The sequence below is a fragment of the Mucilaginibacter gracilis genome (assembly GCF_003633615.1).
GTDB lineage: Bacteria > Bacteroidota > Bacteroidia > Sphingobacteriales > Sphingobacteriaceae > Mucilaginibacter > Mucilaginibacter gracilis.
Genome location: NZ_RBKU01000001.1, coordinates 1 through 230,686, shown reverse-complemented (window position 1 = coordinate 230,686; position 230,686 = coordinate 1). Strand labels below are relative to the sequence as shown.

Annotated in this window: 193 protein-coding genes, 2 tRNA genes and 4 pseudogenes (1 of these 199 cut by a window edge); 101 read left to right on the top strand and 98 right to left on the bottom strand. The window is 43.5% G+C overall.

Features of this window, described 5'->3' with window-relative positions; genetic code table 11:
• Positions 1-232, top strand: partial view of a DEAD/DEAH box helicase gene (locus tag BDD43_RS00950; RefSeq protein ID WP_246001385.1) — the end only. 2,750 nt of this gene lie to the left of the window's left edge; the window shows 232 of its 2,982 coding nt (coding positions 2,751-2,982); its start codon lies off the left edge, out of view; the stop codon is at positions 230-232.
• 26 nt (positions 233-258) lie between these two features.
• Here BDD43_RS00950 and BDD43_RS30470 read toward each other — a convergent pair whose 3' ends face one another.
• Together BDD43_RS30470 and BDD43_RS30465 are read right to left on the bottom strand one after the other, a co-directional pair.
• Positions 259-861: a helix-turn-helix transcriptional regulator gene (locus BDD43_RS30470; RefSeq protein ID WP_246001382.1), complete on the bottom strand. Its 603-nt coding sequence runs from the start codon at positions 859-861 to the stop codon at positions 259-261.
• 5 nt (positions 862-866) lie between these two features.
• Positions 867-1,316 (bottom strand): hypothetical protein, encoded by a 450-nt coding sequence (locus tag BDD43_RS30465; protein ID WP_246001381.1) that lies wholly within the window; start codon positions 1,314-1,316, stop codon positions 867-869.
• A gap of 162 nt (positions 1,317-1,478) precedes the next feature.
• On the opposite strand from BDD43_RS30465, the gene BDD43_RS00935 reads away from it, so the two are divergent.
• The 6 genes from BDD43_RS00935 (at position 1,479) to BDD43_RS00910 (ending at position 10,050) form a co-directional block, all read left to right on the top strand.
• On the top strand, positions 1,479-2,906 hold the full coding sequence (locus tag BDD43_RS00935) for a 3' terminal RNA ribose 2'-O-methyltransferase Hen1 (RefSeq protein ID WP_121195763.1): 1,428 nt from the start codon (positions 1,479-1,481) through the stop codon (positions 2,904-2,906).
• Between the two features lie 21 nt (positions 2,907-2,927).
• Entirely contained in the window at positions 2,928-5,489 is a 2,562-nt protein-coding gene (locus BDD43_RS00930; RefSeq protein ID WP_121195761.1) for a polynucleotide kinase-phosphatase, read from the top strand.
• Between the two features lie 19 nt (positions 5,490-5,508).
• The gene (locus tag BDD43_RS00925; protein ID WP_121195760.1) at positions 5,509-6,264 is read left to right on the top strand and encodes a nucleotidyltransferase domain-containing protein; all 756 of its coding nucleotides are present in this window, start codon (positions 5,509-5,511) and stop codon (positions 6,262-6,264) included.
• Positions 6,261-7,328 carry a DNA polymerase beta superfamily protein gene (locus tag BDD43_RS00920; protein WP_121195758.1) on the top strand — a complete coding sequence of 356 codons (1,068 nt, stop codon included), beginning with the start codon at positions 6,261-6,263 and terminating at the stop codon, positions 7,326-7,328. Before BDD43_RS00925 ends, BDD43_RS00920 begins: the two co-directional genes overlap by 4 nt.
• Positions 7,329-8,193: 865 nt before the next feature.
• Positions 8,194-8,862: a hypothetical protein gene (locus BDD43_RS00915; protein WP_121195757.1), complete on the top strand. Its 669-nt coding sequence runs from the start codon at positions 8,194-8,196 to the stop codon at positions 8,860-8,862.
• A 6-nt stretch (positions 8,863-8,868) separates the two neighbouring features.
• On the top strand, positions 8,869-10,050 hold the full coding sequence (locus BDD43_RS00910) for an endonuclease domain-containing protein (protein WP_121195755.1): 1,182 nt from the start codon (positions 8,869-8,871) through the stop codon (positions 10,048-10,050).
• A 16-nt stretch (positions 10,051-10,066) separates the two neighbouring features.
• On the opposite strand, the gene BDD43_RS00905 is transcribed toward BDD43_RS00910, so the two are convergent.
• The 8 genes from BDD43_RS00905 to BDD43_RS00875 all read right to left on the bottom strand — a co-directional run bounded on the left by BDD43_RS00905 (position 10,067) and on the right by BDD43_RS00875 (position 21,357).
• Entirely contained in the window at positions 10,067-10,828 is a 762-nt protein-coding gene (locus tag BDD43_RS00905) for a hypothetical protein (protein WP_121195753.1), read from the bottom strand.
• A 12-nt stretch (positions 10,829-10,840) separates the two neighbouring features.
• Positions 10,841-12,595, bottom strand: a complete 1,755-nt coding sequence (locus tag BDD43_RS00900; RefSeq protein WP_121195752.1) for an ATP-binding protein — start codon at positions 12,593-12,595, stop codon at positions 10,841-10,843.
• Positions 12,582-12,728 carry a hypothetical protein gene (locus BDD43_RS29845; protein ID WP_162846949.1) on the bottom strand — a complete coding sequence of 49 codons (147 nt, stop codon included), beginning with the start codon at positions 12,726-12,728 and terminating at the stop codon, positions 12,582-12,584. The genes BDD43_RS00900 and BDD43_RS29845 overlap by 14 nt, the downstream gene beginning before the upstream one ends.
• A 114-nt stretch (positions 12,729-12,842) precedes the next feature.
• Positions 12,843-13,820 carry an SIR2 family protein gene (locus tag BDD43_RS00895; RefSeq protein ID WP_121195750.1) on the bottom strand — a complete coding sequence of 326 codons (978 nt, stop codon included), beginning with the start codon at positions 13,818-13,820 and terminating at the stop codon, positions 12,843-12,845.
• A gap of 334 nt (positions 13,821-14,154) precedes the next feature.
• Positions 14,155-14,607 (bottom strand): hypothetical protein, encoded by a 453-nt coding sequence (locus tag BDD43_RS00890; protein WP_121195748.1) that lies wholly within the window; start codon positions 14,605-14,607, stop codon positions 14,155-14,157.
• A 64-nt stretch (positions 14,608-14,671) separates the two neighbouring features.
• On the bottom strand, positions 14,672-18,268 hold the full coding sequence (locus BDD43_RS00885; RefSeq protein WP_121195747.1) for an NACHT domain-containing protein: 3,597 nt from the start codon (positions 18,266-18,268) through the stop codon (positions 14,672-14,674).
• 30 nt (positions 18,269-18,298) lie between these two features.
• Positions 18,299-19,431, bottom strand: a protein-coding gene (locus tag BDD43_RS00880) for an IS630 family transposase (protein ID WP_233276784.1) whose coding sequence is annotated in 2 segments (ribosomal slippage) — positions 18,299-19,002 and positions 19,002-19,431 — 1,134 coding nt in all. Because the reading frame shifts where the segments join, the coding sequence is not laid out codon by codon here.
• Positions 19,432-19,500: 69 nt separating this feature from the next.
• Positions 19,501-21,357: a P-loop NTPase fold protein gene (locus tag BDD43_RS00875; RefSeq protein ID WP_121195745.1), complete on the bottom strand. Its 1,857-nt coding sequence runs from the start codon at positions 21,355-21,357 to the stop codon at positions 19,501-19,503.
• Between the two features lie 146 nt (positions 21,358-21,503).
• Between BDD43_RS00875 and BDD43_RS00870 the strand changes: the two genes are divergently transcribed.
• The gene (locus tag BDD43_RS00870; RefSeq protein WP_121195744.1) at positions 21,504-22,478 is read left to right on the top strand and encodes a hypothetical protein; all 975 of its coding nucleotides are present in this window, start codon (positions 21,504-21,506) and stop codon (positions 22,476-22,478) included.
• Positions 22,479-22,935: 457 nt separating this feature from the next.
• On the opposite strand, the gene BDD43_RS00865 is transcribed toward BDD43_RS00870, so the two are convergent.
• The 5 genes from BDD43_RS00865 to BDD43_RS00855 form a co-directional block, all read right to left on the bottom strand.
• Positions 22,936-23,373, bottom strand: coding sequence for a DUF6908 domain-containing protein (locus tag BDD43_RS00865; protein WP_147425538.1), 438 nt, complete (start codon positions 23,371-23,373; stop codon positions 22,936-22,938).
• 39 nt (positions 23,374-23,412) lie between these two features.
• Entirely contained in the window at positions 23,413-23,904 is a 492-nt protein-coding gene (locus BDD43_RS00860) for a J domain-containing protein (protein WP_121195741.1), read from the bottom strand.
• A complete protein-coding gene (locus BDD43_RS29840) occupies positions 23,901-24,077 on the bottom strand; it encodes a hypothetical protein (RefSeq protein WP_162846948.1) in 177 nt (58 codons plus the stop codon). Before BDD43_RS29840 ends, BDD43_RS00860 begins: the two co-directional genes overlap by 4 nt.
• Before the next feature lie 2 nt (positions 24,078-24,079).
• Positions 24,080-24,205 (bottom strand): hypothetical protein, encoded by a 126-nt coding sequence (locus BDD43_RS30735; protein WP_262707398.1) that lies wholly within the window; start codon positions 24,203-24,205, stop codon positions 24,080-24,082.
• A 78-nt stretch (positions 24,206-24,283) separates the two neighbouring features.
• Positions 24,284-24,850 carry a hypothetical protein gene (locus BDD43_RS00855; RefSeq protein WP_121195739.1) on the bottom strand — a complete coding sequence of 189 codons (567 nt, stop codon included), beginning with the start codon at positions 24,848-24,850 and terminating at the stop codon, positions 24,284-24,286.
• A 548-nt stretch (positions 24,851-25,398) separates the two neighbouring features.
• Here BDD43_RS00855 and BDD43_RS00850 point away from each other — a divergent pair.
• Positions 25,399-25,827, top strand: a complete 429-nt coding sequence (locus BDD43_RS00850; protein ID WP_121195737.1) for a hypothetical protein — start codon at positions 25,399-25,401, stop codon at positions 25,825-25,827.
• A 64-nt stretch (positions 25,828-25,891) separates the two neighbouring features.
• On the opposite strand, the gene BDD43_RS00845 is transcribed toward BDD43_RS00850, so the two are convergent.
• From BDD43_RS00845 to BDD43_RS00835, 3 genes are all read right to left on the bottom strand, one after another.
• Positions 25,892-26,665 (bottom strand): hypothetical protein, encoded by a 774-nt coding sequence (locus BDD43_RS00845; protein WP_147425537.1) that lies wholly within the window; start codon positions 26,663-26,665, stop codon positions 25,892-25,894.
• A gap of 74 nt (positions 26,666-26,739) precedes the next feature.
• A complete protein-coding gene (locus BDD43_RS00840; protein ID WP_121195734.1) occupies positions 26,740-27,429 on the bottom strand; it encodes an AbiV family abortive infection protein in 690 nt (229 codons plus the stop codon).
• 57 nt (positions 27,430-27,486) lie between these two features.
• On the bottom strand, positions 27,487-28,347 hold the full coding sequence (locus BDD43_RS00835; RefSeq protein ID WP_121195733.1) for a hypothetical protein: 861 nt from the start codon (positions 28,345-28,347) through the stop codon (positions 27,487-27,489).
• A 104-nt stretch (positions 28,348-28,451) separates the two neighbouring features.
• Between BDD43_RS00835 and BDD43_RS00830 the strand changes: the two genes are divergently transcribed.
• Positions 28,452-30,518: an AAA family ATPase gene (locus tag BDD43_RS00830; RefSeq protein ID WP_121195731.1), complete on the top strand. Its 2,067-nt coding sequence runs from the start codon at positions 28,452-28,454 to the stop codon at positions 30,516-30,518.
• A gap of 11 nt (positions 30,519-30,529) precedes the next feature.
• Positions 30,530-31,705 carry a hypothetical protein gene (locus BDD43_RS00825; RefSeq protein WP_121195730.1) on the top strand — a complete coding sequence of 392 codons (1,176 nt, stop codon included), beginning with the start codon at positions 30,530-30,532 and terminating at the stop codon, positions 31,703-31,705.
• A gap of 72 nt (positions 31,706-31,777) precedes the next feature.
• Here the strand turns inward: BDD43_RS00825 and BDD43_RS00820 are convergent, their stop codons facing one another.
• From BDD43_RS00820 to BDD43_RS00750, 17 genes and pseudogenes are all read right to left on the bottom strand, one after another.
• Complete coding sequence (locus BDD43_RS00820) at positions 31,778-31,954, bottom strand: histone H1 (protein WP_121195728.1); 177 nt, start codon at positions 31,952-31,954, stop codon at positions 31,778-31,780.
• Between the two features lie 64 nt (positions 31,955-32,018).
• Positions 32,019-33,011: a hypothetical protein gene (locus tag BDD43_RS00815; protein WP_121195727.1), complete on the bottom strand. Its 993-nt coding sequence runs from the start codon at positions 33,009-33,011 to the stop codon at positions 32,019-32,021.
• A gap of 46 nt (positions 33,012-33,057) precedes the next feature.
• On the bottom strand, positions 33,058-34,140 hold the full coding sequence (traM, locus tag BDD43_RS00810) for a conjugative transposon protein TraM (protein ID WP_121201832.1): 1,083 nt from the start codon (positions 34,138-34,140) through the stop codon (positions 33,058-33,060).
• Positions 34,141-34,181: 41 nt separating this feature from the next.
• On the bottom strand, positions 34,182-34,403 hold the full coding sequence (locus tag BDD43_RS00805; RefSeq protein ID WP_121195725.1) for a hypothetical protein: 222 nt from the start codon (positions 34,401-34,403) through the stop codon (positions 34,182-34,184).
• The gene (gene traK / locus BDD43_RS00800) at positions 34,400-35,023 is read right to left on the bottom strand and encodes a conjugative transposon protein TraK (protein WP_121195723.1); all 624 of its coding nucleotides are present in this window, start codon (positions 35,021-35,023) and stop codon (positions 34,400-34,402) included. Before traK (BDD43_RS00800) ends, BDD43_RS00805 begins: the two co-directional genes overlap by 4 nt.
• 10 nt (positions 35,024-35,033) lie before the next feature.
• A complete protein-coding gene (locus BDD43_RS30955) occupies positions 35,034-35,699 on the bottom strand; it encodes a hypothetical protein (RefSeq protein ID WP_317128737.1) in 666 nt (221 codons plus the stop codon).
• Positions 35,700-35,870: 171 nt separating this feature from the next.
• Complete coding sequence (locus BDD43_RS30950) at positions 35,871-36,260, bottom strand: hypothetical protein (protein WP_317128736.1); 390 nt, start codon at positions 36,258-36,260, stop codon at positions 35,871-35,873.
• Positions 36,257-36,898 (bottom strand): TerB family tellurite resistance protein, encoded by a 642-nt coding sequence (locus tag BDD43_RS00790; RefSeq protein WP_121195722.1) that lies wholly within the window; start codon positions 36,896-36,898, stop codon positions 36,257-36,259. Before BDD43_RS00790 ends, BDD43_RS30950 begins: the two co-directional genes overlap by 4 nt.
• Positions 36,885-37,547, bottom strand: coding sequence for a hypothetical protein (locus tag BDD43_RS00785; protein WP_121195720.1), 663 nt, complete (start codon positions 37,545-37,547; stop codon positions 36,885-36,887). Before BDD43_RS00785 ends, BDD43_RS00790 begins: the two co-directional genes overlap by 14 nt.
• Positions 37,534-38,178: a conjugal transfer protein TraI gene (locus tag BDD43_RS00780; RefSeq protein ID WP_246001377.1), complete on the bottom strand. Its 645-nt coding sequence runs from the start codon at positions 38,176-38,178 to the stop codon at positions 37,534-37,536. Before BDD43_RS00780 ends, BDD43_RS00785 begins: the two co-directional genes overlap by 14 nt.
• Before the next feature lie 100 nt (positions 38,179-38,278).
• A complete protein-coding gene (locus BDD43_RS00775; RefSeq protein WP_121195717.1) occupies positions 38,279-38,659 on the bottom strand; it encodes a lipoprotein in 381 nt (126 codons plus the stop codon).
• A 23-nt stretch (positions 38,660-38,682) separates the two neighbouring features.
• Positions 38,683-41,148 (bottom strand): TraG family conjugative transposon ATPase, encoded by a 2,466-nt coding sequence (locus BDD43_RS00770; protein WP_121195715.1) that lies wholly within the window; start codon positions 41,146-41,148, stop codon positions 38,683-38,685.
• Complete coding sequence (locus BDD43_RS00765; protein WP_121195714.1) at positions 41,148-41,471, bottom strand: DUF4133 domain-containing protein; 324 nt, start codon at positions 41,469-41,471, stop codon at positions 41,148-41,150. Before BDD43_RS00765 ends, BDD43_RS00770 begins: the two co-directional genes overlap by 1 nt.
• 96 nt (positions 41,472-41,567) lie before the next feature.
• Positions 41,568-41,672, bottom strand: a pseudogene (locus BDD43_RS00760) (DUF4134 family protein); the annotation flags it as partial.
• Positions 41,656-41,856 (bottom strand): hypothetical protein, encoded by a 201-nt coding sequence (locus BDD43_RS29835; RefSeq protein WP_162846933.1) that lies wholly within the window; start codon positions 41,854-41,856, stop codon positions 41,656-41,658. The gene BDD43_RS29835 and the pseudogene BDD43_RS00760, both read right to left, overlap by 17 nt.
• A 54-nt stretch (positions 41,857-41,910) precedes the next feature.
• On the bottom strand, positions 41,911-42,762 hold the full coding sequence (locus BDD43_RS00755) for an RES domain-containing protein (RefSeq protein WP_121195712.1): 852 nt from the start codon (positions 42,760-42,762) through the stop codon (positions 41,911-41,913).
• Positions 42,759-43,322 carry an RNA polymerase sigma factor gene (locus BDD43_RS00750; RefSeq protein WP_121195711.1) on the bottom strand — a complete coding sequence of 188 codons (564 nt, stop codon included), beginning with the start codon at positions 43,320-43,322 and terminating at the stop codon, positions 42,759-42,761. Before BDD43_RS00750 ends, BDD43_RS00755 begins: the two co-directional genes overlap by 4 nt.
• A 201-nt stretch (positions 43,323-43,523) precedes the next feature.
• On the opposite strand from BDD43_RS00750, the gene BDD43_RS00745 reads away from it, so the two are divergent.
• Positions 43,524-44,897, top strand: a complete 1,374-nt coding sequence (locus BDD43_RS00745; protein WP_121195709.1) for a phospholipase D-like domain-containing protein — start codon at positions 43,524-43,526, stop codon at positions 44,895-44,897.
• A complete protein-coding gene (locus BDD43_RS00740; RefSeq protein ID WP_162846947.1) occupies positions 44,897-45,247 on the top strand; it encodes a phospholipase D-like domain-containing protein in 351 nt (116 codons plus the stop codon). The genes BDD43_RS00745 and BDD43_RS00740 overlap by 1 nt, the downstream gene beginning before the upstream one ends.
• Before the next feature lie 124 nt (positions 45,248-45,371).
• On the opposite strand, the gene mobC (BDD43_RS00735) is transcribed toward BDD43_RS00740, so the two are convergent.
• The 4 genes from mobC (BDD43_RS00735) to BDD43_RS29830 all read right to left on the bottom strand — a co-directional run bounded on the left by mobC (BDD43_RS00735) (position 45,372) and on the right by BDD43_RS29830 (position 49,443).
• Positions 45,372-47,426: a conjugal transfer protein MobC gene (gene mobC, locus BDD43_RS00735; protein ID WP_121195707.1), complete on the bottom strand. Its 2,055-nt coding sequence runs from the start codon at positions 47,424-47,426 to the stop codon at positions 45,372-45,374.
• 26 nt (positions 47,427-47,452) lie between these two features.
• On the bottom strand, positions 47,453-48,709 hold the full coding sequence (locus tag BDD43_RS00730; protein ID WP_121195705.1) for a relaxase/mobilization nuclease domain-containing protein: 1,257 nt from the start codon (positions 48,707-48,709) through the stop codon (positions 47,453-47,455).
• On the bottom strand, positions 48,694-49,122 hold the full coding sequence (locus BDD43_RS00725; protein WP_246001374.1) for a mobilization protein: 429 nt from the start codon (positions 49,120-49,122) through the stop codon (positions 48,694-48,696). The genes BDD43_RS00730 and BDD43_RS00725 overlap by 16 nt, the downstream gene beginning before the upstream one ends.
• A 165-nt stretch (positions 49,123-49,287) precedes the next feature.
• On the bottom strand, positions 49,288-49,443 hold the full coding sequence (locus BDD43_RS29830; RefSeq protein ID WP_162846946.1) for a hypothetical protein: 156 nt from the start codon (positions 49,441-49,443) through the stop codon (positions 49,288-49,290).
• A gap of 179 nt (positions 49,444-49,622) precedes the next feature.
• Here BDD43_RS29830 and BDD43_RS00720 point away from each other — a divergent pair, with 179 nt between their 5' ends.
• Complete coding sequence (locus BDD43_RS00720) at positions 49,623-50,843, top strand: hypothetical protein (RefSeq protein ID WP_121195703.1); 1,221 nt, start codon at positions 49,623-49,625, stop codon at positions 50,841-50,843.
• A 100-nt stretch (positions 50,844-50,943) separates the two neighbouring features.
• Positions 50,944-51,246: a hypothetical protein gene (locus tag BDD43_RS00715; protein WP_121195702.1), complete on the top strand. Its 303-nt coding sequence runs from the start codon at positions 50,944-50,946 to the stop codon at positions 51,244-51,246.
• A gap of 3 nt (positions 51,247-51,249) precedes the next feature.
• Here BDD43_RS00715 and BDD43_RS00710 read toward each other — a convergent pair whose 3' ends face one another.
• Positions 51,250-52,446: a tyrosine-type recombinase/integrase gene (locus BDD43_RS00710; RefSeq protein WP_121195700.1), complete on the bottom strand. Its 1,197-nt coding sequence runs from the start codon at positions 52,444-52,446 to the stop codon at positions 51,250-51,252.
• A gap of 95 nt (positions 52,447-52,541) precedes the next feature.
• Positions 52,542-52,615: transfer RNA gene (locus BDD43_RS00705), tRNA-Ala, on the bottom strand.
• A 557-nt stretch (positions 52,616-53,172) separates the two neighbouring features.
• On the opposite strand from BDD43_RS00705, the gene BDD43_RS00700 reads away from it, so the two are divergent.
• The 4 genes from BDD43_RS00700 to BDD43_RS00685 all read left to right on the top strand — a co-directional run bounded on the left by BDD43_RS00700 (position 53,173) and on the right by BDD43_RS00685 (position 58,395).
• Positions 53,173-55,641: a DUF5686 and carboxypeptidase regulatory-like domain-containing protein gene (locus BDD43_RS00700; RefSeq protein ID WP_121195699.1), complete on the top strand. Its 2,469-nt coding sequence runs from the start codon at positions 53,173-53,175 to the stop codon at positions 55,639-55,641.
• Between the two features lie 191 nt (positions 55,642-55,832).
• The gene (locus BDD43_RS00695; protein WP_147425536.1) at positions 55,833-56,195 is read left to right on the top strand and encodes a hypothetical protein; all 363 of its coding nucleotides are present in this window, start codon (positions 55,833-55,835) and stop codon (positions 56,193-56,195) included.
• A gap of 118 nt (positions 56,196-56,313) precedes the next feature.
• The gene (locus BDD43_RS00690; protein ID WP_121195696.1) at positions 56,314-56,766 is read left to right on the top strand and encodes a KTSC domain-containing protein; all 453 of its coding nucleotides are present in this window, start codon (positions 56,314-56,316) and stop codon (positions 56,764-56,766) included.
• Between the two features lie 318 nt (positions 56,767-57,084).
• Positions 57,085-58,395: a UDP-glucose dehydrogenase family protein gene (locus tag BDD43_RS00685; protein WP_121195694.1), complete on the top strand. Its 1,311-nt coding sequence runs from the start codon at positions 57,085-57,087 to the stop codon at positions 58,393-58,395.
• A gap of 79 nt (positions 58,396-58,474) precedes the next feature.
• On the opposite strand, the gene BDD43_RS00680 is transcribed toward BDD43_RS00685, so the two are convergent.
• The 5 genes from BDD43_RS00680 to BDD43_RS00660 all read right to left on the bottom strand — a co-directional run bounded on the left by BDD43_RS00680 (position 58,475) and on the right by BDD43_RS00660 (position 66,047).
• On the bottom strand, positions 58,475-58,927 hold the full coding sequence (locus BDD43_RS00680; protein ID WP_121195693.1) for a 3-oxoacyl-ACP synthase: 453 nt from the start codon (positions 58,925-58,927) through the stop codon (positions 58,475-58,477).
• Positions 58,928-58,983: 56 nt separating this feature from the next.
• The gene (locus tag BDD43_RS00675) at positions 58,984-60,582 is read right to left on the bottom strand and encodes a hypothetical protein (protein ID WP_121195691.1); all 1,599 of its coding nucleotides are present in this window, start codon (positions 60,580-60,582) and stop codon (positions 58,984-58,986) included.
• 43 nt (positions 60,583-60,625) lie between these two features.
• Entirely contained in the window at positions 60,626-62,482 is a 1,857-nt protein-coding gene (locus BDD43_RS00670; RefSeq protein WP_121195689.1) for a glycosyltransferase family 2 protein, read from the bottom strand.
• A 104-nt stretch (positions 62,483-62,586) separates the two neighbouring features.
• Complete coding sequence (locus BDD43_RS00665; RefSeq protein ID WP_121195688.1) at positions 62,587-64,671, bottom strand: cellulose biosynthesis cyclic di-GMP-binding regulatory protein BcsB; 2,085 nt, start codon at positions 64,669-64,671, stop codon at positions 62,587-62,589.
• A 29-nt stretch (positions 64,672-64,700) separates the two neighbouring features.
• Positions 64,701-66,047 (bottom strand): sensor histidine kinase, encoded by a 1,347-nt coding sequence (locus tag BDD43_RS00660; protein ID WP_121195686.1) that lies wholly within the window; start codon positions 66,045-66,047, stop codon positions 64,701-64,703.
• A 65-nt stretch (positions 66,048-66,112) separates the two neighbouring features.
• Between BDD43_RS00660 and BDD43_RS00655 the strand changes: the two genes are divergently transcribed.
• On the top strand, positions 66,113-67,264 hold the full coding sequence (locus BDD43_RS00655; protein ID WP_121195685.1) for a glycoside hydrolase family 5 protein: 1,152 nt from the start codon (positions 66,113-66,115) through the stop codon (positions 67,262-67,264).
• 60 nt (positions 67,265-67,324) lie between these two features.
• On the top strand, positions 67,325-68,305 hold the full coding sequence (locus BDD43_RS00650) for an acyl-ACP desaturase (RefSeq protein ID WP_121195683.1): 981 nt from the start codon (positions 67,325-67,327) through the stop codon (positions 68,303-68,305).
• Positions 68,306-68,388: 83 nt separating this feature from the next.
• Here the strand turns inward: BDD43_RS00650 and BDD43_RS00645 are convergent, their stop codons facing one another.
• The 4 genes from BDD43_RS00645 to BDD43_RS00630 are packed head-to-tail and all read right to left on the bottom strand — an operon-like array spanning position 68,389 to position 72,976.
• Positions 68,389-69,147, bottom strand: a complete 759-nt coding sequence (locus tag BDD43_RS00645; RefSeq protein ID WP_121195682.1) for a DUF4846 domain-containing protein — start codon at positions 69,145-69,147, stop codon at positions 68,389-68,391.
• A gap of 18 nt (positions 69,148-69,165) precedes the next feature.
• Complete coding sequence (locus BDD43_RS00640) at positions 69,166-69,978, bottom strand: M15 family metallopeptidase (RefSeq protein WP_211339639.1); 813 nt, start codon at positions 69,976-69,978, stop codon at positions 69,166-69,168.
• Between the two features lie 11 nt (positions 69,979-69,989).
• A complete protein-coding gene (locus BDD43_RS00635) occupies positions 69,990-71,768 on the bottom strand; it encodes a serine hydrolase domain-containing protein (protein ID WP_121195680.1) in 1,779 nt (592 codons plus the stop codon).
• A complete protein-coding gene (locus BDD43_RS00630; RefSeq protein ID WP_121195679.1) occupies positions 71,768-72,976 on the bottom strand; it encodes a DEAD/DEAH box helicase in 1,209 nt (402 codons plus the stop codon). Before BDD43_RS00630 ends, BDD43_RS00635 begins: the two co-directional genes overlap by 1 nt.
• 78 nt (positions 72,977-73,054) lie before the next feature.
• Here BDD43_RS00630 and rfaE2 point away from each other — a divergent pair, with 78 nt between their 5' ends.
• On the top strand, positions 73,055-73,564 hold the full coding sequence (gene rfaE2 / locus BDD43_RS00625) for a D-glycero-beta-D-manno-heptose 1-phosphate adenylyltransferase (protein ID WP_121195678.1): 510 nt from the start codon (positions 73,055-73,057) through the stop codon (positions 73,562-73,564).
• 502 nt (positions 73,565-74,066) lie between these two features.
• Here rfaE2 and BDD43_RS00620 read toward each other — a convergent pair.
• The 3 genes from BDD43_RS00620 to BDD43_RS00610 form a co-directional block, all read right to left on the bottom strand.
• On the bottom strand, positions 74,067-74,651 hold the full coding sequence (locus BDD43_RS00620; RefSeq protein WP_121195676.1) for a pentapeptide repeat-containing protein: 585 nt from the start codon (positions 74,649-74,651) through the stop codon (positions 74,067-74,069).
• 197 nt (positions 74,652-74,848) lie between these two features.
• Positions 74,849-75,241, bottom strand: a complete 393-nt coding sequence (locus BDD43_RS00615; RefSeq protein WP_121195674.1) for a LiaF transmembrane domain-containing protein — start codon at positions 75,239-75,241, stop codon at positions 74,849-74,851.
• Positions 75,242-75,784: 543 nt separating this feature from the next.
• Positions 75,785-77,014: an NADP-dependent isocitrate dehydrogenase gene (locus tag BDD43_RS00610; protein WP_121195673.1), complete on the bottom strand. Its 1,230-nt coding sequence runs from the start codon at positions 77,012-77,014 to the stop codon at positions 75,785-75,787.
• A 162-nt stretch (positions 77,015-77,176) separates the two neighbouring features.
• Between BDD43_RS00610 and BDD43_RS00605 the strand changes: the two genes are divergently transcribed.
• Both BDD43_RS00605 and BDD43_RS00600 read left to right on the top strand, forming a co-directional pair.
• Entirely contained in the window at positions 77,177-77,605 is a 429-nt protein-coding gene (locus tag BDD43_RS00605; protein ID WP_121195671.1) for a hypothetical protein, read from the top strand.
• A gap of 61 nt (positions 77,606-77,666) precedes the next feature.
• Positions 77,667-78,608 (top strand): hypothetical protein, encoded by a 942-nt coding sequence (locus tag BDD43_RS00600; protein ID WP_121195670.1) that lies wholly within the window; start codon positions 77,667-77,669, stop codon positions 78,606-78,608.
• An 8-nt stretch (positions 78,609-78,616) separates the two neighbouring features.
• Here BDD43_RS00600 and BDD43_RS00595 read toward each other — a convergent pair whose 3' ends face one another.
• Positions 78,617-80,455 carry a DNA polymerase III subunit gamma/tau gene (locus tag BDD43_RS00595; RefSeq protein WP_121201829.1) on the bottom strand — a complete coding sequence of 613 codons (1,839 nt, stop codon included), beginning with the start codon at positions 80,453-80,455 and terminating at the stop codon, positions 78,617-78,619.
• A gap of 87 nt (positions 80,456-80,542) precedes the next feature.
• Positions 80,543-81,580, bottom strand: a complete 1,038-nt coding sequence (locus tag BDD43_RS00590; RefSeq protein WP_121195668.1) for a ParM/StbA family protein — start codon at positions 81,578-81,580, stop codon at positions 80,543-80,545.
• Between the two features lie 392 nt (positions 81,581-81,972).
• Here BDD43_RS00590 and rpsF point away from each other — a divergent pair, with 392 nt between their 5' ends.
• From rpsF to mtgA, 4 genes are all read left to right on the top strand, one after another.
• The gene (gene rpsF / locus BDD43_RS00585; protein ID WP_121195667.1) at positions 81,973-82,338 is read left to right on the top strand and encodes a 30S ribosomal protein S6; all 366 of its coding nucleotides are present in this window, start codon (positions 81,973-81,975) and stop codon (positions 82,336-82,338) included.
• A complete protein-coding gene (gene rpsR / locus BDD43_RS00580; protein ID WP_008505994.1) occupies positions 82,338-82,601 on the top strand; it encodes a 30S ribosomal protein S18 in 264 nt (87 codons plus the stop codon). Before rpsF ends, rpsR begins: the two co-directional genes overlap by 1 nt.
• A gap of 16 nt (positions 82,602-82,617) precedes the next feature.
• The gene (gene rplI / locus BDD43_RS00575; RefSeq protein WP_121195665.1) at positions 82,618-83,061 is read left to right on the top strand and encodes a 50S ribosomal protein L9; all 444 of its coding nucleotides are present in this window, start codon (positions 82,618-82,620) and stop codon (positions 83,059-83,061) included.
• 89 nt (positions 83,062-83,150) lie between these two features.
• Positions 83,151-83,849, top strand: coding sequence for a monofunctional biosynthetic peptidoglycan transglycosylase (gene mtgA, locus BDD43_RS00570; RefSeq protein ID WP_121195664.1), 699 nt, complete (start codon positions 83,151-83,153; stop codon positions 83,847-83,849).
• A 244-nt stretch (positions 83,850-84,093) separates the two neighbouring features.
• Here mtgA and BDD43_RS00565 read toward each other — a convergent pair whose 3' ends face one another.
• The 3 genes from BDD43_RS00565 to BDD43_RS00555 all read right to left on the bottom strand — a co-directional run bounded on the left by BDD43_RS00565 (position 84,094) and on the right by BDD43_RS00555 (position 85,563).
• Positions 84,094-84,720, bottom strand: a complete 627-nt coding sequence (locus BDD43_RS00565; RefSeq protein ID WP_121195662.1) for a YdeI/OmpD-associated family protein — start codon at positions 84,718-84,720, stop codon at positions 84,094-84,096.
• Between the two features lie 64 nt (positions 84,721-84,784).
• Positions 84,785-85,075, bottom strand: a complete 291-nt coding sequence (locus BDD43_RS00560) for a YciI family protein (RefSeq protein WP_121195661.1) — start codon at positions 85,073-85,075, stop codon at positions 84,785-84,787.
• Positions 85,075-85,563, bottom strand: a complete 489-nt coding sequence (locus BDD43_RS00555; RefSeq protein WP_121195659.1) for a pepsin/retropepsin-like aspartic protease family protein — start codon at positions 85,561-85,563, stop codon at positions 85,075-85,077. Before BDD43_RS00555 ends, BDD43_RS00560 begins: the two co-directional genes overlap by 1 nt.
• A 146-nt stretch (positions 85,564-85,709) precedes the next feature.
• Here BDD43_RS00555 and BDD43_RS00550 point away from each other — a divergent pair, with 146 nt between their 5' ends.
• Positions 85,710-86,096 (top strand): hypothetical protein, encoded by a 387-nt coding sequence (locus tag BDD43_RS00550; protein WP_147425535.1) that lies wholly within the window; start codon positions 85,710-85,712, stop codon positions 86,094-86,096.
• Between the two features lie 9 nt (positions 86,097-86,105).
• Here BDD43_RS00550 and BDD43_RS00545 read toward each other — a convergent pair whose 3' ends face one another.
• The 9 genes from BDD43_RS00545 to BDD43_RS00505 all read right to left on the bottom strand — a co-directional run bounded on the left by BDD43_RS00545 (position 86,106) and on the right by BDD43_RS00505 (position 97,268).
• Positions 86,106-86,663 carry an arylesterase gene (locus BDD43_RS00545; protein WP_121195656.1) on the bottom strand — a complete coding sequence of 186 codons (558 nt, stop codon included), beginning with the start codon at positions 86,661-86,663 and terminating at the stop codon, positions 86,106-86,108.
• A gap of 142 nt (positions 86,664-86,805) precedes the next feature.
• Positions 86,806-89,940, bottom strand: coding sequence for an efflux RND transporter permease subunit (locus BDD43_RS00540; RefSeq protein WP_121195655.1), 3,135 nt, complete (start codon positions 89,938-89,940; stop codon positions 86,806-86,808).
• Positions 89,941-89,997: 57 nt separating this feature from the next.
• Positions 89,998-91,101, bottom strand: a complete 1,104-nt coding sequence (locus BDD43_RS00535) for an efflux RND transporter periplasmic adaptor subunit (RefSeq protein ID WP_246001372.1) — start codon at positions 91,099-91,101, stop codon at positions 89,998-90,000.
• 25 nt (positions 91,102-91,126) lie between these two features.
• The gene (locus BDD43_RS00530; protein ID WP_121195653.1) at positions 91,127-92,395 is read right to left on the bottom strand and encodes a TolC family protein; all 1,269 of its coding nucleotides are present in this window, start codon (positions 92,393-92,395) and stop codon (positions 91,127-91,129) included.
• 70 nt (positions 92,396-92,465) lie between these two features.
• Complete coding sequence (locus BDD43_RS00525; protein WP_121195652.1) at positions 92,466-93,830, bottom strand: sensor histidine kinase; 1,365 nt, start codon at positions 93,828-93,830, stop codon at positions 92,466-92,468.
• A gap of 5 nt (positions 93,831-93,835) precedes the next feature.
• Entirely contained in the window at positions 93,836-94,507 is a 672-nt protein-coding gene (locus tag BDD43_RS00520; protein ID WP_121195650.1) for a response regulator transcription factor, read from the bottom strand.
• Between the two features lie 192 nt (positions 94,508-94,699).
• On the bottom strand, positions 94,700-95,485 hold the full coding sequence (locus tag BDD43_RS00515) for a (Fe-S)-binding protein (protein WP_394339619.1): 786 nt from the start codon (positions 95,483-95,485) through the stop codon (positions 94,700-94,702).
• Positions 95,486-95,516: 31 nt separating this feature from the next.
• Positions 95,517-95,948, bottom strand: a complete 432-nt coding sequence (locus BDD43_RS00510) for a DUF2750 domain-containing protein (RefSeq protein ID WP_121195643.1) — start codon at positions 95,946-95,948, stop codon at positions 95,517-95,519.
• Between the two features lie 18 nt (positions 95,949-95,966).
• Positions 95,967-97,268 (bottom strand): (Fe-S)-binding protein, encoded by a 1,302-nt coding sequence (locus BDD43_RS00505; RefSeq protein ID WP_121195641.1) that lies wholly within the window; start codon positions 97,266-97,268, stop codon positions 95,967-95,969.
• A gap of 171 nt (positions 97,269-97,439) precedes the next feature.
• Between BDD43_RS00505 and BDD43_RS00500 the strand changes: the two genes are divergently transcribed.
• Positions 97,440-97,515 (top strand) — tRNA-Phe (locus tag BDD43_RS00500).
• A gap of 727 nt (positions 97,516-98,242) precedes the next feature.
• Here the strand turns inward: BDD43_RS00500 and BDD43_RS30460 are convergent.
• The 3 genes and pseudogenes from BDD43_RS30460 to BDD43_RS29825 form a co-directional block, all read right to left on the bottom strand.
• A pseudogene (locus BDD43_RS30460) lies at positions 98,243-99,025 on the bottom strand (recombinase family protein); the annotation flags it as partial.
• 70 nt (positions 99,026-99,095) lie between these two features.
• The gene (locus BDD43_RS00490; RefSeq protein ID WP_121195640.1) at positions 99,096-100,544 is read right to left on the bottom strand and encodes a recombinase family protein; all 1,449 of its coding nucleotides are present in this window, start codon (positions 100,542-100,544) and stop codon (positions 99,096-99,098) included.
• On the bottom strand, positions 100,541-100,693 hold the full coding sequence (locus tag BDD43_RS29825; protein WP_162846945.1) for a hypothetical protein: 153 nt from the start codon (positions 100,691-100,693) through the stop codon (positions 100,541-100,543). Before BDD43_RS29825 ends, BDD43_RS00490 begins: the two co-directional genes overlap by 4 nt.
• A 97-nt stretch (positions 100,694-100,790) precedes the next feature.
• Here BDD43_RS29825 and BDD43_RS00485 point away from each other — a divergent pair, with 97 nt between their 5' ends.
• Entirely contained in the window at positions 100,791-101,126 is a 336-nt protein-coding gene (locus BDD43_RS00485) for an RNA recognition motif domain-containing protein (RefSeq protein ID WP_121195638.1), read from the top strand.
• A 1-nt stretch (position 101,127) separates the two neighbouring features.
• On the opposite strand, the gene BDD43_RS29820 is transcribed toward BDD43_RS00485, so the two are convergent.
• Positions 101,128-101,397, bottom strand: coding sequence for a hypothetical protein (locus BDD43_RS29820; protein WP_162846944.1), 270 nt, complete (start codon positions 101,395-101,397; stop codon positions 101,128-101,130).
• Between the two features lie 162 nt (positions 101,398-101,559).
• Between BDD43_RS29820 and BDD43_RS00475 the strand changes: the two genes are divergently transcribed.
• Positions 101,560-101,943: a helix-turn-helix domain-containing protein gene (locus BDD43_RS00475; protein ID WP_121201827.1), complete on the top strand. Its 384-nt coding sequence runs from the start codon at positions 101,560-101,562 to the stop codon at positions 101,941-101,943.
• A 16-nt stretch (positions 101,944-101,959) separates the two neighbouring features.
• Here the strand turns inward: BDD43_RS00475 and BDD43_RS00470 are convergent, their stop codons facing one another.
• Both BDD43_RS00470 and BDD43_RS00465 read right to left on the bottom strand, forming a co-directional pair.
• Complete coding sequence (locus tag BDD43_RS00470; protein WP_121195634.1) at positions 101,960-102,385, bottom strand: hypothetical protein; 426 nt, start codon at positions 102,383-102,385, stop codon at positions 101,960-101,962.
• A gap of 216 nt (positions 102,386-102,601) precedes the next feature.
• Entirely contained in the window at positions 102,602-103,156 is a 555-nt protein-coding gene (locus BDD43_RS00465; protein ID WP_262707443.1) for an RNA polymerase sigma-70 factor, read from the bottom strand.
• A 161-nt stretch (positions 103,157-103,317) separates the two neighbouring features.
• Here BDD43_RS00465 and BDD43_RS00460 point away from each other — a divergent pair, with 161 nt between their 5' ends.
• The 32 genes from BDD43_RS00460 to BDD43_RS00305 all read left to right on the top strand — a co-directional run bounded on the left by BDD43_RS00460 (position 103,318) and on the right by BDD43_RS00305 (position 144,092).
• Positions 103,318-104,451: a FecR family protein gene (locus BDD43_RS00460; RefSeq protein ID WP_121195631.1), complete on the top strand. Its 1,134-nt coding sequence runs from the start codon at positions 103,318-103,320 to the stop codon at positions 104,449-104,451.
• Between the two features lie 276 nt (positions 104,452-104,727).
• Positions 104,728-107,991 carry a SusC/RagA family TonB-linked outer membrane protein gene (locus tag BDD43_RS00455; protein ID WP_162846943.1) on the top strand — a complete coding sequence of 1,088 codons (3,264 nt, stop codon included), beginning with the start codon at positions 104,728-104,730 and terminating at the stop codon, positions 107,989-107,991.
• Between the two features lie 12 nt (positions 107,992-108,003).
• A complete protein-coding gene (locus tag BDD43_RS00450; RefSeq protein ID WP_121195628.1) occupies positions 108,004-109,416 on the top strand; it encodes a RagB/SusD family nutrient uptake outer membrane protein in 1,413 nt (470 codons plus the stop codon).
• A gap of 26 nt (positions 109,417-109,442) precedes the next feature.
• Positions 109,443-112,100, top strand: a complete 2,658-nt coding sequence (locus BDD43_RS00445; RefSeq protein ID WP_121195626.1) for a S9 family peptidase — start codon at positions 109,443-109,445, stop codon at positions 112,098-112,100.
• An 11-nt stretch (positions 112,101-112,111) separates the two neighbouring features.
• Entirely contained in the window at positions 112,112-113,617 is a 1,506-nt protein-coding gene (locus BDD43_RS00440; protein ID WP_121195625.1) for a thioredoxin family protein, read from the top strand.
• A 30-nt stretch (positions 113,618-113,647) separates the two neighbouring features.
• Positions 113,648-116,242: a glycoside hydrolase family 2 protein gene (locus BDD43_RS00435; RefSeq protein WP_121195623.1), complete on the top strand. Its 2,595-nt coding sequence runs from the start codon at positions 113,648-113,650 to the stop codon at positions 116,240-116,242.
• A gap of 182 nt (positions 116,243-116,424) precedes the next feature.
• A complete protein-coding gene (locus BDD43_RS00430) occupies positions 116,425-116,787 on the top strand; it encodes a hypothetical protein (RefSeq protein WP_121195622.1) in 363 nt (120 codons plus the stop codon).
• A 174-nt stretch (positions 116,788-116,961) separates the two neighbouring features.
• Positions 116,962-117,459, top strand: coding sequence for a BfmA/BtgA family mobilization protein (locus BDD43_RS00425; protein WP_121195620.1), 498 nt, complete (start codon positions 116,962-116,964; stop codon positions 117,457-117,459).
• Positions 117,460-117,491: 32 nt separating this feature from the next.
• Entirely contained in the window at positions 117,492-118,439 is a 948-nt protein-coding gene (locus BDD43_RS00420; RefSeq protein ID WP_121195619.1) for a DUF5712 family protein, read from the top strand.
• 99 nt (positions 118,440-118,538) lie between these two features.
• Positions 118,539-120,611: a conjugal transfer protein MobC gene (gene mobC, locus BDD43_RS00415; RefSeq protein ID WP_121201826.1), complete on the top strand. Its 2,073-nt coding sequence runs from the start codon at positions 118,539-118,541 to the stop codon at positions 120,609-120,611.
• A 242-nt stretch (positions 120,612-120,853) separates the two neighbouring features.
• Positions 120,854-121,432 carry an RNA polymerase sigma-70 factor gene (locus BDD43_RS00410; RefSeq protein WP_121195617.1) on the top strand — a complete coding sequence of 193 codons (579 nt, stop codon included), beginning with the start codon at positions 120,854-120,856 and terminating at the stop codon, positions 121,430-121,432.
• Positions 121,433-121,517: 85 nt separating this feature from the next.
• Entirely contained in the window at positions 121,518-122,702 is a 1,185-nt protein-coding gene (locus tag BDD43_RS00405) for a FecR family protein (protein ID WP_121195615.1), read from the top strand.
• Positions 122,703-122,995: 293 nt separating this feature from the next.
• On the top strand, positions 122,996-126,292 hold the full coding sequence (locus BDD43_RS00400; RefSeq protein ID WP_162846942.1) for a SusC/RagA family TonB-linked outer membrane protein: 3,297 nt from the start codon (positions 122,996-122,998) through the stop codon (positions 126,290-126,292).
• Between the two features lie 10 nt (positions 126,293-126,302).
• Positions 126,303-127,721, top strand: coding sequence for a RagB/SusD family nutrient uptake outer membrane protein (locus tag BDD43_RS00395; RefSeq protein WP_121195612.1), 1,419 nt, complete (start codon positions 126,303-126,305; stop codon positions 127,719-127,721).
• Between the two features lie 19 nt (positions 127,722-127,740).
• Entirely contained in the window at positions 127,741-128,901 is a 1,161-nt protein-coding gene (locus BDD43_RS00390; RefSeq protein WP_121195610.1) for a redoxin domain-containing protein, read from the top strand.
• A gap of 93 nt (positions 128,902-128,994) precedes the next feature.
• Positions 128,995-130,320 carry a S8 family serine peptidase gene (locus BDD43_RS00385; RefSeq protein WP_121195608.1) on the top strand — a complete coding sequence of 442 codons (1,326 nt, stop codon included), beginning with the start codon at positions 128,995-128,997 and terminating at the stop codon, positions 130,318-130,320.
• An 18-nt stretch (positions 130,321-130,338) separates the two neighbouring features.
• The gene (locus BDD43_RS00380) at positions 130,339-130,854 is read left to right on the top strand and encodes a hypothetical protein (RefSeq protein ID WP_121195607.1); all 516 of its coding nucleotides are present in this window, start codon (positions 130,339-130,341) and stop codon (positions 130,852-130,854) included.
• A 15-nt stretch (positions 130,855-130,869) separates the two neighbouring features.
• Entirely contained in the window at positions 130,870-134,154 is a 3,285-nt protein-coding gene (locus BDD43_RS00375) for a family 78 glycoside hydrolase catalytic domain (protein WP_121195605.1), read from the top strand.
• Positions 134,155-134,216: 62 nt separating this feature from the next.
• Entirely contained in the window at positions 134,217-134,399 is a 183-nt protein-coding gene (locus BDD43_RS00370; RefSeq protein WP_121195604.1) for a hypothetical protein, read from the top strand.
• Positions 134,400-134,405: 6 nt separating this feature from the next.
• Positions 134,406-135,491, top strand: coding sequence for a TlpA family protein disulfide reductase (locus BDD43_RS00365; protein ID WP_121195602.1), 1,086 nt, complete (start codon positions 134,406-134,408; stop codon positions 135,489-135,491).
• Between the two features lie 13 nt (positions 135,492-135,504).
• A complete protein-coding gene (locus BDD43_RS00360; RefSeq protein WP_121195601.1) occupies positions 135,505-136,449 on the top strand; it encodes an NAD-dependent epimerase/dehydratase family protein in 945 nt (314 codons plus the stop codon).
• A 220-nt stretch (positions 136,450-136,669) separates the two neighbouring features.
• Positions 136,670-137,320, top strand: coding sequence for a cyclic nucleotide-binding domain-containing protein (locus BDD43_RS00355; RefSeq protein WP_121195599.1), 651 nt, complete (start codon positions 136,670-136,672; stop codon positions 137,318-137,320).
• 508 nt (positions 137,321-137,828) lie between these two features.
• Positions 137,829-138,344, top strand: coding sequence for a helix-turn-helix transcriptional regulator (locus tag BDD43_RS00350; RefSeq protein ID WP_121195598.1), 516 nt, complete (start codon positions 137,829-137,831; stop codon positions 138,342-138,344).
• Between the two features lie 215 nt (positions 138,345-138,559).
• On the top strand, positions 138,560-139,405 hold the full coding sequence (locus BDD43_RS00345) for an RteC domain-containing protein (RefSeq protein ID WP_121195596.1): 846 nt from the start codon (positions 138,560-138,562) through the stop codon (positions 139,403-139,405).
• Positions 139,406-139,513: 108 nt separating this feature from the next.
• Positions 139,514-139,990, top strand: a complete 477-nt coding sequence (locus BDD43_RS00340; protein WP_147425534.1) for a hypothetical protein — start codon at positions 139,514-139,516, stop codon at positions 139,988-139,990.
• Positions 139,981-140,406 carry a DUF4134 family protein gene (locus tag BDD43_RS00335; protein WP_121195594.1) on the top strand — a complete coding sequence of 142 codons (426 nt, stop codon included), beginning with the start codon at positions 139,981-139,983 and terminating at the stop codon, positions 140,404-140,406. Before BDD43_RS00340 ends, BDD43_RS00335 begins: the two co-directional genes overlap by 10 nt.
• Positions 140,300-140,917: a conjugative transposon protein TraK gene (gene traK / locus BDD43_RS00330; protein WP_121195592.1), complete on the top strand. Its 618-nt coding sequence runs from the start codon at positions 140,300-140,302 to the stop codon at positions 140,915-140,917. The genes BDD43_RS00335 and traK (BDD43_RS00330) overlap by 107 nt, the downstream gene beginning before the upstream one ends.
• 2 nt (positions 140,918-140,919) lie before the next feature.
• A complete protein-coding gene (locus tag BDD43_RS00325; protein ID WP_121195591.1) occupies positions 140,920-141,141 on the top strand; it encodes a hypothetical protein in 222 nt (73 codons plus the stop codon).
• A gap of 20 nt (positions 141,142-141,161) precedes the next feature.
• On the top strand, positions 141,162-142,220 hold the full coding sequence (gene traM / locus BDD43_RS00320; protein ID WP_121195590.1) for a conjugative transposon protein TraM: 1,059 nt from the start codon (positions 141,162-141,164) through the stop codon (positions 142,218-142,220).
• Entirely contained in the window at positions 142,204-143,505 is a 1,302-nt protein-coding gene (locus BDD43_RS00315) for a hypothetical protein (protein WP_147425533.1), read from the top strand. The genes traM (BDD43_RS00320) and BDD43_RS00315 overlap by 17 nt, the downstream gene beginning before the upstream one ends.
• Before the next feature lie 59 nt (positions 143,506-143,564).
• On the top strand, positions 143,565-143,750 hold the full coding sequence (locus BDD43_RS00310) for a histone H1 (RefSeq protein WP_121195588.1): 186 nt from the start codon (positions 143,565-143,567) through the stop codon (positions 143,748-143,750).
• A gap of 111 nt (positions 143,751-143,861) precedes the next feature.
• The gene (locus BDD43_RS00305; RefSeq protein ID WP_121195586.1) at positions 143,862-144,092 is read left to right on the top strand and encodes a hypothetical protein; all 231 of its coding nucleotides are present in this window, start codon (positions 143,862-143,864) and stop codon (positions 144,090-144,092) included.
• A gap of 21 nt (positions 144,093-144,113) precedes the next feature.
• Here the strand turns inward: BDD43_RS00305 and BDD43_RS00300 are convergent, their stop codons facing one another.
• The gene (locus tag BDD43_RS00300) at positions 144,114-144,590 is read right to left on the bottom strand and encodes an HNH endonuclease (RefSeq protein WP_121195585.1); all 477 of its coding nucleotides are present in this window, start codon (positions 144,588-144,590) and stop codon (positions 144,114-144,116) included.
• A gap of 538 nt (positions 144,591-145,128) precedes the next feature.
• On the opposite strand from BDD43_RS00300, the gene BDD43_RS00285 reads away from it, so the two are divergent.
• The 10 genes from BDD43_RS00285 (at position 145,129) to BDD43_RS00250 (ending at position 154,772) form a co-directional block, all read left to right on the top strand.
• Positions 145,129-145,665 (top strand): hypothetical protein, encoded by a 537-nt coding sequence (locus BDD43_RS00285; RefSeq protein WP_121195580.1) that lies wholly within the window; start codon positions 145,129-145,131, stop codon positions 145,663-145,665.
• A gap of 76 nt (positions 145,666-145,741) precedes the next feature.
• Positions 145,742-145,870 carry a hypothetical protein gene (locus BDD43_RS30730; RefSeq protein ID WP_262707396.1) on the top strand — a complete coding sequence of 43 codons (129 nt, stop codon included), beginning with the start codon at positions 145,742-145,744 and terminating at the stop codon, positions 145,868-145,870.
• A gap of 3 nt (positions 145,871-145,873) precedes the next feature.
• A complete protein-coding gene (locus BDD43_RS29815) occupies positions 145,874-146,044 on the top strand; it encodes a hypothetical protein (RefSeq protein WP_162846941.1) in 171 nt (56 codons plus the stop codon).
• A complete protein-coding gene (locus BDD43_RS00280; protein ID WP_121195579.1) occupies positions 146,041-146,931 on the top strand; it encodes a DUF932 domain-containing protein in 891 nt (296 codons plus the stop codon). Before BDD43_RS29815 ends, BDD43_RS00280 begins: the two co-directional genes overlap by 4 nt.
• Positions 146,932-147,046: 115 nt before the next feature.
• A complete protein-coding gene (locus BDD43_RS00275) occupies positions 147,047-148,276 on the top strand; it encodes a site-specific integrase (RefSeq protein WP_121195577.1) in 1,230 nt (409 codons plus the stop codon).
• On the top strand, positions 148,269-148,760 hold the full coding sequence (locus tag BDD43_RS00270; protein WP_162846940.1) for a hypothetical protein: 492 nt from the start codon (positions 148,269-148,271) through the stop codon (positions 148,758-148,760). Before BDD43_RS00275 ends, BDD43_RS00270 begins: the two co-directional genes overlap by 8 nt.
• 49 nt (positions 148,761-148,809) lie before the next feature.
• Complete coding sequence (locus BDD43_RS00265; RefSeq protein ID WP_121195574.1) at positions 148,810-149,676, top strand: glycoside hydrolase family 16 protein; 867 nt, start codon at positions 148,810-148,812, stop codon at positions 149,674-149,676.
• A 16-nt stretch (positions 149,677-149,692) separates the two neighbouring features.
• Complete coding sequence (locus tag BDD43_RS00260; RefSeq protein ID WP_121201825.1) at positions 149,693-150,871, top strand: glycoside hydrolase family 88 protein; 1,179 nt, start codon at positions 149,693-149,695, stop codon at positions 150,869-150,871.
• 15 nt (positions 150,872-150,886) lie between these two features.
• Positions 150,887-152,704, top strand: a complete 1,818-nt coding sequence (locus BDD43_RS00255) for a glycoside hydrolase family 35 protein (RefSeq protein ID WP_121195572.1) — start codon at positions 150,887-150,889, stop codon at positions 152,702-152,704.
• A 91-nt stretch (positions 152,705-152,795) separates the two neighbouring features.
• Positions 152,796-154,772: a polysaccharide lyase family 8 super-sandwich domain-containing protein gene (locus BDD43_RS00250; protein ID WP_162846939.1), complete on the top strand. Its 1,977-nt coding sequence runs from the start codon at positions 152,796-152,798 to the stop codon at positions 154,770-154,772.
• A 177-nt stretch (positions 154,773-154,949) separates the two neighbouring features.
• Here the strand turns inward: BDD43_RS00250 and BDD43_RS00245 are convergent, their stop codons facing one another.
• The 17 genes from BDD43_RS00245 to BDD43_RS00165 form a co-directional block, all read right to left on the bottom strand.
• Positions 154,950-156,866 carry a TlpA family protein disulfide reductase gene (locus BDD43_RS00245; protein WP_121195569.1) on the bottom strand — a complete coding sequence of 639 codons (1,917 nt, stop codon included), beginning with the start codon at positions 156,864-156,866 and terminating at the stop codon, positions 154,950-154,952.
• Between the two features lie 10 nt (positions 156,867-156,876).
• Positions 156,877-158,334, bottom strand: coding sequence for a RagB/SusD family nutrient uptake outer membrane protein (locus BDD43_RS00240; RefSeq protein WP_121195568.1), 1,458 nt, complete (start codon positions 158,332-158,334; stop codon positions 156,877-156,879).
• Between the two features lie 18 nt (positions 158,335-158,352).
• Positions 158,353-161,583 carry a SusC/RagA family TonB-linked outer membrane protein gene (locus BDD43_RS00235; protein WP_246001367.1) on the bottom strand — a complete coding sequence of 1,077 codons (3,231 nt, stop codon included), beginning with the start codon at positions 161,581-161,583 and terminating at the stop codon, positions 158,353-158,355.
• Between the two features lie 239 nt (positions 161,584-161,822).
• A complete protein-coding gene (locus BDD43_RS00230) occupies positions 161,823-162,821 on the bottom strand; it encodes a FecR family protein (RefSeq protein WP_121195565.1) in 999 nt (332 codons plus the stop codon).
• Between the two features lie 66 nt (positions 162,822-162,887).
• On the bottom strand, positions 162,888-163,469 hold the full coding sequence (locus BDD43_RS00225; protein ID WP_121195564.1) for an RNA polymerase sigma factor: 582 nt from the start codon (positions 163,467-163,469) through the stop codon (positions 162,888-162,890).
• A gap of 364 nt (positions 163,470-163,833) precedes the next feature.
• Positions 163,834-164,310, bottom strand: coding sequence for an SRPBCC family protein (locus BDD43_RS00220; protein WP_121195563.1), 477 nt, complete (start codon positions 164,308-164,310; stop codon positions 163,834-163,836).
• Positions 164,311-164,321: 11 nt separating this feature from the next.
• Complete coding sequence (locus tag BDD43_RS00215; RefSeq protein ID WP_121195562.1) at positions 164,322-164,645, bottom strand: ArsR/SmtB family transcription factor; 324 nt, start codon at positions 164,643-164,645, stop codon at positions 164,322-164,324.
• Positions 164,626-165,078 (bottom strand): SRPBCC family protein, encoded by a 453-nt coding sequence (locus BDD43_RS00210; protein WP_121195561.1) that lies wholly within the window; start codon positions 165,076-165,078, stop codon positions 164,626-164,628. The genes BDD43_RS00215 and BDD43_RS00210 overlap by 20 nt, the downstream gene beginning before the upstream one ends.
• A 394-nt stretch (positions 165,079-165,472) precedes the next feature.
• Positions 165,473-166,957, bottom strand: a complete 1,485-nt coding sequence (locus BDD43_RS00205; protein WP_211339638.1) for a RagB/SusD family nutrient uptake outer membrane protein — start codon at positions 166,955-166,957, stop codon at positions 165,473-165,475.
• Positions 166,958-167,005: 48 nt separating this feature from the next.
• Positions 167,006-170,377 carry a SusC/RagA family TonB-linked outer membrane protein gene (locus tag BDD43_RS00200; protein WP_162846938.1) on the bottom strand — a complete coding sequence of 1,124 codons (3,372 nt, stop codon included), beginning with the start codon at positions 170,375-170,377 and terminating at the stop codon, positions 167,006-167,008.
• 23 nt (positions 170,378-170,400) lie between these two features.
• Positions 170,401-171,522 (bottom strand): ISAs1 family transposase, encoded by a 1,122-nt coding sequence (locus BDD43_RS00195; protein ID WP_121195558.1) that lies wholly within the window; start codon positions 171,520-171,522, stop codon positions 170,401-170,403.
• 348 nt (positions 171,523-171,870) lie between these two features.
• A complete protein-coding gene (locus BDD43_RS00190) occupies positions 171,871-172,914 on the bottom strand; it encodes a FecR family protein (RefSeq protein ID WP_121195556.1) in 1,044 nt (347 codons plus the stop codon).
• A gap of 130 nt (positions 172,915-173,044) precedes the next feature.
• A complete protein-coding gene (locus BDD43_RS00185) occupies positions 173,045-173,650 on the bottom strand; it encodes an RNA polymerase sigma-70 factor (protein ID WP_121195555.1) in 606 nt (201 codons plus the stop codon).
• Positions 173,651-173,873: 223 nt separating this feature from the next.
• Positions 173,874-175,310: a c-type cytochrome domain-containing protein gene (locus tag BDD43_RS00180; RefSeq protein ID WP_121195553.1), complete on the bottom strand. Its 1,437-nt coding sequence runs from the start codon at positions 175,308-175,310 to the stop codon at positions 173,874-173,876.
• A gap of 12 nt (positions 175,311-175,322) precedes the next feature.
• Positions 175,323-176,381, bottom strand: coding sequence for a twin-arginine translocation signal domain-containing protein (locus BDD43_RS00175; protein ID WP_121195552.1), 1,059 nt, complete (start codon positions 176,379-176,381; stop codon positions 175,323-175,325).
• Entirely contained in the window at positions 176,381-177,847 is a 1,467-nt protein-coding gene (locus BDD43_RS00170; RefSeq protein ID WP_121195550.1) for a DUF1501 domain-containing protein, read from the bottom strand. The genes BDD43_RS00175 and BDD43_RS00170 overlap by 1 nt, the downstream gene beginning before the upstream one ends.
• An 8-nt stretch (positions 177,848-177,855) precedes the next feature.
• The gene (locus BDD43_RS00165) at positions 177,856-181,083 is read right to left on the bottom strand and encodes a DUF1553 domain-containing protein (RefSeq protein ID WP_121195549.1); all 3,228 of its coding nucleotides are present in this window, start codon (positions 181,081-181,083) and stop codon (positions 177,856-177,858) included.
• Between the two features lie 242 nt (positions 181,084-181,325).
• Here BDD43_RS00165 and BDD43_RS00160 point away from each other — a divergent pair, with 242 nt between their 5' ends.
• From BDD43_RS00160 to BDD43_RS00090, 15 genes are all read left to right on the top strand, one after another.
• The gene (locus BDD43_RS00160) at positions 181,326-183,266 is read left to right on the top strand and encodes a glycoside hydrolase family protein (protein WP_121195548.1); all 1,941 of its coding nucleotides are present in this window, start codon (positions 181,326-181,328) and stop codon (positions 183,264-183,266) included.
• Between the two features lie 179 nt (positions 183,267-183,445).
• A complete protein-coding gene (locus BDD43_RS00155; protein WP_121195546.1) occupies positions 183,446-183,796 on the top strand; it encodes a hypothetical protein in 351 nt (116 codons plus the stop codon).
• A 218-nt stretch (positions 183,797-184,014) separates the two neighbouring features.
• Entirely contained in the window at positions 184,015-185,289 is a 1,275-nt protein-coding gene (locus BDD43_RS00150; RefSeq protein ID WP_121195545.1) for an SGNH/GDSL hydrolase family protein, read from the top strand.
• Between the two features lie 31 nt (positions 185,290-185,320).
• Complete coding sequence (locus BDD43_RS00145) at positions 185,321-187,486, top strand: glycoside hydrolase family 3 C-terminal domain-containing protein (RefSeq protein WP_121195543.1); 2,166 nt, start codon at positions 185,321-185,323, stop codon at positions 187,484-187,486.
• Positions 187,487-187,550: 64 nt separating this feature from the next.
• Complete coding sequence (locus BDD43_RS00140; protein WP_121195542.1) at positions 187,551-189,959, top strand: glycoside hydrolase family 3 C-terminal domain-containing protein; 2,409 nt, start codon at positions 187,551-187,553, stop codon at positions 189,957-189,959.
• Positions 189,960-189,966: 7 nt separating this feature from the next.
• On the top strand, positions 189,967-191,946 hold the full coding sequence (locus tag BDD43_RS00135; RefSeq protein ID WP_121195540.1) for a beta-L-arabinofuranosidase domain-containing protein: 1,980 nt from the start codon (positions 189,967-189,969) through the stop codon (positions 191,944-191,946).
• 7 nt (positions 191,947-191,953) lie between these two features.
• Complete coding sequence (locus BDD43_RS00130; RefSeq protein WP_121195539.1) at positions 191,954-193,381, top strand: GDSL-type esterase/lipase family protein; 1,428 nt, start codon at positions 191,954-191,956, stop codon at positions 193,379-193,381.
• 1 nt (position 193,382) lies between these two features.
• The gene (locus tag BDD43_RS00125; protein WP_121195537.1) at positions 193,383-195,359 is read left to right on the top strand and encodes a sialate O-acetylesterase; all 1,977 of its coding nucleotides are present in this window, start codon (positions 193,383-193,385) and stop codon (positions 195,357-195,359) included.
• A gap of 278 nt (positions 195,360-195,637) precedes the next feature.
• Positions 195,638-198,790 carry a SusC/RagA family TonB-linked outer membrane protein gene (locus BDD43_RS00120; RefSeq protein WP_121195535.1) on the top strand — a complete coding sequence of 1,051 codons (3,153 nt, stop codon included), beginning with the start codon at positions 195,638-195,640 and terminating at the stop codon, positions 198,788-198,790.
• A 10-nt stretch (positions 198,791-198,800) separates the two neighbouring features.
• Positions 198,801-200,669 carry a RagB/SusD family nutrient uptake outer membrane protein gene (locus BDD43_RS00115; RefSeq protein ID WP_121195534.1) on the top strand — a complete coding sequence of 623 codons (1,869 nt, stop codon included), beginning with the start codon at positions 198,801-198,803 and terminating at the stop codon, positions 200,667-200,669.
• Between the two features lie 26 nt (positions 200,670-200,695).
• Complete coding sequence (locus BDD43_RS00110; protein ID WP_162846937.1) at positions 200,696-201,649, top strand: DUF5017 domain-containing protein; 954 nt, start codon at positions 200,696-200,698, stop codon at positions 201,647-201,649.
• A gap of 11 nt (positions 201,650-201,660) precedes the next feature.
• The gene (locus tag BDD43_RS00105) at positions 201,661-203,076 is read left to right on the top strand and encodes an SGNH/GDSL hydrolase family protein (protein ID WP_121195531.1); all 1,416 of its coding nucleotides are present in this window, start codon (positions 201,661-201,663) and stop codon (positions 203,074-203,076) included.
• A gap of 2 nt (positions 203,077-203,078) precedes the next feature.
• The gene (locus BDD43_RS00100; protein WP_121195530.1) at positions 203,079-204,443 is read left to right on the top strand and encodes an SGNH/GDSL hydrolase family protein; all 1,365 of its coding nucleotides are present in this window, start codon (positions 203,079-203,081) and stop codon (positions 204,441-204,443) included.
• Positions 204,444-204,449: 6 nt separating this feature from the next.
• Complete coding sequence (locus BDD43_RS00095; RefSeq protein WP_121195529.1) at positions 204,450-205,241, top strand: GDSL-type esterase/lipase family protein; 792 nt, start codon at positions 204,450-204,452, stop codon at positions 205,239-205,241.
• 22 nt (positions 205,242-205,263) lie between these two features.
• Positions 205,264-207,540, top strand: a complete 2,277-nt coding sequence (locus BDD43_RS00090) for an FAD-dependent oxidoreductase (RefSeq protein WP_121195528.1) — start codon at positions 205,264-205,266, stop codon at positions 207,538-207,540.
• Position 207,541: 1 nt separating this feature from the next.
• On the opposite strand, the gene BDD43_RS00085 is transcribed toward BDD43_RS00090, so the two are convergent.
• Positions 207,542-208,576: a LacI family DNA-binding transcriptional regulator gene (locus BDD43_RS00085; protein ID WP_121195527.1), complete on the bottom strand. Its 1,035-nt coding sequence runs from the start codon at positions 208,574-208,576 to the stop codon at positions 207,542-207,544.
• A 257-nt stretch (positions 208,577-208,833) separates the two neighbouring features.
• On the opposite strand from BDD43_RS00085, the gene BDD43_RS00080 reads away from it, so the two are divergent.
• From BDD43_RS00080 to galA, 6 genes are all read left to right on the top strand, one after another.
• Positions 208,834-210,504: a sodium:solute symporter family protein gene (locus BDD43_RS00080; RefSeq protein WP_121201823.1), complete on the top strand. Its 1,671-nt coding sequence runs from the start codon at positions 208,834-208,836 to the stop codon at positions 210,502-210,504.
• 205 nt (positions 210,505-210,709) lie between these two features.
• Positions 210,710-213,154 (top strand): glycerophosphoryl diester phosphodiesterase, encoded by a 2,445-nt coding sequence (locus BDD43_RS00075; RefSeq protein ID WP_121195526.1) that lies wholly within the window; start codon positions 210,710-210,712, stop codon positions 213,152-213,154.
• An 11-nt stretch (positions 213,155-213,165) separates the two neighbouring features.
• Positions 213,166-214,608: an alpha-L-fucosidase gene (locus tag BDD43_RS00070; protein WP_211339637.1), complete on the top strand. Its 1,443-nt coding sequence runs from the start codon at positions 213,166-213,168 to the stop codon at positions 214,606-214,608.
• Positions 214,605-215,990: a hypothetical protein gene (locus tag BDD43_RS00065; RefSeq protein WP_121195525.1), complete on the top strand. Its 1,386-nt coding sequence runs from the start codon at positions 214,605-214,607 to the stop codon at positions 215,988-215,990. Before BDD43_RS00070 ends, BDD43_RS00065 begins: the two co-directional genes overlap by 4 nt.
• Before the next feature lie 5 nt (positions 215,991-215,995).
• Positions 215,996-218,347: a glycosyl hydrolase family 28-related protein gene (locus BDD43_RS00060; RefSeq protein ID WP_211339636.1), complete on the top strand. Its 2,352-nt coding sequence runs from the start codon at positions 215,996-215,998 to the stop codon at positions 218,345-218,347.
• Between the two features lie 202 nt (positions 218,348-218,549).
• Positions 218,550-221,369: a beta-galactosidase GalA gene (gene galA, locus BDD43_RS00055; protein WP_121195524.1), complete on the top strand. Its 2,820-nt coding sequence runs from the start codon at positions 218,550-218,552 to the stop codon at positions 221,367-221,369.
• Positions 221,370-221,919: 550 nt separating this feature from the next.
• Here the strand turns inward: galA and BDD43_RS00050 are convergent.
• Together BDD43_RS00050 and BDD43_RS00045 are read right to left on the bottom strand one after the other, a co-directional pair.
• Positions 221,920-223,446, bottom strand: a complete 1,527-nt coding sequence (locus tag BDD43_RS00050; protein ID WP_121195523.1) for an IS1182 family transposase — start codon at positions 223,444-223,446, stop codon at positions 221,920-221,922.
• Positions 223,447-223,544: 98 nt separating this feature from the next.
• Positions 223,545-224,030, bottom strand: coding sequence for a hypothetical protein (locus tag BDD43_RS00045; RefSeq protein WP_147425532.1), 486 nt, complete (start codon positions 224,028-224,030; stop codon positions 223,545-223,547).
• A gap of 508 nt (positions 224,031-224,538) precedes the next feature.
• On the opposite strand from BDD43_RS00045, the gene BDD43_RS00040 reads away from it, so the two are divergent.
• Positions 224,539-225,150 carry an RNA polymerase sigma factor gene (locus BDD43_RS00040; RefSeq protein WP_147425531.1) on the top strand — a complete coding sequence of 204 codons (612 nt, stop codon included), beginning with the start codon at positions 224,539-224,541 and terminating at the stop codon, positions 225,148-225,150.
• Between the two features lie 97 nt (positions 225,151-225,247).
• Here the strand turns inward: BDD43_RS00040 and BDD43_RS00035 are convergent, their stop codons facing one another.
• From BDD43_RS00035 to BDD43_RS00020, 4 genes are read right to left on the bottom strand one after another with little or no spacing between them, the layout of a single operon-like run.
• Entirely contained in the window at positions 225,248-226,504 is a 1,257-nt protein-coding gene (locus tag BDD43_RS00035; protein WP_121195521.1) for a TniQ family protein, read from the bottom strand.
• Positions 226,501-227,394 carry a TniB family NTP-binding protein gene (locus BDD43_RS00030; RefSeq protein ID WP_121195520.1) on the bottom strand — a complete coding sequence of 298 codons (894 nt, stop codon included), beginning with the start codon at positions 227,392-227,394 and terminating at the stop codon, positions 226,501-226,503. Before BDD43_RS00030 ends, BDD43_RS00035 begins: the two co-directional genes overlap by 4 nt.
• Positions 227,360-227,713, bottom strand: coding sequence for a hypothetical protein (locus tag BDD43_RS00025; RefSeq protein ID WP_121195519.1), 354 nt, complete (start codon positions 227,711-227,713; stop codon positions 227,360-227,362). The genes BDD43_RS00030 and BDD43_RS00025 overlap by 35 nt, the downstream gene beginning before the upstream one ends.
• A complete protein-coding gene (locus tag BDD43_RS00020) occupies positions 227,710-227,895 on the bottom strand; it encodes a Mu transposase C-terminal domain-containing protein (protein ID WP_121195518.1) in 186 nt (61 codons plus the stop codon). The genes BDD43_RS00025 and BDD43_RS00020 overlap by 4 nt, the downstream gene beginning before the upstream one ends.
• Before the next feature lie 64 nt (positions 227,896-227,959).
• Here BDD43_RS00020 and BDD43_RS29645 point away from each other — a divergent pair, with 64 nt between their 5' ends.
• The 5 genes and pseudogenes from BDD43_RS29645 to BDD43_RS30345 form a co-directional block, all read left to right on the top strand.
• Entirely contained in the window at positions 227,960-228,190 is a 231-nt protein-coding gene (locus tag BDD43_RS29645) for a hypothetical protein (protein WP_147425530.1), read from the top strand.
• Positions 228,191-228,215: 25 nt separating this feature from the next.
• Positions 228,216-229,365, top strand: a pseudogene (locus tag BDD43_RS00010) (IS630 family transposase).
• A 212-nt stretch (positions 229,366-229,577) separates the two neighbouring features.
• Positions 229,578-229,823 carry a hypothetical protein gene (locus BDD43_RS30455; protein ID WP_246001365.1) on the top strand — a complete coding sequence of 82 codons (246 nt, stop codon included), beginning with the start codon at positions 229,578-229,580 and terminating at the stop codon, positions 229,821-229,823.
• On the top strand, positions 229,789-230,100 hold the full coding sequence (locus tag BDD43_RS30350) for a hypothetical protein (RefSeq protein ID WP_211339635.1): 312 nt from the start codon (positions 229,789-229,791) through the stop codon (positions 230,098-230,100). Before BDD43_RS30455 ends, BDD43_RS30350 begins: the two co-directional genes overlap by 35 nt.
• Positions 230,049-230,686: pseudogene (locus tag BDD43_RS30345) on the top strand (glycoside hydrolase family 2); the annotation flags it as partial. The gene BDD43_RS30350 and the pseudogene BDD43_RS30345, both read left to right, overlap by 52 nt.

Sequence of the window (230,686 nt, the reverse complement as noted above, 5' to 3'; positions counted from 1 at the left end):
GGAAACATTAGATACCGAAGAAGCAACCTATATATGGCATATCGAAAAGTCTGCCTACGAACTTGAAAGGAATTTAAAGCGGATAGATGCACTGCTTGGACAGATACGAACAAAAGGGCGGCAGCTATATCTTGAAACTAATCCTGAACATTTTAGCAGGGTCGTTCATGATTATTCCGACGACAAAGGCTTCATTATTTGGAAGGATCTATTGGAAGAAAAATTATATTAGCTTAAAGATCGATACTTGAAAAATCCTCAATCCTCGTTTGGCAATTCGTGCTCTAGTGAATGTTGCTTTTCTACTATTTCATAGCTACTAAGTGTTTTTTGTAGCTGCGCCTTAATTTGTTTCACCAATATCCTTGGACGCAAGACTCTTATTTTTGAACCGAATCCCAATAGTTCCCGCTCCAGCTCAAAATTAAGAATCACTTTGATACTAAAAACCTTACCCTCGTTTTCGTCACCTAACAGCTTTTGCGTATGATGAAGCGGCTTGGTGATTACATAAGGCGCGTTAGCATTATCGATCCAGAATACCACCTCGCAATCACGCTGACCGGGAGATTTGGTAACGCCGATCACATCATTGTAATAAGTAGTCAAGTCTATAATTCTATTCTCCCGATATTTCTCATCATGCTCTTCTATGGATTGTATCCTGTCAAGCGCAAGGTTTAACAGATGACCTCTATTTTTATGCGGTATTCCCAAAACAAACCAGCGATTTCTGTATTCTTTTAACAAATAAGCGCTAAAGCAAAAAGTACTGGCTTCCCGCGCTTTGAAAGACTGATACGTTAAGCAAAGTGTTTTCTTAGCCACAATCGCCTTACGGATGCCTTCAATATATTCCAATCCTTTCAGGTTATCATTCTTTTCAAAATCATCACCGGCGGGCTGTGCGTTTTTTGCGAATAGATCTTATCTTCAAGTTTGCTCACCATTTCGTTCAAATCGGTAAAATGGTTAAAGCCTTTAAACTGCTTCAGCAAACTGGATACCTCACTTAAAACCTGCATGTCCTGCTGGCTGATCGGGCTGTTGGTGATACTATAGTTTTTTTCAGCATAGGTGTAATATTTCCGGTCAACAACAATGATAGGTGCCTCGTAACCCAGCTTATTACTACGCATCATTTCAATATCTGCCTGTACCGATCTGCGGCTCACACCCTTATCAATGCCTTCAAACTGATATAAAGCATCAGAACATGCATCTATAAGATCGTCCAGCGTCCATTTCTTATAGCGGTTCTGTAGACAGTTATCAATAGTGCGATATCGGACAAGGGCGTTGCGGTTAACAGGCATCGAAAAATATTTTAATAAATATGCTAATTATTTTTTACTGCGCAAAAAGACTGCGCACTTAGTATTCACCTTTGTAGTGTTGAAAGCGTGCATTGCTAATAAAGAAGGTAATGCACGCCGCATTGAGGAGAATAATTATCTTAACCGTTCAATCTTAAACTGATGTTACTAACCATATCCACCACGCATTTCCCAGCAGATGATCTGAGCTACTTATTGCACAAGCATCCGGGTAAAATACAATCTGTTGATCTATCGGCAGGAAAGGCTCATATCTTTTATCCGGAAGTAAGTGATGAAAAATGCACAGCCGCTTTACTACTGGACATCGACCCGGTGGGATTGGTAAGGAGTGCCGGGCCTAAAGGCAATGACTTTGCCCTGGAACAATATGTGAATGACCGGCCTTATGTGTCAAGTTCATTTATGAGCGCTGCCATTGCCAAAGCTTATTCCTCTGCTCTTAACGGCAGATGCAAGGATAAGCCGGAGTTGGTAGATGTAGCCATGCCATTTACAGTTAAGCTATCAGTATTGCCGGTAAAGGGTGGCGAGCTTGTGTTGAGAGCCTTATTTGAGCCATTAGGCTACCAAGTTAATGCCGTGCAACATACCCTTGATCCCACTTTCCCGGAATGGGGTTACAGCCGATATTTTACTGTAGAGCTAAGCAACAAACTGACTCTACAGCAACTGCTTTCGCACTTATATGTATTGATACCCGTCTGTGACAACGACAAGCATTATTGGGTAAACCAGGAGGAAGTCGAAAAGCTACTGGAGAAAGGTAAGGATTGGTTGGAAACCCATCCGGCCAAAGAAATGGTCGTTCGCAGGTACCTGAAAAATCAGCGATTGCTGACTAATCAGGCATTAGGTGGATTGTTGAGCAAGGATGAGATCAAGGAAGCGGTAGAAAATGAAATAACGATAGAAGGAATGACCGATATTGAAGAGCCGCAATTACGCATACACGAATTACGCTTACATGCCGCTAAAGAGGAGTTATTGTTGGCTGGCGCTAAACGGGTAGCGGATTTGGGTTGCGGCGAAGGTAAACTCATCAAGCTTTTATTGGCCGAAAAGCAATTTGAATTTGTTTTGGGCATGGATGTGAGCTATCGCTCGTTGGAGATCGCAAAGGAAAGACTGAAACTGGAACGGATGCCGGAAAGGCAACTGCAAAGAGTACGGCTGATTCAAGGCTCATTAACTTACAGGGACAAAAGACTGGAAGGCTTTGATGGCGCTGCATTGGTAGAAGTGATAGAACACCTGGATGAACCGAGACTGGCTGCGCTCGAAAGATCGGTATTCGAATTTGCAAAACCGGGCGTTGTAGTTATTACGACACCAAACGCAGAATACAATGTGCGTTTTGCAGATCACCAAGAAGGTAAAATGCGCCATAGCGACCACCGCTTTGAGTGGACGAGGAAAGAATTTGAAAGCTGGGGTACTGATTTGGCTGTAAAATATAGTTACAACGTGATCTTTAAACCGGTTGGAGAGGTGGATGCTGAAGTTGGGGCATTAAGCCAGATGGCGGTATTTAGCCGCCGTGATGAAATAGCAGAACAATTGGTATAATCACCATTAAGAAGAAAAGAAATGTCAACAAATAAAACCATACAAATACCCGAATTAGCATTGGTGGTCCTGATAGGCGCTACCGGCTCAGGAAAATCTTCGTTTGCTAAAAAGCATTTTAAGCCAACGGAGATTGTATCTTCTGATGCCTGCCGTGGCCTGGTGAGTGACGACGAAAACAACCAGGCTGCCTCTGCCGACGCATTTGCTTTGGCCAGGTACATCACCGGCCTGCGCTTAAAGAACGGGTTGGTTACGGTAATAGATGCCACCAATGTTCAGGAAGAGGCGCGTAAAGACTGGATAAAGCTGGCCAGGGAATATCATTGTCTGCCGGTAGCTATCATCTTGAATATGCCGGAAAAAGTTTGCGCGCAGCGTAATGGCTTACGCCCCGACAGAAACTTCGGCGCGCATGTGATACCGCAGCATATCTCGCAATTGAAACGAAGCTTTAAAAAGTTAAAGTACGAAGGCTTTCGCCATATCTTCGAATTGCGATCACCTGAAGAAGTTGATGCGATAAGCGGTATTGTGCGCGATCCTTTATATAACAATAAAAAGGAAGAAACAGGGCCATTAGACATCATAGGTGATATACACGGCTGCTATGACGAGTTAATACAGCTTTTGACAGACTTGAATTACACTAACAATGGTGAAACATGGGTTCATCCTGAGGGCAGAAAGGCTGTTTTTGCAGGTGACTTAGTTGATCGCGGGCCTAAAACGCCTGATGTATTAAAGTTGGTCATGAGCATGACATCGACCGGTAACGCTTACTGTGTGCCTGATAACCATGACATTAAACTCATGCGCTGGTTAAGCGGTAAAAACGTCCAGGCCAAACACGGGTTACAGGAATCGATCGATCAGTTAAGTCTGGAAACTCAGGAATTCAGGGAACAGGCCAGGAAGTTTTTAGATGGGCTTATCAGCCATTATGTATTTGATGGCGGTAAATTGGTAGTTGCGCATGCAGGTTTAAAAGAAAGCATGCAGGGTCGTGGTTCAGGTGCGGTACGTGAATTTTGCCTGTACGGAGAAACTACTGGCGAGATTGATGAATTTGGCTTACCGGTCAGGTTGAACTGGGCGGCCGAGTATAAAGGCAGAGCAATGGTTGTTTACGGGCATACGCCCGTTCCGGAAGCACAATGGCTAAACAACACCATTGATATTGACACCGGCTGTGTATTTGGCGGGTCATTAACCGCTTTGCGCTATCCTGAACGGGAGTTGGTAGCCGTAAAGGCCGCCCAGGTTTACTGCGAGCCGGTAAAGCCTTTAAATCATGGTAAAGCCGACAAAACAAGCTTAACCATGCAACAGGAAAATGATACCGTGTTGGATATCGCTGAATTTACAGGGAAGCAAATTGTAGAAACGCGCTTGGGTAACAACATCACCATAAGGGAAGAAAACGCCATTGCGGCTTTAGAAGTCATGAGCCGCTTTGCGATCAATCCAAAATGGCTGATCTATTTGCCGCCTACAATGAGTCCGTCGAAGACCAGCATACTGGATGACTACCTTGAATTCCCAACCGAAGCTTTTGATTATTACAAAGCAGCCGGGATTAGTAAAGTGGTTTGCCAGGAGAAGCATATGGGTTCAAGGGCGGTGGTTATCGTGGGTAAGAATGAAGAAGCGATCAGCAAAGCATTTGGAATTACAGGAGAAGGGATAGGTACGGTTTATACCCGTACAGGTCGCGCCTTCTTCAATGACAAAGCAACCGAGCAGGCCTTGTTGGCACGATTGAATGAAGCTTTGGTCAATTCGGGATTCTATGAAGCATTCGATACCGACTGGGTTTGTTTGGATACTGAGTTAATGCCTTGGAGTGCTAAAGCGCAAGCTTTACTACAAACGCAATATGCAGCTGTAGGCAGCGCGGCAACGCATGCCTTGGACGATGTGATGGATGCGCTGAAACAATTAACTAAAAGGGATGCAAACGGAGGAGCATTGTTAGCGGAATATAGCGAAAGGCAAAATGAAGCTAAGCAATTCACTAAAGCTTATCAGCAGTATTGCTGGCCGGTAAACAGCCTTGACGATTATAAACTGGCGCCATTCCACATCTTAGCATCCGAAGGAAAACTTTGGACAAGTGAGAATCACGAATGGCATATGGAACAAATAAAAAAGATTTGTGAGGCCGATCCGGTTATATTGTTGGCTACACCTTATAAAGTCGTGGAACTGAATGATGAAACCAGCATTAACTATGCTACGGAGTGGTGGTTATCTTTAACGGGGAAAGGCGGTGAAGGTATGGTGGTTAAACCTTACAACTTTATTGAAAGAGACGGTAAAGGATTGATACAACCAGCTATCAAGATCAGGGGAAAAGAATATTTGCGGATCATCTATGGTCCGGAATATACCGCCGCTGAAAACATCATCCGCCTAAAGTCGCGCGGATTAAATGCCAAAAGAGGATTAGCCATGCGCGAGTTTGCTTTGGGCATAGAAGGGTTGCAGCGTTTTACAGATAAAGAACCGTTAAGACGCGTACACCAATGTGTATTTGGAGTGCTGGCTATGGAAAGTGAACCTGTAGACCCAAGATTGTAAATGAATAATTATTGCTAACATGAAAGACATCATCCTGCAAAAGTTAACTGAACTGGAGCAATCGGAAAATATAAAAATCCTGTATGCGTGCGAATCGGGTAGCCGGGCCTGGGGCTTTGCCTCGCCCGATAGTGACTTTGATGTTCGCTTTATTTACGCCCGGAATGTCAACCACTATCTGAGTATTGCAGAAATGCCGGATGTGGTTGGCCTCCCGGTTGACGAAGTATTGGATATCGGCGGTTGGGATCTAAAGAAGGCTTTGAAGCTATTCCTCAAATCAAATGGCCCTTTGTACGAATGGCTGCAATCACCTATCGTATATCGTCAGGATAATACTTTCGCTGATGAAATGCGCAGTTTAATGCCAGCTTATTTTTCCTTGCGCTCGGGTGGTAATCACTATTTATCAATGGCGAACAATACGCTTAGAGATGATCTGCAAAGTGAACTTGTCAAGCTGAAGCGCTACTTTTATGCACTGCGCCCTACTTTAGCTTGCCAATGGATAGTTGAGAAACAATCTGTACCGCCAATGGAATTTGATAAACTGAGGGTATTAATAAGCAATGATAAAATTCAAAAAAGCATCGATCATTTGCTTGAACAAAAGAAAGACGCGGATGAAAAGGCTTTTATCAAACCCGTTGCTTTGCTTAACGAGTGGTTAGCTGATACACTGAATTATTGCAGGGAACAATTGCCTCTGCTGCAATCGGAGAAGAAAGACGCAGATGAACTGAATGAAGTGTTTAGAAAATACATACAGCCATGACCTACGAACAGCTAAAGCAACAAAAAGAACTTATACTATTGGATTGTATCAGCGGCAGCACAGCTTACAACCTGAATGTGGCTGGCTCTGACGTGGACAAAAAAGGAATCTTCATCATGCCTCAAAAACAGCTATATGGATTTGAGCGGCAAGATCAGATTGCTAATGCATCTAACGATGAAGTTTACTTTGAGATAGGTCGTTTCCTGGAGTTATTGGCGAAGAATAATCCCAATATATTGGAGTTATTAAGCACGCCAAAAGAGCATGTATTATTTCGCCATCCATTAATGGATCTGATAAAGCCGGAGGATTTCTTGTCGAAACTTTGCCTGGATACCTTTGCCGGATATGCCCAAACACAAATCAAAAAAGCAAGGGGACTAAATAAGAAGATCAACAAGCCATTAGATACCGAACGTAAATCGGTATTAGATTTCTGCTTTGTAATCCATAATAATGGCAGTATCCCATTAAAGGAATGGCTAATAGAACATAGCTTCACACAAGAAGAATGCGGCTTAGTTAATCTCGACCATTTCAGGAATGTGTACTTACTATACCATCAAAAGCAATTAACCGAAGGACGATTCAAAGGAATCATATCGGGTGCCGATGCCGATGACGTACAGTTAAGCTCTGTGCCTAAAGGTGTAGAAAACGTCGCTGTCATAAACTTTAACAAGGATAGCTATTCCATTTACTGCCGGGAATACAAGGAATACCAGGAATGGGAAACAAAGCGCAATGAGCAACGCTATCAAAGCACATTATCACATGGCAAAAGCTACGATGCTAAAAATATGATGCATACTTTCCGGCTCTTAAACATGGCCGAAGAAATTGCGCTATACCAAAAAGTGATCGTTAAGCGTGATGATCGCGACTTTCTGCTCAAGATCCGCAATGGCGAGTTTGAGTTTGATGCACTGATGCGAATGGTGGAAGAAAAGATGGAAGAAGTCAGGGGCGCTTATGAAAAATCTGCTTTGCCTGATAAACCTAATATTCAAATAGCAGAAGGGTTGTTGGTGCAAATTAGAAGATCTATTTATAGCAGTTAAGAAATGTAGTAATTAAAATACCTTGCATATTCATCGACCATAAATAAAGTGGAGAATACAAATTCTCATTCTTGCAATTGTAACTTATTGATATTCAAATGCATATGGAAAGCGAAACATTTACTGGCAGACTTTACCAAAAATTACCGATTTTACTTTTTAAGTGTTTGATAATCAATTACTTAAAAAGTCACATGGAAGATATCGGAGAGGAGAGCGCCGTTATTGCATTACTCAAACTGCGTTTTTGATGCTCTGAGAGCGGTTTTTGATTTTTCATTTTGCAGTTTTTAGTGTTTTTTGTCACTCTTTTGACAGAGTTTTTACCTACCCAAATTTACGAAAAAGCTAACTTTTTGCGCAAAAAAACGACGATTTTTTCAATTTCGTTGAGAAAGAAACATTCTCCATTTTCCGTAGACAATTATTGCTCTACGCTTTGGAAACGCATTGTTTTTGACGTGAAGAAAAACATATTCTCCACCGTAAAAATTATATGAATTTCCTGTTTTCATTTTTTTCCGTGAAGAAAAATGTATTCTCCACGGTTGTTTTTTGAAAAAAAGTTTACGCAAAAGGCGAAAATTTCAGGTGGAAAATACGGCTTTGGCAGAGTTTTGACAGAGTTTTTTCATCCCAAAAAACAACGTAATTTTCCTGAAAAATATATTTTAGCTGTATCATTTTGTTCAGCCGCGAATGTGTATTCTCCACGTACTTTAATGCTTCGTTTAGCTACCTTTCTGCATGACCTTGCCCGATATCGATAAAAATCAACTAAAATCGCTATTTTCTTTTCACCTTGCTACATGGCATCGATTTTAGTAATTACTTATTATCTTCACACTTTGATAGATATAATTACATGAACAATATTGTCTGGATTTTAAAGCCTTTAAAAGACAACTCTAATTATATTGATTTGGTAGTTAATCTATCGAATAAAGAAGGTGTTGACCTCAGTAATTACGATGTGAGTCAGGTTTCAAGTGTTGTTTATTCTTTTAAAGATGAAATTGTAGAGCACTTGCTGAATAATGGATTTTCGAGTTTGATCTCAGCAGACTTGCTATTAGAGGATGTGGTTGCTAAGGATACACCGGCTAACAAGATCATTCCTCTGTTACAACGCTATTTAGATAAGATTGGCATTAAGGACGAGTTGATCATTGTTGATCCTTATTTCTTTGCCAAATCAAAAAACCCTGATTATGTAACCATTGTTATTCAAGTATTAGCTAAATATTTGCTACAAATAACCCAATTGATTTTCATTACCAATTACTCTATTGATGCAACGTTGAAAGCCGCGATAGAGTTTTCTTTAAAAAAGCTAAACCCATCTTTGAATATAATACACCAGTTGAGTTATGATTATCATGATAGGTTTTGGATTTCAGGTGATAGGGAAAAAGGTGTTGTTATGGGAACTTCGTTGAATGGCTTAGGAAATAAACTGGCTCTTGTAGATCGACTTAATATCGTCGACGTAAGGTTGATCGTTAAAGAGCTTATCAGTGATGGTCTGATCTAAATTGAGATGAATGTGCTAAACGAGACACTTGATTCATTTAAATTATTTTGTATCGCCATCGATGCGAAAGTTATCCAGCAAAAAGATGTCCAGGGCGGGGTTCAAACCAGTATTTCACGTGGACAACAAATTGTACACCTAATTGCGTATAAAAGTGGAAATTTTCTTGTGCAGGGTGCAAAAGGTCTTTTACGAGAGACGGTAGATAATTGGGCGAACAAATCCGGGCGACATAATGCGAAAGGATGGGGGGATTTTCCAATGAGTTGGAAAGAATGGGGTAGTAACGCTAACTGGATTGCCGATTACCATAACCGGCACGGCACACCGAAGGAAGAAGAGGCCTCACACCACTATCGAATAAACAGAGAAGTCCTGTTTCATGATTTTATGTTCCGGAATGCACCGGGTAATCACATTACGTTTATCAATCTGTCTTTTGTGGTTAGGAGCTGGTTCAAACGGTTTTGTTATATGAATTTACCCGTGAGTCGCCTGCTCGATAACATTGCTAAATACATAGATCAATATGATGTTGGCTTAGACGATATTCCTTTGGCCATAGCCGCAGATGCAATATCATATACGATGAGCCACCATTGCCCTGTTAAATTTATCACTATAGGGAGTAACGAAATCTGTCCACAGGTGAAAACAAATCAAGATGATTGTACGGCGGATTTAATCGATGCACTTTATCCTTATTGTAAGGGCCAACAGATGTTAGCCTATACCAAAGGTAATCTTGACAAACTGATTAAACGTAAGCATAATCTATCATGGCTGGATATTAGGCCATCAACACCAATTGAAGAGAAAATGGCGGATGGATTAAAATCAGCAGGCTTACTTCACATTCCGCAATATCAAGCATATAGTGCAGAACATCGTTATAAGATCGATTTTGTAATCAAAACGAACAATGGGTTATCTCTCGCCATCGAATGTGATGGTTTACAATTTCATGCAAGACCTGGGACCTATATACGTGACCGCGTTAGAGATCGCTACCTTCAGCAACGGGGCTTTCATATTCTTCGATTCTCGTCCATTGAAATCTTTAATGAAATTAATCATTGTGTAACAGAGATAGAGGAAGCCTTTCGCCTTATACAGCAAGGAAAACTTTCCTTAAAAACTGATCAGCGCATTGGATATTTCGGAATATTAAAAGAAGACAATATCTGATCTAAGATGGTTTACGCTACAAAAACTTCCTGTAAGCCTGTTCAATCAACTTAACCTGAAAGGAAACAGGATAATTATGCGCACCGCCATGCCCGTCTACCATCGTTTCGGGGTGGAAATTCTCGATTTCAATGACCCTACTGTCATGCAAATTTTCCAAGGCAAAAATATATGTATCCATGCTGACGTTTTTAAGTGGCATTAGTGTAATAATTTCATTTGCCGAATTAGCCGCCAGTTCTTCAATAATCCTATATTCAGTAGTATCCAAAAACCTCAAGCCGTCAAAAACGATGGTATTTTCTTTTGTTAAGATTAGAGGAATCGCGCCCGTCAAATATCGTATTCTGAATGTAAGATCCGAATAACGAGGATTGTAGCCTGCTAAAACATTGGTAATAATATATTTTCCTATAGCTTTTGCAGCATCGAGCAATGTAGCTTTTGTGCCACCGCCTCTTACGTCGATCATGATCTGATTCTGCACTTCGCTCACCCTTGCGAACTCTCCGAAGTGTTTTATCAAATCATTCATAATCTCCACTTTGTAGGTAATCCCGGTTTCGCTCTCCTGTTCATATAAGACGTCGAAAAAAAACTGATTGATTTCCGGGCGTAGGCCTTGGATCAATGCAAAAAACTCCTTTCGCTTATGTTCTCTGTCTTCATCTTCCTTTATCAAAAATTGAACAGTGTTGTTCACATATCCAACAATATATCTGTCGCCCAATAATTTTTCTAACTCAACTACTAACTGTCTGATGTTCGTTATGCTCATTATGTATCTGTACTAAAATTGTGGCGTTTTTGAATTTGGCTCGATTGTAGGCTTATTAACTTTTAGTATTACTGGCATAGGAAAATCAACACCCATAAGAATTGCTTCACCCTCGCCAAGAATAGGGAGAAAAGAAAGCGAATTTCTGTTAGCGGATGAGCAGGCATTTTCTATAGCCTCCTTATCGTAAGGATTAATTAGGCGGTGTACGATAAAAGTTCCCATTTGACTTAAAGTTCCAGGAGGAATATCCCGGGGCATCTGGGTAGCTAAACATAAAAACAAGCCGTACTTTCTGCACTCCTTTGCAATTTGATCAAAGGAATTTAGACGCGTTTGTTCAAAATATTCATCTTTAACATGTTTGTTCAAATATTGATGAGCTTCGTCGATAAATAGCACTAAGGGTTTCGGTTTGAATTTCCCTGTCCTGGAAACTAATAACAAATACTTGCCGATGGCGTTGGCTAAGATTTCCCTGATTTGAAAATCAAACCCAACTGATTCAAAGCTTACTCTTAGTAAACAGTCATTATTTGTCAAAAAACTATTAACCTGAGTAATCAGCTCGTTTGGGTCCGATTTTGGTTTATTTAACCCGAAAATCTTATCATAATTTTGATTGTGCAGTAGACTATTAGACCTTAGAATAAGACTTATACAATTGTTTAAGTGCGTATCCTGTCTATTCCCCCATTGTAATCCTTCATTATCCCATACACATTCAGCGGTTATTTGGTCGGATAGCGCCAGAATGTTAAAGTCTGCTTTTTCGCTCTCAATCTCGTTAATAAATTTACTATAGATTCTATTATATGGTCTTTTTTTTTCTCCCGACTTTTTTATTGTTCCATTGTTAACCTTTATATCTTCGTAATTGGTATCGTTAATTTTAATACTGAATGAACCATCTGCAAGCTTTTTGATGTTATCATTGTCAACGTTTTTATCTAAAATATTTAGAATTTTTAAAGATTTAATAGCATCCAATAGTTTGGGTGCTTGAACTTGACCAGCAGGCTTTAAAAGGACAAAAATATCCTCGACACTTAAATTAGAATAATGAAAAAAACAATTGTCTCCTAAAATAGTTGCGGCTGAGACTTTAGGTTTTCCATCGAAAGATGAATACTCCCCGGTTGCATCGATAATGATTGCTTTGCCATTATTCCTGATAGTTTCTTCGAGGCATTTACTAACTGTCCAACTTTTTCCACCTCCTGTAGTTCCAACAATTGCACAATGTCTGCCGAATAAGGCCTGTTGCGCCACTTCGATCGTTGTTTTATTATCAGATGTTAACTTTCCGAAGTCAAACAAAGGCGCTGTAGCTCGGCTCTCTTCTTTCAAACCAAAGCCCTTAAAATACTTTTGAATAAAATCAGAAGCGCATACAAATACTTTGGAACCGATATTAGGATAGCAACTTAATCCCTTGCTAACTTTTTCAATATTAAAATAATCAAAAGATAATAGTATCTCGATTTTCCCAACAGGATGAAAATCCTTTCGTTGAAAATCATTTTCATTTAATACCAACCGTTCTTTTTCCGGGAGTGATAATTCCAATATTTTACCTAAAAAACCATGATTTTCACCCTCTATTGTAATATAGTTACCAACCAACCCCGCATTAAATTCTTCTCCCGAAAAGATAAATTTATTCAATAGCACCGATGATGGGAAATGTACCCGTACAAAGTCCGGGAACACTTGGCTTATATAACCAATAAAATAGTTATGATCAAAAGGTTTATTGTACTCCATTCGTTGTAGGAACTATAAATTGGTTATCTGAATAAACTTTAGAAGCGGGGTAATGTTGAGCAAAGTCTAAAAATTCTTCAGCAACAATGGTAACATTATATTGCTTTGTTGCTTTGTCAATAAACCATTTCATAGCATCAGTATCCCTAATAGTTCTAATTATTACAAGTAACCTAAAACTTGGATTTTGACTAACAGCTTCTTTTATAGCAGTTACTATATGTTTATCGTTGAAGCTAAATCCTACTTAAATCAATAAAACATTATCCTTGCGTAAGTTTTGTTGGAATCGCGACATCATTTCAAAAAATGGCTGATCATACGAGTTTTCATACTTGCTGTCTTTTGGATAAATCATCAAAGCTTTCGTAGTATGCTCGTTAATCACAATCTGATCTTTCCCATTTAACTCCCAATTAACAGAGCCATGGGGTTTGTATAAATGAAAAACTTTTGGAACAAAGCTTTCTTCTTCTTTAATTCTGCTTTTTTCACGATAGACAATATCATAATCGAAATTCCTCCCGCTCAATGTTCTTGGAGAAGAGAACGAAAAACCATCAATAACAGTAAAATTACCGTTGATCGCGGCCTGCTCAAATAACGTATCGTAATTCAATGTGAAAATTTTTACTCTGGGGTCTTTTAATTTTCTATTTGTGATTTTATTTAGGAAAGTTTCGTGAGGTGAATCGTCTTTCAATCCGATTTTGCAATTAGTGAAAATTTCAGCTTCACATATTTCTATTGTACCAGCTATATCAAAAGTCGACACAACAAAATTTTTCGCAGTATTGGCTTTAGACAACAATTTTTCTAAGTCTTTTTCGGATTCTGAGAGAGTTGATAGGGCAACGTTACCAATAAACTTAACCTCTTGGCAAAATTTTTCCAATACAGCAGTGGTTAATTTGGTCTCTACCTTATCCCAAAGCTCTTTCATCGTTAAACCACCCCATCCCACAGAAGATCCCGCTCCGGTTAATACAACTAAATTTTCAAAATGCGCCTTTAGAAATGTAGAGTATGCGTTTCGTTTTAATCCGTTAGCGAAAGCAACCTTTTCTGGTGTTGTGGTAGGGGCATCCTCGACAAATTTAAACGGTGAGTCATTAACCATTATCGTTGTTGTTTCAACACCTCCAGTTGCTGTTTCTGAAACAAGGGATATTGTCTGATTAGCTGAAATAAGTAATCTCGTTTCTTTTTTAGGTGTTGGAGGCATAAATTAATTAGATAAGGTTGACTAATAATATCAAATCTAACCTTACTGTGGTGGATTTCCTAATATGTATTTATTAAGTAAAAAATAATACCTAAATTAGAACTCGTAGGTAAATTAGTTATTCATTTAATAGAGGTACGACTATCCTAAAAACTCTTCATTTCAATGTAGCACGCGCATATGTGACTATAATCAGCGTTGCTAATCCTATACTGCTGTTTTATTGAGAACTCTGCATTCGATACAGTAGAGTCTACATATTTGATATTTAGCACGTTATAATAAACAACGAGCAAACTCTGCCAAAGTCTATTAGTGGCGGAGTTTAGCAGGTTTATGCGAACGGGCGATAAACAAATAAATACTTGGGTTTTGATTTACCTGCAATGTGCAATTTGATAAAAAGATTAACTTTTCCTTTGTTTTTGGGATGCCAGTTAAATGAATATTCATCTGCGAAATTCAGTGATGTTCTTGTTCTTGGCTGTAGAGCCATATGCAAATCTTCGTCCGCATGTAGATTGATTGGCTGATCATTATTGAAAAACAGAAAATTCTTTCTTCTCCAAACTAATTCCCAATAATCCACTAAGATCGGAACGGCAGAAAGGTTCGTTAAATAAATGCTGTCATGGCCATTGGGATCACCCGTAATTGCGTAAGAAACAGCGACTCCCTTTTTATCCCGTCTATATTCTACTATACGAATCCAAACTAACGTTCCTGAGAACAGAAGACTAATTAGGGCGAAAACTAAGCTATAATAGGGAATGTCTGTTGCTGCCATAATGGATAATAAAAATTAAATATAGTTTAGTACGTTTTACCTATCGCAATATATGGTGATTTAGTTATGTATTTCGTACTTGCAATAAGTCACCATTGGCAAATAAGATCTTTTCGCGGCTACAGATTTGCTCGTAAGCATTCTGGCAAACATTTAAGATTATCTCGTTTTCGGAGTGTTGTTTGGCTATTTGTCGTAAGTATGAGAGAGCTTTTGTTGTACCCGCAAAAGCCAAACATTCGGCGGCTCGCCGAAGTTGCGGAAATTCAAAACCGTCATTATAATTCATATCGTCCAACCGTTCCAATATCCAGTCCTCGTCCGCCGAAGTTACCAACTTGACCAAGCTACGCATTGGCCGTTCTAGTTCATATCCTGCATGAGTTCGAGCCTGTTTTGCATCACTAAGTAGCGCCTCGGCGATTTGTTTTACCCGAGGGACAAGTGCGTACTGGCCTAAATCATCAATAGCGTCAAGGAACACACCCGTTTTAAAGCGAATGGGGTCGCCGTCTGGAAAATAAGTGCGGAAATAACAATCCGCTACAGCCACCGCCAACTCAGGTTCGATATATTTCAGGTGCCTCATTAGGTGAAAATGTAAGTTATCCGATTTTTGAAGAAAGCTGATGCCATCGAAAAACCAGCTAACGATTTCGGTATGCTTTTTAATTGTACCAAGAAAATAATAGGAGCCAGCAAGATCCATCGCTAAAGTCACTTCTGATTCGTAACGCTTATTTTCGGCTAAAGCCTCAAACACTCTTTCCATTAACGGTAACGCTTCGGTAAGGTGAAAACGCCGAACACCTTTGAGCAATGTATGCGCACCGGGGGTAAAAAATTTATGAGGAAATTTCTGGGACCTAACCAATCGGACAATTTCCCCGTTATCAACTAATACGCGCACAGCCCAGCTTTGCAATTGTGGCTGTTCCGCATATAAATGCTGCTCTACAACTTCCTTTACCTCTGCATATGAAAACCTTTTAAGCGCTCCAATAGCATGAGAGGCAATATTACTATCCGAGTGAGTAATTAATTTAAAGAAAGTCTCCTTCGGCACGTCATAGGCGCTATCGACAATAATTTCTGCCAGTTTTTCTACGATGTAATGTTCTTCACCCGAATCAAATAGTTTAGCTATCACTAATTCGATTACTGCCTGAGAGCGGTACTCCTTCAATAATTCATATATGCTGTCTACTTTGGAGAGTTCTTTATCAATAAAAGGCAAGTCAAGAATTTTCGCAGCAAAAACATCATCAGGTACCAGCGACAATATTTTAGCAAGTGCTCCGAGTTTTTCCATGCCGTGACCTTTGGCTTTATATTCGTCAATATACAGATCTTTCAACGCTGCGATCAACTGCGGGGTAAGCCTGTTCTGGCTGTATAACTCAATAAAAATGTTTTTACATTCCTGGTCCATTAGGTAGTTCATGGTTTTTTTCCAGTTCGAAACAATCTGCAAATGTTCAGTTTCGTCGTAATAATAAAGTCCTCGGGCGACGTGAGCCTGCGCTGACGGCCCCATTAAAAATGAGCTTTCTTCCCAATCAAGTTGTTGGTAGATAATTGCTCTCGCTTCCGAAGATCGGGTTTTGCCGATGGTGCTCAACGCAATCATTTTTATATCAGCAGGATAATCTCCGGCAAATACATCAAAAAAAAATTGCCGGGCAGGTGCCAAATCAATAACGCTCAGATAACGTGCTGCTTTTTGGCGTACATCGGGCACACTTGAATTTGTCTGTTGGATCAATTTGGCAATGATGCGTCCGGCTTCGTTGTCACCGCAATTATTGTTTTCGACAAGGCAATAGCCAGATAGCCAAAGATTGTTTTCAAGCTGACTAACTACTCCTGTCACCGATGGCAGTAAGGCGGCCAAGCCGACAATTACAACATTCCAACGCTCATCGGCAATTAAGGTGCTTATGGTATTGGAATCCTGAAGGTACTTTGCTTTTAAGCCAAGTGCTGCAAAGTGATTAAGAAACAGCCGGTGCCAGAAATAAAGGTGATCATGATTGACAATAAGTAACCCTGTCTTAGCGATTATATCGAGAACTTCTGCGGTAGTCATACCTGGCGGAAGTTTACGTTGCTTTTCCAATTCGGGCAATGCAATTAACAACAGTCGTTCTGTGCCAGCCAAAGTGAGCGCTATTTCACCAGAGTGGAAAAGTTCAAAAGCCAAACTCGCAAGAAGCGACTCAAGGACCTCCCATTTAACAGCTTGATGCTGTAGATTTTTGCCGTCCTGCCAGATTTTGACACGCGCCACTATAGCGGCAATAATCTTACTGACTGTTCCTGGAAGCGTTCCCGATTCTTTAAAAAGTGAGATCAAAAAGAGCAAAAGCAGAATGTTACCAGACTCTGCACGGAGATTATGATCATCAATCTGTCGTTGAAATTCATAATAACGGCTATCAATATGCTGGCGAACTATCTCTTTAATCTGTGTTTCCGAGATAGGAAGCAGGTCGAAAGTAGCTGAAGGCCGGAATGCTGGCAGAGCATTTGGTCTTGTACTTATATAACAGAATGACTTGTGACTCAAATTTTGTATCGCCGTAAATACTTCGGGCCGAAAATCCTCTCCTATTTCGTCGAAAGCGTCCAGATAGAATATAAAATCATTTTTATCCGGCAAGTCAAAAAAAGAAGTGCAGCTATAACCGTTACGATTCAATCCCGCGAGAATCAGGTCTTCTAGTTTATAACCGTGACCAATCTCCCGTAATGAAACAAAGATCGGGATTCTGGTTTCCTGATAGTCTATACAAAACTGAGCCGCTTTGTAAGCTAGGTACCGGAGTAAGGAGGTTTTACCACTACCGGTTTCACCGACAATAAGCTTAATTCGAACGGCATCATCACTTTCTATTTGTTGGAGTTTGAGCGGACTTTTATCGGGAAGGCGATCATCTTTAGAAGTATGCGAATGAAAAGAAAGCAGCAAGTTTGGATCGATCTTCCGCGCCTCCAGGTTGTTTATTGCCTGAAAATGTTGCGTTGGTAAGTGCCAATTCATAAAATCAGTACTCACCTTTCGCAAATAAGGCTGAAAATCCGCCAGTATGACCTTTTTCCTCTGTAATTCCTGGTCTGCCAAACTTACCCCCGCACCGCTGATGGCGTACTCGTAATTAAATTCTTTTAATATATGGATGTCAGACTTCATGGCCTGATTATCTCTGCCCAACAGTTCTACCAAATAACTAAGCTTAATCTGTAGATCCGATATATCTGCTGAATAGAAAAGAAGTGTGTTGACATCATAAACTTTCAACTCCTTTCCATTCGTCATCATTAGGAAATTTTTCCCAACGCTGATAGCGTAAGATCTTAGCTGCCCCAAGTGGTCATCGATACCTTCGTTTGGCCCCTTGCTGTCGATGATAAATTTGGGTTTCATGGCGTCACCATCCAGACAAATGACAAAGTCAGGCCGGTGATTCAAACTTTTAGAACCACCTTCACTAAATTTCACCCCGGAGTAAACATCCTTAGCAGCATAGTAATGCTCTGGTAGAATTTCCTGCAAGGCATAACCCAAATAGGTTTGTAATAGTGGTAAAATAAAGTTCTGGCTTACCTCGGCTTCGTTATGAAAAGACAAGTTGCCGAATTCATCAAATAGTTTTCCCATGTACGTTAGTCAAAGTTGGCTAGTGTTATGTTAATCGTGTAATGACGGATAAAGTCTTTTCAGTTTTATTCGCGCATCTTTATTTTCGAACTGCCAGTTAATTTTGCTGTTCTTATTATTTCTGTTGTGTTGCCATGCCGCTACCTCTTCATTGATCTTCAGCATTGTTGAAATATGCCTGTTTAGGCATTGCCCATTCAATACATGCAATTCTATCTCGGCCATATTGAGCCAGCTTCCATGCTTGGGCGTATAAACAAACTCAAACCTATCCCATAGCCTTTTGGCTTCGGCTGGTTCAAATGTCTCGTAAAATGCAGAGGCCGAATGGGTTTTAAAATTGTCCATTACTAAAGTTATTTTTTTCGCTGTCGGGTACCATTCATCTGCTATTCTTTTTACGAATAAAGCCCAGTCCTTTTTGGTTTTAAACGCCGTAATTTCTACAAAGCGCTTGCCCCTCAAAGGCTCGTTGGCCATAAATATATTGACTACCCCATGCCTTATGTACTCGTAATCTACTCTTGCCTCCTGGCCAGGCTTCATGGCTTGAGAGGGCTGCCCTTCTTCTATCAATTGTTTTGGCGACTCATCCATACATACAACCGGAAATTCCTCATCATAAGGTTTTTTGTATACATCCAATACGCGTTCCATATTGGCTACAAATTCGCTGCTTTTTTCCGGTGGTATTACCCAGCCCTTTACTTTCCAAGGCTTAAGTTCGTTTTTTTAAGCACACTTCTTACTGTTACATGCGAAATACTTTCTACATATTCCAACTCTACCATTTTATCGGCGAGTAGCCTTAATGACCATTTAGCAAACCCCTCAGGCGGCTCGCTGCAACACAAGGCAACCAGCTTCGCTTCTACATCGCCATCTGATTTTGTTTCATAAACACGGCTGGTGGGGCGACGATCTAAAACACCTTCAAAACCCTCTTCAATAAACTTTTTCTTCACCCGGTCTATCGTTCGCATCCCTACTTTCAGGACTTTGCTGATCTGTTCATTTGTTATTTTCTCCGCATATTCCCCTTCATCACAATTCAATAGTATATAGGCTGTCCGGAATGTTTGAGAACTATGGGAGCCCTTGTTGATTATCGAGTATAACTCTCCAACCTCCTCTTTTGTAAGTTTTATCGTATAACGTACCATCTGTAATTTGTTTTACAAATATACGCTTTTATACGTCATATTATATTTAACTTAACACTAGTATCATTTTTATTGAGTGTCAGGAATGGTAGAGATACTTTTGGAAATTGCGGGGATAATGATGTGTTCGAGATCATAACCGCTAATCTTTCCGTGATAAGCACCCTTTTTAGCTGTCAACAATTCCAATACCTCCTGTAGCCAAGCTTTTTCTGGTTGAAGCTGGCGTGAATAGGAATAACTATACCTTGTTTCAAGCGCATCGGAAATGGCAATCTTATCTGAATTGGATAATGTCAGAAAATGATCTACAAATTCAACTGCATCAACATGCTTTAACACCGGAAATCGAACATAATCCAAGTTGGCGGGCCGGTCAGCTTTTAGCTTATCCGTAAAACTTTTTACCGAAGTCTTTAGCGCAGACATGAGTTCACCCGCCTTGATCGGTTGTTTTTCAAGCTCATTTTGCTTTACCATATCAGCAGCATATTTTAAAAATGCTTTGAATTCAGTTTGCTCTATGCCCGCATAACCCAAACTATGGCTGTGATCCCCAGGAAATTCATCAGGGTTTTGTATCTCCAGTTCGCCGCGTGCTTTCATTGCGTTTAAATTACCCTTACCAAGCTGAATAATCGTGTCCTGATCGAACTCAATCAATTTATGGGATGTTAGAAAAAGCAGGATGCCGGTAATTTGTATAATATAATAGGGGTTGTTGATACTTAGCGCCGCAAATTCTGCATAAACCACGTCAAAAACGGGATTTAATTCTTCGTCTTTTAGCGATTTAAAAAAATACAATCGTTTCCACTCCGGTTGTTCCTCTTTTGAAAGGTAGCTGGTTGCCTTAAGCTCCTGATTGAGTTCGTTTCGATCTACTGTTCCAGCTTTGAATAACCTAGTCCAGGTACTGCCTTCAAGTGGGTGAAAGCCAAAGGTTTTGAATATCGGATATTTTGCCCTAATAACCTGTGTTTTTGATTTGCCATCCGTTTCTTTACGAACCAAATGAGAAAAACTAAACAATTGTTCCAAGTCATCTTCATGAATGGCTCCTTTTTTTATTTCAAATGAGATGAGAAGAAATAAATTAAATAAATGATCCATCAGATCTTCGCAATTTTTAACCTCGTTATCAAGTAATTCATAAAACCGATCGAAATCCAACAGAGCCTGTTTCAAATGGCGAAGATTTTTATAACCCGCCATGATAAATAATATTACGATCAGGAACTTATGTGTGTTAAGATAAGCGCGGGATTCTTCATCCGGCACCAATCCAATAAAATCATCCAGGGCCGCCTCCATGTCCGTTTCGATCTCGAAACTTTTGCCGACCAGCTTCTCCTTGATAGTCAGGTATCGTCTGGCGTTATCTTTACTATCCTGTTCCTCGTCAAGTTTTACAATTTCATCTTCATTTGCAACCAAGATGGTTTTCATTCCACTGGTTTCTACAAATTGATTGATATATCCCATAATTTGGTAAATCGGAATAGAACAACGTTCCAAATCGTCAAAGACAAGTATTTTACCGTCAAGTTTACTTAGATAGTCCGGCAACCGAATGTCGGGAAGACCGCCACCAATAGTCAATTCGTCTTTTTTTGCAGTATCCAGATCGATTTTAATGGTCGTCTTGATCACGCCTTTCAATAATTTACCGGCAAATTTCATTCCTTTTGAAGCCAAAAAAGGATGTAACTGGGCAAAAAAGGATTCTTCTATCTCTGCATATGAGGTAACACCATATAAACTAACGTACAAGAAATTTTCCGGCGAATGACTTTCAATGTATTTTTTTATGAACCAAGATTTACCGCTTCCCCAATTGCCTCGCAACATAACGGCAAACTCAGGGCTGTTGGATAAAGTACAGTAATAATCTAAATAGTTAGTAACGTGGCTGTTTTTTAGCATGATCAGATTGGCCGGTTCAGAATTGTAAATGTACAAAAAAGCCCTTATCAAGATTTCAATTGAATAGCATTTAAACTGTAATTGGAGGTACGCAAAATGGTGCAAAAAAATATCTTTACCTTAGTGAAAAAGCGAATCAACTATAAATGGAATTTGATAAAGACGGTAATCCTTATATTAGAAAAGAAATATTGGAATTACTAGGGAAAGATGACCTCACGCAAGGAGATATCCGGGCTTATATTGATAAACAGAAAACGCTATATCAACAGAACCTAAGCGAATACCAAAGTATTGTTAATCCTCCTGTCTACGGCTGCCCAAAATGTTCTATGGGTAAATTATCCTTCCTGACGGGTATAAGAAATAAGATTGCGCATTATAAGATTTTATTTCATTCTGGAATGTATCAACCTGAAACCGCAGAGATCATGAGTCATCATTATGACTATTTTCTTGAGGTTGCAGATTTCTTTTCCGATACCAGTCTCGGAATCTGTCATTATAACCACTGCGTTGGCGATTTATTGGAGATCAGGCTTTTAAGGGTCAATGATATAGTTATGCAAATGGAGATTGATTTCCAGAATGAAATTGTTCAAGCAGCTCTAAAAAATGATCCTGCTGGAACCCATATGGATCTGATAGAAATTAACCGTATCTTATTAAAGGATGAAAAGTATAGGGAACATAAAAATGTTCCGGTTACTGATTATGAAAAATACTACTTAGATAGCTTCAAAGACCTGGAATTATATGCTTCAAAAATGGCCCCTTTATTATCAATTCAAAATTCAAACCCACAAATGCCAAATCCGGAATTAGCATTGAATTTTGAAGATTTTTTAACAGATGAGGGAAAGAGATCAATCCCGGTGATAGTAAAACATTTTCAAAACATTAAAGGGGTAAAAATAGCCTATCTGCTATATGCTTTACACGAATTGTCATTTTTAGTTGATCATCCTAATTCTTTACCACAGCAAAAGCTAATTGACGCACTAAAAAAATTAACAGGCAACGCCGGGCGTAGACAAGCGCTCCAGTCGGGTCTTAAAGTAGTTGATGAAAATCGACGTAAATCGGAAATATCGCGCTATAAAAAAATATTGATGTCTTAGTTCCTTGCTATTTGCTTGCAGCAATAATTATCGCCTGGCTAACAGCGATTTTAGTGGCAAAGTTTATAATTATGGATCAAAACCAATACGATACTCAAGCTTCTGCAACAGAAATCACACTAGTAATCAACCAAAATAGGCGAATATGTCAGGTACTATCGCTTGCAGGCTCGCCGCTCACCCGGAGAGAAATCACGTCACTCACACAACTCGAAATCACCTCTGTTTGCAGGGCTTTACATTTCCTAATGTATAAAAGTGGCTTGGTCATTATCCATCATTACGCCCCATGCAGAACCTCTGGCCGTAAAGTAATGTATTTCTGTTTGAAGTGATTTCTAAGCAAAATAAAAGCACTTACTTTGAGTACAGCCTTGACGCGCTTTAGCAAATTTTAAACAAACAAAAAAAGCCCTGTCTTAATAAAAGACAAGGCTGAAAATTATGAGTTTCGTTTTTACTTTAAAAATCCCTGTAGTTTAATATTGCCTAACCACATATCGGCAAATTCTGCGTGGTCGGCCTGCATCTCTGTATGCACCTCGCCCATAATTTGGTTGGCAAACTCAATACTTTCTTGGTAGATACCCAAATTAGCTTGTTGAAACATAAAGGGTGCTATGGTAACTTTTGAAAGTTCCTTAACATCATCTGCACGGTTATCCAGTATTAAAAAGCACATTTCAGGGTCTTGCATCAGATCGCCGTTTTGTTCATAGTAGTGGCAGAGGCTGTATGCACAACCTACGCCTATTGGGGTAATAATATCCTCACCGATTTTTTCGATTGTTAAAGGCATGAAAGGGTCGTTTGTAATTTTCAAATGCTCGTTGCCATTCATCAGTTCAATAAGACGGCAAAATATAGCGGTACTGTTTTGATTTAATGTTTTCATAAAAAATGCGCCCTTTGAACGGTTGCGCCTCCGCTTTAATTAACTCCTTAAAAAATGATGTTTGTGTCGGCTGGCGTTATTACCGTTAATTACTTCACTGCCGTATTTTTCACGGATTTCGTCAAGGCTCTTTTTACCTCCCTTGCTTACTTTGTATTCAGCCGTTCTGAAATACCATGCTACTTTTTTAGAAGCATATAAAAACCCTGCGGCTTTTAGTATTTCCTTATTGGGGCGGGTGTTACCCGTTACCCAAATCCACGCGCCGACCAACTCAATTAAAATTCCATCCAAGTAAATAATGGCCTCTATAGCCTTGCGGTACGCTTCCGATGACAGGATTTCGTTTTCTGTTTCTTCCTCGGAAAGATTAGCCCTTTTGATGGCTTTTGCGGAGGCAAATGCGTAAGCCTTATTTATTTCCTGCATCGTTGCTGTATCGCCTCCTAAATCAGGGTGGTACAGTTTAGCCAGCCGTTTGTACTCAGCTTTTACATCTTCAATGCTCTTACACTCATTAAACCATTTCATAAGTTTAGATTTTGGGTGTGTAATTCTATGATCTCTGTTTCCAGCACTTTTACATTGGGCGTACTGCCGATATGATAGTCAGTTTCAGTTTGCAGTTCGTCAATGGCAGTATGTATGTTAAGGTGGGTAGTTTCTACCACTACCTTAATAAATAGAAATAGGGTGTCTTTCATGGCTAATAGTTGTTATTGCTGAACTCGGCTAATTGCCTGTTAAAAGCATCGAGGTTAGTTTCCTGAAACTCGACACCGTACCCGTTCCAATACAATTGGTCAAGCAGCTCTATAAATAGTTCGTACATTTGCGTTGAATTTGCTGTGTAGGTGAATTTTAAACGCCTCCTTGTCTTAGTGCAGACAGGAGGCGTTAAGCATTATATTTAAGCAGGGATGATAATTTCGGCTTCTATTTCCGCTATCTTCTCCACACACAGGCTATTGATAAACTGTGCGGATTGCTGAATAAGGTTTGCATTTTTGGTGCTGAATGTGCGCCCCTGGTCGTCCCTTATAATAAGTTCGCAGCCCTGCAAGCTGTTTGCGCCTGTTTCCTCGCCCGCTTCTTCCTGCTTTACCGTGAACTCGTCCAGATTGGCCACAATGGTTTGCATCCTGTTACGATGCTGTATTTTGCGGTTGAGGTCTAAAACTACCTTTACCGTGCTGTCCAAATTCATCACTGGTTTAAAAGGTTCGGGTTTTACCTCTGCCTTTGGTTGCTCGGATTTTGGCTCTTCAACTGTCGGCGCATCCTTTTTGGCCGGCTCTGCCTGAACATTCTTTTCATCGTCGGGTTTCTGCGCCTCGTCTTTAGGCTTTGACACGGTGTTAACGGGGTTACTGTTTACAAATGCCACTTTGTTTTTGTCGGCAGTTACAGGGTTAGCGGTGTTTGCTGTTCCGTTTGCTGATGCGCTATTGTTGTTTTTTGCTTCGTTGATTTTCATGATTACTGATTTTTAATGTTTCTGATTTGAATAATTTGGCTGTGAACGGTCTGCGGTTGGCTGTCTACCGTTCGGGTGGCGCTCTTCCTTTTAAGTGTTTCATACAGGTGCTTTTTGTGTTCAATTTTTAAGTGGCTCGCACACGCTCGCTCGCTTTTTATTGAGCAACTCACCTGAATAAGTCCGCTACTAAGGCAAGACTTTTGGAAAAAAAATACGCTCGGAAACAAACCCGCCGAAGGCAACCCAAGAAAAATGCGAGGAAGATTTTTTTTTCAAAACCGGAGGCCCGGTCTTGCCGTGTAGCTGACGAATCAGAAATTTGTGATATAAAAAGTCGAGGAGGGTAAAAAGGAATCAGTTTATAAAACTTAAAAAAGCGAAGCCGTAAAAATGAAAAAGATCCGGCGCAGGAACGAAGCTGGGTCTTTAAATGCAGCGAAGCGGCTGAATTGAGGAACGAAATGAAGCGGCTGGAGGTGTGAGTTATTTAATCTTATATTCACCTTTAATATTGTGTAAAACGAAAGTCACCAAACAAATTAAACGTGGAAGAATTATTAGTATTTATTATTAAGGTGAGGAAAGCATTCGAGCAAGATGATGTCAAAGGTTCTTATGTCGGCTTTCATGACTTTCCGCGTGGTAGTTGCATGGATGCGTCGATCTTATTGGGCGTTTTGTTAGAAGAAAGATTATTTGGTAATTATCAACTCATATCTGCATGGAACGACTTGGAATCGCATTCGCATGCTTGGCTTGAAAATGAAACTCACATCATTGATGTCACCGCAGATCAGTTTGTAACGTGGCCCGTACAATCTTTGATTCTTGAGAAAACTGCATTGCCGCAGCATTATGCCAAATTCGACATTCTATGGAGAGAACCGGTGTTCCAACACCGTGCTGTGCCTGACCTCGGCTATTATACCGCACTCAATTTGGTAAAGAATGCGGTGTTTTTTAATCAGTTTTAGATAATGTCCTCTTACCAATTGCAATTCGCATACTTCAGGTCATTGCTAAAACAATAGACTGATTTTAAAATAAATCATCTAGATTGCCTGCCAGTATTATTTTTTCCATCTGAAATTCTTTGAGATCAAAATAATCCCGTAAAATAATCCTGATCAGATCGGTTATTAATTCCTGTGATTCTGATAATGACAATGGATTTGCCGGCGGCTGCTGCGCAAGCGTTCCATGCCTTGATAATAAGCCAATTGTTGCAAAATTATTCGCCGTATGCGTAAACCTGTTTAATTTTGCATTGTCAATGCCGATATTTTCAATCTTCCTTTTTCCTTTGAGAAACGACTTACACTCATCAAGCGCCTGGTAAAGGTTTCTGAAATCCATGCCCTGACTTAAAATTAATAGGATGTTCAGCACAAATTCGTTCTGCCGTGCCAATTGAATAAGCTTTGCAACAGTCGATTGTGATTCCTTTTCGACCACCGGATTAATCGAAAAATCAACATCAAAACGGGTTGGTGTTATCTGGTCAGCAACTGTAAAGAAATAACCGTCTCCTTCCCGTATTCGTCCCAATTTAATAGGGCGGTAGGCCTGTTTATCTTCATAAACCAAAAACGATGCACCATCAACTAATAGTTTAAGCTGTAAAGCTTTATTATATGCTTCCGTAGAATCAGATATGTGATTTAGATGTATTGACCCAAAAATATACTGAAGGGCGCTATAATCATCATAATTATCCTCTGCAATCAATATATCTGTTGAAGGCATAGATGTTGCAAGATTGTGTATATAATTTGAAGTGGGGGATAATAATTCAAAAATCCAGACAGACATAAAGTAGTAATATTGGGTAAAAATACTTGGATAAAATCGTAATCAGAGTATAATCAAAACAAAAGGTGGTGCCGTCATACCCGTTTCCTCACAATTGATTCAGCCATCAGGTCGCCGATTTCGCCGTCGATGAATTGCTGACGAAACTCCGCAAGCTCTTTACCAGATGCACCGACGATGGTTTCTGTAAGCTCTTGTAGATCATGAGTAACCTTAGTAATAAATTTGAAAGTGGTTTCCCATTGCAGGACACCAATTCTTGCAGGATCAATCATGCCTTCATCCGTATAGTCTAAATAAAAGCAGTTTTGTTTGAGTTTGTCTGCACTATCCCACCATTGGTAATTTTCAAGGCCATCCTTAACAGCTAACAGACCATCCATGAACATTTTAGCGAAATTGTCCCCACCCTTTGTTCGTTGCCTTACTGCGCGGTATTTCATAACACTGTCGGCAAAGACAAAAATTGAGTGAAATTCCTTCAGCACATTATGCCTGGCCGCATGTAAGTAAAATAACTTATCATAGTTCTTGATATCCCTAACCGGGAAATCATAAGCTTGTAGCATGAGTACCGCAGCTTTAACTTGTTCCTCCGTGCCAAGGATGAGGTGAGCGATGCCATTACCAAAATCCAGGTTTGCGGCAAGCAGTTTAGCGGCATGAAAATGTTTAGCGGCATTCAATCTAATACTCGGATAAACATCTAAGCATTGTTGTTTACTCAGACTGCGGAATTTACTAACGGATTTACTTACAGGCATGTATCAAATGTATTAATCAGATTAGGTTTCACTATTATTTCAACACAGCTTTCGGCATTAAATTTTCACCAGCCATTGCACACCGGTTAAGTTTTTAAAGTTTTGCATAACAAGAAAGCTATATAACAATTCATAATTGTAAACCTTGGGTAGGTTTTCTTCCAAGATTTTTAGTGACTGCCCGTAATAAGCGTTTTCTGCAACAATACTAATCAGCCTTTTCCTAAAGTTAATAATGAAGTCGCGGTTGCGTTGTTCTTTATTGTCGTTATTTGAGAATTGCTCCAATCGACCTAAAAGGTCGAGTTTTTCTATATTTTCAGGGTCGCTGCAAGCTATTGAATGTAAGCCAGCTTCTACATACGTATTTCGGTGGTGCCCATCTAATTTGTGGCACTCGGTGAAATTTGATGAGCTGATAATTTCGTTATTCTTTTTTTTGCCAACGAGTACGTTAATATCATGCGCAGTAGGCGATGCGTATAGAATTAACAGCCTATCGGTAAATTGCTGATGGATCTGCATAAGCAAATCCTGCTGTTCCTGGTAAATATCGTATCTAAAGTATGGCTGGTTCCAGTGTCCCCATTCGCTGCCAGAAGACAAGGTTATATATTGCGGTCGCTTGTACTGAAATAAAAGGTTTGCTTTCATACGAGGCATATCATCGATAGCAATGCCCAAGTGATGTTCCATTTCGTCAGCGATCTCACGCAAGTCTACGCCGCCAAAATGGGGGTAAAACCAAAATGGATAACCAACGTTTCGCCAAAGTCTGCGACTCCTGGAGTATGCAGATGAATCAAAGCCTAAATAGCCCTCCTGTACCTGCCCTAACGGAAAGAATATATCGGTCTTAGTATCTAATTCGGCGTTAAAATAGTTTTCGTAGGTTTTCTCTTCAAATTTGGCTCTCATGATCAAAGCTGGTTATAGGTATTCAATATTAAACAAAAACCGCAATAATAAAACCGCAATGAATATTAATACTAAATTTATCCTTTTCAATTATCTAAAACGCAATGAGGTATTTAAGGTTGTATGAGCCAAGAACAGTAAATGAATATTATAAGGATAACCTTGAAGCCCATTTTTTAGGCAATATTAAAGAACTGAATATTATTGTTGGCGCAAATAACAGCAGGAAAAGCCGCTTTTTAAGACGGGTGATCGAACTCGAACTAAAAGCCGTCTTTGAAAGCAATTTTGATTTGAACCAAGCTTACATTAATAGCCAGCAGATTTTCGATGAGATAGCAGGCATACCCGGGCTGAGCATAAACACTCAATTGGCTTATTTGATCTTTCCGCAAGGTGCAGGCACTAACGGAGATTATAAAGCAGTAAAGGATTACGTTACGGATGAAGCAGGAAATAGCAACATAATAGACTTTGCTAAACTGCAAAATTCTTTAAAGAACATCAATGAGACTTTGCTGGCGCTCGGATCTAATGATCAATTTAAAACGATGTGGACAATAGTTCACCGCACGCTAAAAACCGCAAAAGTATTGGAAGCAATCTACATAGACGCTCAAAACATTGGCGGAAAATTCGTTCAAAAACCAATTTCACCTACGATCATAGATAATATTCATTATACAATTCAAGAACTGGAAGGGGATCTTGTACCACACTGTGATTTAAGACTAAAAGTGATTCAGCGAGTTGGAGATTATCTTACGCTTATCAGCAGTCTGAAGTTCGAAGAACAAAGTCCCAATTTGATTTATATACCTGTTTTACGGACATCAAGGCCAATTTCGGGCGTTGGGGCTGATATTTTCGAGAACACCATCCTCAACCAGTATTTTCCCAAACCGCCCAATAAACTGACGATAGAAACCGGCTATAAGTTATATGATCGAATCATTTATGCGAGAAATGGCAGTAAGCAACAAATCAAGGATTATGAAATCTTTGAAAAATTTATAGGCGAAACTTTTTTTCAATCATCGGACATTCATATTGTTGCTCATCAAACTTCAGGAACAAATGAAAGAAACATCAAAATCAGTTTACCAAACGAATTAGATGACGTTCCGATGCATCACCTAGGTGATGGTGTACAGGGGGTTATCAATTTATTATTCCCTTTATTTACAGCAGATGAGGGTAGTTGGATTTTTATTGACGAACCGGAAACTCATTTACACCCCGGCTATCAGAATATTCTAATCAAGACGATTTCTGAAAATGAAGCAATCCGAAAAAGAAAGTTAAAAATATTCATTAATACGCATTCAAATCATATTCTTTCAGGAGCTTTATTGGGGAGCAATAGCGCGGAAATGCTGGTTTTTAGTCGCAGGGATAAGAATTCGTCCAATATTCAAACATTCAACGGCAATGAGTATAATACTTTGGAAATGTTAGGTGTTTTTAATACTTCCGTTTTAGTTAGCAATTGTACGTTGTGGGTGGAGGGTGTAACAGATAGATTCTATCTGCAAGGTTTTCTATACGCTTTTTGTAATAGCGTAGTCCAAGCGTCATTTCAACCGATAGAGGGGCTACATTTTTCCTTTATTGAATATGGAGGAAAGAACCTAATTCATTATGGGTTTGATCATGAGTATGCCCTTAGCGAGAGTAAGGCTATACACAATCATATTAATACTAAAATCGAGGCTTACTTTATCAATGCCAATGTTTTTCTTTTAGCGGATAGCGATTTTAATAAAGTTAAGCATGATGCTTATGAAGCAATAGACCGATCTAATTTTAAATATCGGCAGACTGGTGTTCCTGAAGTTGAAAACTTGCTGCCTGAGCATATCATCAAACAATATTTGTTAGGGCTAAAATGTGATCCTGCCGAAGTGGAAGCTTGTTTTCCTATTTCAATTGACGTAAAACTGGGTGAACACTTGAAAGACAAGATTAGCTATAAAAACGGTTTTAGAAACTTTGAAGCAGATACAGGTGGTACATTAAACAGTTATTATAAAAAAGGGCTTGCGGATTTTGTTCACAGGAAAACAATGGACAAGACATTTAAATGGTCAGATTTTGAACAATCTCCACATTTAAAAGAAATCATCATCGCTTTGTATGAGTTTATCAAGTCTAAAAATGCATTTAAATAATTGATAGTTTTATGAGCAGGGACGAGTTCATCGAAAAGATTTTGGCTAATGGTAATGGTCATTTTTTAGAATCTATTACTATTTTACCATTTGCGGATTACGATGACGACTGTAGCACACCATTAGTTAAAATTTTGAACCTGGATCTTTCTAAGATTTCAGAAGAAGGCAAACTGGTGCTTGAAATTTTAGAGGACGATACTGAATTTCCATACCGCAGTAATTATCAGCAAATGAAATTCAATATTCTCGCTCTATGTGCTGTTCAAGACATATTTACCGGAACCATTTATAATGATTATTCCATAGATGCGTTTGCAGCACAAAACTATTTTTATTATGAGGGATTAAGTTTAATCCGTGAATATTTCTATGCCGGATTTAACAATCTACTGAAAGCGTCAGATCATCTTGTACGAACAATTTTAGAGTTCAATATCAGGCATTGTTATTTTTATTGGAAATGCGAAGAAACGCATTCGTACAAACCAATTACTGAATATCTGAAAAATGGGATATGTCCCAGTAATCAGGTTATGATCAACAAATTCCTTCCTAAAGACAGTTTTTGTAAACCGATAAAGGCTAAAATACAAGCTTTAATTCAGAGTCTTTCAAACAATTCATCCCATGCCTTCAATCCTGAGCATTCGATCAGGTCTAACGGAAAAATGCATTTTGAATATACGGTGGATTCATTGTTGTTTTGGCTCAATTTAAACCGGGTTCTTTCCGCCGTACTATGGTCGTATTATATTTCTTATCCTATGCTTCTTCATCCGAAAGATATTGTGAGCAAATGGGGCTATAATCCCTCGTTAGGCTTATTTATTTCGGAAAATCATTTCAAGATTTTTAAGCGAACCTTAGACCAGGGGGATTTGCAAGACTTTATAAATTATACTGCAAATCAGCAGATCGTTAAGGACCTAAATGATTACTATGTCAGTATGCCTGAATTGACAGAGGATGAGATTAGGGATACGTGGAAAAAAGAAGATTCTGCCTATCCGGAAACGCCCTTTAATGGCTATGTAATGGTAATGGCCAATATGCGGGCAACGCGAGAAGTGATGGCAAACCGCTGTACGATGGTAGAAGCAAGTAATACCGACCAGTATCCGAGCATTTTGAAAGATTACGGTAAGTACAGCTTCTGGAAAGATAACTATTCGAAATTTCGTTAGTCTGCCTGCTATTTAGAAATACAATAATGCCTGCGGCGTTACCCGACAGGCATTATTGTACAAGCATTTACGTTAATTCGCGTTTTTATTTGCTGTTACTGCTATACGCACATTTTGCGCAGTGCGTTTGACTTGTTGCATTGCGGCGCGCAACCTCCTGCCTGCGGCTTTGTTGCCCTTTTCATAAAATTTTACCGCATCACTTTCTGCATTGGCAATAATTGCTTTTAATTCCTGGAACTTTTTCATGGTGTTAAATTATTAATGGTTATATAATCTGTTATTTACTCAATAAGGATAGAATGCCTGCCGGTTAGCGGATACCCCGGCTTTGACTTTGTTGCTGTGCTTTGTTTTGTGACTGGCTGCGGTTTTGGCTGGTTTCTACGGCAACTGTTTTTGTAAATTGTTCCCGCTTCATCATGGCACCTTTTTCACTAAAGAAGTTAAGTTTGCCATAGCGGGGTACTACTTCAGCCATCACCTTAGCTTCTTTGCCATCCTTGCCGATAGCGGTCACAGCTACCCGGTCACCATTATTAAACGCCCTGATCAGTTCAGCTTTTTTCTCCGGCTCGGCCAGTTCTTTGATCTTAAAAGCGTTCAATGTTTTTTCCATATCAAAACCGTAGGTCGGGTGATGGAACTGTTTGAACTTATGGTTACCGTAATCATCCTTCTTAGTATCAAAGTCAAGCCTGACCCAAGCTTTATAAGGATCGCCTTCTTTTGTCATCATATCAGTCCTGTACACGGTTCTGTCCTGAACCAGGTTGGCCGCCTGCGTAGCGGAATAACCTTTTCCATCTTTGATATAAAAGGTTTGAGAAACAGCCGGGCTAAAATAGGCCTGCCTGAAATCAGGGTTGACGTAATTTAATTTACCGTCTTTCATAGAGGCCAGGTTTTGTTTAACCTCTGCGCTTTCGCCAACGGCCAGTTCACTCGTGCCCTTTTGCTTTTTAAAGAAGTCCAACGCTTCGTTGGGGCTTTCAAAATTTTTCACCAGGAATTTATCTGGCTTTTCCTTGTCGGCACTGATCACCATGTAATGCTGATTTTCTATGGTAGGCGGCACTTTACCCGCCGTAACTTCAAACTTGTTAAAGGCGTAGTTATCCGATTGGCCGGATTTGTGGAAATGCAGTGTCATATCCACAATGCCTTTATCCCCCGGCAATTGATCCTTCAACGTAAAATGACCGGGTAGGGCTTTCATATTCTTTTCCAACTCATCGGTAACTTTGGGGTTAAAACCAAAGTCTTTAAGCTCCCTTTGGAGGTCTTGCAAATTATTTAAGTTCATGATATTGGGTGTTTATTTTATTGGTGAAGAATGATGGTTAATTCTATTAGCGGTTCTTGTTATCGTTGTTACGAAGTAACACCTGCCTGCTATCCTCCAACTTTACTTTTATGCGCTTAACCTTTTTACCGAGTAAAGATTTGGCGGCACTGATACCCGCTCCTGCGGCCTGTGTTGCCAGGGATTGATCCATGGAAAGGAACTGCATACTTTGTAAAGCATCGTCGGTGCCACTGCCTGCGGCTTCGGCTAATTCCGCTTCGGGTGCATTCAGGCCGATGATCCCATCTAAGGAATACACCGTTAGATTGACGGGAACAATAGCGATACCTATCCTCATATTTTTGATATCCAGTAATAAACGCTGGTTAACGATGGTACAGTTACCAAAAAGCAATTGCCCTTTATTGAATACCAAACCTTTCAAGTGCATGGTATCGGTTAAACGCAGTTTAACAACACCGCCCTGCAATACTTTTTGGGAACCGTCAATGATTGCCGGAATGGCTTTAAACGCGGTGTCTTTAACAGGTGGTAAACTTGCTTTCAGGTTACTGAGCGTGAGGCCGGGGTTTTGGATAGCCTGTATCTTGTCCAGTAAAGCGCCTAATTGCTGCATTTCGGGATCTTCAGTTTTACCCTGTTGCACGGACTTTAACAATTTTTCCAGCTTTTCGGTATTGGGGTCTGTTCCCTGCTGAACTGCTGCGGGCTTAACCACCGGTTCCGGCCTGTTAACTTCCTGACTGATCTGAGCCAGTTTTTGTTTGATCGCCTGCTCGTGGTCGTCTGCCGTTAATTCTGACCGGCGAATCGTTGATGGTTGGCCGCTCTTTTCATCCGTAAACCCAAAAGTAGGGTTAACGGTATTATTGGATTCCGATACGGAATCTCTTGCTGCCTGGTCGTAAAGGCCCATTTTGGTTTGCTGTTTTTCATTTTTAAACTGCGCTTCGGGCAATTTTGCATTGATGCCCTGTTGCTGAACCTGTGCGTTTCCTTCGCCTTTACCGCCACTTAAAGCGTAAAAGCCTAACGTCAGGAATGGCAGGATCAATAAAGGCAGGATGAGCAGAAATTTCCTTTGCTTTTCCTGTTGCTGCGTGTTAGCTGCTGTGTTTTGTTTCATTGGTTTTGTTTTGTGCTGCATCGCAGCGGTTAAAAATTTAATTAGTAAAATGCCCGGATGATCAGGCTTAAGCTTAGCGCGCCCAAAAGCAGGCAGATGCCTAACAGGAATAAAAACTTAGAAGCAATATTCCAATGCTGGGTTTTACGGTCGAGGAAATCAGCCAGTACGCGTTGCCGCTTAACCACCGATTCATTAAGTCTCCCGATAACTTGCTGCCTGTACTTTGCTGCAACCTGCCTGTTTCGCTTCAATACTTTCATGGCTGTTTGCTTTGAGTGGACAGGTCTTTGTTTTCCAGCGTTTCCCATTTTTCAATCAGGAAACCATGCGGGTTATTGTCGCTCCGCGATACATTCCGCAAATAACCCTGGGTAACCAGGCTGCGGGTAACGGTCGATGTAGCACGGATCAGCCTTTCCGTAGCAAAGCATTTAAAATAGTAGGGGTACTGGTTCATGTCCAGCGCAATACTGTCCACTTCCACCTGCTGGCTGATATTGCCGGAGATCAGGTTGGCGTAATAACCGCTCTCCTTCAGATTGCTGTAAGCTGTCTTTGCAGAACCATCGGCCATATACAAAGCTTTGGTAATATTGGCCTCTATTACTTTATCGTCGGGATCGAGGGTAAAAAAGTCATGGTGGAACATCTTTACATGATCCCTGATCTCAACGGGTATATTATCCTTGCGGTCGGCGGCATAGGCTTCCAATGCCTTACCGTTCGCCAGGATATAAATATGGTTTTTGTAATTATCCGAACTCTGGTAGCTTTTCCAAACCGCAAAGCAGGAGATCAGTACACAAGCGCCGATCAGCAGATAGCTGAATAGTTTAATGTGCTTAAAAGCACTGTCGATATTTCTGAGTTGCTGAAACATAGTTATAAGTTTAATGACCCGATAATTTATCATAGGCGTAAGCGCCTGTTTTGCCCATTGCGCGACCTGCGGCACCGTGGGTGCCCTTGCCGCCAGCCTTACCTGAATAACCGTCAGCAATATTGCCGGGCAGGCCGGCAATGTTCCCGGCACCGTTCAAGGCTCTTGAACCGGTGGCACCGGCAATGCTTCCGGTTGTACTCACGGCAGTACTGCTTATCCCTGAAACTCGCTGTAACATGCCGTTATGACCGTGTGCATGTACCACGAAATTGGCGACTGTCGGCACCGAGAAGTAACCTACAATACCAATGAGGAGAAATACCAAATAAGCTACATCGGTCTGGTTAAAAAAAGTATCGCCTTGGCTTTGGATCTGCGCAATATCCATTTTGAGCATTTCCTGTTGGATCTGACCGATGATACTGCCGAAGATATTGGCGATAGGCAGCCACAAAAAGATGTTGATATACCGGGCGAACCATTGCGTTAAACTATGCTGGAACCCGTCGAAAACCGATAAGCCGAATACCAGCGGCCCCAATATGGCCAGCACGATCAAAAAGAAAACCCGCAGGGTATTGATACATAAAGACGATGCGGCATACACCACCTCCAGAACTTCAGCCATCCACTGCTTAATGCTGTTCCTGAAATTATAAGATTGCTTATCCAAAAAGAACTTGATATCATTACCTAAACCATCAATGATCCCCTCGTTGTTACCATTGGGGTCATCTGGATGGGTGTATTTGTACCATTTTTCCTGCGAACCGTTGCCGTCATCGCCTACATATATTTGGTATAGCGTACTGTTCTTTACCGCATCCTGTTTCTGCTTCAGTAGTTAGGTAATCGCTGAATTGCTATCTTTCATCATGCCATTGGTCACCGCAACGACCGGCTGCAAAACGCCGTTCATGACCGGGATAACCAATGTTTGAAAAAGACCGATAGCAATCCCCAAGGCAAATGGCCTGATCAGCGGGTAAAACTCGATGGGTTCCGCCTGCGCGATCTGCTTCCAAACCCTTGAACCGATGTACCATAGGGCGGCAAAGCCTGCAATGCCCTGGGCAACATCGATCAGTTTAGCACATAACGGCAGCATTTGTTGATACACATGATCCAGTACCGGTTGCATCCCGGTTAGGGTATCGGTTATACCCTCGGCATGTGATAAGCCCGGCACCAATAATAACAGGGCCAGGCCCAATAACATTTTCAGTTTTTTCATGGCCTGTATAAATTTTGAAGGGTTTGCGTTTCGTTAACTTGCTTTTGCCGCTGTGCCTGCAAAATGCTTGTCCGGCTGTTGAAGCTGCGGAGAAATTGCAGTTTGTCATTCGTGTCCAGGTAGATCCGGTCAATGGCGCTTAACCGCTCATCATCCGACATGCGCAGCTTCGAAGCGGTCAGCACATCGGCCAGGTCGGCGGCGTTGTGTAAGGCAGCGCTGGTCAACCGCTCATAGATATTGCTGATATAATCCAGTTCACTGATACTGAACCTCCCGCTGTTCCGAAAACGGCTATATTTCTTTTTGTACTCCGACAGGATGCTGCTTTCATCGGCTATAATATCAGCTACGCGCTGATACTTCTTTACTTCAGGGCTAACCTGTAAAAGCCCATCCAAAAACACTTCATGCAGGTTGAAATTACCCTGGGTCAGGTTCTTAACAGTACCGTACCCTTTGGTCAGGATGGTATAGCCATCATACATTTCGCTCAGGATACTTTTGAACTGCGCCAGTTTGGCCACATCCAGTATAAGTTGCTGGATCTCGAATGATTGCGCTTTGGCCGGTGTCACGTTGAATGCAGATAGCGCAAGGCAAAACAATCCAGCTATTGACATTTTAATTGATCTCATAAAACCTCCTTTCTGTTTGTATTTGTTGTAACTGCTGCTGTTTTTGAAGAAATAAGGTCCTGACCTGGTTGCAGTAGGATACGGTGAAAGCGAATTTGTCCTTCATGCTGTCATATAATTTATCCAGCCTGGACAAACGCTCATCGTCGGTCATTTCGGCTTTGCCGTTTACAGCAACCAATTCCAGTTCCTGCAAATCCTTACTGCATTCAGCCAATACCTTTTTTCGTACCGCATTGATGTACGCCCGGTTATCGGCAGTTAACCCCGGCAGGTTTTGCAGGTGGTCAAATTGGCCCGGAATGGCACCGGCATATTCAGCAATAGCGTTTAGCTTGGGATTATTTCTAATAACGGGATTAACCGTTTTCAAAGCATTGTAATAATCCTTGTGCAAATTCAACTCGCCATTTTTCCAATCACCGATTACGCCCAGGCCTTTTTGCGATATATTGTAACCCTGTTTCAGGTAGCCGTAATAAACCTGCGCGGCGATGATCTGCTGTTCCAGGTATTTTATTTGGGTGCTTTTCTGTGACCACCATTCAGCAAAAGTTTGAGCCTTAACAGCGGAAGAAAAACAGAGCAAAAGCAGAAGCCCACCTAACCCCCTAAAGAGGGCGTTTTTGATTAGCTTAATTGATACCATAATACTTTCTTAAAGTGATGACCTCGTTTTCAGTCCTGGCCCGCTGCACACTGAGCATGTAGTTTTGGTTATTGAATTGGTGCAGGTCGCTGTAATTGGTGTCCATGCGGTCGGCAGCGGCATTGATCAGCTCCAGCCTTTTGGCATCGCTCATTTCCGTTTGAAAGGACTTGATGACCAGCATGAGTTCGTCCAGATTCTTCACGCTTTCTTCGAGGATACCGCGGTAAACTTTCTGCATATAAGTCAGTTCATCCCCGCTGAAATGTTTGTCGTTCCGAAGCAGACCCCAGGCATGGTTATATTCGTTCAATAAGCTGGTTTGCTTGTTCGTCATATCTTTGATGCGCTCGTAATAAGCGATCACTGATTTTACCGTTTGCAACTCCTTATAGTACTTGCCATAAAGGTCTTTTTGCTTCTGTGACCATTCAGAAATCTCATCGAGTTTAAATTTGTGCAACTGGTTTTCTACCGTCTTTTGCGCATTTTGCAGCCAGATGGTTTGATTTTGCAGCCGCTGTACTTTCAGGTCAATCGCTTTGATCACTTTAGTAATGGCAGCTTTAATCACATCGGCAATAATAAATTGTGCGTCTGCACCTTTGGGCAATGCCACGAATAATGTCATTGCGGATAATGGTAGAATTACCATATACTTTTTCATAGGCCCCCCTTACCCCCCTGAAGGGGCGTTTAAATAGTTAAAGAATTTGTTGATTAGATAGTGACTAAAGCTTCCAGTATTCGCTTACCCCGTTAAGCAGGTTCCGTTTGTCTGGCTGAAAAATGAGGAAAGTATGGGTTTGCATCACCTCCAGGATCTGCTTTTGGTTATCCCATGTCCCTGACCAGCGTTTGACCTGGTGCTGCAAGGGTTGCAGTTTGCCGTCGGTTATCCGGCGATAACCTGTCTTGCGGGTAATGAGGTAAATGTTATCGGTGTTCTTCGCCTTGTCAATAATTAAAGTATCATTGGCCACACTGTACCCGCTCTGCGCCTGGTTCACATAAGTACCGGGGATAAACTCAGTTATTGCATTGCTGTTATTGCCATTGCTGCAGGCGGTTAAGCCAATAGCTATACTGACTAATAAAATAATCCTTTTCATGATTTTTGTTAATTGGTAAATGGTTAATGGTTAATTGATTTACTGTACTTTTCCCGGATCAGCAGGGCAATACCTTTTTCCATATCACCGTTGCAACGGGCGGTGTATTCCTCAACCAGCAGTTTTTCGGATTCTTCGGTCGTGTAGGCCAAATATTCTGCAACGGATAGCTCATTACGGTACACTTTCAGTTCCTGCCCGCCCTGGTCGATAAATACCTCGCGGTACATCCGGCCTTTTTCGTTGGCCTTATTGACCGACAATAAAAGCGTTTTCGCCTTTTCGGACAAGCCTAAAGCATCCTGCAAACGGTCAAACTTGTTCATGAACTTGCGCATATCCAGTAACAGCTTAGTATCAGACATATTGATCACCGTTTCTTTGATAATAGGTGAACTCAACAAATCGTCAACTTCCTGCGTGATCAGCGCGGCTATCCCGTTGAACTTACGGATGGTCTTAAAAAGATACTTGATAAAAGAGGCCATACCCGACTTCGCTATCGCGATCCACGCTTCATCTATGGCCAAAATCTTGCGTTTGCCTTTCAGCTTGCGCATTTTGGAGATAAACATCTCCATGATAATAATGGTCACCACCGGAAATAAAACTTCGTGGCCTTTTATCGCATCCAACTCAAACACAATAAAGCGCTCATTCAGCAGGTCGAGGTTTTCGGTAGCGTTTAACAGGTAGTCAAACTCACCGCCTTTGTAGTACGGATTCAACACATAAAGCAGGTTACCCATATCAAAATCCTTTTCCTTCACCTTGCCGTTCTCCATCACCTGCATGTATTCCAGCATCAGGAAATCATAAAAGGTATTGAAGCAGGGAAATAATAGCGGGTTATTTTTCAGGTGTTCATAGTATAAGGTGATCGCACCGGATATGGCTACATACTCCGAACGGTTATAGCGTTCATCCTCCCGTTTCCAAAGGGCAAGCAACAGCGTTTTCAGGCTTTCCTTTTTTTCAATATCCAAAACCTCACCCTTACCGATATAGAAAGGGTTGAATTTGATCGGGTTTTCTTCGGTATAAGTAAAGTAATAGCCTTTAACCAGTGTACATAAACCTTTATAGCTGCCACCTATATCAATGGTTACACAATGCGTACCCTCATCGTAAAGCGTTCGTAATATGTGGTTCATGGTCATGGATTTACCACCACCTGAACCGCCGCATATAAACATATTACGGTTGGTGATCAAACCTGTTTTTATCGGCTTGTCGAACAGGTCAACATAAACCGGCCTCCCGTGGCTGCGTTCCCCAAAACGGATACCTTTGCCATCGGAACTGCAATTGCCCTCCATATTCATAAAGCAGGTAGCCTGTTCCACGAACGTATCAAAGGTGTCATTCATCGGGAAGTCTGCCGCGTTTCCCGGTAAGCCTGCCCACCAGATCTGCGCGGCCCCGTCCGTTTCCTGCCGGGCAACCGCATCCATTTGCGCCATTGCAGAACCGACCTTATTCCTGATCGGCTGTAAAGCCTGCCTATCATCCGTCCAGGCCATCACATTAAAGTGCGCTTTTACCGGCAGCCTTTGTTCACTGATCGCCTCGTTCAGAAAATCCGATGTCGCATCCCTGGCGATGGCGTTCTCCCGGCTGTAAGCCGATAAGGATTGCAGGCGTAAGCGCTTTTTCTCCATACCCTTTAAGGTCGCCTGTGCATCACCTATAAAAATGTATTGGTTGTATAAATGATTACAATCTAACAGTAAACCGATAGGAGAGGCAAAGCCGATACTGAAATTGCTCTTGTCAGTACTGTATTTATCATAATTGACCCGGCTGCCGCAAAGTGATGGCAAATCCTCCACATCTGATAAGGTAAATAATTGGCAATGGTTATCACCGATCCTGATCTCGTCCTTCAGGTGTACATCTTTGAGCATCGGTTTTTCATCCGGTGAAAGCAGGAAACAATAAGATTCGATAATCCCGGCTTTGGTTCTCGTTCCGGCCAGTTCATCATCGGTCAGCCGCTTTAAATCAAGGTAGCCGCTATCGGAAAGGATCTGCTCAAACGCGCCGACCTTTTCCATAAAGTCCAGGAACAGTTTTTCGTCGGTAGTTTGTTTGGGAACAACCCTTTTACGCATCAGCCCCGAATAACCGCTGCTGGCCGCCTTGCGGTCGTCCGGCTTTTTGGTCAGCATGATATAACAGGTATGTTCCAGGTAAGGACGGCCCTCAAAATGAGCTTCGCCTGTCTGGGCGAGATAACCTGCATCCGCATCAGATTTGGCCTGGTGTTTTGCTTTGAGAAAAATATCCTGTTTATGAAAGACCGTATTTTTAGGCAATACTTTCAGCCCTTTTACAAGTACGTGATGCGCACCCTCGTAATCATCAGCGGAAGCGGTGAAAATATCCTTATGGGTTACTTTAAACACAACCGTAATATCACCCTGTACCGATACGATACAGCCGTTCTCCACTTTATACACCGGTAATATATTTTCAATATTGACCATTAATTTCCTTTTTTAAGATTAATAAATGATTTCCTCGTCCTGAACTTCAGGTAAGTGGGAATGCTCCGTTTGGCGCTTTTCTTCAGTAATCCATACTGTCCGTATTTATGGCTAAACCGAAATATGGACATCATCAAACCTGTTCCTAAACCACCGATAATCACCAGGCAGATATAGTTGTTCAGCCCGCTGATATACAATACTGCGTACAGGATAAGCAGGCAAAGCAAGCCGCCACCTAAATAGCCGATGTATTGCGCTTTCAGCCCCTTGAACATTAAAGGTTTGTTTATCCCTTTATTAATTTCATATACTGAACTCATGTTTCTCCTTCCTGGCCCTCGGCACCGTCCCCGGTTGGGGACGGTTACTGAAAGCCTTTTTATGGGTGATTATTTATGTTTACATTAACGACTGGCCTATAAGCCGAAGAACGATTTGATCACCGTTGCTACCACTACTAAGAAGATACAGGAACCGAACCAGGCCGCTGCCACACGGTTGGTATCAGGCTCGCCAGCGTTCGTGTAAAGATTCAATATTCGAACTGATCAACCGGAGATCTTCCGCGAGTTGATCATCAGAGAGAGAGAGTGGGATCTTCTGATTCCATTGGGCATACCAGCTTTCAAGAAAAGCGATTTCGTCCGGTGTACATTCACCGGCCTGATATTTTTTTAACAGTAGTTCAATATCTGTTTGTTGCATATTACCCCTAAAGACGAAGAAGTATATCGCTGGGGGTAAAACAATTTAAAAAAATCACCAAATAATTTTACCGGTCGCTAAATCAATGCTTTTCGCATCAATAGCCTCATTTTCACGAAAGCCTAATAAATTATCTGGTAAAGCATAAACCTTGAAACGGTTTCGCATTACATTGGTCAGTTGGAATCGTTCTGGCGCGAAAAAATCAGCGTTAAAAGCGAAATTAATGCCCTGCCCGCCAAATGGCACACTTGGATAACACACCGCTGCAATTCCAGGTTCATTCAAAGCAAGGACCGTATTACAATAGGCAGCTGTAATAATATAAACTAACGGGTCATTTTTTGCAGATTTTCGGAACTTGTCATAAAGATACCTGTAAAAAATATGGCTTGCCTCTTGCGTAGGCTTGTCAAATTCCTTTACTATCTCATCATAATGGCTTCCATGATAAAGATCAAAGTCTGATGTTCTCAGTTCTTTATCAGGAGAAGTAACAATCAAGGTTGGAACATCTCCGCTAATTTGCCATCGACCAACCGTGGCATATAAATGATCACCTGGTTTTTTATAGGACACCCAATAATTAACAAGCTCCATGAAAGAGGTAGGACGATCTTCAGAACAGTAAAATTTCGATTGGAATGGACGGTTACACCGGGCAAAATTCTTAATTAAATGAGGCTTAGGGTTGGTAATCTCACTGATATCCTCAAATAATACATCATTATCGTGCGGCCTGGTTCGATAAAGTATCAATTCATTATGAAAAGGATATACTACAGCAGGCAAGCTTCTTACGGAAAGAAAAGCAAGGAAAGCCCGTTCATAAGCAAATTCATGTGTTGGGTCAATCTGCTCCAACTTTTCAATTGCCTTTAGAACTCTTGCAGGCTCTATTGTCATAACAGGAAAAACATTGTACCAAGTTTTACCCGGAGTACTTTTAACGCATTATTCACCGTTGTTTTTACCGTTTGCTCTGAAATGTCTAATTGCTCGGCTATCTCTCTATGCGTAAAGTGGCCCTTACGGCTCAATTCAAAGATTTCACGTGTTCGCGTCGGCAAGGCTTGTATTTCCTGTTCAATAATGGCCGTTAACTGATTTTGACGGATACGGTGGTCGGCGGTAATATGGTTGGTTGCAGCAAATTCCTGAATGGAATTGAGATAGGAAGATTTTAACTTTTTCCGTGCCAGCAGGTCAAATATTCGGTTTCGAACTGAAGTATATAAGTATCCTGATAACTGGCCGCTAAGTTCTGTTTCTGCTCGCTTTAACCAAAGATTGGTAAACAACTCCTGAATTATATCCCGGCACTCTTCCCGCTCTTGTAAACGTTTAAAAGCGTGAATATATAGCGCAGCATAGTAGCGGTTATAGATCTCTTTATACGCAGCATGGTCACCTGACTTAAATAAGTCAAACAACTCCGTATCAGAAAAGGTGCTATAGGCCGCCATTGTTTATTAATAACGAATTTACCAAAAATCCGGCGTAAAGTAAACAATTGCTTGTGAATTAGGTGTTAAGCAGCTCTTTAAAAACACTGGCTATATATGGTAACATTAATTATTTAACATATTTTTATTTATTATATCACATTGATATTCTTATATTTACAACAATAAACGATCTTCTAACCTTCCTTAAACTTTTTCACGATGAGATTTAAATCCGTACCCGGAACATTCCAGCTGTTTGCAGTTACCGGAACACATACCATCGCATTTGCCGTAGATTGCAACGATGACGCGATGACCGACTTACTCGGTTTTACTGTTGACAAGGAGTACAACAAACCGACAGGCGAACATATCAAAGTAACCGTCATGGGATTCAAGGTATTCCAGGAACGCGTAGAAAACCCGGTACCCGGAGCACTATATTCCACTTACGATAACCCGATACAATCCTTTACCTGGGAAGATTTCACCGCAGATCCCGGAACAAAATATACTTATCATTTTACACCTTTATATGATAAGCCACAAAATATCCGCAGAGGGCCGGAATTTAAAATAGATGTTGAAACCGAACCACTCTATAAATTAAACGACCATAGCGTGTTCTTTAACCGTGGCGTAGCGTCCAGCCAGGCTTATACCAATAAATTCGGCAATAAGGCCCCCGAGAAAATCCCTGACGGAAAAGCATTCGATTGGCTGTCCAGGGGGCTAAAAGAAGCGATGATCGTCTTTATTGATAAGGCTGGTGCCGGTGACAGCCTGCATGGCTGTTTTTATGAGTTCAGCAACGATGAAATATTAAACCAGTTCAGAACCGCTGCAGACAGAGGAGCCAAATTGCATATTATTTACGATGCCAAGGACAACGCACACCTGGACAGCAAAACCGGTAAAATGGTGGAAAGCTTCCCTAAAGAAGAATCCGAACGATCTATCAAAATAGCTAAACTGGATCAATCTGCCAATGTAACCCTGATCCCCCGGCAGCGTAACAAAAGTTACCTCAGCCACAACAAATTCATGGTCATCATCAAAGCAGATGGAACGAAATTATTATGGACCGGTTCGACTAACCTTTCTGATGGTGGAATCTTTGGGCAAAGTAATGTCGGCCACTATGTAGAGAATACAACGGTAAGCGAGCAATACATGAAATACTGGAACGAACTGAAAGATGATCCAGATGCTGCCGGATTAAAAACGGGGAATGAGAACATTCAAAAAAATATCACGATCAATAACATACCGGATGGCGTTACCACACTATTCAGCCCCCGCAAAAACCTGGAGAGTTTACAGTTCTACGCAGATCTCCTTGATTCCGCAAAATCCTGCGGCTGTATTACATTCGCGTTTTCTGTTCATCCATTCTTTGAAAAAGCATTGTCAGATAACGACGATAAAAGTGCACTGACATTCATCCTGCTGGAAAAGAACGACGAGGATATCTCGGATTACGTGTACAAGAACAATATAGTCAAGGCAGTAGGATCAGACCTGTCCAAAAACCCGGTATATAAATGGGTCAAGGAAACCAACACCGTAATCTCCATCTTAATACGCATGTGATGTATATCCATACGAAATACCTGTTAAAAGATCCTTTGAGCGAGGTACCCGTTGTCGTAACCGGTTCTGCCAATTTCAGTAAAGCCGCAACGGATACCAATGATGAGAACATGATCATTATTAAAGGAAACAGAAGGGTGGCAGATATTTATTTTACAGAGTTCCTGCGCTTATTTAATCATTACTACTTCCGTTGGATAGTAGAGAAGCTGGCAGAATCAGGACATGTGGACAAAACCAACCCCGCATTCCTGAAATCGGATTACAGAGAATGGACAGGACAATACCAAGTCGGTAAATTTAAGCGCAAGCGAATAGACATCTTCAAGAATATGTTTATCCCGGCTTAGTACGACCGATAATAAATTTCAATATATTGTCGTTAAAATTATGCAGGCATCCTGTCTGCATTGTGATAAGGTTTAGGTTGAAAGTCTCCGGCGGCGAGCGTTCGGAGACTTTTATTTTTTGTAGCTACATAGATACCGACTGCTGATTACCTTTTTCTTCAATTTTTTGATTTAAAATTTCCTTAGCCTGGTTAACCGCCGATGCACCGCCCATTTCGGCTTCCGCTTCATTCCTTGCCTTAATCATCGCCAACTCCGTAAACAATAAATTATTGATATCTTCTTTGACCTTAGCATACGTTTCCTGTATTTCTTCCGCTGATACCTGCTTTACTACCGGTATAGGCTTATAGTTATCCTCCTCTTTTTTCAAAGCAACATGATCATTTTGTATCTCATTATGAAAGATCTTCAAGGCTATTTTATTATCAGGATCATCGGCCACCATTCCAACAAACTGCCCTGAAGACAACGTAGCGATCTTTGAAGCCGGCACCGCATAATCCAGTTGCTTTGATTTATTGACCGAAGTGTCTTCACTTGAAATATTGATACTTGTCCTGTCCTGCATGATCTTGCCTAACCGCTCCGAATACTGTTTGGCCGTATCCCCCGTAACCTGTCCGCTGATCACGTTACCCACGATATTCATAATTACATCTGCCTGGTCACGTCCGTAATCCTTTTTCAACTGGCTCAAATCCTGCAAACCCAACGTTGTAGCCGAAAGGTAACCACGGGCAACCGCTATATGCGTATCAATGCCATTTACAAAAATCGATGAAAATTCATCAAACACTAAACTGCTTTTCAGCATGTTCTTTTTATTATTCAGTTTAAGCAGGCGGTTGACAAACAAGGAGAGCACTGCACCATAGATCTGTGTTTTCTGTGGGTTATTGCCGATACATACGATCTTTGGCGCGGCGGGATTATTAATATCCAGCGTAAAATCATTACCGGATAAAACATAGTATAAATGCGGTGATGATAAACGGGCCAGACTGATCTTCGCACTGGCGATTTGTCCTTCTAACTGCTCCTTGGCCCCCTGCCGGAAAGCGGATAGAAAAGGATTGATCAATACTTTAATTTCCTCTTCCTCTTGCAGCACGGCAAATAAAGGATCGTAATCGGCTTGCATCAATTCGATCACATGCGGTAAAGTACAATACCGCCCGTCCCTGTATTTGCGCAGGTACCAGATAATGGCCGTAACGAAGTTGATCGGGGATTCCACGAAAAAATCACCCTGCTTTTTGATCCATTCGCGGTTCAACCCCAACATGATGGTAGTAGCCGCTTCGCTGGCATCTGTTACATCAAGCATACTTTGCGGGTCAAGCGGATTACAGCGATGGGTACGGCTGAGATCATCAAAATTAATGACATAGAATTTCGGCGCGATCTTGTAGCCCTCCCGGTGATTTAAAAGCGTGTTGTACGCGATCTTAGTTAAATCGTCAAACTTGAAATCATAGACGAACATGGTAAAGCCCTTTTTGATATGCTGGGTAATGATATGGCGAATTACAAAGTAAGATTTACCTGAACCAGGCGTACCGGTAACCAGTGTACCCCTGAACGGATTAATGATGTTTATCCAGCTTTGATGCTGCTTTCCTTTCAGGTTATAAGTAGCGGGGAGGTTGACCGAATATTCGTTTTCTAAAAGCCGTCCCTCCTGTGGAAATGTTTCGTTTTCTATGTTGAAAATGTCGTCCTGCAAGCCAATCTTGATGAGGCGCGACAATAATGTGCCGCCGGTCAGTATTAAAAGGTAGCCGATTGCCGTGATTGCCATATAAATGAACGCAATTAAGGTTGGCGGTGCGGACAGGTATAATGCAAGTTGGCTGATGAAATAGAGCAACAGGCCACTTAGCAAATAGGCTACAATCGCGCGTTTATCTATTTTTTCCTCTTTTTTACCTTTAGCGCCAACCAGAGAAATCAATAACATCAGCAGAGCGGCTACTTTGGGTTTCCAGATGTTATTGAATAATCCTGTTTTAGCGATATTACTAATGATGCGTGTGGTAATATCTGCGGTAAAGTGCCATTGCTGAAATGCTGTAAAACAGGCGATATAAAAGTGTATCGCCAATATAAATATGCTGATCAGCCTGGTAAAATCGATGATCTTGCGTAGTCCTTGGGTATCTTCCCCTGTATTCATACTATGTCCTCCTTAAATTGGTGTGTTTATAATCCTTTAGCCTGTTCGTTTTTCTTCTTTTTTTTGCGGGTAACGAGCGGCGCGCCGCCATCCCCGCCTTTGCCCATCAGGTTATGGAGCAATTTGTCAAATGCCGTTGGTTGCAGGTATTGATCTGTAGATTCATCAGCTTTTAAATAATCCGTTTTCTGGGTGGCCGGCAGGTAGGTTGGCCTGATCAGTTGATCAACGGTGCCGAATTTTTCAGTTAGCCCTTTTGCAGTATAGCTTTTGCCCAGGTCGCTGCCATTGAATACGGTCTTATTAAAGTTGTCTATAAAAGTCACCCCGTAAGTAATACCCTGTTCATTCTGCCGGAATACAACCTGGATATTTCTTTTTTGCAATTCGTTGATAAAGGTGCTTTTAGTGATGCCTTTATATTTCCTGAATACTTTATCAATATTTCCTTTCAGGTTTTCTTTAAATGGTTTGCGCTTTTCTTCGTTCTGTGAAAACCTGGCTTCCAGGTTTTTTAAAGTCGGCTTATCATTCAGGCTGCTGGCTTTGAATGGTATCCCGATCTTATTCCCTTTCTCGTCCAATATCGAATAGATCAGCCCTTTCTTTTCAAACATCAGGGTATCTTCTTTGCCACGGTCGGCAATAACATTGAATTGCTTTAATACGGCATTAAATTCAGCCAGCGATGTAAATTTATACTGGCTGACCACCGCGCTGACCACATTGGTAATCGCACGTTTGGTGGGTGTCTTGCCATATTCCGCTTTTTCTAAAGCTATCGGTTTGATCCGGTTGGCCTTACTGATGGCTTTGCTATCGGCTTTAACCAGGTTAAATTCTGTTTCCAGTTCTTTCCTGGCAGGCTCGGATAAAGTTTTACCTATATTGTGTAAACTGATCCGGTTGCCGTCCGCTTCAATATTTGTAGTTACTATATGAATATGCGCGTGCGCGGCATCATTATGTTTATATACCAGATAAGGCTGGTCGCCAAAACCGATCCTGTCCATGTATGCCGTGGCGATCTGTTGTAAGGTTAACGTGTCGGGTTTTTCGCTTTCATCGAAGTTGAGCATAACGTGTACCGAGTTAGTTTTCACCCGGTCGTTGAGTTCGGTTAGATGCTGGAAGCGGTTCAGCTTGTCAAAGAATTTCAGGTTTTCCAGTTCCGTACCGAACAGGCTGGCCATAATGAGTTGCGCTGATCCGGCGGTCACTTTGTTCTCATTATAGTTAAGCAGGCCCCGGATGCTTTTACCGCTCTTTATTCTTGCAACCATTTCTTTGTTAATGAAGTGACCAGGATCATCAGGCGGTCAATCTTCCCGTCGATCTCCTTCGAGCGTTCAATTGCTTTTTGCGTATAAAAGGCTTGCCCTGCTTCGTTCCGGGAGCTATTAAAACCACGGGTGAGCTGGTTGATATTGATGCCAATGGCTTTAAGTTCCTTTCTGATACGGGCTAATTCCTCCATTGTACCACTTAGGGTAACGTCCTTATACAGACATAGTATCTTCTCTTTGGAAAGGATCTTTCGCGCTACTTCCCCGATAGAGTGGCAATTGCTGTTAGCCAGTAATTTTTCAAGGCGTTGATAGTTAGTTTTAGTTACCCTTGTCCGCACCACTTTTGTATATAATTGCTCCCTGTTTTTTGTCTTTGGCCTGCCCATAAATACACCTTTAAATTCCATGACCGCAAGTTCCGCAGCGGTCATTCCCCGACTGAAAGGAGCGGGCAAGATCCGTTTGTGTAGACAAACGTACATCTTGCCAAACACTGGTGTGTTTGGTTCGCTCCCTTGCGGTCGTTGGTAAAACTTCGTTTTAGTTTGTTGTTTTTGCCCTTACCGTTGCTGTTAGTCCTTCGGATTTCCAGCGTTTTGTTTGGCACCTAAAGGTGCAAACGGGCGCAGGGTTGTGCCGGCCTTGCGGCGGCTATGGACGGTCGTTTTGTGTATTTGTGGAATGTGCTTTTGATGGTGTAATTTTTGGATGATGGTATTTCGTATCATGGCTTGTTGTTTTGTTAAGCCAAAATTGAGGGGATGGGATTGGTAAAATGGGAGTTAAGGGATGTGGCGAAAGATTTTTTTCATCTATCTCTATATCAACATCTATTATAATGTTTTAAACGATATTTAGATTGTAATTTGGCATTAATCTTAAACAATATCACTACGGGGGATATCAAATGAAACATTCAAGACATGGCTTTTCGAAAAAAACCATTGAAGTTTTAAGCAAAAGGGTCGCTTTTAGGTGTTCAAATCCCGATTGCCAGAAATTGACAGTAGCGGCGAGTTCGGAAAATAACCTAAGTTCGACGACGATAGGAATAGCTGCCCATATTAAAGCCGCATCCCCAGGTGGAGCCAGGTATGATGTAACAATGACACCCCAAGAGAGAGCATCTATAGAAAATGGCCTATGGTTATGCATCGCATGTTCTACAATAATTGATAAAGAATCGTCTTCATATCCTGTACACTTACTCAATCAATGGAAATATGAAACGGAGAAGGCCATAAGGAAAGAGTTTGAAAAGGCATTTAATCAAATTGATCAATTAAAGAAGATTCAAAGAGATAGCGTATTTTCTCAAGATATTTTTGTTAGAAAACATTTCAGTATCGGCGAACTATTAGAATTATTACGCACTATTGGTTTTACTCCTATTATAAGAGAACTTTCAAACAGAGGAAAGAACGATCCGTTTTCAAATGAATTAATAAATTATGGAGCGTATCAATATCCTAAATTACTATCATTCAGCGTCGAGGAGGATAGAAAAGTCAATTATGGGATAGCGCTTATCACCAAAATCGAATGCGAACAATTGCGAATTATAACGCTAAGTGAAACAACTAAATCTAAATTGAAGGTTCAAGCTATATCAACCATGTTTATTGAGCATGATAAAATTCCATATTCTATTCCTAATTTTAGAATTTCTAAAACTCCTTTAAAAGTGAGGTCGCAGTCACAAGAGACTTTAACTGATAAATCTATAATTCCTCAGCATTTTATAATAGCTAATCCTTCAAAATTAAAAGTAGATTTTTTCGATGTATCCTCTGAGTTACTTGCTATTGATTTTATATTCCATTTATTTCTTGGACTATCTGACCTTACATGGGAAATAAATCTTAAGGATACCAAAAATCTCTCAAGATCCTTAAAGTCTAAATTCAATTCACCGCTGATATGGGTGATAACTGGTAATGCCTTGGATCATGAATTTATCGACTTCTATTTTTATAGTGACGAAAATGACATAGTTAAGATTATTCCCAAAACCTCTCATAAAGTTATAAGAGATACATTAAAGGAGATAATTGTACATAATATCGGTGATTTTAAAAATCTAAATTTCGAGTCACTATTGATTGATTATTACAAAAAGAAATCCTAACCCGCTCTGTCAATGGCCAATTGGCTAAATTTATCACCGATTTGCATAACTGCTGTATCTCGATAAAAATATAAATCAAATTTGTGTTTTAGAGAGAACTATGCTGCCAGAAAAGGTAAAAGAGCAAAATTCGGAAATAGCCGAATTGTTATTACAAATTGAACGCGGAGATATACCAGTAAAACTGATAGTCCAGCGTTTAGTAGAACTAATTGTAAAGCTAGATGCCAAAGAACGGCAATTAGAGGGCTTGCTAAACTCAATACCCATGCTTTCCGACATTACCAAAAAGATCAGCGAGATACATACGCTGCACTTTCCGGCAAAGCATTTAAAAAAGAAATCCCAAAAGGAACGGTTTATGGCCGAAATCCTTTTGGGATCAGTCAGGAAAAAGAAATAGTTGTCATATAGCCGGTATCAGCTTATCTGATTGGACGAATTTTAACAGGTCTTTCAGATAAGTTTCCGTTTCTACTAAGCTGCTATGCCTGTTGGCAGAGCATATTTCCGCCAGTGTCCAGCCAGCCTTGAACTTTTTGACATTGGAAAAGTGTTTAAAGGAATAGAGTGTATAATTCTTGTCTTTAAGTTTTAACGCTTTCAGACACTTTTGAAAACGGTCGTAAGGCGTATTTTCACCGATCTTATGCTCAGCTATGATAGTTTCCGGCGAACCTAACAGGAAATATTCCCTGGGGTATTTCGGAATGGCAAGTTTATCCAGCTCTTTCCTTAAACTCACATCGATATGCACCGGCAGGGATTTTTTGTTTTTAGCAACAGATGCGGGTATCGTGATGGTGTTGCTTTCTAAGTTGATAAATTTTAATTGCAGGTATCTTAATTCTTTGGGCCGGATACAGGTGTAGTAAATCATCCTGACGAATAGCAGACAGTAAGGATCATTGGCTTGTAGCCAGTCCATGATAGATTTAAAATCGGCATCAGAAAATACCTGGTGGGATTCCGTCGCTAATTTCCGCCTTGTTTCGGTATCCGTTACCGGGTTGATGTCGATGTACTTGTTCTTTTTAAGGTAGCGGAAATAGTTATTGAGCGATATCCGGGCATTGTTGTAAGTAACACCCAGCCATTTTTCTTTTTGCTCGTGGTGGTCTAAAAAGTGGGTGATCTCGTAATCGCTAATCTCATTAGCTTTTTTATGTTCCCCGTAATAGGTGATGAACATTTTAACTTTAGAAAGATAGGATTGAATCGATTTTTTCCTGGTGCCTTTAGCTTGGTGGTAGGCTTCAAAAAGAACTTTACCTTCTTCTAGGGATAGTGAAACGACCTGTCGTTTTAGTTTCTCGTTGCTTCTTTCGTCAATCGGACTCCAGCCGCCGTCTAAAGCTTCGCAGTAGGTTTCCAACAGTTCGTTGAAAAGGCTGAGTTTTTCTTTGGGATCTTTTACCCTGTTCAGATTTTTGCTGAACCTGAACCGCTCCATGTTACGGGTAGCCGGATCGTAAAAGAAAAATTCGATGTACCAGCTTTGTTTGGCTTCCTCGCGGGCTTTTGTAGAGCCTTTCGGAACCGAATCAATCTTTTTTCCCTTGAATAATTTGGGGGTTGTGTAGGTGATTTCTGCTGTTTTCATGGCCCCGAAATTGAGAGGCGGTGGCAGAGTTTTGTCAGAGTAAGCACCTGGTTAGTAGCTAAATAGCTGATTACCAGGTGCATTAAGTGTCTGAGTGGAGAATATCGGAGTCGAACCGATGACCTCTTGCATGCCATGCAAGCGCTCTAGCCAGCTGAGCTAATCCCCCGTTTGTTTGGGTTGCAAAAGTAATAAAAAAGTTTTTGTACCAAAATTTAGTTTGTAAATTATTTAAAACAGTAAAGCCCCCTGATGGGCAGGGGGCCTTTACTAACCAATTATAAACCTAAATTATGAGAAGACTTTTTTAAATAATCAGCATCTCTGCCGATTTGATGGTGTAAAATTAACACTATTAATTTAATCTCCAAATTATAATTTGTAATTTTTTTGTCACAAGCTATTAAATTTTTCAATTAAGGTATCACTTCGCTGTGATATTGATAACAAAATTAACAAATGTTTAACACTATTCAAAATTGAATAGTGCTTTTATATGTTATAACGTTAAAATTTTAATTTTTTTATTGTTAGCTTTTTTGTTTTTAAGTAACTGTAATACAGTTTTTTATAATTATAAATTTGGAAAGTGTAATTGTGCTTTTAAGATGATATAACGCGCGTTTTTTTAATCAATTGTTGCAATTTTGATAATTAACAACATTTAACGTTTGCTCAAATTTTATTTGGCTATATTTCAACTTCAATAGTAATCCCGTTTTATAAATGAAAAAATGTTTAGTTCTTACAGCTTTTTTATTAATTGGTTTTAAATCTTTTGCACAACTGCTAACACTCAGCGGCACTATAACCGATGAAGCAGGTAAAGGTGTGCCGTTTGCTACCATTTATGTGAAAAATACCACTAAGGGTACGTCCGCAAATAGCGATGGCAATTATCAGATACAGCTAAGCGCGGGCGAGTATGAAGTGTTTTTTAGAGCCGTGGGCTTTAGGCAGGATAGCCGGAAGATTGATTTGAAGGCAAGCAAAGTAATTAATATTAGGCTTGCCGCCGAACTGTACCAATTAAAAGATGTGCTGATAAACGGTAATGGCGAAGACCCTGCTTATGCCATCATCCGTAAGGCAATAAAAAAACGCAAAACTTACCTTAATCAGGTTAATGCCTACAGTGCCGAGGTTTACATTAAAGGCTTGCAAAAGTTATTGGCTGCACCAAAAAAGTTTTTAGGTGCTGATATTAATAAAATGGCCCGCGAAAACGGGTTGGACTCTAACCGCAGGGGCATTGTTTATTTGTCGGAATCGCAGTCAAAAGTCACATTTATGAAGCCAGATAATATACATGAGGAGATGATTTCGTCAAAGGTATCGGGCCGTAACAATGCTTTTAGCTTTAACCGGGCATCAGATATGCGGGTTAACTTTTATGCCAATTTTGAAGAGTGGGAGGGTATAAGTAACCGCCCTTTTGTATCGCCTATAGCCGATAATGCTATGTTGTACTACCGGTATAAACTATTGGGTACCACTGTTGAAAATGGCGAAACCGTTAATAAAATACAGGTGATACCAAGGCGCGATTATGATCCTGCTTTTTCGGGCGTGATTTATATACTGGAGGATAGCTGGCGGATATATGGTTTGGATTTGTACATGACAAAAAAAGCTAACCTTAATTTTGTTGATACCCTTAAAGTAAGCGAGCAATTTTACCCGGTTAGTAAAAATGTGTGGATGCCATCTACCATCCGTTTTGATTTTACAGGCGGGATATTTGGTTTCCGCATTGGCGGATATTATATTTCTATCTATAAAGATTACAACTTAAACCCGATTATCAATAAAAAGGAATTTGCCGAAGTGCTTAAAATAACCAAAGAGGTTAATAAAAAGGATTCGACTTACTGGAATGCCGAAAGGCCAATACCTTTAACCAGCGAAGAAACTGTTGATTATCAAAAAAAGCAAATACTGGCACAAAAGCGCGAATCCAAACCATATCTCGACTCGCTCGATCGTATTTACAATAAATTTAAAGCAGATCAATTTATTTACGGTCGCGGTTACAGCCATCGTAACAGGTTTAGTAAGGAGTATTATAATTTTGGTTCGCTTTTATCATCAATACAGTACAATACCGTGCAGGGTTTTGTGTTGAGTTATAATGCTTCGTATTTTAAAAATATAGATAGTTTAACCAATCGCTTTGTTAGATTGGCTGCAAATTTAAAATACGGCTTTTCCGATCATAACATACACGGCAGCTTAAACGGCACTACGCCTGTAGATAAATTTATTTTCGGTTTTGATTTAGGATCTGATGTGGTAGATATGAATAATCAGCAACCATTTGGCAAAGCCTTAAATTTAAATACCTCGTACAGCCTTTACCTACGCCAAAACTACCAAAAGTTTTACCAAAAAGATTTTGCCGGTATCTCGCTTTCGCGGAGGATAACCGGTGGCTGGCAGGCTGCTTTTTCTACCGAGTTTGCCGATAGGAGCTGGTTAAACAATACGTCAAATTACTCGTTTTTTTACCAGGATAGCAGGCAGTTCACTTCAAACAACCCTTTTTCGCCCTATAGCAACAGCCCTTTGTTCGCCAATAGCCAGGCGTTTAAAATAGGCTTTCGTACCACTTACGATTTTAGTAATAAATACGAAACCTTACCCTCCGGCAGGCGGTATTTCCCATCAAAGTATCCGACTATTGGTTTAAGCTATACAAAGGGTATTAAAAACATATTTGGGTCGGATGTGGACTACGATTTGCTATCGGCGGATATATCCAAGTCAAACATTAGTTTAGGCTTTTATGGCAAAACATCATTTTACGTAGGAGCCGGTAAGTTTTTAAATACCAATAGCATCTATTTTACCGATTATAAACATTTTAACGGTAACCAACTATCGGTATACGAAGCAAGTATTAACAAGTTTTTATTGCTTGATTACTATAAATACAGCACCAATACCGAATATCTGGAAGGGCACCTTGAGCACAATTTCTCAGGCTTTATAACCAATAAACTGCCCTTGATACGCAAGTTTAAATTGCAGGAAATTGTGGACGTAAATTACCTGGCAACCCCAAGCTTAAAAAATTATACCGAACTGGGCTTTGGCTTAGAATACCTGGGCTTGCGTGCCATGTACGGTACATCGTTTATTAATGGCGGCCACGTAGCTAATGGCTTTAGAGTGGGGCTAAGGCTTGGCCTATAATGTATTGGCAGGGCTTACCATAAGCCTTGTTGTAATTTAGCGCGCGGTAGTGCTTGCTTAAATAAATATGCTGCCACAAATGCAGCCCAATGATGTAAAAAAACTGAAAATGATATAGTTAAAATGTTACAATGGTGATGCTACAACGGTGTAAAACCACAAATACTACATTAGGTAAAAATGATTTTGAAATGAAAGCTTTATTAATTGTTTTAGCCGTTTTACTTACGGGGCCGTTAGTTTTAAAGGCACAAAAGGTTGTGCCGCCTATACAACCAATTTTAAAAGGCAGTGGTAGGGTGCAACTTAATTTTACAACCCATTTAACAACGGTTGATATTGTACGCAGCCACAATAAGGAGTATCGTGCTGATAGTTTATACTTTAAATCGATAAAATGGAATTGGCTGCGCAGTTTCTCGCTTTTAAATGATAGCGTTTCGGTAAAAAAATATGGTAACCCTACTGGTAACGGTGTACTGATAGTAACCCTGAACGATGACGAGCACCCGGAAGCCTTTATAAACCTTAAAAAGCACCTTAAAGCATTCTAAACTATTTTGCGGTTTGGGGTAAAATAAGTCATTCTTAATTGATACCTTTGCGGCGAAAATTATTTCTTGAAAATCAGTACATTAAAGGCTTTCAACGACAATAATCAATATTAATATCATGAAAAAAATTGTCGATTACAGAAAGTTACTTGGAGTAACTGAAGCTGCCGAATTAAAGGAACTAAAAACCATTTACCGCAATTTAATGAAAGACTGGCACCCTGATAAATTTCAGGATAACCACGAAGGTAAATTGGAAGCAGAAGAAAAAAGCAAACACATTATTGAAGCCTATCATTTTTTGGTAAGCATTGCTCCCGAAACCCGCCAGCAATCATTAGCCGAATATACAGAAACCACTACATCATCAAACATTGCCGATTTTGAATACAAATCGCAAACGCTACAAATTACTTTTTTAGATGGTAGCAGTTATGAGTATTTTGATGTGCCAAAGGCTGTGTACGTAAAATTGATTAATGCTGATTCGCCGGGTAGATTTGCCCGCAGGCATATCTACAATACATTTGTTTACCGCAACCTAACCAAACGCCAGGAAGCAGTAGCATAAGCCGGCTTTTTTGCTGTTTAATTTAATCAACAATCCTCAATTTAGTATAGCTTTAACGGTGCTAAATTGAGGATTGTTGCATAAATATTGGGCTTATGTTGCATAAATGATAGTTAGAGAAACTCAAAAATGCATTTTTTTAAATTTGCCATTATTTTATTTTTTACTCTTAATTTTAACTGTTTAGTATAAAAACAAGAGTAAAATGTAAAAATGATACAATATTTTTGCCAATTTGTTTGCAAAATAATAATGCAATAATTGCAAGGAATATTTATATTCGTCGGCAAGAAAGTAAGTCAACCAAAAACGACAAGTATGAAAATAGCAGTAGTAGGCACGGGCTATGTTGGCCTTGTAACAGGCACATGTTTAGCAGAAACCGGCAACCAGGTAATTTGCGTGGATATTAACGCAGATAAGGTAAAAATGATGCAGAACGGTAAATTGCCGATCTATGAACCAGGACTTGATATTTTATTTCACAGGAATATTGCCCAGGAGCGACTACACTTTACTACCGACCTTGGATCTGCAATAGCCGAAGCACAAATTATATTTTTAGCACTGCCAACGCCTCCGGGTGGAGATGGTAGTGCCGACCTGAGCTATGTACTTGGCGCAGCTAAAGATATAGGCAAGCTGATAACCGATTATAAGGTAATTGTAACCAAATCAACCGTACCGGTGGGCACGGCAGATAAGGTACGTGCAGCTATGGATAGCCAAACCACTGTAGAATTTGACGTGGTATCAAACCCTGAATTTTTGAGAGAGGGTGTGGCTGTAGAAGACTTTATGAAACCCGACCGGGTGGTTATAGGTACCCAAAGCGAAAGGGCTCGCAAATTAATGGGCGAATTATATGGCCCTTATGTGCGCCAGGGTAATCCTATCATTTTCATGGATGAGCGTTCGTCCGAATTAACAAAATACGCTGCAAACTCGTTTTTGGCAACCAAAATTACCTTTATGAACGAAGTGGCTAACCTGTGCGAACTGGTAGGTGCTGATGTGGATATGGTAAGAAAGGGCATCGGATCTGACGACCGTATAGGCCGCAGATTTTTGTTTCCTGGTGTAGGTTACGGCGGTAGCTGTTTCCCTAAAGATGTACAGGCCCTGGTTAAATCGGCAGATGAGAATAAATACGACTTTAAAATTTTAAACTCGGTTATTGAAGTAAATGAAAGCCAAAAAACTGTACTTTCTGGCAAGGTAAAAAAATACTTTAACGGTGATGTAAAGGGTAAAAAGTTTGCTTTGTGGGGTTTGGCTTTCAAACCGGAAACCGATGATATTAGAGAAGCACCAGCTTTATATATTATTGACGAGCTGGTTGCAGCCGGTGCCACCATAACAGCGTTTGACCCTGAAGGAATGAACAATGTGCGTAACCTGATAGGGAACAAGATAAGTTATGCAGCCGACCCTTACAGTGCCCTGCATGATGCCGATGCATTGCTTATAGTTACCGAATGGTCGTTATTCCGCACGCCTGATTTTGACCAGGTAGCCAAGCTGCTTAAAAACAAAGTTATATTTGACGGCAGAAACCTTTACGATTTGCAAAAAATGATTGACTGTGGTTTTTATTACAACAGCATCGGTCGTAAAATTGTGAGTTAATATTGGTTTATAAATCAATGAATTAAACAGCAAAGTCCGTTATTATTATAGCGGACTTTGTTGTTTAATTACCTAAAAATTACATCACCTTTTCTATTAAATAAATTTTACCGTTTAGGGTAAACTGGTTGCCTTGCTTTTGGCCTTTAAGCAATAAACCTATAGGCGAGGCCGGCGAAACGGCTATATAGGTTTGCTTATCAACCGTTAGCGCGCCTGCGCTAATTGATAAAAAAAAACTGCCGTTGGTGGTAATTACCAGGCTGCCTAATTCGGCTTTTAGGGCATTGCCGGTAATATTAATTCTATTTAAAGCAACCATTAGCTTGCTGGCTTCGCTTAGCTGATTCATGTTGCGGTTTGTATCTTGCTGCATCATCTCGCGCGATGTTTCGTACTTATCGCCGGCGCTGCTTTTTGTATCATCGTTAGATGCCTGCTGGGCAGATAGAATAGCCTGTTGGGCGTTATCTATTTTGTTTTGTACGTAATTAATGCACTGTTGTAGTAATTGCTGTTTTAAGGCACTCATAGTTTGTAATGGATAGGCACTTAAAAAATATTGGGGTGCAGTATTTTACAGCAGGCTTAATAATCCAGATAGTCGCTGCTGGCGTTGCGTGCGGTTGTTATTTTATAAACTATCCAATTATCCGACTCAAAAACAGGATACAGGCGAATATCGTTCTTCTTCTCCATAATATCCTTGTATTTATAATTAAGTTGGGTAAAGCCACCCACCGGGTTCTCAAAAGTAGTTATCAAAACATAATCAACATACTTATTGGGGTTTTCAATGGCACTTAAAAACGAGCTTTGGTAGGGTAGCGTAATAGCCTGCATGTCTTTAACAAAAGCGACTATGGGATAGGCGTTGGCATCGTCAACCAATACCTGCGAATTACGGGGCAAGTGGTTAATATAGCTTGCAACATCTTTGTATTCGTCGTAAGCATCGGAGCTGCCATTGCTGTTTCTATTGAAAGTGAGAAAGTTTTTTTCGCTTTCGATAAACGAATTTTTAAGAAAATAATAGCCGGTATAAATTTGTACGCCAACCAACACCGATATTAAAACTTTATAGCCAACATGCCGCGAAATGAGGTGCCCCTTAAACACTAAGGTTAAAAACGATATTACCAAAAAGATGAGGTAATACTGCATGGGTAAAAATGTGTTATCGTATTTTATTTTAAAAAATTCAACCAGGCCAAAGGGGATAAGTATGGTTAAAAGGTGTTGCGTGTTAGAGCGGAAAAAATAGGCAGCTAAAATGATAAGCGGGCAAAATACCAGCATCCTTACTGAAGTTAAAAAGCTAACCTCGGGTATTTTGTAATTATCAATAACGGGTGTTATTGAACATTCGAGCTTATCAACCAATACAACCCAGCTTGCATAGGGGTTATCGTTAAAATAGTTAAAATCGTTAGCGTGGGTTTGGTTTAATACCTTATAACAAAAAATTGATATGATAGGTAAAATAAAGATGATTACATACATGGCAAATGTTTTGTTTACCAGTTTGCGCCTTAACGATGGGCTGTTGAAACTTAAAAACAAACGGAAAATAGACTGCTTTTCGCCGAGATTAAGGCTCTGTATTGCTATTGATATAATGAGGGGTATAAAAAACAGGGTTATCCATATAAACCGGTAATCGCAAAAGATGAGTATCACAAATATGATACTGGCAATTGAAATGTGAAATGTTGTGTTGGAATAATAGAACCTGAATATGTTATAAAAAAACAGGAAAAAGAAAATGAGGGATAGGTATATACCCTTGCCCGAACATGCCGTGTATAAGATACCGGGGTGGAGCGTAAACAGAATGATAAGTAGGAGAACAAAAAAGTTTTCGTTAGTGGTTCTAATTACACACAGGCCTATTATTAAAAACAACAAGGCCGTGCCAATTGCCGATGCAAATATAGGGGCGAGCGCGTAGCTGAATTTGGCCCCAACAATGGGCAGTACACCGTAAAACGGAAATATAGGCGATGTTAAGCCAATTACCTTTAACCTATCGCCGGCACCTTCGAAAATGATACGCGCCTTTTCGACGTAGAAAAGTGCCTCGTGATTGTGATAACCCGCATGGTACATGTTTATGCCCACTATAAGGTAATAGATGGCAAGCAGTATAGAAATTGCAATTAAATATAATAACCTGCGTTTTTTCATTAATAAAACAAGGATTGTAAATAATTTGTGTAAGCCGTTGGTATTACTTGTTGGCGTTATTTACCTTACTTAAACCATGATTTGTTTTTTCCCAGTAAAAAGGTTTTACTATTAATTGATAAAGCCCTTTGTAAGCCGATATAGAGTGTAAAAGCCAATATATTGGGTTGGCTAGTGCAAACAAAATAAGCTCGTAATAACGACGCTTAAATACGGCCATCATGTTTATATAAACCATTAATACGTTGCCAACAATGAGGTTAAAAATAGATATAAACAGCACCCAGTTAGGAAACAATGATTTAATGAAACTAAAATCAAACACCACATAAAACATAAAAAGCGATAGTAAAACCGGATAAATTAAAAACGTTAAAGGTGTTGCCCCTATAAAAAAGTTAAAGCCTAAAAAGCCTCTTAAACCAATTTTACGGTACAGTTTAACAGGGTTACGCATATGCACCAGGTACGATTGCATGTAGCCTTTTATCCAGCGCGAGCGTTGGCGAATCCAGTTAAAGGGTTCGTTATTGGCTTCTTCGTAGGTTGTGGAGTTTACGATAGATACTTTGTAGCCTTTGGCATAGGCCCTTACTCCTAAATCGGCATCCTCGGTTACGTTAAAGGGGTCCCAGCCGCCCAGCTCAACCAGCTTATCTAATTTAAAGTGATTGCTTGTGCCACCCAGCGGAATGGGTATATCCAGGGTATCTAACCCGGGCAGCATATAATCAAACCAGTACGAATACTCCAGTGTAAACATGCGGGTTAAAAAGTTTTCATTGCGGTTAAAATAATTTAGCGCGCATTGTATGCATATGTAGCGTTCGGGTAGTTTTTCAAACAGGGTAATTACTTTTTTTAGCTGGTCGGTATCGGGGATGTCTTCAGCATCGTAAATGGTGAGGTACTTGCCGCGCGAGAAGTGTAAACCATAATTGCAGGCCTTTGGTTTAGTTTTAGGCGCGTGAAAGGGTACTACAATAACATCAAATATGGCCGGGAAATTAAGATCGCGAACGGCGTTAAGCGTTTTATCATCGTCTTCCTCTATCAGCAACTTAATATCGAGCTTTTCGCGCGGATAATCTAAACTTTGAAGGTTCCAGATTAGTTTTTTAATCAATTTATCCTCTTTATACACCGGTAAGTGAATGGTGTAAATAGGGAGGGTATCGTCAACAACGGCTTTTATTTCCTCTTTAGTTACGGCCTGGTGCAACTCAAAGCGTGAGCCCGTTAGTGCCAAAAATAATTTAAACAGAATACTTATTAAGAAAAACGTGCTGACAACTACATTTAAAACAATGGCCGTTTTAATAAAACTCAAAAATAAAAATGCTGCAATAACCGCAATACTGCCAAACATTACATACAGTTGGTTATTTGAAAACGTAATTACCGCCGAGTTTGCGGGTTCGCTTTTCATGAGCTCAAACACTGCCGATTTTACGTAGGGCTCGCCCAAAAGCTTGTGGCTCATCCAGGCAATATCCAGGTCGGAGGCCAGGATGATCTCGGGTTCAAGGCCGTAGGTATCATAAACAAAGTTGATAAATTCCTGGTCGGTAGGGTCGGCCATGAGGGTAACTACCCGGTTATTCTCTATCCGGATAGGCAGGGCAAAAACGTTGCTGATGTGTTTTAAATCGAGCACCCGCAATACTTCGGTGTCAATGGGTTGGTTGCGTACGTTGGTATCAAATACGTAGCCATGGTTGCTTAACGATCTTTCGTAGTTTTTACGGGAAACATACCCAAAGGTGAGCATGATTTTGATGATGGATATTCCGGAGCGATATGAAAAATCGCGTATTTTTTCAAGGTCGGTGTTGGTTATAAACTTATCGTTGATCAGGATATCATATACCGGAATAGTTTCATCTATGAAATTTGCCATGATCGATAGGGTAGTTTTTAATGCTTTTAATATTATCGGTTAACCTACTGTTGCGGTAAAGCTAACAGCCGGTTAACCGATTGGTATGATATTGAAAAACGGGTTTAATCGTTAAATGAATCTTGCGATTTTTGTACCCTTGACCGTACATACAAGAATGATATTAGTATGAGCACCAGTATTACCAACAGTATGTACAAGTTATAGGTTTCCCAAAACAAAGCAAACGAGCCTTTAGCATCGGTATATTCGAGATTGTCGCTATCTTTACTGATGTTGAACAGGTATTTATTAAACTCGTCGGAAATACAAATATTACTTGATAAGGTTGATAGCTGATCGGTAATAGAGCGGGCCGCCGATAAAAATGCCTGATCTAATTTGCGTCCTGTTCCGGTTATAATCAAGGTTCCGTTATTGCCGCGCCCGTAAAATATTTGAGCCAAACCGTTAGATACGGTGTCGTTAAGTTCGTAAACTATTTTATTATTCTCGTTGTTATACAACCGGAAGTTTTGGTTAAACTTGATAGGCGCATCCGGAAATTCATTCATAATCGGATCGTCTTTGTCAAGCAAAGCAATGATGTTGTTTTTCTTTAGAATTGATTTATCCAACGGATCGGAGTAAACAAAATCAGGAAAGTTATCGGCGTGTAAGTTATTGTTTAACTCGTAAATAATTTCGCCAATGGTTGCAGCGGTAGCCGGTGCTACTTTGCGGCTGATAACAATGGTTGTTTTACCGGTATTAAACGCTTCGGGGTATTGATAGAAGCTTAAGTTGTTTGCTATAAACGGTATTTTAGTTTGGAGGTACGATTTGGTTACGTTTATTTCGGCAAAGTAATTGGTGAAACTGTTTTCGCAGTTACCATTACTTGGATAGATACGGAACTCTGTTTCGAGGGTGTTAAACTTTTGTAATTCGTAACGGTTAATTAATGCACTGGTATTGAGCTTGCCCGATGGATCGAGCTTTTCGCTGCTAATTAATATCCCGTTAAGGTAAATATTAAAAAAGCCCCTGTCGTTAACGTTTAAGTTGGCATAGTTACCAACTATCTTAATTTCTATTTCTTTAGGAGTAAAAGAGAAATCACTGTTTTTAAAGCTATAGGTGTTTTTTAACGAGCCAATACCGGTTAAAAAGGATGTTAAGCCGCCCATATCTTTTAAAGTAAGGCGCGATTTACTTTCGTCGATAGTTTTTACGCCTGCGTTCTCGGCCTTGTTAATCACCAGGAAATCGCCAAAGCTTGAGTTTAAAACGTTGCTGTTGGCCAGGGTGGTTATGGTGTTGTTATACCCTTCGTCGCCGGCTCCGGTAACAATGAGTGTTTCAACGGGCACGGGGCGTATGGAAACTCGTTTTTCAAACCTTATATCGTTGTTTTTACCCGCTACTTCAACAGTTGAGGTATCAGGGCGCATCACAATGTCTTTGCGGAGGTAAAGCAGGCCCTGGCCTTCCTGGGGTTTAACTTTTAAAAGTTGTTTTTTATCGTCGGTTAGGCTGGCCATGTTACCAACAACAACGTAGTTGGTTAAACTATCGGGCACATGGTTAGATGGGTAAACGTGTATTGGTTTTATTTGCGTTCTTTTTAAACGGGCGTATACCCAGCCAACAGCCTTTAAATCAATAAGTGTTGGGTTTGCGGGGTAAACTATGGCGCGCTTGGTATCAAAGCAGTTTGATATGTTAACGTTGTTAAAAAAGTTGCTTGTGGTTTTTATTAATGATAAATACGATGTGCCTTTTATTTTGATCCACATGGCAGGGTTATCAACATCTTTACACTTATCGTCGGTTACGTTAAGCAAAGTTCTGATCTGTACCTTTAAATACTTTCTGTCTTCGGTTAAGCTGCTGTTGGTTAACTTAATGGTATAGCGGATGATTGAATCGGGAGCTACGTGCGAGCTGAGAACGGGTTTATCGTTAATCATGATGTTAACGTACGAACGCGCCCTTAACAGTACCTGCGATGGCTCAATAAATAACACCAGTTTACTGCCTTCTATTTGAACGCTTGGATCTATCCTGATAAAGTATGCTGATGAACCGCTTACGCCGCCAATAATATCATCGTCGTAACCGAGAGATTTAAAAGAAACTATACTTTGCCCGGCCGAGAATTTAGCAAGCAACATCAGAAACAAAAAGAAACCAAAAACTTTCTTCATTTTAATATTTAATATGAGGTGTACGGGTATTAGCTTATTACGTTAAATTCTACTCTAAAATAGTTGCCATTATCATCGCTGCGGTAGTACAAATCGCCACCCATGTCTACAGTCATTAATTTAGCAATTGAAAGCCCTAAACCTAAACGGCTCTCAAACGTGTTTGAAGCATCGTTAAGGGTGCGCAACTTGTTAAACATACTGTCCAGTTCTTCCTGCCCTATGGCTATACCACGGTCAATCACTTCAAAAACAAATTTTTGATGCTGCAACGTGGTAACTACTTTTATTTTATTATTGGTTTGCGAAAACTTAATGGCGTTTGAAAGCAAATTTTGGAAAACCTGCCCGGTAAAAACCTTATCAAGCCGCACGTTTAGCGGTAGCTTTAAAATATTATCAATAATTTGAATATTTTTCATTTGGGCGGTTTCAATAAGGCCCCTTACTACGTGGCTAACTTCGGTATTGATGTCAAAAATTTCGAGGTTGTATTTAATCTCGGGCGAATCAATTTCTTTAACATCCATCAGTTTGCTCAACATGTATGCCATTTTATCGGCCGATTGGGCGATGTAACCAACATACTCGCGCTGATCGGTGCTTAAGCGATAATCTTCTTCCATCACCATGTTATTACTTACAATGATAGAGCCTATTAAATTTTTTAAATCGTGGCCGGCAATATTAATAAAGCTGTTTTTTTGCTCGTCCATTTTTCTTAAACGCTCGTACTGCTCATCAATAATGTTGTTTTTTTGCGTAATGTCGCGATATTGGGTTTTAAGCTGATCGTTTGATTTTTCTATCAATATTTGCGACCGGGCTTCGCGTTCAAGCACCTTATACCGGGCGTTAGGTATGAGGCATGATATAACGGCGATGATGATAAAAAACTGGCCGCCGTTGGATACAAAAATATCAACACTATATTCGTTAAACGAGCTGAAAAATAAACCGAGCAGTATTAACGAAACGATAGCCTGTACCACCGAGTTGATGGGTTCCCAAAAAACCTGTACGTTAAAAAACAATACAATTGCTGCATAAGTTAAAAAATATATGTTTAACTGACCTATATTTACCAGCGTACAAAGTATTGCCGAAATGATGGAGATGGAGAAGAGTGTTATGTGAAGAAGGATGCGATAATTGTAATTATTGCGTTGGAAGAGATTGTAAAGCATATAAACCGTCATGACGACGATAATGCGGGCTATGAAGAACTGTACCCAGTAGGTGTTGATGTAAATAAAATCGAGAATGCTAAAAAGCGGAAAAATAAAAATAATTGTCCAAATTATATTATTGGTTAGGTACCACGCTTTTTTAGTAATTTCTTTGGATAATTCGTCTTTATTTATCTGAACAAACATTAGGCGTATTTATTTAGTGTTTAAGCTTAAAAAATAATGATGTTTTTAAAATTACAAATTTAACGATGAAGTATCCCCGATTTTACAGATATTATTACGCGACACTTTTGTTTTTGATGCTTTTTAATCTTTCTGCTACATCGCAGACGCATAGTGCAAAAACCAAACCAACTCCTAAAAAGGTAGCCTTGTCAAATGTTCAAATTATGTTTAACCGAGCCGCAAGTTTAGATAAAGGGATGAATTTATCGTGGCTTGAACAAACCTGGAACAAGAATATTTTGAGCGATACAACCCTAGCAGAAAGCGACTATGTTTTGTTAAAAAAACTTGGTTTTAAAAGTATTAGGCTCCCGGTGGCGTTTACTTATTTTGAAAACAATAACGTGCCGCTTGATAGTGTGTTAACACATATAAACAAGGTACTAAGCTATTGTAAAAAGTATGGCTTTACCCTTGTTGTTGATTACCACTATGGTAACTTAAATAATGATAACTATTTGACAGAGACCGCACATATAATTGAACTATGGCAAAAAGTTGCGCAGTTTTTTATTGCCGAAGGCCCCGGCCAATTGTTTTTTGAGATATACAACGAACCCACCGTACACGATGATATTTGGAAGGATGCCGCTTACAATATTGTGCAGGGCATACGCAAAGTTGATGCTAAACGTACCTTGCTTGTGGGTGCATCAAACTACAACAGTATTTACGAGCTGAGCCGCTTTGTAAGGCTTGCCGACGATAATATTATATACAGTTTTCATTTTTATGAGCCGTTTTTTTTTACGCACCAAGGGGCTACATGGGTGGGCGACCAGGTGGCAACTACCGGGGTAAGTTTTCCTTATAATGAGGCAAGATTTCCACCATTGAATTTGAAAGCAAAAAATACCTGGGGCGAAACCAATTATTATAATTATAAAGACGATGGCAACGAACAATCGTTAATGGATAAGCTTAATAAGTATGTTAAGCCCTGGCGCGACAAATATAATGTGCCCGTGGTTTGCACCGAGTATGGCGTGTACAATAAATATGCCGACCAATATAGCCGCTGCCGCTATATTAAAGCTATGCGGGCCACCCTAAAAACATTAAATATGCCCGGTATGATGTGGGAATATAACAGCGGTTTTTCTATTTTTGAGGGCAAACCATCAATAAATACATTGCCTGAGTGCATGAAAGCGGCTATTGGTTACACTAATTAAAAACCATTATAAATAGTAAAATTGGCTTTTATGATTAACTTTGCTTATTAATATAACAAGATGAATTTTTTTGTAGAGCAGCGCAGGGAAGTAATGCAGCACATCGAGAAGTATATGCTCGAGAAAATGTACGACTTTTTAAAACCAATTGACGAAATATGGCAACCATCAGATTTTTTGCCTGACTCCACTAAAGATACTTTTTTTAGTGATATTAAGGAGTTGCGCGAAAAAGCTCAAGGCTTATCGTACGATTTATTGGCGGTGCTGATAGGCGATACGATTACCGAAGAGGCCTTGCCAACATACGAATCGTGGTTGACGATGGTTGACGCCGTTTACAAGGGCGAAGAAGGTGGCTGGATGAAATGGACGCGCCATTGGACATCGGAAGAAAACCGCCACGGCGATTTGCTGAATAAATACCTGTACCTTACCGGGCGCGTTGATATGCGCAAAATGGAAATATCAACCCAGTACTTAATTGCCGATGGTTTTGATATAGGCACCGGTACCGACCCTTACCGCAACTTTATTTATACATCGTTCCAGGAGTTGGCTACTAACGTGAGCCACCGCCGCGTTGCCAGTTTGGCAAAACGAGACGGGGATGCCTTGCTATCAAAAATGTGCGGTGTAATAGCATCCGATGAGGCTCGCCATGCCAAGGCCTACAAACATTTTATTGAGAAAATATTTGAAGTTGATGCCAACGAAGCCATGCTGGCTTTTGAGGACATGATGCGCAAAAAAATTGTTATGCCAGCCCATTTTTTACGCGAAATGGGTACCAAAATAGGCCAAACCTTTGGCCATTTTACCGATGCTGCACAACGCCTTGGTGTTTATACCGCGGTAGATTATGTTGATATTTTGAAAGAGTTAATTGAAGACTGGCATATTGAAAGCATAAGCGGTTTAAGCGAATCGGGAGAGAAGGCGCGCGATTATATTGTTAAATTGCCCGAGCGTTTAACACGCATTGCCGAAAGAATGAAAAACCCCGGCCTTGAATATAAGTTTAGCTGGATAGCAGTTTAGTGATTTCGGAGGTTTGATTTCGGATTTTAGGAGACTGAGGCAGAATTTTGGATTTTTTTGACTGTGACTACTTCGATTAGCAGTTACTCAAACCTGCGCAAATACTTCATATCAATTAATTCCTGATAGGGGATGCCGGCGGGTTTATCCAAACTAAACCAGGGCGAACCGTTTTGCAGTAGCTGGATATCCTGGGCGGGCATGTAACTTTGGGCCAGTAAAAATATTTTTTTGTGTGCGGCATTCTGTGCCATATCTACCACAATAAAGCAATGGCCGGGCGAGCCTCCGTGTATAAAAATATCCCCAACCTTTAATTCGTCAACCGAATTTACTTTTTTAAGCTCTTTCTCTAACGACAGGGTGCCTGCATAAGCAAATACCAGATCCATATAGCGGAGGAAATTGGCGTACCCATAATCGGGCTTGGCCCTTAAAATCCATTTATCATTACGGTAGCGGTAGCCGTTGGCGTAATGCAAATAATCGCATTTAAAACCGCTGGTGAATTTAAAGCTGATGGCATCGTACTTTTTTTGGTGATACAGGTATTCTCCGCGTAAGCGCATAACGGCATCGGCACATTGTTGCAAATCTTGCTTGCCCAGGCTTAGGTTTACCACTGCGGCGGTGTAGGCATCGGTAGCGGCAATAGTACCGTAATAAGTTTTGGTATGCGAGCCAGCCGCTTTAAGCGGTAAGGTTTGCAAATATGCAGCAAAGCTGTTAGCCTGGGTGTTTACGCGTTGGTAACCGGCGGGTATGGCAAAGCGGGTGCTTACATTATCGGCGGTTTGCATTGAAACGAAAAGGTAAAAAGCCAGTAGCAAATGTATCTTCATTTTAGCCAATTTTTTAAGTTAAGGTTGCTGCAATAGTTCGGGCCGGTACTCAAAGTGCATGGTATCAAAATGATACCATTTGCCGCCCCAAATAAAGCCGTACTTTTCAAATATATCTATTATAATTTGGGGTATTTTGTTTTTGTATTTAACGGCGGTGTCTTCGGTTGTGCATTTGCATTCCCATTCCCAATAGTTTGAGTACTTGGTGTTGATATCAATCGTCATCCCAAAGCTGTGCATACTGTGGCGGCTTGTGCCTTTAATATTGCGCCAGGCAAACGTGCCGCCTATATTGGTAAGGTATTTTTTTAACTCGGGATGCTCGTCAAGTTCTTTTGAAACCTGTATCAGTTTTTTATCAATATTGTTAACTGTAGTTACCCTTATTTGCTGACCAACCAATTTTGGGCACCAGTTTATGGTGGTGAGGTGTTTGCGTACCTGTTGCTCGGTATTGCCATAAATTTTCAAAAACAAGGCCTCGTTACGGATGCGGCCCGGATCGTAATTTTTAGCGGGATGCATTGTTGGGGTGCCTTTTAGGTAATGCTGGGTAAACATATCTTTCAAATCGGGCTTATCCAATATTTGCTGAAACGATTTGTTTTTAATGCCATCATCCCAAATGAGTTTGCTTTTATCTTTAAAAATAATGTAGTTATCGGCGTAGCCGGCAATGGCGTTGCCGTAGCAGGTAATTAGTGCTTTTGCCGCTTTGGGTATGGTATCGGTATTTTGATGTACCACAGTTTTGTTTGCCTTTATTTCGCCACCTTTTAAAGTGGGGTTATAATTACACAGGCAAAGTAACAGTAGCATACGAACCATTATGAATTTTATTATTGTGGTAATGCTTTTTCTAAAGCAGTCATGAGGTTTAGGCCCATTGCATCGCCGGTGCTTGCGTTGTTGGTGAGCAACACTAAAACTATGGCTCGTTTTAAGTTAACACATACCACCGCGCGGTAGCCGCCCGTTGCACCGGTATGTTGTATAACCGGGTCGGCATCGGTATAAAGGTAATGCCAGCTTAGGCCAACTTTGTTAATACCATCGTCAATTGTAAAGGGATGCGTGAGCGCAATAGCCTTTGATAGCGGGTTACTAAACTGTGGTAACTGGTTTTTACCGTATTGCAGCATATCTGCCGCGGTAGATTTAATTGCCGCGGCGGCTTTAGTGCTTTGGTGGTGCCAAACCGGTACCGGGATGCCGGCTTCGTTGTAACCCTGGGCCAGGTGCTTTACATCTAAATCGGTAAGTTTTACTTTGGTTTCGGTAAGTTTTAGGGGCTGGGTTATGTATAGCTTTACCAGTTCGTCGTAAGGTTTGTGGTATATTTTTTCTAAAATTACGCCTAACAGGCCGGTAGCCAGGTTGCTGTAGAGGTAGGTGGTGCCGGGTGTGCCGGTTAGCCTGAATTTTTTAAGAAAAGCAAACATAAGCCCCTCTGTATAATGCTCGTAAGGCTGGTTTAAATCGGTTACCGAAGCATCAATATTATCGGGCATTCGGGGTAAACCCGATGTATGGTTGGATAGTTGTTTTAATGTAATAGCTTTTAGATCGGCATTGGCGGAAACGGAATCGGGCAGAAATTTAGTTATCGGATCGGAAAGTGTAACCAGGCCTTCGGTTACGGCGCGGGCCAATAGCAACGAGGTAAATGTTTTGGTGATGGAACCAATTTCGTACAAAGTATGCGCAGTTGGCAATTGGTGGTTGCCGTTAACGGTTTCGCCGTAATTGTAATAATGATCGGCACCTTTGTAGTAAACGGCTGCGCTTAAACCAACATTGCCCTTGGTTTGGATGTAGGCCGATAGCCATTTATTAATTACGCTATCCAGATGCGATTGTATGGGGTTATCGGTTGCAACCTTTTCGGCCTTTTGGGCATCTTCCTGATAAGGCTGTATGGCAAATACCTCAAACTTGCCTGCTTTATCTAAACTCATCAAAAACTGCAACTTGCCGGTTTTGTATTTATTTACACCGTTTTTACTGCCTAAAAAAACAAGGTTTTGCAGCGGCAGCATGGGGGCAAGCTGTTTATCGGTAATGTTGCGCCAAGTTGCCGAATCGATAGCGGTTCTGAATTTTTCTCCGGCAAAGGCATAGGCGCTACCGGGCAGGCCCGCGTTTAGGTAATCTAAAACTTTGGTAGCAACGGCATCGGTTTGCTGTTCCTCTACCGTCATGGTGGCGGGTTTTACTTCGTCCTGGTAAGGTGTAAACGTAAAATTGGCTATTTTATCGTAGCTATCTAAGCTGATGTTTAGGGCGAGCAAAACGTTGCCCTGCAGCTTGTATTTGTTTATACCATCTTGGCTGCCTTTAAAGGTAATACTTTTAAAGGGTAGCAAATTAACCAATTGGGTTTGGTTAATTTGCCGCCATAATTGCAGTGATATTTGTTGTTTAAAGGCTTCGCCGGCCAGTTTGTAAACGCTATCGCTCTGGTGCGCATTCATTAAGGCGATAACCTTATGGGCAACGGCGTCAACTTTTTTTTCTTGCGGGGTAGTGGGCATTTGGGCAAATAAAGGTGTTGCAGCAAAAATTGAAAGTGCTATACCACATATTTTAAAATATGTTGCTTTTAAATACCGGGGCATTATTTTTTCTTTTTAAAATTCTTTTTTTTGCGATAACTACGGTCGTCGGTATGGGTGCCTGGTGGTTTAAATACCGGTGCCTCGCCTAACTCGGGTGGCAGGTCCGTTACCTTTACTTCGCGGCCCATCATAGTTTCGATATTGATGAGCTTACGCTGATCGCGCTCATTAACAAACGTAATGGCTGTACCGGTTGTTTCGGCGCGTGCGGTACGGCCAATGCGGTGAATATAATCTTCGGGGTCGCTCGGTACATCGTAGTTGATAACCAAATCAATACCTTCCACATCAATACCCCGCGAAAGTACATCGGTACCTATTAATACCTGTAGCTTGCGGTTTTTAAACTGCAGCAATATTTCTTCGCGCTCGGCCTGCTTTAAATCGGAGTGAAAGGCTTCTACCTTTACCTTGAGTTTGCCTAAGGTTTTGTAAACTTCTTTAACTTTTTCTTTAGTGCCGGCAAAAACGATAACGCTGGTATAGGCGGCATCCTTCAATAGCATCTCGGTAAGGGCAAGTTTTTGGTTATCATAAACCTTGTAGACTTGCTGATCGATACCAACGGCGGGTTGCGATATGGCAATATTAATTTGCTGCGGATTGTTTAAAATTGATGCCGCAAGCTTGCGAATGCGCCCCGGCATGGTGGCCGAAAACAGCAGCGTTTGCCTTTTTTTAGGCAGAAAGCTGATGATGCGCATAATATCGTCCATAAAGCCCATATCAAGCATGCGGTCGGCCTCATCTAAAATAAGATGCTGCAAATCGTCAAGCTTTAATACGCCCGAAGCCAGGTGGGCCAAAAACCTGCCCGGCGTAGCTATCAATATATTGGCATGGTGCTGTATGGCACGGCGTTGCTGTTCGTAAACAATACCATCGCCACCGCCAAATATGGCTACCGATGTTACACCGGTAAAATAGGCAAGCCCTTGTATCTGCTGGTCTATCTGCTGGGCCAGCTCGCGCGTGGGGGCCAGTATTAAGGTGTTGATTTTGGGTTTGGCCTGCCGGCTAATGTGGTCTAAAACGGGCAATAAATATGCCGCGGTTTTACCCGTACCTGTTTGGGCACAGGCTATAAGGTCGTGCCCCTGTAATATTACCGGAATAGCCATGCCCTGGATAGGCGTAGGCGTTGTGTACCCCATACTCTGGATACCTTCGAATAATGTGTCGTTGAAATTAAAATCCTGAAATGTCAATGTTTATGCAGTAAACGTGCAAGGTAGTCATTTTTTATGGGATGTGGATATTTGGTTATATATGCTTAAAATTGTAACATGGAAACGATAACAGAAAAACAGGTAAAAGAGAAGATATATAGCCTGGAAGATGCATCGGCCCAGGTCAAAAAATGGCAGGCCGATGGCGATAAAGTGGTATTTACCAATGGTTGTTTTGACCTTTTGCACCTCGGCCATATTACTTATTTGGCCGAAGCGGCTTCGCTTGGTAATAAACTTGTGGTTGCCATTAATTCGGATGCATCGGTTAAACGTTTAAAGGGCAGTAACCGCCCCATTAATAACGAGGTTAGCCGGGGTATTATGCTGGCTTGCTTTTTTTTTATTGATGCTATTGTGGTGTTTGATGAAGATACCCCACTGGAAACTATTAACAGCATTATGCCCGATATTTTGGTAAAGGGTGGCGATTATACCATTCCGGAGATTGTTGGTGCGGTTGAGGTTATGGCTAACGGTGGTACTGTTGAGGTGCTGCAGTTTGTGCCGGGATATTCGAGCACTAATATTATTAATAGGATTAGGAACGGCGCTGAAGCGGGGTGAACTTTTTTGTGGATTATAAATCCACGGTTATTGGGGTCGGGGATCGGAGATCCCTACCAACTGTTCTCGACCAACGGTGGCTTTTATATTCGATCTGCATAGTTCCCGCTCAATTGCCGCGGGGGCTGTTACTTTGTAGCCACAAAGTAACCAAAAGGCTTGTCGGCAAAAAGGCTTCTTTGCCGCACAGGGCCTTTCACGCACAAGCCGAAAGAACTCACGGGCGGCTCGATCCATTGCCCCAATGCCGCACATACCCCGTGCGAGCAAGAATCGAAAGGCCCTTTCCTGCCGCACTGTGTCCATCACGTTCTTGCCGCTTTTGGCCGAAGCTGTTTTGCTGACGGGAAGTAAGCAATGTTTCGTGGATTATAAATCCACGGTTATTTGGGTCGGGAATCGGAGATCCCGACCAACGGTTCTTGACCAACGAGGAGATCCCGACCAACTGGGTTATTGGGGTCGGGGATCAGAGATCCCGACCAACGGGGTCTGCCTTGTTTTAATATTCTACAATTATTCCGTATTTCCCTAATAATCCTATCAACCCTTGTTGCGAGAACCTGGCTTTGCGCATTTGGTTTTGTTCCGGGTCGATGGTGAAGTTGGAGGCTGTTGTTAGGTTGGCTCCGGTTAATATGGTGCGGCCAAATTCGGCATTTTGGAGGTCGCAGTTTTGGAAGATGGCTTCGGTTAGGTCGGCTTCGGTGAGGTCGGTACTTTTCATGGAGCAATTGATGAAACTGCATTTTTTGTTTTTCTTTTTGTGGAGGGATGCATAATCTAAAATGCAATCCTCAAAATTGGCGGCGAATAAAAAATCGTTACAAGAGCCAAGGTTCACCCCGCTTAGTTTGCAGCCCTTAAAGCTTGCATTTTTTAGGCCGGTGTTTGCGAACTTTGCCGTACTAAAATTACAGGTATCAAACAGGCAATCAATAAAATCGCTTCCCGAAAAGTTGATGCCCGATAGGTCGCAATTTTTAAAAGTGCAGTTTTCAAAAATAGTTTCCTGGTGTGCTTTTCCCGGAAACGGGGTTTTATCAAATAGTTGGTCGGTATAGTATTGAGCCTGGGTAGAAGCCATTTTTGGTGCCTTAGTTTGGTGCTGCAAATTAATAAAGAAAGTGCCAAATAATAAACACTGAGTAACGAATGTGGAATGATGGGGTAAGTTAAATGCGATGTTAAACGCCGGGGCTTTCGCTGAATAAAAAAATCCGCCCCTATCTCAGATCAGGGCGGACTTACATTTATATATATGTTGAGGTGGTTATAGCCTTTTTATAGGTCGACGCTGTTATTTTCGCGTTTCCAGTACATGTTATTGTTGTGGTTTTTATAGTTCCAACGGTTATTGCGGCCCATTAGCATGCTTACACCAACGGCGATAAGGATGATTGGCCAAAAGAAATAGATAGATACACTTATAATGTGCCCAAGTAAAAATAGGCTGCCTAAAAATATCATGATGTAGGCAAACGGCTGGCGAAAATTATGTTTGATGCCACTCAACACACCAATAATTATAAAAATTAGCGGCCAGCTAAACAGCCATGATGGGAAAAAGAAGAAATCCATCTGGCGAAGCAGGTAAATGCCTCCTAATATTACTAAAAATAAACCGGCAAAGGCCCTGTTGTTTTGACGTTGGTTGTTGTTGCTATCGTTATACATTGTGTTTGTTTTTTGATTACGATGTAAAAGTATAGCGAATTTGAAGGCACATCCAGCGGTATTAGGCCGGTTAAGGTAAGTATTCGGTGAATGCGGGGGAATTGTCGGTGAAAGGGATGGCTTAATTTTGAAGGATTGAATGATTGAGGGATTGAGTGTGAAATAAAAGCACTCTTTTATGATTGACTAAGTGAAAATCTAAAAGCCAATAATTAACAGAAGCACAAATTAAAATCTTACTTTATCCCCCCCTGTCTTAATTTTGAAGGAGTGAATGATTGAGGGATTGAATTTGAAATAGAAGCACTTTAGTGAATGCTGAGTGAACCGTATAAAAGTTCATAGTTAATAAAAGTATAAATTAAAAATCTTACTTTATCCCCCCCCAAGCAAATGCTTTTTGGGTTGCCGGAGTTGGAAACTCCGAATAAGTTTATCACAAGTTGCGCTACGCTAAACTTGCGATAGCTTTTATAATACTTGCACAAAAAAAGCCCATCCGGGTTAACGGATGGGCTTTGAATGGTGTATTGAGCTTGTTGCTTACTTGCCTAATTTCTTTTTCAGGTTTTCGTCAATGGCTTCTAAAAATTCTTCGGTGTACAGGTAGTCTGTGCCGTGTTCAACTTTTGGTTTAATGGTTATGGCCAAATCTTTGGTCATTTTGCCACTTTCAACGGTTTCAATACAAACCTGCTCTAAAGCCTTGCAAAAGTCAATAAGTTCCTGGTTACCATCTAATATACCGCGGAACTCTAAACCACGTGTCCATGCGAATATTGATGCGATAGGGTTGGTTGATGTTGGGCGGCCAGCCTGGTGCTCGCGGTAATGGCGGGTTACTGTACCGTGTGCTGCTTCGGCTTCCATAACGGTGCCATCAGGGGTTACCAGGGTAGATGTCATTAAACCTAACGAACCAAAACCTTGTGCTACTGTATCGCTTTGTACGTCGCCATCATAGTTCTTACAGGCCCAAACAAAGTTACCGTTCCATTTTAAGGCCGATGCAACCATGTCGTCAATTAAGCGGTGCTCGTAAGTAATGCCGGCTTCTTTAAATTTGGCTTTGTAATCGGCCTGGTATATCTCTTCAAAAATGTCTTTAAAACGTCCATCATATTTTTTAAGGATTGTGTTTTTGGTTGACAGGTATAAAGGCCAGCCCTTCATTAAAGCCTGGTTAAAGCAAGCGTGTGCAAAACCGCGGATAGATTCGTCGGTGTTATACATGGCCATTGCTACGCCATCGCCTTTAAAATTAAACACTTCGAATGATTGCTCTTCGCCGCCATCCTCTGGTGTAAACTTAATGGTTAATTTACCTTTACCTTTAGTTACAAAATCGGTAGCACGGTATTGATCGCCAAAAGCATGACGGCCTATGCAGATAGGGGCTGTCCAGTTTGGTACCAAACGGGGTACGTTGTTCATTACAATAGGCTCGCGGAAAACCGTACCATCTAATATATTACGGATGGTTCCATTTGGCGATTTCCACATTTGTTTAAGGTTAAACTCCTTAACACGCTCTTCGTCGGGCGTAATAGTGGCGCATTTAATACCTACACCATACTGTTTAATGGCATTGGCCGAATCAATAGTTACCTGGTCGTTAGTTTCATCGCGGTACTCAATACCTAAATCATAGTATTTGATGTCCAGATCAAGGTAAGGTACAATCAGTTTATCTTTGATGAATTTCCAGATGATGCGCGTCATTTCGTCGCCATCAAGCTCCACTACCGGGTTAGCTACTTTAATTTTTGACATATACAGGCTTTGTTTTTATTTCAAAATTTTGAATGTCAAACTTACATAAAAAAAAATTTGCCTTGCAACACTATCTAAGCGTAATATTGTTTTTTTACACTATCGGCACCAAACATTTTAACGTGCTATGCCTTATATTAAAAGTAACTAAACTATAGAGCGATGAGCATAGATAAATTTACTCCGGGTATTGACGACGATAGCCTGGAAAGCGACGAAAGCATAAACAACGAACTCAGCAGTAAGGACGAGCCTCAAAACCTTAATTACAATGAGGAAGAGAACAGCTTTGAGCTGGATGTAAAAAGCGATGACCCCGATTATGACCATGCCGACCCCTATAACAGTGCTGTAAAAGATGGGGGCGACAGTATATCAACCTACGACGAAGCGAACCCCCTGGCTGTTGACGAATATGTTACCAACGAAGCGTTACAGGATGATGTAACCAATTTGGGTATGCATATAGATAATAAAGGCCAAAGCGTAGAAGTTGACGCTGTAGATAAGATACTCTCGCACACGGCAGAAGATGACCGCGACGATTTGGACGAGGAAGGTTACCCGAAGAATGACGAACCGATGAAATAAGCACCACTGTTGTGAGTTTGGTATAATATGGTTAGCTTTATTAAACCATATTATACCACTTATGAAAACCTTGTTAACCTGCCTGTTTTTGTTTGTAACCGTTAGTGCAGCCGCACAGACGGGCACAGCCAAAATAACTGCCAATTTTAAGGGGGAAGGCGGCGAGATCATATATTTCCAGTACGGAAAAACTATTGATAAACATATTGTATTAGATAGTAATGGCCGGTTTGCCGAAAAATTGATGATTGCCCCCGGGTTTTACTCGGTTGTAAATGACGGCAATGTGCTGCGCCTATACCTTGCGCCCGGAATGAACCTGAAAATTGGTAAAAAGCAACGTAAAGGCATTACCTTATACACCTTTGCAGGCAAGGGAAAAGCAGAGAATAAGTTTTTAACCCAGTTAGCCGCGCAACAAGCAAAGTACTTACCCGTTAAGTGGAATATATTAAGCAGCGATGCCAACTTTATTGAACCCACCGCCTTTATAAAACGGCTTGACCAATTTAAACAGGCAAGCCTTGAGCTAATTGCAAAACAACCCTTTAGTAACTATTTTACCACCGTACACACAGCATACGTTGATTGTTTAGTTAGAAAGTTTGCTTTACAATACATGGAGGGGTATGGCGTAGATGCTACCGAAAAACGCAAATACCTTACTAACCTGCAAAACAGCGATGCAAGTTTAAATACGCCCGAAGGGAAGCAAGCCGCTTTAAATAGCGTATACACAAAGGAATTAACCTATGATGATAGAAGGGCCGTTTTTAATAAAGTATATACCGGTTTTGACGTTAACAACGAGGCATTGTACAAATGCTCGGCCGAATATGTGGATTTACTAACCGAATGGCTTGATTACCTTGCCCGTACAACAAGCGTAGCAGATGGTGTAAACAACCGCAAAATATACCACATTAAAAACTTAATTCACAACCCGTACATTAAGCAACAAATGCTGCAACAAAATGGTGTTAATATAGCTAAGGCCGAATAAGTTTACAACTACTCAAGTTCTAAATTGAATCGTTTTTTTAATTCCGCTAAATCGGGGTTTTTTGTAGCCATGTGTGCATATTTATCTTGTGCAGAATACAGGCGTTTAGTTGCTTTCACTTCGTCAATACGGGTTTGTATCTCAATATCAAAGTTTTTAAGCGAGGTGCGCAGAAAATTAAGGATGTAGGGTTTTTCGTCTCTAAAGGCATTTTCTTGTGCCTTGGTGCCAGCAATTACCTCAAACTGATAGGGCTTAAGCATTACCGGTGGTGTGGTTGTAAAAATGCTAAGCAAACTCATTTTGCCTTCGGCTTTAACTTTGGCGGCATATTCGTGCCAGTATCTTAAAAAATCGTCGGTTGTAAAATGCTCTTTATCCGAGCCTTTTAAGTAGGGGTCGTCTTCCTTTTCTTCTTCGGCAACAACTCCTTTATTCCAATTTTTTAGCGATGGCGTTACTGTGGCACTTTTTAACAAACTGGGCGTTGGCATTGCCACCCTTGGTTTATCGGCAGGCGGTTGCTCAATAGTGGCAGCCTCAATAGCCGGTATTGCTGTTAGCGATGGTGTTTTTGTTGCCGCTGCCTGTAGCGGTGGTGTTTGATCTAAAGCTGTAATAACTGCCTTAGGCTGCTCGTTAGAGGCGTTTTGAAGCGGAACTGTTGTGGAGGAGGTTGCTGCTAATTCAGGTTTTTTTTTTACCTGCCCTTCGGGCTGGTTATTATTTAAAGTGGAGTTAGCCAGGTTTAACGCTGCCGTTATGTGGCACATTTTGAGTAGCCCCAGTTCAACCTGCAAACGTTGGTTTTTACTCAGTTTGTAATTGATGTCGCATTGGTTGGCAATGTTCATGGCCGATAGCAGGAAAGATACCGTTGACGCCTGCGCCTGGCTAATGTATTTTTTGCGAATTCCTTCGCTTACCTCAAGTAGTTTTAAAGTTTCGGCATCCTTGCCAACCAGCAGGTTGCGCAAGTGTTCGGTTAAGCCCGATATAAAGTGACTGCCATCAAAGCCTTTTGCCAATATCTCATCAAAAATTAACAAGGTTTTGGCCGTATCCTGAGCGAGCAAACTTTGGGTTACGTTAAAATAGTAATCGTAATCTAATATATTAAGGTTATCAATTACAGCACGGTAGGTTACATTACTGCCCGAAAAGTTAACGATCTGGTCGAACATCGACAGCGCATCGCGTAAGCCGCCATCAGCCTTTTGGGCTATAATGTGCAGCCCGTCTATCTCGTATTTAATGCTCTCTTTATTGGCGATTGACTCCAGATGGCCGGCCATATCCTCAACGCGGATGCGGTTAAAATCAAATATCTGGCAGCGCGATAATATGGTAGGCAGTATTTTATGCTTTTCGGTGGTAGCCAATATAAATATGGCGTATGAAGGTGGTTCTTCCAGCGTTTTCAGGAAGGCATTGAAAGCCGCCTGCGATAGCATGTGTACCTCATCAATAATATAAATTTTGTATTTACCGGCTTGTGGGGGTATACGCACCTGCTCTATCAGGCTGCGGATGTCTTCTACCGAATTATTGGATGCTGCATCCAATTCATGAAAGTTGAATGAATTACCGCGCTGAAAAGATATGCAGCTATCGCACTCGCCGCAGGCTTCGGCATTGGGCTGTAAATTGGTACAATTTATGGTTTTCGCCAATATGCGCGCACAGGTGGTTTTACCTACACCCCGCGGCCCGCAGAATAAAAAGGCTTGCGCAAGCTGATTATTACGGATGGCATTTTTTAACGTATTGGTGATATGTTGCTGGCCCACAACGGTATCAAAGGTAACCGGGCGGTATTTGCGGGCCGAAACAATAAAGTTATCCATCGCAACTAAATTATAAATATTGGCGGGTTTGTGCAAGCCCAAACCGCCAACAGATATAAAAGTTTAAATACGAGTTAAAAATACAGGCTACACCTGGCTATTTTGCACGGCACTCAGTTTAGAGATAACCGTATAGGCATTGCCAATATCAAGGCCAACAGCCTCATTAACATTACCGCAGCGCTGGTACGATTTTAGGCAATAACCCACACTTGCCATATAGCTTGGTTCGGGCGGAACAATAACATCCAAAATCCCTTCAAATTCGTTGCGGAAGCAGTCGGCAAGGTCGGTATATAAGGCGCCGCCACCTACAAGGTACAATTTGCCAGCTTTGTCAAAATCGTTATCGGTAAATGTTTTTTTGAGCGTTGGCGATATTACTTCTTTGTAATAGCTATATAATTGGTTGCGGCGTATATCGGTAAGGTCTTTCTTGCGGCGGTCAACAACTATGCTGCCACCCTGAAAGTTTTGGTTAATAACATGCTCATTTTTCATGCCCAGGTTGTTGCTGCGGCTCAATTCGCTTTGCAAATTGTTAACGGCATAGCGCAAGCCCGATATACTCATGCAGGTACGGCCAACCAAACCGCCGTTTAAACTTAAACCGGTTTCGCAGGTGCCATAACCAAGGCTTACTACAAAAAAATCGTCAGTTTCGGCAACGGGGCCTTTTCTTATCGCATCAATACAGCCAATAATTTCGGGCACTACTTCAATGTGCCTAACAGTTACCTGCATGCGTTTATGCTCGTTTGTAGTAAACGTATCCGAGTTGTACTCAATAAAAATATCCCGCGGGGTGTAAAAGTTAACAGCTTGTTGCTTGAAAAGTTCGAAGGTAGTATATGGGAAACCTGTTGTAAGCACAACCTCGGCAGATTTGCCTTCGGTGGCCAGCAGCAAACCAGCCTTGGCAAGTAACTGATAGTCAATGTCAGACGGCGAACTGTTAATATTACGATAGGGCGAATAACCCTGCTGTAACGCCAGGTTACCAATAAGGTAGCCATCGCCATCATCAAAAAGTTGAATGTTGTTTTGTACCTCGCCCGAAACATTGAGCAGGGGAACGTTATAACGTTCTATTACGCTTGGGATATTAATTGAGTAAGGAATCATTTTTTTAGATATTGCTTAGTGCGATAAATATAATGTATAAAAATTAAATAAACATTAAGCCTCCCTTTTTTTTACGGGGCATAAATCCATCGTAATGTGTTATACAAATCGTTTTTATTTTAAATGTTTAAACATTTAAAATACGTGTTTTTACGGATATGAAAATTGATTTTGCAAGCTTATATTTGGATCGAACAAAGAGTCATCAGTTTAAATTAATTAAGGGGAAAATCAATTAAATAAATTGTCTTTGTTTATTAGGTGTGTTTAAGGCGATGGGGCCTCTTAATCCCCATCGCTTTTTTTGTTTATAAAGGTTTTGAAACCTAAGTAATTATACCTACATTTGCATCCCGCTTTAAAAGCGGTAAACATTAAAAATCAAAGTTTAAATGCAACAGTACGAAACCGTGATCATTCTTACCCCGTTGTTGTCTATCGAGACTGCTAAAGAGGCCGTGGCCAAATTTACCAAGATCTTGACTGATAATGGAGCCGAAATTATCCAAGAGGATAATTGGGGTTTGAGAAAACTTGCGTACCCTATCGAAAAAAAGACTACAGGGTACTACCACCTAACTGAATTTAAGGCTCCGGGTGATTTAATTAATAAACTGGAGGTTGAATACAGAAGGGATGAGCGTGTAATGCGTTTCCTTACTATCGCCCTTGACAAACATGCAACTGCTTATAACGACAAAAAACGTAGCGGTGCATTTAACCAAAAGAAACCTAAAACCGAGGAGGCAGCAAAGTAATGGCAAAAGATCAAATCCAATACGTTACCGCTCCCAAAGTGGAGGATAACCGTAAAAAATACTGCCGTTTTAAGAAAAACGGAATTAAGTATATTGACTACAAAGACGCAAACTTTTTATTGAAGTTTATTAACGACCAAGGTAAATTATTACCACGCCGTTTAACAGGTACTTCTTTAAAATTTCAGCGCAAGGTGGCCCAAGCTGTAAAACGCTCACGCCACATTGGTTTATTACCTTATGTTACTGACTCGTTAAAATAATAAGGGAGGATAAAAAATGGAAGTTATTTTAAAACAAGATATCAAAAACCTCGGCGAGAAAGACGATGTAGTAAATGTAAAACCAGGTTATGGCCGTAATTTCCTGATTCCTCAGGGATTTGCCATATTGGCAACAACTTCATCACGCAAGGTATTAGCTGAGAACCTTAAACAAGCTCAGTTTAAACAAGAAAAAATACGCAAAGATGCAGATGCAATTGCAACCCGTTTAGAAGGTGTAACCCTTACTATTGGTGCAAAAGCTGGCGAAACAGGCAAAATTTTCGGTTCAATCAACACTATCCAGATAGCTGATGCATTGAAGAAAGAAGGTTTTGAGGTTGACCGTCGTCGCATTACATTTGATGCTGAACCTAAATTTGTTGGTGATTACACCGCAAACTTAAACTTACACAAAGAAGTTAAAGTTAAGGTTCCGTTCACAGTAGTGGCAGAGTAATCTTTAAGCTCCCTGGGGGCAAAAAAGGTAATAAATTATTTAAAGGTATTTGGCTTAGGCTAAATACCTTTTTTTATTTTTGCTAAAGCATGAAAATTAAATCGGGCGTTGTAAGGCTCATACTCCGCATAGTTAAATTAGCGTTTATCCTGTTTGTAGGCATCAGTTTGTTTTGGGTAATACTATACCGCTTTGTAAACCCACCGGTAACCTGGCTAATGGTAACCCGCGGTTTTGAACGCAAAAGCGATGGCAAGGATTGGAAAATAGATAAAAAATGGACCAAATTTGATAGCATTGCCGACCCTATGAAGCGTGCCGCCGTTGCCGCCGAAGATCAGTTATTTTTAGAGCATCATGGGTTTGATTTTAAGGCCATTGAAAAGGCCATAGATAAAAATGAGCACAGCAAAAAGCTAATTGGTGGCAGTACCATATCGCAGCAAACGGCTAAAAATGTTTTTTTATGGCCAGGTCGGTCGTACATACGTAAGGCTTTTGAGGCTTGGTTTACATTGCTGATAGAGGCGTTTTGGAGTAAGCAACGTATTATGGAAGTTTACCTCAACGAAATTGAAATGGGCGACGGTATTTATGGCGTTGGTGCTGCTTCGCAAGCATATTTCCATAAACCGGCATCACAACTTACCAAATCTCAAGCGGCTCTTATTGCGGCTTGTTTTCCAAATCCGTTAAAGTGGTCGCCGGCAGCACCCGATAATTACATTTTGCACCGCAAGTATCTAATTATGAAAAATATGCGCAGGTTAGGGCCATTGGATTTTTAAAGTGTTTTGTGGATTGCAAATCCACTGTTATTTGGGTCGGGATTATAAATCCCGACCAACGGGGGGTTTATACAGTCAGAAAAAAACTATTATCAGCAGCACCAAACTTATTACAATAATTTAAGAGCTTTAGGCTTAGAGTATCAGGATTTAAATTACAATAACGCACTTCCTTTTTTATTAATGCTGCCAGCAGCATTAAACTTATAGTGTAAATTACGCGGCGATGCTATTCGCTTTTGAGTTAACTGTGATACTTCCAGTGCCGGCTTTTTCCTTCGGCTATCCATTCTATGGCTGTGGCTATTCGCTTTGAGCGCGTAGCTTCCGATTTTGTATCGGCAAACCACTCTAAATATTCACGCTGTTTTGAAGGGCTAAATTTACTAAAATGCTCGTCGGCTGCCGGGTTGGCGTCAAGTGCGGTTAAAAACTCTTCGGGTACGGGTATTTCTTTTTTTATTGCGGTGGCTGGTTTCTCTTGCTTTATTTTCATGCCGCCTTTCTCACCGTTGGTATTTAGTTGTATGGCTTCCTGAATGTACGCAATCAGTATGTCGTCGGCAGGCAGGTCGCTCAGGCTGTATATACGGCCAAAACTACCCGCAGATGCTTCTTCGCCGTTGTTTAATACTTGATGAGGATCGGATAGGCGGCTGGCTTTCCAAAAGCCAAAACCGCAATGCTGCTTAAAAGCTGCCATTTGGCAAACCGTTCCTTGATAGTCGAAAAACGGCATGCCCCATTTTATGGTTTCGGTTATACCGGGACGCGCCTTGTGTACTATATTGCGGATATGATTAAGAATGGGTTTTGCAAAATCGGCAGATTTTGCAATGTAAGCATCAACACGAGGGTCAAAGGGTTCCATAAAGCTAATTTAATATTTAGCTTTTAAGTTTCACATAGTTTTATTGATCTTTTTCTGTATACAATTAGCTGCCAAGCAATCCCTTTAGCTCGGCATGATATTGTGAGGTGAGGAAGTGTGTAACCGTGTACTCGGCCAGCTCATGTTTTGTAAACGGGTCTTCGCTCATTATTTGAGTTATGGCGTCAAGGTTGTCGGCTAAAGCCAATATAATTCCTCCGGTACGGGGCACCTTACGGCCCGATGCTACAAAGGTGCCGTTTTTATAATACTTGCGCAAAAATTTAACATGGTCGGCCATATGCTGATCCAGCTCTTCCAGCGGAACAATATAGTTTAAATCGATAATGAACATTAAGCTACAACCAAATCGCCAAATACTTGTTTGTGCCAACTGTTTTTATAAGGCACTTCCCATTTGGTTGCTAAATCGCCCAACTTGTTTACCAGGTTGTTAAACACAGTGGTATCGGTATTGATAATACCTTGCTTAATTAATTCTTCAAATTCGGCACGGGTTGCGGTAGTTATATTGCCGTTGGCGGTACGGTAAGCAGTATTAAACCTGTCGAACAAGTTAATATTAAACTCTTGCTCCAACTTTTTCATTAACGCTACCGATTTATCAATAGAGCAACCCGAAGCACCGGTTTGGCTTTCGTCAACCGTTAAAATAATAAAGCGGTTGTAACGTACTTCGGCTTTGGCTTTAAGTAGGTTGTTGTGGGCCGTCCAATCTACTGTAAACTCATTCAATATACGTTCTGTAAGTGCCAGTTCGGCAGGGTTAAGTTCTCGGTTAGACTGGTATATCCAGATGCGCGAATTTTCAGAAAAGTTCATAAGCAAAAATAAACAATTATTAACTTAGCCGGTGGATATGTGCTGTCATGATTTTATCAATTATTAAACCAATTAATCGCCAGTTTATTACACTGCTTGCAATTGCGTTTGCATTAGTATTATGTTGCTTTAAAAGCAGTGTGTTTATGGATACAAAGGAGGCCTTAACTTATAGTAACCGGTGTTTAAACCAATGTTATAACCCTACTGGCGAGCCAAAGTTAAAAAAGTGGGAACTGAGTGTTACCGAAGATTTATTTGTGCGGCTGCGTAAAACCTACCTGGGCGGCAAGCAAGAATATTATTCGTTCCGTATGAAACGCTTTAACGATTTGGACTATAGCGGCACCGTCGCCGCTGGTATTTTGCAATTAAAAACTGACACCGATAACATTATCCAGCAAACTTATAACGACCCCAAAGGTAATGAGGATAATATGGTGCAGGTTTTAAGTCTTCCGGTAAAAAATATGGAACCCGAGCGCCTTGATAGTTTACGAACGGCCCTATTGTTTTTAAGGAACCAAAAGTAGTTTTTTGCTTTAAACCATCAATCCGCGCAAAACAGGCCAAACGTTGTCGGCTATAATACGGTAACCCTCGGCAGTGGGGTGTATGCGGTCGGCAAGGTTTAGGTGGCGTATGCCCACCACGTCTTTTAAAAAAAATGGCACAAAAGCAGTTTGGTTTATTGTAGCCAGTTCCCGGTATACGGCTAAAAACTGCTCGGCAAAACCGGCGGCCATTAGTATGGGTATTTCCATACCCATTAATGCTATTTTTACCTGTGGGTATTTTGTTTTTACTTTGGTGATAATAGCCTGCAAATTTTTTGATGTAACCTGTGGTGTAATACCGCGCATCACATCGTTAATGCCCAATTCCAACACAAAAATATCAATGGGCTGGCTTAACCAATAGTCTATCCGGCTCAAGCCGCCTACCGATGTATCTCCGCTTACACCGGCATTCAATATCCTATAGTTTAAGTTTTCGATATTTATTTTTTGCTGGATAAGTGCCGGAAACGATTGGTTTACAGCATCGCTCAAACCATAACCGGCTGTTAAACTATCGCCAAAAAAGAGAATGTTTTTCATATTTATATGTGCTGTATAACGTTGCTTGCGTAAATGTGTTTTATACCCACATAATTTACAGCTAAAGGCTTAAAACAACAAACCCCCGTTTTTTAAACGAGGGCTTAGTTGCTTATTAAAGGGGAAAAATCAAGGGTGTATGTTAGCTAACCGCGCCTATTTTTTTAAGCAGTTTGCGGTTTTCGCGATAGTGTATTAATTTGTAAACCATAGCGTAAATAACCGGCAATATTAACAGGGTTAATATGGTACAGGTAACTAAGCCGCCAATTACTACAATGGCTAATGGTTTTTGCGTTTCGCTGCCAATACCGGTTGATACAGCAGCAGGCATTAAACCAATGGCCGCCATTAAGGCCGTCATGACTACGGGGCGCACACGCGATATTACGCCTTGCAGTATGGCTTCGTCAAGCGGCATGCGGTCTTCCAGGTTTTTCTTAAATACCGAGATGAGGATTACGCCGTTTTGGATACAAACACCAAATAAGGCAATGAAGCCAATACCCGCCGAAATACTAAAGTTGGTATGTGTAATATGCAAAGCCAGTATACCGCCAATTAAGGCAAATGGCACATTTAAAATTACAAGCGTTGCATCTTTAGCATTGCCAAACGTGATGAAAAGGATAAGGAATATAACCAGCAAACAAATAGGTACTACGCGTGCCAGTGTTTTTGATGCCCTTATCTGGTTTTCAAATTCGCCATTCCAGGTAAACGAGTAGCCATGATCTAATGTTACCGCGGCGTTTACCTTTTGCTGCGCCTCGGCTATGGTGCTGCCCAAATCGCGGCCACGTACCGAAAACTTAACCGCTATGTAACGCATATTGTTATCGCGGTAAATAAATGCGGGGCCGGTAAGCCGTGTAATGGTTGATATTTCTTTAATCGCAATTTTCGATCCGCTCATTGTAGGGATCATCAGGTTCTCGATTTTTGATTCGGTATTACGGAAATCCTTTTGATAGCGGATGCGCACATCAAATTTACGCTCCTCCTCAAATAATTCGGTTGCGGCTTTACCGCCAATAGCCATTTCAATTACTGCGTTGGCATCGGCTGTGGCTACGCCGTAAAGTGCCATTTTTCGCTGGTCAAGCTCTATCCTAAACTCGGGCTGGCCTAAGTTGCGCAATACACCCAAATCTTCTACACCCTGTACGTGTTTTAAAACATTCATTACCGAATCGGCCTTATGATCGAGCACCTTAAAATCGGGCCCGAATATTTTTACCGCCATTGATGCCGGCACGCCTGCCACAGCTTCGGCAACGTTATCAATAATAGGTTGCGAGTAATTATAAATTATCCCGGGGAACTGACTTAGCTTTTTATCCATATCAGCTATCAATTCTTCCTGGGTAATATTGCGCTTCCATTCTTTCTTTGGCAACAGGTCAACCTGTATCTGCACGTTAAAAAATCCCTTAGGGTCGGTACCGTCATTGGTTCGGCCTACTTGCGATAAGGTTTGTTTCACTTCGGGGAAGGTTGAAAGTATATCGCGCATTTTATTGGTAATGTTTACCGAGCTTTCCAGCGATGTACTCATGGGCAACTGTGCGGTAACCCAAAGCGCACCTTCGTTTAACTGAGGTAAAAACTCGGAGCCCAAAAACTTAGCCGAAAAAAATGATACAGCCATAAAAGCTATAGCTACCAGTAAACTTAACTTTTGGTGCAGGTAAGTGTAGTTAAACAACTTGCGGATACCGTTCTCAAAAAACAGCACTACTACGTTGTGTTTTTCCCTCACGTTTTTGCGCAACAATATGCTTGATAACGCAGGCACCAACGTTAGTGTAAATATTAGCGCGCCCAACAAAGCAAAACCTAAAGTGTAAGCCAGTGGCGAAAACATTTTACCCTCCACCTTTTGGAAAGCAAAAATTGGCACTAAACACGTTAATATAATTAGTTTGGAAAAAAAGATGGCCTTGCCCATTTCGGCACCAACGTTTTTAAATAAGCCCAGTTTGGCCAATTTGTTAAACTTTTCCATCCCTACCTCTTTGGCTTTATGGTCGAGCGCAACAAATATGCCTTCTACCATTACCACGGCGCCATCTATAATAATACCAAAATCTACGGCACCCATACTAAGCAGGTTGGCACTCATGCCTTTTAACCGCAAACACATAAAAGCAAACAGTAATGATAGCGGGATGATGATGGCAACTGTAAGCGTTGTGCGCCAATCGGCCATAAACAAAAATACAATTACGGTTACCAGTATTATACCTTCCAGCAGGTTGTGTATCACCGTTTCAGTACAAAAATCCATCAGGTTGGTACGGTCGTAAAAGGTATCAATTTTAACATCTTTTGGCAAAATGTTTTCGTTAAGGTCCTTTACTTTATCGCGTATCTTCTCTAATACTTCGGCGGGGTTTTCGCCTTTGCGCATCACTACAATGCCCTCAATAACATCGTTGTGCTTATCGCGCCCTACCTGCCCCAAACGTGGTAGGCCACTCTCTTTTACATCGGCAACGTCTTTAGCCAGTATAGGTACGTTATTTACGTTTTTGATGATGATGTTTTTAATTTCATCAATGTTATTGATTAAGCCTATACCACGTACCACGTAAGCCTGGTCGTTTTTTTCAATTACATCGCCACCTACGTTTATGTTACTGCGGCTGATACCATTGTAAATATCCAGCGAGGTTAAGCCATATTTTTGCAGCAGGGCCGGGTTTACGCTCACTTCATAATCTTTTTCCTCTCCGCCAAAGCTGTTTACATCGGCAACGCCGGGTAACGATTTAAACTGACGATCGAGCACCCAATCTTGTATAGCCGTTAATTCGTGAATGGATTTGGTGCGGCTTTTTAAAGTGTACCTAAAAATTTCGCCTGTTGGTCCGTACGGGGGTTCAACCTCTGGTTTTACGCCATCGGGCAAGTCGGCATTACCTAAGCGGCTCAATACCTGCTGGCGGGCAAAGGCATCGTCTACATCATCATCAAAAATAATGCGCACGTATGATAGCCCGAACGACGACGTAGTACGCAGGTTGGCCTTTTTTTGTACCGAGTTCAATACCGTTTCCATCGGTATGGTAATCATTTTTTCCACCTCCTCTGCACTACGGCCCGGCCATTGGGCTATAATAATTATTTGGGTGTTGGTTACATCCGGAAATGTTTCAATAGGTGTGTTGCTATAACTCCATACGCCAAGTACAACCAAAACGGCTGTCATGAAGAATACAAAGTAGCGGTGCCTTAACGAAAAATAGATAATATTTTTAATGAACTTATTCATTTGCTTGTTGCATTAGTCGGTAGTTATTACTACGGTTTAATTGTTAAATACTGCTCGTTAATCAGCAGTTAAGGCGTCGTAAAGCAATAGTTGATTTTTTGAGATCACTTTATCGCCTGGGTTTAAACCCGAAGCAATGTAAGTAACATCGTCAACGGTTTTTATTACGCTTACCTCGCGCACTTTTAAATCGCACTTGCTGTTGTACACTACCACAAAATTTTTGCTATTATCAAAAACAATAGCTTTAGCCGGTATTGCTACCGATTGCTTGTTCTCGTTATTGGTAATGGTTACGTTGGTAAACATTTGCGGTTTTAAAAGCATATCAGGGTTAGGCAGTGCAATTTTTATTTTCATTACCTTGTTATCGGGGTCTAAAACAGAACTTACTTCGTTAACCTTGCCCATAAATACCTTATCGGGATAAGCCAGCGTGGTAACTTTGGCAGTATAACCAACCTTAACCTTGCTTATGTCCGATTCAAAAACGTTGGCCCATATCCAAACATCTTTCATGTTCGAAATTGTGAACATGCTCCCGTTATTATCCTGACGGATAAAGCTACCCGATGTGATGTTTTTTTCGACAATGTAGCCATTTTGAGGTGCTTTAATAATTAGCATGCCATTTGCAGCGGTATTACCACCACCGTTAATGGTGAGTTGCGACTTTACTTTGTTGTTAGCCGCTACGGCTTTGTTATAATTTTCTTTAGCCTCGGTGTAATCCCTTTCGCTCGCTATGCCATTTTTATACAGGTATTCTGCCTGTTCCAGTTGCCGCTTTGTTACCGCCACGTCTGATTGTGTTGAAGATAGATCGGTGTAGTTGCCTGCAATATCGGCGCTGCGCATCATGGCCAGAGTTTGGCCTTTGCTCACCTTGTCGCCAAGCGATACTTTTACATCAATAACCTGCCCGCTACTAAACGGAAATACTTTTACCACGTTATTATCGTCGTTAGAAACCTCGCCCGATAAATTGAGTTCATCTTTCATCGACGTGGTTTTTGCCGTATCAACCGTTATCATTTTGGCCAGCGAATCGCTGATGCATACCTGCTTACTTTCGGTAGCTTGTGGTTTGTTATCTTTACAGGCCACAAAAAATATTGAGGCAAAAAGGCCAGGCAATATTAGTTTTGTTTTCATCATCATATATATTGGGTATTTGGAGGGCGTATTAAGGTTTAATTACGGTTGTGCCGGTTGCAAAATTTAAATCGGCAATTGCTTTTTGAAGGTTGTATTGCTGTTGCAGTATTTTGAGCTTGGTATCTTTATAAGTATCAAAAAAATCAACAAATTCTATCAGGCTTATCTGGCGTTCTTTAAAGCTTTTAAGCATGTTGGTAAACAGCAAATCGTACTGTTGGTTAAATTCGAGCTGCTGTGTCGAAAACAGTTGCTGGTTTAACTGGTATTGGTTAACCGCCGCAACTACATCATTTTTTAGTTTGCTTTCATTATCCTTCAGGGTGTTTTCCTGGCTCATCATACTATACCTGGCCGATTTGATGTTACCCTGGTTGCGGTTAAAAAATGGCAACGGTAAGCCAATTTGCAGGCCGTAATAGTTTTGGGCGTAACTGCTGTTTTTATCATACGATGCACCTATGGTAACATCGGGCACAGCAAGCGCCTTTTGATAGGCGAGGTTATGTTGCGCCGAAGTTAATTGGTACTGGTTGGATAGGTAGTCGGCACGGTTTGTTTTGGCTTGTTCTATCAACGCGCTTACATTCAAATCAACACTTTTATTGCTTGCATTATTAATAAGCGGGAAAACAAAGGCCGTTGCCGGTGCTTGTATCAATGTTTTTAATTCGGTTTGCAGGTCGTTTATTTGTCGGCTGTTTTCAACCATATCATTCTGCAAACCAAATAATAAGGCTTTGAGGCGTATCAGATCTTTCATAGACGTGTTACCGGCAGTAAACGATTTTTGAATAGCATCTACCAGGCTTTGTGCCGATGTAATTTCGTTTTGATAAACCTTTGCCTGCTCCAACAGGGTTGATAGCTGGCTAAAATCAAGCAACAGGTTATAACGCAGGTTGCGCATCAAATCGTTAAACTCGGCTTCCTGTACTTTGGCATTATCTTTAGCTATTTGTACTTGTTTGCCACGTTTGCCTGCGGTGGTGAAAACCTGGCTTAGTTGCAGGTACACCTGCCCCAGTCCTAAATCGGAGTTGTGGTAAAAAAACTTTTTGCTGCCGCCATCGTAAATATTTTGGTCGGTACTTAAAACGGGGTTATCCCAAAGTTTGGCCTGTGCTACCAGCGCGTTAGTTGATTCGACATTGTATTTTTGCGCCAGCAGGGCGAAGTTGTTTTGTAGGAATTGCTTTTCGGCATCCTGAAAGTTTAACCGGAGGGTATCTGTTTGTGCCGCGGCGGTAAATATGGGTATACAGAATAAAAACGTTACAGCAGATCTCAATCGCATAATATTAATTTTGGAATGGGCCAAAACTAATTGATACTTGCGGGCACCGTATTAGAACGAGATTAGAATTTTAACTATGATGTAAAAATTCTGTGGTAATTGTGGTTCCGGAACCTTCGGCAGATTGGATGTGAAGCGTGCCGTTAAATAGTTGCACTATTTTTTGGGTAACAAACAAGCCTATGCCGGTGCCGGCAAAATTGCGGGCGTTATAACTACGATAAAACGATTTTAAAACTTTACTGATATCTTCATCCGGTATGCCAATGCCCGAATCGATAACCTGTAAACGTATTAAAAACTGGTCGGCATAAAAATTACAGGTTACGGTTTTTTGGTCGGAAAATTTGAAGGCATTGCCTATGAGGTTGTTTAACGCAATAAACATGAGTTGCCTGTTTGCAGCAATGTTTAATAGCGATTGATCTGAAGGTAGGTTTAAGATGTTCACCTTAAACGAATCGAACCCGTACTTATTTGTCCAAAATTCATGTATATCCCACAAAAGCTCGTCCATTCGTACCGGCGTTAGCTCTGCGGCTGTATAATCCATATCAACCTGAGCCAGTTCCATTAAGCCGGATATGGTATCTCTTAACCTTTCCGATTCCTCTAACACCAACTGCAGGGTTTTTTCATTTTCTAACAAAGTCCGCTCTTTGCTAAGTGCAAATTCCACTTCGCCAATAATGCTGGTTATGGGTGTGCGTAATTCGTGCGAAGCATTGGCTACATACGTTTTTTGTAGCTCAAAAGCGTTTTCCAGATGTGCCAGCAGGCGGTTAAAGTTACGAGCAAGTTCGCTTAATTCGTCTTTGCCGTTACCTTCGTCAACCCGCACATTTAAGTTAGTGGCTTTAATAAGCTGCATTTGGTCAACAACTTTATTTATCGGCGAAAGCGCTTTTTCGGCCAGCCACCTGCTCATTAAAAATAGCATTGCACCCACCACAAAAAACAGAACGATAATGGTGTTGAGCATGATTTCCAAACGGTGATAACCTTCTATATCTGTTGCCGAAACGAGGATAACGAAATTACCCTGGTTATCTTTGTAATATATTCCAACTACTTGCCGGTTGAGATTATAGTATTGCAGATAACCGCGTTTCCTCACGGCTTCAATAGTTTTATTATCCCACGATTGCTGCACATCGGGGATAAAGGCTGCGCTGTTACGGCTATCATACAAGCGTACTACTTCGCCTGGCAGATTTTTAAGGTACCGTTTGCGTACCTGGCTTAACGAGTCGGGCGTAATTTCATCGGCTTCCAGGTAAAGCTGTGCGGCTACATCGGCACGGTCTTTTAAATGGGTATAAAAATCGGCCCGTATAAACGAGTAAAACGAAAAGTAGATTGAAAAAAGCACAACCAGTAATACGCCGGAGCCTATTAAAGCAAAATAAAGCGAAAGCCTGTTTTTTATTTTCACTTAACCTAAACTTTAAATATATAGCCTTTACCCACTACGGTGTGGATGTGTTTGGTAGCAAAGCCTTTTTCAACCTTGTTGCGCAGGTAGTTAACATATACATCAACCACGTTGGTGCCGGTATCAAATTCAATGCCCCATACCTTTTCGGCAATAATTTGCCTTGATAGTATTTTGTTGCTGTTGCGCATTAAAAGTTCAAGCAGTGCATACTCTTTTGTGGTGAGCGTTATTTTGTGGCCTGCGCGCTCAACGGTATTGCTGTTGGTATCTAAAGTTAAATCGCCCAGTGTAATAAGCGGATTAGTGTCTGTATTTTTTCGGCGTAACAAAGCCTCAATGCGCGCAATCAACTCCTTAAAGTGGAAGGGCTTCACCATATAATCGTCGGCACCGGTATTTAAGCCGTTTACTTTATCATTAATGCTGTCTAAAGCGGTAAGCATTAATATGGGGATGTTTTTATCTTTTTGGCGGATGTAGCGGCACACTTCAATGCCGTTTAAATAGGGCAGATTTACATCGAGTATAACCACATCGTAAGGCTTGTTTGCAAATTGCCTGATAGCTTCGGCACCATCGCCGCTAATATCTACCTCATAGTTGTTTTCCCGCAGTGCTTTTTCAATAAAAGCAGCCACCCGTTCTTCATCTTCAACTAAAAAAATTTGTACCATGTTAAGTATCATCAAATATATTGAATGTTGGATGATATTTGTTGGCAGGCGTAATGTTTAGCGTTACACAGCCATTGTTATTCATTATCGCTGGTTTAGCATTTTTAAGTTGCTATTCCCGCAAAAAAAATGCCCCCCGTTAATCAGACGGAGGGCAACACTTAACAAATCAAACAAACAACAATCTTTAATTTACAGGCCATTGGCGCGCACAGTAATTTCGGCAATATCAAGCACCTGTATCTCTTGTTCTTTTTCAAAGTGCTTTACCCCGTCGCGAAGCATGGTCATGCAAAACGGACAGGCGGCGGCAACAACAGTGGCATTGGTATCAATAACATCTTGTATACGTTCCACATTAATGTCTTTGTTGCCTTTCTCGGGCTCTTTAAACATTTGTGCGCCACCTGCGCCACAGCACAGGCCATTTGAGCGGCAGCGTTTCATTTCAACCAATTCGGTATCTAAAATCTCCAAAGCTTTGCGTGGTGCCTCGTAAACGCCGTTACCGCGGCCCAGATAGCAAGGATCATGATAGGTTATTTTTTTGCCCTTAAAGCTTTCGCCGCCTTCGGCTTTCAGTTTGCCTTCATCAATTAGTTGCTGTATCAGTTGGGTGTGGTGTATCACTTCGTAAGTACCGCCCAGGCCCGGATATTCGTTTTTTATAGTGTTGAAACAATGCGGGCAACCTGTAACTATTTTTTTTACGTTGTAGGCATTAAGCGTTTCAATGTTAACCATAGCCTGCATTTGAAACAAAAACTCGTTACCGGCACGCTTTGCAGGGTCGCCGGTACAGCTTTCTTCGGTGCCTAATACGGCATAGCTAATGCCCACATGTTGCAGTATTTTACAAATAGAGAGGGTGATTTTTTGGGCACGCTCATCAAAACTGCCTGCACAACCTACCCAAAATAAAATTTCGGGTTCTTTGCCTTCAGCTATCATGGCGGCCATTGTTGGTATTTGCTGCATGGTCATTTATACTTTCTATATAATTAATAGTTTACTCGCTTATCTCGGTTAAAAATTCATCTACGCTGCTATAGTCCCTAAACTTAATGCTTGTATTGATGGCTTTTAAACGGGTTAAAATATCAAATGCCACTTGCAGGGGTTCAATTTCCTGGCCAAACATATTCGCATCCCAATTGGTGCCAACTAAAGTGTCGTTCTCATCCATGCCAATGCACCAGTTTTCTAAAAATTCGGCTAACGGAATTTCGGTAGCTGTATAACCGCGCCAATCGTCGCGGGCGCAAGCTTTGGCAAATGCCCTGTCCGACCAAAATGGGATAACATCAGTTTCATCGTCATCATTAACAGTTGAATTTGCCCATCCTTGTTTATTCATCAGGCCCCAAACCAATTTTGTTGCAGCTACTCTTTCTATAAATAGCTTGTATTTTTGTTCGGCAGCCGCTGTGTCCTGTAACATTTTATAACGTGTTTATAATTAACTATTGTTCGCCCAGTTCAACCTGTCGGCGTTTGAATATTTCCAGGGCGCGCCATTGTTTTCTACGTTGCCAAACATATTGTTCAAACTTGCCGGAGCCTGTGATTCTTCCATCACAACATATTGGCGTAGTTGGGTAATAATATCAAGCGGGTTAATGTTTACCGGGCAAGCCTCTACGCAGGCATTACACGTTGTGCAGGCCCATATCTCTTCGCGGCTGATGTAAGTATCAAGCAAAGATTTTTCGTCTTTAAAGTCCTTTCCTTGTTGGTCAATATTATTCCCCACTTCGGTGATACGATCGCGGGTGTCCATCATTATTTTGCGTGGTGAAAGCAATTTGCCGGTTATATTAGCCGGGCAAACAGATGTGCAACGCCCGCATTCGGTGCAGGTATAAGCCTCCATCAGGTTTTTCCAAGTCAGGTCGGTTACATCTTTAGCGCCAAATTTTCCAGCCTCGCCTGCGGGTTCGGGCACAAAGGTAGGATCGAGCATTGCCTTTACCTCGCCCGTTACCGAAGCCATATTGGTAAATTTTCCTTTTGGGTTTAAGTTTGAGTAATAGGTATTTGGGAACGCCAGCATAATATGAAAATGCTTGGAGTAAGGCAAGTAATTTAAAAACGCCAATATGCCAATAATGTGAAACCACCAGCAACCACGTTCAATCATTTCGAGCGAATGCGTACTTTCAGGCAAAAGCGGATTTAAAAAACTGCTTACCGGGAAACTACCCGCTTGAATATAATGGCCAAAGTTTAAGATTTGCAATTTATGATCGGCAGCATTCATGGTAAGAAAAGCCGACATCAACAATATTTCGATGATGAGGATATAATTGGCATCGCTTTTAGGCCATGTTTTCATTTCCACGCCCGAAAAACGTTTTAACTTGAGGATGTTGCGCCTGCAAAGGAAACAAACACAGGCCACCAAAACCAACAACGCCAGTACCTCGAACGAGCCAATTAGCAGATTATACAAGCCACCCAAAGGTTTTGAAAATACGCGGTGCGAACCAAATACCCCGTCGATCATGATCTCCATTACTTCCAGGTTGATAATAATGAAGCCCACATAAATAAAAAAATGGAGTACGGCGGCAACTGGGCGCTTAACCATTTTAGTTTGACCCAAAGCAATTTTCGCCATCGTTTTCCAGCGAAGAGCAGGATTATCGGACCGATTAGTATCACGCCCGAGCAAGATATTGCGCCTTATTTTAGCGGCATTTTTACCAAAAAGGTAAATAGCAGCACCGAGTATGAGTATAAAAACAAGTTGTGACATCATTATGCATGCATAGTATTTAGGAACTAAATTAGATAAATACTATTAAAAGCAAAAGGTTTTTAAAAATTTAAAATGTTATGTAATAGCAGTATAAAGTAGTTGCCTAACCTTTTTTCAAAAAAAGTTTCCATAAATAAAAAAACACACTACATTTGCAGTCCGCAATCGGGAGGTATCATAGCTCAGTCGGTAGAGCAAAGGACTGAAAATCCTTGTGTCGCTGGTTCGATCCCAGCTGATACCACCAGACTGGACAGGTCAGAAATATCTGATTTTGTCCAGTCTTTTTTTTGCCGTAACCTTTTGTTAATCAACGCGATACCGCGCAGAAATTCATTGTCAAATCCGGTTCGATGTTCTGTGCCGTCAAATACCGAATTTCTGGGGTAAATCGAACCAAATAAACGCCTTTTTGCAGTTGAATTGCCTTTAATATACCTGTCTCTTAACGTGTTAGTGTTCGAAATCCCTACAGTCAACATCTCAGACACCGATCTGGAAGCTTTAATAATATTCGGCAAACGTTTTTCAAGCGATAATATCTCATTTTCCACCTCTCTTTTTACCGCTTTATAATCCGGTTCGTCCAATTTTCCATCAAGATAAAAATTCCTAGAACGCTCCAGTTTCGCCTGCAAATCTTTGATCAGGTTTAAAGCCGCACGCTGACTTAACTCTCCGGCACCAGTTTGCTGCTTGTAAGCCGTTAACAACACATCGTGATAGAATTGGGCATGTTCTTGTCTGATGGTAAATTTTGCAATCTGTTTATCAAAATAGGTATCAACCAGTTCTGCTTTAAAGCGCACGCCACAAGCAGACGAACAGTGGTAGTAGTAATAATAGTGCTTTCTTCCTTTAGACGCACTCCCTGTTAGGGTGCGGGTGCATTTTGGGCAATCCAGGAAACCCCTCAATGCCAGTTTATCATCTACCGACATTTTAGTACCAACAATACGTTTCCGTCCGTTAATGCGGTCCTGTACTTCGTAATACAAGCTTTCTGTTATTAAGGCTTCATGTTGGCCATCTGCAAGATATTCTTCTTCGTCTTTATATTTAGGCACCAGTATCTTGCCGCAGTAAACCGGATTACGGATGATATTGCAAAAGTTATTATACAAGCAACTGATACCATCCTGCTGCGCTTGCTTATATATTTCCCTTAACGTGTATTTGCCGTTCGCCACTTCCTGGAACGCCTTTCGCATAGCAGTAGCTTGTGGTTCCTGGAGAGCTATATATTTATGCCCCTTAGCATCGACCAGATTGACATAACCTACCGGCGCCGCCGCAGGCCACCGGCCTTCTTTCTTGGAGCGCCGGATACCATGAAAAATATTCAAACCACGCCGGTCATTCTCTACTTCAGGAGCAGCCAGATAAAAGGCCAGCATCATTTTATTTTCAGGGATTTCCAGATCAAGCGGCTGTTCGATAGCCTGCGCATCGACACCAAAGCGGCGCAAGGTATTCAGCATCGTATAAGCATCGCCGGTGTTACGGCTGAACCTGTCCCATTTGGTAAAAAGTATGACATCAGTCTGTCCTTTATTTTTACGCAGATCAACCAGTAACTTTGTCCATACCGGTCGATTAAATGTTTTTGCAGAATGATCCTCACAATAAACCTTGCCGACTGCTATGGATTTGATTTCGCAGTAACGCCTTAACACTTCTTCCTGGTTACGTTGTGAGTAACCTTTTTCCGCTTGTTCATCCGTGCTAACACGAACATATAAACTGGCTGTTTTCATTATTGTTAGTCATTTGTTCTATGACTAATTTAACGAAAATGTGGCGCAAATACTATAATGTTAGCAGATTTTAATCAAAAACAAGCCTGGTCCAATTGCCTAATTCCACAGTTTCAAAACCATTATCAGCATATGTAAGATTACCAGGAAATAATAAACCAACCATTTTACGTTTATGCTCCACCGACGCTATCTGATAAAAAAAAGCCAGGTTGCCTATGGCTTTACCCATATTCTTAAACCGCTGCTCCAAGATGGACATCGGATCTATAACGTCAGCCAATACTTTTTGTAATGCAGCAATCTTTTCTTCGGCAGTAGCTTTAATGGTGCGGTAATCATCACCTTCCAGGTAACCGGCAATGAGCAGTTCTTTAGCCCGTTCAACCCGCTGTTGCTGTTCTTCTAATTGCTTAGCCGCAATTCTTTGCTGGTTGAATTGCAACGCGCTGTTATTAACGATTAGTTCACGCACAGCCTTTTTAAATAAACTGATAAGTCCTTCGGTTGCGGAATGTTTTTTTAATAACGCGATAAAAGTTTCGTTGACTTGTTCTGCTTTAAAGCGAACCCCGCAGGCAGAGGAGCAATGGTAATAGTAATAATAGTATAGGTTTCCTTTAGACGGGCTGCCAGTCAACATGCGGTTACATTTCGGACATTTCAAAAAGCCCCTTAGGTGCAAACGTCCAGGCACTGTTTTTTGAATGACCGGGCGGGCGCGTTTATTCAATACCCGCTGCACTTTATCGAACAGGTCTTCGCTGATAATAGGCGCGTGTTGTCCTTTGGCGTATTGCACCGCTTCATCTTTAAAGGCCGGTATCACAATCCGTCCGCAATAAACCGGGTTACGGATCAGGTTCCAGAAATTATTACGGCCACAAGTAATGCCTTTTTGTTTAGCGAATTTCCATACTTGTTCAACCGGGTATTTGCCGGTAGCTAATTCTGTAAAAGCCCAGCGCATAATTTCAGCCTGCAACTCGTTGACGGCGATATACTTTCTGCCGTCTTCATGAGATTTGTTGATATAACCCACAGGTGCCGAAGATACCCAGCGCCCCTCTTTTTTAGCACGGCGCAAACCATGAAAGATGTTAAGCGCGCGGCGATCATTTTCAACTTCAGGCGCTGCCAGGTAAAAGGCCAGCATCATTTTATTTTCAGGAATGCTCAGGTCAAGCGGCTGCTCAATAGCTTGGGGCTCAATATTAAAACCACGCAATAGGCTGATCATTTGGTAAGCATCCCCGGCGTTCCGGCTAAACCGGTCCCACTTGGTAAATAGAATGTAATCAGGACGGCTAGTTTTTTGACGTTTCAGCCGACCGAGCATGGTTTGCCAGGCCGGGCGATTAAAGCTTTTGGCGGAGTGGTCCTCATAGATGACCTCTCTGACTGCAATGGATTGTAACTGGCAGTATTTGCGCAACATTTCGTCCTGGTTACGCTGGGAATAGCCTTTATCAGCCTGTTCGTCGGTACTGACCCGGATATATAAATGCGCTATTTTCATTGGCCCTGTAGCTCATTTACAAATATTTCAGCCAGCAGATAAATATAGCTGACGATCATTTCAGCATCTTCCAAGGTTACGGTCTTGCCTTCTTTCTCCAATTGCTTAAGAACTGTCTCTGTCGTGATCTTCCGATTCGATATTTCCATAACTGACTTGTTAAAGCCACAAAAATTGAAACAAAAATCATTGCGTAAGGCAAAGCCGGAACTGGCGGGGAATATTTTTCCTGTTATATTTGTCTAAATGATTACCAAAATCTTTATCGGCGGTTTCCCCATCACAACGGAGGAAATTGCCCTTGCACAACTCGCCGGGCCTCATGGCAACATCGTAACACTTAAACTGGTACGTGATAAAGCAACCGGAAAAAGTAAAGGTTATGCTTTTATGGAAATGGCCAGCCGTGAAGATGCAGAACAAGTTATTGACGCACTCGACGGTAAGGCCATCGGTGACAAGCAACTTAAGGTAACCATCTGCGAAGAAGAACCAATTAAACAGGCACCGATTTACCAAAAAGTAGAACGTCCTGGCGCACCAACACCCGTTAAAAAGAAAAGACCACGTTTGTCACGTTGATTTAAAACCGGTAACGTAGGGCCAGCGCTTTACCAATAGATTCTGCGATTTCTTCATGACTGGATGATGTAGCACCAACGGCTATCCAACTGCGCCCCTCACGAATTATTTTGAAAGTTTCACCCGATAGCTCTATTTCCAATTCCGCTTTTTCCCGATCGGTGATATTCATTCCCAGCAACTTAAAAGCGTGCTCTGCCTGGCCTACTGTAACGCGTAACACTTGTCCCATATCGGATATTAAAATAGGTAATAATGTGTGAAATTTCAATCGGAAATTTACAAAAAGTGCATTTTTTGTGAATGGAAAAAAGTAAAATCTGTGTAATTAATTGATAGTCAGAAGCTAACAAAATTGTTTTTCAGCCAATTCGCCCACCCTATAACACAAATCCGCCTTTACATTTACCCGCGGACGTCGATGCTTTATAACATGACCACAGAAAACGTAAAACAGATTCATCAAGGGCGAAATATTAAACGCTTTCGCGAACTGCGTGGCTTGAAGCAAGACGCACTTGCAGTGATGCTTGGTATCCCCTGGACACAAAAACGAATTTCCTTGTTAGAGTCAAAAGAAGAAATCGACGAAGATACTATAGACCAATTGGCTGGTGTACTAAACATTTCAAACCAGGCGATAAAGACATTTGATGAAAACGGTATCATTGCCCTTGCCGACCCGACGCATGGCGAGCCAAGACACTTCGACCCGATGAAAAGATTAATAGAACTCTACGAAGAGAACAAAATACTATACGAGCGTTTACTGGCCAGTGAGCAGGAGAAAATTGCGCTACTAAAGAGAATGGGTTAACACCTTTTCGTGTTTTTCAAGATATTATATGGTTTTCATTGCCTGGTTCTCCTGATAGGTTATCAACCGGCCAGTCTTCCCATTTTATACCGTAAGCTGCCCCGCCGCTGGTATAACCCATGATAAACGCAAATTCATCATCCGACTCAAACGAGGACTGCATTTCTATTTCTTTTCGCAATTTTTCCTGTTTCCTTTTTTCTGCCAAACCGTTCAACGTTTGTATAAGTGACTGCTCATATTGTTCACTGATCGTTATACCAAGCATCCGCAACTCTTTCAAAGCGGTCAAAAGATCAACGCTGAATTTTTTGGCATAGCCTTTTACGATATGCTGGCCGTTATATATCGTGACCCAATGTTTTCCCTTCGCCAAACGCTTTATCCGGGCTTTAGTATACAGGGTTGGTGTATCAGGGTGCTTTTTCTGTTCAACAGGCATAGGCAAATATATTATCGAATGACATTATTATCCAAATACAATTCCTCTAAGGGCATCATGCAATCCGCCACGATCATGAGGCAACCGATATCAGGATGTCGCTACTTTTGCCAGTAAGAAACTTCAACAAGTCCGGTAATTAATCCCAGATTGGTAAAATACAATACCGAAGTTTGCTAAGTTAAATAGCTGTGCAGATTATATTATTAATTAACTTCATGGACGATGAAGCAAATAGATAATCGCACCAAGTTCTATGAACTGCCCCAGGGACGAGCGCAATAACCGCAAAGCTTTACGCATATGTTGTTCCACGGTATTTTCTGAAATGTCAAGTTGAGCGGCGATTTCCTTATTGGTCAGGTGAGATTGCCTGCTCAATCTGAACACCCGCTGGCATTGAGGCGGCAGTTTACCAATTTGTTCTTCCATCAATTGTTCTAACTCCCGGCTAGCTAATAACGCTTGTGTAGTATCATCATGGACCGGATGTAGTGTGGCATAATAATTCTCGTGCTTTTGATAGTTCAATGTGCGGCGAACTTCGTTAAGCAGCTTGTGTTTTAGTGTGGCATATAAAAAAGCCCGAAGCGGTGTGGCCGGGCTGATTTGGTCACGATGGTCACATAAACTGATAAAAGTTTCCTGCACAAGTTCTTTAGCTTTCTCCCGGTCCCCAGTCTTATATGAGGCTATTCCTAGCAGCGCATAAGCATGGCGTTTATACAACGCCCCGAAAGCGCTGTCATCACCGTTTTGCCAGCGACCGATGAGACTTTCATCTTGCTCCGTATCATTAATGTGCTCTTTGATAACACTAAGCTAATAAAAGCTTTATGTACTCAATTGATTTTATTTAAAATATTTTTTTGGCAAGTAGTAACGGTTAGCCACGTTGAGCGGTGTCTTAACCTATAAACGACAATAAATTAATGAAGAAAGAAAGGTTGCAATATCTGCTGGATCGTTACTTAGACAACGATATAACCAACTCCGAATTTGAGGAGCTGGATAGGTGGTATCATCAGTTGCACATAAAGGGCGCAGACTTAGAGGCTTGGGCAAAGGAGGTCGGCGGACGCGAAATATTGCTGGACGGCCTCTATCTTGACTTATTAAGGCAGATTGAAGAAAGGCAAAAGGTGAGGCGATTAAAACCGGTTTGGAAATATCTGCCGCGAGTTGCAGCCGCTGTGTTGTTCTTTGCTTCGGGTGTCTATTTTGCGAGTCATAAAAAACCTGCCGCAAAATCACTAGCCGTTATCCAGCATGATGTTTCCCCGGGTCACAACCGCGCTACCTTAACACTTGCGAACGGACAAAAAATCATTTTGACCAAAGGACTAAAGGGCACTTTAGCACAGCAGGGACAAACTATCATAACCGCAAATAATCAGGACATCGCTTATCACAGCAACAACAAAAATGAAAAGATCAGTTATAATATACTCACTACCGCCAGGGGCGAGCAATCGCCCTATCCGCTGGTTTTGGCAGACGGTACTAAGGTGTGGTTGGATGCAGCGTCAAGCATTACTTTTCCTACAGCGTTTAACGGTGTTGAAAGAAGAGTAAGGGTGACTGGTGAGGCTTATTTTGAAGTAAAACACAATGCCGCGCAACCGTTCAGGGTTCAGGTAAAAGACCAGGTGATAGAAGACATTGGCACTACTTTTAATATCAATGCTTATGATGATGAACCGGTCATCCAGACGACGCTGGTTGAAGGTAGCGTTCGTACAGCCGGACTGGTTATAAAGCCTGGTCAATCTGTTAGGGTATCTGCTGGCAATGCAATAGTCATTAAAGATGATGTTGAGCAGGTCACAGCCTGGAGGAACGGGCAATTTCGTTTCGACGACGAACCGCTCGAAAGTCTGATGCGGCGGGTAGCCCGCTGGTACGACGTAAAGATCGAATATGAACAGGAAAACTACAAAACTGAGACTTACGCCGGCGTTACTACGCGTTATGCCAATGTATCGCAATTATGTAGCAAACTGGAAAAAGTTGGTGATCTGAAGTTTGAGATCGAAGGCCGGACTATTAGAGTGACTGCTAAATAACCTTTAACCCCTTTGTTAAATTACTAATAATTAAAGATTAACCCTTAAAACTTAAAAACATGTACAGCTTCGTCAATACATCCTGAATGGATCAGCAAACGCGGACTGCTTCAAAAAGAGATCAGGAACACTCGACATGTCCCTGATCAAATGTCGCCGAATCGTTTTTAGTGTGTAACCAAATAAAAAATTCAAAACAACAAGTAAATGTATAAAATATTTACCATCTATTCCTGTAGCCCATTACCGGGTTGCATTAAAAAATGCCTGTTGATCATGAAACTTACCACGATCATCATTTTAACAAGCTTAATGACCGTCAGCGCGACGGGCCTTGCGCAGCGTGTTACGCTTAACCAAAAGCATATAAGCCTTAAGCAGATCTTCAACTCGATCAATAAACAAACCGGCTATAGTATTATATGGTCACCTAAAAAAGTAAATGGGAGTCAAATCATCGATGTAAATTTCAATGACGCAGAGCTTAACGCAGTTCTTGACTTAGTTTTAGAAAAGCAGCAACTAACATATACGATAGAGGACAAAACGGTTATTATTGAACAGAAGAAAAGAGAACCTTCCTTTCTCGATAACGTTAAAACTGCTTTTACTGCTATTGATGTGCACGGGCGTGTGGTGGATGAAAAAGGGAATGCGCTACCAGGAGTAAATGTAAAGTTAAAGGATGGAAGCCAATTTACCATTACCAGCAAGGATGGCTCGTTTGCGCTGAAACAGGTCAGTCCCAAAGCTATTGTCGTGATTTCTTTTGTAGGCTATATAACACGGGAGACCAATGCCGGGCCGGAACTGGGAACGATAACATTAACTGTGAGCAATTCTAACCTGGACGAGGTACAGGTGATCGCCTACGGAACAACGACAAGAAGGCTCGCTACCGGCGATATCGGAACTGTCAAAAGCGACGATATTCAAAAACAGCCAGTTGATAATCCCTTACTGGCCCTTGAAGGCAGGTTACCGGGCGTACAGATCACCCAGTCAACGGGACTGCCCGGGACCGGCGTTACCATCAGGGTCCGCGGCCAGAACAGTTTATATAACGGCAACGATCCTTTATATATTATTGACGGCGTCCCCTATACCTCACAACTATTGAAGAACCTGGGTAACATTCTGGGCGGTTCAGGTAACGAAAACCAGGGGATTTATGGAAGCGCCTTAAGTTTTATCAATCCTTCGGACATTGAATCGATCGATGTTCTGAAAGACGCCGACGCAACGGCGATCTACGGCTCCCGCGCGGCAAACGGCGCAGTGCTGATCACCACAAAAAAAGGCAAGTCCGGGGAAACCACAGTGAATTTCACCGCGCAGAGCGGCCTGGGAAGGATCACCCGTTCCTTTGACCTGCTGGACAGGCGCCAATACCTGGATATGCGTTACGAGGCCCTGAAAAATGATCACGTGGCCGTGGGCAGCGGGATCGGCGGAGATATCGACCTGGCTAAATGGGATACTACCCGCAGTACCGACTGGCAGAAACAGCTAATTGGGGGCACAGCGAAGTATGACAACATCCAGGCGGGTGTTTCCGGGGGGAACGCTACGACCCAATATCTGGTCGGGACAAGTTATCAGAAGCAAACTACAGTGTTTCCAGGCGATTTCAGTGATCAGAAGGTGTCCCTGCATTTCAATATCAACAGCGCTTCCGCTAACCAGAAATTCAGGATATTGCTATCGGGCAACTACATGGATGACAATAACCGATTGCTCCAGAGCGACCTGACAAGGAATATTTACCTGGCCCCGGTAGCGCCCCAGGTTTACAACAGCGACGGGACGCTGAACTGGGCAAATTCCACCTGGGTGAATCCTTACGCTTCGCTATTGCAAAAGTATAACAACCATACCACTAATCTGGTCAGCAATGCCACGGTGAGTTACCAGCTGCTGCATAACCTGTCTTTGAAAACGAATCTCGGCTATAACAGCCTGCTGGTAAACGAATTGAATACCTTACCATTTTCATCGGTTGACCCGGCTTTCTGGGGCACGTCAAGCCGCCAGTCGAATTTCACCAATAACAGCTCGCGCTCGTGGATCATTGAACCGCAGGCAAATTATTCGGCGAGCTTATGGGAAGGCACGATAGACGTTCTGGCGGGCGCTACATTTCAGCAGGACGACAATAACGGGCAGATATTTAATGCCAACGGCTTTCTCAGCGATCAGCTGATGGAGGACCCCCTTTCGGCAGATCCGACCAACTCGAAGATTACATCGACAACAATATCCCGTTATCGATATACTGCTTTTTTTGGCCGTATCAATTACAATATCAATGATCAGTATATCCTCAATTTTACCGGCAGGCGGGACGGTAGCAGCCGGTTCGGACCGGAGCGCAGGTTTCATGATTTCGGCGCGGTCGGCGCTGCATGGATATTTTCCCAATCCGGCTTTATCAAGCATAATTTACCTGTAATTAGTTTTGGCAAATTGCGCGTAAGTTATGGTACCACAGGAAGCGACCAGATAGGCGATTACAGATACCTGGACCTGTATACGTCATTACCCTCTTCTTACCAAAATGGTACGGGGCTTTACATCAATAACCTTTTTAACCCTTTGCTGGCCTGGGAGGAAACCCGTAAAAAAGAAGCTGGCTTTGAGTTGAGCCTTTTTAAGGGCAGGGTGTCAACAGCCATTTCTTACTATTTAAATAAAACCTCGAACCAGCTGACCGCCTACAGTTTGCCCTCGGTAACCGGTTTTTCGTCCATAGAAACCAACCAGGATGCTACAGTAGCCAACAGCGGCTGGGAGCTCGCACTTAATACGGTGAATGTCAAGACCAAAGATTTTCAATGGAATACTTCATTTAATATTACCATCAATAAAAACAAATTGGTTTCGGTTGGCCCTGGCGTATTAGGAATAGATAATAGAAATATTGGTCAGCCGCTGGGGACTTTTTTTGTTTATGACTACGCGGGGGTAGACAAAACTACCGGCGCTTACCAGTTCAGGGATAAAAACGGAAACCTGACTTCTTCCCCGGGTTTTGATGACGCGACCATTCCGGAAAACCTGAGCCCGAAGTTCTTTGGCGGGTTCCAGAATGCCTTTCGTTACAAATCGGTTTCATTTGATATGCTTTTCCAGTTTGTCAAACAGATCGGGCAAAACAACCAATTCGGCAATTATCCTGGCGGGTTTTATTTCATGAACCAGCCCACTTCCGTGCTGGCCAGGTGGCAGCGCCCGGGCGACGTGACCAATATTCAGCGCTACAACCAGGATTTTAGTTTGAATAACGGGTATAATATTGCTAATTCCAGTAACGCAGCATATACCGATGCTTCCTTTATCCGCTTAAAGAACGTTTCCCTTTCTTGGCAAGTGCCGGAGCCGCTTGTCAAAAAGATCCATTTCAGGAATGCCAGGGTGTTTGTCAATGGACAGAATCTCTTGACCTTCACCGGGTATAAAGGTTCAGACCCGGAATCCAGGTCCCTGTATTCACTACCCCCATTAAAAGTGTGCGCTATCGGCGTACAAGTAGGAATTTAAAACTTAAAGAAGATGAAAATATTCAAACCTATACAAGCCCTCCTGTTCCGGGTATGCTTGCTGACCCTTTGTTTTTCCGGGTGTAAAAAATTCGTTGAAATCCCGCCGCCTGTTACCGCTGTTACCGGACAAAATGTTTACAATAATGACGCGACCGCGACAGCCGTACTCAAAGGCGTATATATCCGGCTTTCTGAATATGACACAGGGGGCGGCATTAACCAGATGGGTATCCGTTGCGGGCTTTCAGCCGATGAGCTGAAATATTTCGGGACCGATGTGCTGTTCCAGAAGATCTATGTCAACCAGCTATCCGCCGTGGACTACTACGCGTTCTGGGAAAATTCCTTTACCTATCTCCAAGCGGTAAATTCGGTATTGGAAGGTTTAAAGAAAAGCCAGGGTTTAACGCCTTCGGTCAAAGCCCAGTTACAGGGTGAGGCGCTGTTTGTGCGGGCCTTTCTGAATTTTTATTTAGTCAACCTTTACGGGGACGTCCCTTTGGTGTTAAGCAGCGATTACCTGCAGAATTCGAAGATGGCAAGGACGAGTTCGGACCTGGTTTATAAACAGATCGTATCGGATTTGATAAGCGCCAAATTGCTATTGCAGGATAGTTATGTGGATGGAAATTCAAATGCTTCAGCGGACGCGGAAAGGGTTAGGCCCAACAGGGCTACGGCCTCCGCTTTGCTGGCCAGGACCTACCTTTTTACCGGCCAGTATGCACTGGCTGAGCAGGAAGCCGGCGCCGTCATCCAGGACCCGAAGTATAAACTGGAAGACCTGGGAAACGTGTTTCTACGTCAAAGCAACGAAGCGATCTGGCAACTTATGCCCGTAGACCCTGCCTGGAACACCAATGACGCCAGGAGCTTGTTGTTAACCAGCGACGGGCCGGACGACGCGCAACCGTTTGCCCTTAACGAACGCTTGATAGCTGACTTTGAGTCGGGTGATCAGCGCCGGGCGGCTTGGGTAGATACGGTTACGGCCGGCGGGCGGCTATATTACTACCCTATCAAATACAAGGCGCTGTCAGCGCCCCCGGCGGCTGAATACTATATGGTGTTCCGGCTGGCCGAACTTTACCTGATCCGAGCCGAAGCCCGTACGGAATTGGGAAACACAGAGGGCGCCGCGGCCGATCTGAACGCCATCCGGGCCCGGGCAGGGCTGGCAGCCACACCGGCTGCGGCACCGGCTGATCTGCTTGCGGCGGTCCTTAAGGAAAGGCGGGTGGAGTTATTTACCGAATGGGGGCACCGATGGTTCGACCTGAAGAGAACTAAACAGGCCAACACCGTGTTGCCTAGCGTTACCGCTGAAAAAGGAGGCACCTGGGATAGTCATGACCAGTTATACCCTTTGCCCCTTTCGGATATCAAATTGAACCCCGCGCTGATCCAAAATCCCGGTTATTAAATAGTTCACCTTAAAAAAATTAAACGATGCTTGTTAGATTAATAACACTGATGATAGCGGTATGCGCTTTGCCCGCCTCTGCCCAGCAGGCAGCCAAGCCGCCACTGGATTACAAAATGTATGACCAATGGACACGTATTGAAGGCGGCCGTATCAGTAACGACGGGAATTACCTAATGTATGCGGGCATTAAAAACACCGGAAGCTCTTTGCTGATCGCAAATCTAAAACAGCGCCGTAGCCAAACCTTCCCTTGCCCGGATGCATCCAGGGGATTTTTTACAACAGATAGCAAGATGGCGGTAGTCCCTATTGGCCGGGACAGTTTGTGCATTTTGGACCTTGGCAATAATACAAAGCGATACCTGGCCGGCATCCTCGACTTCGTACATTTCGGCAGCGGCGCAGGGGAAGGGATGGCCTGCCGGTTAAATGATACTTCAAAAACATTAAGGGTAATGCGGTTCAAAGACGGCACCAGCCGGTACTATCACCAGGTCAACGATGTTTATCTCGCCGACGGCGGCAAAGCAATGGTGTTAAATCAAGTTTCGGATGCACCCAAAGCCAGTCAGACCGTATTGCAATGGCTCGACCTGGAGACTTATGCAATGACCTCTATTTGGACGGGCCCCGGTATATCAGCTTTTTGTTTTGACCGAACCGGTGGAAAATTTGCTTTTATTAGCCAGGGAAAGGACCAGGAGGGAAAACAGCGCGAACTCTGGATCTATCAGCCAAATACAGGCAATATTGCCAGGCAATTGGCTATTAAGTCGTTAATGCCAGCTAATTACTATTTGGACGGCGCTATGCCCTCGTTCAACAAGACTGGTGAATACGTCTTTATCGGGTTGTTTTCACCTCCGGCGCCCGCTGATCCTAATTTCGACTATAATACCAAAGCGCTGAGCGTCTGGAACTATAAAGATTCGGTATTGCAAAATGAGCAAATGAACAACACGACCCTGCACATCAGCGCGGTGGTAAGCGTAAAGGACAGCATACTGTTAGTATTGACAAAACCAGGGGAAACCATAAGTGCGGAACCCGGCACTGTGAATAGCAAAGTCCTGGTAAGAACAAATTTCAGTAATGACGCCGACTGGCTGGAAGCCAATCGCTGCGCATTGTCTGTAGTAGATCTCCGAACCGGAAAAAAAGATGTAGTTAAAAAAGAGTTGATCCTCGCTAACGGAGCGATTTCGCCGGATGAAAAATATATCCTGTATTATGATGGTTACTCCGGCGGCTATTTTAGCTATACGATCAGTTCAGGGAAACTGGTTAATATTTCATCGCAAGTCCCGCAGAAGCTCGCCGATGAAGAAGGGGACCATCCCAGGCCGCCCATGAACTATAACAACAGTTATAACTGGTCGGCCGACGGGAACAGCGTGCTGATCTATGATCGCTATGACATCTGGCAGGTAGATCCTGCCGGTGTGAGAAAACCGTTGAATATCACCAAGGGTTATGGAAGATCACACCAGGTCGTATTCAGGATACTGGCCGAACCCTGGAATACATGGACGGGCAACAACCGGGTTATACTCAGCGCCTTTAGCCTCAAAGATAAATCCACTGGCTTTTTCAGGCTTTCGGCACGAGGCGCCGATCCGGAATATTTGATAATGAGCCCGCACTTTTACCATGTCGAACCACTTTCCCCAAATTCGCAGGTCTTCTATAATTGGCCGGTAATTAAGGCCGCTAATTCTACTAGGTATATCGTGACCCGTTCAAGTGTTGCGGAAGCCCCGAATTATTTCGGAACCAATGATTTCAAATCGTTCCGGCAAATCAGCGACAATGCCCCCCAGAAAAGGTATAACTGGATGAGTTCGGAATTGATCAAATGGAATCAAAACAACGGCCGCCTGACCGAAGGTATTTTGTACAAGCCCGAAAACTTTGATCCTTCAAGGAAATACCCGATGATCGTTTATATCTATGAACGGATCGCCAATGAACTGAATTTATGGCACGATTTTGAGCAATCCAGCGGCGACCTGAACATCCCTTACTATGTCAGCAATGGTTACCTCGTCTTTACGCCAGATATTTATTATAAAGTAGGCGAACCCGGCAACAGCGCCTATGAATCAGTAGCCAGCGCCGTGGATTACCTGCGGTCAAGACCATTTATAGATATGGAACACCTGGGATTGCAGGGGCATAGTTTTGGTGGCTTTGAGGGAGGGTATATCGCAACAGTGACTGACCTATTCAAAGCAATATCGCTTTCCTCCGCCCCATTAAACCTGACCAGCGCGTTCGGGCAAAGCAGCTACACAAGGAGCATGACCCAACAATACCAGTTAAGAATGGGGAGCACGCTCTGGAACAACCTGGATGGCTATCTCCGTAATTCTGCTTATTTCCATGCGGACAGGATCCATACACCGCTTTTATTAAGAGCAGGAAAGGAGGATAATACCGTGCTGCCACAATCGTCCCTGGAAATGTTCACGGCCTTACGGGGGCTTGGTAAAAAGGCCTGGCTATTATATTATGAGAACAGCGGGCACCAGGGAGGGGGAATGGATTATACTATCCGGCAGGAACAATTTTTTAATCATTACCTGAAAAATAATCCTGAACCTGTCTGGATGTCGCGCGGTGTTCCGGCCCGGTTAAAAGGCACAGAAACGGGACTTGAAATCGACACAACGAAAAACTAAAACGGACTACCATGAAACGAACAACAATCCTATTGATCTTGTTTACTTGCATTTCGGTGCAATTAAACGCACAGGGAATAAATTTCGATAACAGCGGTTCCTGGAACGAGCTCAAAGAAAGGGCTAAAGCAGAACAGAAGTATATTTTTGTCGATTGCTTTGCCACCTGGTGCGGGCCCTGTAAGGAAATGGACCAGAATGTTTATTCTTCCGCAGAAGCAGGCAACGCTATAAATTCTAAATTTATTGCGGTCAAAGTCCAGCAAGACCGGCTGGCCATTGATGATGGTCATACTAAGGCTTGGTATAACGATGCAGCACTTATCCTTAAAACCTACCATGTGGATGCTTTTCCGACTTTTTTGTTTTTTACGCCGGAGGGCGTGCTGGTGCACCGGGCATCAGGAGGTTACGATCAGGCAGGCTTTATTGCCCTGGTGGCGGACGCTTTGGATCCGCAAAAACAATATGTTCACTTAATTGAAGGCTTTCGTCAGGGATTAATAACTAAAAATTTGTTAGGAAACCTTGCAATTAGCGCGAAATACGCTGGTGACAATGTGCAGGCTAAAGAAATAGCCGACAGTTTAGTATCGAAATTATCTGATTCGGAATTGATATCAAAATCGAATATAGAATTCTTGCAAAATATTGCAGGCGACGACCTGGCCTGGCTAAAGGAGAAATCAACTGCCTATCTCGCTAAATTGGATGAGACGGCTGTGGCCACGCCGGATGATATTTACTTCATTTTGAGCGTTGGGAAAAATGAGCAATTGGCTGAAAAAGAGGTTGATAAATATATAGCCGCTATGCAAACAGACCAGGTGTTTACCCGGAGCAATATTGAATTTATTAGCAGTACGATAACAAGTACACACGGTATGGCTTTTGAACTACTATATGAGAATACCAAGAGAATCGACCAGGTAATGGCAGTTGAGTCATTTTCGCAGTTTACGCTGGATGCATTAATAATCAGGGAAACGGTCAGGCCTTTTATCGCTGAAGCTGAACGCAGGGGAGTTGCCGATTTAGACTGGAAAAAAATTTACACGGAAGTCAAAAAACGCTTTGATAAGGGATATGCCGACAGGGTACTGGTGAAAGCGAAAGCAGCTTGGTACTTTAGTAAAGGCAATGCGGCACAATTTGCCAAATACAAAATCAAAGAACTCGATTTGACCGCGGGCAGGAATGTTAGGTACCAAAAGGGCAATGTGGCCTTTGACCTGAATAATGACTGCTGGTTGGTATTTCAAGGGAGCACTAAAAAAAGTGAATTAAACAGGGCGCTCTACTGGTACGACCAACTTTTTAAATATGCTCCCGATGAACGGAAATTTCCAAATAACCTGGACACTTATGCCAACTTGCTTTATAAGGCCGGCAGGTTGAGCGAGGCGATAGCACTGGAAACCCAGGTGGTTAAGAAGGAACCTGGCAACAGCGATTTCGCGGAAAATCTGGCAAAAATGAAAAGAGGCGAAAATACCTGGCCAGGCGCCGGAAATTAAAATATATAAAAACTTAACGTATCAACCAAAATGATCGCAAGAAAAATCCTGCTTCTAGCGGTAGCCATGACCGTTTTTGCCATTGCCGACGCACAATACATATCCCCGGCAATTTCCATTCAAACCCGCTGGGCAAAAGACGTTTCACCAACAAATGCATTAAAGGAATATCCGCGTCCGCAATTTGTACGTTCCAACTGGACGAACCTGAACGGCCTATGGAACTATGCGGTAACTATGAAGGACGCGGAAAAGCCTTTGGGGTTTCGAGGAGAGATATTGGTGCCCTACCCTATAGAAAGCGCGCTTAGTGGCGTTAAGAAAGCATTGCAACCTGATGAAAACCTCTGGTACAAAAGAACCTTTACAACAAAAAACAAAGGAAGAACCTTGTTGCATTTTGGCGCGGTTGACTGGCAAGCGACGGTATTTGTGAATGGCAAGGAAGCAGGGCAGCACACGGGCGGTTATACTGCATTCACGCTCGACATCACTGATAAATTAAAAACCGGGAACAATGAACTAATGGTAAAAGTCTATGACCCGTCAGACCAGGGCATAGGCCCTCACGGCAAACAAGTACTGAATCCGCAGAACATCTACTACACCCCGACCTCTGGAATATGGCAAACCGTATGGATAGAAGAAGTATCGGAAACCTACATTACCGATCTGAAACTTACGCCGGATATCGATAAGAAAGAACTTGCAATAACCGTTAATCAAAATCAGCAAGAGGAAGGATTGGAAATCGAGGCAATCGTATTCGAAAAAGGGAAACAAATTGCCGTATGGCATAGCAATCATAATTCTGGAAACATTGCCATTCCAAATGAACATTTGTGGTCACCCGGCGACCCCTTCCTGTATGATTTAGTGGTGAGGCTGAAACAAAACGGTAAGACAATCGATGAAGTAAAAAGTTATTTTGGTATGAGGAAGATATCAATTGCAAAAGATGAAAAAGGCATAGACCGAATTTGCCTAAACAACAAACCCTATTTCAACTTAGGCACCCTTGACCAGGGCTTTTGGCCGGATGGCTTGTATACCGCGCCTACCGATGAATCACTTAAATTCGACATTCAGGCGATCAAAGCTATGGGCTTTAATACCATAAGGAAACATATCAAGGTAGAACCTGCAAGGTGGTACTATTGGGCGGATAAGCTGGGTATGCTGGTCTGGCAGGATATGGTTAACCCCAACCAAAGTTTACCGGAAGGAGCAAAACAGGAGTTTGAAAATGGCATGCACGAGGAAATGGAGCAATTGCATAACTATCCTTGTATTACCACTTGGGTATTGTTCAACGAGAAATGGGGACAATACGACCAGGAACGGCTGACCAATGAAATGAAAGTGGCTGACCCCAGCCGAATAGTTGACGGCCATACAGGTGAACTGCTTTATGTGAATGGCCAGCTAAGATCACCCAGCCCAAATGCATACATCGGCGCAGACATGACCGATGTACATGCCTATCCCGATCCGATGATGCCGATCAAACAGGATGGCAAAGCGCAGGTCGTAGGAGAATTTGGCGGTATCGGCGTATTCATACCCGACCACCAGTGGAACAGTAGTTCTGCATGGGGTTATATCCAGGAAAAACCGGCCAGCTTATTAGGCAAATACCGTATCATGGTCCAGCACCTGAAATTGCTGGAAGAACAAGGCTTATCAGGAAGTATTTATACCCAGCCATTTGACGTGGAGGGCGAACAGAACGGTATCATGACCTACGACCGGGAAGTGATCAAAATGCCATTCGCAGAATTACGAAAGATACACAGCATCCTTAATCCTGATGCAAACACAAACGTGCCTATCGTAACCGCAAAAGACGCTGACCTGACCGACCCGAACCTAAAATACAGCTTACAATTGGACGAATACCTGAAAGGTAACCGCGAACCGGCTTACCTGAAAAAACTGGCTATGATGGCTAGTCAGGCAGGCGACAAGGACGGCGCGACCATGGCATCGAATGATTATATCGCAACTTTAAAAGAACCCTATTCTAAAGAAGATTTGGAGTATATCATGCAGGTCACCAATCATACAACTGAAAAAGGCTTTGCCATTATCCAGCAAAATGCCGAAAGCATTGATAAAATGCTTTGCACCAGGCAGGCACAGGCAAAGATGATGAACATCATCTTTGCAGACAAAATACAGGCCGCTGTGAGCACCCCGAATCAACAGCCTGATTGGAATGCCATCAGCGGCGAGGTAAAAACCTACGGCCCTCCGGGTGAGGAAATCTTCCTGCGCGCCAAATTCTTTTATTACATGAACGCGCAGGAATGGAACAACTATGTTTTAGCTGGAAAAGATTATATCAGTAAATATGGACGAAACTTACAGCCGATAGAACTCAATCAGTTTGCCTGGACAGCGTTTGAAAAAGTTAATGAACCTGAATTGCTATTAGCCGCAGCCGAATGGAGCAAGCTATCCACCAAAGACAAAGAAGACCCGAACATGCTCGACACGCAGGCCAACCTGCTGTATAAAGCGGGTAAAAAAGAGGAAGCTATCAAATTAGAAGAGCGCGCAGTAAGTATTTCCGGCAACCCTGAACTGAAAGCTACATTAGACAAAATGAAGTCTGGTAAATAGCAAATTAAACAAGCTGCTTTTTTAGTTTATATAGTTAGTTAATAGTAAGTGCGTCTGCCCTCGAAAGAGAGGCAGGCGTTTTTTACATAAACAGGGTAGGTTTTATTTTTCTCACCCCACCCCAACCACCTTTGCAATCCCCCTAAAAATCACCCCTCACCTTTGGCTCAAACAACAGAGCCATGAATACCACCAAACTACACCACGTAAAAAGTTTCAATACCGCCATTGCGGACGGCCACGAGCCACGCCTGTACAGCTATCACAAAGAAGATGTCCCGACAGGCGAATACCACGTCAGCCTCGACTTCATGATCTGGGCGAAGAATATAGCAGGCGTTGACCTGTTTTGCACCGTCACCCAAACCGGCCAGGCCATCCGCCTCACCGTATTTCGTGACAGGGACGAAGACTACAAATTGCATAACGTCTATGTGCCCTTAATTCCACCCGGCAGCACCCTGTCCATACAGGTAGAACTCAACGGCAGAGAGAAACCCGTACTGCACAAAATTACCATCATCGAAGAACCCGAAAGAACCTAAAGGAGCGTCCGTTTTTCGCAAGAAAAAACGGAGCAAGCCGGAGTTGGACTGACGGTCCAACTCTTGCCCTGTACGCCCGGCGAACAGGGTTTGCAGTACACTCCGGGTGTACTGTATAACTGCAATAGTATAAAGAACCGCAAAAAAAGTACACGGCACGGTACACGATAGCCTATGGAAGACACCAATATTAAAAACATCCGCTTCCCGGTAGAAACCGATCAGCAGCTGATCAAGCTTGCCGAAAAACTGGGCCGGACAAAGCTTACGGTATTTAAGCAAATGACCGAGTATTTCTACCGTTCCAGAAAAGATCCGCTGGACTTTAATGATGACCTGCTGAAGAACACCATCGTTAAAGGCCATCAAAACCTGACCGGTTTTATCAAAGTGCAGGAACAAACGCTGCTCATGCCGATGAAGCAGGATATAGACCGTATGATCGGCTCCCAAAAGAAGATCCTCGAATGCTTCAATAAACAAATCCTGGAACATAACAGGCAAAGCGAACAGCAATTGTCAGCATTGCAAAATCAATTAACAGCCAGTCAGCAAAGTAAGGAGCAGTTGAAATCACGTTTCGTATTCCTTTTGGATAGCTATGCCAAAGCCGGTACGGTTGGTAAAGAGGAGCTATTAAGAAAAATAAAAGAACAAATTAAATCACTATAAAATATTCCCCCTTTAGGGGGTTAGGGGGCTATATGTTTATCAATATCACAGCCAGCGAGACGGGCAACAATAAAGGCAGCAGCGGAGAACTAGTACATTATTTGGAAAAGGAAAACCGGCTGGCCGCAAAACAACAGCCGGACAAAGAATCCGAACGCTGGTTCAGCAATGGCAGGACAGATATCCAACCGCATGAAGTCCGCACAAAGATCGACAATAACGTTGCCCAACTGTTAAAGACCGACGCCAAGTTCTTCCTGGTTAACATCAGCCCGAGCCAAAAGGAATTGCGGCATCTGTCAGAGAAGTACGATATTACTGATCGCGAAGCACAACTCAAAGTCTACGCTGAAAAAGTGATGGATGAATATGCCCGTAATTTCAAAAGGCCGGGGATCAACAGCAGTAAACACCTGGTATGGTTTGGCAAACTGGAACATTACCGCTATTACTCCTACAAGGACAAAGAAGTACGGCAAGGACTAAAAGAAGCCGGGACACTAAAAGAAGGCGACCAGCTACATATTCAGATTATCGTTTCCCGTAAAGATGCAACCAACAAGATCAAATTAAGCCCACAGAATAAATCAAGGGGCAGAAACCAGGCACACTCTCAAAAGGTCGGACAGTTCGACCGGGTGGCTTTTAAAGCTTCAGGGGAACGTATTTTTGATCAAACCTTTGATTTTGACCGGGGACTGGGCGAAAGCTTTCGTTATGCCAATGGCATTAAGAATGGTACGGCAGAAGAAAAGCAAAACCTGCATAACGAAAAAGCCGCCGAAACTTCTACAGTGAAACGAATATTTGCGCCAACACCAGCGATAAATCAACAGCCAGAACAATCTACATCAATCAATGCCAAAGATTTATTGGAAGCCCTCTTGATGCCAAACAGGGACGATGCCGTAAGCAACCTGTTAGGCCGGAAACGACGCAAACGAAAAGGACAGGAAACCGACCAGGAAATGAGTTTATAAAAGAAATATTTAATCACAAGAAAAATATGCCTTGCCGTTCTTAACCATCCTTCTCCTTTGGAGAAGGTGGCCGAAGGCCGGATGAGGCTGGAGGGGCTTATGCAAACCGGAGAAGACACCAACGGACTACGAAAAATCATTGACCTGACACGCGGCATCAGTATCGCCATACTTTGCCTGCATTTTTATATCGCCTGTTACCAGGTCTTTGCAGGCTGGCATTTTACAGCGAATATTACAAATCATCTTATGGCCAATATCGCCCGCACTAGCTTATTTGGCAGCCTCTGGAAACCCAAATGGGCGGCCTTATTATTACTGGCGGTATCGCTGGTTGGTTCCAAAGGTAAAAAGGATGAAAAAATCAGGTTGGATATGTTGCTGATTTACATAGCCGCCGGATTGTTATTTTACCTCGGCGGGATCATGTTCCTATACTTACGGGCGGGCCACACTTTTATCGCGGCAACCTATATGGCGGTCACTGGCTTGGGTTACCTGCTCATCCTGACCGGCGGCGGACGGTTGTCGCGTTTATTAAAAGCCAACCTAAACAAAGATATTTTCAATAGGGAGAACGAAACCTTCCCGCAAGAAGAACGGCTGCTGGAAAATGAATATTCCATTAACCTGCCCGCCGTTTATCGTTATAAAGGAAAAAGCCGAAAAAGCTGGATCAATAATATTAATCCGTTTCGCGGATTATTGGTGGCTGGTACCCCAGGTGCCGGTAAATCCTACTTTGTGATACGGCATGTCATTGAGCAACATATCAAAAAAGGCTTTGCTATGTTCCTGTACGATTTCAAATACCCCGATCTTTCGGTGATCGTTTACAACGCATTGTTAAAATACAAACACAACTATAAAGTCAAACCAGGCTTTTGGGTAATCGATTTTGACAACATCCAGCACCAGTGCAACCCGCTTCACCCGGAAAGCATGGAAGACATTACCGATGCTTCGGAATCATCAAGAACAATACTGTTAGGGCTCAACCGGGAGTGGATACGTAAACAGGGTGATTTCTTTGTGGAGAGCCCAATCAACTTCTTAACCGCAATCATCTGGTATTTGCGTAAATATCAAAACGGTAAATACTGTACCCTGCCGCATGTGATCGAATTGATGCGAACGGAGTATGATAAATTGTTCCCGATCCTGATGGAAGAACCGGAAATAGCGGTATTGGTTGACCCCTTTGTATCGGCTTACCGGAACAAAGCCATGAACCAGTTGGAAGGCCAGATCGCCAGCGCCAAGATCAGTTTGGCACGTTTGTCTTCGCCTAAATTATACTATGTGTTGAGCGGTAATGATTTTACGCTGGATATCAATAACCCGCAGGAACCCAAGATCGTTTGCATCGGTAACAACCCGCAGAAACAACAGGTTTATGGCGCCGTGCTCTCTTTATTTGTTTCCCGGATGATCAAACTGGTTAACCGCAAAGGACAACTTAAAAGCAGTTTACTATTTGACGAGTTCCCAACCATTTTTATTAATAATATGGATAGCCTGATCGCAACCGCTCGTAGCAATAAGGTAGCCACTACATTGGCCGTACAGGATTTCAGCCAGCTGCGAAAGGATTACGGCAAGGAACAGGCGGATGTCATACCGAATATTATAGGCAATATTATTTGTGGCCAGGTCACAGGTGATACGGCCAAGCAGCTTTCGGAACGTTTTGGCAAGATCGTGCAGGACAGGACAAGTTTATCTATTAATAGTTCAGATACTTCGGTAAGCAAATCAACGCAACTGGACCATGCGATACCAGCGTCAAGGATTTCGGCTCTTTCATCAGGTGAGTTTGTGGGGATGGTGGCAGATGACCCGGATAATAAAATTGACCTGAAGCTTTTCCATAGTGAGATCCAGAACGAACACGATGCGATCAAAGAAGAAACGGATGCCTATGAACTTATTCCACAGGCAAGGGTGGTAACGGAGGAAATGATCCTGGAGAATTATGAGCGCATCAAGGAGGAGATCAGGGAATTGGTGGAAACGGAACTGGAGCCACTTTTGGAAAGAGAGAAAATAGCTTTGGAAATGGAGAAGCAAAAGCAACAGGAAGAAAAAGTAAAAGAGGAAGCTGAAAAGCAAGTAGCGGAGGTCAATAAGCCGAATGAAAAGTTGCCGCCGGTTGAAGGGTTGACGATGTGACAAAAATCAGATCGTCAAATACCCGCAATATGTAAATTGAATTTGTCGTATTAAAGTACCCCGCATCATAAGGGACTAAACGTGTCTTGGAAAAATAATAATAATCCAGCATTGACTTATTTATTGGAAGTACTGGTTTTTGCCAGTTAACAAAATGATAATACAGTTATAAATAGGTATTTACCCGATTATTGTACAAATTTGTTCCAAAAAAGCGTTAAGTTTAAGCGACAGTAAATTAAATGACGTCAAATTATAACCATAGCACTATTGATTCGCCCATTTATTTGAGCGATATGGTTGTATTTGATCAGACTTATAAGAGTTATTATCACCCGCTTTGTTTTTACGCGTCAAAATTTGTCGGTCGGAACGAAGCGGAAGATATTATTGAGAACCTTTTCCTCAAATTCTGGAACAGAAAGCAGGTGTTCAAAGATACGGCGCATATGCAGGCTTCCTTATACCAGTCCGTGCGCAATGCCTGCCTGGATTTTTTGAGATCGCCTAAAAACAAAAACCATATCGACACCACCATACTTGAAGCGCAAAGTTCAGCTACCGAAAATCACCTGAGCCTGCTGATCAAAGCCGAAGTAATGGCAGAAATTTACCGCGCCGTAAACGATTTACCGAGCCAATGCAGTAAAGTGATCCGGATGGGCTACCTGGAAGGTCTGAACAATTCTGAGATTGCCAAGGAACTGGGTTTGTCTGAACAGACGGTCAAAAACTATAAAGGGCGGGGACTAAGCCTCCTGAAGGATAAGCTTTCCGGCAGCGCATTTACGATGCTACTGCTTTTAATTACCTGGAAGTAAGTTATTTATAAAATAATTTAAAAATACCTGTATTTCAATAGGTACTTTTTGAGCCGAAGATCGTGTTGTCGACAAACAGGCTAAAATGGCAAACGGTAACCCTGAAGAAATTCAACGCATTATTTTCCTGATAGCGGGTCAGTTGAATGGCAGCCTCACGACACAAGAGCAAATGGAGCTTGAGAACTGGCTCTCGGAGGATAGCGACAACCAGGGGCTTTATGACGAACTAACAGATGCCGATTTCCGCTCGGGTGTGCTTCAGGAATGGAGACCCGAAACAGCGGAGCGATCGCTGGATAAAATCAAAGAGAAAATAACGCAGCAAAAAAAGCCGGTGCTATGGCGGCGGATTGTTGCGGCGGCTTCCGTTATTATCGCTTTGTCCGCTGGTACCTATTTTATTTTACACAAAACCGAACCGCAAAATACCGTCGTCCATCAGCCTAAAGACTTTGCTCCCGGCAGCAATAAAGCGACACTGACACTCGCGAACGGGCAAAAGATCATCCTGACCAAGGGCTTGACCGGCCAACTTGCCCAGCAAGGTAATACTGCTATACGGGTGAACGACAGCAATAACATCACCTATACAGCAGATCAACAAACGAGCACAGGGCAGACCGTATCCTATAACACGCTGGCTACAGCAAAAGGCGAACAATCGCCCTATCCGCTGGTTTTGGCTGACGGAACCAAGGTCTGGCTGAATGCCGAATCTTCCATCACTTTTCCAACAGCTTTTCCGGGCAGAGAAAGGATAGTCAATATAACAGGTGAAGCTTATTTTGAAGTCGCCCATAATGAAAAGCAACTCTTCAAGGTCAACTACCAGGGCCAGACCATCGAAGATATTGGTACCGAGTTCAATATCAATGCCTACGATGACGAGCCTGTTCAAAAAACCACGCTGATCGAAGGCAGCATAAGGATCGGTAATTCAGAACATAGCGCTATCTTGAAACCGGGTCAGGCAGCCATTCGAAAAGCCGGAACTGATGATATAAAAGTCAACCCGGCTAATACCGCCGAAGCGACCGCCTGGAAAAACGGTCTGTTCAAATTTAACAGGACCGACATCAAAACCGTCATGCGGCAGATCGCCCGCTGGTACGACGTAGATATCCGTTACGAAGGCGCACTGCCAAAGAAAACATTGTCCGGCGAAATCTACCGTTCCGTCAACGCGTCCGAAGTGCTGCAGCTTTTGCAATACGCGAACGTTAAATTCCGGATCGAAAAAAAGACCATTATTATATTACCTGAATAAACTAATTGATCAACCCTTTAAACACATCAGGCATGAACAAATCTTTACAAGAGGAAAAGTAAAAGGAAAACACCGGTTAACAGGCATAAAAAAACCGCAGCAATGTTCTCAGGCCTTGCTGCGGGAAATGTCCGGGTTAACCCATTTGTCCCGATGGATCGGGATGAATAAAAAAATCGGTAAGAACTATTTTATTGCAATTAACCCCAACATGACAAAAGTACATGAAAATTAACTTTTTTGCTACAGCTATGCCCAAAGTATGGCTGCCACCTAAAAAAATCCTCCTGGTTATGAAATTAACCACCCTCTTATTGATCGTCTGTTTGATGCAGGTAAGCGCCAAAACGTTTAGCCAAATATCGATCAACGTCAAAAACGCCCCTTTGGAAACTGTACTTGAAACCATCAAGCAACAGAGCGGCTACGTCTTCGTCTACGACGGCGACCTTTTAGCAGACAAAACCGTCACCGTAAAACTCAACAACGTTTCCCTTAATACTGCCCTTGAAGAATGTTTCAAAAACCTGCCACTGACTTTTAAAATCGTCAAAAAAAATGTGGCCATACAACCCAAAGAGCAACCCTCTCTCCTCCAAAAAGTAATCGATAAAATAAAAGAAAGAACCATTTCCGGTGATGTCCGCGATACCCTGAATGTTGCATTGGGGGGTGCTACCATCCGGGTAAAAGGTAAAGAAATATTTACGACGACCAATCCAAGAGGGAGTTTCAAATTAGATAAGATCAATACCGGAGATATTATTGTGGTAAGTTACATAGGTTATCAGACTAGGGAAATAAACATAACCGATGACGATGGGTATTTTGTACGCCTCGTTCCCGCTACAAATAAATTGGACCAGGTAGTTATTCAAGCTTATGGTGTAACCACGCAGCGTCTAACAACCGGCAATATCGCCAAAGTTACTGCCGAAGAGATCGCCCGGCAGCCCGTAATGAATCCCCTGCTGGCCTTACAGGGAAAAGTGGCAGGACTTGACGTCACGCAAACCAGCGGTTACGCCAGTGCGCCTGTTAAAGTGGAATTACGGGGCAGGAATTCGCTCAATGATCAGATAACCTCAGACCCTTTATATATCATTGACGGTGTTCCCCTGACCGTATTAGAAGTTGGAGGAGCTTCAAATTATAATTCAGGTTCAGCTGGATTTTTGCAAAACGGAAATATTAGAGGCCCGGCAGGCGGACAAAGTCCTTTTTTTAACGTCAATCCCGGTGACATTGAAAGCATCGAGGTACTTAAAGACGCGGATGCACTGGCCATTTATGGCTCCCGGGGTGCCAATGGCGTTATCTTGGTGACGACAAAAAAAGGCAAGGCCGGAAAAACGAAAGTTGACGCGCATGTTGACCAGGGCATAAGCAGGCAGACCCGCTTTTACCAACTGATGAACACGCAGCAATATTTAGCGGTCAGGAAAGAAGCCTTTAAAAATGACGGGATAGATTACACGCAGTCACGTTATTTGCGCAGCGCTTATGATTTGGTTCAATGGGACCCAAACCGATATACGGACTGGCAGAAAGAATTATATGGGGGTACTGGCAAAACAACCGATGCCAGTCTGGGTATTTCAGGCGGCAGCGCCAATACGACCTTCAGGATCGGCTTGGCTTACAACCATAGCACCAGTATCTTGACCGCCAGCGGCGCCGATCAAAGGGGAACCCTTTCTGCCAATATCAATCATAGCTCGACTGACCAAAAATTTACGATCGCATTAAGTACAGCTTTTTCCTTCACGCAGTCCGATATGGTCAGTTTACCCGGAAATTTTACAATGCCGCCTAATGCCCCGGCAATATATGACGCAAATGGCAATTTAAATTTTGCAGGCTGGGGTGCCGGACGTAATCAATTTCCGTTTGGCGTTTTAAAGCAGCCTTATGACGCTAAAACCAATTTACTGAACACGAATCTTGTATTAGGTTACAAGCCTTTTAAAGGGTTCAGCGCAAGTACAAGCATTGGTTACAATATAGCCCAGGCCAACCAGGAACAACTATTTCCTATCATTTCCCAAGACCCCATCAATAATCCTACCGGCACGGCTCAATTTGGGAATAACAGCAATAAGAATTTAATTATCGAGCCGCAATTGTCTTATACTACACAGATTTCAAAGGGGAAATTAAGTTTATTGCTCGGCGCGTCCTATCAAACCACAACTACAGACGGCCTATACGTCCAGGGCACGGGCTACACGAATGATGCCTTACTAGGCACGATATCCAATGCTCCGACCCAATTAGCGTCTGACAATTTCGCCCAATACCGCTACGCGGCAATTTTTGGGAGGATAAACTATAACTGGGACGATAAATACTTGCTTAATATTTCAGGGCGCAGAGACGGATCTTCAAAATTTGGCGCTGGCAAGCAATTTGGCAACTTTGGGGCCATCGGCGCGGCCTGGATATTCACCCAGGAAAGCTTTTTTAAAGAAAACTTACCTTTTTTAAGCTTTGGAAAAATAAGAAGCAGTTATGGCATAACCGGCAGCGACGGAGTGGGCGATTACCAGTACCTGTCGCGTTGGTCATCAGAAAATACTTATACCTATAATAATATTCAGCCGCTGGTACCGCTACAGCATGCCAATCCTAACTTCCAATGGCAGGCCAATAAAAAACTGGAAGCGGCAATTGATTTAGGATTCTTGAATGATCGGTTTTTGCTTTCAGCTGCTTATTACAGGGATCGCGTGGGCAATCAATTAATAGACTTTCCGATTCCGGAATATACTGGATTTTCAACGGTAACAGCCAATTCCCCGGCCCTGGTGCAAAATAAGGGTTTAGAATTTGTTTTCAGTGCAAAAATAATCAAGACCAAAGACTTTGACTGGTCGATGAACTTTAACACGTCATTTAACCGGAATAAGTTATTGGCTTATCCTAACCTCTCTTTATCACCTTACGCGAATAGGTTTGTCATCGGGCAGCCTTTAAACATCGTTAAACTGTTGCACTATACCGGGGTTGATCCGCAAACAGGCTATTACACATTTGAGGATAAGAACCACGATGGAAAAATCAGTAATGTCCCCTCTGAACCTGCAACAGATGACCGTTATGTCTATGACCTGAGCCCCAAGTTTATTGGCGGCGGGGGGATGAATTTCAGCTACAAAGCATTGCAGCTGAGCTTTAGTTTTAACATCAAAAAGCAGATAGGCAGAAACGTGACCAATCAGAACATTCCAGGAAAACTCGCCAATCAGCCAGCCAGCGTCATCGGTACCGAATGGCAAAAGCCCGGTGATATTGCTACCACAGCTAAATTTACGACAATTCCAGGATCGGATCGAGGTTATGGTTATTTCTCGGGTTCCGATGCCGGGTTTACCGATGCTTCTTTTATCCGGCTGTCAAACTTGTCGCTGAATTATAGTGTTCCCTCGGTTTATGCAAAAAAATTGGGCTTGGAGGGATGTTCGGTATTTCTTAATACGAACAATCTTTTTACGATTACAAGGTTCAAGGGCATAGATCCTGAGGTACAAAATTTCGGCGGCTTGCCGCCTTCACGTATAATAGTGCTGGGGCTTTCGTTAAATCTTTAATTTATTCATCATGAAAATAATCTTAAAATATTCGAACGTTCATTTTTGGCTGGGCCTGATCGTTTTAACACTTGGCTTCTCCGCTTGTAAAAAGCTGGTCAGCATTCCAGCGCCGGTCAATTCTATCACAACTGCTGAAACATTTAGCACCGAAGCAAACGCGACGTCTGTTTTAGCAGGTATTTATGATCATATGATAAATACTAGTCGTAACGCCGGCATCGCAACGTATGCTAGCGGGGAAATTACACTTTTAGCCGGTCTTTCCGCAGACGAGTTAATTGCGCCCGGTCAGGGATATGATGATTTTGTAAATAACCAATTATTACCAGATAATCCATTAATCGATGGTAACTTGTGGGCACCTGCGTATAGTGATATTTATAAAGCCAATGCCATCATTGAAGGTGTGACCGCATCAACAGCACTTACACCGGCTGTAAAAAATCAATTAATAGGGGAAGCAAAATTCGTCAGGGCCTTTGTGAATTTTTACCTGGTCAATTTATTCGGAGACATCCCTTTAGTGACCACGACCGCCTGGCAGCAAACCGCAAACCTCAAAAGGACCACATCTGCGCTTGTTTATCAGCAGATCATCACCGATTTGAAAGATGCGGAAAGTCTACTTCCAATCGATTATTCCGTTTCGGGAGGCAAACGCATAAGGCCCAACGCTTTATGCGCAAGCGCTCTACTTGCCCGCGTTTATTTATATACGGGGGATTATCCCAACGCTGAAATAGAAGCCTCCAAAGTGATCGGAAATAGTGCTTATAGCCTACCGGGCGACCTTAATAGCGTATTTTTAAGGGGCAGCAAAGAGGCCATCTGGCAATTGCAGGTCAACGACAATTACTATCCCTATTGTACGCCGGAAGGCAATTCCTTCATTCCTACTGATCCTACCAATCCACCCGTTTATTACCTGACACCGCAATTGATCGTTGCTTTTGAACCCAATGACCAGCGCAAAAGCGCCTGGCTTCAGGTACTGAATATATCGGGGACGGATTTCTACTACCCCTATAAATACAAGATTCAGCAAGGGCCGGCAACCGGCACCCCGGAAGATTATATGGTACTACGCCTGGGGGAACAATACCTGATTCGTGGGGAGGCCAGGATCAGGCAAAATAAAATTGCTGACGGGATCAGCGATCTGAACGCGCTGAGAAACCGAGCCGGCTTAGCTGCTTTAAGTAATACATTGACACAATCCGCTGCGATCAATGCAGTCTTACAGGAAAGAAGGGTAGAACTTGTTTGTGAATGGGGGCACCGCTGGCTCGATCTCAAACGGACCAAAACCGTAGATGCTATATTGTCAGCGACCAAGCCAACCTGGAAATCTTACCAGGCACTGTATCCCATACCGGCTAACGAACTCATATTAAATAATAACCTGACCCAAAGCAGCGGCTATTAATCAATCTAAACTAAAAATCATGAAAAAATACAGCATAATTTATGCACTTATCATACTGCTGTTGCCTTTGTTTTCTGCTGCACAAGAAAAAGCAGGCTTTACAATCGAGGGGCATTTGCAAGGTCTAAAAGAAGGTGAAAAAGTTACACTTCGTCCTTTTTATCATGGGAAATATACACCCGTTTTAGATTCTGCTTTTGTCAAAAATGGCACATTTAAACTTATTGGAATCATTCCTGACGGCCCGCGATATGTTGAAATACTTTTTGACAAGCATACAGAAGGTCTTGATAAAAAAGTTGTCAGGTTATTACTTGATAACAATGAAAATATAACACTTATCAGCGGTGATATCAATTTAATTGAACATAATTACATTGATGCCTACATACAAATTTGCGGTAGTCAATCCAATGAGGCATATCGGTATTTGCGGCCAGCATTTACAACATACGTGCAGAATATCAAATCTATAGACAATGCGTTGAATAAACTGAAAGATTCTGTTGGTTTTAATCCGGACGTTGTTGGAGAGTTGTTAGCAGAAAAGCAAAAAATTCATTATCTGTATAATGCAGTTGTCCTCAACGATCAGGACTTTGCTCAAGCTAAAAATTTGTACAGCACCTATACTTTCGAGTATCATTTGCCTTATTTAGCGGAAAATTACAACAACCTTTCAGAAAAAGAAAAAAACAGCTTTTATGGACAGAAAATCAAAGAACGCGTCCCTTTAAGTGTAAGCCAACCTTTTCCCGATTTCAACCTACCAACGCTGGATGGAAAAATGGTGTCCTCAAAAGCAGTTTCTTCAAAAAGCAAACTGACGCTGATCCATTTCTGGGCATCGAATTCCGTCGATCGGGAACAATATCAGCAAGAGTTACGACTCATATACAAGAAATACAATGCCAAAGGACTTTCTGTGATAGGCGTTTCATCGGATAAGAATATGGTTGAATACAAAGCCCGGGTAATGGCCGAAGAATATCCTTGGCCCACTGTTTCGGATCTAAAAGGCGACGAAGGAATAGTTGGAAAACAATACTTTGAGTATAGAAATCCAAAAGCGCCAAACACCACCAATGTATTGGTTGATGCCACTGGGAAAATTGTTGCCTGGGACGTCTACGGTTTGGAACTGGAATGGTATTTATGGAAATACTTAGATAAAAAATAACCATTTTTTCTATCGAAAGGGCTGACCTGAGCTAGTTAATGCTGTTTCAGTAATCAAGGTATCAACTGGTCAGCCCTTATATCAATTAATAATATGAAAGTTATTTTAGTATTTGCGGTGATGCTGGTTAGCATTGCTAAGCAAAGTTTTGCCCAGGGAATAAATTGGCAGGCAAAAGATCTGGAAAAAGATGGTGTGTTTGGTGTCAGCGCAAATAAAGCATATTCAGACCTCTTAAAAAACAAAAAAGCAAAAACCGTCATCGTCGGTATACTTGATGCGGGTCTGGACACCTTGCATGAGGACCTAAAAGCGGTTTTATGGTCTGATCCGAAAACCGGGCACCATGGCTGGAACTACATAGGGAACGAAACAGGTCGGGAAGATTTAGTAAACTTAACAATCCAAAAGGACAGTGCGTTTTATGACAGTTTATCTTTAGGTACGGTCCCGCAAGAATACCGTAAAGGCTATCAGGCTTACAGGCAAAGTAAAAAGCTAAAATTAGAACTGAACGAAAAAATTAACAATTTAAAAGATCAGGTATCAGTCCTTGAAAAGGAAAATAATCCCGAAAATGCGAAACTTATCAGCCTGGTAAACTATCATTTGGCCCACGGATTAAATGCCGCGAACAATGAAGCAGACACAGCGAGTGGCAATGCCGATGTTTATCCAGATAAAATACTGCCATGGCCCAGCACTGACCCCGGGCATGGTACGCATGTCGCTGGGATCATAGGTGCAGTACGTGGGAATGGTATTGGCCTGAACGGCATCGCCGATCATGTGCAGATCATGATGGTTAAAACCAACGGGAACTTAAGAGAGATCAGGGATAAAGCAATTGCCAACGGTATCCGTTATGCCGTAGACCACGGTGCAAAGGTAATCAACATGAGTTTTGGTAAACCTTACACCTGGGATAAAACGGCTGTTGATGACGCCATAAAATACGCTATGTCAAAAGATGTATTGTTTATTCACGCAGCAGGTAACACCTCAAGCAATTTAGACAATAGCGTCGTGTATCCCACCGCAACCTATGACGATGGTAAAGACAAAGCTGACGCTTTCATTGTAGTAGGCGCGTCGGGGCCAAAAGATGATCAAACGCTCGCGGTTGACTTTTCAAATTACGGGCAAAAAACTGTAGACGTCTTCGCACCCGGCGTGGATATTTATTCAACATATCCCGGTAATGAATATAAAACATTTAGCGGCACAAGTATGGCCGCACCTATCGTCGCAGGGATTGCCGCACTGATCCGCGAATATTATCCAAAATTAACAGCAGTACAGGTGAAAGATATCATTATGAAAAGTGTCGTAAAGAGGGACGTACTTAAAGACAAATGTGTGTCAGGCGGTGTAGTCAACGCTTATAATGCGCTTAAGTTGGCAGCTACCTATAAATAATTATAAAAAGAAAATTTGATGAAAAATAAATTGACGGGCCTTTGTGCCCTATTAAGTTCGTTTTTGCTGTTGATATCGATAAACGCAGTAGCGCAGGATATAAAAGTCGATCTTTCCGGTAACTGGAAGGTTAATTATGAACAAAGTTATTTTGGCGATGCGCCCACCTACACCGCCTACAAGGCCTTGAAAATAGATCAAAAAGCAGATCTGATCACTTTTGCCAAAACAGATGTTGTAGACGCAAATACAGATACCATTGTAAACGAGCGTTTACCTTTAAATGGGGATGTTTTTCAATACATCGACGCCAATGGTAGAACGCGAAAATTATCCGTTAAGCCCACTGAGGACGGCAAAACGCTTAACGTAAATATGACGGCTTCCTTAATAGGTGATCCTACCAAAGAACAATTCCGGGGTAACGAACGGTACAGCCTTGATGCGAGCGGAAAAGTACTGATTGTCAAACGGACCGTGAAAGACAATACCGGCTTTGAATATTACATAAAGGTTGTCTACGATAAAGAATAGTTTTTAAAACTGTCAATGAAAGCCTCTAGAATCATATTGTCTGGCTGTTTGCTATTAATTGGGTGTAACTTATGTTGCGCCCAATCAATCCTGTTTACAAAAGCACAATGGATCAGTCCGTCCTATCAGGAAGATACGGTTAGTCGGCCTTGTCCTGTTTTTACAAAAACATGGATTACCATAAAGCAGGTCAAGAGTGCAAAATTGTATATAACCGCTTTAGGTTTGTATGAAGCAACGCTCAATAATACCAAAGTTGGAAATGCCTATTTCACACCTGGCTTTACGAGTTACAATAAACGCTTGCAATACCAAACCTATGATGTAACCAATTTATTAAAAAAGGGCAAAAGTAATATCAGCGTTACAGTTGCAGATGGCTGGTATCGCGGCGTATTCGGGGGCAATATCAAACAGAACAATTACGGCAAGCAGGCAGGTCTACTGTTACAGTTGGTAGTCACCTTTACTGACGGCACCCAACAAATTATTAGCTCCGATGATAGCTGGAGTTGTGGAACAGGCATGACCCGCTATGCGGATTTTTACGGTGGCGAAATGCAGGATACCAGGCTTACCCATATCATCAACGAATCGCCCGTAAAATACTTAATGCCGCAGAAATTCAGTTTAGTACCTACTACAACAGAACCGGTCACCCGGCACGAAGTGTTCAAGGCGAAGCACATTTTAACTAATCAGGTCATTGATTTCGGGCAGAACCTGGCTGGTTTTGTGCGGCTTAAGGTAAAAGGAAAAGCCGGGGATACGGTCAAAGTTTACCATGCAGAATTACTGGACAGCGCGGGAAACTTATATACCGGCAACCTGCGTGACGCCAAGGCAGAAGATGTTTACGTACTGAATGGAAAAGAGCAGGTATTGGAACCGCACTTTACCTATCATGGCTTTCGCTACGCGAAGGTGATCGGCATAAAAATCAATAAAGATAATTGCACGGCTGTAGCGCTCTATTCAAATATAAAGCCTACTGGAACTTTCGCCTGCTCTAATCCGATGATCAACCAGTTGCAGCATAACATCCTTTGGAGTATGAAAAGCAATTTCATGGATATCCCTACGGACTGCCCGCAAAGGAGCGAACGCCTGGGCTGGACAGGAGATGCACAGGTGTTTTCCAGGACAGCCGCTTTAAACGCCAACGTCCTGAATTTCTACAGCAAATATTTGCAGGATTTGGCAGCTGATCAAGGGAAGAACGGCGGTTTGCCGAATATCATCCCTGATGTTTATACGCATACATTAGAAAAGAAAGGTGGTGTAGCAGGCTGGGGAGATGCTTCAACGATTATACCCATGACCATGTATGAAATGTACGGTGACAAAAACGTTTTACAACGCCAATACAGTTCCATGAAGGCCTGGGTAGATTTTATCAAGAAGCAAAGTCCGGATAACCTTTGGGAAGTAAACGGTTATGGGGATTGGTATGCTTTAGGAGATTCTACGAGTCTTCATTACATTGACCAATGCTTTTATATCCATTCCACGGAAAACCTCATTAAAGCCGCAAGCCTTTTACATAATGACCGTGACGTAAAAAGCTATACCGCATTACTGAAAAATATCAAAGGCGCTTATACCAAAGCTTACGGACACTTTGATACCAAAGCCATCCAAACCCAAACGGCTTATGTCCTGGCATTGGCCTTTGACTTGCTGCCGGAAGAACAAAGGCCAAAGGTCGCCGCCTTGTTGGCCCAAAAGATAAAAGACAATGGCAACAAACTGGCAACCGGATTTTTAGGAACGCCTTACCTGCTTCCTGTACTCAGCAAATTCGGCTACAGCGACCTTGCCTATCAATTACTATTGCAGCAAGAATGCCCAAGCTGGCTTTACCCGGTCACCAAAGGTGCTACTACGATCTGGGAACGCTGGGATGCGATACGGCCAGATGGTAGCGTACAGGAAACTTCCTTCAATCATTTTTCATACGGCGCAGTCGGACAATGGTTTTATGAAAACATAGCCGGGATTCAAGCTACTTCACCCGGCTATAAAACGATCCGAATTAGCCCCGAGATCGGTGGAAACCTGACCTGGGCGAAAGCGACTTACAAAAGTCAATATGGATTGATCAGGTCATCATGGCAATTGAAAGGCAAACAAGTCATCTTAAAAGTCACCATTCCAAAAAACACCAAAGCCATCGTTTATGTACCGGGAAAAGACAGTATCAAAGTTGGCCCTGGTAGTTATAAATTTAATGGAAGCTTTACATCGTCAGGCGACAATGACGGCCCTTATGTATATTATTCCGGTAAAAGCATATGGGTCAAATCAGTAAATAATGAAAAAGTAACAAGTGATAGTTTACCGATTACCGAGAAAGCAAAAACCACTATCAAGATCCATTTTAACGGACACCCGTTATGGGACTTTAATTGCAGGCTCAAATCAATTTTGCGCAACGAGCCGGTGCAATATGCTCCCGTTAATAAACTGTTTGTGGTTTCAGACATTGAAGGAGAGTTTGAAGCCTTTCGTGGTTTACTGATCGCCAACAAAATAATCGACAGTAAATACAACTGGATCTTTGGTAAAGGCCATTTGGTGATCTGCGGTGACCTCTTTGACCGGGGTAAAGACGTGGTTCCCTATTTGTGGCTGCTCTATAAATTAGAACAGGAAGCTAAAAGTAAAGGCGGTTATGTACATACGATCTTAGGTAATCATGATATCATGAACCTCAGCGGTGATTTTCGTTATGTAGACCAAAAATATTTTAATACAGCCAGTAAGCTAAATCTAACCTATTCGGAACTCTTTTCAGCAAAAACGGAATTGGGCCGTTGGCTCCGAACAAAAAATATTGTAGAAAAGATCGGAGACCGGCTTCTTCTTCATGGGGGAATTTCGCCTCAGATCAATGCCTTGCGGATGCCATTAGAGAAACTCAATAGCTCATGCAGGTCATTTTATGATCAACCCCGGAAGGAACTACCGGCAAACGTAGCACCGCTTTTTGGCAAAGACGGGCCGTTCTGGTACCGGGGTTACTTTATGGAACCACGCGCGACTTCCGCGACCATCGACAGTACATTGGCTTTTTATGGCTGTAAGCAGATCATTGTCGGCCATACCATCCTGGCAAGAAATATTGCCAGTTATTACAATGGAAAAGTAATCGGAATTGATGTAAATGAACATGAAGGCAAACGCGCGGGCCTACTCATTAACAATAACCAGTGTTATATAACCGACGAGCAGGGCCATCGCAAAAAACTGATTTACAAAAAAGAAAATGACGCAATCAAACCGGAAGATATTTTATAAACAGGGCACTCAAAAAAATATCCATCAACGAACATAGTCTGCTCCTTTACAAGCTGAGCAACTTGCCTTATGGCGATAATAAAGCACAGCAGTTGGAGGAAGCGATAAAAAGAAACTATCAAAAGTACCGGGAGCTGCTGTTAAGTTTAGAACAAACCATATCCGACTACGATGCTACCGCTGCAAAGATAAAAGCCTGTACTTCCAGGCGTGGGATTGCTGTAAGTGAAGAAATAATTGGTTAAAAGGGTATGAATAAAATTTTGGTGATCTGCGCTGTCCTTTTGCTTAGTGCCTTAAAAGTGAGTGCTCAGGATTTAATTGTCAAAGGAAAGCTGAGTTTGGCGGATACGTTGCAGGTCAGGCTAACAGACGGTATCAATGTAGATACACTTGTGACAAATAACGGCGAGTTTTATTTTAAGCGTAAACCGGGAAGATCGCTGGCTTATGCCATCCTTGCCTGGCCGGTTCATGATAAAAACCACAAAGAATTTTACAAAAAGTTTTTTGTGGAAAAGGGAGAAGTTACCATCATGGATAGTGCGGTTACGATGACTTATCCCGAATATGAGGACAAATTTGACGAGTTTGCCAAATGGAATGATCCGCTAATAAAACTGCGTGAACAAATAAGCAAGGTAAGGTCCGGTAACCCGGCGATTGCCGACCAACGGATAACACGGGCAACAAGCCTACTGATCGATAAGCTGCAAATCGAGACTGCTAAAGCTTTTGTTTTAGCTAACACAGATAATATCATATCTGCTTATGTTTTTGGGGAGTATTTGCTTCCCGGCATACAGGATGCAGCGCTGTTAGATTCAATTTACAATTGTATTGACGCAAAATTTCGCGATACGCGTATCATGCGGCTGATCGCACAGGCAATTGAAGGCAAGAAAAATACAAGGTCTGGTCAACCGGTGCTTAGTTTTTCGGCAACTACCAGCACGGGCAAACAATTTAGCCTTTCTTCCCTGAAGGGAAAATATGTGCTGTTGGATTTCTGGGGTACCTGGTGCCCGCCCTGCGTGGCCGGTTTTCCAAGGATGAAAATTTATCACGATAAATATGCGGGTAAAATTGAATTTGTAGGTATCGCCTGCCGGGATGATGAAAAAGCGTTGCGTGCGGCAATAAGGAAATATCAGCTGGACTGGACGCAGATTCTCAATCATGAAACGGTGGACGGTATCCAAAAAAAATATGCCATTGATGGTGGTTTCCCTGCCAAGGTGCTGATTGACCCGCAGGGTCGTCTTGTGCAGCTATATCACGGTGAAACAAATGATTTGTATGATAAACTGGATGAACTGTTTAACGTAAAGGATTGAATCGATTTCAATAATGAGCAAGATATTAGTGATCGGTGCTTGCGGGCAATTGGGGACGGAACTAACGGCGGCGCTAAGGGCAAAATATGGCCAGGATCAGGTGCTGGCGGCAGATATTCGCCCGTTGGCGGATACACCGTTTGACAGCAGGCCTTACGTGCTGCTAAATGTCATGGATAAGCTGGAGCTACGGACGCTGGTGCTGAAGGAAAAGATCGGGGTGGTTTACCATCTGGCGGCAATGTTGTCTGCCAGTGGTGAGAAACAGCCTTTGGTAGCCTGGGATTTGAACATGAAGGGCTTATTGAATGTATTAGACATTGCTAAATCGGATCAGTTGAAAGTTTTCTGGCCAAGCAGTATTGCGGTGTTTGGGCCAACTGGGCCAAAGGCATTTAGTCCGCAATATGCGATCACGGAACCAACGACGGCTTACGGGATCAGCAAAGTGGCCGGGGAACTCTGGTGCCATTATTACAGTGAGCAATATGGCGTGGATGTGCGCAGTATCCGGTATCCTGGGTTAATCAGCCATTCGGCTTTACCTGGTGGCGGGACTACCGACTATGCCGTGGATATTTTTCACCAGGCACTGAAATACCGCCAGTACACCAGCTTTATCAAAGCACATACTGCTTTACCGATGATGTATATGGAGGATGCGGTTCGGGCAACGCTGGAACTGATGGATGCTCCGGTAGAAAAATTAACGGTACGAACCGGCTATAATGTTCACGCTTTGAGCTTTACGCCGGAACAGCTGGCTATGGAAATCGAAAAACACCTGCCAACATTTAAAATGTTTTATAAACCCGATTCCAGGCAACTGATCGCCGATAGCTGGCCGACCAGTGTGGATGACCGGCATGCGCGGAACGACTGGGGTTGGCAGCCGCAATATGATCTGCCAGCGATGGTCAGAGATATGCTGCATAACCTGAAATATCTAAATAGTTAAAAATATCCAAAGATGATGACCCTCACTAACCGGGTCGGCATTTGCGGGACACGCGTTCTTTATACGAGTTAATAATAGTGAGTTAGTGGTTAATTAAAATTAAGCGTACCCTGGTGCCTGATCACCGGGTACGCTTTTTAAAGTTTAAATACACCGCTTAGACCTTTCTACCTAAATCTTATATCAAAGCAGTTTCCCCTACCTGCTGTAATACAACCTTATGAAAAACTATATTGAATTGTCCTGGCACCAGGATGCATTAGAAAAGTTAGCCGCGCACCTAAACAGTTTCAGGGAACAGCGTCCATTATTATACGAGCATTTAGGAAATGTGATGGAGCCAAAACAAGTTAACCCAAAGGCAGGTGAAATGCTTTTTAACCCGCAGCGCGTGATTGATAAATCCTATTACATCTATGAGGGATTTGTCATTATTCTAAAGGAAATAGAAAACCAGGGCAGACAAGTGCTAAGCATTTATAAAAAGGACAGTATCGTGTCAAGTGATAGTTTTGAGGCCCGGGAAGCCTCGGGCCTGTATCTGTATGCAACACCTGGCGCACGTTTACTCGAAGTTACTTACCAGCAAATGCGGGAGGTTTATTCGACTTTTCCTGAAACGCACGAACTGGCCAAATTGATCTTAGGTTACTGGCATAAGAAAGAGCTGGAAATGCGCGCAATTCTTAATAAGGAAGCTTTGATCGTAGTGGAATGGTTTTATATCAACTATCCTGAATTCTTGACACGATACCATAAGTTACTTGCAGATCCGGAACTATCCACGTTTTTGTTAATCAAAGAAAAGACATTAAAACTGGCAAGGACCAAACTGCTAAAGGCAGGTAGGATTAAATGGTTTATACGATAGTTAAAATATTTCTCCGTAATTAATAACCTGCGGCGAGAAACCATTAATGGGTTGATTTCGGGAAGTATTATTTTGAGTTTTGATGGATATGAAACAATAATGCTTATGAAAAACAACTTTAACACCGAACTGAAATTTTTAAGCTATAAAATAGATAACGGCATTTTTTTATCTTTACAGCCGGTTAACATTTATAATACGACACAGACATAGGTTTTTTAACATATCATATTTAAGCGTCACTACGCTTCCTGCTGACAAGAACGACTAATTCAAAAACCGCAAACGGGAACAAGTGCAACGCCTGCGAAAGTGCGGGCTTGCTATTCTGTTTGCGGGTTCTTAGTCGTTCTTTCAGCGGAATATGTCTTGCCCGTGCTTTTACAGGTAATTTAAAATAAACCACTGCTTCTCCGGCAGGTTAAAAAGCACTTTATACATCAAATCCATGTGCCGTGAACACCTCCGGTTTAGTAGGAATTAATTAAAAAATACCTATCTGAAACCTATGCGAACGATCAAATTACAACTGCCCATTTTTTCATCCTTAATGATCCTTATCGATGTTTTGTACCTGACCTGGCAATTATTCCATTTTTATTTCAGGCCGGAGGACCGCAGGCACTGGCGGATCACCTTCGTTGTTTTGTTGTTATTAATTTACAACTGTGCGGCCCTCTATGTCAGCACAATTTGGGCAAGTATTGGGGTCAATTTTTTCACTGGCTGCGTAGTTGCCTTGCTGTTGATCAGGGATCGTCTGGCTAAAAAGGCAAAAAGTGGGCAACCCCTATCGCCAGCCCTTAACGAGAACCTGTCAGCATTTGAATTGAAATGCATCGCCTATGGCCTTACCCATAAAGAGGCCGAGGTCACCCTATTGATCGCCCAGGGCAAAACCTACGAGGAGATCGCCGATGTATTATTTATCTCTAAGCGTACAGTAGAATCAAGGGCGCAAAGTGTTTATCGCAAAGTGGGCACGAGCAACCGTATCGTATTGGTAAAAAAGCTCGACCTCTAAGGTACAGAACGGATTTTTTTAAAATAAAAAGGGTGCAATAACTGAAAAAGAAAATTCAGTTATCGCACTCTTTTTTTTATGCGGCAAGCTCCCGCATTTTTGCTTACAACCAATGCGAATAAAGCCTATGGAAAAATGATTACGCATGGCCGGTTGTTGTTTACGGTAGCGGAGACGCCGCCGGGCAACCGGTATTTTACTAATCTGTTTTTATTATGCTTAGGAAGTATTATGAGGAGCGTTATGCGGAGTTTTTAAGAGAGATGGCAAAGGTCGCGGAAGCTTATACGGACGGTATGGATCGTTTGGCAGCGAGTATCGCTTGTATCAAGAAGTATTTAAAGGAACTGCGGGACTACGTGGTTAAAAAAGGTTTCAAAGATGATGCAGAGGAGATCTGGTGTTTCAAAGAAGCCAAGCCGGAATTAATGAGCTGGTATATTTATCATACCGAATGGCAGCATATCATTCGCCGCTTACCAGTGGGTGATGATGAAATGGTGAATCATTATTTCCTTAATGAGATCAGGGCCATTGACCGTTACCTCGAAATGGTGGCCTTCTTTCACCATTATTATAAAATGAAAGCTACAGAAATAGACCATGTGGCTTTTATCCGCGGCAAATCACTGGAAACAATCATCCTGCCCGAACTGGCAGAGATCGACCCGGAGTTTTCGACCTGCTGCGATTATGTATTTGCCAAGATCATGGCTTATGAGCGTTTAAAGGAACGCTTACTGGAGGAAGTGCGTTTGCCCGACCTGGGCATCAGGGATATTGATCTGCGCTGGACGGGCGATGCCTGCAATTTGGTGGAGGTGATCTATGGGCTTTATGATACGAAACAGCTTAACCATGGTAAGGCGGAATTACAGGAGATCGCTAATTTCTTCGAAGAGATCTTTAAGGTAAAGCTCGACCGCTTTTACCGCAGGTTTACCGAGGTCAAGGAACGCAAGGTATTAAGCCCGACGAATTACCTGGACCAGATGCGGGACGCGATCATGCGCCGTGTCGAGGATGATCTTTCGCTTAAACCTAAGCGAAAGCACCCATAAAGAATAATAATTCTTTCCCCGCCGGTTCCGGCTTTGGCTTTGCCCAGAGGACGGACGGCCACTTTTGCTTTACCTCCGGCAATGGAGCCGGGGGCTAAAGCAAATCCTATGTTACATACGATCAGTTGGCCGCAGTTCCTGATAACTGCAAGCGTACTGGCCGGGCTATGGTGCCTGGCGGTAGCGGTACTGTATTACCGCGGGGAATTAGAAAACCTTTTTAAGGGCAAGCCGAAGGAAGATGAAAGAGCCTGGCAGGAGGAAATGGAAAACGAACCGGACGGCTTGATGGGACAAGCCAGGGAACCCGAAGGGATGGAAACGGTGGGTATGCAGGACTTGCATTTCGGGCCGGAAAACAAGGACGAAGCATTGGGGCTGGTGCCCGATGTACTCGAAGAACTGAAATACATTTTTTACCAGTTGGAACAGACCGGCGGCGGCAAAGACGGTTTTTTGGAGCTGTTCAGCGCAGTGGCCGATAAATATGCGCAGGTCAGCAATAAGGCCGCCATTAACGATTACATCCGCGAAAACGTAGCGTTCGACATCAGCGACGCAGAACTGGAGGTGTTATGCGCTTAAATAAAAATGGGCTATTGCTTGCTTTCAGCCTTATGCTTTTGGCTTTTAGCTCCCAGGCACAGGACGGCGCTGCGGGCATCCAGCAAGCCACCACGATGGTCAAGGGCTACTTCGATGCAGGTTGCAATTTGATGTATGCTATCGGTGCGATCCTGGGGATCGTCGGGGCAATAAAAGTGTTCCGTAAGTGGAAGGCTATAACGGCGGCGGAAAAGAATACCAAAAGGATAAGCTTTCCGGGAGCGATAAATAACCAATTATTAACCAATAAAAAAGTCCTCCCTACCGGGGAGGATTTAGGAGGGGCTTATGTTCACACAACTCAAAAACATCGATACGGCATTCCAGCATATCAAGCGCTTCAGCTATTTGCTGATCGTCGCCTGTACGCTGATCTCGGGGTTTGCCATCTATAAAAGCTACCAGTCTACCGAGAACTATAAAAATCATATTTATATCCTGGCCAATGGTAAAGCGCTGGAAGCTTTTGCAGCCGACCGGAAGGAAAATATTCCGGTAGAGCTAAGGGATCATATCAGCATGTTCCACCATTATTTTTTTACGCTGGACCCGGATGATAAACAAATCCAGGCAACGGTAACGAAAGCACTGTATTTAGCCGATGGCAGCGCCAAGACTGCTTATGATAACCTGAAGGAAAGCAATTTCTATGCAGGAATGATCTCCGGCAATATCTCGCAGCAGGTACAGGTCGACAGCGTGCAACTGGATATGAACCAGTATCCCTTTTACTTTAAATGCTTTGCCACGGAAAAGCTGATCCGGAGCAGCGGTACAATCAGCCGCAGCCTGGTCACGCAGGGTTACGCCCGTAACGTATCGCGCAGTGATAATAACCCACACGGTTTCCTCATCGAAAAATGGGAGACGCTGGAAAACAAAGACATCAACCCTAACGGCAAATAAACATGTGGAAGTTAAAAAGAAAACAAAGGCCGCTTAGCCACAAAGGCGAAGCCGCCGCGCAGGGGATCGCCAACCGAATTATCAAACTGCAATTGCGGATTTCCGGCTACCTGGCCCGCAAAACGCAATACTGGAACACCAGTTCAAAGCTCATTGCGCTGATTCTGTTCTGCCTGCTCTTTGGCGGGGCGAGTTTATGGCTGCTCATCAGGTCGATTTATTAACCATTTAAGAAAATAACATTATGGAACAACCAACCATTCAATTCCAGCGAAAACGCAAATTCCTGCTTTTCCTGCCCTTATTCGTCCTGCCGCTACTGGCCCTCGTTTTTTATGGCATGGGCGGCGGCAAGGGTGATCAAACTGCAACCACTGCCCATCCCGGCATTAATGCCAGCCTGCCCGGCGCGACCTTTGAAAAAGGGAAAGCGCCTGACGATAAGCTGAGCCTGTACGAAAAACAAAAACGGGATTCGATCAGTGCAAGGCAACATGATGCTTCCGGTTTCCTTGCGGGGATGGGCTTTGATACAGCACATTCGGTTGCCAAGCCAAAACCCGACGAAAGCGTCGCACAGATCAATGCAAAGCTGGCGCAGATCAACAGGGAAGTGAACCGGCCTGCACCTGCCGTACCCCGGTATAGCAATGCGGGTACCACCGATACACAAACCCGGAAATTGCAGCAGATAGTCAATGCGATGAAGCAGGGCAATACGGAAGACCCCGAAATGAAGCAACTGGACGGCCTGATGGATAAGCTACTGGACCTGCAACACCCGGAACGGGTTGCAAATTCGCTAAAGCAACAGGCCGATACGCTCAGCAGGAAAGATACGGCTTTCAGGGCAGTCCCGGCGGTCATTGAGGGCAACCAAAAAGTCGCGCCGGGCGGCGTGGTGAAATTAAAGCTGCTGGATACATTACGCATCGGTAAATTATTGATTCCCAAAGGCCAATTATTGTTCGGCGCCTGCAGTGTAACCAACCAGCGCTTATTGCTCGAAATCCGAAATATCCGGCTGGGAACAGCCATTATCCCGGTCAACCTGACGGTGTTTTCCCTGGACGGCCTCGCCGGTATCGATGCACCGGAGGCGGAACTGGGCGAAGCAGCGGGAAACGGCACCGCAAACGCTTTGTCCAATATGCAGTTTCTTTCCATGGATCAATCCATCGGCACACAGGCGGCAACGGCAGGCATTTCCGCTGCAACAGGGCTGTTATCCAAAAAGGTAAAAAAGATCAGGGTGAAGCTGAAAGGTAATACGCCCGTATTGCTCCGTGTCAACAAAAATTGATATGAACCTGGAAACCAAACATGCACAGGCCATCATTAACCTGCTGGAAGATGCCGAGGATGTGGGCCTGTCCCATGTCGTATTTGAAATGCGCCCGACGGATATGGATTTGCAGCCGCACCAGCTGGAGTTTTTTGATACGCTGGGGGCCGCGCTGGATCACTGGGAACTCAAGGCAGGTGGGGGCAATTTGCCGGGCGATGCGGAATTCCCGGTCTACTACCGCAGTACAGCTGAAATGCTGGAAGAGATCAAACAAGCTAATGCTAACTATTTAAATCATCAAAATATGAATCTGAACAATCTGGAAGACATCAAAAAAGAAGCGGCGAACCTGGGGTTCAGCCAGCAAAGTATTGACCAACTGGAACCGCAGATGCGGACCGGGACGGGTTATTTTAACGTCAGGGAGCAATTGCCCGGTGATAACGGTCTGCCGGTGGACCTCACCCTGCATTTGCGTAAATCAAACGAATCAGAATATTACAACCTGAATAAGTTTGAAGCCGTAGCCGGAAAGATCCCGCCTGCGGTTCCCGGTCAACAATATATGGTATTGACGGAGAATAAGGAGAACCCCGAACGACCATTGGTTAAAACTTTTGACAGCGGTTACGAAGCTGTAGCGTTCTTTAAAAAACAAAAAGGCAATAGCGAACTGGCCATGGGTGAAAGCCCGGAAGCTAAAAAGAACCTGGCCAGCAAGGAGAACGGTACGGTCAATTACGTCAACCCCGATTTTAAGCAGGCTTATTTCGGTAATGCCGTCAGCCAGACCTTTTACGTACAAAAAGGCGTTGGCTTCACCGCGCAGCAGGCCGCCAATATGGTACAGGGCCGCACGGTGCATCGGGATAATATGCTCAACCCTGCCAGCGGCGAAGGCTACCGCGCCTGGATCAAGCTGGACTTTGACCAGGCCAAAGACGATTACGGCAATTATAAGCTAAAACAGATGAACGATCCCAATTTCGGCTTTGATCTGGACAAGACCCTGAACAAGTTCAAGATCAAGGAACTGGGCGAACCTGCGCAGAAGGCGGCTATTTTGCAGGCGCTCAAGAACGGCGACCGTGTGGATGTTACGGTAACCGGCAAGGACAATAAAGAGCAGAAAGTGCAAATGGAGGCCAGGCCACAATTCAAAACCCTGGATTTCTATACAGGTAAAGGCGATAAAATGAAACGGGAACTGTACCAGAAAGCGCCTGCCCAAAACCTGGACCTCGGGAAGGATAAAGGAAAGGGTAAGGAAAAAGGCGAAGACCAAAGCATGGGGATCTAAGGCTCAAATTGTCTTAATAAAAAAATTAATTCATAAATATTCACCATAAAATAAAAATCATGAACACGTTTGAAAAACTGAAAGCATTAGTCAATGCAAGCGAAGCAGATGCCACCAAATTTTACGCCAAAGGCAATCAGTCCGCAGGTGTCCGCCTGCGCAAAGCCTTGTCCGGCATCAAAACACTGTCGCATGAAGGCCGGGCAGAAGTGACAAGTTTGAAAAAATCTGCATTGAAAAAATAGCGGAATCGCTATCTTTACCCGGCACAACACCACACGGGATTGTCTTTGGAATTTGCCCCGCTTTAACCGGCGGGGCATTTTTTTTTTGCTGAATTTTTTATTTTTGCAGCTATGGGACAATCGCTGCGGATCACGATAGGCGGGCAAGATCATGCTTTTAAACTGGTGAAACCTGCGGCGCTGGTTAAGGCCACGGAAGAAATCCCGGTGGAGGTGAACGGTCAGGTAGTGACGCTGGTACGCCAGGGCCGCAGCTGGCGGGTGCTTGAAAATGACAGTGGTATTTCCGATGCGGTGGCCGAAGCTATTGGCAAGGCAATCATTTTACGCTACCGGATATGAGCCGCGGCCCGGCTGAAAGAATTATTTTGTTGGAGTCGCAGATAGCAATTTTATCTCTTTTAAAAGTAAATGCTCCTGTTGGGTTTTTGCTTCGTGGCAGGGAACACAAAGGAGTTGAAGGTTTTCTAAAACACTTGTTCCGCCATCTTCCAACCTGATAATATGATCGAATGTCAATTGCCGCCACTCAAAAGGCTCCCGGCAATGATTGCATAACTGTCCGTCCCGATCGATCAACTGTTGCTTTATTTCCCACCTATGTTTGCGGAAATACCGCCCTTCTCTTTTTTTTCTGATAGAAAGTTCTTTACGCTTACATTTTTTCCATTTACAATACATCCTGTAATCGTGATCCCAGTAATATCTTAACCCATAAATCCGGGCATTGGGATACATCGTAACGACGTTGCTAAGAAAGCGCCGAATATAACCGGGTAAACTTTCATCAACTTTACGCCTGAACCATGGGGGCTTGTTTCTGAAATGCCTTAAGCTCATATTCAGTAGCTGATAACATATCAATCTTCATTATGTTTATCATCAAGCCGCCGCCGGCTTGATAAGGCCAGCGGTTGCAGCCGCTTCCTTTCGTTCCTCAACTCAGCCGCTTCCCCGCATTGAAGCACCGGCTATCGCCCCTGCTTTTCTTTTTTACGGCTTCGCTTGCTTAAATCATTTTTTAAGCCCTTTCTCGGCCTTTTATTAATCAAAGTTCTCAAAAGCCTGCCGCACGGCAAGCCCGGGCCTCCGGTTTTGGAAAAAAAATCTTCCTGCTTTCTTTCATTGGCTGCCGCTATCGCGGCGGGTGTTGGCAGCGTATTTTTTTTCCAAAAGGCTTGCCTTAGCGTCAGGCTTATTTAGGTGAGGTGCTTAATAAAAAGCGAGAGCGAGCGCATGCGAGCACACTTAAAAGAAGCATATGGAAACAGCAAACGGCAGAGGCCCGCCACGGCGGGCAGAAACAACAAAAACCGCAAACCTGCACAAAGGACAAAACAAGTATTAAAAATTAGTAAACATTTAAAAAATAAAGATTATGAAAACCGCAGAATTAGAAAACAAAAAAGCAACAACTAACACCAATGTAAACGACTCAAATCCCGTAACGGCAGAAAACAAAACCCCGCGATTTGTAGCGGGTAACCCGGTAAACAAGGATAGTGCAAAACCTGACGAACGGGCGAAGCCTGAAACGGATAAACCTGTGGAACAGCCTAAAGCAGAACCCGCTAAAACAGCAGAAGCGCCAAAAGCTGCGGAAGTTGTAAAACCTGTCCTGAATTTGGAAGGCACTTTAAAACTGGTGGAAGAATTGCACCGCCGTAAGGTTCAACGGGACAAGCTATTAGAAACCATCACTAATTTGGAAGCATTCGAAGTGGCACAGGATGAAGAAACAGAATTGAGCGGCACGACTAAATTCTCCCGTTGTGAACTAACCATTGAAGATGATAAAGGCAGAACCTTTACGACCAAGAACCCGGTGATCATCTTTCATGTAGCGCAGTATGTAAACGCCCTTTGCGTAGACAAACTGGCACAGATCGAAGCGGGTATTACTATTCCTGCTTAAATGGCAATGCCCCCTGTTCCCCAAAAACCAAACAGGGGGCATTATTTAAGACTTTCCTCATCTTAAATCTATAGCGATGTTAGAAATATTTATTGATTTAACCAACCAAATTTTTTGGGAGGGTTACGCCGAGCAACTGGCGAAGGACAACCCCGGCGCATTTAACCGGGAACTGACAGATTTTATCAATTCCTATAATTCATAACCGATGTACGATACCATTTTTCTATTGGTCAAAGCGACCATTCAAACCAAACATAAGCACGTACACGAGGCAATTACCGAGATACAGCAAACAGCCACCTGTACCATCAGCAACACCAAAAAGGTGAAAATACACGAACTGAAATTTATGGACTATAAATTAAAAAAAGCATGAACACACTACACAACGGGGTTAAACCCCAGATATGGCAGATATTGGGAACAAAAGTCAGCCATTGCAAGACCAGCGCAGAAGCAATACAGGAAGCGAAGTTAGATTTTACCGTTTGTAAACACCCGAATTTACACGCCCTGCCAAGCGGTAACAATATCATTTCAGACAACAGTTTCTTTACCTTTCGGACGGACACGGAAGCCATATTGGGCGACAAGATCGGCGCAGATTACCAGGTGGTACAAAATACCGAAGCATTTGCCTTTTTTGATGAGACCATCAAGGCTTATGGTTCCATCAAATTCGATTATGCAGGCAGTTTAGGCTTTGGCGGCACGACATTTATTACCGCAAAACTGCCTGAACATATCCGCATCGGCCGGGATGACCTGATCGACCCTTATCTTTTTTTGTCATCCACGCATGACGGTACGGGCAGCATTACCATTGCCTTTACACCAATACGGATTTGGTGTTCCAATACCTTGAACGCCGCTTTACAGAATTGCCAAAATGCGATAAAAATACGGCATACCGCCAGTGCAGCCGAAAAGCTGAAAACGGCGCATAAAATGTTGGGGCTGACCGACCAGTTAAGTACAGAACTGGGGGCTATTTTTAACCGCTGGTCACGCATCCGTATCAGCGACCCGGAGTTAAAGCGATTGATACAACTGGCCATGGTGCCGAACAAAGAGACCTATCAGCTACTGACCACAGGCAGGGAAAGCGAGTTAAGCAGCCAGTTTAACAATACCGTATCTGCTGTTTTTGACTATAGCTTTAGCAGCCCGAGCCAATTGGAAGCGACTACAAAAAACACCTTATTTGGCTTTTACAATGCGGTGATTATGGAAAGCAAAAAATTATGTAAAGCAACGTCGTAAAACAGGTTAACCGACTGTGTTTAAGCCTCTACTTTACATAATCAGTTTACATAATACTATCGCGCTATTTTATTTGTGCGGGCAATATTGCCCACACAATTTAAAATAGTAATCAATGGAAACATTTGAAGAGTTAATTAACCAATGCATTCAGCACTTTGAACGGCAGCGTTTTTCTGTTGCCCGAATTGGCATGTACAAATTTCTGTGGCTTAATAAGTTAATGCCATACATGCAAAAAGAAGCGATACCGTGCTATGACGCCACTGTGGGCGAGAAATTTCTGCGTACTATCGTGACCGGGGATATTATTTCCAGATACCAGGACGACATCATCAGAAGTATCAATTTCTTGAACGAATTTCAAAAGACAGGTACGATCAAAAGGCATCATTTCAAACCACTTGAACGGAAGTTCACGGGGCAGATCGGTCTTGCGATGGAAAACTATTTACTGCACCTCGCATCGTTACGAAGGTCAAAGAAAACAATAAGTGAGCATCGGCTCCCCCTTTACAGGTTGTTTCTTTATTTGGAAAGTCAACAAACAACCAGTTTGGAGAACATCAAGGAAACCCAGATCATCACATTCATTTCCACCAGCACAAACAACAGGATATTTATAATATCGTCGATCCGGGCTTTCCTGCAATATCTATTTAAGGAGCATCTATTAGCAACCGACCTTTCGTTAGTTCTTCAGGATTTCAAGTATTCGCGTGGAGTAAAATTGCCTGCTGTATATAGCAAAGATGAAGTATCTCAAATAGAAGCATCCATTCAGCGATCAGATGCTACGGGAAAGAGGAATTATGCAATGACGTTACTGGCCACACGCTTAGGGCTCAGGGCATCAGATATAGCGAATTTGAGTTTTGGCAATCTTGATTGGGAACAAAACGCTATCACTTTTACCCAGTATAAAACTGGCAAGGAGATCAAACTTCCTTTGCTAACAGAAGTGGGTGAAGCGCTTATAGATTATTTGAAATATGGGCGAAAAAATAGTGAGTCAGATAAGATCTTTCTTTTTACGCGTGCGCCCTATATTCCTGTGACAAACACTTCCGTTAGCGGTATGCTGGGACGTATTATTGAAACCTCCAAAGTAGATGTCAGAGGCCGGCGACACGGGGCACACGCCATGCGCCACAGTCTTGCCTGCCGCTTTTTGGAAAACAAGGAATCTATGCCTGTAATATCCGAAGCCCTTGGGCATCAGAGTACAGAGACTACCATGTCTTACCTGCGGATAGATATGATATCTCTAAGTCAATGTGCATTACATGTTCCACCAGTTTCCAGCAGTTTCTATGAACAGAAAGGAGGTGTTTTTTATGAGTGAGTTAAACTATCAAAGTATCTACGCCCCCTATATTAAGCAGTTTATAGCCATAAAAAACGGGCTTGGCTATGCCGTAATACGAGCACAATGGATACTACTTGAACTGGATAGCTTTTTTGTTGATAATGACGTAAGCGAATTAGGTATCACCCAACAACAGGTAGAACACTGGCGAGCCACACGTATCAACGATGGCCAATGTACCATCTATGATAAATATTGTACCCTGGCCGAGTTCTGTAAATACATGTGCAGGATCGGCTATGATTGTTATATCCCGAGACTTCCCCGAAAGATAAGTGGGTTTATCCCGTATATCTTCACCAATGAACAGATGATGAGCATCTTTCAAGCCTGCGATCATTATGAATTATTTGACAGGCATCTGAACACAAACCTTTTTATAGTACCGGCAGTGATACGTTTGTTGTATAGCTTACGACAAAGAAAAAGCATTATCCATTTATTAAGTAGTGTAAAGTGAAAGGCAAAAGATAAACCCTTTTGGAAAAGAAATAAGAACATAATACCTGATGAAATATTTTAAAATAACACTTTTACTATTAACAACGGCTATGGCTTGCCAGGCTCAAAAACAGCCTGAAATTAAAGCAGCATCCGAACCAGGTAAATGGAAACTGGAATGGAACGATGAATTTAATACGGGCACTACACCTGATAAAAACAACTGGGTTTACGAATTGGGTTTTGTACGTAACAATGAATACCAAACCTATACATCAAACCCAAAAAACGCGTACATTGAACAAGGAAAGCTATTGATCAAAGCAATAAAAGAAGAATCACCTAATCAAACTTATTTGGCCGATGCTAATGACTGGAAACAAAAGCAACAATGGGCCCATTATACTTCGGCCAGTTTAATGACGCTTGGTAAGAAAAACTTTTTATACGGCCGCATAGAGGTAAGAGCCAAACTACCCGAAGGAAAAGGTACCTGGCCCGCAATCTGGATGAAAGGCGATAACGACCTGCCCTGGCCAAATAAGGGCGAAATTGATATTATGGAACATGTAGGTTTTGATACTTTAAATATCTATGGTACCATGCACGCTTATTCTCCCGATCCTAAAGCTTACAGAAATAAGATAAGTAAGGGCGATACGATAAGAGTTACAAAAGATATTTTTGAGAACTATCACCTTTACGCCATAGAGTGGTATAAGGATCGTATTGATTTCTTTTTTGATAACACAAAGTACTTCAGCTACGTTTTTAAAGATTATGCCATCCTTAACGGCACATTTAATAAGCCTTTTTATTTATTGATTAATACCGCGGTTGGCGGCACATGGGGTGGCCAAAAAGGTGTAGACGAACAATCCTTCCCGCAAGATTTCTTTATCGATTATGTGCGATACTTTAAGAGGAAAAATTAATTACAAGCCTGATCAAATGAAGAAGATTATTTTAACTGCCAGTTTATGTTTATGTGCTGTATTGGTACATGCGCAAGCCAAAAAAACAATGCGGCAGCTCATTGCCGAAAACTTATCGCTTGCAGAAAAACAATACACTTACCTATCGCGACAGGTGCCTGCTAACGATATGCCCCGTACCTATCAGGATGGGAAGAGCATCAATAGTAACATGGTTTGGTGGACAAGCGGCTTTTACCCCGGAACATTGCTCTATATTTATGAATATACCAAAAGCCCGGCTATGTTGGCTGAGGCCGAAAGAAGGATGAAAAACCTTGAGGCAGAAAAAACAGACACCATAGATCACGACCTGGGCTTTAAAATGTTTTGCAGTTTTGGGAATGCTTATCGTCTTACTAAAAAGCAACATGATAAAGATGTGGTGATGGCAGCCAGCAATTCATTATCCATGCGGTATCGCCCATCCATCAAATCCATCCAAAGCTGGAATAAAAGCGAGAAGTTTAATTGCCCCGTTATTATTGATAACATGATGAACCTTGAAATGCTGGAATGGGCCGCGCATAATGGTGGCTCAGCCAGGTTAGGGGCTATTGCTGTAAACCATGCCAACACTACTTTAGAAAATCATTTCCGTAAAAATTACAGTTCTTATCATGTAGTTGATTATGATCTTTCTACCGGCAAGGTTTTGAAAAAGAAAACCGCGCAGGGTGCCGCCGATTCATCAGCCTGGAGCAGGGGACAAGGTTGGGCCATGTATGGTTTTACCATGATGTACCGCTTTACACACGATGCCAGATATTTAAAACAAGCCCGTGGCGTAGCGCAATTTATAATCCATAATCCCACCTTACCGGCTGATAAGGTGCCTTATTGGGATTTTGATGCACCAGGTATACCAAATACCTTAAGGGATGTGAGCGCGGCCGCTGTTTACGCTTCGGCTTTACTGGAGTTAGGTCAATACACTACCGGTGCCGAAAAACGCTCTTATATTGATGTAGCCAAAACCATTCTGTACTCATTATCTACCGATGCTTACCGGGCTAAACTGGGTGAGAATGGTGGTTTTTTATTAAAACATAGCGTAGGTTCTATTCCGCACAAAACAGAAGTTGACGTACCTTTAACTTATGCCGATTATTATTTTATAGAAGCATTGTTGCGGTATAAAAAGTGGTATCTGTAAATCTCATCCCCAAAAATGAATAAAATACGATTGATAAAAGCGTTACTGACGTGTACAATACTGTTTACATTTATCCAAACACAGGCGCAGCAAAAACACGTTTTCTCACTTAGTAAGAATGATTTTTTGCTGGATGGTAAACCGTTCCGGATCATCAGCGGCGAAATGCACCCCGCACGTATCCCCCGGGCTTACTGGCGACACCGGATAAAGATGGCCAAAGCCATGGGCTGCAATACCATTGCCGCATACATTTTTTGGAACTATCACGAAAGCAAAGAAGGTATCTTCGATTTTAAAACGGACAACCATAACATTGCCGAATTTATCCGCATCTGCCAGCAGGAGGGTATGTGGGTGATCCTTCGCCCCGGCCCCTATGTTTGCGCCGAATGGGACTGGGGAGGCCTGCCAACTTATTTGTTAAAGATACCGGATATTAAGATCAGGTGCATGGATAGCCGGTACATGGCCGCGGTAAGCCGATATGTAAATCATTTGAGTAAAGAAGTTAAACCCTTGCTATGTACCAATGGTGGGCCTATCATCTTAACCCAGATCGAAAATGAATACGGCAGTTATGGTAATGATAAAACCTATCTCAACATATTGAAAAAACTGTGGCAACAAAATGGCATTCCGGGCCCTTATTATACCGCAGACGGTGCCACTGCGCATATGCTGGATGCCGGGACCGTTGATGGCGCCGCCATTGGATTGGATGCGGGAACAAGCGATAAGGACTTTGAAGCCGCTACCAGGCAAAACCCCAATGTACCGTCTTTCAGTTCAGAAACCTACCCCGGCTGGTTAACGCACTGGAAAGAGCAATGGCAAAGGCCGGATACCAATGAGTTAAAGAGGGATATTACCTACCTGCTTAAAAGCGGCAAGTCATTCAATTTTTATGTGATACATGGCGGTACCAATTTTGGTTTCACGGCTGGCGCAAACGCGTTTAACCCAACGCAATTTCAGCCGGATATTACCAGTTATGATTATGATGCTCCAATTAGCGAACATGGCAACGCGACACCTAAATATTATATGCTACGTAAGTTGATCAGCCAATATGTAAAATACAAGATACCACCCGTACCTGCTCCTATAAAAGCTATTGAGATTCCAGAGGTTAAACTTAACCCATTAACCAGCATCTGGAAGATATTGCCTAAGCCAATTGCATCGGCCCAGCCAAAACCTATGGAATATTACGGACAGAACCAGGGCTTTATTTTATATCGCACACACCTTATTGGTAACAAAACAGGTACCTTAACCATTACCGAACCGCACGATTTTGCCTTAATATTTATTGATGGAAAACTGGTAGATACCGTTAACCGGAACGGTGGCCATTGGAGCGTTAAACTCCCTAAAAGTGAAAGCAAAAACCCACTACTGGATATTTTAGTAGAGGGCATGGGCCATATTAATTTTGCGCAATACATGATAGACCGTAAAGGTATTACCGATAGGGTAACCCTTAACGGGATGACACTGATGGATTGGCAAACCTATTTGCTACCCATGAGCGAAAAAATGGTAGCCGGTTTAAAGCCTGCTTACCCCGAAGGCATACAGGATGGCGTATTTTACAAAGGGCAATTCGCCTTAGCCGAAACCGGAGATACGTTTATTGATATGAGTAAGTACACCCGCGGCATTGTTTATGTAAATGGGCATAACCTTGGGCGCTATTGGAATGTTGGCCCTCAGCAAAGATTGTATTGTCCGGCTGGCTGGCTTAAAACAGGAGTAAATGATATTACCGTTTTTGATACGATGCAAAACACTGCTGCAACTGTTAAAGGCTATAAACTACCGGAATAAGATGTTTTGTGAATTTTTAAAATACTCATTAATACTCATTTGTTTTCTATTTATAGCGCCAGGATTTGCTCAGCAAACTGATTTTGATACGGTGAACAGCCGTGTTGTTAAAAGCCTTTTGAAAGGAGAAGAATTATTAAGGGTAACTAAATCAGTAGCCAAAGGATTAAACGATATGCAGCCTAACGGCACCTGGGCAGATATTGATTACAAGGATAAAGCAGTAGCTATTTGGTCGCCGGCGTTACACCTAACCAGAGTGCAAAACTTTGCCATGGCCTATGCGCGGCCTAACAATATCTATAGCCACGATGAAACACTTTATAGGGCCATAGTTAAAACGCTGCAAGCATGGAATCGTATTGATCCAAAATGTAATAATTGGTGGTACAACGAAATTAATTGCCCCCAATTGCTGGGGCAAATTATGTTGCTTATGCACAGTTCAAAGCCACTGCCGCGCACTTTGCAAGATTCATTGCTGATAAAAATGAACCGGGGCAATATGTATAAGCAAACCGGTGCCAATAAGCTGGATGTAGCTTTGCACAACCTGTATCGTGCTTTATTAACGCGCGATGTTACTCTTATGGATTCGGCTGTAAGCCAATGTTTTCAACCGGTAATGTTGACTAATGCCACCGAAGGCTTGATGTATGATTACTCTTACCTGCAACACGGGCGGCAACTACAGATCGCATCCTATGGATCGGTATTTTTGGTGGGCGAATACCGGATAGCCGCTTACCTGCAAGGAACCAGGTGGCAGATGCTACCCGGTAAAAGAGAAGTTTTGACTAAGTTTCTTAACAACGTTTTTCTGAATGCTATTCGTTATAAATATTTGGATTTTAATGTAATGGGGCGCGGTTTTACCCGTAAAGATTCTGCCAATACAAGCGCGGTGCCTGGCTTGCTTGCAGATATTAATATGTTAAAAAAGAACGATGAGGATAATGACTATACCGGATATATAGATGCTGTAAAACGGGCATCGGGCAAAGTACCCCCGTCATATAAAATAAAAACAACCCATACCCAGTATTGGATAGGCGATTATACACAACACATAAGCCCCGATTATTTGTTTACAGTACGAACCAACTCAACAAGAACAAGAAGAACGGAAACCGGTAACGGTGAAAATTTGTATGGCCGTTACATGAGCGATGGAGCAACCAATATACAACGCAGCGGTAGCGAATATTTTAATATTTTTCCCGTATGGGAATACGACAAAATTCCCGGTGTAACCTGTCGTGAATATTTATCAGATAGAGCCGCGGTCAATTCCTGGGATCAGCCCGGCACAACCAATTTTACCGGTGGTGTTAGCGATGGGCAATACGGAGTAAGTACGTACAGCTTAGATTTTGATAGCGTGAAAGCCAAAAAAGCATGGTTCTTTTTTGGTAAGCAGGTAGTTTGCCTGGGCACGGGTATAAGTTCTGATACGCCGGAACCAATTACAACAACGGTAAATCAATGCTGGAGTAGGGGAAGGGTAGTGGTAAATAAAGCTCAACACTCCTACTGGCAAGATAGTATTGCATATTACGTGCAGCCAAACAATCATATCTTATACTCAAATAAAGAACAGAAAGGAACCTGGGAACATATCAATAACTCACAATCTTCTGATTCCGTTAAGGGCAAGGTGTTTAAACTTTGGATAGATCATGGCAAACAACCACAAAATGCTTTATACAGTTATATTGTGGTACCCGGCATATCCCAGAAACAATTTCTTCGGGAATCTCCATATCAGGAACTGAATATCCTGAGTAATACTAACGTGATGCAAGCTGTACGCTCATCCCAAAAGGATGTTTTACAGGTTATATTTTATAAGCCGGGTACATTGCATACCGGGAAAATAGCTGTCAGTGTAAGTGAGCCCTGTGTATTGATGCTTGAAAAGGCAAACACAACAAACCCTATGATATATGTTGTCGATCCCTCACATCAATTGAAAACTATATCGATTTTATTGAATGGTAAAAAATTGAACTGTGTATTGCCGATAAACGAATATGCTGGTTCTACACTTAAAGTTATCTATAGATGAATTTTAGCGTAGTATTTGACTGATTTATCTGAAGTTCGAATTTGCACGTAAGCAACATTGAGTTTAAAATGATCTGATTAATAAAAATCCAACTATAGTTTTATTTGATAAGATTGATTACCCGGTGATGTGCCAGGTAATCAATCTTTTTCGCCGTATAGGCGAATTGGATGAGAATCAGATCTTCTTTTCCTGTAAAAGGATGTCAATTTCAACCGAGAGCTTCTTTTCTAATATTTCTCCCTCAAAACCTATTGTTCTGTATTGTAGTGATCCATTCTGATCTAACACCGCAATAGTTGGAATTACTGTAAAGCCAACTTTTTCGCCAATATCCTTGTCCTTGTTATAGTAGATAGGGAATGTGTATTGTTGATTTTTTTTGGCCCAATTTTGTGCATCAGTCAGGGTATTGTTTGCTCCGCTGTTTACCACCATAAACATAACATTGGGGTTGTTTTTATATTTTTGGTAAACGTTATGCAGATAAGGCAACTCCTGCATGCAGGGTACGCACCAGGTAGCCCAAAAATCAATTATCACAATTTTACCTTTCAGCATTTCGGGCGTTACCGCTTTCCCCTCCAGATCAACAAGACCTGATAATTCCGGATGGGGTTTGTTCATCAGTTCTTTTTTGAGTTTACGGGTTAGCTGCGCTATTTCCAAGGCCTTCAGTTCATCTACTTTAGCGGCAAACTCTGTATTGGAGTTATTGAACTTTAGAAAGTTGGTTTTCGCTATTTTGAGTACTACGGTATCTGTTGGGTTCTTTAAAAGCAGTTTCCATAGAGCATCAAAAGCTTTTTGATTGTTATTGGTTTGCTGATAAACCGATGCCACGTTAAGCAAGCCTTCCCTGCTATAGGCGTAAGCCATGGCTTGGGCCGCGTAGTTTAAAGCAGCTTTTTGGTTACCCTGATATAAATTATTTAGCGCGATGATGGATACTAAGGTACATTTAGCATCGGCAACAGCCTGCGCCCTTGTGCTATCGGCAACAAATGACGGTATGTAACCATACTCGGGGAAATACCTGATGATACCAACAGGCCATTGATCGGCAATTTTTAATGAACGCTGAGCATAATTGATGGCAGCCGCCGGGGCAACCTTATATTCAGTTAGCTTGGCCGCGATATCTTTTAAAGTTTCGGGCGTGTACGGATTGGCTTTTACCACAAGTTTAGCGGCGTGCCGTAATGCCTTCACCGAATCATGAACTGATGCGTAATGTTCAAAAAGCATATCATGTATACTTGTTGAACCTTCTTCGCCTGGCTTTTCACCTTTTTTAAGTAAGGCTTCCAGTTTAGCGGTGCGGCCAACGCTGTCTTTATCCTTCGCTATAATTGATGCACGCCTGTCTATAGATACATCAGCATCCGGAAAACGTTTCATAATAACCTCACGTACCGAATCTACCCTCGTTTTCTCGCCAATCATTAAATAACCCATGGTAACCAGGTTAATGTTGCCGCCAAATGTTGGGTTTTCTTCGAGCTTTGCAGCGATAATTTTGCGTGCTTCGGTACGGTACTTCAACTTTTCTGCGGCGGTTTTAGCGCGTACAATTTTGGTTTGAAGCAAGGCTACTTTAGCTTCATAATTATTAGGATAGTTTTCAAGCTCCTGCTCCTGAAGTTTTTGTTTCAAAGCTTGCAGATCAGGCGCTTTAGGCATTTGCGCCGAAAGGCTGTAAGATTCGTGCAGCAAGCCGCTCTTTACCCGCTTTGCCCCGTCGTAAACAGGTATCGAAAAATGTTTGTCGGCAGGCTTTTCTACAATATCGCCACTTTGCAAGGTAAAGGTGGCAAAAGTAGCGTAGCGCTGCGGTACAAAGGTGGCTACCCAGTCGTCTCCCTTTTTTGTCATGGGCATTTTCCATGGCAGTTCGTAAAAGGTAGAATAGGTAAATACGATGGTAACCGCCGCCGCATCTTTACTGATTTTGGCACCGGGCGCATCGGTATGATAGGTTATGGTTACCGGAGTTCCGCGTTGCGGCTTATCGGGTTTGATATCTAATACCTGGGCCTGTACCCGGCCAAAGCCGAGTACAAGCAGGCATATGATGTAAATTGATCTGGTCATGATACTAAGTTTATTTAGCGCCTGGATAGCCTGGGTTTTGAACCATATTAGGATTAGTACGCATTGCCTCTGTTGGAATTGGGAACAGTGCCGCGGTTGATTTCCAGTTGGTTTTAATTAAAGGCAATACATCATCGGCACGGCTTTTACCTGCTACGTTTGTAACGCTTTTCCAGCGTTTTAAATCAAACCAGCGGTGTCCCCATTCAGCAAAAAGCTCAACGCGGCGTTCCTGTTCAACCATGGTCATACCGGCTGCAATTGAGGCAGGCGTGCCAAGTGCGGTTAATCCGGAACGGTCACGTATTACATTCAGGTCGTCTTTACCGTCGCTAAATTTAGATTGTTGTATCCGGGCCTCACCACGAATCAGGTAAGCCTCGGCAAAACGCAGCACCATTGAATATTCTGTAGCAGCGGCGCCACTCACGCCAACCCTAACTTTATATTTAAACGGATAGTAGTAAGTAACCGGTGGCGTGGCTGTAGTATTGTAAATGCCCACCCAGTTAGTATAGCGCTTATCGCCAACCTCAAAAGCACTGGCTAAGCCATTAGGGCCGGTAGTTATCCTATAAAGCGGACTGCTTGCCGGCACCATCAGATTACCTTCCCAGGTGTTACGGCCACCCAAAGTGTTAACCACCTGCAACTGCCAGATAGCCTCGTTACTATTTTTGAGGAATGCTTTGCTCATACTGGCAGCGTTGGTTTGATCAGGGTTTTTCAACAGGCTATAGTTAGGTGTATTGATCACCTCGGTAGCTTCTGTTTCGGCCTGGGCGTTGTTGCCGGTATATAAATAAGCCCTTGCCAGTAAAAGCGTAGCAGCAGTTTTGTTAGGCCGGGTACGCTCCAGGTTGCCCGGATAAGCAGTGCCCAATAGTCTTTTGGCTTCAACCAGATCGGCTATTACAGCGGCATAAACGTCGGCCTTGGGGGTTCTGGGTAAACTGCTGTTGGTTGGCACATCATCGGTTAATATTAAGGGTACATCGCCAAACATATTGGTGAGGTAAAAGTGGCAAAAGGCACGTACAAAACGCGCTTCGCCCAATAATTGATTTTTGGTAGCGGCCGATAGGGTTGTTGATGCCGTTACGCCTTTAATAATGGCGTTTGAACGATAAATAAAATCGTACGGTTGCGACCATAATATACCCACATAAGTATTATCAGGTGATATGGCATTGTTTTTAAACTCATCAAAACTTGCAAACGTAGCGGCATAAGCAAACTCATCGGCGCTCATGGCGCTCATAAAGGTAGTGAGCACGTTGGCAAACTGATAGTTATAGGCGTTCATATCGCTATAAATGCCAACTATAGCAGCGGTTGCGGTGGCATCGCTCACAAAAACACTTGAGCTAACCAATTGATTTTTGGGGTTTTCTATGTCGACATATTTATTGCACGACACTGTTGAGGTTAGCAGCACAACTCCCAGTATATAATATAATGCTTTCATTGTTTTAAATTTTGGATGTTAAAATGAAACTTGTACACCAGCAGTATAAACACTTAAAGGCGGCAATGCATAACCTTTAGTTTCGGGGTCAAACCCTTTGTATTTGGTTATGGTAAACAGGTTTTGGCCTTGTACATATACCGACAGGTTTTTAAGCTTAAGGCTCTTAACCAGGTTTGCAAAATTGTACTTTAACGATACATTTTTTAAACGGATAAAGGAAGCATCAACCCAGTTTGCGCTTGATAAGCGGTAAGCATTTTGATAAGCGGCATAAGTAGCTGTACCGGCAGTTGCGGTGGCTCCCGGAATGTTGGTTTGATCGCCGGGCTGTTTCCAGCGATTTAAAGCGCTAACCTCCGAGTTTTGCAATATCCCGTTAGGGTATGACAGGTAGCCATAGTTAAGCCCTGGTCCGTTTTGTTTTACAAACTGGAAGAAGAAATTAAAGCTAAAGCTTTTGTAATTGAAGCTGTTTTGGATACCTCCATAAAAATCGGGAGTGGTGCTGCCCAGTGTAACCAGGTCAGGATCATCAATTCCTCCGCTATTATTAAGATCCCTAAATTCAGGCACGCCGGTTTGTGGATTAACTCTGGTAAAATCATAACCTCTTACAATATTCAAAGGCTGGCCAATTACATAGGTATCGGCATATGCTGATTTTGTAAAATCAGGAAATTCCAATAGCTCGGTACGGGCGAAAGTTATGTTGAATGATGTATTCCAGTTGAAATTCTTTTTTTGAATGTTAACCGTATTCAATTCAAATTCCCAGCCTGTATTTTGCACTAAGGCAGGCAGGTTACCGGTAAACCCTGTAAAGCCGGATTGAGGTGATAGAACCTCGTTCACCACTTGGTTGTTTGATCTATTTCGGTAATAGTTTACAGTAAGCAATATCCTATCGCTCAGGAAACCCAAATCTATACCACCTTCAATTTTTTTGTTTTCTTCCCAGCCAAAGTCGGGGTTAGGGAAACGTATTGGGTATAAACTTGACGATCCGCCGTAAGGGAAACTTGCTGATCCCCAGCTATCCAAATATCCGTAATCCCCAATCTGGTCGTTGCCTACAATACCAAAGCTTCCGCGTAATTTACCAAAGCTTAAAAAGCTGATCTTATCTTTGATGAGAGATTCGTTGCTGAATAACCATGCCGCACCTACAGCGCCAAAATTACCATAGCGCCTGTTAGGACCAAACCTGGAAGAACCATCTCTGCGGAAAGTTCCGTTAACGATATATTTTTCGTCCCAGTTATAGGTTACCCTGCCAAATATTGAAGTATACCTGTATTTACCATAATTAAAGGTTTTAGCTGATACCGATGCTGCTGCATCTACAGCTCCAAGCAGCTCATCGCTGGCATAACCGCTGCCAATAACAGACTGGCCATTGGTTATACTTTGTTGCCAGGTACCACCTAATAAGGCGTTAAAGGTACCTTTGCTGATTTTACGTGTATAATCAATCTGGGGCTCAATAATGTATGAGCTCATATCACTATTGCCATAATAAGCCTGGCTGCCCGAGTAGGTGGCCGGGTTGTAACTGGCTTGCGGATAGGTCTGGGTTTGTTTCATACCCATTTGTGTAAAGCCGCCTGTAGTTTTGATGTTTAAACCCGGCAAGATCATGTAGCTGATTGACGTGTTGCCAAACAAAGTATGCGTTTGCGAATCACTGCTCCGTGCCAAAAAAGCCAACGGATTTTGTTGATTCCCATACCAATAGTAAGCGCCGGCAGCATCGTAAATAGGATAATTTGGTGGCAGGTTGTAATACTGCGTTATATCGGTAGCGATGGTGTTATTTTGGTCGGATGTGTATTTGATGGAAGCGTTTATTTTAAACTTATTATCAACAGATTGGTGATTGAGCGATAAATTTAACGCGGCCCTTTTATACCCCAGATCGCCGGGAAGTACAATTTTCTCATCCCGTACGGTTCCGCTGATCAGAAAATTAGTTTGCTCGGTACCACCCCTTAAAGAACCGGAAGCCTCTGTTAAGCCTGCTGATTTACCGACCAGCATTTTTTGCCAGTTTTGATTCAGATTTGGATCCCAGCTCAATAAATCTGGAGCTTTATCAATAGTTGGCGTTACATGGTCGTTGGCAAAGGCCTCTCTGCGCAAAGCCAAATAATCTGTAATGTTCAACATATCAACCATATGGTTCACTTTTGATATACCACTATATACATTAAAGTTAAACTCGGGCTTACCTGCCTTACCTTGTTTGGTGGTGATCAAAATAACACCATTAGCACCACGTGAACCATAAATAGCTGTAGCATCGGCATCCTTTAATATATCAATCCGTTCAATATCTGTTGGGTTAATGCTGCTTAAAGGGCTTTGGCTGCCATTGGCGCCATCAAATTGGCTCAGGCCTGTAGATATAAAAGGTACGCCATCAACAATATACAGAGGATCGTTACCCCCGTTAATGAAGTTTTCTCCACGCAGGTGAACATTATACCCTGAGCCCGGATAACCTGTAACCGCCGAAATATCTAAACCGGCTACCCGGCCCTGCAATGCTGCCAACGGGTCGGTAACGGGTTGTGATCCAATATCCTTAGCGGTGATAGAGGTTACCGAACCGGTGTTATTTCTTTTAGTAGTGGTACCGTAACCAATTACAACCACGGCATCAAGTGTACCTACGGTAGTCTTCATGGTAACATTTATAGCCTGTGTGCCGCTTACTGTTTTTTCGATAGTTGCATAACCTATATAACTAAATACAAGTACATCATTTTGTGATGCTTGAACGGTAAACACACCATTCAAATCGCTGATCGCGCCGCTTGGTTTTCCTTTTACCTTGATAGAAACTCCCGGTAAGGGTTCACCTTCCTCATCTTTTACTGTTCCCCTGATCTGCTCAGTAGCTATCTGTTTTTCAACTTTCGGCGCTTCATATTTAAATATGATGATGCTGTTATTGGTTTGCTTGTACGTAAGCCCCGTACCTTTCAGCAACTCATCAAGCACCTGCTGTACGCTGCGTGTTTGCGCACTAAGGCTGATCGCTTTTACCGAGCCGATCTCGTTTTTACGAAAGGCAAACCTAAAATCGGTTTGGCTCTCAATTTTTGTTAAAGCGGTTTGCAGATTAGCCTGCGACAAACCAAAGGAAACTTTAACCTCTGATAATGTTTGCGCCGTAACTGTTGAGGCATTGATGCTGCTCACTGCAAACAGTAAGATTATCACTATGATCGCATTCACCTTCATAAAAAAACTTGTTCTTTTTAAAAAAAATGGATAATAAGCAGGCCATAGCCTACTTGCAAAAAGCGTAGAATTGTAATACATTGCATTGGTTTTACGTTGTTCGAGAAATAATTTAAGACCGTTTAGTAAGCCCTGGTTGCCGCCGGGGTTTACTTTTTTTATGTCATTTGTGATAGCGGGGTTTTCATTTGATCATAGTTTTCGGGGGTTTGATTGTTAATTAATGTGTGTTTTGTCTGTCAGCAGCCTGGCCCGTCAATAGCTATTATGCCATTTTTAAGTTCCAGTTTGGCGCCGGTAATATCACTTAATACGCTTAGCACCTGGCCTATCTCGTTCCGGTTTAGAAACGCGGCCGTGAACCTGCATGTTTTAACCTTATCGTTTTTGAATAATACTTTTACACCGTAGCGTTTAGATACCATATCGGCAGCTTCGGCAAGGGTAATATCATCCATTATGAGGTCGTTCGCCTTCCATACAGTTACCGTACTGGCGTCTATTTGTTGTTTGCTTGGCGCTTTTAAATCGGGTGTCCATAGCAATTGCTGGTTGGGTTTTAAAATGGCCAGTGTTTTATTAGCATCCTGCACCATAACCCTGCCGCGGGTTACCGTAACGGTTACTTTAGCATTGGCTTTATAGGCAGATATATTGAAGGCCGTACCCAAAACCGTAGTCCGTATTTTTCCGGTGTGGATAATGAAGGGATGAGCGGCAATGTGCTTCACATCAAAATAGGCTTCGCCGGTAAGGGTAACCTCGCGGTTGGCTTTGCCGGTAAAACTATCGGGGTAATCCAGGTGGCTGTTATTATTGAGCTGAACGGATGTTCCGTCGGGCAGTTTGATCCATTTGCGGCTGCTTTGTTGCAATGGTTTTGCAGCGCTGGTTTTAACTAATAGGGGTGGGGTACTTTTTACTGCCGGCTTTAACAGATAAAAACCGATGGCACAAATGAGTAGTGATGTAGCGGCAACAGCCATCCATTTTAATGGTTTGTTGGTTTTTTTTACGATGCCAGCCTGGAACTTTATTTTTTTATATAACGTTGCCTCATCAAAAGTGTGTTTTGTAGTTGATTGATTTTGATTTAAATGCCCGGTTTCTTTAATGGCGGCTTCCCACTCATCCTCATATCCCCCGGCATTGATGTAGGCCAAAACCTGCACTTTTTCGTCGTTAGTGCATTGATTGGATATGAAGTTTACGAAAAGTTGTTTAATGGATGCTTCCAAAATTCTTTCTTGTTTTATGTATTACACTTAACAAGGCAAGAACATTTACTCTACATTAAAATAAATTTATTTTTTCATTAACAATAGCAGTAGCAGAGCGCCATTGCGTACCATGTAGGCCTTAATAAACTTAATTGCCTTTACCATTTGGCTGTTTACGGTGCTGTCGCTGATACCTAATTTTTCGGCAGCCTGCTTGTACGAATAACCATTATTGCGGCATAGATCATATATCAGTTTGCGTTGTGGGGGTAACTGCTCAATGGCATCGCTAATAAAACCTGATGTTTGTTTACGCTGCGTGTATTGATGTGCATCTTCTGCCAGATCAATACTGTGCATAGCTATCTCATCGGTGATCCAGGTTTCGCGCGAACCGCGACGGATCATGTTTAATGAGGTGTTTTTGGCAATGGTAAAAAGAAAGGGAAGTAAAGACCTGTCGGTTTGTAAAAACGCTGCCGATTCCCATAACTTCACAAACGTATCCTGAACAACATCTTCGGCAAGGATGGGTGATTTCAGAATATTTAAGGCATAGGCGTATATCCTTTTCACGTACAAGCTGTACAACTGTGAAAAAGCATTTTCATCCTGCTCTTTGAGTTTCCTGATTAATTCGTATTCCCTATCCTGACTAATCTGCATAGTCTACAAATTTAGTAGATTTAATTTATTCTGCCATTATATTTAAATAACAGCCCAATCTAATAAATTTTGCGCAGTTATACAGTATCAGAGCTCACATCTGAATGTCAAAAGTGAATTGAACAGTGTTATTGAAAATGAAAATTTCGACAGATAATTTGGAGAATAACCCGATAATTATGAGATGATATGTATGTTTTTTATTGGGAATTGAAACGGCACAAGAAAGTATCACATTAGTAGCGATGTGAGTTTATTGCTACGGCGGAAATAACTATTTTCTAAATTAAAATGGAGGTCGCAATTTGCGACCTCCATTTTTGTTATGCCTCCCCGGGTTTATAACAATCCTTTTCCTTAGTCCTTATTCGGGTGCATCGGTTTTTACCAGAAGATCGTCTTTCAGGTGCGGCTGCCCTTTACCCGTGGTGATCAACTTTAATAAACTATGCTGCAAAAAATAGTTCCATCCTTTAAAGCAGTCCTGATAACACTCACTTTCGGGAACCAAACCTATATGGGTGAAGTGCAGTTGCGTTTGGCCATTATTTTTAGAGATCTCGAAGTGAATTTGAGTGTTGGTCCATTCGGTTTTATCGTCAAGAAAACTCAAATAACTTTCCGTAACCAGCCAAACAATCTTTTTGTTAGGATGTACGTCCGTTAATTTTTGTTTGGAATAGTGCATATCTGCGAAACGGACTTCAAATTCATCGTTCAATTTTTCTGAATGACCTTTAAAATCCTCCGACCACCAGGCACGGATGTTATTGATCGCATTAAACACTTCTTCGGGGCTTTGGTCCACGGTAAGTGTGGTGGTAAAATCTTGTTGACTCATGATTTTCGATTTTAGTTGGGTAATTTGTTATTTAATAAGGTTTCTAACTTCTTCAGTTTCGACGTCCAGAATTGATCGAAGTAGTTTAGCCAGGCCTGCAGTTCTTCAAAACCATCCTTCTTCAGCGTACAATACCGTTCTCTGCCCATATCTTGTATAGAGATAAACCCGGCGGTTTCCAATATCTTAACGTGTTTGGAAACAGCGGGGCGGCTCATATCGAAATTATCTGCCAGGCTGTTAATGGTCAAACTATCTTCGGAGAGCAGCAAAAGCATCTTCCGCCGGCTCGGGTCCCCGATCACCTGGAAGGTATCAAGAGTTGGTATGGCCATGAGCTCCTGCTTGTAAAAGTTTGTCGATGTTTGTGAATTTTTCCAACCAGCCGTGCATCAGGCCGTGATACATGTCCAGGTTTTCTGCCTTGTCGAATCCGCGGTGATCCAGCGTCACTTCGGTGCCGTTGTCTTTGGATTCCAGTTGCCATGTCACCACGGATTTCAGCGTGATCTGGCCTTCGCCGGGGCCGCAGTTCCATGAATAACTCAGGGTTTTTAAAGGTTCAATGTCCAGCACCTTGCAGTAGAAGATGCCGTCAAAGTTCAGGTTAGCCTTCCCGCCGGTCCGGAATTGAAATTCATGTCCTAAAACAGGCTCGAAATTATTTTTCATGAGCCATTGCCCCATGAGTTCCGAATTGGTTAGGTACTCCCAAACGGTTTCAATGGGATGAGCGAAAAAATACTGGTGTTTAATAATTTTTGCCATAATGGGTAACTTTTAAGTTACCCAAATATATAAGTAACTTGTGGGTTACGCAAATTTATTTAAAAAATTATTTTATTTTGATTTTAGCACGATAGCGTATACACAATGCGCTTAGATATATAAAGAAGTTTCGACAGAGATAATTACTGAAGTAACCAATCATTATCAGATTATGATCAACACAACAAATGCGGCCGCCCTAAGCCAGCACGCTTTTTTAAAAGGGAACGGATGCGTTTTTCGCACCCGTTCCTATGGCAGGGAGGCCAAAACAATAGAAAAAATAGTAAGCACTGAATTAAAAATAATGACTTTCTAACTACGGCTGGAATGCGAAATATCAACCCTCGGTCTTTTCAGGGACCGGGGTTGATAAGGGAAACAATATTACTTCTTATTGGCCATAACCAGGATTCTGTGGCATTTTGGCTGGATTGGCCTGGATTTGGGATAGTGGTACTGGCTGGATGAGCTGGTAAGGGGCAATTTGGACCAGGACGCCGCCCAGTAAAATATTATACTTTTTGAAATAGGCGTTCATCACGGTGATGGCGCGGCCTGTCCGAATGAGGTCGAACCAGCGATGGCCTTCGAAGCAGAGTTCTACGCGGCGTTCCTGTTCGAGTGCGAGGCGCATGCCTGCCTGGTCGAGGCCGGTTTTGGAGGCAAGTCCGGCGCGGTTCCTAACCAGGTTCAAATAGGTATGGGCGATTGGGGTTTGGTTGGTTTCGTTCAATGCCTCAGCGTACATCAATAGGGCATCCGAGTAACGGTGTACGAACCAGTCGTTGTCGCCATCTTTGTCGGTGGGCGGGGTATCTAAGTATTTACGGGTGAAAACGGTTTTGACGAGCTTGCCGGTGCCATCGATGAAAGAGGTATCGATGGATATGGCGCGGCGGGTATCGCCGGGTTCAAAGGCAAAATAAAGATCCTTACTGCCGTTCATACGGTTGCCAGTGGTGCCGATGGTCACGAGAGTGGGGATCCCGCCAGTGGGCAGGAAGGCGTTGACGAATGGGCTGCCTTCGCCGATGCCGCCTTTTTTGTAGCCTACAGAAAAGATGACCTCGGCATTGTTCCCGTTGGCAGGGTTGAATACGTCCGAATAAACGGGCAGTAGTTTGTAAACGTTGGAATTGACTACCTGCGCCAGTTCGGTTACGGCGCCGGTATAATTCTTTTGGGTAAGGTAAACCTGCCCCAGCAAGGTCTGGACGGCCCCCTTGGTCACCCGGCCAATATCAGCCCCGGTATAGCTTAAAGGTACGGCGGCTTCGGCATCGGTGAGGTCTTTTACGATTTGCACGTAAACATCGGCAACGGGGGAGCGCCCTACTTCGTAAGCATCGGATACTGTTGTCAATGGCGCGATGACCAGGGGTACGTCACCGAATATGCGAACGAGGTTAAAATACATCAGTGCCCGCAGGTATTTGGCTTCGGCAACATAACGGCCCTTCAGGCTGGCGTCCATGGTCACGTTAGGTGCCTGGGTGATGATGTTGTTGCAGCGCAGAATCCCTTTGTAACCATCTGTCCAGGCTGGTGCGATATAGATATTGGCAGAATTGGAATAGAAGCGTTCGAACTGGTCGAAATCATTATTGGCCGCACTTAAGGAGCTCTCAATATCGTCATCCGGGTAATCGGCCAAGAAATAATATTCTTCCGTATACTGCCCGTTCAGTTGCAGTGCGCCGTAAGCGCCGTTTACTGCGTTCAAGAGGTCGCTTTGGGTTTTATAAAAGTTGGTTGCGCCGATCTGGGAAATGGGCGTAAGGTCAAGAAAACTTTTTTTACAGGAAAGCATAGTTCCGGCTATGCCCAGCAGGAATGCCAGGACCTGAATGTTTTTTATGTTTAAGATTGTTTTCATTTTTTCTTCTTTTTTCTCGTTTCTTGGTCGTTTCTTTTTTAAGGGCTATTAAAAACCAATGTTCACGCCAATGGTATAAACCCTGCTGATCGGGTAAGCCCCGTAATCGACGCCTGGCTGGGTGGCGTTATCCCCGGCGGAGCCTACTTCGGGATTAAACCCGGAGTATTTTGTCAGCGTAAACAAGTTTTCGCCGGTTAGGTAAAACCTTGCCGATTTGATCTTAAATTTTTCTGCCAGTTTAGCGGGTAGGGTATAACCGAGGGTGACCGTTCTCAGGCGTAAATAGGATCCGTCTTCGACAAAGCGGGAGGAAAATACATTGTTGCTCCCGGTAACGCTTGAATTCAAACGGGGATGGATGCCGTCGCCGGGGTTATCGGGCGATTGCCAGGCATTCAGCACGCCCCTCTTTTGGTTGATACCTGCTCCGGAGCCGTTTTCGATCACCGAAGAGAAGGCATTGGCGATCTGATCGCCCTGCACGCCTTGAAGTACGGTGCTCAGGTCGAAGTTCCTGAACTGGAAGGTATTCGTTATGCCATAAGTAAAGTCGGGCTGGTTATTACCGATCAGTGTCATGTCGTGCGCGTCGATGATGCCATCATGATTGACGTCCTCGTATTTGACGTCACCGGCTCGGGTATTGGCAAAATGAGGGTATGTATTAAGCTCTGCCGTGTTATTAAATACGCCGATGGCATGGTAGCCGTAAAAGCTGCCGATCGCGCTGCCCACCTGGGTGACATTGATATTAGCCACATAAGAGCCGGTAAAGATCGGCGTAGCAGAAGGTCCGGTGTTCAGTACCTTGTTGCGGTTGAAAGAAATATTGAAATTGGTGTTCCATTTTAGCCCGCCTACGAGGTTACGGCTATTGACGGTAAACTCTACCCCTTTATTCTGTACTTCGCCAATGTTGACCAGGGCAGAAGTAAAGCCCAGTATGCTGGGTACCTGCAGGTTGAGTAGGAGGTCTGACGATACCCGGCTGTAATAATCAGCCGTGATCTGCAGTCGGTCGTGCAGGATGCTGGCTTCCAGCCCCAGGTCAGTCTGCACATTCTTTTCCCATTTGAGGTCGGGGTTGGAAATGCTGCTGGGCGCCAGGCCGCCGGTCAGCGTACCGGTACCGGTGCCCAGTACATAATTATCTTGAGTAATCAAGCCGATAGAGCCGTAATTGGCAATGTTGTTGTTCCCGGTCAGTCCGTAGCTGGCCCGTATTTTTAACTCGTTTAGCCAGTTGATGCTTTTTAGGAAACTTTCTTCGCTCAGGCGCCAGCCTACAGAGGCGGACGGGAATGAGCCATATTGAGTATTGGCGCCGAAGCGGGAAGAGCCATCGCGGCGGAAGTTAGCGGTGAGGAGATATTTGTCTTTATAGCTGTAATTGATCCGGGCCAATATGGAGGCCAGGGCCCATTTTTCGATGTTTTCGGTACCGATGCGGGTGGTCGCCGCGTTCACGGTGGTCACGGCATCATTTGGATACCCGGAGCCTACAATGCTGTTCTGTTCGTTGTCGTTCCATTGCGCGCTGTAACCTGCCAGCAGCTCCAATTTGTGATCTTTGGCCAATGTCGTTTTATAATTGGCGGTGTTTTCCCAGAGCAGGTTGATGTTCTGCGCGGTATTGTTAAAGCCGTTGGCTACGGAAACCCCTGAAGAGGGGACGGTGGTCGGCCTGAAATAATCTCTCCGGGAAGCCACGAAATCCGCTCCGCCGGAAGTGCGCAGGGTGAGCCCTTTGACGGGCTGCCAGTCGATGTATAAATTACCGAGAGCCCGGAGCGTTTTTTGCCAGTCAGTGATCTCTTTAAGCAGGGCCAGAGCGTTACGGCTTGACGCGTTACCTGTCAGTACCGGCCGGGTGTAGCTGCCGTCGGCCTGGTACGGTCCGATGAAGGGTTGTGAAAGCACGGCCAGCATGATCGTTCCTTCGTTGGTGGCGTTGGCATAGGTACCTTCGGTATTCGATACGCGTTCGTTGGAAAATGAGGGAGCGAGGTTCAAGCCGATCTTCAGGTTGGGTTTAACGGCGGCCTCGATGTTCGAACGGACCGAATAACGTTTAAAACCGGTGTATTTTACGATGCCGTCCTGTTGGAGAAAACCAGCGGACAGGTAATATTTATTACCGTTACTACCACCGGATACGGATAACTGGTAATTATTAAAGGGGGCGGTCTGGGTAACTACTTTTTGCCAATTGGTATCATCCCATTGTGACGGGTTGAAAAATATGGCCGCTAAGCCGTAAGCTCGGTTAACCGGCAGTACAGCGGGGTCACCGCCCCGGTCGATATAGGCGTTATTATAGGCTCTTAGGGTCACATCCACGAATTCCGCGGAGTTTAACATGTCGAGGTATTTACTCGGGCTGGATAGGCCGGAGTAAAAGTTAAGGTTAAATTTGGTTTTCCCGTCTCCGGTGCCTTTTTTGGTGGTGATCAGGACGACGCCGTTACCGCCCCTTGAACCGTAGATGGCTGCTGCGGAGGCGTCTTTCAGGACTTCTATCGAGGCGATATCGTCATTGCTTAACAGGTTCAGGGTTGCCGGATCGGCAAGGGGATAGCCATCCAGAACATACAGGGGCTGGTTGCCGGCGGAAATAGAGCCTGCACCACGTATCCTCACGGTGATGGGCGCGCCTGGTTTGCCCGTGGTTTGCTGCACCTCCACGCCGGCGATCTTCGCGGCCATGGCCTCACCTATGGTGGTCACGGGTTGGTCTCTGATACTTTTATCGGTGATCGAACCAACGGAGCCGGTGATATCGAGCGTTCGCTGGGTGCCGTAACCGACGACCACGACTTCGTTCAGCGATGTGGAATTACTGATCAGTTTAACGGTAATGGGCGAGGGAGAACCGGCCGGCGCTTCGAAAGTCAGGTAACCGATGTACTTAAAGACGAGGATGTCCGAGGGATTATCCGCCTGGATCTTGAAATTGCCGTCCGGGTCGGTCACGGTTCCCTTGGTGGTTCCCTTGATGGTCACGCTGACGCCGATCAGGGGCTGGCCCTTTTCATCAAGTACTTTACCCGATACCGGTACCGTTTGCTTTGGGGTGTTGGCGGTAACGTCGATCTTTTCGGCATCGATCAGCACGATCTTGTTTTTAAAGACCTGGTAATTGATATCGTACCTGGCGAGCAGTTTGTCGAGTACCGTTTTCAGGGGTTCATCACTGAATTGCACGGATATCCTGTCGCCTGTTTGTATAACGTCTTTATTGTAAATGAATTGGATTTGATTGGTTTTGGCCAACTGTTTTAAAATATCAGCCAGTGTTTTGCGCTCAGCGTTCAGGCTGATCTTCTTGTCCAGTATCACCTGCGCCGAAGATGGCCTGGCGTACGAAACAACTGTTAAAACGACTAAAATGAATAGCTGGCTAAATGTTATCCTCATAATCTTGTACCAGGGCCGACGCATTAGGAATTTGTTTTAGCGATTAATGAAAGAAGAAATTTATGGTTCCACCCGGCCATTTTTCTTTTTGCTTTCAGGCTGGCCTTACTGGTTTTGTCGGCTTTTAGGATATTTAGGGCTATCTTTCTGACTACGGCAAGGTTTTGGGCGGTCTGTTTGTTCCGTGTGGTATTGTAATCTTCGCCAAATCCGACATCCAACTGCCAGTGCAATTGGTTCTCAATGCCCCAATGTGCGCGGATGGCTTGGTTAAAATAGGCAGCATCAGCACGGAGGCTGGAGATATAGTAGCGGTCTTGTATGGAGTGGCTGTCACCTATTATCCTTTCCGAGGTTATTTTGATGATGGTCTTTATTCCCTTCCAATTTTCCTTTTCGTCAACCCAGTTAAGTTCATGAATGACTTTGCAGTCTCTGATCTCCGCCCGCCCGTGGCCCTTATCCAGGTGCTGGCTGTAACTGTCTTCTTTAAAGTTGAACTGATTGATTACCTGTTCATAAAGTGTTTCCTGGTTCTGTTTCAAAGCAAGGATATAATCGCCCTGGCTTTCGACAATCTGTTCAGCAATCGCTTTCTGTGTACCCATTGCGTCGATGCTTACTACCGCCCCTTTGATGTTCAATAGCGATAACAATGCTGGGATCGCCGTAATCTCATTGCTCTTGTCATCCACTTTTTGTTGCCCCAGTACCAACTGGTTACGACCCGACCAGGCGCTTACCAAATGCAAGGCCCCCAACCCCTGGTGTTTGCAGGCGCTGTTACAGATGCTCTTTCCATCGATAGCGATCAACTCCTTTTCGCCAGACAGGCCCGACTCCTCAAGACCCCGGCTAAGTTCCGCTGTCCAGGCACGAAAACACTGTTCAAAAAGCGCCGAATCGATCAGCATAAAAACCCGGTTGATCGTGTCATGACTGGGTATGCCGTTTTCAAGAGGCAGCAACTGCTTTAAAAAATCTTCTTTCTCCTTCCCGAATTCTTCCATCTCGTACCAGCTTTCTGCACCACATAGAACGGCCAATACCGACAAAATGATAACTTCCAGTAAATTGTGTTTCTTATTATTACCTGTACGAGGATCAGGTATCCATCTAAAATGATTGTGAAGTGAAGTCGTCATATGCTTTTACAAAGAAAAAACGCTAACCCGACTCTAATCCTCCCGAAACCACAAAAGTTATACCTACGTTTCCAACACTTTGTTCATAACCATATCAACTTTTAACTATTCTTATGCGTCAGCCCTGAATCTTGTACCAGAAATACCGGTCCTGTAAATAAAATTTCATAATTTTGGATTGAATGTATTTTTGAAAGAAAATATAATAAAGGCCCTGCACCAATTTATTTGATGTGATCCTAAGGGCCGGAATTCAAGGGTACAGGAGTGGTTGCTACACTCTTGTGCCTTTTTAATGGGGACCGTGCTTACGTTGGTTGTTTGTTGCTCATATCAGTTCGTTTTAGGTTATTTATAATGAATTGGTTTCATGCGGGTGTTTTTTTGGAGAATGATCTCCTTGCCGCTGATCTCGTAATTGAGTCTCAGCGCGGCTTTGAGTACGTCCAGAATATCGGGTAAATTGAGGTCACTCATGTCGGCATCCAGTACTGCATTATTCAGTTCAGAATTATCGACTTTGATATGGGCGCCAAACTGGCCGTTAAGCACGCTGACGATCTGGGATAATCTGGCGTTTTCAAAGGATAAACTAACGTGCCTCCACAGGTACAAGGAGGCTGTGTCTGTAGTGGGGCCGTGATACAAAACGTTCCCGGTAGCCTGGCAAACAGCTTGCTGCCTCGGGTACAGCATTACTTCTTTCATTTTTCCAGCAGTGCCTGTGCTGGTTTTTGTACTGACGGAGACTTTTCCGCTAACCACGGTTACACTCGCCGCATGGGTATTGTCGATATCGCTTACCCTGAAACTTGTTCCCCAAACCTTGGTGACCAGGTGGGTGCTGTTGATAATAAAGGGGTGCGCGGCGTCTTTGCTGACTTCGAAAAAGCAAATGCCTTTCATCGAAACATCCCGTGTTTTATTCCTGAATTTCGATGAATAGCTGATGCTGGAATTGGGGTTCAACCAAACCACGCTGCCATCGGGCAAAAGGCGTTTAAGGAGGTGCTTCGTCGTATTGGTAAGCTGGATCTCCTCAGCCAGTTCTATTGCGGGATGGGTGGGGGCGAATGGCCGATCCGGTAAAAACAGGCCGATTAGGGCTAAGGCTGCCGCTGCCGCCGTAACGGGCCGCCACAATTTGTGAATGATGGTTTTGCGCCTGGTAAGCGGCCCGCCAGCCTGGCTTGGGTTACCTTCCATTTGGCTGTGTATCCCGCGCAGAATTTTATTTTCTAACAACTGCCGCTCGGCTCCGGTCAGCGTTTTGCTGAAATCATCAGCGGCTTGGTGTTTTTGGTACCAGGTATCGATGGCATCGGTTTCTTCAGGCGTACAAGCACCTTTGGCATACCTGTCGAGCAGTTCTGCAAGCTGTGTTTTATCCATGTTCAATAAAAATGTATCAGGCTTATAATAGATAGTCGGCCAGGAAGGGGTGTTCCCTTGTTCTCGCGGATTTTTTTTTGCAAGTTACCTCCTTTGCTTTACGGGAGCAGCAGCTTGATTGAAGGGCGGTTCACCTGGGCGGATGGATATGAAATACAAAAACAAGTGCGATCAGGAATAAATAGCCGGCATATAAAGCGGGTTTTAGCCTGCTCAAAGCTTTGGTCAGGTGCCCCTCGACTGTTTTTTCAGAGATATCCAAAAGGCTGGCAATTTCTTTGTTGCTTTTGTGCTCGATACGGCTCAGCCTGTAAATAAACCTGCATTTATCAGGCAGTTGATGAACCAGAATCTCGATGTGGCGGATCAGGTCGACCAATAAAATGCGTTCCAGGGTTGAGTTGTCGTAATCTGCTGCTGGCTGGCTTGTTCCCCGAAAGTTTTCCCTGACCAAGGCGGCCCGATAATGGTCAAGTACCTTATATTTGACTGCGGTATAAAGGTAATTGCCCAGGCCTTTGGTAAAGCTTACCCGGAAACGCTTTTCCCAGAGCTTAACAAAAATGTCCTGTAACAGATCTTCACACACGCCGGCATCGCGTACGCCTTTGTAAGCAGCGTCGAAAAGGCGTCCCCAATACCGGTGATAGATCTCGTTAAAGGCTGCCAGATCGCCTTGGTTCAGGAGGAGGACAAGCTCATTATCGGCAAGTACAGTATAGTCACTCGGCGCCATGGGGAAATCACAACTTAAGTTTAAAATCAACAGATCATCAGATCGGTCGCAGATTAGCCTGTAATCGGTACAGGCTTAAATCAGTTGAACGTAATTGGTAACCAAATATACTGTCTTTTCATATGACAGGCTCCTTTAAGCCCCAAAAAATCAGGTTATAACCCTGCTTAACGATTGGGAACACTCCCAATGTTGATTATTGGTCGGGTGTTTAGTGGATGGGTTAATTTTTAGCGCCGGTATCGATGTTGCACCAGGGGATTTTTTTTTGTAGTATGGCAACACCCTCCTTACTGACTGCTGTTCTCCAGCAATAAATATTACGGAGGTTTTTTAGCGGGGCCAGTTGTTTTAGCCCCTGATCGTCAATCCGGGTTCCGGTGAGGTTGAGGTAGACAAGGTTGGGCAGGCGGGCTATGCTCTGGATACCGGCGTCGGTCAGGTTCGTATAGGCCATGTCCAGGCGGGTAAGGGAAGTCATTTTGGAAAGCTGGGGGAGGGCAGTGTCGGTGATCTTTGTATGGCTGAGCCGCAGCCAGGTGATCTGCGGGCTCAACCTAACCAGTAAAGCCATTTTTGAATCGTCAAATCCGGGCGCGTTGATACAGCTTACCGATAAATAGTTTTGTGCCTGCGCAATGGGGGATACCAGGACGAATAGTTTTTTTAAGGTATCGATGTCTGTCCGTGCGGCCAGGGGCGCTTTTTGATTAAATAGTATATACGGTTTTGATCCCGCGCCGCCGCCGGGGGAGCGTAAGGTTTGTGAATTGCCGTTTAAGGTAGAAAATAGCTGTTTGGTTTTCTCGTCCGGATGCAGTTCTTTTAGTTTTTTTGTAAAGTCGGCCCCATGGTTTATCCACCATTTGATCATCGAAATTTCGTTGTCTGTCAGGGCCTCTTTCCCCTTGGGGGGCATCCGGTGATCGTCATCGGGCGGAAGTAATACCCGTTTGACCAGTTCGCTGCCATCTGCATGGTTTTTGAGGATCACCGCTCCGTGTTCCCCACCTTTCATGAGTAAAGTTTCGGTATCCATCCTGAAATTTCCCTTGCTTTTGGATTCGCCATGGCAACTCCAGCATTTACTTTGCAGTATGGGAGAGATCACATCCCGGTAAACCCTGGCTTCGTTTACATCGCTGATCTTTTCCGGGCTGTTTTTTTCCGCGCTAAGTTTCATGCCTAACCAGGACCGTAACGGTTCAGGCAGATCAGCGGTAAGATAGCCCTCTCCATGGGTCATATTTCCGCCCAGGTGTCCCGTGAAGGTCAAAAGGAGTAGCATCACCAGCATGGCGATGCGATAGCTGGTATTGGATTTGGAAGCGATGGCTTTGACTTTCAGGTAACTGCATACGCCGGCTATGAAAACTAAACTGATACCGGCCCACTGGTGCCAGAATAAGGTTTGGGCGGGGTAACCGCCCGATCGTGACAGTAACCACCCGAATGCCGCGGAAACGAGAGCGCTCAGGCAGCCCCACCGCAAAATCAAAACGATGACCTGATCCCATTGGATGGTGCGTTTACGCATGGCCAATGCCTCAAGCATCGCGGCGACAATTAGCATACCGATGGGGAGGTGGACAATAACCGGGTGTAAATGGCCGATAAAACTGCCCCAGTCAGCTGTTAATAAAATGGTTGAAATTGGCATCGGCACATGGGCTTAAATTCTTTCTAACTGAACGGGATAAGTTTTCCCAGCGTTCCACTGGCATATATACAGGTTCTTGTCATTGTCGATGCAAACATCGTGGCAGTGTTTAAAAATGGGTGTTTCCTGTATCATGATCTCCAATTCGCCATTGTTGTATTGCGGTTTGGTGCCGCCCGGGTTAGAAACTACCTGGTTATTGCCATTCAAAATGGTTACAAAGCCAGAGTTCAGTGCGGGTACCGGGTGGTGGTGCAATGCGGAATAACAAACCCCCGAATACAACATATCCCCGTCGAAAACCGCCCTGCTTATATAAGCCCCGGGCAGGTAAATCGATGAGAGGTATTTGCCGTCCAGGGTATACCGCTTAAAACAGTTCTTCATACGCTCAGTGCACATCAAAACCGGGTTTCCCGGGTCGCGGCTGTCCAGGGTTACGCCATGGGCCTGTTTGAATTTTTTATCATCAAGGTATCCGTCGCCACCAAACTTGCGGATAAACTCACCTTGAGCGGTATACTGTAAAATGTATTGTGAACCGTAGCCATCGGCAATGTAAATATCGCCATTGGGACCTATGCAGGTTTCGGTGGGGCAAAACTTATCACAATCTGCATACTGGCCGATAAACTTGGGATGCTTAATGGTAAGCAACACTTTACCACCCAGTGTGGTTTTGTAAACTTCGCCTAAAATATAATCGGTGATATACAAGAACTCGGTTCCGTTCTCATTATGCAAGGTCAACCCATGTCCGCCTGGGAACTGGTGTCCCCAGGTATCCAATAGTTTACCCCCTTTATCGTAAATAATAATGTTGTTCTTCGGTTCATCGGTGATCATGATCAGCCGTTTCTTACTGTCCATCACCATCTCATGGCAATTATTTACCGGATACCGGCTTGCATTTAAAATGCCCCATTCCTGGTTAACACGGTATTTGAAATCTCCGTGCCCGATGATGGGGGATCTGTTACCGCTTTTGACCATCCTGGTGAACGATGTTGTTGGTACCGCCGCCGATACGCCGGCTACAGCCGCGCTTTTTATAAAATCCCGCCGATGCATCAGGCTAAAATGCTTTGAATAACCTTGCCCGATACATCCGTTAAACGATACCGCCTTCCCTGGCTCTTAAATGTGAATTTTTCGTGATCGATACCTAAAGTATACAACATCGTGGCCTGGAAATCGTGGACATGCATGGGATCTTTCACAATGTTGTATGAAAAATCATCGGTCTCCCCGTAGACCAGTCCGCTCTTAATACCGCCGCCGGCCATCCACATACTATAACACGTCGCATGGTGATCGCGGCCGAAATCATCCGGCGTTAGCTTACCTTGGCAAAAACTTGTGCGGCCAAACTCACCACCCCATACAACCAGAGTATCGTCTAGCAAGCCGCGTTGTTTGAGGTCTTTTACTAAAGCAGCTGAAGCCTGGTCGGTTTGCTCGGTCGCCTTTTTGATGCCGGATGCGAGCTTGCCATGGTGGTCCCAGCCTAAATGATAGAGTTGTACAAAGCGGACGTCCTTTTCGGCCAGCCGGCGGGCCATTAAACAGTTATAGGCAAAAGTACCTGGTATTTTTACATCCGGCCCGTACATATCCAGGATATGCTGGGGCTCATCGCTCAGGTTGGTGATCTCAGGTACGGCCATCTGCATGCGGTAGGCCATTTCGTATTGGTTTATCCGGCTGTCAATCTCCGGGTCGTGCCACTTTTCGTTTTGCAGCAAGTTCAGTTGTTTAATATAGTCCAGCGCGTGGCGGCGATCCATTTGATCCACCCCCTCGGGCGATGAAAGATACAGTACCGGGTCCTTGCCGGACATGAACTGTACGCCCTGGTGATACGATGGTAAAAATCCGTTGCTCCAGGCCGAGCTGCTGATGGGCTGGTCGCCACCGCCTTTTGATATCATGACGATAAAAGAGGGTAGGTTCTGATTCAGGCTACCCAGGCCATAGCTTAGCCACGATCCTATACTTGGGCGCCCGCTTAACTGGTTCCCGGTTTGGGTGAAGATTACGGCGGGTTCATGGTTGATCTGTTCCGTGTACATGGATTTGACCAGGCAAATATCGTCGACGATCCCTGCAGTATGCGGTAAGAGATCGCTGATATAGGTACCATTGCTACCCTGGCGCGAAAATGTGGCTGCGGAACCGGCCAGCGGGAAGCTGGATTGGTTACTGACCATGCCCGACAAACGGTTCCCGCCTAATACCGATGCCGGGATTTCCTGTCCGTGCATCTGGTTCAGCCTGGGTTTATAGTCAAACAGTTCCATCTGCGATGGCCCGCCACTTTGAAACAGGTAAATTACCCGTTTTGCGGTAGGGACAAAATTGGGTTTGCCCAGGGGTTGATTTTCATCTGGGGACGCGGTTAGGTGCTTTAATAATTCTTTAGAGGGACTGTTACACCCCAGCAATGACCCTAAGGCCAAACCACCCAGGCCCAATACCGAGCCTTTTAAAAAATTCCGTCTCTTTTGGGCGTATAGCATTTCCTGTAATTCATCCATAAGGCCGTTTATTTTCTGGTGATAAATTCATCTGTGTTCATTAATGCCAGGCTGATATCGGCAAGCGCTGCAGTTTCGCACCATTTCTGGTGATCATAAGTTTTGTACTCGCCAATATGAAATAGTTTGTCTGCCTTGTCGGGATGGCTTTGGTATTTGCTGTATCCAACCTGGTACATCTTGCGGAGTAAGTCCAGTTCTTTTGTACCGGCTGTTCTCCCGGTGATCAGCCTGAAACCAAAATTCAACTGCAGGTTAAGGGTAGGGCCGCCCTCGCTCAGCATACGGATCGCAATTTGTTGCGATGCTTCGATAAACTGCGGATCATTGAGCAGCACCAGCGCCTGTAAGGGCGAACTGGAACGTTGTTGCCGGACGGTACAAACGCTTCGGTCCGAAGCATCGAAAATAAGCATGGATGGAGGCGGGCTGGTCCGTTTACGAACGGTATAGATACTGCGCCTGTACAGGCCCTCACCTGTAGCCTGCGTATAAATGGGCCGCCAGCTTTTATCACTCAAGGCTTCCCATAAACCGGTTGGCTGATAAGGGTACACACTTGGCCCGCCTATTTTATCGATCAACAGTTTACTGATAGCCAAAGCATTATCACGGATCATTTCAGCGGAATATCTGAAGCGCGGACTCCGGGAGAGCCAAATATTCTGCGGGTCTGCGGCTAATTTCTCGGTCGTTATTTCTGATCTCTGCCTGTAGGTTGCACTCATCAATATCATTTTCTGTATAACCTTGGTATCCCAGCCGCTTTGGCGGAACTTAATCGATAAATAATCCAGCAGTTCGGGATGCGAGGGCATTTCGCCCTGGTTACCAAAATCGTCGGTTGTTTTGACGAGCCCTCTTCCGAATATTAAACCCCATATCCGGTTTACCGCAACCCGGGCCGTAAGCGGGTTATCGGGCAAAAATAGCCATCGGGCCAAACCCAGCCTGTTTTTAGGGAAGGTGGCTGGATAGGGTAGTATGGCATCCGGCGTACGTGGTTTTACCTCGGCTCCGTAGTTATCATATACGCCGCGTTTAAGTACATGGGTTATCCGGGGCTTGGGTAAGTCGCCCATCACCATCACTTCTTTTGCCGAATCCAGTACTGCGGCCAGCCGCATGCGTTGCTGCATGAGGGCGAAGTTCAAGGTATCCCTTTGTTTCTTCGTTTTAGCAACCAATTTTAAGAGTAATCGCTTTTGCAGGTAAGCCGCATCGGCATCGGTCAGTTCGTTATTGAATAACATAAATTCATCCAGTTCGGCGCCTGGCAAGGCATGGTCCAGGGCCCGGTACCCGAAGGTTAAGCCTGTAAAGGGATAGATCTTCTGGACATCCGGGTGCGAACGGATATTCTTTTGTAAATGATCGTATGCGATTACAGGGTTAAGCTTTTGTCCGTTAATATACATTTTTAAGCCCCTGGCCCTGCTTGATCCGTCGTAACTCAGTGCGATATGGTACCATTGGCCAGGCCGTAATGCCGATGGACTAAAAACACTGATGCAATCGTGCGGATAAGCATGATTGAGGCGAAAATTGAGTTTGTTATCGCTTACCATCAGGTCATAGCCCTGGGTGCCGTACCTTTCCGGGTCTGTTTGACAAAAAACTACACCGTGGTTATTACCCTGTGGCAGTTTCAACCACAGGCTGATCCCAAAAGGCTCGTATCTTTCAAAATAGCCAATTTTATAAGGCGGAAAATGAACATTGGTTTCCGCGGTAAGCTTTAACGATTTACCAGAAACTCCATTGCCGATAGTGGAAGAAGTAGCTTCGGCGGATAAGGCTTGATTTATCGTATTAGGGAATAACTTGATGGTTTGTCTTTTACCTCCTTTTTTTGTTTCGGAAAGACCATTGACCTGAGTGTCAAACGTTAAATGGGCGATCGCCTTTGCTGCCAGGGATTCTTCTATATCGTTTTCGATAGGTTTTACTGCGTTTTTCCTGAGCTCTAATTGCCGGATGAAAGATTGAATGTCAGCTATCTTTTGATCCGTCAGTTTATCGGTCAATATCAGGGTAGGACCCGCGACCACGTTCTTATCCCCAAAATTGGGGCTGCCCAATTCAAACGTACTGTTAAAAAAAGCAAACATCGAATAATAGTCCTTCTGGCTGATAGGATCGTATTTATGGTCATGGCATTTGGCGCAGCCAATGGTCAACCCCATCAGCGCTGTGCCTAAGGTATTGGTACGGTCAACCACATATTCCACCCTGAATTCTTCGCCAATGATACCCGCCTCTGTATTCTGTTTATGATTCCGGTTAAAACCCGTGGCCAGGATCTGTTCTTGCGTAGCATGCGGGAGCAGGTCGCCGGCCAGTTGCCAGGTAATAAACTGATCAAAGGGCAGGTTTTGGTTGTAAGCTTTGATCACCCAGTCTCGCCAAGGTGAAGTGTCACGGTGCCTGTCATCAAGATAGCCGTAACTATCTGCGAATCGCGAGGCATCCAGCCAGTAAGCGGCCATTCTTTCACCGTAATGTTTTGATGCTAAAAAATGATCCACCATTTTTTCGTAAGCGCCGGCTGATCTGTCTTTGATGAAATTATCTGTTTCAGCTATGCTCGGTGGCAGTCCTGTCACATCAAAACTCACCCGCCTGATCAGTGTTTCTTTATCGGCTTCGGCAGACGGGCTAAGGTTTTCTTTTTCCAACTTTTTTAGAATAAAGTTGTCGATATCATTCTTTATCCATTTTGTTTGATGCACAGATGGCGGATCCGGCATGACCGGTTTAACGAACGCCCAGTGTGGTTTATATTTGGCGCCCTGGTCTACCCACTTAATTAATACGGCCTTTTCTCTCGGGCTTAGTGCCAGGTGGGAAGCGGGCGTAGGCATGATATCATCCGCTTGAGCGGATAAGATCCTACGCACCATTTCGCTTTTGGCGGGGTTTCCGGGAGTAATGGCTTTCAGTCCGGTTCCGGTAACTTTATGGTAAGCTGCCGTATCGATATCCAAACGTAATCCGGCTTTTTGTTTTTTAGCATCGGGTCCGTGGCAGGAAAAGCATTTGTCGGATAGAATGGGTTTTACATCAACATTATAATCGATCGCATCCGCAAGGTTAATGGTTTCAGCTTCCACCTCGGCGGGTAACTCCATGCTTGATCGCGAAATAAAGTAGATGGCCAGCGCGGCCAGCGATACAATCAATAAAGCCTTTTTATTGCTGCCCAATTGCTTTACACTATTCAATATCTTTAACATGTTGTTCCTATTGCTCTTAGAGATAGCTGTAAACGCCGGATTGGTATTTTGCCCTGCGGTACCCGCATGAGCTGATTCTGTAAAGATGCCTTGTTAATAAAAAAACAGGCGGATACAAACCCGTAAATATTTGTTGCAATCGTTCCCATTTAATGGGAGCATTCCCAATGAAAGATATGCTTCGGGTTAAAAGTTACCTGTAGCTCGGGGGGCTATATTTGGACGCCAATTTATCCCTCAAAATGAAATTTACCGGAAGAAGAAACTTTTTAAAATGGAGCGGTTTAGCCGCCTCGGGCCTGTTACTCCCACATCATGCTGATGCCCGTTTTAATTTCCCTGAAAATACCGTTTTGCGGGATCAAGGTGTCGCCCATATTCCCCATGATCCCGAAGACCTGCACAGTCTGGCATTTAACCTGCTTAAGCGCTGGGGTGACGGATTGCTGGCCCATCAGGTTAGCGACACGAACTTTACAGGTTTATATGGAGGTATATTATGCCCCGCATGCGCAAGCGTGCATGGCCGTAGCGCCGATGCCATATTACCGCTGATGTATCTAGGCCATCGTACAAAAGACCCCAAATATCAGCACGCTGCCATGGGCTTGTACGATTGGATGGAGGAGAAGGTAAGTATGCCGGACGGGTCATGGGTAAGCGAAATTGTCATCAGCGACTGGACCGGCATCTCCGTATTCACCGCGGTCATGCTGGCCGAAACCTTGACCCATTTTGGAGGTATGCTTGACAAAGCCACTAAACATAAATGGGAAGAAAGGCTAAAAAAAGCCGCTGAGTTCCTATATCGGGACTTTACCATCCACACCGGTAATATCAATTACCCGATCACTTGCAGTTACGCCCTGGCCTTAATCGGGACGTATTTCAACGAACCAAAATACCTGGCGAGAGGGAAAGCTTTAGCTCACGAGGGCTTGCAATATTTTACACCTAACGATCACCTGCTCTATGGCGAGGGGCATCCTGAAAAGGAGCCGACAGCCAAGGGCTGCTATTCGGTGGACCTGGGCTACAATGTTGAGGAATCATTACAGGCTTTGGTTTTATATGCGAAGCTAACCGGAGATCAAGAGGTTTTTGATACGGTTCTGCGCTCGATGAAGGCACATGCGGAATTTATGCTCCCGGATGGCGGCTGGGACAACAGCTGGGGGACACGTAATTTTAAATGGACCTACTGGGGAAGCCGTACGAGTGATGGCTGCCAGCCCGGCTACGCGATCATGGCGGAATATGACCCGTCTTTTTACCAGGTTGCTTTACACAATACGCAACTGCTGGACAGGTGCACGAAAAAGGGTTTATTGCATGGTGGCCCACATTATACCGATCATGGCGAATTGCCCTGTGTGCACCATACTTTCTGCCATAGTAAAGCCTTAACCACGCTTTTGTTGAAATCATCTCCGGCGAAGCAAAACACGGCCCAATTACCACGGCTGAAAGCTGATGATGTTGTAAAGGAATTCAAGGATATTCAAACCTGGCTCATTGCCAAAGGGGGCTGGCGCGGCACGGTTACCGCTTATGATGAGGAATACCTGATGAAATCCGGACACGCGTCAGGCGGAGCTTTAACGATGCTGTGGCATCAAAAAGTAGGCCCTGTTATCACTGCCAGTATGACCACCTACCAGCTGGTCGAAAATTTCAACATGCAAAGGGATAAGGATCCTTATTCTGTATGCCTTACGCCGCGTTTCCAGCTGACCGGAGATCAACATCTTTATACCAATATACACGATCTGAAAGCCACTGTAAAACATCAGGAAGTAAGGGGCGATATCCTGTTCGAAACCTTTTCGGCCTTGGTGGATGAGAGCCAGGCACCTTATGAAAAAACAGCGATAGGATGTAAGGTCAGTTACCGTTTTACAGCTGATCAATTCAAAATTACTGCGGTATGTGATGCAGATGATGCTTTACCTGTAAAATACATGTTGCCGGTAATTTCAGCAAGCGGCGAAAAATTAACCCGCGTATCGGACCGTGAACTCAGGATTGAAAAAGCGGGCGCTGTTTTACGTCTGGTGGCCAATGTACCCTTCGATATAGAACCAAGCCGCAACGGGCGTGTTTTCAATTTCGTACCCGGACTAGAGGCTGTTCCATTATCGTTCAGAGGAAAAAAAATAGAAGTCCTGATTACGATCATTTAAGGATGTTTGGGAATGTGGGCACGTTCCCATTAAATGGGCTCGTTCCCAATCCTTATAAAGGCTGTTCAGGGCTGTTAACTGTTGTCTTGTGGTTAAATTCGTATGGATAAACCAATAGCCCATACCATGGGTACTGATCAACCTGGAATTATTTTATGAATAATATAGTTGAATAAACGATGGATTACTTATTTATCGAGTATAAAAACGGATACGATGATGATGTCAATTCCCGTTTCTTCGATCATGATACGGAAAGCAGCGGCAGCGGCTCTGTCTTGAACGTACCCATAACGGAGGTGGAGGATTTTACCGTAAGAATGAAAAATGCGCTTTTGTTTATGGGGGTTTCTCATGTTGCACATCTGGTGAAGCTGTCCCGCGTGCAATTGATCACTGCCCCTGGCATCGGGGTCAAAGGGCGGTCCCTGGTCCAAAAATATCTTCAGGATATGCAGCTGGTTAACGTCGAAGAATCTACAGATGATCAAAAGACCTGGGAGCTTGGCGCGGCGAATCATGTTAACTAAAGGATAGCACCATGCACGTTTGGCTTAAATATGGGGATACAGGTCACAGCAGTTCGCTGGTTATGCGTTCTTTTTTAGATCAATCTTCCCCTGGGAATGATCACAAAACAAGCCGTCCGGCGCTGTTTCAAGCCAGGTACAGAAAGTTAGTTTTTATTCGCCTTTATATAAATTTTTCGGACCCCTACCAGTTTGTTTATTGGTAATATCAATAAAAAATGAAGTTAAAAATCATATCATCACTTGTTTTGCTTGCGGGCATGGTTACCCTGCTTTCAACAACGTTGAAAGCACAAACAGATACCCTGGATAATTTGCAGGAATTCAATGCGCGCAAAGGCCTGCCGAACTTTTTTGCTAAGGTAAAGTCAGGCAAGGCGGTTAGCATCGCTTACCTGGGGGGGAGTATAACGGCTGCGCAAGGCGGTTGGCGGGAGCAATCGTTAAAATGGTTTCAGGATCAATATCCGCAGGCTGAGATTAAACACATCAACGCGGGGGTAGGCGGAACCGGTTCCGACTTAGGTGTTTTCAGGGTGAAGAACGACGTGATTAACTTCCATCCCGACCTTGTTTTTGTCGAATTCGCAGTAAACGATGGCGGCCTGGCACCAGAACGTATTTATCAAACCATGGAAGGCATTGTCAGGCAAGTATGGCGTGCTGATGCCAAAACAGATATCTGTTTTGTATACACCTTGTCGGGTAATATGGTGCCGACCCTGCAGGCTGGAAAGCTTTGGCCGTCCATGCTTGCCATGGAACATGTGGCCCTGTTTTATGATATTCCATCGGTCAAATTTGGCCCCGAAGTTATTTCACTGATCAAGGACAACCGATTGATATTCCAGGGTAAACCCGAAGAAAACCTGGGTAAAATTGTTTTCTCTGTAGATAACGTACACCCCTTGGCCCAAACCGGACACAAAATTTACACCGAAGTGTTAACACGCTCCTTAAAGTTAATTCAAAACAATACCGAAACTTTTAAACATAAGTTAGGTAAACCCTACGTGGCTGATAATTGGGAGGAGGCGCAAATGATCTCAGTTAAAGCGTTAACCAAAACCGGCGACTGGCAGGAATTGACCGATGCGGATACGGTAGCGAAAACGTTCAGGTCAAAGTTTCCATGTCTGATTAAATCGGATAATGGGGGAGCCGCTATAAAAGTCAGGTTTAAAGGCCGGATGGCTGGTATTTACGATATCATGGGTCCGGGGAGCGGTCAGTACAGTGTAGTTAGCGACGGCGGGGCGCCCCAGTTATACACGCGATTTGACAAATATGGTACCTATTACCATTCCAATTATTTCTGTTTGCCCATGATGCCTCAGGGAGAACATGAGGTGGAATTTAGGGTATCAACACGGCCGCAGGATAAAATGGCCATTCTTAGAAAAGGCAACGGCATTATCGGTGATCTGGCTAAATACAACGAAAACTCCTGCTATGCAGGTTGGCTTTTGTTATTGGGAAAATTGAAAAATTAATTGAATAATACGATTGAATATAAATAACAATATGAAAATAAACATGCTAGGCTACGCTACTGTTTGCGCGGTCATCTTTTGTATCACTACAGCTACGGCCCAAACCAAACCGGCCATGATATCGGACGCCAGGATTAAAGCGCTCATCAGGAGAATGACCCTGGAAGAAAAAATTGGAATGCTGCATGCTGACTCCAAATTTTCCTCGCCGGGTGTAAAGCGGCTGGGAGTGCCGCAATTGATGAGCGACGATGGCCCCCTGGGTGTGAGGGAAGAAGTCAAAGACGACTGGGCACCGGCGGAACTAACCACCGATTCAGCCACTTTTTTCCCTAACGGCTCAGCACTGGCCGCTACCTGGAGCCCTGCCCTGGCGCGCCGTTTTGGTGTGGCTTTAGGGGAAGAAACCCGTGCCCGCCATAAGGATGTGATCTTGGCGCCGGCCTTTAACATCACCCGTACACCGCTCAATGGGCGCACGTATGAATATTACTCCGAAGACCCGTTCCTTAATTCGCAGCTGGCCGTAGCTGCAGTTGCCGGGATCCAAACACAAGGAGTAGCAGCCTGCGTCAAACATTATGCGGTTAACAACCAGGAAACAGACCGCCGCAAGGTCAACGTATTGGTCAGCGAACGTGCTTTACAGGAGATATACCTGCCTGCATTTAAAGCCGCAATAACCAAAGGTAATGCCTGGGTGATTATGACGGCTTACAATAGATTTAGGGGCGATTTCTGTTCGGAAAGCAGCTATCTGCTCCAAGATTTATTACGCAGGCAATGGGGTTTTATGGGGGTCGTGATGTCGGATTGGGGCGGTACGCACAGTAGTGTAAAAGCGGCTAAAAATGGCTTGGACGTTGAGATGGGAACAGATAAACCCTATGGCGAGTATTACTTTGCCAAACCTCTGATTGATTCGGTGAGGTTGGGCTATGTGAGCGAAAAACTGATTGACGAAAAAGTGTATCATATGCTCTGGGTCATGTACCATACGAGTATGAATCGCAGTAAACCTACCGGTAGTTTAAATACTGCTTCACATGCTAAAGCCGCCTATGATATCGCCTCAGAAGCTATTGTATTGTTAAAGAACGAAAAGAACCTGTTGCCGCTCAATACTGCGGTAATCAAAAGCCTGGCTGTTATCGGCGATAACGCAACACTGCAATTTCACCGCGGTGGTATCGGAGCCGGGGTGAAAGCACGGTACGAAGTTACTAATCTGCAGGGTCTCAAAAATAAATTCGGTCGTCAGGTTGATATTCAATTTGCGCAAGGTTACGCTCCGGATTATGGTGCTAAATACACTGACGAACAAAAAGAAAAGGCCGAAAAACCGAACTGGGACCTGATCAAACAAGCTGCTGATCTTGCTAAAAACCGGGATGCTGCCATTGTATTTATTGGAGGGAACCGGGAGTATGAGAGTGAAGGGCACGACAGGACAACGCTTCACCTGCCATTTGCCGAGCAGGAGTTGGTGAATGCTGTATCGGCTGTCAACGCCAATACCATTGTGATCGTGGTTGGCGGAGCGCCTTATGATCTGAACGAGATCAAAAAAAACAACCACACAATCGTATGGCAATGGTATAACGGCTGTGAGGGTGGGAATGCTTTGGCCGACGTATTGAGCGGCAAAGTAAATCCATCAGGCAAAATGCCGTTTACGTTTCCGGTAAAGCTTGAAGATTCTCCGGCACATGCCTTGCATACTTTTCCATACGATAACCTCAATGCAGATTATAAAGAAGGTATTTTGGTTGGTTATCGTTGGTTTGATAGCAAAAAGATCGAGCCCTTATACCCTTTCGGTTATGGCTTATCGTACGCTAACTATGTTTATTCTGGCCTGTCTGCCGATAAGGGTGCCTACAAACCCGGCGAAAAGATCACCCTGACGGTACAGTTGAAAAATACCGGTAAATACGGAGGTAAAGAGGTTGTACAGTTATACGTGGCCAAAGAGAACTCGGAAGTTGAGCGTCCCGAAAAGGAACTGAAAGCATTCACTAAAGTATGGGTGGGTGCTGGTAAACAGGTGGCTGTAAAAATCCCTGTATATGTCAGCGATCTGGCTTTTTTTAACGAAAAGACAATGAAATGGGAAGTTGAACCGGGTAAATATAAATTCCTGGTTGCAAGTTCATCAAAAGATGTCAGGCAAACAAAAGTGATAACGGTTAACTAAGAGGCTACCGTTAAGTGGATTAAGATGTGTATTGCAGGACACCGTTAAACGAACCGACAAAAATATGGCTAAAAGAACGCTTTTAATGATAACCGTAGTGGTGAGCAGCTGTACAATGTTGTTTGCGCAGCAACCTAATATATATAGAAAGGGCTGGATAGATTTTAATAAAAATGGTAAAAAGGACATATTTGAAGATCCCGCCCAGCCAATTGAAAAAAGGGTAGCCGATTTGCTGGCTCAAATGACATTGGATGAAAAAACATGCCAGACTGCTACACTCTACGGCTATGGGCGCGTTCTAAAGGACGAACTGCCTACCCCGGGATGGAAGAACGAGATCTGGAAGGACGGTATCGCCAATATCGACGAGGACCTCAACAGCCTGGCCTATAACAGCAAGGCCCAAACACAGTTTTCCTATCCGTTTAGTAAACATGCCTGGGCCATCAATATTATTCAGAAATGGTTTGTTGAAGAAACGCGTTTAGGCATCCCTGTCGATTTTACCAACGAAGGTATCCATGGCTTATGCCATGACAGGGCTACACCTTTTCCCGCACCGATCAATATAGGTAGCACCTGGGATAAAGCTTTGGTACGTAAAATGGGAAACATTGTAGGTGCCGAAGCCAAAGCCTTGGGTTATACCAATATCTATACGCCGATACTGGATCCTGCGCGTGACCAGCGCTGGGGCCGCGTACCGGAATGTTATGGCGAGTCTCCGTTTTTAATAGCCGAATTAGGCAAGCAAATGGTATTGGGCGTTCAGGAGCAGGGGGTAGCATCTACCCTTAAACATTATGCCGTTTACAGCGTGCCTAAAGGAGGGCGCGATGGCGATGCCCGTACCGATCCGCATGTGGCGCCGAGGGAACTGCATCAATTGTATTTATACCCATTCCGCAGGGTGATAGAGGAAGCTGCGCCAATGGGTGTCATGAGCAGTTATAATGACTGGGACGGTGTGCCGATAACGGGGAGTCATTATTTTTTGACCGAACTTTTACGTCAGCAATATGGCTTTACCGGCTATGTGGTATCGGATAGTGAGGCTTTGGAATTTCTATACCGAAAACACCACGTAGCCGAAGATTACAAAGCTTCGGTTAAACAAGCGATCGAAGCAGGCCTCAACGTGCGTACAAACTTTACCTGGCCCGGCGATTATATTATGCCCTTACGGGAGTTGGTGAACGAAGGTAGTGTATCGATGAAGACCCTGGATGCCTGCGTAGGGGATGTGCTGCGTGTTAAATTCAAGCTTGGCTTATTTGACCAGCCTTACGTTGCTGATACAGTGGCAGCGAATAAAATCGTACATTCCGCGGCAAGCGAAGCTTTGGCGCTCGAAATGAACCGGAAATCAATGGTATTGTTAAAGAACGAACATAACCTGCTGCCCCTGGATGTGAGTAAACTTAAAAATATCCTGGTAACAGGCCCCCTGGCTACAGAAGGAAATTATACAACGAGCCGATACGGACCATCAAATAACAAAGTGATTACGGTACTGGAAGGCATTACCAATTATGTAGGCGCAAAAGCCAAAGTTGGTTACGCCAAAGGCTGCGAGGTGACCGACGCTACCTGGCCGGAAAGCGAGATTATACCAACACCCTTAAGCAAAACCGAGCAAAACGGTATTAACGAAGCAGTCGCCAAAGCCAGGCAGGCCGATGTGATCATAGCTGTTGTCGGCGAAAGCGAAAAGCAGGTAGGCGAGGGTCTTTCGCGTACCTGCTTAAATTTACCCGGAAGGCAATTACAGTTGCTTATGGCCTTACAAGCCACCGGCAAACCGGTGGTTATGGTCATGATCAACGGCCAGCCGCTTACCGTGAACTGGGAAGACAGGTATATTCCTGCGATACTCGAAGCCTGGTTTCCCGGCCCGCAAAGTGGCAGGGTAGTGGCCGAAACCTTGTTTGGCGACAACGATCCCGGTGGCAGGCTGACGGTCACATTCCCAAAAACCGTAGGGCAAATCGAGTATAATTTTCCGTTCAAACCAGCTTCGCAAGCAGGGCAGGCGAGCAGCGGCAACAATGGTTATGGTAAAAGCAGCGTGAACGGCGCCCTATATCCTTTCGGCTTTGGTTTGAGCTATACCGAATTCGCATATAGCGATCTGGAGGTAGACGCAGAGATCATTAAACCCAATGCCGATATCCATATATCGGTGCAAATCAAAAACATCGGGAAACGCAAAGGAGACGAAGTGGTGCAGCTATACTTGAAAGACGTAGTGAGCAGCGTGACTACTTATGATTATGATCTGCGCGGTTTTGAGCGGACCAGCCTTGAACCTGGCGAGACCCGTACCTTGAAATTTACCTTGCATCCAGATGATTTGGCATTGCTGGATAAAAATATGAACTGGACGGTTGAGCCCGGTAAATTCCGGGTGATGGTGGGAGGCTCATCAACCGATTTGAGATTGAGCAAGGAGTTTACAGTTATAAATTAAAATACTTATGAAAAAGCTATTTTTACTGATCACGATTTTCGCCATGGCCTGCCTTGGGATATTTGCGGTAAAACCGCCTTTAACTCGGGTGGAGCCGACCGATGAACTGGTGCCCCGTTTCGATAAATTCCGCGAAAGCCCTATGACGGCTAATTCCGCAAAAGGTTGGCTTCTTGAATATCTAAACCGTCAGCGTTCGGGTTTGACCGGGCATCCTGATGTGTTATCGTATCCGTTCAATACCTGCCTTTGGGCCGGTAGTATCGAACGTATCGGCGAAAAACATGGTGACAACTGGTGGCGTTACGAACAAACCGCTTATTATACAGACGGATTATTGCGTTTAGGTTTTGAATTGAACGATGCTGAACTGATAGCCAAAGGCCGCGCCGGGATCAACTACACGCTGGAACATGTACAGCCTAACGGCAGGCTTGGGCCGGGATTATTCGTCAGCCAATGGCCCATCGCTGTATTTTTCAGGGCCATGGAAGCCGAATATATGGCTACCGGCGATCCAAAGATCATTGCGGCCCTGCACAAACATTATTTAAGTTATACCCCTGAAGAACTGGGCAAGTTTAAACGTGCCATTGTCAACATTGAGGGTGCTTTATGGACCTACGGGAAGACAGGTGATCAAAAGCTGCTCGACCTTTCAGAGAAAGCTTACGCCCTGGGCGGTTTTGAATTGAATCTGAAAAACTCCCTTTCTCCCGATAGTGTTGTATTGCACGGCGTTACCTATATGGAGATGGCTAAATTGCCTGCTATCCTATATGCGTTTACCGGAAAAAAGGAGTACCTGGATGCCGCTGTTAACGTGATGAGAAAACTGGATCGTGATCATATGTTGCCCGATGGCGTACCCAGTTCGAGCGAGTTTTTGGCCGGTAAGAACCCTTTGCACAGCCACGAGACCTGCGACATCACTGATTATACGTGGGCGGTTGGGTATCTGTTGATGGCAACTGGCGATGCTACCTGGGCCGACCATATCGAGAAGGCTGTATTCAACGCCGGACCGGGTTGTGTGTCGAAGGATTTTAAACAGTTGCAATATTTTTCAAGCGTTAACCAGTTCATCGCCACAGGTAACTCTAACCAGAACAAATTCATGCACGGCTCTACCTGGATGGCCTACTGGCCTTGCCACGAAACTGAATGTTGCGCGGGCAATGTTCACCGGATGATGCCTAATTACGTGGCGCGGATGTGGATGCGCGATGCGAAAGGTAACCCGATAGCTGCGCTATACGGCCCGTCGGAAGAAAAAGTAGTGTTGAACAGTGGCCAACAGGTGATTATTAAGGAAGCAACAAGCTATCCGTTCTCGGATCTGATCGGCTTTACTTTTGAAACTGAAAAACCTGTTGATATGCCGTTTATGTTCCGCATTCCTGGCTGGTGTTCATCGCCATCGGTAACCATCAATGGTAAACCGTATGTTGCTGCGCTAAAGAGCGGAACATTTGTTACAATAAACCGCAAATTTACCAAAGGCGATAAAATCACGCTGCAATTACCAATGGATGCCAAGCTGGTCAATGCTGGGCAGGGTGTTACTGTAGAACGCGGCCCTCTATTGTATGCCTTTGCCATTCCCGAAAAGGTAAAAACCGATACCGCTACATATGCTAATCTGGGTGGCAAGCATTCACCCGATCCGAACTTCCCGGCCCTGGATATCCGCCCTGCCGGGAACTGGAACTATGCTTTGGCTGTAAATGAAGCCAGCTTCAGTCAAAAGATCGAGGTTATTAAGACAGGCAGTACAGGCTATCCCCTGGATCCGGGCAAATCACCGGTCATCATCAAGGTTCCGGCCAGGAAAGTTAAGCAATGGACCTTATTGGAAAACAGGTTCACACCTGAATTGCCAGCTCCCGGTCAGTTTGATACTGAAAAGACGATCCATAGGATAACCCTGGTACCTTATGGCAGCACCAGGCTGCGCATCACCGAATTCCCAACCACAATCAACTGATACGACGATGAAAAAGCTGCATTTTAAACCGATCATTACACTCATTCTCCTTTTAACGGCGACCTGCGCATGGTCCCAAACGATCAAAGTGGCCTGCATCGGTAATAGTATTACAGCAGGAGCAGGGATTACGCATCCTGAGCTCAATTCGTACCCCGCGCAGTTACAAGCTTTATTGGGAAACGGGTATCAGGTAACCAATTATGGCGTGAGCGGCACTACTTTACTTAAAAAGGGGAACAACCCCTATTGGATAAATTCCAGATATAAAGAGGCTTTGGAAAGTAAGCCCGATATCGTTTTTATCAAATTAGGGACAAACGATAGCAAAGCCGTTAACCGCCCGTTTTTGGGTAGTTTTAAAAACGATTATAACGAGCTGATCCGGTCATTCGCGCAATTGAGTTCCCGTCCGCGCATCGTGCTTTTGCTGCCCCTGCCTTCATTTAAAACGGACTCCAATAGTATTTATGACCCGGTGATCAAGACCAGGATTATCCCGCTTATCCAGCAAGTGGCCTATCAGGATAGTTTGGAAGTGATCGACATGCATTCGCTGTTTATCAATAAACCTGAATTACTTCCCGATGGTATACACCCGCAAAGGGAAGGCGCATCCCTTATAGCCAGTCGGTTGTACCAGCTGATCAGGCAAAAACGCGATACCATTTTTAATATCTCGGCTAATTTACCCAATCCCGAAAAAGTGTCCTCTTTTTACGGATACGTATGCGCCGACTTCAGCTTTAACGGCCGGAACTGCAAGGTCGTGAAACCCAAATGGGCCGCCGCCGGGCATCCATGGGTATGGCGCGCGCGTTTTTGGGGGCACGAGCCACAGGCCGATATCGCCTTGCTCGAACACGGTTTCCATATTGTTTATTGCGATGTAGCTGAACTTTACGGTAATAAGGAAGCCGTTAACTTATGGGATAAATATTACGATCTGATGCGTAAAGCGGGCCTGGCGAAAAAGGTAGTATTGGAAGGGATGAGCCGCGGCGGGGTTTACCTGTATAACTGGGCCGCCGAAAACCCTAAAAAAGTTGCCTGCGTATATGCCGATAACCCGGTACTTGATCTCAAAAGCTGGCCCGGCGGCAAAGGCAAAGGTCCTGGTAGCAAGGCCGACTGGCTCAAGGTACAAACCGATTACAACCTGAAAACACCCGAAGGCGAAGCTGCTTTTGCTAACAGCCCGATCAATAAAGTGAAACAGATCGTCAAAGGACATTATCCTATGCTGCACTTATTAGCCGATGCGGATGAGGTGGTACCACCAGAAGAAAATACCATCCCTTTCGAACAGAGAATTAGGGAGTTGGGCGGGAATATTGTGGTATATCATAAGCCAGGCTTTAAACATCACCCGCATAGTTTACCTAACCCAAGCATGATTGTGGATTTTATTTTAAAGAATACCGGAATAAACTGATATGAAACACTACCGATCCCTATTGACCATCATCCTGTTCACCTTTAAATTGGGTGTGGGGGGCGCGAACGCGCAACTCGTCCCGGAAGGTTCGCAACAAGATCCTGTGAAAGGCTTGAGCCTTGCCAAAATATTCAGCTCGAATATGGTATTGCAGCAGGGTAAAGCCAATGCTATCTGGGGCTTCGCCCGTCAGGGCGAAGCCGTCACCATTCATTTTGCGGGTAAGGTCATTAAAACCAAAGCAGGTACCGATGGTAAATGGAAAACCATTTTACCGGTGATGGATTATGGGGGCCCTTATACCATGCGTATCGAGGGCGATAACAGGATCGAACTGACCAATATCATGATCGGCGAGGTATGGGCTTGTACCGGTCAATCCAATATGGGCCTGCAGGTGTCGTCGGTAGATCATTCGGAACAAGAAATAGCCGGGGCCAATTATCCCAAGATCAGGTTATTTAGCGTACCGAGCCGTTTATCGCAGTTCCCGCAGGATGACCTGGAAGGCGGGCACTGGGTAGAATGTTCACCAGCAACGGTTGGGAAATTTTCGGGAGTGGGCTATTTCTTTGGGCGCGCGCTGCATCAAAGGCTCAACGTGGCCATTGGCCTCATCAGCAGTAATGTGGGCGGCACTTCCGCCGAGATCTGGTCGAGCCCTGATAATATGTTGCAGGACCCTGATTTTAGCGGGCCTGTCAAAAAGCTTCAAAGCATTGATCTTGTTAAACAAAAGCAAGACAGGGTGGAACATATCACCCGGTTCGCGGGCGAATTCCCAACAAAGGATAAAGGATTGCTGGGCGGAGTAGCGGTGTACGCTGCACCTAACCTGGATATCAGTACCTGGAGTAACCTGCAAGTACCTGCCGCCTGGGACCCACTTTTCGTCGGTGTGGGCTGGAGCCGGAAAGAGTTTATGCTGACGAAAGAAGAGGCTTTGCAACCTATTGAAATACATTTATCCCGTATTGATGATGATGATATCAGTTATATCAATGGTGAGCAAATAGGGGCGACTTTAAACGTAGGTGACAGGGTATATCGAGTACCTGCTCAGTTTTTGAAGGAAGGCCGTAATTTGCTTACGGTACGCATATTAAACCGTAGTGGTATCGGCGGCATGTGCGGCAAAGCCGAAGATATGTTTATTTTAAGCAGCGCAGGTAAGCAAAGCCTTGCCGGTACCTGGAAGTTCAAACTTTCGGAAATATTGCAGCACGGGCTGGATATCCAGAAAAATGACTATCCCACCATTTTGTATAACGGTATGATCAGCCCATTGATCCCTTTTGGTATCAGGGGTATCATCTGGTACCAGGGCGAAGGCAATGCAGGGCGGGCGCAGCAATATGCCCGTATCTTCCCCAACCTGATCAGGGATTGGCGCGCGCATTGGGGGCTGGGCGATATCCCGTTCCTGTTCGTATCGCTCGCTAATTACACCAGGCCGCCCTTACAGCCATCCGAAAGTAGCTGGGCCGAGATAAGGGAGGTACAAACGGCTACACTGGCCTTACCCAACACAGCCATGGCCATTGCTATGGATACCGGCGACGGGAACCTTCATCCCCCTAACAAGCAGGATGTGGGAGCGAGGCTTGCTTTGGATGCGCTGGCGACCATCTATCATCAGCATGTGGTTTACTCAGGCCCGCTATACAAAAGCATGGCTATAGTGAACGGTGTTGCTCAAATTACCTTTAACACCATGGGCAGCCGTTTACAAAGTAAGGATGGTGATATGGATATCCGTGGATTTGCGGTAGCCGGCAGCGATCATCACTATTACTGGGCTAAGGCTAAAATAACGGGCGATAATACCATTAGCGTTTGGAGCGAAGAGGTTAAGGAACCCTTAACGGTACGCTACGCATGGGCCGATAATCCCGGGAGCCTTAATTTGTATAACGATGCAGGCTTACCTGCCATTCCTTTCAGAACGGATAACCCGATCGTTATCCATCCATAACCTACAATACATTCCCCTTAATTTTTAGCCCCTTCGCCGGCATCCTGGCCTGGCGCAGGGTTGCCATCAGTTTTCCTATAGGCTTTCCTGTTTTCGCTTCAATAATTACCTTTCGGTCATTCTTTGAAATTGATCCGTTGTCTCCTTACTTTTGGTAGCGTTCCCAAAAAATGGGAACATTCCCAAGTAGATAAGGCGTCCGGAAAAAGGATGTGGATGTGATACGCAGCTATATTTGGTGACCAATTATCAGTACCCAATTTAATTAAACCCAAATTATGATGAAACCTGTTTACTTTTTTAAGTTTTCCAGATTCTCTTTGCGATTTTTGGCCTTATGGCTATTGCTCCTGGCTGTGGTTTCCCACGCTTCAGCGCAAACCAAGGGCGAAAAAATCATCTCAGGAGTTGTCAAGGGCTCAGACGGTGAAACGCTGGCCGGTGTGACCGTGAAAATCAAGAGCGCCCCAAATGTTGCCGTCTCAACCGATAAAGCCGGCAAATATACCATTAAAACTACCGTTGATAATCCGGTATTGGTTTTCAGCTTTATCGGTTACGTTAATATTGAACTTTCCGCGAATGACCGCCGGGTTATCAATGCGACCCTTAGTGAAGATACTCACGGCCTCAACGAAGTGGTAGTTATCGGCTACGGGACTTCCAGGAAAAAGGATCTTACCGGGTCGGTTTCCGCGGCTAATATGGCCGATCTTGATAAGGCTCCTGTCAAATCTATCGATGATGCATTGGCCGGCCGATTAGCAGGTGTGCGTGTCAGCTCATTCGACGGTCAGCCTGGATCAAGCACCAGTATCGTTATCAGAGGGGCCAATTCGATTACAGGCAGCAATACTCCGTTATATGTTGTCGATGGTTTTCCTATAGAGAACTTTGACCTGAATTCCATCAGTCCTAATGATATCGCCTCGCTTGATGTGCTGAAAGATGCCTCTTCGACAGCGATATACGGTGCAAGGGGATCTAACGGGGTAATTATCATTACCACCAAACGGGGTAAAGTAGGTAACCCTGAGGTGAATTACAATGCCTATTATGGTACGCAAAAAGACCTGCGCCGTGTCGCGGTGTTGAGCCCCTACGAGTTCGTAAAATTGCAACTGGAAATTTCACCCACACTTTACGGTGCTGAATACACCACCGGTGCGGGCAAAACGCTCGATGATTACAAAAATGTGGCGCCTATTGATTGGTACGGCATGGTTTTCCGTACCGGGATCAATCAGAATCATAACCTATCGATCAGAGGGGGGACGGATAAAACACAATATTCGATCAGCGGTTCGATACTGAGCCAGGATGGTATCATTATCAATACGGGTTACAAGAGGTTCCAGGGGGCGATCACGATAGACCAGAAGCTTTCCGATAAGTTAAAGGTCGGCCTGATGGTTCGCGTGAGCAGTAGCAAACAATTTGGTAATCCGGCCAGCGCTAATGGCGGCTATTCTGCTTTTATGCCGAATTTATGGGGTTACCGGCCGGTACAGGTTGATCCCAATATTGATATTACCACGCAACTGCAGGACCCCGATATCGGTGGCGCGCCACCCCGGGTGAACCCCTTTCTACAGGCCCAGAATGCTTTCGATCAAACCATCGGTACCCCGGTATTTGCAACTGGAAGTGTTGATTATGCACTGTTTAAAGACCTGCGGCTGCATGTGGCCGGCGGTGTGAATAATGTGAGTAACGAACACGACCAGTTTTTCAATTCGCTTACCTATGCCGGCGCAAGTATAGTCGGCAGTATCAAGGGAGTTAACGGTGCTGTTTCCAATTCCAAGGTTTCAACGCTATCGAACGAAGATCAGCTGAATTACAGCAAATCCTTCAACGGCCATACAGTAAGCGCGACGATCGGCTATTCCCTTCAAACGACCAGGCAAACGACCAACGGCTCTTCCGCTACTTTCCTGCCGAACGAATCTTTAGGTATCAGCGGCCTGGACGAAGGTACGCCTGGTACCGTGATCGCTACATCAAGCAATTATGCGCTGCAGTCTTATCTGGCCCGCGTCAATTATAACTATAAGTCGAAATATTACCTCACCGGTACCTTCAGGGCGGATGGTTCATCCAAATTTCCCCCTAAAAACAAATGGGGTTATTTCCCTTCCGGCGCATTTGCTTACCGTGTTAGCGCAGAACCTTTCATGAAGGCTTTGCCTTTTATTTCGGACGCAAAGTTCCGGGCAAGCTATGGCGCCATTGGTAATAACGGCATACCTCCGTATTCCTATTTCTCCACCCTGAATTTTACGAGTGCTTACTACTCATTCGGGAATGCTACGCCGAGCCAGGGTGCCATCTCCAGTACCCTGACCAACCTCGATCTGAAGTGGGAAACTACAAAGGAAGCCGACCTGGGTTTAGACCTTGAGCTTTTAAAGGGCAGGATAAGTTTAACAACCGATTATTACCACAAAGTAACATCGGACCTGCTTTTGAACGCCTCATTGCCCATTACAACAGGTTATTCTCAGGCTATTAAAAACGTAGGGTCTGTTTCCAATACAGGTTTGGAATTCACCTTAAATACAATCAATATCGCCAAAAGCAAGTTCCAATGGTCGTCCAGCTTCAATATATCGTTCAATAAGAATAAAGTGCTGGCGCTTACCCAAAACCAAGAATCCATAACAACTACGGGTGTCAACGGGGTGTCCATCCCTTATTATATTGCCAAGGTAGGCCAGCCGATCGCATTGTTCTACGGCCTGATTTACGACGGGGTTTACCAATACAGTGATTTCGATAAATCTACGAACGGTACCTATGTTTTAAAATCAAGCGTGCCATCCAACAACACGGCCGCGACACGGGGTAACATTAAACCGGGTGATATCAAGTTTGTCGACCTGAACCATGACGGCATCACCAATGCTAACGATTATGCGATCATCGGCAATCCCAACCCGGATTTTACGGGTGGTTTTACCAATACGTTCAATTACAAAGGATTTGATTTAAATATCTTCTTCCAGTTTGTTTACGGTAACCAGATCATGGATAACAATATCCTGGTTTTCGAAAACGGTTCGAATGCGAATACCAACCAGTTTGCAACCTTTGCCAACCGCTGGACGCCGACCAATACGGACACCAATATCCCCCGTGCAGGCGGTGCTACTACCAATTACAATTACAGCCGGGATATCGTGGACGGATCTTACCTGTCTTTCAAAACGGCGTCATTGGGCTATACTTTACCAAAATCTGCACTTGATAAAGTTGGCGTGCGTAGTTTACGTGTCTATGTTTCTGCGCAAAATATTTACATGTTCACCAACTACCCGGGTAGCAGTCCTGATGTGTCTGTAAGGGACAGCCCGCTGACACCGGGTTTTGATTTTTCCTCGTACCCGCCGGCACGCGTTTTAGTTGCCGGATTGTCACTTACATTTTAATTTTTTGATCATGAAGAAGATAATCATATTAACGATCATTTTATCCAGCCTTTGTTCCTGCCAAAAGATGCTTGATGCTACACCAACGGATTTTCTGGCTGCTGAAACTTATTTTACCAACGAAACGCAATTACAATCTGCCCTTACCGCTGTATATGACCAGCTCCAAAAGGGAGGCATGTTCGGGAGCGCGTTTACTGGTGCGACGAGCCCCGATGGCATGTCTACCAGCTTGAACCTAAGTGATGAAATGTATTTTGCGTCGAGCGGTACAGGTACGCGTGCCTTAACCTATAGTTCAAGCGACCCGTTGATATTCGCTATCTGGTCTGCCTGTTATGTGGGGATTCAGCGGGCCAATATCGTGCTGGCCAATATCAATAAGCCGACCATGGACGAAGGCCACCGGGCGATAGCTAAAGGTGAAGCTATGTTCCTGCGGGCTTTTTTCTATTTTATCCTCGCTGAGAATTTTGGGGATGTACCGCTCCGGACAGCTCCTACCCAATCGGTATTAGACGTCAACATTGCCCGTACGCCATTAAAACAAGTGTATGAGTTTATCATCAGTGAAATGACTACGGCAGAGGGACTTGTTGCGCCGGCTACAGCTTACGCTTACAACGAAAGGATCACCCAGTCAACTGTGAGAGGGATTTTGGCGCGTGTTTGTTTATACGCAGCAGGGTTTCCTAATAATGATGTTAGCAAATACGCACTTGCCGCTTCTTGGGCGAAAAAGGTAATGGATTCGGGTTTACATCAGCTCAATGCTTCTTACAGCCAGGTATTCATCAATATGGTGCAGAATCTTTACGATACGAAAGAAAGCCTGTGGGAAATTGGTTACTATACTACGGGCCAGGGTGATACCTATACTGAATATGCGCCAGGGCTCAGCGTTTTTTTGGGTGTCACGCAAACGAATTCCGCTTACCCGCTGGTTACAGGTGCATACAGGATCCATCAACGTGTGTATAATTATTACGAAAAAGATCCCAATCTGACTGATCCGTTAATACCTGATAAATCGTTGGACCTGCGAAGGGATTGGGCCATCGCTCCGTTTAAATATACCAGCAATAACCAGGCTACCGGTAAAGCCTATTATACGGCCGCCCAGATCTATGACAGGCAGCCCAACAAGTTTGACCGCGCATATGAGCTGACAGGCGCCCGTTTCCAAAGCAGTACACCGACTAATTTTTCCATGCTGCGTTATTCGGATGTGTTGCTCATGTTCGCCGAAGCCGATAACGAGGTTAACGGGCCCACCACAGCCGGCGTGAATGCGGTCAATCTGGTAAGGGAGCGTGGTTACGGTAAATTATTGAACGGAGAAGGGGTTAAACAGTTAAGCATCGCCAATGCGGGTACCGGCTACACAACCGCGCCGACCATCACCATTAGCGGTGGAGGGGGCAGTGGGGCTACAGCGACGGCCACGGTTTCGGGCGGCAAAATAACCTCGGTAACCATGACCAATCACGGTACCTTTTATACATCAACCCCTACAGTAACGATCAGCGGAGGCGGGGGAACCGGCGGCGTGTTGACCCCTTCGCTGCAATTGTTAGCTGATGCGGATCTCAAAGCTCCGGCTTACGCTGACCAGGCTACCTTCAGGCAAACCATACAGGATGAGCGCGCGCGCGAACTTTGTTTTGAGGGCTGGAGAAAACTTGACCTGGTACGCTGGGGTATTTATATATCAACCCTGCAATCCGTAACTGCGGAAGATAATATCAATGCGCCTTCAACCTATAAGGCTTTTGCGGTACTGCCGGGCAACCTGATATCGCCAACTTATCTTTTACAGCCTATACCGGCTAATGAGATCTCTTTAAATAACTTGATTAAGCAAAATCCGGGATGGTAAGCTATTCACCGGTTAATTATAAGTATATGAAAAAAATAGTATTTACCGCCATTGCAGCTATCGCGCTTTTTGGCACAGGATGTCTCAAAATCAAAGAAAAAGAGGTTGCACCAGATTTCAATGTCACCGTGGATAAAACCACCTGGGCGGTGGGTTCCACAGTTACCTTCCACCTGTCGGGCAACCCGGATTATATTACGTTCTTCTCCGGAGAACAGGGGTTAAATTATGCTAACCTGAACAGGTACAACGCGGCCGGTACCCCGAAATTGCAATTTACTTCGGCACGTAATGCGGGTACCCAGGCCAATTCTTTATTGGTGCTGGTGTCGAGTAATTTCGCGGGTATGGGAATCGATTCGGCAACGACAGCTAAAAATATCGCGGCCGCCACATGGACAGATATCACCGGCCGGGCAACCCTGGCTACAAGCGCGACCGCTGTAGCCTCCGGCGCCATTGACCTATCGGATTTCCCCGCAGATAAGCCGGTATATATCGCCTTCAGGTACCTGGCAACAACAGGGGCTATCCAAAATAAATGGACGATCACGGGACTGACCGTGACGAATACGCTGGCCGATGGCAGTGTATACACGATTGCTAACCTGAATTCGACCGCGATCACCAATTATGGCGTAGCGACGGTATTCAGCCCCGGCTGGGTGCCCTTCCGGCTGAACAACACAGCAAACTGGGTCGTTACCGCGGGTACATCGCTCGTGGTAACCGGTGCGGCGACTGCCGCTACGGCAACGGTGGCGATAGACGATTGGGCTTACAGCGGCGGCATCGTGCTTAATAAAGTGTCAAACGATGTCGGTACTTTTGTCAAAGAATCATCAGCCCGGTTGGCCAGCAACGATTATACATATACTTTCAAGACCGCGGGCACTTACGTGGTTACCTTTACGGCCGCCAATGCCAGTGTTTACGGCAACGAGGAAGTGGTTAAACAGATTACGCTTACTATACAATAAAAACCAGGTTAATGGGATTAAACAAAAGGATCAATAAACTTTGCGGACGGCGGACTATTTTCTATGCCCTGTTGGCCTTTATGCTCATGCTTGGTTTTCCCCGGTCCTTGCGAGCTCAGCAGCCTGTTTTTAAAAAAGGGGACCGGGTTTGCTTTGTGGGTAACAGCATCACTTATAACGGCGGCTTCTTTCACCAAATCGCTCTATATTATGCCACTCGGTACCCGGATATGGACCTGGAAATGATTAATTGCGGTGTGCCGGGAAATGTAGCGGCGCAGGTTATAGCCCGTATGGATAGCGATATCCTGGCGAATAAACCTACGATTTGTGTTCTGAAGCTTGGCATGAACGATGTCGACAAAACATTGTACACCAAACAAGCTGGCGCGGAACCCGGCATCGAAGCCCGTCGCCAGCAGGCCTTGGACACTTACCAGAAAAACTATGAATCCATTATTCAAACCTTGTTAAAATACTGCGGCCGAGTGATCTTGCAAACGCCTACGATTTATGATGAAACCGCGGCTTTGGCCGATGTTCGCTTACCCGGGCGCAATCACGCGCTTAAAAAGTGCGCCGCCATCGTAAAGGAATTTGGTGTGAAATATAATTTGAAAGTAGTTGACTATTGGGGGCCGATGGATGAAATAGGCCGCAAATATCAACAGGCGGATTCCACCCGTACCATCATAGGGCCGGATAGGGTGCATCCCGGAGCCATGGGCCATTTTATCATGGCTTACGAGTTTCTTAAATCTACGGAGTTCCGCCAGGAGGTGTCCTCGCTTCAACTGAGCGCAGTGCACTTAACAGGGCCTGTTCAGGTTAATGGAATGGTTACTGCAATTCAATACCAAGATGGTGGGATCAGTTTTAACTGGAAGGAAGGCGCCTTGCCTTTCCCGGTAGCCGATGACGCGAAACCGGCTTTAGAACTGGTACCCTTTATACCAGAGCTGAACCGGGAAAATCTGAAAGTGACCGGCTTAAAAGCAGGGAATTACCAGATATTAGTCGATGGCAAACAGGCTGGTACTTATAGTGGTACCCAGCTATCCGCAGGTATTAACCTGTCGCAAAATAGCCATACACCACAATATGCGCAATCCGTAAGGTTGCTGGGCTTGTTCCAGGAGCTTTGGCAATTGGAAAGTAAAGTAAGGTACGTTAGGGCGCTGGAAGCCGGGCGGATGCGCGCCCGTAATTATTCGGTTGCCGGCGCCGAAGATTTTTTTGCTAAACAGATAACTGCGGCGAAAGATACCACCACAACGGCCTACAAAAATCTCCTCAGTTTTCAAAAAGACTATATGCCGGTAAAAAGGCAGCAGGCCGATATGATTCTTAAGATGAAAGCACTGCACGGGCAGATCTACGTCGAAAATAAACCGGTGGCGCACCATTACGAAATTATAAAGCAATAAGCATGTACCGTTACTGTAAATATAGCTGTTCTATCATTGCTTTAGCTTTGAGCGCTTGCAGCGGGTTAAAGAACACCCGGCAGGCCAATATTTTTAACCGGCAAGACGCAATTGCCGCCAGCCAGGCCGGGGCATCGCCTTTGTTTTTTGAAGCTGGGCTATTGCCGGAGGGCCAGCAGGTATCCGGTTATAGCAATGATAAAGAATTGATTAGCAGGAACGGCTTGCCTAATTTTTTTAATAAAGTTAACGCGGGTAAACCGCTAACGATCGCTTTTATCGGCGGGAGCGTCACTCAGATGGACAATAAGTACCGTAACCAAACGGCCAAATATATCCGGGCGCTGTATCCTAAAAGCGCGATCAGGTTTATGAATGCCGGCGTGTCCGGTTCGGGTACCGACTTGGGGGCTTGCCGTATACAAAACCAGGTGCTGAATTATAAACCAGACCTGTTGTTTGTCGAATTCGCGGTCAATGGTTCTTATTTGCCGGGTTTGGAGGGCATAATTCGTGAGGTTATCAAAAATGATCCCGGGACTGATATCTGCCTGCTTTACGCGATCATGAGCGGGCAGAGCCAGTTGTATATGAAGGGCGAAGAGCCGGCCAATATTTTAGAACTGGAAACGTTGGCGGATCATTACCATTTGCCGGCCATCCATTTGGGGTGGGAACCATCCGCACTGGAAGCGCAAGGCAAACTGATCTTTAAACCTGATCCGAAGGTTACGGATAAACCTGTATTCTCTGACGGTATACATCCCACAGAATTTGGCGGGTATATCTATGCGGGCGCTATTGTCAGATCGCTTAATAAAATGCAAAGTGTCGGGTCGGCTAAAAAACACGTGCTGCCCGCACCAATGATTAAAGACAACTGGGAAGATGGTAAAATGCTTGGTCTGGAGCAATTGACCTTTAGTTCGGGCTGGGAAAAGATAGACCCTAAAACCAACGCCAACTTAAAACAATTTGCACCCTGGTTCTCCTACGTCATGCAGGCAGATCGGCCAGGTTCTTTTTTCTCATTTAGTTTTAAAGGTAATAAGATCGGTGTTTTTGATATCGGAGGGCCTGAAGTTGGCCAGCTTGATCTAGTTGTGGACGGGAAAAAGCTGAAGTCATTGAACAGGTTCAGTCATTGGTGTAATAACCGTTACCGGGGACAGTATGATTTTGTTGATGTACCCTACGGCGAGCACCAGGTGCAGTTGGTGATCTCGTCAGAGATCCCGGATAAAAAAGCATTATTAGGGACCAATCAACTTGCCGACATTACGGCCAACCCGGATAAATACAACAAATGCGTTATATGGCTCGGTAAAGTACTGATCCGGGGCGAATTAATAAAAAACATTAATTGATCGGGGATGAAAAGCTATAAATACCTCCTTTTTTTACTGGCTTTATTTGTACTGCCGTGTGAGGCACAAAATAAGATCAGGGTCGCCTGTATTGGCAACAGTATCACTTACGGCTATCTGATCCCGGATAGGGAACATAACTCGTACCCGGCGCAGTTGCAAGCTTTGCTTGGTGATCGTTACGAGGTAATGAACTTTGGATCGAGCGGGAAGACCGCTTTACACGCTGGTGGCAATGCTTACATCGACACGAAACAATACCAGGACGCGTTGGCGAGCAAGGCCGATATCATTTTCATTAAGCTCGGTACCAATGATAGCCGGCCTTACTACCGTAAATATATCGATAGCTTTTACACTAATTATAAAGCTTTAGTGCAGCAGTTTAAAATGCTGGCCTCAAGCCCGCGCGTTGTGCTCCTATACCCAGTTGTGAATTATTTAAACCCTAAGCCGGGCGATGATTATAATATGGATATTCCAAATTTAATTATCCCTGTAATTCAACAAGTTGCAGCGGAGGAACACTGCGAAATGATTGATTTGCATTCCCTTTTAATTGGTCATCCCGAAATGTTTAAAGACAAGCTGCATCCGGATTCAGCGGGCGCCGGCATGATAGCGCGTAGGTTATATCAGTTTTTGGTTCCCGCTAAAAAGTCAGGTGCCATTCGTCATCAACATATAAAAAGCTATAAAGAGCTGGTTTTGTTTAATGGAAACGTTCCCAAGCTTTGGAAACGTTCCCACAATGTTTATCGCCGTAATCAAAGAAAGGCCTTTGAGAATACTATTTAATTTGTGGCATAGTTAAGCTGACATGATAAAAGAGAATTTTACATCTTCGAGGGAATTAAAGGTTGAGCGCATGACTGCCAACCTTGTTATCGTTGGCGGTGGCCTTGCCGGTGTATGCGGCGCCGTTACGGCGGCACGCGCCGGGTTAAAAGTGGTATTGGTGCAGGACAGGCCTGTCCTGGGCGGTAATTCTTCGAGCGAGGTTAGACTGTGGATATTAGGCGCGACATCGCATATGGGCAATAACAACCGTTGGGCGCGCGAAGGCGGACTGGTTGATGAAATATTAGTTGAAAATACTTATAAAAACCCGGAGGGTAATCCGCTGATATTTGACGTTATTTTATTAAATAAAGTGGTAAGCGAACCCAATATCACTTTATTGTTAAACACTTCGGTGCATAGTTTGTTAAAATCTGACGATCGTACCATTTCGCAGGTGAACGGTTTTTGCAGTCAAAATTCAACCGAGTATGAATTAAGGGCGCCTTTATTTTGTGATGCATCAGGCGATGGTATCATAGGCTTTTTATCCGGTGCTTCATTTAGGATGGGAGCAGAAAACCGGCAAGAGTTTGATGAAAAATTCGCGCCATCAAAGGCGTATGGGGAGTTATTGGGCCACAGCCTTTATTTTTATAGCAAGGATAGCGGAAAACCTGTAAAATATCATGCTCCGGACTTTGCCATGGCCGATATTACACAGATACCCAAGTTCCGGTCTTTTAATACAAAAGACTACGGTTGCAAATTATGGTGGCTTGAATATGGGGGGCGCTTAGATACTATACACGATACCGAAAAAATTAAATGGGAGCTGTGGAAGGTGGTTTACGGTGCCTGGAACTATATCAAGAACTCGGGCGAGTTTCCGGAAGCTGAAAATTTGACCCTGGAGTGGGTCGGTATGATACCCGGTAAACGCGAAAGCCGCCGTTTTATGGGCGACTATATCATCAAGCAACAGGATATTATTGCCCAGCGCGCACATGATGATGCGGTGGCTTACGGAGGATGGTCAATAGATCTGCATCCCGCTGACGGAATCTTCAGTGAAAAGCCCGGCTGTAACCAGTGGCACAGTAAAGGGCTTTACCAGATCCCTTACCGTAGTTTATACAGTAAAGATATCAATAACCTGTTTTTAACCGGGCGTATTATCAGCGCTACACATGTGGCTTTTGGTTCTACAAGGGTAATGGCTACAGGGGCCTATTGCGCGCAGGCCGTTGCATTGGCGGCTCAATTGTGTAAGGACAAGGGCCTTGTGCCGGCTGATATTTACAATAAGGGTTTGATAGGTGAACTACAGCATAATCTGTTGAAAAATGGTCAACATATACCAGGTATAGTTTTGAAAGATAAGGACGACTTGGTTCAATTTGCAAAATTAAGCGCCTCAAGCGAACTCGTATTAACAGAATTGCCGGAAGGTAACAGCAGGCGCGAACTGGATATTGACGTCGCGCAAATGCTACCGTTTGGCAAAGGGGAAGTACCCGCTATTGTATTTCATGCCGATTCGGACGGGTATGGTGAATTAGAGGTAGAGCTTCGTCTGAGTGGCAGGCAGGGAAATTTCACACCTGATGTGACCGTAGCCAAACAAACTTTTAATATACAGCCGGGGCGTAATTGCATTCAGGCAGATTTTTCAGTGCAATTAGAGGATGATACATACGCTTTTCTAACCTTTCTGAAAAATCCTTTAGTTAAACTGTATCGCTCTCATCAGCGTGTCAGCGGTATATTATCGGTATTTAATCTTGTCAATAAAGCGGTATCAAATTATGGAAAACAGGTGCCTCCGGAAGATATCGGGGTTGATGAGTTTGAATTTTGGTGCCCTGAGCGCCGCCCGGAAGGGCAAAATATAGCTTTAAAAATAGAGCCCGGCCTGGCTGTTTTTGGCATTGAAAATATTAGGAATGGGATTGACAGGCCCGTTACTCAGCCGAACGCCTGGGCCGCTGATCTAAATGATGCTGAACCTGCCATTACGGTGCAGTGGGAGATACCGCAACAGATCAATAAAATAGAGCTCTGGTTTGATACCGATTTTGATCATCCCATGGAATCTGTGCTCATGACACATCCGGAAACGGTTATGCCATTCTGTGTCCGTAATTATAAAATATGTGATGATCATAATAAGGTGATATATTCCAAAACAGGCAACTACCAGTCGCGCAATACGATCCGGTTCGATAAACCGATTACCACCAGTAAACTTACGATAGTGGTAGAACACCCATCGGCAAATGTGCCGGCCGCGGTTTTCGCAATCAGGTGTTATTAGGTTAAAGCGTTTTTTTATTTGCTTTGCTCGAATTACGGATGATGAGCTTGGCCTCCAGTGATTTCGTTACTGCCTTCCATTGCGACATATCTTTATTGATCATTCCCAAGAGCAAGGTCATGGCGGTCCGGCCAATTTCCTGTACAGGCTGGCTAACCGTAGTTAAGCTGGGTTCGATAAAACTTGAACCATAATTATCTCCAAATCCCACAATTGCAACATCCTCCGGAATGCGTAGTCCCATTTTTTTGATCACCTGCATAGCCTCGATGGCAGTAGGGTCGTTTACCGCGAATAAGGCATCAGGACGAGGATCTAAGCTCATCAGGTGTTTGATATAAATTTTAACCTTGCTTAAGGTCAGATCGTACTGTATCACGAGGTCTTCGGAAAACGGTATATCGTATTTTTTTAAGGCATCTAAATAACCATTTAATCTTTTGCGGCTGATGGCCAAGCTGTCGGGCCCGGCTAAATGCGCTATGCGTTTATGGCCTGTTTGTATTAAATGTTCGACCGCTCTGAAAGCCGCGTCATGGTCATTAACCACTACTTTCGGCACCATCATCTCATCGCAAACGCGGTTGAAAAATACGATTGGGATGCCTTTGCGCTGAAATTTCTTCAGGTGATCGTAATTCCGGGTTTCTTTACTCATCGAAACCAATACCCCATCAACCTGGCTGGACAACATGACCTTAGAATTTGCTACCTCAGTTTTGTAGTTCTCATTGGATTGGTTGATGATCACGTTGTATCCCGCTTTGGCGGCTTCTTCCTGCGCACCAACGACAACCTGCGGAAAAAAAGAGGTCATGAATTCGGGGACGATAATTCCAATGGTATAGCTTTTATTAGTGATCAAACTAATAGAAAGCATATTTCGCTGGTAATCCATTTTTTCGGCCAGGTCAAGTACGGCCTTCCTGGTTTCCGATTTTACGTTTGGGTGACCCGTCAGAGCCCTTGAAACGGTTGATTTAGAAATGTTTAGTTCTTTGGCAATGTCAATAATGGTGATCTGGTGGTTCTTCATAATCGGAAATACAAACTTGTATAAATATATAAAAATTTATAGTTCAAAAATGATTTTCTTCCCAAAAAATGGGAACACTCCCAAGGTTATTGTTGCATTAATGAGCGATAGGGTTGCTATTAATTCTGCTATATTAGCTTGCAGTCGTAAATTAGTGCTTTATAACACGAACGGTTATAAACCTGTTTAAGTTTGCCAATGAACCCAGTAATTTTATTCCGTAAGCCGCTTGTATGGTACAGTTAGATTTTATTGTTATGTCTGTTTTTGCCGTGCTTATATTTGGCATAGGTTTAACTTTTACCCGCGCCGGCAGTAAAAACGGGCAGGCGTTTTTTGAGGCCGGTGGCGAAACGCCATGGTGGATAAACGGGTTATCCTTATTTATAAGTTACTTCTCGGCAGGCACGTTCGTGGTATGGGGATCTATAGCTTATAAGTTTGGTTTAGTATCTAATATGATACAGTTGACCATGGCCATAAGCGGTTTACTCGTGGCCATATTTATAGCAGGCAAATGGAAAAAAACAAAAGTTAAAACGGCCGCCGAATATATAGGAAAGCGTTTTGGGCCTGGATCAAAGCAGTTTTATACCTACCTTATATTAGCGCTAAGTTTATTTACAACTGCTTCGGTATTATACCCAGTTGGTAAAATGGTGCAGGTATCAACACCATTCGATTTAAATAGCTGCATTATTGGTATCGGCTTAATTATCGTATTATACACCGCGGCCGGTGGCTTGTGGGCGGTTTTGGTTACCGATGTTGTGCAATTTGTAATATTGAGCGCATCGGTTGTTATTGTTATCCCGATAGCATTTACACAAATTGGCGGTGTACATAATTTAATTGATAAAGCCCCTGCCGATTTTTTCAAGCCCTTTAATGCCGATTATACTTTCGGTTTTATGCTGGCCTTTATTGTTTACCAAACGGTTTATATTGGTGGTAATTGGAGTTATGTACAGCGGTATACAAGTGTTGCTACCGAGCGTAACGCCAAAAAAGTAGCCTGGATATTTACCGGGCTATACCTGATCAGTCCATTGATATGGATGTTGCCGCCCATGATCTACCGTATTATCAATCCAAATTTACATGGGTTGGAACCCGAAGGTGCTTATATGATGCTTTGTCAAAGGGTAATGCCCGCGGGCTTAATAGGATTGGTATTGGCCGGGATGATATCCGCAACATCAAGTAAGGCCAACACGACGATAAATTTAGCGGCCACGGTTTTCGCGACGGACTTATATAAAAACCTGATGCGCCCCAAAGCATCCGAAAAGGAAGTGATATTGATTGCCCGCTTATTTACTTTGTTATTTGGGATTGGCACGATCATATTTGCCATATTGATACCGAGGGCTGGTGGTATTGTTGAGGTGGTATTAAGTATAGCTTCAATAGCTGGTGGGGCTTTGTTTGCACCAATTGTATGGTCGTTGTTTTCGAGATATCAAACATCGCTGAGCGTAATTATGGCTACGATAATATCATTATTGATCAACCTGTTTTTTAAAGTAATAAGTCCGGTTGCGCTACAGATCAAGTTTAATCGCACAGTTGAAACCATGTTGGGAGTAGGTTTGCCAATTTTAATATTAGGACTTTTTGAAATTTACTATCGTAACAAGGGCCAGATTGCCTACGGCGCCTTATTAATTGAGCAGGAGATACTGGCCGACGATGCCGTGGCAGAATCAGCAACGCATCACAAAGAGGCCGAGAGGCAAAATATTTTTGGGATAAGTGTGATTGGCATTTCGATAGGTGTGGTGGGTTTTGGCATTATGGTACTTGGATATATTGCGCCAAAGTATTCGGCTATAGTGGTAACTGTTGGTGCGGTTATCTTTATTTCGTCATACTTTATATGGCGTTTATCCAAAAACAGGCAGCGGATTTTAGATCAATGTAAATAAATGTGGGAGCAGCAGGTTTAAGGCCTGTTGCTTTTTTTTATTGCCAATTGGGAGCATTCCCATGTATTGGGAACATTCCCACATTTGTTATACGGGGTGTTTTTAACAATTTGAATTATATAAAGAGTAATATTGGGTGGTGATTAAATAGCAGTGCGCTATAGCGCCAAACCAATTGTAAATTAATACCAGAAAAATATTATTAATGAAAAGATCATTAGTTACCTGCTTTTTGTGGCTTACATCGCAGGCTTTATATGCCCAGTACGATATTAGTTTATCATCCAAACAGTTAAAAGTATCCTGGACACAGGAGAAAGATGGCTGGCATATCAGCAGTATTAATGCGGGTGGCAAAACATTGGCTAATCCATCGGGAGCTTTTACTATTATATACTTAAACCGTAAACCTGCGCCAGCATTGGTTGATCAGGATATAGAAGGAAAAGCATATACCTTTTACCCGTCAATCGCAAAAAAATCAGCAGATGGTACGATTACGTTCACCCAGGAATTGCGTTTTGGCGTCATGGAATCAACGTGGAAGATCGATCCCAATTATCCTACCGATATCCATGTCGAAATTATGGTAAAAGCTAAACTTAGAGGTTCGTTTTCAATAGGGACGCCAACTGTTGCGGTACTTGAGCCTAATAATTTATCGTGGGGGATGATCCCGGGTAACTGGTACGGCCGCGAAATACAGAACGATGTTGGTTTGGCCACCAAATACAGTATGGGTTTGCCGTCGGTGCCGGCTTTGGCTAAAGAGCGTAACACCATGACATTAAGCCCAATGTTAACCACAAAAGATAAAGTCACCTTGGCGGTCATACCTGACCCGGGAATGGGGGCAGATTCGTACGAGAAAGATTCGATCACAAAGGGATTGAATAAAGTTGGCATGTCCACCATGGATCGCCATAACCAATTAACACCTGTGGCTTATTCTCCGGTTTTGGGTCAGGTTGGCTCGTTGATCAATCCAGGAGAAACTGTTGCTTTCAAATTCCGGTATTCGATACAGGCAGCGGATTGGTTCCCGGTTTTTACGCATGCGGTAAATGATATCTACCAGTTTTCGAACATGCTGAACATACAGCAGGAAAAACGCTCACTATCCGAAAGGGTCAGCCTGATGCAGGATTATCTACAAAACGATAAAAAATCAAACTGGACAACCTGGGAATGCAAGGGATTGCAAATTGGTGCCAACGGGCAGAAAAACGCGGATGTAGGTGCGTTTTGTATGCTGGCTTTCGCCGGAAATAATCCGGCCATGCAAAAGCACCTGCCTTTTGTGCGTAATTATAAATTGGCGATACAGGAAACTGATAAAGGTTTTTTTTACGGCGGCGCGATGGGTGAATATGCTGATGAGGATGGTGTGGGAAGTGAACGAGGTAATTGGGTAGAACCTCTTTACACTACCTATTATACCTTAATGGATATGGGTAATATGTTGCTATTTAAACCCAACGATCCAGAATTACGCGAACGCGTAAAACTTGCCGCCGATAGATTGATAGCCTGGCAACATGCTGATGGTGGTTTTGATGTGGCTTATGATAGGGTGAGCCATCAATTGAGTTTTCCTGATCTTCAAGATTTGCGCCCAACGTGGTATGGCTTACTGATCGCTTATCGCATATTGGGCGATCAAAAATATTTGGATGCGGCAAAAAAAGGTGCGGATTGGCTGGTGAAGAATGGTGTTGATAAAGGGTATTATTTAGGTGTATGCGGCGATGCGCGTAATATCTGGGACTTTGCCACGGCACAATGTTCGGAATCGCTGCTGGAACTGTACAAAACCACAAAGAACGGTTATTATAAGAAGGCGGCGATAGAGGCAGCAAAAATATACGCAACATCGATCTTTACCCAACCCATTGCCACAACAAAAATTAAGAAAGTAGGCAACATGGAGCGCCAGGACTGGGAAATTGCCGAAGCTGGATTGAGTGTCGAGCACATTAAAGGCACTGCCAGCGGCGGACCTATTTTAATATCAAGTTTCGCGGGCCTGTTTACCCGGATGTTCGAGATGACCAACGATAGCTTGTTTTTGCACATGGCGCGTGTTGCAGCGCGCGGTAGGGACGCCTATGTTGATGCGGAGAACGGCCAAAGTATTTATTACTGGAGCGCCCTTGAAAATGTTGCTAAAGGGGCTAAAGTGTTCCCGCATCATGCCTTTTGGCAGATCGGCTGGATAACGGATTATTTAATATCCGAAGCGCATTTGCGCTCAGGCGGCAAAGTGGAATTCCCGAGCGGGTTTATGACACCCAAGGTTGGGCCGCATGTATCCTATGGGTTTGCGCCGGGCGATGTTTATGGCAATAAGGCCAACCTGTGTATGCCCGTAGGCTTGCTTAAAAGTGAAAATCCCAACTTTGAATATGTTGGTGCCTTGGGACTGCAGAAAGATAAGTTGTATGTATTGGTTTTGAACCAGTCTCCTTTAGCACAAAGCGGTTCCATGGCTATTGATGTATCAAAAATTGGCGATGGGAAAATTACCAAATGGGGTAAGAGTGTTGTTTTGCAAGGTGATCAAAGTTGGGCCAATGCTGCAAAAGGAACTGTTGACCTGAAAATAAAACCCTGGGGAATGAGTGTTATAGCGATTGACCTTGCCAAGTAAAATTATAAACTGTGAATAAACAAACCATCAAACCAATCAACAAGGCTGTAATGTTACTGATGCTTTTATGCATTGGTAACCTAACGGCCCAAAAAGTAAAAGCACAGGATGCAACCTCGTACGATCCCGAAAAGGTTTACCAGGAACCGACCGATCCTAAAGTAAAACAAAAGATAGCTGAATGGCAGGACCTAAAATTCGGCTTGTTTATGCATTGGGGTACTTATAGCATTTGGGGTATTGTTGAATCCTGGTCGCTTTGTCCGGAAGATAGGGGATTTACACAGCGTAAAGGCCCAAGTTCGGCAACATGGGCAGGCTATAAGCAGGCTTATGAAAACCTCCAGACGCAATTCAATCCTGTTAAATTCGACCCGGGCAAGTGGGCTGCGGCTGCTAAAGCAGGGGGCATGAGATACGTTGTTTTTACCACCAAGCATCATGATGGCTTTTGCATGTACGATACCAAATTCACGGACTACAAAGTAACCAGTTCAAAAACGCCTTTTTCGTCAAATCCTAAAAGTAATGTCACTAAGGAGATATTTAATGCTTTCCGAAAACAGGATTTTATGATCGGGGCCTATTATTCGAAGCCCGATTGGCACAGCGAAGATTACTGGTGGTCCTATTTTCCCCCAAAAGACCGGACGGAAAGCTACGACCGCGGCAAATATCCTGAAAGGTGGAAAAGATTTACCGACTACACGTATAACCAATTAAATGAAATCACCTCGGAATATGGCAAGATAGATTTATTATGGTTCGACGGAGACTGGGCCAAAATGGATATGACTGATATTGTTGGCATGGCACGTAAAAACCAACCTGGCGTTATCATCGTTGACCGCCACGGCAAACCTGAATATGTGAACTATTTAACGCCAGAGCAAAAAGTGCCGGACCACTTTATCCCGCACCCCTGGGAAACCTGCATGACCATGGGCAGATCGTGGAGTTACGTTGAAAAAGAAGAATACAAACCCGCCCGCAAGCTGATCCAAATACTGGTTGATGTAGTCGCCAAAAATGGTAACCTTTTATTGGATATCGGCCCCGGGCCGGATGGTGAGTGGCACCAGGAAGCTTATGATCGCCTGAATGAAATAGGGGCATGGATCAAGGTCAATGGCGAAGCCATATACGGCGCTAAGCCAGTTGCGCCTTACCGCCAGGATAAATGGGGATATACGGCTAAAGGGAAAGCGCTTTACGCGTCCTACCTGCCCGACGAAAAAGAGATGAAACTGGCTTCAAACGTGCGCTTTTATGCGCCGGCAATATCTAACAGCGCCGTTGTAACTTTGCTGGGCAGCAACAAATCTTTAAAATGGAAAAAAGCGGGCGATAAGATCGAAGTGAATATCCCCGAACCTATAGCGCAGCAAGCCGCCGGGCAGCCGGTATGGGTGTTCAAAATCGTATCTACAGGCCCAATTACAAAGACAATATGAAAAGAACGATCCTCTACCTGATGCTGCTATCTGGATTTGTGTTTCATCATGCCCGTGCGCAAACGGTGGGAAAAGAACAATTTGAGTTTGGAAATTTCGGGCCGGGTTCTGGTGGTAAGCTTAGCCAGGAGAAAGGTGTCATGCACCTCAACAGCCAAAAAACGCAGCATTGTTTTTACGATGCCGACTCGTATAGCTTTGCATGGCAAAAACAACCATTCCCATACGATGATTGTTCAAAATCGACTGTAACTGTGAAGATCAACAAATTTAAGATAGGCACGGCGGGTATCATGATGCGGTCGGGTATCGGCGTTGGCGCGGCCAATGTACATCTGGAAGTAGGTGCAACCGGCGATGTGTTGTTGTTTTGGCGCAAAACCGATAGCGAGATGACATCCTACACGCGTGTGGCCGGCAGCCTGCCTTTCCCTATGGAGCTCAAGCTCGTTCGGCAGGGAACGGTGTTTACCAGTTATTATAAAACCGAAAAAGGGGAATGGGCCAAAGGCGCTTCGGCTATTGCCGAAGTCGGGCCAGAACAATTGATTGGTTTTTACGGCTGCTCGGGTAGTAGTTCGCAGGTTGGCTACGGTGAAGAGATCAACCCTAATATGGATGTAACGTTCAGCGACTGGACATTTCATTACGAAGAGAACTTTATCGCCCCAGAAAAGGATTTCAAAGATAAGATGCCGGTTAAACCAGGCACTTTACTGCGTGATAATTTTGACGATGGCAGCCTCTCCAATGCCCCGGCGAGTATCATCAATCCAGTTTGGGCCGGTATCAAATATGGTAACCTGCCCATTGATAAAGATGGGGGCAGGTACTGGCGAAAAGTTGGGGATGGCACTTTTTACCTCGGCAACAAAAAATGGGCAGATTATCAGGTCGGAATAGATGTGTCGTTTGATACCGCCAGTAAAGCAACAACTGAATTTCAGATGCAGGTCCGTTATCAAAATATTGCCACCTACGGTACACCACGCTATTACAGTGTCGCATTGCGGGAAGGTAACAAACTGTTTTTTGAAAAAAATGAAGCGGGCGTAATCTCGTTTTCAAAATCAGTCAATGTTCCTCGATATTTTGATGGTGCAAAACATAACCTGGCAGTAAAAATGTTGGACCGGAGCTACGAGGTTTATTACGATGGCAAAAAGGTTATTGAAGGTGTAGATACCGATCATCCGGTAACATATGGCAGTATTTGCTTAAAGTTTATTGATGTGAGCATGAACCTGGATAACCTTGAAGTAATAAAAATTGAGGACCCTATAAACGGAGTTGCCGATAATTACCTGCAAGATTATTATGATGCCCCGATACCGGAGTATCTGAAAAAATATGAAACTGTTACTCCGCCTGCCAAAAAATAAAACCTATGAAAAACATTTATATGATAACAAATTCATATAGCCGCCTTATGGCTGCTTTAGTGCTGATGCTTTTTACGATCCCAGCTTTTTCACAGGATAATTCGCCTAAACTGTTCCAGGTGAGTACTGCGGAAACCCGCCCTGGAGACGCAGTACAAGTGCGCGGTGATTTTTTGGATAAGGTGAACGCCATACAAGTAAATCGCTTAACGGATGACAATGTAGATATTACTTTGCCTGCTTATGTTCCGCTGCCGCGGGAAGATAACCAGATTGATAATGGCGGTACCAATAAAAGAGTAAATGCTTTAACTCAAGGCGAAAGTATATCGGTTAAAAAAATACTGCAAAATGAACAATCTCTTAAATTTATAATCCCGGGCAACTGGCAAGAGGGCGTTTACAGTGTGAAGCTGATAGGAGGGGTAGAATCTGCCGGATTTTATGTAAATGCACCTAAAGTGAACTGGGCCATCAGCGAAGAAGGGTTTTTGAAAGCTACCGCTGGCAACTACTTACGTGTACAAGGCAAAAACCTGTTACGTAAAGGTTTAACAGGGCAGGTAGTATTAATACCTGTTAGCGGTAAAAATATAGTCCGGGTAAAGGTGAGTAAAGCTTTTGATGATTATTCTGTGAGTATTAATATCCCGGCTAATGTGCCTGTTGGTGAATACCACCTATATTATCATAATGGTCAGGGTGGTAAAACTGCTTGGAGCGAACCGTTAAAAATAACGGTTGTAAACAAAAGCGTTGATCTTTGGGATAAAAAGGTTTTTAACGTAAAAGATTTTGGAGCAAAAGGGGATGGTTTAAATAACGAAACTAATGCCTTTCGTGCTGCCCTTGATGCTGCCGGTAAAAATGGCGGCGGAACAGTTTATGTACCGCGTGGTCGTTACCAGTTAACAGGTGACCTGATTATGTCACCCTATACACAGCTTAAAGGCGAGTCGAGAGATCTTACACAATTATTTTGGAACCCGCTGGGCTGGGATACCAATGAATTGCCGAATAGCCTGATTAGCGGCACGCACCATTTCGCCATCCGGGATATGGTGTTGTGGTCGTCAAGGGCATGGGGGGTGATCATGCAAACAGGTCCGCCTACAGAGCAGGGGCAGGTTACCCTCGAAAATTTGCTGGTTAGGCAAAATGCCGAATTATCAGGCAAGATATACCAGGTCAAAGCTAACCGGGACGTGGTGGAAGCCGAGATCAATAGCCGCTGGACGAAAACAGGCATCATTTTGCGTGGCGAAAACCTGAAGATCAGAAACTGCGAGTTTAACTCAGCGGGTATGTATACGTTTTTTGCGGCAAGCGGCTTTATACAAAACTGCAGATTTGAGCGTAAGGGAACAGGGGTTAACCAACCTTATATGCTGGTGCACCCCAAGGGTTTAATATTTGAAGATTGCTACAAGCAAGCCGATGGCTATGGCTATGCAGCAACAGTGGATGAGAGCCATGATTTTTACGAAGCGCGTAATACCATTCCATACAACTATACAAACGACCGTGAAGCGATGACCTTTGATGGCGGGAGCGGCGGCTATGCAGGTGGAATAGTAAGCGCAAATGGTACAACGGTTATCCTTCCTTCCGATGCTACTAATAAATTCCAATGGGTAAATAATAAATGGATTGGCGGCGGTTTATTTATCATTGAAGGTAAAGGCGCCGGTCAATTTCGCAGGATTGTAAAGCATGGGCAGGACACGATTCAAGTTGATCATCCCTGGGTGGTCACGCCCGATGCTACATCTATTTTAAGCGTGACTACCGTTAGGCATAATTTTGCGTTTGTCAATAACTCAGTTACAGATGCCGGAGCTTACCAGTTTTATGGATCTACTGTTAATGCTGTGATATCGGGTTTGAAAATGAACCGTTGTAACGGTATTGTTGGCCGTGGCTCCTTATTGTACCATGGAAAGCAGCCCAACTGGTATATCGATATCGTGAACTGCGAATTTAAAGAGGGCAATTATAGCCACTGGTGGGGGATCGATGATCGAGGGCACTCGGGTTATCAGAGTATTACCTTGATCGGTGCTGGCGGCACGGGTTTAAGTATCGGGACGATCATCAGGCGTAACCGGTTAAGCCAATACTCCTACATCCGCACATCGCCGGGGGGTAATCCCTTTGCCGTTAACGATGTTATTATCGAGGATAATAGTTTTTCTATCGCCAAAACAGCTGTTATGCTGGGTGGTAGCGGTAGCAATACCTCAAATGTACTGATCCATAATAACCACTACAGCGAGGTTGATAAAAAGCTTGAAACGAATGTTAAACCATCCGGCTATGTCGTTTTAGATGACGGGGCCACACCGGTGATCAAGTAATTATTTAACCTGGGCTTGGTCAATCCATAAACCCATAGATCAAAAATACTGCTATCTATCTTGGTATCAAAGGTGATTATGCGGTGCGGGATCTGTGGGGGCAAAAAGACTGGGCACTTTTGAAAATGAATTCAAGGCCGATGTTGCGTAACATAGTGCGGTCATGGTCGGTTAAGCCCTGCAACGAAATAAGATATTTTTTATGAAACAGTCTGCCTACAAACTGGTGTTTTTACTGCTATCGCTTTCATTTGCGGCAGCAGCGCAGCATCCCGCTAACAATTATCAAAAATTATCATTGGATCAAGGCTGGCTGTTTCATATGGGCGATATTGCTTTCCCGGTTATCAAAGGGCACAGTGAGAGCTATATGAATGCGAAGGCCGGTAATGCACCCGGGCCTGCCGCGCCGGGTTACGATGACCGAAGCTGGCGAAAAGTGACCTTGCCGCACGACTGGTCGGTTGAAACATCTTTTGACCAAAATGAAAATATTTCGCAAGGTTACCGTATGCGGGGTATGGGCTGGTACCGCCGATATTTTAAATTGAATACCGATGATAGGGGTAAGCATTTAGAATTACAATTTGATGGCGTGGCTACGCACTGTACGGTTTGGATAAACGGTACAGTAGTGCACCGTAACTGGAGTGGTTATACTTCGTTTTATATTGATATAACAGCATTAGCCAAATATGGCGATGAAATAAACACGGTGGCTGTACAGGTAAACGCTGTTGATCAGGAAGGCTGGTGGTACGAGGGGGCAGGTATTTACCGGCATACCTGGTTGGTCAAACACGCGCCGGCACACATTATTACCGATGGTGTATATGCACATCCTGTAAAGAACGCCCAGGGGAGCTGGGATATACCTGCCGAAATCACTTTAGAAAACTCCGGTAAATTACCATTAACAGCAGGTATCGAGATTAGCGTATTTGATCAAAGAGGTCAGAAAATTACCTCGGGTAATACATCGGCCATGATTGCCCCGCTTGATAGATCGGTAGCTAACATCGCGCTTCAGGTAAGCCATCCCGGATTATGGTCACCGGATAACCCAGTCCTATACAACGTAGTAACCTTGGTTAAACTGGATGGGATCACAACTGATTCCTTGGTGACCTCTTGTGGTTTCCGCACTCTTAGATTTACTGCCGATTCGGGTTTTTATCTGAATGAAAAGCGCCTGAAAATAAAAGGGGTATGTAACCACCAGGATGCAGCCGGTGTTGGTGTGGCGGTGCCTGGCTCCATTTGGGAGTTCAGGCTGCGTAAGCTGAAAGAAATGGGTGTTAACGCCTATCGCTGCGCGCATAACCCGCCATCGGCTGAGTTTTTGGATGCCTGTGACAGGTTAGGGATCATGGTGATGGACGAAAACCGGAATTTTAATTCTTCGCCTGAATATATATCGCAGTTGCGGTGGATGGTTAGGCGGGACAGGAACCACCCCAGTATCATACTTTGGTCGGTATTTAACGAGGAACCTATGCAGGGTACCGAAATAGGGTATGAAATGGTGCGCCGCCTGAGCGCTGAAGTTAAAAAGCTGGATACCTCGCGCCCGGTCACGGCAGCTATGAACGGTGGTTTATTCGCCCCGGTGAATGTGTCTCAGGCAGTCGATGTTGTAGGCTTTAATTATCAGCAGGGTAGCTACGATCAATTTCACAGGGAGCATCCTACGCTATCTTTGACGAGTTCGGAAGATGTATCGGGATTAATGCAGCGTGGGGTATATATCACAGATAAGGCCCGGCATACTTTGGATTCTTACGATACTCAGGCTCCGGGCTGGGGCGCAACGCACCGTGTATCCTGGAAAGCAATTGCTGAACGCCCGTATTTGGCCGGGTGTTTTGTTTGGACCGGCTTTGATTACCGTGGCGAGCCAACACCCTATAACTGGCCAACTGCAGGTTCAAACTTTGGTATTATGGACGCCTGTGGTTTTCCTAAAACAGCATTTTATATACACCAGGCCCAATGGGTAAATGATAAACCTGTTCTGCATATAGAACCGCACTGGAACTGGCCGGCAGCTATGATCGGTAAACCTATCCACGTTATGGCTGAGAGCAATGCCGAAACCGTGAAATTAGTATTGAACGGAAAAGTAGTTAGTGAGCAAAAGGTAGATCGATACGAAATGAACAGCTGGGAGGTGCCGTATTATCCCGGTATTTTAGAAGCCATTGGTTCTCGGGGTGGCAAGGAAGTTTCGCACTTTAAAGTAGAAACTACAGGTGAACCGGTCAGTATTCGGTTAACTACCGATAGGGCTGATATACAAGGTGATGGCTGGGATGCCATACCGGTTACGGTACAGGCAATAGACCGGAGCGGGAGGCCGGTGCCTACCGCCAACCTGCCTATTGAGTTCGAGCTGACCGGACCGGGGGATATTATTGGCCTGGGTAACGGCGATCCGAATTCCCATGAGCCAGATAAAGGCAGTAAACGTAGCTTGTATAATGGCTTGGCCCAAGTTATTCTGCAAAGCCGCGCTAATGCTGACCGGACCCTGGTTTTGACGGCAAGCTCACCAGGTTTGAGGCCCGCCAGGGTCACCATAGGCGTAAGGCCAAAAGCAAGTGTTGCTTTTGTGTCCGTTACGCAGCCGGATATGGTATTGGATGACTGGAGGATATCGCCCGTAAGTAAAACTAAGCCCGACGCGAATCAACAAATTGCGGCTAACGATATGAATAGCTGGGCGCCGGTAAAGCCAGGGCAGTTACAAACGCTAACTGATGGTAGTTTTGTGATTTACAGGACCACCTTTACCCCCTATACAGAACAACAGGAAAAGGGATGCCAGTTGGTATTGAAAAAACTGACTGGTAAAGCCGAAGTTTATTTAGATAGCAAACGCCTGTTTTATAAAAATACTGGTGCGGGTGCTGACATAACGATAAGTGTCCCGGCAATTAAAGGGGAACGCACCATCAGCGTCTTGATCGAAAGCGAAGCCGGAGAAAGAGTTGGTTTAGGCGGTGTTGTTTCGGTCAGGTGAGCGCCGCAATCCGGGATGTTTTGATGCAGTTGATCAAGGTTGAAATATTGTGTCCATAAGCAAGGTAGGCAGGGGAACGGTTTTTTCAGGTGTGGGTATCAGTATCGGGGCAAGGTTGTGTGCAAAGCCCCGTAAAAAGAACAAGTAAGTGATCAGGGAGAAAGTGAAATGGCCGTTCTTACTTCCGGGCAGCTACATGGTTTGCGTTATAGTCTGCATATAATGGTTCTGAATAATTGATATTTTCAGTGAAGCGCCGCAAAGTATGCCTGTGCAGATCAAACGTAAACATCGTGCCCTGGGATATTTTTTTGCCAATCATGAATCTGCCTGGGAGCGGTTTTATTTTGGGAGGCCGTTACCAATACGGTGCTTTATTATTCTTATGGGCTCGTTATCAATAAAAGAGGCCGTCTCATAAGCAATTATGAGGCGGTTTTTTTATGGAATATATTTGGATTGTGCTATTAGGGGCTGAAGCTCTATTGTGCAGATATTTCGTTTCTGATCGATTCTAAGAGCGTTTTTTGGAAAAAGGGGGCGAAAAGCCTCAGGCTTTCCACTTTCTGAGGTTATGAGCGATGGATAACAGGCCTATTTCGACCTCGGTTTTGGACATGCCTTTCAGCAGAAAGCGCCTGAAGCCATGATTATGCTTCAGTTGGGCAAATACCGGTTCCACATCGGCAGGCCTTCGCTTTCGGTATTTGATGCCCTGTTCTGTATTTAATCTTTCCTTTGCTTCCTGCTTGTGTTTTCTCAGGGAATGGTTCACCTCAACGATCCGGTTGCCCTGCCCGCTATGGCATACGCCACGCATGGGGCAGTTATTACAATTCTTTGCCTGGTAACGGCTGATCAGCTGTACATGGCCCGATGTGGTTATTCTTTGACCATCACCGATATGTGCCATCCGCTGGCCCATCGGGCAGGTCAGGTAGTTTTCCCCTTCGTTGTAATGCAGGCTGTCATTACTGAACGCTTTGATGCCTTCCTTTTGTTCTTTGTCGAACGTATTGTACTTGATATAGGCTTCGATGCCTTTTTGCTGTAAGATGCCGTAGTTCTCGTCTGAACCGTAGCCGGCATCGGCCACAACTGCTTGGGGAAGTGTGTTGTATAGTGCTTCGTATTGGTCTATGTGAGATGGCAGGGTCTGATAATCGGTAGAGGTTTGATGCAGGCTGTAGTTAAGGATGAACTGATCTTGTGTGGATATTTGTAGGTTATATCCAGGTTTAAGCTGCCCGTTCAGCATGTGGTCTTCCTTCATCCGCATAAAAGTCGCATCCGGGTCGGTCTTTGAAAAGCTGTTACGGATACCTAACTGCTTTTCCTGCTGGTCATAACGTTCCAGGTTTGCAGGCCAGTTCTTTCTGGCATAGTTCAGCTTTTGTTTGACCTGCTTGCTTACTTCTTCCTTGTCGTTCAAAGCGGCATCGATCTTAGCTATGGTTTCTTTTACTTTTTCAGGGTTGATCTCTTCAAAAGATATTGGCGTGGTATCTTTTAGTTCTTCTGCCGCAAGGCCTTGCGCGTACTTCCATAGTTCATCCAGCTGGCTTTTGATCTTCTCTTTACTGTTCTTGATGCTTTTGCCCCATACAAAGGTGTATTTGTTCGCCACCGATTCGATCTTGGTGCCATCGGTAAACACAGTCTCTTTAAGCGAAACGATACCCTGTTCTGCCAACAGCAGTACAATCTGAGAGAAGATCTGCTTTAAGATACCCGACAGCTTTTCGCTCCGGAAACGGTTTATGGTATTGTGATCGGGCTTCTTCATCCCCAACAGCCACATAAAGTGGACGTTCTGTGCCGCCTGGTCTTCCAGCTTTCTTGATGAATAGGTATTGGTCAGGTAACCATACACCAGCAGTTTCAGCATCAGCCGCGGATGGAAGCTTGATGCCCCGCCGCCTTTATACTTGCGGTTGATCGGTTTAACGTCTATCAAGTCAACTACTTGTTTGACTATGCGTACCGGGTGGCCCTCAGGTACTAACTCCTCCAGTTTATACGGTAAAAATGTTAACTGGTCAGGGTCATATGGCTTAAAAACTACTTTCGCTCCCATGCCTTTAAGTTAACAAAAATCACTCTAAAATAACAAGAGGCTGCCTCACTTTTGAGACAGCCTCTTGTTCATTGGTATGGCTTCCGGGGCTGGATCGATCAATAATTTTTAACGGTTGCCTCCTCGGTGTAAGAACCATCTCCCGGAGACTCCACGATGAAAATATTATCATTATCATTTTCACCTGGATAATAAGTAGTGGGCCAGGAAGTCGTATGGTGCTGGAACAGCGCGTATCCATCACCTGCTGAAATATGGTTATCTCCGGCAGATGCTGTCACGGTCCACTCACCCGTATCTCCCCAGCCGGTTAGCGTATAGTTATAACTTTCCTCAAACGAGGATTTGATGTAAACGGTAAGCGGTGCTGTTAGGGTGTAGGGCGTAGTGCACGCCGCATCAGAATAAAACCGGACAACCAGATCGCCTGTACCTTCATCCCATTGATCATAATAAGGGCCATAAACGAGGTGGCTGTAGTTCTCGATCTCTATCCGTGCATAGATATCCGTTGCCGATGCTACCATCGAAAAACAAGTTAATACGAGAATTAGCAACATGCTTTTTTTGAAGAAGTTTTTCATGTGTTTTTTGTTAAGGTTAAGAAAATTGGTTTATCGACCCCAAGTTACAAATGGGATAATGTTTTGGATATCAATTCTTTAAATTAAGTAGGTGGGAGCGGTTTCATTTTTGGGGAACGTTCCCTATTCTCGTTATTAAGGGTGGGATGGCGCGTACCGGAAATATTCCGGAAAATGGGGGTGCCCTTTAAGTTATTTTGAATTTATTCAGTCAGGAACCTGTTTTGGCAGATATGGTTCGATTTTTTGTAAAAAAATACGTTTCGACGGAAACGAATATCAAACCACTCTACTTAATGAAATAGCTGCTCTTATCTATCAGATTAACAGTTAGTTATTATCGAAAAAAAAGACAGGCAAATCGTAAAATTTACACTTGTTCCGCCTTTTGTGCACTCCAAGCTACAGATTTCAAAAACACCAATCTTCTTAAGGCTAAAGCAATAATTAATCTATAGTATCTATGGAATTATAGATTAATTGTATGTTTTCTAAGTAACTGAAAGGAATGAATAACGTTAATTTATCGTTATATTCGTTATTTAAAATAAAGGTGGCAAATTTTGAATCGCAAACGGAACAGGAATTGATATCCTTATTAAAGGATGATAGTCAAAGTGCGTATACTGAAATTTATGACCGCTACCAGGGCCTGCTATATATTTATGCCTGTAAGATCACCAAAGATGAAAGCGAGGCAGAAGACATTGTTCAAGAGGTTTTCTTTTATCTTTGGGATAAACGCCATGCCATTTCGTTTCAAACCTCTTTATCGTCTTATTTATATAGTGCAGTAAGATATAAGTTTTTTAATTTACTCGATCATAAGAAAGTAAGAGCAAACTATGCGGAGTCTTTTCAAAAATTTATGAACGATGAGCCTATTCAGGCAGATTATATGGTTAGAGAAAGGGATTTTGTTAAGCTAATTGAAAAAGAGATCGCTCTTTTGCCCCAAAAAATGCGCGAAGTATTTGAATTGAGTAGAAAACATCAGCTTTCAAGGAAAGAAATTGCGCAAAAGTTATCTATTTCTGAAAAAACAGTAAAAAATCAGGTAAGTAATGCCTTGAAAGAGCTACGCATCAAATTAGGTATGCTGACTTGTTTGCTATTCTAATGAAATTTTAACTTTTTTTTTGTTAATACGCTGAGATAATGTTACACTTTTGTGCCAAGTGTATGTTACAGTTTGGTATCGGATATCACTGTTGTTATTAGTAATACCAACTCTCTATTTCTTGTAGCTGCTTAAAGATAATTTTGCTGCGCCAACAATTGTGGCTGCCGTGATCCATCGAGTTGATATTATTATCGTAATAGTAGAAGTTATCGTCCGGGTCAAAGTCATAAAGGAACCTATTGATTCGCTCATCTTTCATTCTGACGGTATATTTATCCAACTCCTCAATTTCAAAGTGATCCGGTGCAAGGTTACGATTGGGGCATTCAGCGTTTTCAAGCATCGTTTCCAAGAACCATCCGGGGCAGCCTCTGAAGTAGGCCAGGACATCAAGGTTTTTCAAACTGTGTTTATTGCAAAGATTGGTAAAGCGGTGCGGCCAGTTCTCCAGTAGCCAAAAGGCCATATAAAACAGGTTTGCCCGCTGTTTGATCTGTATCTCGTGAATCTCCTGCCGGTGCTCATGACGATTCAATTCCGGCACGCTGTGACGGCCGTACACGTCTTTGATAAAGCCGAGAAGCTTGTTTTCTTTAGTCCGGCTGAGCAGCAGGCAAACCATTTGATACAACACGCTGAAGTAGCTAACGGAAGATATTTCTCCGTTGCCTCGTTCCATGATCTGGTAAATAGCTTTTTGCATACGGACGAGATGAGCCGGCGCTTTTTCAGAGTCAACTTCGCTGATATTTCCGCCGCATTCGTGACAGGTCAACAAATATTCATCAACTGTTTTATCTATCGCTTTAGCTAATGCCTCGCAATGTATAGTGCCACCGGATTTACAATGCGGGCATGTTTCTCTCAGGTAACAACCGCAATCCGGACAAACGAAAGAAACAGCCAGCCGCCATTGTTTTTTAAAGTAGACGGGCTTATCTGACGCCTTAAAGCAGCCGGGACAATAGAGTAACCCAAACTCGCTGTTGCCGTTATCATACAGGCGTCCTTTGGAGATGTATCGTTTATGAGTCCATATTCCCGGTATGATCTCATCTGATTTGGGTTCATAAAGTTTGCCGTCGTAATATTGCAACGTGGTATTGCTGATCTCGCTGGCTGCGCAATTAGTGCAGGCTGCCAATGTTTCAATATATTCCTTGTTAAAGGAACGGTCAACATTCCAGTTGTTGGTTTCCCGGCGGGTCAATAACGTTTTTAAAAGCCTGGCCTGGGTCAGGCCGTGATCGAAAGAAAGCCGGGTGAGCCAACTGCTCAATACTTCATCAGGATAGGGTTTTGTAAAAGCTGGCAATAACTGGCTTTTATCGCTGAATACAGAAAAGCTCATAACAACATACTTTCATATTGGCGCTGCCGGTTGGCGGGACCGACATAATTGATCTTGGTTAGCAGGGAAAGGTCGATACATTCTTTGCCACTTTTTATCGCCAATACCGCAGCTTTTTTCAGGATGGTCGATATCTCACCGATGGTGCCGCCCGACATACTTAGTATTTTTATAGCGATCTCTTCTTTGGTCAGGTTAGAACGTTCTTTTAGCGGGAACATGGCCTCGAAGCTGCTCAATAGCCGGAAGTATTCACCGTCAGGTTTCCAGGTCGGCAGTACGGCGGGTTCAAAACGGTTAGCCAGTTGCTTATCTGTATTAATAGCGCTAAACGCGTCGCGTATGCCTGAACCGATAATAACGATCTGTAACTCGTTGGATAAGTATTTGATCAGGTTAAGGAATGCCCTTTGGCTCAGGTAAGCGCCTGCGAGGATATGATGTATCTCGTCAATAATAAGGATCTTGGTTTCTACTTTTTTCAGGATTCGGATGACCTGTAACTGGAGCATGGCGTTGCTGCCATTCGGCGAAAAGGGTGCATTCAAAGCGCAAAGGATGTTGGCGTAAAACGCCTTTTCGTTGGGTGTCGGCGGTGCCTGTACATACAATACCGGTATAGTGATCTGCTTGGTTTCCGGCGTGATCACCGGTTTATAAGCGTCAAAGAACTTTTGCAGCAATAGGGTCTTGCCATTATTGGTTGGCGCAACCAGCAGCATATTTGGCATCCTGAAGGTCCGGGGATGGTGCATCAGGTCTTCCATCGTCTGCAATATATTTTTAGCCCTGGGGTAACCTATCCACCTGTCGGACAGGATATATTCAATACGTTCGTCTTGTTCATGTTTTACATTAGCTGTAGGATTTGTTTCGGTTAAAAGGATCATGTTCTAAGTCTTCAAATGGGAGATAGATTATAGTAGGGTCATACTTGAATTCGGTTTCAACTGGCTCCGGTTCCTCCTCACTGAACTGGTTACGCACGCTTTTCTTTACCGCCTGCTGTTTGCGTGCCCGGTTCCTTTGTCTTTTGGCTACCGCTGTCAACGTAGCTGCATTATCTTCAATTCTTTTTAAGCGGTCGTATGCATCAAAGATGATATCTTCATTAACAGTCATGATACCTTGAGCATTCAGGTCTCGGATAATCCGTTTATGTTCCCAAATAGTCATTGCCGGATGCCCGGTATTCCGGTACGGTATCATAAAGTATTGTTCCAGGTCAGGTTCCAAAAGTAGATTGCGCTGATGTCGCGCGGGTCTTGCTTAAAGGCAAACTTCCGCAGTATCCGTGGCCTGGCATTCGGGTCTTCATAAGCATGCACCCATTTGCGCAGCACATCATGGTAATAATTGATATGGTCAATTTGCACACCATAACGCTGCACCGTCCCTTTCCACGAACGGCATAAAGTCCAGCTTTAACTTCAGCTCATTTTCAATTGGATCGCTTTGTCCAATGCCGATCTGCTGGTCATTCCCGATTATGCCATGCATATATTTGGCAAACGGTGTCATGCCGATACCACTATGCAGTTTTTGATGATAAACGCTTACGATGTAGGTTGCCTGGAGATTATGATGAATGAGACCACACCATTTCGGCGCAAGCAAGAGGGGTCAATATCATTGGTATATCCACGAATCCCTATCTGTACACCTTTACTGCTAGTGTTAAGTTAATATAATATGACGTATAAAAGCGTATATTTGTAAAACAAATTACAGATGGTACGTTTATACGATAAAACTTACAAAAGAGGAGGTTGGAGAGTTATACTCGATAATCAACAAGGGCTCCCATAGTTCTCAAACATTCCGGACAGCCTATATACTATTGAATTGTGATGAAGGGGAAATATGCGGAGAAAATAACAAATGAACAGATCAGCAAAGTCCTGAAAGTAGGGATGCGAACGATAGACCGGGTGAAGAAAAAGTTTATTGAAGGGGTTTTGAAGGTGGTTTTAGATCGTCGCCCCACCAGCCGTGTTTATGAAACAAAATCAGATGGCGATGTAGAAGCGAAGCTGGTTGCCTTGTGTTGCAGCGAGCCGCCTGAGGGGTTTGCTAAATGGTCATTAAGGCTACTCGCCGATAAAATGGTAGAGTTGGAATATGTAGAAAGTTATTTCGCATGTAACAGTAAGAAGTGTGCTTAAAAAAACGAACTTAAGCCTTGGAAAGTAAGGGCTGGTAATACCACCGGAAAAAAGCAGCGAATTTGTAGCCAATATGGAACGCGGTATTGGATGTATACAAAAACCTTATGATGAGGATTTCCGGTTGTATGTATGGATGAGTCGCCAAAACAATTGATAGAAGAAGGGCAGCCCTCTCAAGCCATGAAGCCTGGCCAGGAGGCAAGAGTAGATTACGAGTACATAAGCATGGGGTAGTCAATATATTTATGGCCAACGAGCCTTTGAGGGCAAGCGCTTTGTAGAAATTACGGCGTTTAAAACCAAAAAGGACTGGGCTTTATTCGTAAAAAGAAATAGCAGATGAATGGTACCCGACAGCGAAAAAAATAACTTTAGTAATGGACAATTTTAAAAACCCATTCGGCCTCTGCATTTTACGAGACATTGAACCAGCCGAAGCCAAAAGGCTATGGGATAGGTTTGAGTTTGTTTATACGCCCAAGCATGGAAGCTGGCTCAATATGGCCGAGATAGAATTGCATGTATTGAATGGGCAATGCCTAAACAGGCATATTTCAACAATGCTGAAGATCAATGAAGAGGTGCGGCATGGAACACAACAGAAATAATAAGAACAGCAAAATTAACTGGCAGTTCGAAAATAAAGATGCGCGAATAAAACTGAAAAGACTTTATCCGTCATTACACGATTAACATAACACTAGATTAGGCGCTGATGAAGTTAAAAGCTATTTTGGTATGCGTAAAATAAGTGTAGCCAAAGATGAAAAAGGAATAGACCGGATTTGTCTAAATAACAAACCCTACTTCAATTTGGGTACACTGGACCAAGGCTTTGGCCGGATGGCTTGTATACCGCGCCTACCGACGAAGCATTAGCCTTTGATATCAAAGCTATTAAAGCCATGGGCTTTAATACAATCAGGAAACATATCAAAGTTGAACCTGCAAGGTGGTACTATTGGGCGGACAAATTGGGTATGCTGGTTTGGCAGGATATGGTAAACCCTAATCAAGAACTGCCTGAAGGCAGCAAACAGGAGTTCGAAAGAGGGATGCACGAAGAAATGCAGCAATTGCGTAACTACCCATGCATTACCACGTGGGTGCTGTTCAATGAAAAATGGGGACAATACGATCAGGAAGGCTGACCAAAGAAATGAAAGAAGCAGATCCAGCCGTATCGTTAACGGCCATACAGGAGAACTCTTGTATGTGAACGGCCAACTGCGCTCACCAAGTCCTAACGCTTATGTAAACGCGGATATGACTGATGTACATGCTTATCCCGACCCTATGATGAGCGTCAAACAACCCGGTAAGGCACAGGTTTGTGGTGAGTTCGGCGGTATCGGGGTATTCATACCCGATCACCAATGGCAAACAGGCAGTTCATGGGTTATATCCAGGAAAAGCCAGCTGCGTTAAACGCAAAATATACCATCATGCAGCAGCACCTGCAAATATTCCAATCAGAAGGCTTATCTGGTAGTATCTACACCCAACCCTTTGATGTGGAAGGGGAACAGAATGGCCTGATGACTTATGATCGGTCGGTTGTTAAAATACCGTTCGTAGAACTAAGGAAAATCCATAGCAAGCTGAATCCGGATGCTAATACGAACGTACCTGATGTTACGGCGGAGGATGCCGACCTTACCGAACCGGGTGTTAAATACAGCGCCATGCTGGATGAATATATCAAAGGCAACCGTGATGCTGCTTTCCTAAAAAGAATGGCGATGATGGCGACACAGGCCGGAGATAAACCAGGGGCTGAGTTAGCGGGGAATGCATATATCAAAACATTAAAAGCACCGCTTTATGAAGATGATTACAGTTTTGTGATCCAGTTTACCAAAAGTACACAGGACCCCGGTTTTGCTTTGATAATCGCAGATTCTGTTGCATTTAAAAAGATCCAGGGCGCCCGAAAATTTGCGACTTCAATGATGAATATGATTTACAAGGGGGAAATGGAGCCGCTGATCAATGCAAGCCCGGACCCTGATTG

Excerpts from the sequence above, each read along its gene's own strand:
- BDD43_RS00620 (WP_121195676.1), bottom strand. The coding sequence starts at position 74,651 with ATGGCTTCTACCCAGGCTCAATACTATACCGACCAACTATTTGATAAA.
- BDD43_RS00600 (WP_121195670.1), top strand. The coding sequence starts at position 77,667 with ATGAAAACCTTGTTAACCTGCCTGTTTTTGTTTGTAACCGTTAGTGCA.
- BDD43_RS00680 (WP_121195693.1), bottom strand. The coding sequence starts at position 58,927 with ATGAGTGCCTTAAAACAGCAATTACTACAACAGTGCATTAATTACGTA.
- BDD43_RS00090 (WP_121195528.1), top strand. The coding sequence starts at position 205,264 with ATGATAAAAGAGAATTTTACATCTTCGAGGGAATTAAAGGTTGAGCGC.
- BDD43_RS00730 (WP_121195705.1), bottom strand. The coding sequence starts at position 48,709 with ATGGTTGCAAGAATAAAGAGCGGTAAAAGCATCCGGGGCCTGCTTAAC.
- BDD43_RS29830 (WP_162846946.1), bottom strand. The coding sequence starts at position 49,443 with ATGATACGAAATACCATCATCCAAAAATTACACCATCAAAAGCACATT.
- BDD43_RS00460 (WP_121195631.1), top strand. The coding sequence starts at position 103,318 with ATGAAGAAAGAAAGGTTGCAATATCTGCTGGATCGTTACTTAGACAAC.
- BDD43_RS00420 (WP_121195619.1), top strand. The coding sequence starts at position 117,492 with ATGTTTATCAATATCACAGCCAGCGAGACGGGCAACAATAAAGGCAGC.
- BDD43_RS29825 (WP_162846945.1), bottom strand. The coding sequence starts at position 100,693 with ATGGAAATATCGAATCGGAAGATCACGACAGAGACAGTTCTTAAGCAA.
- BDD43_RS00155 (WP_121195546.1), top strand. The coding sequence starts at position 183,446 with ATGGATTACTTATTTATCGAGTATAAAAACGGATACGATGATGATGTC.
- BDD43_RS00380 (WP_121195607.1), top strand. The coding sequence starts at position 130,339 with ATGAAAAATAAATTGACGGGCCTTTGTGCCCTATTAAGTTCGTTTTTG.
- BDD43_RS00715 (WP_121195702.1), top strand. The coding sequence starts at position 50,944 with ATGCTGCCAGAAAAGGTAAAAGAGCAAAATTCGGAAATAGCCGAATTG.
- BDD43_RS00790 (WP_121195722.1), bottom strand. The coding sequence starts at position 36,898 with ATGAGATCAATTAAAATGTCAATAGCTGGATTGTTTTGCCTTGCGCTA.
- BDD43_RS29815 (WP_162846941.1), top strand. The coding sequence starts at position 145,874 with ATGTACGATACCATTTTTCTATTGGTCAAAGCGACCATTCAAACCAAA.
- BDD43_RS00700 (WP_121195699.1), top strand. The coding sequence starts at position 53,173 with ATGAAAAAATGTTTAGTTCTTACAGCTTTTTTATTAATTGGTTTTAAA.
- BDD43_RS00280 (WP_121195579.1), top strand. The coding sequence starts at position 146,041 with ATGAACACACTACACAACGGGGTTAAACCCCAGATATGGCAGATATTG.
- BDD43_RS00440 (WP_121195625.1), top strand. The coding sequence starts at position 112,112 with ATGAAACGAACAACAATCCTATTGATCTTGTTTACTTGCATTTCGGTG.
- BDD43_RS00610 (WP_121195673.1), bottom strand. The coding sequence starts at position 77,014 with ATGTCAAAAATTAAAGTAGCTAACCCGGTAGTGGAGCTTGATGGCGAC.
- rfaE2 (WP_121195678.1), top strand. The coding sequence starts at position 73,055 with ATGGAAACGATAACAGAAAAACAGGTAAAAGAGAAGATATATAGCCTG.
- BDD43_RS00400 (WP_162846942.1), top strand. The coding sequence starts at position 122,996 with ATGAAATTAACCACCCTCTTATTGATCGTCTGTTTGATGCAGGTAAGC.
- BDD43_RS00920 (WP_121195758.1), top strand. The coding sequence starts at position 6,261 with ATGACCTACGAACAGCTAAAGCAACAAAAAGAACTTATACTATTGGAT.
- mobC (WP_121201826.1), top strand. The coding sequence starts at position 118,539 with ATGCAAACCGGAGAAGACACCAACGGACTACGAAAAATCATTGACCTG.
- BDD43_RS00560 (WP_121195661.1), bottom strand. The coding sequence starts at position 85,075 with ATGTTCATTATCGATTTAAACTATATTGTTCCGCTGGAAGAGCTGGAT.
- BDD43_RS00385 (WP_121195608.1), top strand. The coding sequence starts at position 128,995 with ATGAAAGTTATTTTAGTATTTGCGGTGATGCTGGTTAGCATTGCTAAG.
- BDD43_RS00685 (WP_121195694.1), top strand. The coding sequence starts at position 57,085 with ATGAAAATAGCAGTAGTAGGCACGGGCTATGTTGGCCTTGTAACAGGC.
- BDD43_RS00895 (WP_121195750.1), bottom strand. The coding sequence starts at position 13,820 with ATGCCTCCAACACCTAAAAAAGAAACGAGATTACTTATTTCAGCTAAT.
- BDD43_RS29835 (WP_162846933.1), bottom strand. The coding sequence starts at position 41,856 with ATGCAACAAACAGATATTGAACTACTGTTAAAAAAATATCAGGCCGGT.
- BDD43_RS00045 (WP_147425532.1), bottom strand. The coding sequence starts at position 224,030 with ATGAAAAACTTCTTCAAAAAAAGCATGTTGCTAATTCTCGTATTAACT.
- BDD43_RS00435 (WP_121195623.1), top strand. The coding sequence starts at position 113,648 with ATGATCGCAAGAAAAATCCTGCTTCTAGCGGTAGCCATGACCGTTTTT.
- BDD43_RS00540 (WP_121195655.1), bottom strand. The coding sequence starts at position 89,940 with ATGAATAAGTTCATTAAAAATATTATCTATTTTTCGTTAAGGCACCGC.
- BDD43_RS00875 (WP_121195745.1), bottom strand. The coding sequence starts at position 21,357 with ATGCTAAAAAACAGCCACGTTACTAACTATTTAGATTATTACTGTACT.
- BDD43_RS00450 (WP_121195628.1), top strand. The coding sequence starts at position 108,004 with ATGAAAATATTCAAACCTATACAAGCCCTCCTGTTCCGGGTATGCTTG.
- BDD43_RS00335 (WP_121195594.1), top strand. The coding sequence starts at position 139,981 with ATGCGCTTAAATAAAAATGGGCTATTGCTTGCTTTCAGCCTTATGCTT.
- BDD43_RS00740 (WP_162846947.1), top strand. The coding sequence starts at position 44,897 with ATGTATATCCATACGAAATACCTGTTAAAAGATCCTTTGAGCGAGGTA.
- BDD43_RS00110 (WP_162846937.1), top strand. The coding sequence starts at position 200,696 with ATGAAAAAAATAGTATTTACCGCCATTGCAGCTATCGCGCTTTTTGGC.
- BDD43_RS00430 (WP_121195622.1), top strand. The coding sequence starts at position 116,425 with ATGAATACCACCAAACTACACCACGTAAAAAGTTTCAATACCGCCATT.
- BDD43_RS00545 (WP_121195656.1), bottom strand. The coding sequence starts at position 86,663 with ATGAAAAACATTCTCTTTTTTGGCGATAGTTTAACAGCCGGTTATGGT.
- BDD43_RS00840 (WP_121195734.1), bottom strand. The coding sequence starts at position 27,429 with ATGCCTGTAAGTAAATCCGTTAGTAAATTCCGCAGTCTGAGTAAACAA.
- rpsR (WP_008505994.1), top strand. The coding sequence starts at position 82,338 with ATGGCAAAAGATCAAATCCAATACGTTACCGCTCCCAAAGTGGAGGAT.
- BDD43_RS00815 (WP_121195727.1), bottom strand. The coding sequence starts at position 33,011 with ATGAACTTAAATAATTTGCAAGACCTCCAAAGGGAGCTTAAAGACTTT.
- BDD43_RS30465 (WP_246001381.1), bottom strand. The coding sequence starts at position 1,316 with ATGCCTGTTAACCGCAACGCCCTTGTCCGATATCGCACTATTGATAAC.
- BDD43_RS00915 (WP_121195757.1), top strand. The coding sequence starts at position 8,194 with ATGAACAATATTGTCTGGATTTTAAAGCCTTTAAAAGACAACTCTAAT.
- BDD43_RS00825 (WP_121195730.1), top strand. The coding sequence starts at position 30,530 with ATGAGCAGGGACGAGTTCATCGAAAAGATTTTGGCTAATGGTAATGGT.
- BDD43_RS00080 (WP_121201823.1), top strand. The coding sequence starts at position 208,834 with ATGTCTGTTTTTGCCGTGCTTATATTTGGCATAGGTTTAACTTTTACC.
- BDD43_RS00675 (WP_121195691.1), bottom strand. The coding sequence starts at position 60,582 with ATGAAAAAACGCAGGTTATTATATTTAATTGCAATTTCTATACTGCTT.
- BDD43_RS00520 (WP_121195650.1), bottom strand. The coding sequence starts at position 94,507 with ATGGTACAAATTTTTTTAGTTGAAGATGAAGAACGGGTGGCTGCTTTT.
- BDD43_RS00200 (WP_162846938.1), bottom strand. The coding sequence starts at position 170,377 with ATGAGGATAACATTTAGCCAGCTATTCATTTTAGTCGTTTTAACAGTT.
- BDD43_RS30735 (WP_262707398.1), bottom strand. The coding sequence starts at position 24,205 with ATGTACGAACTATTTATAGAGCTGCTTGACCAATTGTATTGGAACGGG.
- BDD43_RS00395 (WP_121195612.1), top strand. The coding sequence starts at position 126,303 with ATGAAAATAATCTTAAAATATTCGAACGTTCATTTTTGGCTGGGCCTG.
- BDD43_RS00355 (WP_121195599.1), top strand. The coding sequence starts at position 136,670 with ATGAAAAACTATATTGAATTGTCCTGGCACCAGGATGCATTAGAAAAG.
- BDD43_RS00775 (WP_121195717.1), bottom strand. The coding sequence starts at position 38,659 with ATGAAAAGGATTATTTTATTAGTCAGTATAGCTATTGGCTTAACCGCC.
- BDD43_RS00510 (WP_121195643.1), bottom strand. The coding sequence starts at position 95,948 with ATGTTACAGGACACAGCGGCTGCCGAACAAAAATACAAGCTATTTATA.
- BDD43_RS00140 (WP_121195542.1), top strand. The coding sequence starts at position 187,551 with ATGGCTAAAAGAACGCTTTTAATGATAACCGTAGTGGTGAGCAGCTGT.
- BDD43_RS00805 (WP_121195725.1), bottom strand. The coding sequence starts at position 34,403 with ATGAAAGTATTGAAGCGAAACAGGCAGGTTGCAGCAAAGTACAGGCAG.
- BDD43_RS00670 (WP_121195689.1), bottom strand. The coding sequence starts at position 62,482 with ATGGCAAATTTCATAGATGAAACTATTCCGGTATATGATATCCTGATC.
- BDD43_RS00100 (WP_121195530.1), top strand. The coding sequence starts at position 203,079 with ATGTACCGTTACTGTAAATATAGCTGTTCTATCATTGCTTTAGCTTTG.
- BDD43_RS00515 (WP_394339619.1), bottom strand. The coding sequence starts at position 95,485 with ATGCAGCAAATACCAACAATGGCCGCCATGATAGCTGAAGGCAAAGAA.
- BDD43_RS00235 (WP_246001367.1), bottom strand. The coding sequence starts at position 161,583 with ATGAAGGTGAATGCGATCATAGTGATAATCTTACTGTTTGCAGTGAGC.
- BDD43_RS00640 (WP_211339639.1), bottom strand. The coding sequence starts at position 69,978 with ATGGTTCGTATGCTACTGTTACTTTGCCTGTGTAATTATAACCCCACT.
- BDD43_RS30950 (WP_317128736.1), bottom strand. The coding sequence starts at position 36,260 with ATGAAAAAACTGAAAATGTTATTGGGCCTGGCCCTGTTATTATTGGTG.
- traK (WP_121195592.1), top strand. The coding sequence starts at position 140,300 with ATGTTCACACAACTCAAAAACATCGATACGGCATTCCAGCATATCAAG.
- BDD43_RS00065 (WP_121195525.1), top strand. The coding sequence starts at position 214,605 with ATGAAAAGAACGATCCTCTACCTGATGCTGCTATCTGGATTTGTGTTT.
- BDD43_RS00130 (WP_121195539.1), top strand. The coding sequence starts at position 191,954 with ATGAAAAAGCTGCATTTTAAACCGATCATTACACTCATTCTCCTTTTA.
- BDD43_RS00870 (WP_121195744.1), top strand. The coding sequence starts at position 21,504 with ATGGAATTTGATAAAGACGGTAATCCTTATATTAGAAAAGAAATATTG.
- BDD43_RS00115 (WP_121195534.1), top strand. The coding sequence starts at position 198,801 with ATGAAGAAGATAATCATATTAACGATCATTTTATCCAGCCTTTGTTCC.
- BDD43_RS00565 (WP_121195662.1), bottom strand. The coding sequence starts at position 84,720 with ATGGAACCCTTTGACCCTCGTGTTGATGCTTACATTGCAAAATCTGCC.
- BDD43_RS00345 (WP_121195596.1), top strand. The coding sequence starts at position 138,560 with ATGCTTAGGAAGTATTATGAGGAGCGTTATGCGGAGTTTTTAAGAGAG.
- galA (WP_121195524.1), top strand. The coding sequence starts at position 218,550 with ATGAAACAGTCTGCCTACAAACTGGTGTTTTTACTGCTATCGCTTTCA.
- BDD43_RS00470 (WP_121195634.1), bottom strand. The coding sequence starts at position 102,385 with ATGCCTGTTGAACAGAAAAAGCACCCTGATACACCAACCCTGTATACT.
- BDD43_RS00050 (WP_121195523.1), bottom strand. The coding sequence starts at position 223,446 with ATGGGAGCGAAAGTAGTTTTTAAGCCATATGACCCTGACCAGTTAACA.
- BDD43_RS00365 (WP_121195602.1), top strand. The coding sequence starts at position 134,406 with ATGAATAAAATTTTGGTGATCTGCGCTGTCCTTTTGCTTAGTGCCTTA.
- BDD43_RS00410 (WP_121195617.1), top strand. The coding sequence starts at position 120,854 with ATGACGTCAAATTATAACCATAGCACTATTGATTCGCCCATTTATTTG.
- BDD43_RS00035 (WP_121195521.1), bottom strand. The coding sequence starts at position 226,504 with ATGAGCTTTTCTGTATTCAGCGATAAAAGCCAGTTATTGCCAGCTTTT.
- BDD43_RS00125 (WP_121195537.1), top strand. The coding sequence starts at position 193,383 with ATGAAACACTACCGATCCCTATTGACCATCATCCTGTTCACCTTTAAA.
- BDD43_RS00095 (WP_121195529.1), top strand. The coding sequence starts at position 204,450 with ATGAAAAGCTATAAATACCTCCTTTTTTTACTGGCTTTATTTGTACTG.
- BDD43_RS00220 (WP_121195563.1), bottom strand. The coding sequence starts at position 164,310 with ATGAGTCAACAAGATTTTACCACCACACTTACCGTGGACCAAAGCCCC.
- BDD43_RS00375 (WP_121195605.1), top strand. The coding sequence starts at position 130,870 with ATGAAAGCCTCTAGAATCATATTGTCTGGCTGTTTGCTATTAATTGGG.
- BDD43_RS00635 (WP_121195680.1), bottom strand. The coding sequence starts at position 71,768 with ATGCCCCGGTATTTAAAAGCAACATATTTTAAAATATGTGGTATAGCA.
- BDD43_RS00505 (WP_121195641.1), bottom strand. The coding sequence starts at position 97,268 with ATGATGTCACAACTTGTTTTTATACTCATACTCGGTGCTGCTATTTAC.
- traM (WP_121201832.1), bottom strand. The coding sequence starts at position 34,140 with ATGAAACAAAACACAGCAGCTAACACGCAGCAACAGGAAAAGCAAAGG.
- BDD43_RS00445 (WP_121195626.1), top strand. The coding sequence starts at position 109,443 with ATGCTTGTTAGATTAATAACACTGATGATAGCGGTATGCGCTTTGCCC.
- BDD43_RS00120 (WP_121195535.1), top strand. The coding sequence starts at position 195,638 with ATGATGAAACCTGTTTACTTTTTTAAGTTTTCCAGATTCTCTTTGCGA.
- BDD43_RS00665 (WP_121195688.1), bottom strand. The coding sequence starts at position 64,671 with ATGAAGAAAGTTTTTGGTTTCTTTTTGTTTCTGATGTTGCTTGCTAAA.
- BDD43_RS00190 (WP_121195556.1), bottom strand. The coding sequence starts at position 172,914 with ATGGATAAAACACAGCTTGCAGAACTGCTCGACAGGTATGCCAAAGGT.
- BDD43_RS00820 (WP_121195728.1), bottom strand. The coding sequence starts at position 31,954 with ATGAAAAAGTTCCAGGAATTAAAAGCAATTATTGCCAATGCAGAAAGT.
- BDD43_RS00530 (WP_121195653.1), bottom strand. The coding sequence starts at position 92,395 with ATGCGATTGAGATCTGCTGTAACGTTTTTATTCTGTATACCCATATTT.
- BDD43_RS30730 (WP_262707396.1), top strand. The coding sequence starts at position 145,742 with ATGTTAGAAATATTTATTGATTTAACCAACCAAATTTTTTGGGAGGGT.
- BDD43_RS00325 (WP_121195591.1), top strand. The coding sequence starts at position 140,920 with ATGTGGAAGTTAAAAAGAAAACAAAGGCCGCTTAGCCACAAAGGCGAA.
- BDD43_RS00145 (WP_121195543.1), top strand. The coding sequence starts at position 185,321 with ATGAAAATAAACATGCTAGGCTACGCTACTGTTTGCGCGGTCATCTTT.
- BDD43_RS00170 (WP_121195550.1), bottom strand. The coding sequence starts at position 177,847 with ATGGATGAATTACAGGAAATGCTATACGCCCAAAAGAGACGGAATTTT.
- rplI (WP_121195665.1), top strand. The coding sequence starts at position 82,618 with ATGGAAGTTATTTTAAAACAAGATATCAAAAACCTCGGCGAGAAAGAC.
- BDD43_RS00195 (WP_121195558.1), bottom strand. The coding sequence starts at position 171,522 with ATGACGACTTCACTTCACAATCATTTTAGATGGATACCTGATCCTCGT.
- BDD43_RS00750 (WP_121195711.1), bottom strand. The coding sequence starts at position 43,322 with ATGGCGGCCTATAGCACCTTTTCTGATACGGAGTTGTTTGACTTATTT.
- BDD43_RS00215 (WP_121195562.1), bottom strand. The coding sequence starts at position 164,645 with ATGGCCATACCAACTCTTGATACCTTCCAGGTGATCGGGGACCCGAGC.
- BDD43_RS00695 (WP_147425536.1), top strand. The coding sequence starts at position 55,833 with ATGAAAGCTTTATTAATTGTTTTAGCCGTTTTACTTACGGGGCCGTTA.
- BDD43_RS00535 (WP_246001372.1), bottom strand. The coding sequence starts at position 91,101 with ATGATGATGAAAACAAAACTAATATTGCCTGGCCTTTTTGCCTCAATA.
- BDD43_RS00645 (WP_121195682.1), bottom strand. The coding sequence starts at position 69,147 with ATGAAGATACATTTGCTACTGGCTTTTTACCTTTTCGTTTCAATGCAA.
- BDD43_RS00350 (WP_121195598.1), top strand. The coding sequence starts at position 137,829 with ATGCGAACGATCAAATTACAACTGCCCATTTTTTCATCCTTAATGATC.
- BDD43_RS00550 (WP_147425535.1), top strand. The coding sequence starts at position 85,710 with ATGGATACAAAGGAGGCCTTAACTTATAGTAACCGGTGTTTAAACCAA.
- BDD43_RS00275 (WP_121195577.1), top strand. The coding sequence starts at position 147,047 with ATGGAAACATTTGAAGAGTTAATTAACCAATGCATTCAGCACTTTGAA.
- BDD43_RS00910 (WP_121195755.1), top strand. The coding sequence starts at position 8,869 with ATGAATGTGCTAAACGAGACACTTGATTCATTTAAATTATTTTGTATC.
- BDD43_RS00615 (WP_121195674.1), bottom strand. The coding sequence starts at position 75,241 with ATGTATAACGATAGCAACAACAACCAACGTCAAAACAACAGGGCCTTT.
- BDD43_RS00935 (WP_121195763.1), top strand. The coding sequence starts at position 1,479 with ATGTTACTAACCATATCCACCACGCATTTCCCAGCAGATGATCTGAGC.
- BDD43_RS00160 (WP_121195548.1), top strand. The coding sequence starts at position 181,326 with ATGAAATTTACCGGAAGAAGAAACTTTTTAAAATGGAGCGGTTTAGCC.
- BDD43_RS00905 (WP_121195753.1), bottom strand. The coding sequence starts at position 10,828 with ATGAGCATAACGAACATCAGACAGTTAGTAGTTGAGTTAGAAAAATTA.
- BDD43_RS00765 (WP_121195714.1), bottom strand. The coding sequence starts at position 41,471 with ATGAGTTCAGTATATGAAATTAATAAAGGGATAAACAAACCTTTAATG.
- BDD43_RS00660 (WP_121195686.1), bottom strand. The coding sequence starts at position 66,047 with ATGTTTGTTCAGATAAATAAAGACGAATTATCCAAAGAAATTACTAAA.
- BDD43_RS00455 (WP_162846943.1), top strand. The coding sequence starts at position 104,728 with ATGAAACTTACCACGATCATCATTTTAACAAGCTTAATGACCGTCAGC.
- traK (WP_121195723.1), bottom strand. The coding sequence starts at position 35,023 with ATGTTTCAGCAACTCAGAAATATCGACAGTGCTTTTAAGCACATTAAA.
- mtgA (WP_121195664.1), top strand. The coding sequence starts at position 83,151 with ATGAAAATTAAATCGGGCGTTGTAAGGCTCATACTCCGCATAGTTAAA.
- BDD43_RS30455 (WP_246001365.1), top strand. The coding sequence starts at position 229,578 with ATGGGCTTTAATACAATCAGGAAACATATCAAAGTTGAACCTGCAAGG.
- BDD43_RS00860 (WP_121195741.1), bottom strand. The coding sequence starts at position 23,904 with ATGAAATGGTTTAATGAGTGTAAGAGCATTGAAGATGTAAAAGCTGAG.
- BDD43_RS00855 (WP_121195739.1), bottom strand. The coding sequence starts at position 24,850 with ATGAAAATCAACGAAGCAAAAAACAACAATAGCGCATCAGCAAACGGA.
- BDD43_RS00590 (WP_121195668.1), bottom strand. The coding sequence starts at position 81,580 with ATGATTCCTTACTCAATTAATATCCCAAGCGTAATAGAACGTTATAAC.
- BDD43_RS00745 (WP_121195709.1), top strand. The coding sequence starts at position 43,524 with ATGAGATTTAAATCCGTACCCGGAACATTCCAGCTGTTTGCAGTTACC.
- BDD43_RS00205 (WP_211339638.1), bottom strand. The coding sequence starts at position 166,957 with ATGAAAACAATCTTAAACATAAAAAACATTCAGGTCCTGGCATTCCTG.
- BDD43_RS00270 (WP_162846940.1), top strand. The coding sequence starts at position 148,269 with ATGAGTGAGTTAAACTATCAAAGTATCTACGCCCCCTATATTAAGCAG.
- BDD43_RS00265 (WP_121195574.1), top strand. The coding sequence starts at position 148,810 with ATGAAATATTTTAAAATAACACTTTTACTATTAACAACGGCTATGGCT.
- BDD43_RS00185 (WP_121195555.1), bottom strand. The coding sequence starts at position 173,650 with ATGGCGCCGAGTGACTATACTGTACTTGCCGATAATGAGCTTGTCCTC.
- BDD43_RS00390 (WP_121195610.1), top strand. The coding sequence starts at position 127,741 with ATGAAAAAATACAGCATAATTTATGCACTTATCATACTGCTGTTGCCT.
- BDD43_RS00900 (WP_121195752.1), bottom strand. The coding sequence starts at position 12,595 with ATGGAGTACAATAAACCTTTTGATCATAACTATTTTATTGGTTATATA.
- BDD43_RS00040 (WP_147425531.1), top strand. The coding sequence starts at position 224,539 with ATGAATAACGTTAATTTATCGTTATATTCGTTATTTAAAATAAAGGTG.
- BDD43_RS00785 (WP_121195720.1), bottom strand. The coding sequence starts at position 37,547 with ATGGTATCAATTAAGCTAATCAAAAACGCCCTCTTTAGGGGGTTAGGT.
- BDD43_RS00780 (WP_246001377.1), bottom strand. The coding sequence starts at position 38,178 with ATGACATTATTCGTGGCATTGCCCAAAGGTGCAGACGCACAATTTATT.
- BDD43_RS00285 (WP_121195580.1), top strand. The coding sequence starts at position 145,129 with ATGAAAACCGCAGAATTAGAAAACAAAAAAGCAACAACTAACACCAAT.
- BDD43_RS00925 (WP_121195760.1), top strand. The coding sequence starts at position 5,509 with ATGAAAGACATCATCCTGCAAAAGTTAACTGAACTGGAGCAATCGGAA.
- BDD43_RS00770 (WP_121195715.1), bottom strand. The coding sequence starts at position 41,148 with ATGGTCAATATTGAAAATATATTACCGGTGTATAAAGTGGAGAACGGC.
- BDD43_RS00725 (WP_246001374.1), bottom strand. The coding sequence starts at position 49,122 with ATGGAATTTAAAGGTGTATTTATGGGCAGGCCAAAGACAAAAAACAGG.
- BDD43_RS00830 (WP_121195731.1), top strand. The coding sequence starts at position 28,452 with ATGAGGTATTTAAGGTTGTATGAGCCAAGAACAGTAAATGAATATTAT.
- BDD43_RS00835 (WP_121195733.1), bottom strand. The coding sequence starts at position 28,347 with ATGAGAGCCAAATTTGAAGAGAAAACCTACGAAAACTATTTTAACGCC.
- BDD43_RS00555 (WP_121195659.1), bottom strand. The coding sequence starts at position 85,563 with ATGAACTTTTCTGAAAATTCGCGCATCTGGATATACCAGTCTAACCGA.
- BDD43_RS00240 (WP_121195568.1), bottom strand. The coding sequence starts at position 158,334 with ATGAAAGCATTATATTATATACTGGGAGTTGTGCTGCTAACCTCAACA.
- BDD43_RS00150 (WP_121195545.1), top strand. The coding sequence starts at position 184,015 with ATGAAGTTAAAAATCATATCATCACTTGTTTTGCTTGCGGGCATGGTT.
- BDD43_RS00690 (WP_121195696.1), top strand. The coding sequence starts at position 56,314 with ATGAAAAAAATTGTCGATTACAGAAAGTTACTTGGAGTAACTGAAGCT.
- BDD43_RS00490 (WP_121195640.1), bottom strand. The coding sequence starts at position 100,544 with ATGAAAATAGCGCATTTATATATCCGGGTCAGTACCGACGAACAGGCT.
- BDD43_RS00865 (WP_147425538.1), bottom strand. The coding sequence starts at position 23,373 with ATGAAAACATTAAATCAAAACAGTACCGCTATATTTTGCCGTCTTATT.
- BDD43_RS00655 (WP_121195685.1), top strand. The coding sequence starts at position 66,113 with ATGAAGTATCCCCGATTTTACAGATATTATTACGCGACACTTTTGTTT.
- BDD43_RS00300 (WP_121195585.1), bottom strand. The coding sequence starts at position 144,590 with ATGAGCTTAAGGCATTTCAGAAACAAGCCCCCATGGTTCAGGCGTAAA.
- BDD43_RS29845 (WP_162846949.1), bottom strand. The coding sequence starts at position 12,728 with ATGAAATGGTTTATTGACAAAGCAACAAAGCAATATAATGTTACCATT.
- BDD43_RS00650 (WP_121195683.1), top strand. The coding sequence starts at position 67,325 with ATGAATTTTTTTGTAGAGCAGCGCAGGGAAGTAATGCAGCACATCGAG.
- BDD43_RS00030 (WP_121195520.1), bottom strand. The coding sequence starts at position 227,394 with ATGATCCTTTTAACCGAAACAAATCCTACAGCTAATGTAAAACATGAA.
- mobC (WP_121195707.1), bottom strand. The coding sequence starts at position 47,426 with ATGAATACAGGGGAAGATACCCAAGGACTACGCAAGATCATCGATTTT.
- traM (WP_121195590.1), top strand. The coding sequence starts at position 141,162 with ATGGAACAACCAACCATTCAATTCCAGCGAAAACGCAAATTCCTGCTT.
- BDD43_RS00710 (WP_121195700.1), bottom strand. The coding sequence starts at position 52,446 with ATGAAAACAGCAGAAATCACCTACACAACCCCCAAATTATTCAAGGGA.
- BDD43_RS00225 (WP_121195564.1), bottom strand. The coding sequence starts at position 163,469 with ATGCAGATTAGTCAGGATAGGGAATACGAATTAATCAGGAAACTCAAA.
- BDD43_RS00105 (WP_121195531.1), top strand. The coding sequence starts at position 201,661 with ATGGGATTAAACAAAAGGATCAATAAACTTTGCGGACGGCGGACTATT.
- BDD43_RS00255 (WP_121195572.1), top strand. The coding sequence starts at position 150,887 with ATGAATAAAATACGATTGATAAAAGCGTTACTGACGTGTACAATACTG.
- BDD43_RS00930 (WP_121195761.1), top strand. The coding sequence starts at position 2,928 with ATGTCAACAAATAAAACCATACAAATACCCGAATTAGCATTGGTGGTC.
- BDD43_RS30350 (WP_211339635.1), top strand. The coding sequence starts at position 229,789 with ATGAAAAATGGGGACAATACGATCAGGAAGGCTGACCAAAGAAATGAA.
- BDD43_RS00085 (WP_121195527.1), bottom strand. The coding sequence starts at position 208,576 with ATGAAGAACCACCAGATCACCATTATTGACATTGCCAAAGAACTAAAC.
- BDD43_RS00485 (WP_121195638.1), top strand. The coding sequence starts at position 100,791 with ATGATTACCAAAATCTTTATCGGCGGTTTCCCCATCACAACGGAGGAA.
- BDD43_RS00890 (WP_121195748.1), bottom strand. The coding sequence starts at position 14,607 with ATGGCAGCAACAGACATTCCCTATTATAGCTTAGTTTTCGCCCTAATT.
- BDD43_RS00025 (WP_121195519.1), bottom strand. The coding sequence starts at position 227,713 with ATGATACCGTACCGGAATACCGGGCATCCGGCAATGACTATTTGGGAA.
- BDD43_RS00425 (WP_121195620.1), top strand. The coding sequence starts at position 116,962 with ATGGAAGACACCAATATTAAAAACATCCGCTTCCCGGTAGAAACCGAT.
- BDD43_RS00075 (WP_121195526.1), top strand. The coding sequence starts at position 210,710 with ATGAAAAGATCATTAGTTACCTGCTTTTTGTGGCTTACATCGCAGGCT.
- BDD43_RS00305 (WP_121195586.1), top strand. The coding sequence starts at position 143,862 with ATGGGACAATCGCTGCGGATCACGATAGGCGGGCAAGATCATGCTTTT.
- BDD43_RS00175 (WP_121195552.1), bottom strand. The coding sequence starts at position 176,381 with ATGCATCGGCGGGATTTTATAAAAAGCGCGGCTGTAGCCGGCGTATCG.
- BDD43_RS00605 (WP_121195671.1), top strand. The coding sequence starts at position 77,177 with ATGAGCATAGATAAATTTACTCCGGGTATTGACGACGATAGCCTGGAA.
- BDD43_RS00595 (WP_121201829.1), bottom strand. The coding sequence starts at position 80,455 with ATGGATAACTTTATTGTTTCGGCCCGCAAATACCGCCCGGTTACCTTT.
- BDD43_RS29840 (WP_162846948.1), bottom strand. The coding sequence starts at position 24,077 with ATGAAAGACACCCTATTTCTATTTATTAAGGTAGTGGTAGAAACTACC.
- BDD43_RS00245 (WP_121195569.1), bottom strand. The coding sequence starts at position 156,866 with ATGACCAGATCAATTTACATCATATGCCTGCTTGTACTCGGCTTTGGC.
- BDD43_RS00310 (WP_121195588.1), top strand. The coding sequence starts at position 143,565 with ATGAACACGTTTGAAAAACTGAAAGCATTAGTCAATGCAAGCGAAGCA.
- BDD43_RS00180 (WP_121195553.1), bottom strand. The coding sequence starts at position 175,310 with ATGCCAATTTCAACCATTTTATTAACAGCTGACTGGGGCAGTTTTATC.
- BDD43_RS00885 (WP_121195747.1), bottom strand. The coding sequence starts at position 18,268 with ATGGGAAAACTATTTGATGAATTCGGCAACTTGTCTTTTCATAACGAA.
- rpsF (WP_121195667.1), top strand. The coding sequence starts at position 81,973 with ATGCAACAGTACGAAACCGTGATCATTCTTACCCCGTTGTTGTCTATC.
- BDD43_RS00340 (WP_147425534.1), top strand. The coding sequence starts at position 139,514 with ATGTTACATACGATCAGTTGGCCGCAGTTCCTGATAACTGCAAGCGTA.
- BDD43_RS00060 (WP_211339636.1), top strand. The coding sequence starts at position 215,996 with ATGAAAAACATTTATATGATAACAAATTCATATAGCCGCCTTATGGCT.
- BDD43_RS00720 (WP_121195703.1), top strand. The coding sequence starts at position 49,623 with ATGAAACATTCAAGACATGGCTTTTCGAAAAAAACCATTGAAGTTTTA.
- BDD43_RS00135 (WP_121195540.1), top strand. The coding sequence starts at position 189,967 with ATGAAAAAGCTATTTTTACTGATCACGATTTTCGCCATGGCCTGCCTT.
- BDD43_RS00405 (WP_121195615.1), top strand. The coding sequence starts at position 121,518 with ATGGCAAACGGTAACCCTGAAGAAATTCAACGCATTATTTTCCTGATA.
- BDD43_RS00475 (WP_121201827.1), top strand. The coding sequence starts at position 101,560 with ATGACCACAGAAAACGTAAAACAGATTCATCAAGGGCGAAATATTAAA.
- BDD43_RS00845 (WP_147425537.1), bottom strand. The coding sequence starts at position 26,665 with ATGTCTGTCTGGATTTTTGAATTATTATCCCCCACTTCAAATTATATA.
- BDD43_RS00210 (WP_121195561.1), bottom strand. The coding sequence starts at position 165,078 with ATGGCAAAAATTATTAAACACCAGTATTTTTTCGCTCATCCCATTGAA.
- BDD43_RS00165 (WP_121195549.1), bottom strand. The coding sequence starts at position 181,083 with ATGTTAAAGATATTGAATAGTGTAAAGCAATTGGGCAGCAATAAAAAG.
- BDD43_RS00755 (WP_121195712.1), bottom strand. The coding sequence starts at position 42,762 with ATGACAATAGAGCCTGCAAGAGTTCTAAAGGCAATTGAAAAGTTGGAG.
- BDD43_RS00260 (WP_121201825.1), top strand. The coding sequence starts at position 149,693 with ATGAAGAAGATTATTTTAACTGCCAGTTTATGTTTATGTGCTGTATTG.
- BDD43_RS00360 (WP_121195601.1), top strand. The coding sequence starts at position 135,505 with ATGAGCAAGATATTAGTGATCGGTGCTTGCGGGCAATTGGGGACGGAA.